We start from the raw sequence: 223,596 nt of genomic DNA, 5'->3' as shown, positions 1-223,596 counted from the left end.
CGCCGACGAAACCCTGTTCGCCGAACTGATGCCCAGCCTGCATGGCATTCACTATGCGAGCAAACACCTCAGTGGCTGGATGAAACCTTCCCGCCGTGCTGTAGGCATTGCCTTCCAGCCCGCCTCGGCCAAAGTCATCTACCAACCGCTGGGCGTGGTCGGGGTGATCGTGCCCTGGAACTACCCGCTGTACCTGGCCATCGGGCCATTGGTCGGTGCGTTGGCCGCGGGCAATCGGGTGATGCTCAAACTCAGCGAATCGACCCCGGCCACCGGCGAACTGCTCAAGACCCTGCTGGCGAAGGTCTTCCCCGAAGACCTGGTGTGCGTGGTGCTGGGCGAGGCCGACGTCGGCATGGCGTTTTCCAGGCTGCGCTTCGATCATCTGCTGTTCACCGGCGCCACCAGCATCGGTAAACATGTGATGCGCGCGGCGGCCGAGCATCTGACTCCGGTCACGCTGGAACTGGGCGGCAAATCGCCGGCGATCGTTTCCGCCGATGTGCCCCTCAAGGACGCCGCCGAACGCATCGCCTTCGGCAAGGCCCTGAACGCCGGGCAAACCTGCGTGGCGCCGGACTACGTGCTGGTGCCGGAAGATCGCGTCGAGGGTTTCGTCGAGGCCTACAGCAAGGCGCTTCGTGGTTTTTACCCGACACTGGCCAACAACCCGGACTACACCGCCATCATCAACGAACGGCAACTGGCCCGGCTCAACGCCTACGTGAAGGACGCCACCGACAAGGGCGCCACCCTGATCCCTCTGTACGACCAGGGCCAGGCACGCCGCATGGCCCACAGCCTGCTGTTGAATGTCAGTGATGAAATGACGGTGATGCAGGACGAAATCTTCGGCCCGGTGCTGCCGATCGTGCCTTATCGCGGCATCGACCAAGCCTTTGCCTACATCAATCAGCGGCCTCGCCCACTGGCCCTGTACTACTTCGGCTACAACAAGCGCGAACAGAACCGCGTACTCCACGAAACCCACTCCGGCGGCGTATGCCTGAACGACACGCTGCTGCATGTGGCCCAGGACGACATGCCTTTCGGCGGCATCGGCCCATCAGGCATGGGCCACTACCACGGTCATGAAGGGTTCCTCACGTTCAGCAAGGCCAAGGGCGTGCTGGTCAAGCAGCGCCTGAACGCCGCGAAGTTGATCTACCCGCCCTACGGCAAATCGATCCAGAAGCTGATCCAGAAGCTGTTTATCCGCTGATACCGCCACCCTCGGGATAACCATAACAATGAACCCAAGCCTGACTGATTCACCCGCGCTGTCGCGGCGCGGCGTCCTGAAAATCGGCCTGTGCGCCAGCGCCTTCCTGGCCACCGCCGGGCTGGGCGCGAGCCTCAGCGGTTGCTCCAGCAGCACTCCGGCCAGCGGCTTTGCCCTGTTGCGCAGCAGCGACTTGCCGTTTCTGCGCGCGGCGATCCCGGTGCTGCTGGAAGGCGTGGCCAGCGCCCAGGAAGTCGCCAGCGGGATTGAAGACACCCTGAAAAAACTCGACTACAGCCTGCAGCACCTGTCGCCGGAGATGTTCAAGCTGACCCAGCAATTGTTCGACGTGCTGGGCATGGGCATCACCCGCGGCCCACTGACCGGGATCTGGGGCAGTTGGGAAAACGCCAGTGGCGAACAGATCCGCAACTTCCTGCACCGCTGGGAAAACAGCTACCTGAACCTGCTGCGCATGGGCCAGGGTTCGTTGCTCAAGCTGGTGATCATGGCCTGGTACTTCCGGCCGGCGTCGTGGGCCCATTGCGGCTACCCCGGGCCGCCGAAGATCTGATTCGCATCCCCCCAATAAAAACAAGAGACGACCCCGATGCCTGTACCCGATCTGTTCCGCGACGGCCTGGCCCGCGGCTGGAAAACCCACAATGGCGCCGCCCTCGACCGCGACCTGACGCTGGAAGCCGACGTAGCGATCATCGGCAGCGGTGCCGGCGGCGGCACCTCTGCCGAAATCCTCAGCGCCGCCGGCTACAAAGTGCTGCTGATCGAAGAAGGCCCGCTCAAGACCAGCAGCGATTTCAAGCTGCTCGAAGACGAGGCCTACGCCAGCCTGTATCAAGAAGGCATCGGCCGCATGAGCAAGGACGGCGCCATCACCATCTTGCAAGGCCGGGCCGTGGGCGGCACCACGCTGATCAACTGGACCTCCAGCTTCCGCACCCCGGACGCCACCCTCAGCCACTGGGCCAGCGAATATGCGGTCAAGGGCCACAGCAGCGCGGACATGGCGCCATGGTTCGAAAAAATGGAACAGCGCCTGGGCATCGCTCCCTGGGCCATGCCGCCCAACGCCAACAACGACGTGATCCGCAAAGGCTGCGAACAGTTGGGCTACAGCTGGCATGTGATCCCGCGCAACGTGCGCGGCTGCTTCAACCTGGGTTATTGCGGCATGGGTTGCCCGGTCAACGCCAAGCAGTCGATGCTGGTGACCACCATCCCCTCCACCCTGGAGAAAGGCGGCGAGCTGCTGTACCTGGCCCGCGCCGAACGCCTGGTCTACAGCGGCGACCGCATCAATAGCCTGGAATGCGTGGCCATGGACGAACGCTGCGTGGCGCCGACTGGACGCAAGATCACGGTCAAGGCCAGGCATTACGTGCTGGCCGGCGGCGGCATCAACAGCCCGGCGCTGCTGATGCGTTCGGCCGCCCCCGACCCGCATTCGCGGCTGGGCAAGCGCACCTTTTTGCATTTGGTGAACTTCTCCGCGGCGCTGTTCGACGAGGTGATCAACCCGTTCTATGGCGCGCCGCAGTCGATCTATTCCGATCACTTCCAGTGGCTGGACGGCACCACCGGCAGAATGTCGTACAAGCTCGAAGCGCCGCCGCTGCACCCGGCGCTGGCCAGTACGCTGCTCGGCGGCTACGGCACCCAGAACGCCCTGGACATGAGCCAATTGCCACATACCCACGCAATGCTCGCCCTGCTGCGCGACGGCTTCCACCCCGACAGCCCCGGCGGCAGCGTGGAACTGCGCGGCGACGGCACACCGGTGCTCGATTACCAGGTTTCGCCTTACGCCTGGGACGGCCTGCGCCGCGCGTTCCACAGCATGGCCGAGATCCAGTTCGCGGCGGGCGCCAAGTCGGTCAAGCCGCTGCATCACGATGCGCGCTACGTGAAGACCCTGGCCGAAGCACGCAGCCTGATCGACGGCCTCAACCTGGAATTGCACCGCACCTGCCTGGGCAGCGCCCACGTGATGGGCGGCTGCGCCATGGGCGAAGAGCCGAAAAATGCGGTGGCCGACAGCCTCGGTCGCCATCACCAGTTGCACAACCTGTCGATCCACGATGGTTCGCTGTTCCCCACCAGCATTGGCGCCAACCCGCAGTTGTCGGTGTACGGATTGACCGCGCAACTGGCGAGCGCATTGGCCGAACGTCTGAAAACGGCATGAAAAAACAGGGTATTTCGCGGGTCTATCTGCATAAGTCGACTTGGCCGACCGGGACGGCTGCGATACCATCCGGTTCCCCAACGGACTCCGCCAGGACGACGCGATGAACCGAGTGTTGTACCCAGGTACCTTCGACCCGATTACCAAAGGCCATGGCGATCTGGTCGAACGCGCCTCGCGCTTGTTCGACCATGTGATCATCGCGGTCGCTGCCAGCCCCAAGAAAAACCCGCTGTTTCCCCTGGAACAGCGCGTGGAGCTGGCGCGCGAGGTCACCAAGCACCTGCCCAACGTCGAAGTGGTGGGTTTCTCGACGCTGCTGGCACATTTCGCCAAAGAGCAGAACGCCAATGTGTTCCTGCGCGGCCTGCGCGCGGTATCGGACTTCGAATACGAATTCCAGTTGGCCAACATGAACCGCCAACTGGCGCCGGACGTGGAAAGCCTGTTCCTCACGCCGTCGGAGCGTTATTCGTTCATTTCCTCGACGCTGGTCCGTGAAATCGCGGCCCTGGGCGGGGATATCACCAAGTTCGTGCATCCGGCCGTGGCTGATGCGCTGACCCTGCGCTTCAAGAAGTAAGACCGCTCACTCGGCGCCCGCTCGCACTGCGGGCGCCAATGCGGCACAATTGCGCGCATTAGTTTTCCAGATGCCTTGGCTGACTGCCCTGGCAGGAGTTTCCATGTCCTTGATCATCACCGACGATTGCATCAACTGCGACGTCTGCGAACCCGAGTGCCCGAACGCCGCGATTTCCCAAGGCGAAGAGATCTACGTGATCGACCCCAACCTCTGCACCCAGTGCGTCGGCCACTACGACGAACCGCAGTGCCAGCAGGTGTGCCCGGTGGATTGCATTCCACTGGATGAAGCCCATCCGGAGACTGAAGCGCAGTTGATGGAGAAATACCGGAAGATTACCGGTAAGGCTTGAGCCTGGTGGCGTCTGTGAAGGCCTCATCGGGGGCAAGCCCCCATCCCACATTTGAATGTATTCACACATCAAAATGTGGGAGGGGGCTTGCCCCCGATGGCGATATCAGCCTTCACACAACAGTCAGCTCTGGCACTTAGGGCAAAACACACTCGCCCGCTGCCCCAGCACCACATTGCGCAACTCGCTCCCGCAGACCTTGCACGCCTCGCCACCCCGGCCGTAGACAAACAACTCCTGCTGGAAATACCCCGGCTGCCCATCGCCGCCGATAAAGTCGCGCAAGGTGGTGCCGCCGCGCTCGATGGCGGCCGCCAGAATGCGCTTGATCTCGATCGCCAGCTTCAGATAGCGCCCGCGTGAAATGCCACCGGCCTCGCGGCGCGGATCGATCCCCGCCGCGAACAGCGCTTCGGTCGCATAGATATTGCCCACGCCCACCACCACCGCGTTGTCCATGATGAACGGTTTGACCGCCATCGAACGCCCACGGGACAGTTTGAACAGGCGCTCGCCATCAAACAGGTCGGTCAACGGCTCCGGCCCCAGGCGGATCAGCAGTTCGTGGTTATGCGGGTCCTGGCTCCAGAGCATCGCACCAAAACGCCGAGGGTCGGTGTAGCGCAGGGCCAGGCCCGACTCCAGCTCGATGTCCACATGCTCATGCTTGGCCGCCGGCAGGCCGACTTCCACCAGGCGCAGGTTGCCCGACATGCCCAGGTGGCTGATCAGGGTGCCCACTTCAGCGTTGATCAACAGGTACTTGGCCCGCCGCTCCACCAGCACGATGCGCTGCCCGGACAGGCGTACATCGAGGTCTTCCGGGATCGGCCAGCGCAGGCGTCGCTCGCGCACCACGACGCGGCTGACCCGCTGGCCTTCCAGGTGCGGCGCAATCCCGCGCCGAGTGGTTTCGACTTCTGGTAACTCGGGCATGTGTGCCTCGTGAGGTAAGGGTCAGTGCGCGCCCAGTTCGCGGATCGACAACTTCATGCTTTCGAAGTCGTAGTCCGACAGGCCCACGTAGTCCAGCACCAGATGGCCAATCGCGTCCCACTCATAGTCGACCGGCTGGTTGCCCAACACCCGGTACGACGAGCAGATGTGCTCGGCCATTTTCAGGATCGCCAGCAGGTTCTTGAGCTGCGGATTGCGCGGCGACTCATCGCTGAAGATCGCCAGGGCGTTGTGATGGTTGGCAATGGCGTCGGTCACATGCTCCGGCAGGCGCCAGGACTTGGCGGTGTAATAGCCGACCACCGCATGGTTGGTGTTGAACGCATTGTTTTCGGTGTCGACCACTCGGCAGTCGGCACCGGCATTGGCGTAGGACTCTTCGAGCACCGCCATGTAATTGGGGAAGCGCTTGAGCATCAGCGGTACGCCGCAATCGTGGAACAGCCCCAGGGCATAGGCTTCGTCCACCGCCTGGGCGCCGGTGCGCTTGGCCAGGGTGAGGCAGGTCATGGCCACGTCCTGGGCGGTGTCCCAGAAACGGTTGAGGGTGACGATGGTGTCGTCGCTCATCTCGCCCTTGATCGACAGGGCGTTGATCAGGTTGATGATCGAACGGCTGCCCAGCAGGTTAACGGCGCGCTGGATCGAGGCGATCTTGTTGCTCAGGCCGTAATACGACGAGTTGACGATCTTCAGCAGCGCGCCGGACAGGCCCGGGTCCTGGGAAATCAACCGCGCGATCACTTCCAGGTCCGGGTCGGGCATGTACTGTTCCATCTGCAAATCCACCATGATTTGCGGCTGAGGCGGCACACTGATGCCTTGCAGGGCCTGCTGGATCTGTTCGGCGGAAAGCTCTTGGGACATAAGTACACACTCTGGGCGAGAGGGGGATTCTAACCCCGATGGGAAGCTGACCGACACCTCAAAAAACCAAATGGCACTCCTATCAAATGGACGCCACAGCACGCGCCCCCCCTGCAACCCATCAGGCCAAGCCACGAAATGTAATGCAACACGGTATACTCCCGCTCTTTTTTCCGGAGCGACGTCATGTCCCTGCCAAGCCTGCGTCTCAAAGCCAACGCCGATCGTCGTTTGCGCAACGGCCACCTGTGGGTCTACAGCAACGAAATCGACGTGGCCGCCACCCCACTTCACGGCTTCCAGGCGGGCGACCAGGCCATCCTCGAAGCGGCCGGCGGCAAGACCCTGGGCATCGTGGCCATGAGCCCGAACAACCTGATCTGCGCGCGCCTGCTGTCGCGTGACATCAAGTTGCCTTTGGACAAGTCGCTGCTGGTACACCGCCTGAACGTCGCCCTGTCCCTGCGCGACCGCCTGTTCGACAAGCCGTTCTACCGCCTGGTCTACGGCGATTCCGACCTGCTGCCGGGCCTGGTGGTCGACCGTTTCGGCGACATCCTGGTGGTACAGATCGCCTCGGCGACCATGGAAGCGCATAAAGAAGACGTGATCGCCGCCTTGACCCAAGTGCTCAAGCCGAGCGGCATCCTGTTCAAGAACGACTCCGCCGCGCGCGACGCCGAAGGCCTCAACCGTTACGTTGAAACCGTGTTTGGCCTGGTGCCGGAGTGGGTCGCGCTGGAAGAAAACGGCGTGCAATTCGAAGCCCCGGTGATCCAGGGCCAGAAAACCGGCTGGTTCTATGACCACCGCATGAACCGCGCACGCCTGGCCCCGTATGCCAAAGGCAAGCGCGTCCTCGATCTGTACAGCTACATCGGCGGCTGGGGCGTGCAAGCCGCGGCCTTCGGTGCCACTGAAGTGTTCTGCGTCGACGCCTCGGCCTTCGCCCTCGACGGCGTCGAGCGCAACGCCGCGCTGAACGGCGTCGCCGAGAAAATGACCTGCATCGAAGGCGACGTCTTCGAAGCCCTCAAAGAGCTGAAAGCCAGCGAAGAACGCTTCGACGTGATCGTCGCCGACCCACCGGCCTTCATCAAACGCAAAAAAGACATGAAAAACGGCGAAGGCGCCTACCGCCGCCTCAACGAGCAAGCCATGCGCCTGCTCAGCAAGGACGGCATCCTGGTCAGCGCCTCGTGTTCGATGCACCTGCCGGAAGACGACCTGCAGAACATCCTGCTGACCAGCGCCCGCCACTTGGACCGTAACATCCAGATGCTCGAACGCGGCGGCCAGGGTCCGGATCATCCGGTACACCCGGCGATTGTTGAGACGCGCTACATCAAGAGCATCACCTGCCGGTTGCTGCCAAATAGCTAAAGACCAAAACCGTCCCCCTGTAGGAGCGAGCTTGCTCGCGAAAAACGCATAGACGGCGCGGGCTACCTGATAGCGCTGCGTCATCGTTGACGTGCTTCGCGAGCAAGCTCGCTCCTACAAGGGGGAAGAGGTCACAACCAGATGGCGTCCCATAGCGGGTACTGGCCGATATGCTCGACCAGCCCTGCACGCAAGGGATTGGCCACGATATAGCGGGCCATTGCTTTCAAATCTTCCTCCCGACGCAGTGCGCGGTCGAAGTAGCCTTTTTGCCATAGGGTCCCGAACGAACACCTGGCCTGGTTGATGGCACGGGCACTTCGCGACTTGGTGATTCGCATCAGCCTTGGCAAGTCACCGTTATGCAACTCGACCAGCCAATGGAAATGGTCAGGCATGACCACCCAGGCCAGCGAAGTCGCCTCACCCTCGTCCTGAGCCTGCCTGAACTCACTGACAAGCAGGCGGCCGATGCGCCAGTCCTGAAAGACCGATTGCCGTTGATGGGTAACCGCAGTGATCAGGTAAATCCGGCCCGACTCCGAACAGCGCCCGATGCGCAGCCGATGTGCACGTTGCTGGGTGGACATTCCTTCGTCCTCTTCTGTGAGTGGAAGAGAAACGGTAGGCGCAGCGACGTCAACCGGCCTCTAAACAGTGGTTCTGAATATGTCCCCCCTGTAGGAGCGAGCTTGCTCGCGAAAAGCGTCAACGATAACGCCGTACTATCAGGAGGCCCGTGTCGCCTGTTCGTTTTTCGCGAGCAAGCTCGCTCCTACATCAGATTGGTTGATCCGGGCGTGCGTCGCCACGGCGCTTTTCGCCATTCCCTCCAGCCGCCAGCGGTGTAGAATCGGCCTATTCATCGCCAGTCATCCCCCGGCGGGTTTATGAGCTCGAGGCCAAAACGCACGGCGATCCCGTAACGTTTGCGGCAACGTCCGGACACCACGGCCATTTTTCGGGTGTTCCAGACGTCCATAGAAGCTCACTCCCCTTAGCACCTGATTAGTTTTGATTAGCCGCCCGGAGGGCTCAAATGCCAGATTACCGCTCGAAAACATCCACCCATGGCCGCAACATGGCCGGCGCCCGCGCACTGTGGCGTGCCACGGGGATGAAAGATGACGACTTCAAGAAGCCGATCATCGCGATTGCCAACTCGTTCACCCAGTTCGTCCCCGGCCACGTCCACCTCAAGGACCTGGGCCAACTGGTCGCCCGCGAGATCGAACGCGCCGGCGGTGTCGCCAAAGAATTCAACACCATCGCCGTGGACGACGGCATCGCCATGGGCCATGACGGCATGCTGTATTCCCTGCCGAGCCGCGAGATCATCGCCGACTCCGTGGAGTACATGGTCAACGCCCACTGCGCCGACGCCATCGTGTGCATCTCGAACTGCGACAAGATCACCCCCGGCATGCTGATGGCCGCCCTGCGCCTGAACGTCCCGGTGATCTTCGTCTCCGGCGGCCCGATGGAAGCCGGCAAGACCAAACTTGCCTCCCACGGCCTCGACCTGGTCGATGCCATGGTCATCGCCGCCGATTCCAACGCTTCTGACGAGAAGGTCGCGGAATACGAGCGCAGCGCCTGCCCGACCTGCGGTTCATGCTCCGGCATGTTCACCGCCAACTCGATGAACTGCCTGGTGGAAGCCCTGGGCCTGGCCTTGCCGGGCAACGGTTCGACACTGGCCACCCACAGCGACCGCGAGCAACTGTTCCTGCAGGCCGGCCGCACCATCGTCGAGCTGTGCAAGCGCTACTACGGCGAGAACGATGAGTCGGTGTTGCCGCGCAACATCGCCAACTTCAAGGCGTTCGAAAACGCCATGACCCTGGACATCGCCATGGGCGGTTCCACCAACACCATCCTGCACTTGCTGGCCGCAGCCCAGGAAGCCGAGATCGATTTCGACCTGCGCGACATCGACCGTCTGTCCCGCCACGTGCCGCAACTGTGCAAAGTCGCGCCGAACATCCAGAAGTACCACATGGAAGACGTCCACCGCGCCGGCGGGATCTTCTCGATCTTAGGTTCCCTGGCCCGTGGCGGCCTGCTGCACACCGACCTGCCGACCGTACACAGCAAGTCCCTCGCCGAAGGCATCGCCAAGTGGGACATCACCCAGACTGACGACGAAGCCGTACACACCTTCTTCAAGGCCGGCCCGGCGGGCATCCCGACCCAGACCGCGTTCAGCCAGTCGACCCGTTGGGACACCCTCGACGTCGACCGTGAAAACGGCTGCATCCGCAGTGTCGAGCACGCCTATTCGAAAGAAGGCGGCCTGGCCGTGCTGTACGGCAACATCGCCCTCGACGGCTGCGTGGTGAAAACCGCCGGTGTGGACGAGTCGATCCATGTCTTCGAAGGTCGCGCCAAGATCTACGAAAGCCAGGACAGCTCGGTACGCGGCATCCTCGCCGACGAAGTCAAAGAAGGCGACATCGTGATCATCCGCTACGAAGGCCCGAAAGGCGGCCCGGGTATGCAGGAGATGCTCTACCCAACGTCGTACCTGAAATCCAAAGGCCTGGGCAAAGCCTGCGCGCTGTTGACCGACGGCCGTTTCTCCGGCGGCACCTCGGGCCTGTCCATCGGCCACGCTTCACCTGAAGCCGCTGCCGGCGGCGCGATTGGCCTGGTACAGGACGGCGACAAGGTACTGATCGACATTCCGAACCGCTCGATCAACCTGTTGATCAGCGACGAAGAACTGGCCGCGCGCCGGGTCGAGCAGGACAAGAAGGGCTGGAAGCCGGTGGAGAAGCGTCCGCGCAAGGTGACTACTGCGTTGAAGGCTTATGCGTTGCTGGCGACCAGTGCCGACAAGGGTGCGGTGCGTAACAAGGCGATGCTCGACGGTCTGTAAGGCCCGCCCATGAAAATGCCCCGCCAGGTGCGGGGCATTTTTTTTGCTGGGAGAAAACCTCAATAACCATGAGGATCAAATGTGGGAGGGGGCTTGCCCCCCGATGGCAGAGTGTCAGTCGATACATCCACAGCTGACCCACCGCTATCGGGGGCAAGCCCCCTCCCACAGCTTGACCGTGTGAACCCAATCAAGTGTGGGAGGGGGCTTGCCCCCGATAAGCAAGCGACTCGGTCTTACTGGATCTCATCCGGCTTGACGATCACCCAGTTCTTGTCCGCCGTCACCGGCAAGCCTTCCTTGGCCTGGGCGGCCGCGTGCTTGGCCATCATGCCGTTGAGCTGGGTCATGTACTTGTCTTTGCGGTTGACCCACAGGTGAATGCCGCCCTTGGCCACGTCCACATCGTGGAACAGCATGTAGCCGTCGCTGGTCGGGGTATCGCCGCCGACGATTACCGGCTTTTTCCATTCGTCGATGTAGGTCAGGATCGCGGCGTGCTTGCCGGCCATCCAGGTCGCCGGGGTCCACAGGTAGGGGGTCAATTCCAGACCGAGGTTGGCTTTTTCGTCGTATTTGCCGGCAGTGATCTGCTTGCGTGCGGTGGTCAGTTCGCCGGTCTTGCGGTCCTTGAGCAGGGTGCTCACGCCGATGACGTTCTGCGGTTTGACGTTGTAGCCGTACTTCGGATCGGCAGCGACCATGCGTACCAGCTCTTCCGACGCGGCGGTCATCACATACACCTCGATGCCGTTTTCCATCAGCTTGTTGTACAGCTCGGCCTGGCCGGTGAAGACTTTCGGCGGCTGGACTTCGGAGTTCTTCACCGCGTCGCCTTCGAAATAGCTGACCGGCACTGGCTTGCCGGAGGCCATCAACTCATCGACCTGGACCTTGAGTTCCTTGAGGGTAAAACCTGCAAACACCTGGGCCACCCACGGGTAGCAGACCATGTCGTCCACTTCGCAGAGGCGATAGTAGTAACTGAACAGACTTTCCTTATGGTCGGCGGTGTCTTTGAAGGGCATAAGCTTGAGCGATGGGTCGAGGCTGTCGCGGGTGATCAGGCCCTTGTTTTCCATGTAGGGCAGCAGGGACTCTTCGAGGTCGTAGCGGTAGCTGGTGTTGTCCATGTCGAACACCGCGAAGTTACCCTTGTTGGCGTTGGCGGCGATCATTTCGTTCAGTTGCTTGGCGGCCGGGGCCGGCCAGTGTTTCAACTCGGTGGCGGCGAACGCCTGGCCGGCAAGTGCGAGGCAGAATGCGGCGGATACCAGTAGTTTCGGCGCGAGCTTCATAGGCGTTGTCTCCCTGAGTGAAAGACATCGACGCTAACAAATCCCTGTGACAGTTTTCGCCCGGTCGCGACCGCTTGCGTTCTGATTCCGCCATTGCCATGTGCCTGAGCGCCAACTACTTATTCCAAAAACGACAGACACCATTCCATATTGGTATTAAATCAATATATATCAAGCTGTTAGGCTTCCCGGTTCGCAATCGCAGGCTCACGCGATTGGCAACACTCTCAACGGAGCTTCAATGAATCTGCCCCTGATTCTCAACTTACTGGTGTTCGTGGCCCTGTTGCTGGGCCTGGCACAAACCCGTCGAACGAACTGGAGCCTCGCCAAGAAGGTCCTGTTCGCCCTGATACTCGGCGTGGCGTTCGGTACGGCCTTGCACGCCATTTACGGCGATGGCAACCCGGTCCTCAAAGCTTCTACCGGCTGGTTCGATCTGGTCGGCAACGGTTATGTGCAGTTGCTGCAAATGATCGTGATCCCGCTGGTGTTCGCTTCGATCCTCAGCGCCGTGGCACGTCTGCACAACGCCGCGTCCCTGGGCAAGATCAGCTTCCTGACCATCGGCACCCTACTGTTCACCACCGCGATTGCGGCGCTGATCGGCATCGGCCTGACCAACCTGTTCGGCCTCACCGCCGAAGGCCTGGTGGCCGGCACCCAGGAAATGGCGCGCCTGCAAGTGATCCAGAGCGACTACGCGGGCAAGGTCGCCGACCTGAATATCCCGCAGTTGCTGTTGTCGTTCGTGCCAGCGAATCCGTTTGCCGACCTGGCCCGCGCCAAGCCGACCTCGATCATCAGCGTGGTGATCTTCGCCGCCTTCCTCGGCGTGGCCGCGCTGCAACTGCTCAAGGATGACGTGGAGAAGGGCCAGAAAGTGCTCAACGCCATCGACACCCTGCAAGCCTGGGTGATGCGCCTGGTGCGCCTGGTGATGAAACTCACGCCCTACGGCGTATTGGCGCTGATGACCAAGGTGGTCGCCGGCTCCAACCTGCAAGACATCATCAAGCTCGGCAGTTTTGTCGTGGTCTCGTACCTGGCGCTGGGGCTGATGTTCGTCGTGCATGGCCTGCTGCTGTCGCTGGCCGGGATCAACCCGCTGCGCTTCTTGCGCAAGGTCTGGCCGGTGCTGACGTTCGCCTTCACCAGCCGCTCCAGCGCGGCGGCGATCCCGCTGAGTATCGAAGCGCAGACCCGCCGCCTGGGCATCCCGCACGCCATCGCGGGTTTCGCCGCCTCGTTTGGCGCGACCATCGGCCAGAACGGTTGCGCCGGTCTCTACCCGGCAATGCTGGCGGTGATGGTCGCGCCGACGGTCGGCATCAACCCGTTGGACCCGCTGTGGATCGCGACCCTGGTGGCGATTGTGACCTTGAGTTCGGCGGGCGTTGCCGGCGTGGGCGGCGGGGCGACGTTTGCCGCGCTGATCGTACTGCCGGCGATGGGCTTGCCGGTGTCACTGGTGGCGCTGCTGATTTCCGTGGAGCCGCTGATCGACATGGGCCGTACCGCGTTGAACGTGAACGGTTCGATGACAGCCGGGGCGATTACCAGCCAGATCATGCAGCAGACCGATAAAGAACGGCTGAATGCGGATGAGCATGCGGAGTTGGCGCAGGCCTGATAGACCGCTATCGGGGGCAAGCCCCCTCCCACACTTGATCGCATTCACTCGGTCAAATGTGGGAGGGGGCTTGCCCCCGATGCTTTTAGGCTTTTTCCCAGACTTCGAAGTTGTAAGCCGGCTTGTCACCTTCGGCTGGGTTCTGCAGATTGGAAACCAACTTCCACTGGTTCTCATCAAACGCCGGAAACCACGCATCCCCTTCCGGGCTCAGCGCCACCCGCGTCAGGTACAGGCGATCGGCCTGTTCCAGCCCCTGTGCATAAAGCTGCGCGCCGCCGATCAACATCAGCTCATCCACGCCCTGCTCCAGCGCCCACGCCTGCGCGCGTTCCACCGCCGCTTCAAGCGACGGAAAAACTTCCGCACCTTCCAGCGCCAGGTCGGTCTGACGACTGACCACAATGTTCAAGCGCCCCGGCAGCGGTCGGCCCAGGGAATCCCAGGTCTTGCGCCCCATGATGATCGGCTTGCCCAGGGTGGTGGCCTTGAAATATTTGAAATCCCCCGGCAAATGCCAGGGCATGCTGTTGTCGACGCCGATCACACGGTTTTCACCGAGGGCTGCGATCAGGCTTAGAGGGAGAGTTTTTTTCATGGCGACGAGAATACCAGAGCCACGCGAAGCGTACCCCAACCGGCTGCACAGCGGTTATGCTCCAGGCTCACTGACACAACAGGACGGCGCGTGACTGCACTGACCCCTCTGCAAACACTCTGGCTGACGGAAACCGTGCGCCTGCGCGAAGAACACGCCGGCCCGCTGGAAGATCAGCAAGCCAATCGCCTGGCCCGCACGGCCGGTGGCGACCTGTCGACGCGCATTCAACAGCGCGCCCTGCACCTGGCCGAGCGCGATGGGCTGACAACCGCCCTCATCCGCTGGCTGCAAGGCGCGCGTTTGGCCCTGATACTGCTGGCGATAGTCGCGGTGATCAGTGGTGCAGGCCTGGCCTTTGCTGCGCTGGGTAACGGCTTGACCCCGGTGAATGTGTTCTGGGCGCTGGGCAGCCTGCTCGGCTTGAACCTGATCCTGCTGATCAGTTGGGCATTGGGCCTGCTGTTTGCCGGAGAACACAGCGCCAGCCTCGGCCGCCTGTGGCTATGGCTCAGCGAAAAACTCGCGCGTGACGCCAAAGCCGCGCAACTGGCGCCGGCGTTGCTGCTGCTATTGCAGCGCCAGAAGCTCAATCGCTGGGCCGTCGGGGTGCTGGTCAACAGCCTGTGGTTACTCGCATTGCTCAGCGCGCTGGCGATCCTGCTGACGCTGCTCGCCACCCGGCGCTACGGTTTTGTGTGGGAAACCACCATCCTCGGCGCCGACACCTTCGTCGCCGTGACCCAAGCCCTCGGCGCCCTGCCCGCCCTGCTTGGTTTCAACGTCCCCACGGTGGAGATGATCCGCGCCAGCGGCGATTCCGCCCTGAACATCGACAGCGCCCGCCAGGCCTGGGCTGCCTGGCTGGTGGGCGTGCTGCTGATCTACGGCCTGTTGCCGCGGTTGATCCTCGCCCTGCTGTGCCTGTGGCGCTGGAAACGCGGACGCGCCGCCCTGCGCCTGGACCTCAACCTGCCCGGCTACAGCCAACTGCGCGAACGCCTGATGCCGAGCAGCGAGCGGCTTGGGGTCAACGATGCGGCACCGGAGCAGTTGCACGCGGTCAGCGGCGGAGTCAGCGAACTGCACAGTGACGGCGCGCTGGTGGTCGCCATCGAACTCGACGACCAGCACCCGTGGCCGCCGAAGCTGCCGGGCAACGTGCAGAACGCCGGCATCCTCGACAGCCGCGAATCACGCCACAAACTGCTGGAACAACTGACCCGCTTCCCGCCCGCGCGCCTGGCCATCGCCTGCGACCCGCGCCGCTCGCCCGACCGGGGCAGCCTGGCGCTGATCGCCGAACTGGCGCGCAGCGCCAGCGCCACCCGCGTGTGGCTGCTGCAAGCGCCACCCGGCCAGGCGCTGGACGCCGAGCGCCTGGGCGATTGGCACGCGGCGCTGCAACAACTGGAACTGCCCTTCGCCGATTGCGCGCCGTTGAACTGGCTGGAGAGCGGCCATGACTAAACCCCTGAAACTCGCCGTGGTCGGCCACACCAATGTCGGCAAGACCTCGCTGCTGCGTACCCTGACCCGCGATGTCGGTTTCGGCGAAGTCTCCCATCGCCCCAGCACCACGCGGCATGTCGAAGGCGCACGCTTGTCGGTCGAGGGCGAAGCCCTGCTGGAACTCTACGACACCCCCGGCCTGGAAGACGCCATCGCCCTGCTCGACTATCTGGAGCGCCTCGATCGCCCCGGCGAACGCCTCGACGGCCCGGCACGCCTGGCGCGTTTCCTGGAAGGCAGCGAAGCCCGCCAGCGTTTCGAACAGGAAGCCAAGGTGCTGCGCCAACTGCTGGCCTCCGACGCCGGCCTGTATGTGATCGACGCCCGCGAGCCGGTGCTGGCCAAGTACCGCGACGAACTGCAAGTGCTGGCCAGTTGCGGCAAACCGTTATTGCCCGTGCTCAACTTCGTCAGCAGCAACGATCATCGCGAACCGGACTGGCGCGAAGCCCTGGCCCGCCTCGGCCTGCACGCACTGGTGCGGTTCGACAGCGTCGCGCCGCCGGAAGACGGCGAACGCCGCCTGTATGAAAGCCTCGCCCTGCTACTGGAAAACGCCCGGCCCCAACTGGAACGGCTGATCCTCGACCAGCACGCCCAACGCCAGGCCCGCCAGCAAAGCGCCGCGCGGCTGATCGCCGAACTGCTGATCGACTGCGCCGCGTGCCGGCGCAGCGTGGTCACTGAAGAGGAACCGCAAGCCATCGGCGATTTGCGCAAGGCCGTGCGCCAGCGCGAGCAGCGTTGCGTGGAAGCCTTGCTCAAGCTGTTCGGCTTCCGCCCGCAGGACGCCGCCGCCAGCGACTTGCCGCTGCTCGACGGGCGCTGGGGCGATGACCTGTTCAACCCGGAAACCCTCAAGCAACTCGGCGTGCGCGTCGGCGGCGGGATTGCCGCCGGCGCGGCCGCCGGTGCCGGGGTCGACCTGCTGGTGGGTGGGTTGACCCTTGGCGCCGCCGCGCTGGCGGGCGCCATTGCCGGTGGCGCGCTGCAAACCGCGCGCAGCTATGGCGGGCGCCTCCTGGGCAAGATCAAGGGCCAGCGCGAGCTGACCGTCGACGACAGCGTGCTGCGCCTGCTGGCCCTGCGCCAACGCCAATTGCTCAAGGCCCTGAACCTGCGCGGTCATGCGGCGATGCACAGCATCAAGGTCGACACGCCGCAGGACAAGACCTGGCGCGAAGGCAAACTGCCCGACGCCCTGCACAAGGCCCGCGCCCACCCGCAGTGGTCGTCCCTCAACCCCCACGCCAAATTGAGCCAGGCCGAGCGCCAGGAGCAGGTCGAAGCCCTGGCCGCCCGGCTCGATGAAGCCTGACCCCGCTTATTGACGCGCGTACCACTCAAAGCCCAGAAAGGTCGTACACAACGTGCGGATCAGCTCTTTATCGGCCTTGTCCGCAATACCGTCGCGGTCGATGTCACTGTTGGTAAACGATTCCAGCACCCCGTCGCCATCGCCGTCATAGGCGGCGGCCTTGTAGATCAGCGAGCCCTTGCACTGCGGCGCCGTGCGCTCTTGGAATTCCAGCTTGACCGCGTTGGGCGTGCCGGCCTTGGCGTAATGATCGACGTACAGCGTCAACGTGCGCTGCCAGTGGCTGCGCCGATTGAACCAGTTCAACTTCAAAAAGCAGTCGGCGAAGGTGTCCACCCGCTGTTTTTCCAGCCGACAAGGGCGGGTGACCGGGTTCAGATCGTCCGCCCATTGCAGGTCGACCCGGCCGTCCGCGCTCATGTCCACGGCGAAGATCTCGTGGATCAGTTCATCGGGGCAGCCAGCCTGCTGCTTATAGAAGTGCAGGATGACTGTGTCCGCCCGACCGTTGCCGCTCATGTCCTGGGCCGTCACTTTTAAGTAGCGCATCAGCGTTGCTCCTTGGATTGAAGAAGCAAGCCACCTTAGTGATCCGACCTCAGGGGCTCTAGGCGGCGCATCTGCGTTTGGCGTAAGGCCAATCTACGCAGCCAGTAGCCGCGCGGCCTTGGCCTTGAGTACCTGCAGATCGAGCACCGGCACCTGCGCTTGCTTGGCCTGTTCGTCCCAGTGGCGCAGACGCAGGCTGATGGCGTAGAGCGGGTCTTGCTCGAACGCCCGCGCTTCGTCAGGCGTCATTGCCCCGCCTTGATACGCCAGCGTGCGGCGGCTGGCTTCGCTCAACCGGGCGTAGTAGTCCGGCTGGCTGAAGGTCAGGTAGCGCTTGGCCTCGACGTGATATTCCACCAGCCGCGCCAGGCGCTCGCTGAAACCGACGCGGCGCAGGTAATCGGCGCCCAGCCGCTCATGGCTGACCACGCCATAGCCGCCCATGTTCGCGCCGCCCTGACCGCAGAGATGGCCGATATCGTGGAAAAACGCGGCCAGCACCACTTCATCGTCGAAGCCTTCGGCCATGGCCCACTGCGCGGCCTGGGACATGTGTTCGAGCTGCGACACCGCCTCGCCGATGTAATCCGCCGTGCCGTGTTGCTCGTACAGGCCGAAAACCTCGGCAATCACCTGCTGCGGATTCATCATGCCGCCCCCCACAGTGCGCTGATATTGCGCTCGCCCAGCGCCGGCCCCACGCTCATGCCCACGCCGGTATGCATCAACGCGGCGCTGACGCCGGGCGCCACGCGCAGGAACGAGAACGGCACCGGCCCGCGTGCGCCGTAGACGCCCTGCCAACGCTCGACCACCTGGACCTTGCAACCCAGGGTCTGCTCGGCCAGTTCGAGCATCCAGTCATCGACCTGCTCGGCGTTGAACGGCGACGCATCGCGGCCGTAGTCGTGGGAGTCGCCGATGATCAGTTCGCCATGGGGCGTCGGGCTGATCAGCAAGTGAATCCCGTGCTCATGCAGGTACGGCGCCTCGCGCAGGATCTGCGCCTGCACCGCCGCCGCTTCCGGCAGGTCGGCAAACGCGCCGTAATGCACGCAACTGAGGCCGGTGAGCAAGGCATGTTGCAGGTTCAGGTTGACCGCCGGCCGTGCGCGCAGCATTTGCAGGCGGCAGATATGCGGGTCGAGTTCGGCAATCGCTTCGGCCAGCAGGGTTTGGTAGTCGTGGCCCGAGCAGACCACGATCTGCGCGCCACGAAAACTGCCCGCCGTGCTGTGCAACTGACCCGGCTCGACGTCGCGCACCAGGGTCGAAAAGTGAAACTCCACCTGCAGTTCCTCGCGCAGGTAATCGATCAGCGCCGGGATCGCCTCGCGCGAATACAGTTGCTGATCGTCCTTGCCGTGCAACGCTGCGCGGTGATGACGGAATTGGCCGCCGTACAGATCTCGCAACGCTGCGCCCTGCAGCAGTTCGACGTTATAGCCATACGCCTGGGCGCGGCCGGCGCAGAAGGCTTCCAGCAGGTGTTCTTCGGCTTCGCTGCGGGCGAACAGATACGAGCCGTTGCGCTTGAGCTGCAAGCCGGCCAGCCGCGCCCATTCGCCCCAGATATCGCGGCTTTGCCGCGCCAGGTCGAGCATCGGGCCTGGCGGTTGGCCGGTGACCAGGGCCTGGCCGAAGTTGCGCACCGAGGCGCCCAACGGCGTGGCGCTGCGCTCGAACACCTTGACCTTGAGCCCGCGCTTGGCTGCCGCGTAGGCGTGGGACAGGCCGAGGATGCCGGCGCCGATGATCAGCAGGTCGCTGTGGTGTGTCATTTAGTGATGTCCTGTTTTCAAGACCGCTATCGGGGGCAAGCCCCCTCCCACACTTGACCGAGTTCCAACATGAGAATGCGGTCAACATGTGGGAGGGGGCTTGCCCCCGAAGAGGCCATCAGCCCAAACGGAGTATTTACTGACCCGCTACCTTCTCCGACTTACCGTCATAGCGCTTGCGCCATTCAGTCAGAATGCTGTCGCGGTTTTTCGAGGCCCAGGTGAAGTCGTTCTTGATCAGCCGCTGCTCGTAGTCCGCCGGCAATTCGGTCTGCGGCTTGGCGATGCCCGGCTGGGCGAGCACGGCGAAGTTGTCCTTGTACAGGTCCATCGCCGCGGTGCTGGCGGAGAAGTCGGCGAGTTTCTTCGCCGCGTCGGCGTGGGCGCTGCCTTTGATCACCGCCGTCGCTTCGATGTCCCAGCCCAGGCCTTCTTTCGGCAGGATGATGTCCAGCGGCGCGCCCTGGCGCTTCAGCTGCACGGCCGGGTATTCGAAGGAAATACCGATCGGGAATTCACCCGAAGCTGCCAGCTTGCACGGCTTGGAACCGGAGTGGACGTACTGGCCGATGTTCTGGTGCAGGTCGTCCATGTACTGCCAGCCCTGCTTCTCGCCGAAGGTCTGCAGCCAGGCGCTCACATCCAGGAAACCGGTGCCCGAGGACGCCGGGTTGGGCATCACGATCTTGCCCTTGTACTCAGGCTTGGTCAGGTCTTGCCAGCTCACCGGTTTGCTCAGGCCCTGCTTCTCGGCTTCGACGGTGTTGAAGCAGATCGTCGCGGCCCAGACGTCCATGCCGACCCACGCAGGCGGGTTGGCGGCGTCACGGTAGTGTTTGCCGATCTTGTCCAGGCCCTTGGGCGCGTAACTTTCGAGCATGCCTTGCTGGTCGAGGATCGCCAGGCTCGACGCGGCCAGGCCCCAGACCACATCGGCTTGCGGGCGGTCTTTTTCCGCGAGCAGCTTGGCGGTGATGATGCCGGTGGAGTCACGCACCCATTTGATTTCGATGTCGGGGTTGGCCTGCTCGAAGGCCTGTTTATAGGTCTTCAATTGCTCGGCTTCGAGGGCCGTGTACACGGTCAATTCAGTCTTGGCGAAGGCATTCAGGCTGAATGCAGTGAGTACGGCAGCGACCAACGAGAGGGGCTTGAACATGGCATACCTCCTTCAGGGTTATTGGCCCGGCGCGGTCTGGCGCCAGGCTTGGGAGCGGCGCAACGCGCCACGTGAGGCCCACGCCAGCAACAGCGAGACGCTGGCCGAAGTGAACAGGATCAAAGTGGACATGGCCGCCGCGCCGCCCACATTGCCGGCGTCGTCCATGTTCAACACGGCGACGGCGGCGAGGATGGTGTCGGGGCTGTAGAGGAAGATCGCCGCCGAGACAGTGGTCATCGCCGACACAAACAGGTAGCGCACAATGTCCAGCAGCGCCGGCAGGCAGATCGGCACGGTGACGCGCAGGTAGTGGCGGTACAGCGGCGCCTTGAGCGACAACGCGGCGGCTTCGAACTCGGCGTCCAACTGGCGCAGCGCGGTGGTGGCGGTCATCTGCGCGGTGGTCAAATAATGAGCGATGGTACACACCACCAGCAGCGTCATGGTGCCGTAGAACACATGCAGCGGGTTGCCGCTGAGGTTGAAGAAGAAGACGTAGCCCAGGCCCAGCACCAGGCCCGGCACGGCCATCGGCACGAAGCTGAGCATGCGCAGCGCCAGGTTGAGGCCCTTCTGGCCCTGGGTTTTTTCCATCAGGTAGGCGCCGGTGAAGATCAGCACGCTGCCGATCAACGCCGTACACAGCGCCAGGGTCAGGCTGTTGCGGTACGCCAGCCAGCCGCCGCCGGCTGTGTCTTCGAACTGGTAGTGGTTGAGCGACAGCGACAGGTTGTAGGGCCAGAACTTCACCAGCGACGAGTACACCGCCATGCCGAACACCAGCAGCAACACCGCGCAGATCAGCAGCACGATGGCCAGGTAACACGCATCGCGCCGCCGCGACGGGGCCGGCTGGAACACCTGGGCACGGCCGCCCATGGCATCGCCCTGGCGCCGACGCAGCCAGGTATCGACGCCAAAGCTGAACAGCGCCGGCAGCAGCAACACCATGCCGATCAACGCCCCGCGCCCGAACTGTTGCTGGCCGACCACGGCCTTGTAGGCTTCCAGCGCCAGCACCTGATAATCGCCGCCGACCACCACCGGTACGCCAAAGTCGGTGATGGTCAGGGTGAACACCAGGCAAAACGCGGCGAACACTGCCTGGCGCGTGGCTGGCCAAGTGATGCTGCGAAATGCCCGGGCCGGGCTGGCGCCCATGCTCGAGGCGGCATCGAACAAGCGCGCATCCGCCAGGGAAAGCGCCGACAACAGGATCATCAAGGCGTGTGGGAAGGTGTAGATCACCTCACCGAGGACAATGCCCCAGAAGCCGTAGATATTCTCCGACAACAAACCGCGCAGCAGGCCCTGGTTGCCGAACAGATAGACCAACGCGATCCCCGGCAGCATCGACGGTGCCATCAAGGGCAGCAGCGACAGCCCGCGCCAGAGCGCCTTGGCCGGGATCAGTGTGCGTTGCAGCGCATAGGCAAACAGATACGCCAGCGGTACGACAATGACCGCCACGCTGAGGGAGACTTTCAGGCTATTCCCAAGCAGCCAGTGGAAGTTGGCGCTGCTGACCAGTTCCCGCGCCGCCACCAGCCCGCCGCCCTGCCCGGCTTCGCTGCTGAAGCCGCGCCAGAAGATCGCCAACAGTGGCAACAACACCGCGATGCCCAGCAGGCACAGCCATAGCCATTTGCCGCCCAGCACGAAAAGGCGGTCGCCCAACTCGGCGCGGGACACCCGGCGTGCAATGGGCAGCGTCATCAGCGCACCCATGTCAGGCAAACACCTGCAGGCTGCGCGGCGGCAACGCGACCCAGATGTCCTGGGCCCCCAGGCGCGGCATGGCTTCCGGAGCCAGTTCGGCCAGCAGCGGATGACCGGGCAGTTGCGCCAGTTCAAAGCTCATGCGGCAACGGTTGCCGAGGAAGGTGATCTCGCGGACCTTGGCCGCAAACAGGTTCTCTTCATGCACCAGCGGGTTGACGCTGATCGCCTCCGGGCGGCAGAACAGGCGCCCGGAGGTGGCCGCGCCAGCATCATCGGCGAGGCGCATGTGCATCCCGCCGACCTGCGCATGGCTCGCGCTGCTGCGGCTGAACGGCAGCCAATTGCCCTGGCCGACGAACTCCGCCACGAATGGTGTGGCCGGGCGGTCGTAGATCTCTTGGGGCGTGGCGTATTGCTCGACCTTACCGTTGTTCATCACGGCAATGCGGTCGGCCATCAACATGGCTTCGTCCTGATTGTGGGTGACCATCAGCGTGGTGACGCCCAGGCGCCGTTGCAGTTGGCGCAGTTCGGTACACAGGTGCTCACGGACGCGGGCGTCGAGGGCCGACATCGGCTCATCGAGCAGCAACAGCGAGGGTGCCGGTGCCAAGGCGCGGGCCAGGGCGACCCGTTGTTGCTGGCCGCCGGAGAGTTGGCCGGGGTATTTCTTTTCGCTGCCGAGCAGGCCGACCAGTTCGAGCATCTGACCGACACGCTTGCGCACTTCATCGCGACCGCTGCCGGTGAGGCCGTAGCCGATATTCGCTTCAACGCTGAGGTTGGGGAACAACGCGTAGGACTGGAACAAAATGCCGTAGTCCCGCGCCTGCGGCGGCAGCAGGGAAACATCCCGCTCCCCCAGGTAAAGCTCCCCACAGTCCTGGCGCTCGAGGCCGGCGATGCAGCGCAGCAGCGTGGTCTTGCCGCAACCGGACGGGCCCAGCAGGCACACCAGCTCGCCGGCGGCGACGTCCAGGGACACGTTGTCCAGCGCGGTAAAGGCGCCGAAGCGTTTCTGGATACCGCGCACCTTCATTGGCGCGCCGGGTTGGGTCAGGGCTGTGTTCATGGAGGCACCTCATCAAACGGATGAGGGCCATGCTAGGCAGGCAATGCGTCCCTGATGTGGCAGAAAGGCAAAACGTGGCGATAGTGGTATTGGTGGATTTGGGTAGGGTTTATCCAGAAGGGGTGGCCTTGAGGGCGCTATCGGGGGCAAGCCCCCTCCCACATTTTGACCGCATTCTCATGTTGGAACTCGGTCAAGTGTGGGAGGGGGCTTGCCCCCGATAGCGCCCTCAAGACCACCACCACCTGTCAAAGCGGCGACATTTCCTGCGCCAACCCGAGAAAAGCAGCTGGCAGGCGAGCGCCTTTTCTTTCCTTGAGGCAGTAGAGGTACTCAGCGATCTGCGGCGCGTTCTCGATGGTCAGCACTCGCAGTTGCGGGTCGTGGGGCACTTCCTGGCGGGCGATGATGCTGATGCCGATATTGCGCAGCACCGCTTCACGAATCGACTCGCGGCTGCCGATTTCCAGCAGCGGCCCGTAACTCACGCCGGCGCCCTGCAGCAGCTGTTCCGTCAGGCGTCGCGTGGTGGAGCCGGCTTCACGCATCAACAGCGTATGCCCGGCCAGCGCGGTCAACGGCACATGATCGAGCGTCGCCAACGGGTGGTTGCGATGCACCGCCAGCACCAGCGGATCGGTGCCCAGCACACGGCGAATCAGGCGCGGGTCTTCCAGCAGTTGCGAGGACGCGGCGACGTCGACGCGGTAATCATCCAGGGCTTCGAGCACCTGTTGGGAGTTGCCGATTTCCACCGACACTTCCACCTGGGGCAAACGCTCGCGGAAGGCTTTGACCAGGTCGAGGATGTAATACGGCGCCGTCGCGGCAATCCGCAATGCGCCCTGGACCTGGCCACTGTTACGCAGGAAAAACTCGATATCCGCTTCCTGTTGCAACAGCGTCTTGACCATCGGCAGCAGGCGCGCGCCTTCGTCGCTGACCGTCAGGCGGCGGCCCCCGCGATAGAACAGCTCGACGCCGTACTGGCTTTCCAGGTTGCGGATCTGCGTGGTGACGGTGGGCTGGCTCAGGCCGAGTTTTTTCGCCGCCTGGGTAATGCTGCCCAGGCGGGCGACCATAAAAAACGCCTTCAACTCGGCACTCAGCACACCACCCTCACATCATTTATTTGCGCAGCAGGCGCAGGCCATTGAACACCACCAGCAGGCTTACGCCCATGTCGGCAAACACCGCCATCCACATGGTGGCCATGCCCAGGAAGGTGACCGCAAGGAAGACCGCCTTGATCACCAGCGCCAGGGCGATGTTCTGCTTGAGGATACTCGAGGTTTGCCGCGACAACCGAATGAAAGCCGGAATCTTGCGCAAATCATCGTCCATCAAGGCCACGTCGGCAGTTTCGATGGCAGTGTCGGTGCCTGCCGCGGCCATGGCAAAACCGATCTCGGCGCGGGCCAACGCCGGGGCGTCGTTGATGCCGTCGCCAACCATGCCCACGCGCCGGCCTTGGCCGTAAAGGGCTTCGATGGCTAGCAGTTTGTCGGTGGGCAACAGGTCGCCCTGGGCCTGGTCGATGCCGACCTGGGCTGCAATCGCCTGGGCCGTGTGGGTGTTATCGCCGGTGAGCATCAGGGTTTTGATGCCCAGCTCGTGCAACTGCTGGATCGCTTCGCGGCTGCTGTCCTTGACCGTGTCGGCCACGGCGAACAGCGCCAGCGGGCCGGATTTGTCGAGCAGCAGCACCACGGATTTGCCTTGTTTCTCCAGGGCGAAGAGTTTGTCTTCCAGCGCGGGCGAGCACAGGCCGAGTTCTTCCACCAGGCGGTGGTTGCCCAGGTGGTAGGTTGCGCCGTTGATATCACCGCGCACACCGCGACCGGTCAGGGCAGTGAAGTTATCCACAGCATGGCGCGGCAGGTTTTTATCCACAGCCGCGTTGGCGATGGCCAGCGATACCGGGTGGTCGGAACGCCCGGCGAGGGCAGCGGCCAACGCCGGCGCACTGTCTTCGACATTCGGGAACAGGGCCAGGTAGTCGGTTTGCACCGGTTTGCCGTGGGTGATGGTGCCGGTCTTGTCGAGGGCCAGGTAGTCGAGCTTGTAACCGCCCTCCAGGTACACGCCGCCCTTGATCAGGATGCCTTTGCGCGCCGCTGCGGCCAGGCCACTGACGATGGTCACCGGGGTGGAGATCACCAAGGCGCACGGGCATGCGACCACCAACAGCACCAGGGCGCGGTAGATCCAGTCGAACCAGACGCCGGCCATGAACAGCGGCGGGATCAGCGCCACGCCCAGGGCAAACAGGAATACCGCCGGGGTGTAGATCTTCGCGAAACGGTCGACAAAACGCTGGGTCGGCGCGCGGGCGCCCTGAGCCTGTTCCACGGCGTGGATGATCCGCGCCAGGGTCGAGTTGCTGGCGGCCGCCGTGACTGCGTATTCCAGGGAACCGGCCTGGTTGATGGTGCCGGCGAAGACTTTATCGCCCACGGTTTTTTCAATCGGCAGGCTTTCGCCGGTGATCGGCGCCTGGTCGATGGTCGACTGGCCGGCGGTGACTTCGCCGTCCAGGCCGATGCGCTCGCCGGGGCGAACCCGCACGATGGCGCCCAATTCCACACTGTTCACTTCCCGTTCGGCCCAACTGCCGTCGGCCTGGCGCACTGTGGCCCGTTCCGGGGTCATCTGCATCAAGCCGCTGATGGCATTGCGCGCGCGGTCGAGGGACTTGGCTTCGATCAATTCGGCCACGGTGAACAGGAACATCACCATCGCCGCTTCCGGCCATTGGCCGATCAGGATCGCGCCGGTCACGGCGATGCTCATCAGCGCGTTGATGTTCAGGTTGAGGTTTTTCAGGGCGATCCAGCCCTTTTTATAGGTGGTCAGGCCGCCGCTGAGGATCGAGACCAGTGCCACCAGGGCGATCACCCAGGTCGGGGCCGCGTTGGTGAAGTGGATCACTTCGGCCGCCAGGGCGCCGACGCCGGACAACGCCAACGGCCACCAGTGTTTCTTCGCCGGCGGTGCGGCAGCCGGGGTGCCCTCTTCGATCGGATCGGCCTGCATGCCCAGGGACTTGATGGCGTCGATGATCGGCGCGGTGCTCGGCAGGTCATGGGTGACGCCGAGGATGCGGTTGATCAGGTTGAATTCCAGCTGCTGCACACCGGCAAGCTTGCCCAGTTTGTTCTGGATCAGGGTCTGCTCGGTGGGGCAGTCCATGGCTTCGATGCGGAAGGTGCTCAGGCGCGAATCGGCGCTGGGCGCGGCGCTCAGTTGCACCAACGCCGGGGCTGGCGTGCCGGAGCAGCAGGAACCGGCGTGGCCGTGGTCATGCACCGGCGTCAGTTTTTTCGGCGCATGAGCGTGGTCATGCGCGTGATCGTGCGTGTGCGGGGTGTGATGGGAGTCGCTCATCTGGTCGCGTCCGTAAGGTGCCTGTTGCCAAGTAAAGACCCTGTAGCCACTATAGGGTCAAGCACCCATTTGGAGATTGTTGCGATGAAGATCGGCGAATTGGCCAAGCTGACCGACTGCCCGGTGGAAACCATCCGTTATTACGAGAAGGAAGGCTTGCTGCCACCACCGGCACGCACCGAGGCCAACTACCGCGTGTACACCCAGGCGCACACCGAGCGGTTGGTGTTTATCCGCAACTGCCGCAGCCTGGACATGACCCTGGAAGAAATCCGCAGCCTGCTGGGCTTACGAGACAGCCCGCAGGACCAATGCGAAAACGTGAATGCGCTGATCGACGAGCATATCCACCATGTCAAAGCGCGGATCGACGGCCTGTTGGCATTGCAGGAACAGCTGATCGACCTGCGCCAGCGCTGTGGCAGCGGGCCGGAGCTGGATCAGTGCGGGATATTGCAGCGGCTGGAGGTCAGCGGCAGTGTCGCCGCCAGCGAGGCTGAGCCTTCGCATGTGGGCAGAAGCCATGGGCATTAATTCAGCCTGGTAACCGAATCAAAGTGTGGGAGGGGGCTTGCTCCCTCCCACACAAGCCCACACCTTTAGACTGAGGCAGCCTTTAGATGGCGACGTCGGCCTTGATGCTTGGGTCAGCGTCGTAACCGACGATTTCGAAGTCTTCGAACTTGTAGTCATAGATCGACGCAGGCTTACGCTTGATCACCAATTCCGGCAGCTTCTTCGGCGTGCGCGCCAGTTGGGTCTGGATCTGTTCCATGTGGTTGCTGTAGGCGTGGGTGTCGCCGGTGGTGACGATGATCTCGTGGGGGATCAGGTCGCACTGCTGGGCCAGCATGTGGGTCAGCAGCGCCAGCGCGGCGGTGTTGTACGGCAGGCCGAGGAATACGTCGGAGCTGCGGATATACAACTGCATCGACAGATGGCCGTCATGCACGAACGCCTGGTACAGCAGGTGGCACGGCGGCAGGGCCTGCTTGCCGTTGCGCGCATTTTCCTGGGGGCTCTTGGTCTCGTCCGGCAGGTACTCGACGTTCCAGCCGTGGAACAGGATGCGGCGGCTGTTGGGGTTGGTCTTCAGCGTCTCGACCATGTAGTCGATCTGATTGATCGTGCCGCCGTCCTTGGTCGGCCAGGCGGTCCACTGCTCGCCGTACACCGGGCCCAGATCACCGTCTTCGGTGGCCCACTCGTCCCAGATACGCACGCCGTTCTCGTTCAGCCACTTGATGTTGGTGTTGCCGCTCAACATCCAGATCAATTCGTTGGCGATGCTTTTGAAGTGAAGCTTCTTGGTGGTCAGCAGCGGGAAGCCGTCGGCCAAGTTATGCCGATACTGACGGGCAAACACAGCCTTGGTGCCGGTGCCGGTGCGGTCGCCCTTGGTCAGGCCATTGGTCACGACGTCGTTCAGTAGTTCGAGATATTGCTTCATGTCATTACCCGTATCGGTGCAGCCGAGACCTCGCAGGCCTCGGCATTCGAATTCAAAGCGCGGTGTTCTTCAACGGTTGCGGACGGTTGTACGCCCACCACAGCAGGCCCAGGCCGACGATGATCATCGGCAGACTGAGGATCTGGCCCATGGTCACCCAACCGAACGCCAGGTAGCCCAGTTGTGCATCCGGGACGCGCACGAACTCGACGACAAAACGGAAGATGCCGTAGAACAACGCGAACATACCCGACACAGCCATGGTCGGCCGTGGCTTGCGCGAGAAAATGTACAGAATGAGGAACAGTGCCACACCTTCCAGGGCGAACTGGTACAGCTGCGACGGATGGCGCGGCAATTGCGCCGGGTCGCTGAACGGCGGGAACACCATGGCCCACGGCACGTCGGTCGGCTTGCCCCACAGTTCGGCATTGATGAAGTTACCGATACGCCCGGCGCCCAGGCCGATCGGCACGAACGGCGCAACGAAGTCCATCAGTTGGAAGAATGACTTGCCGTTGCGGCGGCCAAACCACCAGGCGGCGAGCATCACGCCGATAAACCCACCGTGGAAGGCCATGCCGCCCTTCCATACCTCGAAGATCAGCGTCGGGTTGGCGATGTAGGCGGGCAAGTCGTAAAACAGCACATACCCCAGGCGTCCGCCGACGATGACCCCCATCGACAACCAGAAAATCAGGTCGGAGAGTTTTTCCTTGGTCCACGTCGGGTCGAAACGGTTCAGACGCCGGGACGCCATAAACCAGGCGCCGCCGATGCCGATCAGGTACATCAACCCGTACCAATGGATTTTCAGCGGACCGATGGCCAGGGCCACCGGGTCGATCTGCGGGTAAGGCAGCATTGCGACTCCTCGTTAAATCATTCGTTATGGCGACCGGGACCATGCCCGGGCGCGATTAAGGCTGCGTTACAGCAAGAAATTCAAACCCACGCAAAACAGCAGCCCGGCAAACAGGCGTTTGAGCAAGCGCGGCGACAAACGGTGCGCCAGGCGCGCGCCGAAGCGGGCAAACACCATGCTGGTCAGGGCAATGCCCAGCAGCGCCGGCAAATACACGAACCCTAGACTATGAGCGGGCAGCAGCGGGTCATGCCAGCCCAGAATCATGAAACTTAATGCACTGGCCAGCGCAATCGGCAGCCCGCAGGCCGACGAAGTGGCCACCGCTTGCTGCATCGGCACGCTGCGCCAGGTCAAAAACGGCACGGTCAGCGAACCGCCGCCAATCCCGAAAATCGCCGAGGCCCAGCCGATCACCGTGCCCGCCAGGGTCAGACCGAGCTTGCCCGGCACCGTTCGACTGGCCTTGGGCTTGACCTCCAGGGCCAACTGCACGGCGATGATCAGCGCGAACACGCCGATGATCTTCTGCAAGTGGGGGCCGGAAATCGCCTCGGCGGTCAGCGCGCCAAAACCGGCGCCGATCAGGATGCCCACGGTCATCCACACAAAGATCGGCCAGCGCACTGCGCCCCGTCGATGGTGCTCACGCACGGCATTGATCGAGGTGAAGATGATCGTCGCCAGGGACGTGCCCACGGCCAGGTGGGTCAGCACCTGCGGGTCGAAGCCCTGCAAGGTGAAGCTGAACACCAGCACCGGCACGATAATGATCCCGCCGCCCACGCCAAACAGCCCGGCGAGCACCCCGGCACAGGCGCCCAGCAGTAAATACAGCAGAAATTCCATGGGAGCCCCCAAACCAAGTCCGGCATGTTAACGGATGGAAGGCATGCGACCCAACTGGATACGATGGAACGCCCGCGCCAGTGTAGGTAGAGTGGCCAAACACACAAAGGGGGATCGCCTGATGTGCCTGATTGTTTTCGCCTGGCGGCCGGGCCATGCCCAACCGCTGATCGTCGCGGCCAACCGTGACGAGTTCTACGCCCGCCCCAGCCTGCCGCTGGCCCAGTGGCCGGATGCGCCTGCCGTCTATGCCGGCCGCGACCAGGAAGCGGGCGGCACCTGGCTGGGGGTGAACGCCGACGGACGGTTTGCCGCCCTGACCAATATCCGCGACCCGCATCAACCGCCGGCCCGCAAGTCGCGTGGGGAACTGGTGGCGCGGTTTCTCAGCGGTTCGCTGCCGCTTGAGCAGTATTTGGCGGAGATCAACGGCCGTTCGATTGAATATGCCGGGTTCAACCTGCTGGTGGGCACGCGGGAGGAGCTGTGGCATTACAACGCCCGCGACAGCGTGCCTACGCAGCTGCCCGCCGGGGTGTACGGCCTTTCCAATGCAGGGCTCGACACGCCATGGCCGAAATTGCTCAAGGCCAAGGCGGCGCTGGGCGAGGTACTGGAGAACCCGCAGCCGGAAACCTTGCTGGATATCTTGAGCGACCCACAGACCGCGCCGTTTGCCGACTTGCCGGACACCGGCGTGGGCTTGGCGACCGAGAGTTTGCTATCAAGCGTATTTATCGCCAGCCCCAGTTATGGGACACGGGCGAGTACAGCGCTGATTGTGAATGCGGACGGCACGCGGCAGATGGTGGAGCGCAGTTTTGGGCCGCACGGTGGGCGGCTCGGCGAAGTCGAACTCAACCTGTAGGAGCGAGCTTGCTCGCGAAAAACGTCAACGATGACGCGCGCCCCCCTGAATGCACGCGGTACCCTCAGGTTTTTCGCGAGCAAGCTCGTGTGCTGACTGACACTCCGTAATCGGGGGCAAGTCGAATCGTCGCACCGCCCCTCCCACATTTTTGATCGGCGCCAGGTTTTAGAGGGTTTTGGCTGAGGCCGGGTTGATCATCCGCGTCAACCCCAGGTTCTTCAGCGCCAGTTGCAGCGAGCTGTGGATAACTTGCGGGTTGTCGATGGTCATCAACTCGGCCAGCAGTTCCTTGGCCATGCTCAGGTTGACCTGGCGCAGCAGCCACTTCACCTTCGGCAAGTTGGTGGCGTTCATCGACAGGCTGTCAAAGCCCATCGCCATCAACAGCACCGCTGCCGCCGGATCGCCGGCCATTTCCCCGCAGATGCTCACCGGCTTGCCTTCGGCATGGGCGTCGCGCACCACATGTTGCAGCGCTTGCAGCACCGCCGGGTGCAGGTAGTCGTAGAGGTCGGCCACCCGTGGGTTGTTGCGGTCCACGGCCAGCAGGTATTGGGTCAGGTCGTTGGAGCCCACCGACAGGAAGTCCACCTGCCGCGCCAGTTCCTTGGCCTGGTACACCGCCGCCGGAATTTCGATCATCACGCCGATCGGCGGCATCGGTACGTCGGCGCCTTCGTCGCGCACCTCGCCCCAGGCGCGGTGGATCAGGTGCAGGGCTTCTTCCAGCTCATGGGTGCCGGAGATCATCGGCAGCAGGATGCGCAGGTTGTTCAGGCCTTCGCTGGCCTTGAGCATGGCGCGGGTTTGTACGAGGAAAATTTCCGGGTGGTCGAGGGTGACGCGAATCCCGCGCCAGCCGAGGAAGGGGTTGTCTTCCTTGATCGGGAAATACGACAGTGACTTATCGCCGCCAATGTCCAGGCTGCGCATCGTCACCGGCAACGGATGGAAGGCGGACAGTTGCTCGCGATAAATCGCCAGCTGCTCCTTCTCGCTCGGAAAGCGCTGGTTGATCATGAACGGCACTTCGGTGCGGTACAGCCCAACCCCTTCGGCGCCGCGTTGTTGCGCGCGGGCCACATCGGCGAGCAGGCCGGTGTTGACCAGCAGCGGCACGCGATGCCCGTCGAGGGTCACGCAGGGCAGTTCGCGCAAGGCGTCGAGGCCCTGGGACAGTTGGCGTTCCTCTTCCACCACCTCGGCGTACTGCTTGCGCATCACTTCGCTGGGGTTGGTGAACACCTCGCCACGGTTGCCGTCGACGATCATTTCGATGCCGTCGACCTTGGAGTACGGCAGGTCCACCAGGCCCATCACCGTCGGAATGCCCATGGCCCGGGCCAGGATCGCGACGTGGGAGTTGCCCGAACCGAGCACCGAGATCAGGCCCACCAGTTTGCCTTCCGGCACTTCGCCGAGCATGGTGGCGGTCAGTTCTTCACTGATCAGGATGGTGTTGTCGGGGTAGACCAGGTTGGTGGAACGGTCTTCCTGCAAGTAAGCGAGCAGACGGCGACCGAGGTCGCGCACATCCGAGGCGCGCTCGCGCAGGTAGGCGTCGTCCATCAATTCGAAACGGTTGACGTGATCGGAGACCACCTGGCGCAGCGCGCCCTGGGCCCACTGGCCGGTCTTGATCACGTTTTTGACTTCGCTGCCCAGCGACGCGTCATCCAGCATCATCTGGTACACCTCGAACAGCGCTCGCTCTTCGGGGCGCAGTTGGGTGGCGAGCTTGTTCGACAGGTTGCGCATGTCGGCGCGCACGCCTTCCAGGGCGGTCTTGAACAGTTTGATTTCGGCGTCGATGTCGCTGACGGTCTTGTCCGGCACCACATCGAGGTCGGCCGGCGGCAACATGACCACGGCCGTACCGACGGCCGCACCTGGCGAGCCCGGTACGCCGACGAACTTGGCTTCCTGGATGCCCTTGCCCTGGCGCCCCAGGCCGCGAATCGAGCCGGTGGCTTCGGCATGGGCGATCACCCCGGCCAATTGCGCGCTCATGGTCACGAGGAAGGCTTCTTCGCCTTCGTCGAACTGGCGGCGTTCTTTCTGCTGGATGACCAACACGCCGACAACGCGGCGGTGGTGAATGATCGGCGCGCCGAGGAACGAGGCGTAGCGCTCTTCGCCGGTTTCGGCAAAGTAGCGATAACGCGGGTGATCAGCCGCGTTTTCAAGGTTCAGGGGTTCTTCACGCGTCCCTACCAAGCCCACCAGACCTTCATTGGGCGCCATGCTGACCTTGCCGATGGAGCGCTTGTTCAAGCCCTCGGTCGCCATCAGCACAAAACGGTTGGTCTCGGGGTCCAGCAGGTAAACCGAGCAGACCTGGCTGCCCATGGCTTCCTTGACGCGCAACACAATAATCCCCAACGCCGCCTTGAGATCCTTGGCGGAGTTAACTTCCTGGACGATCTTGCGCAGCGTATTGAGCATGGCTCGGGGTCGAACTCCGTCGTCAGTCGCGCGTTAAAAGGCGCGGGGCAAGCTCTTTGAGAGCGCGACGATAAACCTCGCGCTTGAATGTCACCACCTGGCCCAACGGATACCAATAACTGACCCAACGCCAGCCATCGAACTCCGGTTTACCGGTCAAATCCATCCGCACCCGCTGCTCGTTGGAGATCAGGCGCAGGAGAAACCATTTCTGCTTCTGGCCGATACACAGCGGTTGGCTGTGGGTCCGCACCAGGCGTTGCGGCAAACGATAACGCAACCAGCCACGGGTACAGGCCAAAATTTGCACATCTTCGCGCTCAAGGCCGACTTCTTCGTTCAACTCGCGGTACAAGGCGTCTTCAGGGGTTTCGTCAGGGTTGATCCCACCTTGAGGAAACTGCCAGGCATCTTGGTTGATTCGGCGAGCCCATAGGACCTGTCCGGAATCATTCGTAAGAATAATCCCGACATTAGGACGGAAACCATCGGGGTCGATCACGGCAACAACCTCGCAAACGCATGTCGTCGCATTGTTCCACAAAGGTTGTTCCAGCGGCAACGAGGCTTCTTAGCTTATGTGCAGTCTTGTGAAAAGACCGTATTCTGGACGCCTTTTTACAGACTTTTCAGCGGGTAACTGTAATGCGCCTGGCTTTATTCGACTTGGACAACACGCTTCTGGGGGGTGACAGCGATCACGCCTGGGGCGATTACCTCTGTGAACGCGGATTTCTCGACCCGGTGACCTACAAGGCACGCAACGACGAATTCTATCAGGACTACCTGGCCGGCCAGCTGGATAACGCGGCCTACCTGAATTTTTGCCTGGAAATCCTCGGCCGCACCGAAATGGCCCAACTGGAGGCATGGCACAACGACTACATGCGCGACTGCATCGAGCCGATCATGCTGCCGCAGGCATTTGAACTGCTGGCCAAGCACCGCGCCGCTGGCGACAAGCTGGTGATCATCACCGCGACCAACCGCTTCGTCACCGCGCCAATTGCCGCACGCCTGGGCGTGGACGCCCTGATCGCCACCGAATGCGAGATGGAAGACGGCCGCTACACCGGGCGCAGTACGGATGTACCGTGCTTTCGCGAAGGCAAGGTGACGCGCCTGAACCGCTGGCTGGAAGAAACCGGGCACAGCCTGGAAGGCAGCTACTTCTACAGCGATTCGATGAATGACTTGTCGCTGTTGGAGCAGGTGACGTATCCGATCGCGGTAGACCCGGACCCGAATCTGCGGGCTGAGGCTGAAAAACGCGGCTGGCCGGTGATTACGCTGCGGAGCTGATGGCCCTATCGGGGGCAAGCCCCCTCCCACATTTAACTGCATTTCAACGGATGTACGCGGTTAAATGTGGGAGGGAGCTTGCTCCCGATGCAGACAACTCGGTCCCAAGCCTTAAACCGGCTTGGCGCCCATCAACCCCGCAATCGCCACAAACCCCACCAGGCTGACCACCGCCAATGCCAAGGTGAAATTCAGGCTACCGCCCTCGCCCTTGCGCAAGCGATTGAGCCGCGCCACCAGCCAGAACCAGCACAGCGCCGCGACGGTGTAGAGCAGGCTGGAACCCAGGATCCAGGTCTGCCCCAGCGGCCAGCCGACCAGATGCACCAGCCACCAGCCGGTAAACGGCATGCTGATCAGGCAGATCCCCATCAACAACCATACGAACGCCCACGGGCGCTGCACGGTGATCGCCGGGCCGGCGCTGCGTTTGCGCCAGGCCAGCAGCGCCAGGCCGAGGCCGCTGAGCAGCAGCAACACGGTCGCCGCCATGTGGATAACTTTGAGGGTGGTCAGGGTTTCCATGTGTCGTCTTCCTTAAAGGCCGCCCCAATCAGCGTAGTCGCTCAACCGAGGAACAGTTTGTAAGCCGGGTTATCGCTTTCATCCCAGTACGGGTAGCCGATGGCTTCAAGGGCTGCCGATACCAGATGGCGCTCGTCCGCCGGGACTTGCAGGCCGGCGACCACGCGGCCGTCGGCTGCGCCGTGGTTGCGATAGTGGAACATCGAGATGTTCCAGCGCCCGCCTAATTTGTTAAGAAAGTTGAACAAGGCGCCCGGCCGCTCCGGGAATTCGAAGCGAAACACCACTTCATCGCTGACCTTCGCCGCGTGCCCGCCGACCATATGGCGGATGTGCAACTTGGCCAGTTCGTTCTCGGTCAGGTCGAGCACCGGGAAACCCTGGCTGGTCAGGCTGGCGATCAATGCGCTGCGCGGATCGTTTTCCGGGTGGGTCTGCACGCCGACGAAAATGTGCGCCTCGCGGCCGGAGTGGTAGCGATAGTTGAATTCGGTGATCTGGCGCTTGCCCACGGCCTCGCAGAACGCCTTGAAGCTGCCCGGCTTCTCGGGGATGGTCACGGCGATGATGGCTTCGCGGCCTTCACCCAGCTCGGCGCGCTCGGCCACATGGCGCAGGCGGTCGAAGTTGACGTTGGCGCCGGAGTCGATGGCCACCAGGGTTTGCCCGGTGACGCCACGGCTCTCGACGTATTTCTTGATGCCCGCCACACCCAGGGCGCCCGCCGGTTCGGTGATGGAACGGGTGTCGTCATAGATGTCCTTGATCGCCGCACAGATTTCATCGGTGCTGACAGTGATCACTTCGTCCACATAGTCTTTGCAGATGTCGAAGGTGTACTGGCCGATCTGCGCCACCGCCACGCCATCGGCAAAAATCCCCACGGTCGGCAGCACCACGCGCTCGCCGGCGGCCATGGCGGCCTGCAGGCAGTTGGAGTCGTCCGGCTCGACGCCGATGATCTTGATCTCCGGACGCAGGTATTTCACATACGCCGCGATACCGGCGATCAGCCCTCCGCCGCCGACCGGCACGAAGATCGCGTCCAGCGGCCCAGGGTGCTGGCGCAGGATCTCCATCGCCACGGTCCCCTGCCCGGCAATGGTGTGCGGGTCGTCGTAGGGGTGAATGTAGACGTAGCCTTTTTCGTCGACCAGTTTCAGCGAGTAGGCCAGGGCTTCCGGGAACGAATCACCGTGCAGCACCACTTTGCCACCACGGGAACGCACGCCTTCGACCTTGATTTCCGGGGTGGTCTTGGGCATCACGATAGTGGCCTTGACCCCCAGCACCTTGGCCGCCAGGGCCAGGCCCTGGGCATGGTTGCCCGCCGAAGCGGTGACCACGCCACGCGCGCGCTCATCGGCCGTCAACTGGGTCAGCTTGTTGTACGCGCCGCGAATCTTGAACGAGAACACCGGCTGCAGGTCTTCCCGCTTGAGCAAGACCTTGTTGCCCAGCCGCTCGGAGAGCTGGCGGGCGGCCTGCAAGGGGGTTTCTATGGCAACGTCGTAAACGCGCGAGGTGAGGATCTTTTTGACGTACTGTTCAAGCATCGGCAGGCATCACTGGGCGGAGTGGGCAGGGTCGACGAGTCTAACTCAGCGTTTGGCCGGGCGACCACACGAATCCAAAGGTTTTGATGGGTTATACTCGCGCCCTCTCTACTCCCCGCCCGTTCCGGAGCCCGCATGACCCAGGATCAACTCAAACAGGCAGTGGCCCAGGCCGCCGTCGATTTAATCCTTCCTAAACTCGATGACAAGAGCATCGTCGGCGTCGGCACCGGCTCCACTGCCAACTGCTTCATCGATGCGCTGGCCAAGCACAAGGGCGCGTTCGATGGCGCCGTGGCCAGCTCCGAAGCCACCGCCGCGCGCCTCAAGGGCCATGGCATTCCGGTGTACGAGCTCAATACCGTCAGCGACCTGGAGTTCTACGTCGACGGCGCCGATGAAAGCGACGCGCACCTGAACCTGATCAAGGGCGGTGGCGCGGCCCTGACCCGCGAGAAGATCGTCGCGGCCGTGGCCAAGACCTTTATCTGCATCGCCGACGCCAGCAAACTGGTGCCGGTACTCGGCGCCTTCCCGCTGCCGGTGGAAGTGATCCCGATGGCCCGCAGCCACGTGGCCCGCGAGCTGGTGAAGCTGGGCGGCGACCCGGTGTACCGCGAAGGCGTGTTGACCGACAACGGCAACATCATCCTCGACGTGTACAACATGCAGATCACCAACCCGGTGGAGCTTGAGACGCAGATCAACGCCATCGTCGGCGTGGTCACCAACGGCCTGTTCGCCGCACGCCCGGCTGACGTGCTGCTGCTGGGCACCGCGGAAGGCGTGAAAACCCTCAAGGCCTGACGCACAACCGAATGTGGGGTCGGCGGTGTGTTCAGGATTCTGGTTTCTTGAACACGTAGAACAGGTTCGGCTCGCTGACCAGGTACAACGTACCCGCGTCATCCATGGCGATCCCTTCGGCCTGCGGCACCCGCGCATTCAGGCCATGGCGCCCGTTAAGCAGCGACAAACTGCTTAACGGGCGACCGTCGATATCCAGCTCCAACACCAGGAATGACTCATCCGACAGCGCCAGTAAATGGCCGCTGCGTTCGTCGTATTGCAGGCTCGACAGGTCGCGCACGAACAGCCCGGCATCGCGCTTGGGGTTGTTGATGACGTGGACCGAGTAGGTTTTTTCCGGTTTGAAATGGGGAAACCCGTGAACCTCATAGATCACCATCGGGTCGCGTTCCTTCGCCACGAACAGGCGCTTGCCCACCGAGTCGTAGGCAAGCCCTTCAAACCCCTTGTTGCCCCCCACATGCACACCCAGGGTCATCTGCTCCGCGTCGGCGGCGTCGAGGAACTGCGTATCGTCGTCCACATGCACCTTGATCAGGCGCTGTTGGCGCTCATCGCTGATGACATAGATGTTGTCGCTGATAAATTCCACGGCCTCGGCATCTCCGAAGCCGACCAGGGAAATCCGTCGCAGGATCTTGCCAGCGAGGGACAGTTCGACCAGCTCGGCGTTTTTGTTGGTGACGGTAAACAGGCTTTTACGCACCGGGTCGTAGGTCAACGCGGAGACGTCGTCATCCAGGCCTTCGATCACCTGGCCCTCGACGCTGACCCGGTAATCCGCCAGGCCAATGGCGCGTTCGCCAACAGGCTGGCCCCACACCTGCCAATTGAACCAGGCCCGTTCGAACAGACGAAACTGTTGTGCGACAACGCCCGCGCCCATCAAGGCGATCAGCACCAGTATGAAAAAAGCCGGTTTGGGGCGGGCAAGTCGACGCATCGGGCGGGCTCAAAGTCAAAAATGGCGAATGAATATCACGCCCGCCTGAATTTAAACTTAAACGCGCCCGGTGTGTGGCGTATGCCGCGGATAGAGAAATATCCGACGTAATCGGTTGTTATTTCTGTTTTTCGAAACGATAGAACAGGTTCGGCTCACTGACCATGTAGAGGTTGCCGTTCTCGTCCAGGGTCACGCCTTCGGCACGCGAGATCGTGTTCTTGAGGCCGTTGAAGCCGCCGAGCAAGGTCATGAAGCTGACTGGCTCGCCCTTTTCATCCAGTTCCAGCAGCAGGTGGGACTCTGCCGACAGCGCCAGCAGGTGCCCGGTGCGCGGATCGATGGTTAGCGCCGAGAGGTTGCGCATGTCGAGCTTTGTATTGGCGAGCTTTTGCTTGTCACCGACCAGGGTCTGGCTGCCGTCGCTTTTCCAGGTGAACAGCGCCGGCGGGCGTTCTTCGCCGAGCACGAACTGCTGGTTGCGCTTGTCCCAGGTGACGCCTTCAAAAGCTTTGTTCTGGTCTTTGGACGGGCCCAGGTCGTAACTCGGGAAGTCGGCCTTGTTCAACGCCGTGGTGCTGGCGTCGACCTTGACGATGGTCAGGCTGTGCTGGCGTTCATCGACCACGGCCATCAGGCCGTTTTCCATCACCGTCACACCTTCCGGGTTGTTCCAACCGTTAAGGGGCATCTTGCGCAGCACATCGCCTTGCAGGGTCAACTCGACGAGGAATGGATTTTTGCCCATGACGGAAAACAGGGTTTTCGTCTGCGGATTGTAGGACAGGTCCGAGGCCTCGTCCTTCTCCATACCGGGCAGCCGCTTGGCGTCGATGACGGCGCGGTAATCCGGGAGCCACACGCTCGCTTGGCGTTTGGCCGGGCTTTCAAAACGTTCCACGACCCACAACACACCGCGGTCATCCCAATGCATGGCCCAGGCAACGCCATACACAATCGCCCCGACCAGAAGCAGCCAGGAATACCAGCGCAGAGCAAAACGAGAGCGTGGCTTGGAGGTGACGGTAGGCAGGGACACGGCCATTGAGCGCTTTTTCCGGAAAGTCAGCGTTAGGTGAAAGCACAGGAATAACCGGCCCGCGCGCTAGAGGCTGAAGATTATCCGGATGGGGTGTGAAAAAAATGCAAACAACCGAAACGGGTGCGGGACCTGTGGCGAGCGAGCTTGTTCGCTCGCCACGGGGTTGTGCCGAAGTTAGCGAACGCTGCTTTCGAAGCGGGTCACACCGGACAGTTCCAGCACCAGCTTGTCACCGACATTCAACGGCCCAACGCCAGCGGGGGTGCCGGTGAGGATCACGTCGCCGGCCTGCAGCGAGAAGCAGCCGGCCATGTACTGGATCATCGGGATGATCGGGTTGAGCATGGCCGCGCTGTTGCCATTCTGGCGCACTTCGCCGTTGATGCTCAGGCGAATGCCGATATCGGTCAGGTCCGGGAAGGTGCTGCCGACCACGAACGGCGCGATCACCGCCGCGCCGTCGAAGGACTTGGCGATTTCCCACGGCAAGCCCTTGGCTTTCAACTCGGCCTGCTTGTCGCGCAGGGTCAGGTCCAGGGCCGGGGCGAAGCCGGAGATGGCATCGAGCACTTCTTCGCGGCTGGGCTTGGTCGACAGGGGTTTGCCGATCAGCACCGCGATTTCCGCTTCGTAATGCACCGAACCGCGTTCGGTCGGGATGCTGAAACCGCCTTCCAGCGCCACAACGCAGCTGCCCGGCTTGATGAACAGCAACGGTTCGGTCGGTACCGGGTTATCCAGTTCCTTGGCATGTTCGGCGTAGTTGCGCCCAATACACACCACTTTACCCACCGGGAAGTGGATGTTGGTGCCGTCGACATACTTGTGCTGGTAGCTCATGGAACGACTCCTTCAGGGGCGGTTAAACAGCGAAGATCTTGCCGGGGTTCATGATCCCGTTCGGGTCAAACACCGCTTTCACGGCCTTCATGTATTCGATTTCAACCGGCGAGCGGCTGTAGGTCAGGTAGTCGCGCTTGGTCATGCCCACGCCGTGTTCGGCGGAGATCGAGCCGTTGTACTTCGCCACGGTTTCGAACACCCACTTGTTCACGGTGGCGCACTTGGCGAAGAACTCATCCTTGCTCAGGTTTTCCGGCTTGAGGATGTTCAGGTGCAGGTTGCCGTCGCCGATATGGCCGAACCAGACGATTTCGAAGTCGGGGTAGTGTTCGCCGACGATCGCGTCAATTTCCTTCAAGAATGCCGGCACTTTCGATACCGTCACCGAAATGTCGTTCTTGTACGGCGTCCAGTGGGAAATGGTCTCGGAGATGTACTCGCGAAGTTTCCACAGGTTGTGCAGCTGGGTTTCGCTCTGGCTCATCACGCCGTCCAGCACCCAGCCCTGCTCGACGCAGTGCTCGAAGGTTTCCAGGGCGTGGTTGGCGACTTCTTCGGTGGTGGCTTCGAATTCCAGCAGTGCGTAGAACGGGCACTCGGTCTCGAACGGCGCCGGCACGTCACCACGGCCGAGGACTTTGGCCAGGGCCTTGTCAGAGAAAAACTCGAAAGCGGTCAGGTCCAGCTTGCTCTGGAATGCGTGCAACACCGGCATGATCGCGTCGAAGTCGGTGGTGCCGAGCACCATCGCGGTGAGGTTTTTCGGCGCACGGTCCAGGCGCATGGTGGCTTCCACGACAAAACCCAGGGTGCCTTCGGCGCCGATGAACAACTGGCGCATGTCGTAGCCGGTGGCGTTCTTGATCAGGTCGCGGTTCAGTTCCAGCACGTCGCCTTTGCCGGTGACGACCTTCATGCCGGCGACCCAGTTACGGGTCATGCCGTAGCGAATGACCTTGATCCCGCCGGCATTGGTGCCGATATTGCCGCCAATCTGGCTCGAACCGGACGAAGCGAAGTCCACCGGGTAGTACAGGCCGTGCTCTTCGGCGACGTTCTGCAATTGCTTGGTGACCACGCCCGGCTGGCACTTGGCGGTGCGGTCGGTGAGGTTCACCTCGAGGATCTGGTTCATATAGTCGAACGAGACGACCACTTCACCATTGGCCGCAACGGCGGCAGCCGACAGGCCGGTACGCCCACCGGACGGCACCAGCGCGACCTTGTGCTCATTGGCCCAGCGCACGATGGCCTGCACCTGTTCAATCGTCTTGGGGAATACGATGGCAGTCGGGGCCGGGGCGAAGTGCTTGGTCCAATCCTTGCCGTAAGCCTCCAGGGAGTCGGCGTCGGTCAGCACTTTGCCGGGCTCAACCAGGGTCTTTAGCTCATCAATCAGGGCAGGATGGGTCATCGACAGAACTCTCGAACAATTCATGGTCATCCTGAGAACGCTTCACGTCGCAGGAATAGGTGTTTAGCGGGGCGCGTATGCTAGCATACCGCCCCCGTAGGACAGAGCCCAAGGGCGTTCTGCGGTGACGGCTTTCCTGCCGTCCGGGTCAGCTCTGTGCCCTGATTTACCAATACGTTTCTGTTTGACGAGTGGCTGTTGTCGTCAGGCAAGGCGCCGCGACGACTCATAGCTCTGGCTATGGGGAGGAGCGGCAACGCAGCATGACGGCAACAGACGCCGTCAAACGGGAACAGTATTGGTGAATCAGGACACATCCGGCGATCCGATTCCCTGCCATTTTTCTCCGGGATACAGGTTTACGCAGATGAGCAAGACTTCTCTCGATAAGAGCAAGATCAAGTTCCTTCTTCTGGAAGGCGTCCACCCATCGGCTGTCGAAGTTCTGAAAGCCGCCGGGTATACCAGCATTGAGTACATCACCAGTTCTCTGCCGGAAGCCCAGCTCAAGGAAAAGATCGCCGACGCGCACTTCATCGGCATTCGCTCCCGCACTCAACTGACCGAAGAGGTCTTCGATCACGCCAAGAAACTCGTGGCGGTCGGCTGTTTCTGCATCGGCACCAACCAGGTCGACCTTAACGCAGCGCGCGAGCGCGGCATCGCGGTGTTCAACGCACCGTACTCCAACACCCGTTCCGTCGCGGAGCTGGTGCTGGCCGAGGCCATCCTGCTGCTGCGCGGCATTCCGGAGAAGAATGCCTCCTGCCACCGTGGCGGCTGGATCAAGAGCGCAGCCAACTCCTTCGAAATCCGCGGCAAGAAGCTGGGGATCATCGGTTACGGTTCGATCGGCACTCAACTGTCGGTCCTGGCCGAAAGCCTGGGCATGCAGGTGTTCTTCTACGACACCCTGACCAAGCTGCCACTGGGTAACGCCACGCAAGTGTCGAGCCTGACCGAGCTGCTGGGCATGTCCGACATCGTCACCCTGCACGTGCCGGAAACCGCTGAGACCCAGTGGATGATCGGCGAGAAGGAAATCCGCGCGATCAAGAAAGGCGGCATCCTGATCAACGCTGCCCGCGGCACCGTGGTCGAGTTGGACGCCCTGGCCGACGCGATCAAGGACAAGCACCTGATCGGCGCCGCCATCGACGTGTTCCCGGTGGAGCCGCGCTCCAACGACGACATCTTCGAAAGCCCGCTGCGTGGCCTGGACAACGTGATCCTGACCCCGCACATCGGCGGCTCCACCGCTGAAGCCCAGGCCAACATTGGCCTGGAAGTCTCGGAAAAGCTGGTCAAGTACAGCGACAACGGTACGTCGGTGTCCTCGGTCAACTTCCCGGAAGTGGCCCTGCCGGCTCACCCTGGCAAGCACCGTCTGCTGCACATCCACCAGAACATCCCGGGTGTGATGATGGAGATCAACAAGGTCTTCGCGGAAAACGGCATCAACATTTCCGGTCAGTTCCTGCAGACCAACGAGAAGGTCGGCTACGTGGTGATCGACGTCGACGCCGAGTACTCGGACCTGGCGCAACAGAAGCTGCAACACATCAACGGCACGATTCGTTGCCGCGTGCTGTTCTAACGCTTCAAACGCCCTACGAAAAATGGGAGGCCCGCAGGGGTCTCCCATTTTTTTGTCTGAACAAATCTTACTTGACGTTAACCGTGATCACTTTCGACGCTACAGTCGGGTTGAACTGCATGTGCAGTTTATCGCCGGCGACCAGCTGCAAGGTGTGCTTGCCAGGGGTCAGGGTCAGCTCGGTTTCGGTCTGGGCCTTGCCGAAGTGGATTACGCTGTCGGTGGCCGGGATCGGCACGCTGGCGTCGGGCAGCGCCTTCTGGTCGACCAGCAGGTGATGGTGGCCGGTGCCTGGGGTCTGGTCGGTGGCCGGGGCCAGTTTCAGACCTTCCATGCCGAATTTGACGGTGAAGGTTTTATCGACGGTGGCGCCGTCTTTCGGCGAAACGATAAACACTTTGGCATTTTCAGGTGGCGCGCTGCGAGGGATGCCGTCTGCGGCGGTCACCAACATCGAAGCACCCAATAGTACGCCGGCAATCGTTACACGAGACAAAAGGGCTTTCATTCGCTTCTCCACTTTTCTATGAAATTTGTAGGGTTATGACAACTTAGCGACTAATTGCTGTCCAAGGCACTCAACACCATAACAAAGCGATGCTGAACCGCGCCTCGCACATTCGAATTATTTAGGAGTGACCATGCGCTTTTCGCCTGGCCTGTTACTGCTGCTTCCTCTGATGAGCCCCTTGGCTCACGCCGAATTGATCGATGATGTGTTTGACCGCGGTGAACTGCGCATCGCCCTCGAGGCCAATACCCCGCCCTTCAACTTCAAGGACGGCGAGAAACTCACCGGTTTTGAAGTGGAACTCGGTGAACAACTGGCCAAAGAGATGGATGTGCGCCCCTCGTTCATCACCACCGACGACAGCGACATGCTGCCCGGCGTGGCAAGCGGCAAGTACGACGTGGCCATCAACCATATCGCTATGACTGCCGAGTTGCAGGATCAGTTCGATTTCAGTGAGCCTTATCGCGACAAGCCGGCGCTGGCCATTCCGTTCCAGAAGGGCAACCCGGCGTTCAAGGCGAGCCTGGACAATGCGCTGCAACGGGTGAAAGCCGATGGCCGGTTGAAGGCGCTGGGGCAGAAGTGGCTCGAAAGCGACACGGCGGAAGTCAAAGCACAGTAAATCAAAATGTGGGAGGGCTTGGGAGACGGGCCAGGGCTTGCGCCGCCTCAAGCAACTCAAACTCACTGAACACCCACACCCCATGGCGCTTGAGCAGCGCCGCCGTGACTCCTTCGCCGCTCACCTTCACACCGCTGAAAGTGCCGTCATAGGTCAGCACATTGCCACAGGACGGGCTATTGGCCTTGAGCACGGCGATACGGATATTGTGGCGCTGCACCAGCGCCAACGCCTGGCGAGCGCCGTCGAGGAAGGCGGCGCTGAAGTCCTCGCCCGCGGCGGTCAGCACCTGGGCGCGGCCCTCCCACACGTCGATACCCTGCCCGCCCGGAATCTCGGCGGAAGGCCTGGGCGTGGGCAAACCGCCCGCCACTTCCGGGCAGATCGCAACCACGCGGCCTTCGGCCTGCCATGCCGCCAGTTGATCGAACGGCCCGCTGGCGCCGCCGTCGTAGCGCACTTTGTGCCCGAGCAGACAGCGGCTGACGAGAATTTTTTCCATGCTTAAAACGGCTCGTTACCGCGCCGACGAAACCAGCCGGTCAGCGAAAGGCGCTCGCGGGTAGCGGGCAGCACTTCGTGGGGCACTTCGCCGGACAGGAACACCACCAGGCAACCTCCGCTGGGCACCACGTCGAGTTCGACGCCGTCCTTGAGGTACATGCGCAACTGGCCGCCGTGTTCCGGCAGCCACTCGTCGTTCAAGTAGATCACCGCCGAGACCGTGCGCCGGTCGTCGTCGCGAAACCGGTCCAGGTGCCTGAGGTAAAACGCCCCCGGCGGGTACATCGCGAAGTGGCTTTCAAAATCTTCCAGGCCGAGGAACAAGCTGCGGTTTATCGCCAGGCGCAGGCTGTCCATCACCGTCATATAGCGGTCGCAGACGACGGCGTCGCCCTCCTCCAGCCACTGGATATGGTCGCCACGAATACCCTCGCGAATCTCCTGGGCCGGCCCGCGCCCGACCGCCGCCGGGGCCAGCTCACCTTCAGCCGCACGTTTACGGCACTCAGCCGCCAGTTCCAGGGTCAGAGCCTGGGGCAGGAAGCTGTTTTGCTGCGACCAGCCCTTTTCGGCCAGGTCGTCGACAATGCGTTGCAGCAATGGGTGATCGTGGGATATTTGCATGGCGCGCATAGTATCCATACGCCTGTGAATCCGACAGAGCCGCTGAGCGTCTGAACGCACTTTAGCCAGGTGACTGATAGGACTTCTCGACAAATCCTACGCCCGACACGGACAATAGTGGCCGACTGACAGGAGTCCATATGCGTCGTTTGTTTTTTTCCTTGCTGATGTTCTGCGTTTTGCCCGCTTGGGCAGACGGCCATGACCAGTTGTACAAGGTCGCCGGCTGGGCCGAACAACGCGCGCATTTCAATGACGCCCTCAGTGCCGCCCAGCAACGCTACCGCAACAGCCTGCCGCCGGCGGTGTACCAGGCGCTGGTCGACAACAGCAACAAGCGCTTCGCCGCCCAGGCTGTGGACCGGCGCGCCGAAGCCCAACTGCGCAAGCACCTGGCGGACCCGGCACCGGCCCTGGCGTTTTTCCAGTCGCCGCTGGGGCGCAAGATTGTCGCCGCCGAACTGCTGGCCACCCGCCGCGACCAGCTGGCAAAAAATGCCCAAGGCCTGCCGCACATCGAAGCCGACGCCACTCGCAGCCTGATCATCGGCCACCTGGCCCAGGCCCTGCCTGCCCGCGAAGCCGGCGCCGAAGTCAGCCTGGCGATCGCCGGCGTGGCGGCCGACAGCTTGAGCCAGATGATCCCCGGCCTGTTGGGCGGCGGCCAGGCCCAGGGCATGCTGGATGGACAACGCGAACGGCTGATGCAACAGATCGGCAATGACCTGAACAACACGTTGCTGTACGTCTATCGGGACTTGTCCGACCCGGAACTGGAAGAATTCGCTACGTTTGCCGAGTCGCCGCAGGGGAAGGCGTATTACCAGGCGGCGTTGGCAGCGGTCCGCGCAGGCTTGGCGGTCGGTCAAAGCACCTCAAGCCTGGCGCAGTAAAAAAATGTGGGAGGGGGCTTGCTCCCGATAGCGGTGGGTCAGTATCAGATGTGCTGACTGACACCCTGCTATCGGGGGCAAGCCCCCTCCCACATTTGGTCCGTGTTATTTCAGGTGGTCGGTGAGGTACTTGAAGTATTCCTGGCGAATCTCCGGGATCTCATTGGCCAAGTGATGCCGGCCGCGCTTGAGCATCAACACCTCAGGCTGATCGAACTTGCCCCGCAGCACCTGCAGGTTGTGCTGCCAATCTACCGTCATATCCTCTTCGCCCTGCACAATCAGCGGCCGCCGCGGGCTGCGCGGTGCGGCTTCGATTTGCCTGATCCAGCGCGCCAGTGCCCCGACCCAGGCGGTCGGCAATTGGCGCGGCTGCAAGGGGTCGGCTTCGAGGAACGGCTTGAAGGCCGGGTCATTGGTGTTTTCGCTGAACCGTCGGGCGATGCCTTTGACGAACGGCCGCAGCAGGTAATAGCTGACCTGCGACCAGCCCCACCCACGCGGACGCACCAAGGGTGAAAGCAGAAAAGTCTTACCCTGGGCCGGGCTGTCGGCGCCATGGTTGAGCAAGTGATCCACCACCACCGCACCGCCGGTGCTTTGCCCGAACAGGTGCCAGGGCCGGGGCAGGTGCAGCGCTTCGGCCTGGGCGAACAGCGCCTGCACCACGTCCTGGTACACCGCAAAATCATCGATACTGGCCCGCGCGCCGCTGGACAAGCCATGGCCCGGCAGGTCGCAGGCGATCACCACGAAACCCTGGTCCAGCGCCCAGTCGACGACGTGGCGGTACAGCCCCATATGGTCGTAGAACCCGTGGAACATGAACATCGTCGCCACCGGCACCGGCGGCCACCACACCTGGGCGACCACCGCGAACCCATCGACCTCGAACCGGCCAAGGCGGCTCACCGCCGGCACCTGGCGCGCGCGCAGGTCCAGCCCATAGAAGCGCTGATAGACCCGCGCCTCGGCGCTGAGCGGCTGCGCATCCACCAGGGGCCGCAAGCTGTCGCGCAGGTGATCGGGGTCAAAGGTGACGGGCATAAGAGGTTCCAGACTTGGGGCTTCACGCGCTGCGCAGAGGAATATCGAGCTGCGATATTCATCTGTCGGGGCAAGCATGGCAAGCTACGCGTCCTTCGAGGATTGATCTGAATGCGACAGCCCTACCGCACCACCCTGTTCGCCAGCCTGCTGCTGATCCTCTGCGCCGGCGTGTTATGGGCGGCGTATGACTGGTTCCAAGGCCGCTACCTGCGTGCCTTCAGCGAACACACGGCGGTGTTTTCCGGCGACGCCCTACGCCTGCCCGACGACCTCGCCGGCCCCGGCCCGATCCGCCTTGTGCATTTCTGGGACCCGGCCTGCCCGTGCAACGTCGGCAACCAGCAGCACCTCGGCGAATTGATCGAGCACTACGCACCCCAGGGCGTCGAGTTCTACGCCCTGCAGAAACCCGGCAGCCACGGCCAGTTGCCCGACAACCTGCGCCAGATGAAAATCCTCAGCAGCCTGCCCGGTGCCGATCAGATACCCGCGACCCCGGCCGTGGCGATCTGGGACCGCAGCGGCAAGCTCGCGTATTTCGGGCCCTACAGCGAAGGGCTGACGTGCAACGCCAGCAACAGTTTTATCGAGCCGATCCTCAAGGCCCTTGCGGCAGGCCGCGCAGTGAATGCCACTCACACCCTGGCGGTGGGCTGCTATTGTTCGTGGCCAACCGGTTCGTAGCCCGTCGCCCCACTCTTGGTAAGGAATGTTCATGAAGCGCCTCTTGCAGGTTCTCGCGGTGCTGCTGGCGCTGATCGCCGTCGGTGCCGGCTGGTACGTCTACAGCAAGCAACCCACCCGCCAGGGCGCCGTGACGCTGGCGAACCTGCAAGGTTCGGTCACGGTGCGCTACGACGAGCGTGGCGTGCCGCATATCCGTGCCGAGAACGAGACCGACCTGTACCGCGCCCTGGGCTACGTGCATGCCCAGGACCGGCTGTTCCAGATGGAAATCATGCGACGCCTGGCGCGCGGCGAATTGGCCGAAGTGCTCGGCCCCAAGCTGCTGGACACCGACAAACTGTTCCGCAGCCTGCGCATTCGCGAGCGCTCCGCCACTTATGTGGCGCAGTTGGACCACGAGTCGGCGCACTGGAAGGCCCTGCAAGCCTATCTGGACGGGATCAACCAGTATCAGGACAACCACGCCAGCCCGATGGAGTTCGATGTGCTGGGCATCCCCAAGCGGCCGTTTACCGCCGAGGACACCATCAGCGTCGCCGGGTATATGGCCTACAGCTTTGCTGCGGCGTTTCGTACCGAGCCATTGCTGACCTATGTACGCGACCAGTTGGGCAGCGATTACCTGAACGTGTTCGACCTCGCCTGGCAACCCAAGGGCGCGCTCAACCTGGCCGCCAGCGACTGGCAAAACCTCGGCGCCATCGCGGCCCTGAGTGAACAGGCCCTGGCCGACAACGGCTTGCCGCAGTTCGAAGGCAGCAACGCCTGGGCGATCAGCGGCAGCCGCACCCAGAGCGGCAAGCCGTTGCTGGCGGGTGACCCGCATATCCGCTTCTCGGTGCCGTCGGTGTGGTACGAGGCACAGCTGTCGGCGCCGGGCTTTGAGTTGTACGGCTATCACAACGCGCTGGTGCCGGTGGCGTTCCTGGGGCACAACCTGGATTTCGGCTGGAGCCTGACCATGTTCCAGAACGACGACCTCGACCTGATCGCCGAGCAGGTCAATCCGGACAACGCCAACCAGGTCTGGTACCACGGCCAATGGGTCGACATGACCCGCAGCGAGCAACAGATCGCGGTCAAGGGCCAGGCACCGGTCACCTTGACCCTGCGCCAATCGCCCCACGGCCCGATCATCAATGACGTGCTCGGCGAGAACGCCGGCAAGACGCCGATCGCGATGTGGTGGGCGTTCCTCGACACCCAGAACCCGATCCTCGAAGGGTTCTACCAGCTCAACCGCGCCGACACCCTGGCCAAGGCCCGTGCCGCGGCGGCCAAGGTGTCGGCACCGGGGCTGAACATTGTGTGGGCGAATGCCCAGGGCGATATCGGCTGGTGGGCGGCGGCGCAGTTGCCGATCCGCCCGGCCGGCGTCAACCCCGGGTTTATCCTCGACGGCAGCACGGCCCAGGCCGACAAGCTGGGCTTCTACCCGTTCAGCGCCAACCCCCAGGAAGAAAACCCGGCGCGTGGCTATGTGGTGTCGGCCAATGCACAGCCGGTGTCGCCCAGCGGCATGGAGATCCCCGGCTATTACAACCTGGCCGACCGTGGCCAGCAGTTGAACGCGCAGTTGAGCGACAAGCGCGTGAAGTGGGACGTGAACAACAGCCAGGCCCTGCAACTGGGCACCACCACCGCCTTCGGCCCGCGCTTGCTGGCACCGCTGTTGCCGGTGCTGCGCGAGGTGGTCAAAGACCCGGCGCAGTTGCAGCTGGTGGAGCAACTGGCGGCCTGGAAAGGCGATTATCCGCTGGACTCCACCAGCGCCACGCTGTTCAACCAGTTCCTGTTCAACCTGGCTGACGCGGCCTTCCACCCGAAACTCGGCGACGCCATGTTCAAGACCCTGCTCAGCACGCGGGTGATCGATGCGGCGTTGCCCCGCCTGGCCGCGAGCCCGGATTCGCCCTGGTGGAACGGCAAGCGTGCCGACACCGTCAAGCTCGCCTGGGACAACAGCCTCGCGCACCTCAAGGCCACCTTCGGCGATGACCCGGGCCAATGGCAGTGGGGCAAGGCCCATACGCTGACCCACGGCCACCCGCTGGGCTCGCAGAAACCGCTGGACCGGATCGTCAACGTCGGCCCCTTCCCCGCCCCGGGCAGCCACGAAGTGCCGAACAACCAGTCAGCCAATATCGGCCCGGCACCATGGCCGGTGACCTACGGCCCGTCGACCCGGCGCCTGATCGACTTCGCCGACGTGCCCCACGCGCTGACCATCAACCCGGTGGGGCAAAGCGGTGTGCCGTTCGACAAGCACTATGGGGACCAGGCGGAAACGTATATCGAGGGCGGCTACGAGCAGGCGCATTTCAGCGATGAGGAAGTCACGGCCAATACGCGCGGTACGCTGAAGCTGCTGCCAGCCCGCTGACCGCCTGGAACGCAGTCAAAATGTGGGAGGGGGCTTGTATCTGCGGTGTTGCCCCTACACCGGTGCGGCGAAGTTGAGCCGGAACTGTTGCGGCGTCACCCCCAGTCGGCGGTTGAACACGCTGCGCATGTGCTGGGCATCGCGAAACCCGCATTGATAGGCCACGGTCTTGAGCGGTGCGCGGCTGCTTTCGAGCATCACCCGCGCCGCATCCACCCGCGCCCGCTCGACGAACTCCGCCGGGGTGATCCGCGCTTCACGGGCGAACACCCGGGAGAAGTTGCGCGCACTCATATTGGCCGCGTTGGCCAGGTCCGCGATGGTCAGATCGCCGGTCAGGTTCGCCAGCACATACACTTGCACCAGCGCCACCGCCGAAGTGGTTTCGGCGTGGGGCGTGAGGAACGGGCTGAACTGCGACTGCCCGCCCGCACGCTGGGTGAACACCACCAAGCGCTTGGCCACGCTCAACGCCACTTCCGGCCCGTGGTCCTGGGCCAGCAGGTACAGCGACAGGTCGATCCCCGCCGTGACCCCGGCCGAGGTGTAGAGGTTGCCGTCCTGCATGTAGAGGCGGTCGGCCTCGACCCGGGCGCTGGGGCACAACCGCGCCAGATCGGCGGCATCGCCCCAATGGGTGGTGACGGTTTTCCCGTCGAGCAGGCCGGCGCGGGCCAGTATGAAGGCGCCGTTGCAAATCGAACCGAAGCGCTGCGCCCGCGCCGCGGCCCCACGCAGCCAATCATCGAAGTGCGCGCCGAAATCTTCGAAAGGCAACTGCGGCCCGCCGGCGACCAGAAGCAGGTCATAGGCTTGCAACGCTTCGCGGTAATGCCGATGGGCCTGCAACGACAGGCCGTTGGAACAGGCCATATTGCCGTGGTCCAGGCCGATCACGTCCAACTGGTACTGGTCGTCGGGCGACAGGAAACGGTTCGCTTCGCAGAACACATCCAGCGGGCCGGTCACGTCCAGTGACTGGACGCCGGGGAAAATCAGAATGCCGACGGTCTTGCTCATGAACAGGCACACCTTTACCTAACCGGATAAACACAGAACCCCTGTGGGAGGGGGCAAACGCCCTTCCACCTTTGGATTTTCGCAGGCTTCACGGGGGATATCGTCTGCTACACCCTAGCCGACTTTCACTTGGCACGATGTAGCAGCACATTGGCCGACATCGCACCCTCGCTGCGATAGCCCCTTCCCCGGCGCGCGACCAGACTGGCTGCCTCGGCGCCACCCTGGCGCTTTCTTGCGGAGAACGACCATGAGCACCAGCATCGCCGGCATCAAGATCCCGGACAGCGCCCTGGCCAGGGCCACCACCGACTACATCCGCGATATCGAATCCGACCTGCTCTACCACCACTCGCGCCGGGTGTTTCTGTTCGGCGCGTTGAGCGGTGAGCGCAAGCAACTGGCCTATAACCCGGAGCTGCTTTACGTCGGCGCGATGTTCCATGACCTGGGCCTGGTCGAAGGCCATCGCAGCGACGACCAGCGTTTCGAAGTCGACGGCGCCAACGCGGCGGCGGACTTCCTCAAGCCGCATGGGCTGAGCGATGACGACATCGAACAGGTGTGGCTGTCCATCGCACTGCACACCACGCCGGGCGTGCCGCAGCATTTGCGGCCGACCGTGGCGCTGGTCACCGCCGGCGTCGAGATGGACGTGCTGGGCATGGACTACGCCGCATTTACCCCCGTGCAGCGCGAAGCCGTGGTGCATGCACATCCACGCGGTGAAGGGTTCAAGGAATGCATCATCTGCGCGTTCGCCGACGGCTTGCGCCATCGCCCGCAGACCACGTTCGGCAACGTGAAGACCGATGTGCTGGTGGATCAGGAGCCGGGGTTCAAGCCGATGAACTTTGTCAAGGTGATTCGCCAGTCGCCGTGGACGGCCTGATCAACCTGGAATGCGGTCAAAATGTGGGAGGGGGCTTGCCCCCGATGGCGGTGGATCAGTCACAGCTTCAGTGACTGACACTCTGCTATCGGGGGCAAGCCCCCTCCCACATTTGCACCGTGTCGGCCATTAGACCGGCGCAGGCGCCCGACGCTTGTCCGGCTGCTGCCAGCCATCGGCGGCCGCTTCTTCGATCGACAGGTCCAGCTCGCGCAAGCGCGCCGACACCACCACCGCCACATACGCCGCGCAGAACGTGGTGTGGGCGATCCAGATGGTGACGGCCTGATCAACCTGGAACGCGGTCAAAATGTGGGAGGGGGCTTGCCCCCGATGGCGGTGGATCAGTCACAGCTTCAGTGACTGACACTCTGCTATCGGGGGCAAGCCCCCTCCCACATTTGCACCGTGTCGGCCGTTAGACCGGCGCAGGCGCCCGACGCTTGTCCGGCTGCTGCCAGCCATCGGCTGGCCGCTTCTTCGATCGACAGGTCCAGCTCGCGCAAGCGCGCCGACACCACCACCGCCACATACGCCGCGCAGAACGTGGTGTGGGTGATCCAGATGGTGACGGCCTGATCAACCTGGAACGCGGTCAAAATGTGGGAGGGGGCTTGCCCCCGATGGCGGTGGATCAGTCACAGCTTCAGTGACTGACACTCTGCTATCGGGGGCAAGCCCCCTCCCACATTTGCACCGTGTCGGCCGTTAGACCGGCGCAGGCGCCCGACGTTTGTCCGGCTGCTGCCAGCCATCGGCGGCCGCTTCTTCGATCGACAGGTCCAGCTCGCGCAAGCGCGCCGACACCACCACCGCCACATACGCCGCGCAGAACGTGGTGTGGGTGATCCAGATGGTGACGGCCTGATCAACCTGGAACGCGGTCAAAATGTGGGAGGGGGCTTGCCCCCGATGGCGGTGGATCAGTCACAGCTTCAGTGACTGACACTCTGCTATCGGGGGCAAGCCCCCTCCCACATTTGCACCGTGTCGGCCATTAGACCGGCGCAGGCGCCCGACGCTTGTCCGGCTGCTGCCAGCCATCGGCTGGCCGCTTCTTCGATCGACAGGTCCAGCTCACGCAAGCGCGCCGACACCACCACCGCCACATACGCCGCGCAGAACGTGGTGTGGGCGATCCAGATGGTGACGGCCTGATCAACCTGGAATGCGGTCAAAATGTGGGAGGGGGCTTGCCCCCGATGGCGGTGGATCAGTCACAGCTTCAGTGACTGACACTCTGCTATCGAGGGCAAGCCCCCTCCCACATTTGCACCGTGTCGGCCATTAGACCGGCGCAGGCGCCCGACGCTTGTCCGGCTGCTGCCAGCCATCGGCGGCCGCTTCTTCGATCGACAGGTCCAGCTCACGCAAGCGCGCCGACACCACCACCGCCACATACGCCGCGCAGAACGTGGTGTGGGTGATCCAGATGTGGACGGCCTGATCAACCTGGAACGCGGTCAAAATGTGGGAGGGGGCAAGCCCCCTCCCACATTTGCACCGTGTCGGCCGTTAGACCGGCGCAGGCGCCCGACGCTTGTCCGGCTGCTGCCAGCCATCGGCGGCCGCTTCTTCGATCGACAGGTCCAGCTCGCGCAAGCGCGCCGACACCACCACCGCCACATACGCCGCGCAGAACGTGGTGTGGGCGATCCAGATGGTGACGGCCTGATCAACCTGGAACGCGGTCAAAATGTGGGAGGGGGCTTGCCCCCGATAGCAGTGGATCAGTCACAGCTTCAGTGACTGACACTCTGCTATCGGGGGCAAGCCCCCTCCCACATTTGCACCGTGTCGGCCGTTAGACCGGCGCAGGCGCCCGACGCTTGTCCGGCTGCTGCCAGCCATCGGCGGCCGCTTCTTCGATCGCTTGCTGGATCGCCTTCTTGCGCATCTCTTCGGCACGTCGGCTGAAGAACCACACCAGGAAAGTCACCAACGACACCGCCAGCAGAATCAGGCTGGCCACGGCGTTGATCTCCGGTTTGACCCCCAGGCGCACCGCCGAGAAGACTTCCATCGGCAAGGTGGTCGAACCCGGGCCCGACACGAAGCTGGCGAGTACCAGGTCATCGAGGGACAGCGCGAAGGACATCATCCCACCCGCCGCCAACGACGGCGCGATCATCGGGATGGTGATCAGGAAGAACACCTTCCACGGCCGCGCGCCCAGGTCCATCGCCGCTTCTTCGATCGACAGGTCCAGCTCACGCAAGCGCGCCGACACCACCACAGCCACATACGCCGCGCAGAACGTGGTGTGGGCGATCCAGATGGTGACGATGCCACGTTCCTGGGGCCAACCGATCATCTGCGCCATCGCCACGAACAGCAGCAACAGCGACAGACCGGTGATCACCTCGGGCATGACCAACGGCGCGGTCACCAGGCCGCCGAACAGCGTGCGGCCCTTGAACTGGCTGATGCGCGTCAGCACGAACGCCGCCAGCGTACCCAGCGCCACGGCCGCGATGGCCGTGTAGCAGGCGATTTCCAGGGAACGCGCCACCGAGCCCATCAACTGGGTGTTGTCCAGCAGGCCCACGTACCACTTGATCGACCAACCGCCCCACACCGTCACCAGCTTGGATTCGTTGAACGAGTAGATCACCAGGATCAGCATCGGCAGGTAGATGAACAACAACCCCGCCACCAGCATGAAGCTTGAGAAACTGACGCGCTTCATATCTTGCCCTCCATCTCTTTGGCTTGGCTGCGGTTGAACAGGATGATCGGCACGATCAGGATCGCCAGCATCACCACCGCCAGGGCAGAAGCCACCGGCCAGTCACGGTTGTTGAAGAATTCTTGCCACAACACTTTACCGATCATCAGGGTTTCCGGGCCGCCGAGCAGTTCCGGGATCACGAACTCGCCCACCACCGGGATGAAGACCAGCATGCAACCGGCGATGATGCCGTTCTTGGACAGCGGCACGGTGATCTTCCAGAAGCTGTTGAAGGTGCTCGAACCCAGGTCCGAGGCAGCTTCCAGCAGGCTCTGGTCGTGTTTCACCAGGTTGGCGTACAGCGGCAGGATCATGAACGGCAGGTACGAATAGACCACGCCGATATACACCGCGATGTTGGTGTTGAGGATCTGCAGCGGCTCGTTGATCAGCCCGATGGACATCAGGAAGCTGTTGAGCAAGCCGTTGTTGCTGAGGATGCCCATCCACGCGTACACGCGGATCAGGATCGCGGTCCAGGTCGGCATCATGATCAGCAGCACGAGGACGGTCTGCATCTCTTTGCGCGCACTGGCAATCGCATAGGCCATCGGGTAGCCGATCACCAGGCACAGCAGGGTGCTGAAGAACGCCATCTTCAGCGAGCCCAGGTACGCGGCGATGTACAACTCATCGTCGCCGAGCATCGCGTAGTTGGCCAGGTTCAGCACCAGTTGCAGCTTCTGCTCAACGAAGGTGTAGATCTCGGTGTAAGGCGGGATCGCCACGTCGGCTTCGGCAAAGCTGATCTTCAGGACGATGAAGAACGGCAGCATGAAGAACAGGAACAGCCAGAGGAAAGGGATCCCGATGACCACATGCCGGCCACCGGGGGTTATTCGTTGCAGCTGGCGCTTGAATTTTTTCATGTTCATGAGCGAAGTACCACGCCGCTGTCGTCTTCCCACCACACGTACACCTGATCACCCCAGGTTGGGCGCTGGCCACGGCGTTCGGCGTTGGCGACGAAGGATTGCACGAGCTTGCCGCTCGGCAACTCGACGTAGAACACCGAGTGGCCGCCGAGGTAGGCGATGTCGTGGACCTTGCCGCTGGACCAGTTGTGCTCGCAGGTCGGCATTTGGGTGGTGACCAGCAGTTTTTCCGGGCGGATGGCGTAGGTCACCGACTTGTCTTCCACCGAGGTGGCGATGCCGTAGCCGACGTAGATGTCGCGGTCCAGGTCCGGGCACTTGAGCACTGCGTGGCCTTCAGCGTCGTCGACCACCTGGGTGTCGAAGATGTTGACGTTGCCGATGAACTCGCACACCAGGCGGCTGGTCGGCGTCTCGTAGATGTCGACCGGGCTGCCGATCTGCGCGATCCAGCCCAGGTGCATGATCGCGATGCGCTCGGCCATGGTCATGGCCTCTTCCTGGTCGTGGGTCACCATCACGCAGGTCACGCCGACGCGCTCGATGATTTCCACCAGTTCCAGCTGCATCTGCGAACGCAGTTTCTTGTCCAGCGCCCCCATCGGCTCATCGAGCAGCAGCAGTTTCGGGCGCTTGGCCAGGGAACGGGCCAGGGCCACACGCTGGCGCTGGCCACCGGACAACTGGTGCGGCTTGCGCTTGGCGTACTGGCTCATCTGCACCAGCTTGAGCATCTCGGCCACGCGGGCGTCGACTTCGGCCTTGGGGATCTTGTCCTGTTGCAGGCCAAACGCGATGTTCTGCGCCACTGTCATGTGCGGGAACAGCGCGTAGGACTGGAACATCATGTTGATCGGCCGCTCGTAGGGCGGCATGTCGGTGATGTCCACACCGTCGAGGTAGATGCGACCCTCGGTTGGGCGCTCGAAACCTGCGAGCATGCGCAACAAGGTGGATTTGCCCGAACCCGAACCGCCGAGCAAGGCGAAGATCTCGCCTTTCTTGATTTCCAGGGACACATCGTCCACGGCAATCGTCTCGTCGAACTTCTTCGTGACCCGGTCGATTTTGACCAGCACCTTTTTCGGTGTCTGGTCGCCCTCGAGGGCTTTCTTATAGGCGCCGGAGGCAACTGCCATTTACGAAACTCCCAAAAAAAAGAGTGCAGTTCGCCCGACGCGGGCGAACCCAGGATAGTTTGAGCCTTACTTGCCCGTCTTGACCTTGGTCCAGCTACGGGTCATTAAACGCTGCACTTTCGGGGGTAGCTCGAAGTTGACAAATGTCCGGTCGAGAACCGCCTGCGGTGGGTAAACCGCTTCGTCGGTGCGTATCGATTGCTCCATCAGTGCGTCCGCCCCTGGGTTAGGGTTGGCATAACCGACGTAATCACTGACCTGAGCGATAACCTCAGGTTGCAGTAAATAGTTGATGAAGGCGTGGGCTTCTTTAACGTTGGCCGCGTCCTTGGGGATCGCCAGCACGTCAAACCACAGGTTGCCGCCTTCTTTCGGAATCGCGTAGGCGATGTTCACGCCCTTGCCCGCCTCGGCTGCGCGGGCCTTGGCCTGGAACACATCGCCGGAGAACCCGGCCGCCACGCAGATGTTGCCGTTGGCCAGGTCGGAGATGTATTTGGAAGAATGGAAGTAGGTCACATAAGGCCGCACTTTCAGCAGTTTCGCTTCGGCCTTCTTGTAGTCTTCGGGGTTCTCGCTGTTGGGGTTCAGGCCCATGTAGTTGAGCACCGCCGGCAGCATTTCATCTGCCGAGTCCATGAAGGACACGCCGCACGTCGCGAGCTTTTTCATGTTTTCCGGCTCGAACAGCACGGCCCAGGAGTCGATCTTGTCGACGCCCAGCACTTCTTTGACTTTATCGACGTTGTAACCGATGCCGTTGGTGCCCCACAGGTACGGCACGGCGTATTGGTTGCCCGGGTCGTTCTTTTCCAGGCGCTTGAGCAGCGCCGGGTCGAGGTTGGCGTAGTGAGTCAGCAACGACTTGTCGAGCTTCTGGAACGCCCCGGCCTTGATCTGTTTGCCGAGGAAGTGATTGGACGGCACCACCACGTCGTAACCGGTACGTCCGGCCAGCAACTTGCCTTCCAGGGTTTCGTTGGAATCAAACACGTCATACACAGGCTTGATACCGGAGGCCTTTTCAAAGTTGGCCAGGGTGTCGGGGCCGATGTAGTCCGACCAGTTATAAACATGCACAGTCGATGCGGCCTGCACGCTGACAGCCAGCGTGATACCGGCACCTACCAGCAAGGCTTGGCGAAATAAAGAAAATGGCAAGTGGAGGTCCTCTTAAATAGTTGGGCCCAAAGTTGTTGCCCGGCAACAAAACCGGCGCGCAACTTACCCTCGATAAACCGATCCGGCAAAACTTTCTGTCATTTAATTACTGTACGGCTACCGCTCTTTGTAGGAGCGAGCTTGCTCGCGAAGAACTCACAGGCAACGCGGGCGACCAGAGGCGCTGCGTTATCGTTGAGGATTTTCGCGAGCAAGCTCGCTCCTACAGGTTACCTCGCTTACTTACCGGATTTGATTTTGGTCCAGCTACGGGTCATTTCACGCTGAGTCGCTGCCGGCAAGTCGGCAATGGCATACAGCTTGGCTTGCACGTCCGCTGGCGGGTAGATGCCTGGGTCGCTGGTGATGTCTTTGTCGACCAATGCGGTGGCTTTCTCGTTACCGTTCGGGAAACGCACGCTGTTGGTGATCGCAGCCATGACTTTCGGCTCGAGCAGGTAGTTCATGAACTTGTAGGCCGCTTCGACGTTTTCGGCATCTTTAGGGATGGCGACCATGTCATAGAAACTGCCGGCGCCTTCCTTCGGAATGTCATACGCCACTTTGACCTTGCCACCGGCTTCAGCCGCGCGGGATTTGGCCTGCTGGATGTCACCCGAGTAACCCACGGCTACGCAGATGTTGCCGTTGGCCAGGTCGGAGATGTACTTGGACGAGTGGAAGTAGCCGATCGAAGGACGGATCTTCAGGAACAGGTCTTCAGCTTGCTTGAGGTCGGCTTTCTTCTGGCTGTCGGTCGGCAGGCCCAGGTAATGCAGCGCGATCGGCAGCATTTCGGTTGGCGAATCGAGGAAGCTCACACCGCAGCTCTTGAGCTTGGCGATGTTTTCCGGCTTGAGCAGGATGTCCCACGAATCGATCTTGTCGACGCCCAGCGCGGCCTTGACCTTCTCCGGGTTGTAACCGATGCCGATCGAACCCCACATGTACGGGAAAGCGTGCTTGTTGTCCGGGTCGCTGACAGACACGGCCTTGAGCAGCGACGTGTTCAGGTTTTCGTAGTTGGACAGCTTGGACTTGTCCAGCTCCTGGTAGACGCCGGCCTTGATCTGCTTGGCGAGGAAGTTGTTCGACGGTACGACGATGTCGTAACCGGACTTGCCTGCCAGCAACTTGGCTTCAAGGGTCTCGTTGCTGTCGAATACGTCGTACACCACTTTGATGCCCGACTCTTTTTCAAAGTTGGCGATGGTGTCCGGAGCAATGTAGTCGGACCAGTTATAGATGTGCAGCACTTTATCGTCTGCCTGGGCCGCGCCCGCCATTGCGCCCATCAGGGACAACGCGAGGAGGGTCTTGCCAGCGTTCTTCAAACCTAATGCCTTCATTTGGTGATGCTCCAATTTTCTTTTTTGGGCCGCAGCATGCTTCATCGATATACAGCTGTTCGGCAGCCCGTCGAAGGGCAGCAAAACAGGACTACAGTCTGGCAAGTTAGGGGGCCGGCTTTCAACTAACCCCCCACTTTTATAACTGCCCGAACGCAGCGCCCGAGAGTCACTGCGTTCTGAGCCTAGCACTTAGCCCTGCAATGCCGCCAAAGTCAGGTCCAGGCAATGACGAGCCTTGGTCACCAGCTCGTCGATTTCGGTCTTGCTGATCACCAGCGGCGGCGAAATGATCATGGTGTCACCCACGGCGCGCATGATCAGGCCATTCTCGAAGCAGAAGGTTCGGCAGATCATGCCAACACCGCGGCCTTCGTAACGCTTGCGCGTCGCTTTGTCCTGAACCAGTTCAATCGCACCGAGCATGCCGACACCACGCACTTCACCCACCAACGGATGATCAGCCAGCTCCCTCAGACGTTTCTGCAAATACGGTGCCGTTTCATCATGCACACGCTTAATAATTTGTTCATCGCGCATGATGCGGATGTTTTCCAGGGCGACCGCCGCGGCCACCGGGTGACCGGAGTAGGTGAAGCCGTGGTTGAAATCGCCGCCTTCATTCAGCACCGCCACCACCTCGTCGCGCACGATCAGGCCACCCATCGGGATGTAGCCCGAGGTCAGGCCCTTGGCGATGGTCATCATGTCCGGCTTGAGGTCGTAGAAATCGCTGCCGAACCACTCGCCGGTACGGCCGAAACCGCAGATCACCTCGTCGGCGACGAACAGGATGTCGTACTTGGCGAGGATTTCCTTGATGCGCGGCCAGTAGCTGTCCGGCGGCACGATCACGCCACCGGCGCCCTGGATCGGCTCGGCAATGAAGGCGCCGACGTTGTCCACGCCCAGTTCCAGAATCTTCGCTTCCAGCTGGTTGGCGGCCCACACGCCGAACTCTTCAGGGCTCATGTCGCCGCCTTCGCCAAACCAGTACGGCTGGGCGATGTGGACGATACCCGGGATCGGCAAGTCGCCCTGCTCATGCATATAAGTCATACCGCCGAGGCTGGCGCCGGCCACGGTGGAGCCGTGGTAGCCATTCTTGCGGCTGATGATGATTTTCTTGTTCGGCTGGCCCTTGATCGCCCAATAGTGGCGGACCATGCGCAACATGGTGTCGTTGCCTTCGGAGCCGGAACCGGTGAAGAACACGTGGTTCATGCCGGCCGGTGCAACGTCGGAGATCGCCTTGGCCAGTTCCAGCACCGGCGGGTGGGCGGTCTGGAAGAACAGGTTGTAGTACGGCAGTTCTTTCATCTGCTTGGCGGCGGCGTCAGCCAGTTCATCGCGACCGTAACCGATCGCCACGCACCACAGGCCGGCCATGCCGTCGAGGATCTTGTTGCCTTCGCTGTCCCACAAGTAAACACCGTGGGCTTTAGTAATGATCCGTGGGCCTTTCTCTTTCAACTGCTTGAAGTCGCTGAACGGCGCCAGGTGGTGATCACTGCTCAAGGCTTGCCATTCACGGGTTTGCGGGTTGTTGCTGGACATACCAATCTCCTAGACTTTTCAGTGGAGGGCGCGCCGTTCAACGGGCGCGCCCGGCGCATCAGACGGCGAAGAGCAGGAACTCCCGCTCCCACGAACTGATCACGCGCTTGAAGTTTTCATGCTCGGCCCGCTTGACCGCGACGTAGCCAGTGATGAATTTGTGACCCAGGTATTTCTCGATGGTCTTGCTGTTTTCCATACGTTCCAGGGCGTCTTCGATGGTCAACGGCAGGCGCAGGTTGCGCCGCTCGTAACCACGACCGACGACCGGCGCGCTTGGGTTGTGCCCTTCGACCATGCCGATGTAGCCGCACAACAGGCTGGCGGCGATCGCCAGGTACGGGTTGGCGTCTGCGCCCGGCAGGCGGTTTTCCACGCGACGGTTCTGCGGGCCGGCATCCGGTACGCGCAGGCCGACGGTGCGGTTTTCTTCGCCCCACTCCACGTTCACCGGTGCCGAAGTGTCCGGCAGGAAGCGGCGGAACGAGTTCACGTTGGGGGCAAACAGCGGCAGCAATTCGGGGATGAATTTCTGCAGGCCGCCAATGTGGTTGAGGAACAGTTGGCTCATGGTCCCGTCTTCATTGGAGAAGACGTTCTTGCCGGTGGCGATGTCGATGATGCTCTGGTGCAGGTGCATCGCGCTGCCGGGCTCGCCGGTCATCGGCTTGGCCATGAAGGTGGCGGCCACGTCGTGCTTGAGCGCGGCTTCACGCATGGTGCGCTTGAACACCAGGATCTGGTCGGCCAGGGACAGCGCGTCGCCGTGACGGAAGTTGATTTCCATCTGCGCCGTGCCGTCCTCGTGGATCAGGGTGTCGAGGTCCAGCTCCTGCAGTTCGCACCAGTCGTAGACGTCCTCGAACAGCGGGTCGAATTCGTTGGCCGCTTCTATAGAGAACGACTGCCGACCGGTTTCCGGGCGCCCGGAACGGCCGATCGGCGGTTGCAGCGGGAAGTCCGGGTCTTCGCAGCGCTTGGTCAGGTAGAACTCCATCTCCGGCGCCACGATCGGCTGCCAGCCTTTGTCGGCGTAGAGCTTGAGGACTTTCTTGAGCACGTTGCGCGGCGACAGCTCGATCGGGTTGCCTTGCTTGTCGTAAGTGTCGTGGATCACCTGGGCGGTAGGCTCGATGGCCCACGGCACCAGGAACACCGCGTTCTGGTCGGGGCGGCAGATCATGTCGATGTCGGCCGGGTCGAGCAATTCGTAATAGATGTCGTCTTCGACATAGTCGCCGGTCACGGTCTGCAACAGAACGCTCTCGGGCAGGCGCATGCCTTTCTCGGCGATGAACTTGTTGGTCGGCGAGATCTTGCCCCGGGTGATACCGGTGAGGTCGCCAATCATGCATTCGACTTCTGTGATCTTGTGGTCTTTCAACCAATCGGTGAGCTGGTCGAGGTTGTTACTCATAAATGCCTCTGGGCTGGGTTTCCTGACGTTCATTAAAGGTCAGGCGTCGGTTGACGCATCGGCGTCGCTGGTTCATCAGAGTGGGAGCTTAACCGCCATTTGGGGTGCCGTTGCACTCCTAAAGCAAAAGGCTTGCCTCCCGTGCAGGATAATGAGCGGCAACCGCAAAAAAGGCAGGACCGGCGTCATGAAAAGGGCGAGTACAAGAAAATGAACGGGGCACGCGAACAGCGTCCTGGCCGTCAAGAATAATGGCCGGATCGAAGGGGCTTATCGGGGATGGAATCATCAATGGGAATGCGCGTTCGCAACATTCGACACGGATCTGAAAAGCATGCAGACCGACCTGTTTCGCGCAGGTGGTGATGCCGATTAACGGCAGGCCAGACATGAAGCACCCCGGTATTATTGCTGTTATGGGTTTGAATCGAGCTTAGCCTTGTTCATTTTTTTACACAACACCCCCGTAAAAAATACAACACGGCCCGCTCAAGCCTGCTAGTCCCAAGCCGGGCAACCGAGCAAAACCGCCCCAAAAAGCCCCAAAAAAGCCCTCGTGGCGCTTTTTTGGGGCAAAAAAGGCCTCGCTTGACTTCGGCATGCCGTTCGGGTTGACTGAAACCTGAAAAGATCAATGATTGATATTTTTAACAACAAAGGTGTTGCATCATGTCGGTACCCCCGCGTGCCGTTCAGCTTAACGAAGCGAACGCGTTCCTTAAGGATCATCCTGAGGTTCTGTACGTAGACCTTCTAATTGCGGATATGAATGGTGTGGTGCGCGGTAAGCGCATCGAACGCACCAGCCTCCACAAGGTTTACGAGAAAGGCATTAACTTGCCTGCCTCTTTATTTGCCCTGGATATCAACGGCTCAACGGTGGAAAGCACCGGCCTGGGCCTGGACATCGGCGATGCTGACCGAATCTGCTATCCAATCCCCGACACCCTGTGCAATGAACCTTGGCAAAAGCGCCCGACCGCGCAACTGCTGATGACCATGCACGAAATTGAAGGTGAACCTTTCTTCGCCGATCCGCGCGAAGTACTGCGTCAGGTTGTAAGCAAATTCGACGACCTCGGTCTGACTATCTGCGCTGCCTTCGAGCTTGAGTTCTACCTGATCGACCAGGAGAACGTGAACGGCCGCCCACAACCGCCCCGCTCGCCGATCTCCGGCAAACGCCCGCACTCGACACAGGTCTACCTGATCGACGACCTCGACGAATATGTCGACTGCCTCCAGGACATCCTGGAAGGTGCCAAAGAGCAAGGCATCCCGGCTGATGCCATCGTCAAGGAAAGTGCCCCGGCGCAGTTCGAAGTGAACCTGCACCACGTGGCCGACCCGATCAAGGCCTGCGACTACGCGGTACTGCTCAAGCGCCTGATCAAGAACATCGCCTACGACCATGAGATGGACACCACCTTCATGGCCAAGCCTTACCCAGGCCAGGCAGGCAACGGTTTGCACGTACACATTTCGATCCTGGACAAGGACGGCAAGAACATCTTTGCCAGCGAGGATCCCGAGCAGAACGCCGCATTGCGTCACGCGATCGGCGGTGTGCTGGAGACCCTACCCGCCCAGATGGCGTTCCTGTGCCCCAACGTCAACTCCTACCGTCGTTTCGGCGCACAGTTCTACGTGCCGAACTCGCCGTGCTGGGGCCTGGACAACCGCACCGTGGCGATCCGCGTGCCGACCGGCGCGGCCGACTCCGTGCGTATCGAACACCGCGTGGCCGGTGCCGATGCCAACCCCTACCTGCTGATGGCTTCGGTCCTGGCGGGCGTACACCACGGCCTGACCAACAAGATCGAACCGGGCGCGCCAGTGGAAGGCAACAGCTACGAGCAGAACGAACAAAGCCTGCCGAACAACCTGCGCGATGCCCTGCGCGAGTTGGATGACAGCGAGGTGATGGCCAAGTACATCGATCCTAAATACATCGATATCTTCGTCGCCTGTAAGGAAAGTGAGCTGGAAGAGTTCGAACACTCCATCTCCGACCTTGAGTACAACTGGTACCTGCATACCGTGTAAGCGCTGGTTGCACTGAAAAAACGTCGCAGGCCTTTGGTCTGTGGCGTTTTTTTATGGGTTGCTTTTGGTAGACCGAGTTGGCCGCCATCGGGAGCAAGCTCCCTCCCACACTCGAACCGGTTTCTTCAGGAAAACTCGTTCAAATGTGGGAGGGAGCTTGCTCCCGATGGCGGCCTGGCAGACAACACCGGCTCCTGCTCATACAATGCCCGCTGCCTTGTAGGAGACTTCCATGACCACCCGCCCCGCCGCCCCTCGCAAACCCCGCGCCCGCAGCCAGGCCCGGATCGACGCGATCCTCGACGCCGCCCGCACGTTGCTGGCGTCCGAAGGCGTGGCCGGTTTGTCGATCTACAGCGTGGCCGAGCGCGCACAGATTCCGCCGTCGTCGGTGTACCACTTTTTCGCCAGCGTGCCGGCGCTGCTGGAAGCGTTGACCGCCGACGTCCATGCGGCATTCCGCGCCGCAATCCAGGCGCCCATCGCGCATGATTCACTCAAGTATTGGCGCGACCTGTCTTACATCGTCGAACAGCGCATGCTCACCATCTACAGCAACGACGCCGCCGCCCGCCAGTTGATCCTGACCCAGCACGGGCTGACCGAAGTGAATCAGGCCGACCGCCAGCACGATCTGGAGTTGGGTGACTTGATGCTGGCCGTGTTCAACCGGCATTTCGAAGTGCCGACCCTGCCCGCCGATGTGGACGTGTTCGCGCTGGCGCTGGAATTGAGTGATCGCGTGTATGCGCGTTCGGTGCATCAGCATGGGCTGATCACGCCGCGCATGGCTGAGGAAGGCATGCGCGTGTTCGATGCGTATGTGGGGCTTTATCTGCCGGCGTATTTGCCCAAGCGGGGCGTCACTGTCTGATGGATGTGTTGTCTGGCAGGGCCTCATCGGGAGCAAGCTCCCTCCCACATGTGACCGAGTTTTCCTGAAGAAACCGGTTCGAATGTGGGAGGGAGCTTGCTCCCGATAGCGCCCTCAAGTGATCACAACTTGGCGATCGACACCTCGGTGGATTTGACGAAGGCAATCACCTCGCTGCCGATCACCAGCTCCAACTCCTTGACCGAACGGGTGGTGATCACCGACGTCACGATCCCGGACGCGGTCTGCACGTCGATTTCCGAGAGCACGTCGCCTTCGACGATTTCCTTGACGGTGCCTTTGAACTGGTTACGCACGTTGATGGCTTTGATAGTCATGTCGTTTTTCCTTCGTGGGACAAGTGAGTTATTGCGCCCACCGCAATTGCGTAGGCAACGGTGAAACGGGTTCGGGTTCCGGCGGGGTGCCGGGCAGCGACAGCACACGGTTGAGCACCTGCGCTTCGAGCGCGGCCAGGCGATGCGAGCCTCGGGCGCGTGGACGCGGCAGGTCAACGATCAGGTCGAGGCCGATTTCGCCGTCTTCGATCAGGATCACCCGGTCGGCAATGGCCACGGCTTCGCTGACGTCGTGGGTTACCAGCAACACGGTGAAACCATGCTTCTGCCAGAGGCTTTCGATCAGTTGCTGCATCTCGATGCGGGTCAACGCATCCAGCGCGCCCAACGGCTCATCGAGCAACAACAGACGCGGCTGATGAATCAACGCACGCGCCAGGGCCACACGCTGCTTCTGGCCACCGGACAAGGCCGCCGGCCACTCATTCGCACGCTCGGCCAGGCCGACCGCTTCGAGCGCTTCCAGTGCCTTGGGACGCCAGTTGCCCTTGAGGCCGAGGCCGACGTTGTCGATGATCTTTTTCCACGGCAGCAGACGCGCTTCCTGGAACATCAACCGCGTGTCTTCGATCGCCTCGCCAAGCGGCGCGGCGCCGGCCAGCAGCTCACCGCTGCTGGCCTTGTCGAGGCCGGCGAGCAGGCGCAGCAAGGTACTTTTGCCGCAGCCACTGCGGCCGACCACGGCAACGAACTGGCCCGCCGGAATATGCAGGTCGATGCCCTTGAGCACTTCCCGCGCGCCAAAGGCCTTGCGCAATTTGCGCACCGCCAGGGGAATCCCCTTCAGCAGGCGCGGAGGTTGTTGAGCGGTCATGCCGCACCTCCTTTATTCACTTGATAAGCCGGATGCCAGCGCAGCCACACACGCTCCAAGCCGCGCGCCGCGAGGTCGGCCAGCTTGCCGAGAATCGCGTACATGACGATGGCCAGCACCACCACGTCGGTTTGCAGGAATTCACGGGCGTTCATCGCCAGGTAACCGATACCGGAACTGGCCGAAATGGTTTCCGCCACGATCAGCGTCAGCCACATAAAGCCCAGGGCAAAACGCACGCCCACCAGGATCGACGGCAGCGCGCCCGGCAGGATCACCTGGCGGAACAGGCTGAAGCCAGACAAGCCGTAGCTGCGGGCCATTTCCACCAGTGCCGGGTCGACGTTGCGGATGCCGTGGTAGGTGTTGAGGTAGATCGGGAACAGCGTGCCTAGGGCGACCAGGAAAATCTTCGCGGTCTCGTCAATGCCGAACCACAGGATCACCAGCGGGATCAGCGCCAGGTGCGGCACGTTGCGGATCATCTGCACCGAGCTGTCCAGCAGGCGCTCGCCCCACGTCGACAGGCCGGTGATAAAGCCCAGGGCCAGACCGATGCTGCCACCGATCACAAAACCCAGGCCCGCGCGCCAGCCGCTGATGGCCAGGTGCGTCCAGATTTCACCGCTGCGTACCAGGTTGACCCCGGCCTCGATCACCGCGCTCGGCGCCGGCAGAATCCGCGTCGACAACCAACCCGCCGACACCGACAACTGCCACACCGCCAACAGCAACACCGGCAGCACCCAAGGCGCCACGCGATGGCTCAGTTTTTCCACATTCATGGCGCCACCTCAGCTCTGTGACGCCGCTTTGGGAAGGATGTCGTTGGCGACCATCTCGCCGAACGGGCTCACGTAGCCGGCACTTTTCGGCAACTCGGGGCGTTCGATATCCAGGTGCGGGAACAGCAACTCGGCGACGCGATACGATTCTTCCAGGTGTGGATAACCGGAGAAGATAAAGGTGTCGATGCCCAGCGCCGCGTATTCCTTGACCCGCGCCGCAACCGTCGGGCCATCGCCCACCAGCGCGGTGCCGGCCCCGCCGCGCACCAGGCCGACGCCGGCCCACAGGTTGGGGCTGACTTCGAGGTTGTCGCGGCTGCCGCCATGCAAGGCCGCCATGCGCTGCTGGCCGACCGAATCAAAGCGCGCCAGCGAGGCCTGGGCGCGGGCGATGGTGTCGTCGTCCAGGTGCGAGATCAGTTTGTCGGCGGCTTTCCAGGCTTCATCGTTGGTTTCGCGCACGATCACATGCAGACGAATGCCGAAGCGCACCGTGCGCCCGAGCTTCGCGGCCTTGGCCCGCACCTGTTCGATCTTTTCCGCGACCGCGGCCGGTGGCTCGCCCCAGGTCAGCACCATGTCCACCTGTTCGGCCGCCAGGTCCTGCGCGGCTTCGGAGGAACCGCCGAAGTACAGCGGCGGACGCGGTTGCTGGATCGGCGGGTAAAGCAGTTTGGCGCCTTTGACGCTGATGTGTTCGCCGTCGTAATCCACGGTTTCGCCTTCCAGCACACGACGCCAGATGCGGGTGAACTCCACCGAGGCCTGGTAGCGTTCTTCGTGACTGAGGAACAGACCGTCGCCGGCCAATTCTTCCGGGTCACCGCCGGTCACCAGGTTGAACAGCGCACGGCCGCCGGACAGGCGATCGAGGGTCGCGGCCTGACGCGCGGCCACCGTCGGCGAAATGATCCCGGGGCGCAGCGCGACCAGGAACTTCAGACGCTGGGTCACCGGGATCAGCGAAGCGGCCACCAGCCACGAGTCTTCGCAGGAACGCCCGGTGGGGATCAACACCCCGCCGAAGCCAAGGCGGTCGGCCGCCTGGGCCACTTGCTGCAGATAACCGTGGTCGACGGCGCGAGCGCCTTCGGCGGTGCCAAGGTAATGACCGTCGCCATGGGTAGGCAGGAACCAGAAAATAGTGAGGCTCATGGAGTTGTCTCCTGAAGAAGTCGGATTACGGCGCGTTGGCCACTGCAGCGGGCGGCGTCCAGATCACGTCCTTGATGCTCAAGGGTTTGGGGATCAATTTGAGTTGGTAGAAGCTGTCGGCAATCTTCTGCTGCGCGGCGACCACCGCCGGGGTCAGGAACAGCGCGCCATAGCCCTGGCGTTTCACCGAGGTCAGGGTGATGTCCGCCGGCAGGCCGAGCAGCGGCGCGACCTGTTCGGTGACTTGCTGCGGGTTGGCCTTGGACCACTCGCCCACCGCGCGCACTTCTTCCACCAGCGCCTTGATCACTTCGGGGTGTTTTTCGGCGTAGGGCCTGGTGGCCAGGTAGAACTGATGGTTGTCGGCAATCCCGCTGCCGTCACGCAAGGTGCGGGCTTGCAGTTGTTTCTCGGCGGCGGCCTGGTACGGGTCCCAGATGACCCAGGCGTCCACGCTGCCACGCTCGAACGCGGCACGCGCATCGGCGGGCGGCAGGAACACGGTCTGTACGTCGGTGTATTTCAGGCCGGCATCTTCCAGGGCCCGCACCAGCAGGTAGTGAACGTTGGAGCCCTTGTTGAGCACGACTTTCTTGCCCTTGAGCTCGGCCACCGATTTGATCGGCGAGTCCTTCGGCAGCAGGATCGCTTCACTGGTCGGCGCCGGCGGTTCGTAGGCCACGTAGAGCAGATCGGCACCGGCGGCCTGGGCGAATACCGGCGGGGTTTCGCCAGTGACGCCGAAGTCGATCGAGCCGACATTCAGGCCTTCGAGCAATTGCGGGCCGCCCGGGAACTCGGTCCACTGCACCTGCACACCGTCGGCGGCCAGGCGCTTTTCCAGGGTGCCCTTGGCCTTGAGCAGCACCAGGGTGCCGTATTTCTGATAGCCGATCCGCAGGGTTTCGGCAGCGTGGGCTTGAACAATGGCGCCGAAGGACACAGCCGCAGCAAACAGTGCGACCAGACCACGACGCAAGATGACAGTGAGCATGGCGCTCTCTCCAAAAATGCGATTGGGGGGTTGGCTGCACCTGCTTGGCCGTTGGCGGCTGAGTAAGGTGAGTACTTCGTGAATCGGTAAGGCTTAAATGCTCCAGCGAGCACTCAACAAACGTTCATTCAACACATGCGGGTCCAACGGTTTCGGGCGACGGGCCATGGCGGCGTAGAAGGTTTCCAGGGCCTCGCTCAAGCGTTGTTCGAGGACCGGCACCAGTTGCGCCTGGGCACTGCCTTCGCCGTAAGCGATCTGGCTGTCTTCGGCAAAGATCCCGTGGAGCAATTCCTGGGCTTTGAGCGCCGACAGCACCGGCTTCAATGCGTAGTCCACCGCCAGCATGTGGGCGATGCTGCCGCCGGTGGCGATGGGCAATACCACCTTGTGGGCCAGGGCGCGTTCGGGCAGCAGGTCGAGCACGGTTTTCAGCGCGCCCGAGAACGAGGCCTTGTACACCGGCGTGGCGATCACCAGGCCGTCGGCATTCGCCACTTGTTGCAACAAGTCGATGACTTTGGGGCTGTCGAAGCGCGCATGCAGCAAGTCTTCGGCCGGGAAGTCCCGTATCTGATAACTCACCACTTCCACGCCCTGCTGTTGCAGCCACTGACGGGTTTTATCCAGCAAGACCCCGGAGCGGGAACGCTGGCTGGGACTGCCTCCAAGTGTTACGACCAGCATGTAGGAAATTCCTTTAGCAAGTGTCGGCGGTTCGCTGTGTGGCGATGGCGCCAAGATGGAACAGACCATATCAGCAGATTTATATATCTATAAATCTTATTTTTTCATTTGTTTATTCCTTAAAAGAATAAACCATCCATCAATCGCCAGGCGAAAAAAAGGCCGTCGAAACGGCCTCAAAACCGCTGCCATGTGAGTACACAGCGTCTATCTGTAGGAGCGAGCCTGCTCGCGAAAACCGTCAACGATGACGCAGGCTTTCTGGATGTCCGCAGTAACCGCGCATGCTTCGCGAGCAGGCTCGCGCCTACAGGTAATTCAGCGATTGGGTTGCGGTGTCAGCCGCAGATACGGCTTCACCGCCCGATACCCTTTGGGAAAGCGTTTCTTGATTTCTTCCTCGTCCTTGAGCGACGGCACGATCACCACCTCATCGCCGTCCTGCCAGTTGGCGGGCGTGGCGACTTTGTAGTTGTCGGTCAGTTGCAACGAGTCGATAACCCGCAGGATTTCGTGGAAGTTGCGCCCGGTGCTGGCCGGGTAGGTGATCGTCAGGCGGATCTTCTTGTGCGGGTCGATCACGAACAAGGAACGCACGGTGAGGGTGTCACTGGCGTTCGGGTGGATCAGGTCGTAGAGGTCCGAGACCTTGCGGTCGGCGTCGGCCAGGATCGGGAAGTTGACGAGCGTGTTCTGGGTTTCGTTGATGTCTTCGATCCACTTGAGGTGCGAGTCCACCGGGTCTACCGACAGGGCGATGGCCTTGACGCCACGCTTGGCGAATTCGTCCTTGAGTTTGGCGGTGAAGCCCAGCTCGGTGGTGCATACCGGCGTGAAGTCCGCCGGGTGGGAAAACAGCACACCCCAGCTGTCGCCCAGCCACTCGTGGAAACGAATCTTGCCGGCGCTGGAATCCTGTTCGAAGTCGGGGGCGATGTCGCCCAGTCTTAGGCTCATGGTGTGGCTCCTGATGAGTGCTTATGGAGCCCACTGTGCATGGATTACGGATTATTTAAAAAGAATAAATATCGATTTATCTAGACGATATAGGAATATTAAAAATGTGTTCACTGGACCTTGGAACAGGCGAGAGTCAACATTCGTTTCAAGGTTCGAGAAGGCCTTGAGACGCTGTAAAAAAGAGGGGGTCAGGAAGGGCTTGCGGGGGTTGAGCCCGACTTGATTGAACGTGAGAAAAACCTCGCGGTAACGCGAGGTTTTCCTTATCCAGCCTTACAAGAAGCTGTAGGAGTAGCTGAAGATCAGGCGTGTCTGATCCTGGTCCTGGATACCAGTGCCGCTGCCACGGTACGCACCGTGCCGCAGAGTGGTGCCAAAACCTTTGAGCGCGCCGGCCTGAATGGTGTAGTCGATACGCATATCGCGTTCCCACTCGGACTGATCACTGCCACCGCCCACGGCTTTGATGTTGTCGCCGTGCAAGTAGGCAATCGAGGTTCGCAGACCTGGAACACCCAGTGCAGCGAAGTCGTAAGAGTACTGACCGAAGGTGGTGTTTTCACCCGCGCGGACGAAGGAGTTGATCATGCTGTCGGTGAACAGGTAGAAGCTCGACCCGCCGGCACCTTCGTTACGACCATTACCATCCACAACGCTACCCTGGTTCAGCCAGACGAAACCACCGTCATCGTTGACACGCTGGTGACCGAGCATAACGGCGCTGCCACCCAGGGTGTAGGTGAACATGGCGCTCCAGGTCTTGTTATCAACCTCGCCGGCGTTCTTCGCGTAACCACCGTTGTTGTTGAAGCGATAGCCGGCCTGACCGTTCTTGCCATCAGAACTGCTGTCGAAGTAGCGCAGGTCGGTCTTGAAGGACTGACCTTCGCTGATCGGGTATACGTGCAACAGGCCCAGGAAGTGCTGCTTATAGTAGTCTTCGAGGTTTGCGTAGTAGTACTGCAGGGTCAAGTCTTTGGTGACCTTCCAATCAGCGCCACCAAAACGGAACTTATTGCTTTCCTCGGTACCGCCGTTGACGGCCAGGCCAGTGCTGTTGGTTGAAGCACGACCAGTGGCATGTTCGAGTTGACCGGCGTTGAAGGTCACATTGTCGATTTCTTTGGAAGTGACAGTGCCGCCTTCAAAGGTTTGCGGCAACAAACGACCGTCGCTGGCGATCAGGATTGGAAGGTTCGGCGACAGCGCACCACCCAGGTGTGCTTCAGTCTTGGAGAAGCGGGCCTTGGCGTTAGCACTCGCACTGCTCCAGTTGCTTACGGCAGACCCATCGGAGTCACTTGGAACGAAGGAGTTGTTGTTTGGGTGATGGCCCCGACCACCATCCAGGTGAATACCTACCAATGCCTGGGCGTCGATACCAAAACCAACGACACCTTGAGTGAAGCCGGACTTGTAATCGAACTTCAGGCCGGTGGCTGTTTCGCGTTGATCAGCACCGCCATCACGCTGATCGTTATCGAAATACAAGGTACGCGAGCTGACACTGGCCTTACTGTCTTCAATGAAACCGGCTGCTGCAGCTTGCTGGGCGATTGCCGCCAACGCTATAGCCAACGCCAATGTGGACTTCTTCATGTACCGCTCCTCTCATTTCTAATTTTTGTATTTCTTTGGTCCTGGGTCTAACGCCCGAGATCCACAGATGCGCGATTAGCGCCAGATAGTGACTACCAAGTCAATCGTAACCTTGTGTGTCTACTACCTTCGTCTAATCGCAGTTTGTTTGGTCCCTGCAGGGTAATGAATTTTTCATACACCCAAAAAGAATTATTTCATTCTTTTTCATACGCTTTTGGAATAAGCCTCTGCATGAAACAAGACGCGTCAGCATAGACGAACCTTTGCATAAGCTAATTTCTAAAAGGCATTTCTTGATCGCTTTTTAGATCTTTTTAGCTGAACGCACCGTCATATACGTCACCCAGGATCAAAAAAGCGACGTCATCATGGCCAAACGCCCATCTTCCCGTCAATTTGTTACAGTTTTTGTATCGCTAATATTTCATGCCGGCGTGAGAGCCGCCGATCGAGCCGTCTGGCAGCGAAAGCTTCGCGCAATTTATCCCTCTACGCCTTGATCGTATCGGCTCAAAATCAAGAATCCTTAAACTTTAGTAGGGGGCACGGGTGGCACGATGACGCACCCCGGGGGTTGATCGGCCACGTCATCGCTACGCCCTTCGCCCGTGGGACGTACCGATCTTCGAAGTGACAAGCTGGTTTGGCGGCGAACGCATCACCTCGGGTTAACGCAACGACCGAGGCCTGCATCGCAGGCAAACCAGCTCAGAGGCTGGGAGGGCGGGGTGTTACAGGGCCTTCTCGAAAATCTTCGAGTTACGCTGATAGTTGTACAGCGATGCCCGCGCCGAAGGCAGGCGATCCACGCTGCTGGGCACAAAGCCGCGCTCGCGGAACCAGTGCGCCGTGCGCGTGGTGAGCACGAACAGGGTCTTCAACCCCTGCGCCCGGGCGCGCGCCTCGATGCGCTCGAGCAGTTCATCGCCGCGCCTGCCGTGGCGATACTCCGGGTTGACTGCCAGGCACGCCAGCTCCCCCGCGTCCGAATCGGCGATCTGATACAGCGCCGCGCAGGCGATGATCATGCCTTCGCGTTCGACCACGCTGAACTGCTCGATCTCACGCTCCAGTACTTCCCGCGAACGGCGTACCAGGATGCCCTGCTCTTCCAGCGGGCTGATCAGGTCGAGCAAGCCGCCGACGTCTTCGATCGCCGCCTCGCGCACCAGCTCGAATTGTTCCTGGGCCACCAGCGTACCGCCGCCATCACGGGTGAACAGTTCGGTGAGCAGCGCACCGTCTTCGACATAGCTGACGATATGGCTGCGGCCTACCCCGCCCCGGCAAGCTTCGGCAGCCGCATCGAGCAATTCAGCCTGGTAGTTGCTTCCCAGGCGTTGCAGGTGCGCCGGCACTTGTTGCGGGCGCAGTTCACGCACCAGGCGGCCATTTTCATCGATCAGGCCAGGATCGGCACCGAACAGCAGCAACTTATCGGCGGCCAGGTCGATGGCGGCGCGGGTGGCGACGTCTTCGCAGGCCAGGTTGAAGATCTCGCCGGTGGGCGAATATCCCAGGGGCGACAGCAGCACGATGGAGCGCTCGTCCAGCAGACGATTGATGCCTTTGCGGTCGACCCGACGCACTTCGCCGGTGTGGTGGAAGTCCACGCCTTCGAGCACGCCGATCGGGCGTGCCGTCACCAGGTTGCCGCTGGCCACGCGCAAGCGCGAGCCCTGCATCGGCGACGAGGCCATGTCCATCGACAGGCGCGCTTCAATGGCGATGCGCAGATGGCCGACCGCATCGATCACACACTCCAGCGTGGCGGCATCGGTGATGCGCAGGCCGTTGTGGTAAACCGGGTCGAGCCCGCGCGCTTCAAGGCGCGCTTCAATCTGTGGGCGCGAACCGTGGACCAGCACCAGTCGCACTCCCAGGCTGTGGAGCAGCACCAGGTCGTGGACGATATTGCCGAAGTTCGGATGATCCACACCGTCGCCGGGCAGCATGACCACAAAGGTGCAGTCGCGGTGGGCGTTGATGTAGGGCGAAGCGTGACGAAGCCAATTGACGTAGTCGGGCATGGAACCTGGGCCTGTAATAAAAAGCAGCCGAAAAAGGATGAGTCGTGAAAACGCACAGCAGGCTGATGGTTATCGTCGGAACAGGCTTGGCAACACGCTCGCTCTCCTTATGTACGCATGGGCAGGGATTAATTTATGCAGGTGTCAGGCAGTAATGTTCGATCAGTTCCCGCAATAGACGCACTGTAGGCGTCAAGCGTGACATTTCGAGGTACTCGCCCGGCTGGTGGGCGCAGGCAATATCGCCAGGGCCAAGCACCAGGGTTTCACAACCAAGGCGCTGAAGATAAGGCGCTTCGGTGCCGAACGCTACTGCTTCGGCGCGATGACCGGTCAATCGTTCGGCGACCCGCACCAGCTCTGCGTCTTCGGCCTGCTCGAACGGCGGCACTTCGGCGAACAGCGGCGCATAGTCGATCTTCACCTTATGGCGCTCGGCCACTGGTTCGAGTTTCTGCCGGATCGCCGCGCGCAGCACCTGCGGGTCCATGCCGGGCAAGGGCCGCAGGTCGAACTCCAGGGAACACTGGCCGCAGATGCGGTTGGGGTTATCGCCGCCGTGGATGCAACCGAAATTCAGGGTCGGTTGCGGCACGCTGAACTGCGGGTTGCGGTACTCGCGCTGCCAGGCCAGGCGCAGGCCGCGCAGTTCGCCGATGGCGTCGTGCATGGCTTCCAGCGCGCTGTGGCCCAGGCGCGGGTCCGACGAATGACCGCTGCGGCCGAGGATGTCGATGCGCTCCATCATCACACCTTTGTGCAGGCGGATCGGCTTGAGGCCCGTCGGCTCGCCGATCACCGCCGCACGCCCCAGCGGACGCCCAGCCGCCGCCAATGCACGGGCGCCGGACATCGAGCTTTCTTCATCGCAGGTGGCAAGGATCAGCAACGGCTGCTTGAACGGTTGGTCGAGCAGCGGCAACACCGCTTCGATGGCCAGCGCGAAAAACCCCTTCATGTCGCAGCTGCCCAATCCTACCCAACGACCGTCGACTTCCGTCAGCTTGAGCGGGTCGGTCTTCCACAGCGCGGCGTCATACGGCACGGTATCGCTATGACCGGCCAACACCAGGCCGCCGGGGCCCGTGCCGAAACTGGCGAGCAGGTTGAACTTGCCGGGGCTGACGGGCTGGATGTCGATGGCGAAGCCCAGATCGCCCAGCCAGCCGGCGAGCAGGTCGATCACCGGGCGGTTGCTCTGGTCGAGAGACGCTTGGGTGCAACTGACCGACGGTGTGGCAATCAAGGCGGCGAATTGCTCTTTCATGGACGGTAACGGCATGCGCGGTCTCCCTACTTCCCGGATGAACCTCACTATAGAGGCATCTGCACGACACAATAAACCGTTGCGGCGCGTTGCCGGGCTCAGTCCTGTACACTGCACGACCTTGGCAGCCACTCTTTTTCCCGGCTGCGCTCCCGATCCTGGATTTTCCGGCCATGCAGAAAGAAACCGAAATCAAGCTCCGCGTCAGCCGCGAAACACTCGCCGCGCTGCGTGAGCACCCGCTACTGAAAAAACGCAACAAAAGTGGCTGGGAACGCCGTGAGTTGATGAACCAGTACTTCGACACCCCCGAGCGCGACCTGGCCAAGGCCAAAGTCGCCCTGCGTTTGCGCAAGGACGGTGACGACATTATCCAGACCCTCAAGACCCGCGGCCAAAGCGTCGCCGGCTTGTCGGAACGTAACGAATACAACTGGGAATTGCCCAAAGCCAAGCTCGACGTGAAGAAACTCGACGGCGAATGCTGGCCCGAGGAACTCGCCGAGCTGGACAAAAAGACCCTCAAGCCGATCTTCACCACCGACTTCGTGCGCGAACGCGCCGAAATCGCCTGGGGCCGGGGCAAAGCCAAAGTGGTGATCGAAGCCGCACTGGACCTGGGCCATGTAGTGGCCGGCAAGCAGAAAGAAGAAATCTGCGAACTGGAACTGGAACTGCGCGAAGGCGAACCGGCCGCCCTGCTGGAACTGGCCGCCGAACTGGCCGCCACCCTGGCACTGATGCCATGCGACATCAGCAAGGCCGAACGCGGCTATCGCCTGTATGACGCCAGCAGCTACTCCCTGAGCCTGCCGGCGCCGCAACTGCACGCCGAAATGCCGTTGGACGACGCCTTCGCCGCGATCATGTGGCACCTGCTGGGCAGCAGCCAGCGCCTGGCCGAGCAATACCGTTTCAATGGCCACTGGCGCCTGTTGCAGGACTGGGTCGACAACCTCGGCGAACTGCGCGCCCTGCTCGGCAGCCTCGGCCAGGCCGCGCCGCGTCAATCCACCAGCGAACTGCGCAGCGCACTCGATGCCCTGCTGGAAGACTGGCGCCCGCTGGTCCAGGCCGGTGACGACGATGAAGACATTCGCAAAGCCGCGCCGGAGCAATTCGCCGAAGAATTGACCGACGTGCGCTGGGGCCTGTTCTCGCTGAACACCTCCCGCTGGCTGCTGAACCGCACCTGGACCGCCGACCGCAACGTGCGCGGTAACCGTCAGGGCGCCGCGCAAATCACCAACTGGTTGCCACGCCTGCTGGCCGAAGACGCCGTCGCCCTGCAACTGCCGCGCTATCAGCAGCAACCGGAAGACCTCGCCGAGCAACTGCCGCGCATCGAGCGCATCCAGGCCTGGCTGCACCACGCACGCCAGGTGGTGGACATTGCGGAACTCGACCGCCTGTACGGTGAGCTGAACAAGCTGGCGCAACTGGCCAACCAGCCGATCACCGATGAATCGCTGGATGCGCGCATGCATCAGGCGATCGCGGTGTATCAGAACCGTGCCTGGAAGACCCTGCTGCGTCTGTGACCCCGCTTTCGAAAGCAACCCCCTCCCACATTTGCAATGCATTCCAAATGTGGGAGGGGGCTTGCCCCCGATGAGGCCAGCCCTGTCAGCCCAATACTGGCAAGCTAGTGGTGGACTTGATCTCCGACAACGCCACGATCGAATTGACCTCCTGAATCCCCGGCACCATCGACAACTTCTCGAAGAAAAACCGCTCGTAAGCCTCGATGTCCGACGTGACAATGCGCAGCAGAAAATCCACCGCCCCCATCAACACATAACACTCCAACACTTCCGGAAAACCGCGGATCGCCTCGGTGAACTCGGTGAAGTTGGAGCGCCCGTGGGCATTGAGTTTGACCTCGGCAAAAATCTGCGTATTGAGGCCGATCTTCTTGCGGTCCAGCAGCGTGACCTGGCTGCGGATCACGCCCTCGTCCTTCAGCCGTTGGATACGCCGCCAGCATGGCGATTGAGACAGGCCGACCTGCTCGGCGATCTGCGCGCTGGAGAGCGAGGCGTCCTCCTGCAGCAGGGCCAGGATACGGCGATCGTAGACGTCCAGCTCGCTGCGCATAGAAATACCTTTAATACGGGTTGTCTTGAATTGATTTGTGCATCTATCGACGAATCAGGCTCATCTTAGATAAGAAATCTCCTTTCGCGAATGTAAGAATTTCTCCAATCGAATCTGGAGAGTCCGCATGCACGCCGTCGAAACCACCTGCCCTGTCACCCGCGTCGACGCGTGGGCCGTCGACAGTGCCCATTGCCAGGCCCATTACCAGATCGTCGCCGAGGCCGAACCCGATGTGCTGTGCCGGGTGCTCAACTATTTCGCGCTGCAGTTCCTGACGCCGCGCCAGGTCAGTGTGAATCGCCAGGACGATGTGCTGACCGTGGATATCGTGATGGATGGCGTGAGCTGGCACCGTGCCCAGGTGATCGGTGAAAAGATTCGAAACCTGATCAGCGTGTGCTCGCTGGAGATGTGGTCGGCTGATTCTGTGCGGCCTCAGGCGCTGGCGGCCGGCGCCCAGTAAAAGCCTGCAATACACGCGCAAGGCAGCGGGTCAGGGGCTGACTAGCCTGGGAATACACCCGGCGCCCCAGGAAAACCTCAATGCCTGTTGATCAGCGATTGGAATTGCCCCCGTTGTTACCGGCCCTGGTCGAGCAGGGCGTGATCACCCTCGATGTGGCCCGGCGCTTGTCGACGCTGCCGGCCAGCCACACTCAGCATCCCCTGGAATGCATCGCGGCCCAGGGGCCTTGCCTGGAAACCCTGACGCAATGGCTGGCGCGGCACAGCGGGCAGCCTTACCTGCGTATCGACCCGCTGAAGATCGATGTGGCGACGGTGGTGCCGCTGATGTCCCACGCCTTCGCCCAGCGCCACGGCATTCTTGCGGTGGCCGTGGATGCACAGAGCGTCACGGTCGCCAGTGCCGAGCCTTACGTCACTGCCTGGGAAGCCGGGCTGGCGCAGGTGCTCAAGCGTTCGATCAAACGCGTGGTCGCCAACCCACAGGCCATCCAGCGCTGCATCGGCGAGTTTTATCGCCTGGCGAAGTCCGTCAGCGGCGCCGATCAAACAACGCCCGCGCCGGCACATTTCGAGTTGCTCAACCTCGGCGCCGGCGACCAGGCGCCGGACGCCAACGACGCGCATATCGTCAATATCGTCGACTGGCTGTTGCAGTACGCGTTCGGCCAGCGGGCCAGCGATATCCATATCGAGCCATGTCGCGAGCAGGGCCGCGTGCGTTTTCGCATCGACGGGCTGCTGCATGACGTCTACCAGTTTCCGCCCCAGGTCACGATGGCGGTGGTCAGCCGCCTGAAAAGCCTGGGCCGGATGAACGTGGCAGAAAAACGCAAACCGCAGGACGGGCGGGTCAAGACCAAAAGCCCGGCGGGCGCGGAAGTGGAATTGCGCCTTTCAACCTTGCCCACGGCGTTCGGCGAGAAACTGGTGATGCGGATTTTCGACCCCCAGGTCCTGCTCAAGGACTTCGACCAGCTTGGCCTGTCGGCCCAGGACCAGCAGCGCTGGCACAGCCTGACCCGCCAGAGCCACGGCATCATCCTGGTCACCGGCCCTACCGGCTCCGGCAAGACCAGCACCCTCTACACCACCCTCAAGCGCCTGGCGAGCCGCGAGGTCAACCTGTGTACGGTGGAAGACCCGATCGAGATGGTCGAGCCGGCATTCAACCAGATGCAGGTGCAGCACAATATCGACCTGAGCTTCGCCAGCGGCATCCGCGCACTGCTGCGCCAAGACCCGGACATCATCATGATCGGCGAGATCCGCGACCAGGAAACCGCCGAGATGGCGATCCAGGCCGCGCTGACCGGGCATCTGGTGCTGTCGACCCTGCACACCAACGATGCGCCGAGTGCGATCAGCCGATTGCAGGAACTGGGCATTGCTTATTATTTGATCAAGGCCACACTACTGGGAGTGATGGCGCAGCGCTTGGTGCGGCTCTTGTGCCCACGCTGCAAACGCACAACCAGCAGCAACGACACTGAAGCCATCGGGTGCGCGGAGTGCCGTGACAGCGGTTATCGCGGGCGCGCCGGGGTCTACGAAATCATGGTGCTGGACGACGCGCTCAAGTCGCTGATCACCCCCGGCACCGACGTGCAGGCCTTGCGCCGGGCGGCGCTCCAGCAAGGGATGTGCAGCCTGCGAATGGCCGGCATGCACAAGGTCGAAGCCGGGTTGACCAGCCTGGCGGAAATCTTGCGCGCCACGCCTGGGGATTCAGAAACAAATCCGTTGGCTGTCGGGCGGTGAAACCCTTCTTATCGCAGACAACCCCGTTACAATCGGCCGAACGTCGTTTCACTGACATCTTCAGATAGGGAATCGCTATGCAGATCGGAACCGTACTGCTTCTTTTCGTGGGATTGGCCATCGCCATCCTGTTCATGGGCTTCAAAGTGGTGCCCCAGGGCTATCAGTGGACGGTCGAGCGCTTCGGCCGCTACACCAACACGCTCAAGCCCGGCCTCAACATCATCATCCCGGTCATGGACCGCATCGGTCGCAAGATCAACGTGATGGAAAGCGTGCTGGATATCCCGCCCCAGGAAGTGATCACCGCCGACAACGCCACCGTGCAGATCGACGCCGTGTGCTTCTTCCAGGTGGTCAACACCGCCCAGGCCGCCTATGAGGTGAACAACCTCGAACACGCCATCCGCAACCTGTTGCAGACCAATATCCGTACCGTACTCGGTTCCATGGAACTGGATGCGATGCTCAGCCAACGTGACGGCATCAACGAAAAACTGCTGCGCACCGTCGACGAAGCCACGGCGCCGTGGGGCATCAAGATCACCCGGATCGAGATCAAGGACATCAGCCCACCCGCCGACCTGATGGCCGCCATGTCGGGCCAGATGAAAGCCGAGCGGATCAAGCGCGCACAGATCCTCGAAGCCGAGGGCCTGCGGGCATCGGCGATCCTGACCGCCGAAGGCAAGAAGCAGGCGCAGATCCTCGAAGCCGAAGGCGGACGCCAAGCCGCGTTCCTGGAGTCCGAAGCCCGCGAACGTCAAGCCGAGGCTGAGGCCCGCGCCACCCAGGTAGTGTCCGAAGCGATCGCCACCGGTAACGTGCAGGCCATCAACTACTTCGTCGCCCAGAAATACATCGACGCGCTGGGCAAACTGGCCTCGGCCAACAACAGCAAGGTGATCCTCATGCCGCTGGAAGCCAGCCAGGTGATCGGCGCTGTCGGCGGTATCGGCGAAATCGTCAAAGCGACTTTCGACAACAAGAAAGGCTGAGGCCATCGCCATGTGGGATTTCCTGCAGCATCTTTCGTTTTGGGACTGGCTGGCACTGGGCACGGTGCTGCTGATTCTTGAAGTATTCGGCGCCGGCGGCTACCTGTTGTGGATGGGGATCGCCGCGGCCGCCGTGGGCGTGATCAAGTTCCTGGTACCGCCGCTCGGGCTGGAATGGCAACTGCTGCTGTTCGCCGTGTTGTCGATATTGACGGCGGTGTACTGGTGGAAACGCCAGCGCAGCAGCGCCAAGGCCAGCGACCAACCGGGGCTCAATGAGCGCGGTTCAGAGTTGATCGGCCACACGTTTGTCGTGCATCAGGCGATTGTGGATGGTCGCGGCAAGATAAAAGTCGGTGATGGCGTGTGGATCGTAACCGGCCCGGACACCCCCGTAGGCGCTCATGTATGCGTGGTTGCACAGGAGGGGACGGTTTTGCAGGTTGAAACTGTTTAGTCAGTGATGGAACTCGATTGGGCTAACTAGAATCATAGAGTACAGATAACCCACCCGGAGTCACCCGCCATGCGTCTCAAATATGCTGTCGCCACCCTCGCTGTGCTTTCCCTACCTGTCGGCTCAGCCATGGCCGATAGCTTCTGGCGTAATGTCATCTCGTCGGGCGCCACGACCGGCTCGACGTACCTGACCTTCAAGGACCACAAGCTGGTGGTTGCCGCCCAAGACGACGCTGGCAGCTTCGTTGCCAGCGACGGCGGCATCCGCGGCCCGTACCTGGAAGCCGCCATGCAGAAAGTCCGCGCCGATAACCCTGGCCTCCAGGCCACGGACATGGAATTGGCCAACGCCATCCTCGCGAAAAACGCTGTCACCGAGTAATCCTCGCCCCATAAAGAATGCCGCTTCCCAGCGGCATTTTTTTTGATCATTTCCTACAGTCATCGCCCCCGGGCACTACGCAGATAGTCTATTTTTTCCAGCCGCGGGCAGAGAAGTCCTGTCGAGCCCTCAAGAGCCAGGCAACAAGCTAAGGATTCCTTTTCCATCGAGCGAATCCCTTCCATGCAAAAACTCGCCTACGCGCTGCTGTTCTCTGTGTTCTTTACCCCCCATGCCCATGCAGAAAACGGGTACGGGTCGTTAAAGCTCAACCACGCCCGTCAGAACCTCTCCAGCGCCCTGCTGACCAGCCCACGCGTCACCGAGCGGGTGGAGGCGCCCGACAGCAGCAAGTCAATCGTCGCCTCTTTCGCCATGGGTTATGCGTTTGCCGATGGCTGGCGCCTGGAAGGGGAATACACCATGCCGAAGCATTCGACCTTCAAATCCTACTGGGCGCCCTTCAATGCCAACGTCAACAGCCAACAGGTCCACAGCCAGCGCTTGATGCTCAATGGCTACAAGGACATCCCACTCAATGATTGGCTGTCGTTTTACGGTATGGCCGGCGTGGGGGTGGCGCGGATCGACTCCGAGGGCTACCAGACCAACGAGACCCGGCGCTTTGCCAGCCACCGCCAGCACAATTTCGCCTACAGCGTCGGCATGGGGCTGGAGGCCAAGGTCAGCGAACAACTCACCCTCGGCGCGGGTTACCGTTACACCGCCATGGGCGATGTGGAAACCGGCTACAACACCTTCGCCAACCGCGTGAACGCACGCGATGAGCAGCTCAAAGGCAAGCTCAAAGAGCAGAATATGTTTCTGGAAGCGCGCGTTTCCTTCTGACTCGCAGCAGAAAATGCCGCGCTCGACGCGGCATTTTTCACCGTTTGGGTGACGTTTCGTTCACAGAAGACAGGCTATATTCAGTCACGCCGTGCAACCATGCCGGTACTGATATGCCTTCTCTCATCGTCTATCTGAAACGGATGCCTTCGTCGTCATGAGCCAACAGCCCTTTCTGCCATTTTCCAAACCTACCATTGATGAAGCCACCATCTCGGCGGTCGGTGATGTACTGCGTTCAGGCTGGATCACCAGCGGGCCGAAAGTGCAGGCGTTCGAAGCGCAACTGTCGGAATACTTTGGCGGGCGACCGGTACGCACCTTCAACTCGGGCACCTGCACCATGGAGATCGCCTTGCGCATCGCCGGTATCGGGCCTGGCGATGAAGTCATCACCACCCCGATCTCCTGGGTTGCCACGGCCAACGTGATTCTGGAAGTCGGCGCTACGCCGGTGTTTGCCGATATCGACCCGGTAACCCGCAATATCGACCTGGCTCAGGTCGAAGCGGCCATCACCCCGCGCACCAAGGCGATCATCCCGGTATACCTGGCCGGCCTGCCGCTGGATATGCCGATGCTTTACGCGCTGGCCAACAAGTACAACCTGCGTATCGTTGAAGATGCCGCCCAGGCCCTGGGTTCGAGCTGGGACGGTGAGCGGATCGGCGCCACCGGCGACTTCGTGTCGTTCAGCTTCCAGGCGAACAAGAACATCACCTCTTCCGAGGGCGGCTGCCTGGTGCTGAACAACGCCGACGAAGCACGCCTGGCAGAGAAGTACCGCTTGCAGGGCGTGACCCGCACCGGCTTCGACGGCCTGGACGTGGATGTGCTGGGCGGCAAGTTCAACATGACCGACATCGCCGCCGCCATCGGCCTGGGGCAATTTGCCCATATCCAGGAGATCACCGCCCATCGCCAGAACCTGGCGCGGCACTACTTCAAGTGCTTCGGCAGTGATTTTGAAGAGCAATACGGTGCGCAACTGCCACCGGCGGATTTCGAAAACAGCAACTGGCACCTGTTCCAACTGGTCCTGCCGGAGCGCCAGGACGGGCTGCCGGCCCGCGCCACGTTCATGGAGCAGATGCAGGCCCACGGCGTCGGCATTGGCTATCACTACCCGCCGATCCACCTGTTGAGCCTGTATCGGGCACGCGGGTTCAAGGAAGGCATGTTCCCTGTAGCGGAGCGTGTTGGGCGTTTGATCGTGTCGTTGCCGATGTTCACAGCAATGACAGAGGCAGATGTGGAACGCTCGGTAGCAGCGGTGAAGGCCGTGCTGAAGCGCTGAAAGGCTGTTGCAGGAGCCGGATGACCGGCTCCTGCAGCGGGATCACTCGCCGATGGCGGCTTTGTAGCCGGCGGCATCGAGCAGTTTTTCCAGGTCGGCCGGGTTGCTGGGCTTGAGCTTGAAGATCCAGGCGCCGTAAGGGTCGCTGTTCAACAACTCAGGGCTGCCGCTCAGTTCCTCGTTAACAGCAATCACTTCGCCAGCAACTGGCGAGTAGATGTCCGAAGCCGCTTTAACCGACTCCACGACACCCGCCGCGTCCCCCGCCGCAAACGCTTTGCCGATTTCGGCCAACTCAACAAACACCACATCACCCAAGGCTTCCTGGGCATGGTCGGAGATGCCGACGGTCACAGTGCCGTCAGCTTCCAAATGGGCCCATTCGTGACTTTCGGCATAACGCAGGCCGGCAGGGATATCGCTCATAGTCTATGTCCTCAAGAAGAAATGTCAGCGGCCACTGGCCTGCCGGAATAGTTAGATCAAGGTTTTACCATGGCGCACGAAGGTCGGTTTGACCACTCGAACCGGATACCACTTGCCGCGGATCTCCACTTCGGCCCGATCGGCAGTCGCCGTCGGTACACGCGCCAAAGCAATGGATTTACTCAGCGTAGGAGAGAAACTACCACTGGTGATCTCCCCTTCGCCAACATTGGCGATACGAACCACCTGGTGAGCGCGTAAAACCCCACGTTCTTCCAGTACCAAACCAACCAATTTGGTCTGCACCCCGGCCGCCAGTTCGGCTTCCAGCGCGGCGCGGCCGATGAAGCGGCGCTCGGCCGGTTCCCAGGCAATGCTCCAGGCCATGTTGGCCGCCAGGGGCGAAACGTCCTGGTGGATATCCTGGCCATACAGGTTCATGCCGGCTTCCAGGCGCAGGGTGTCGCGGGCGCCGAGGCCGATGGGGGAAATCCCCGCGCCCACCAGGTCGTTGAAAAAACCCGGGGCCTGATCGGCCGGCAGGACAATTTCCAGGCCGTCTTCGCCGGTGTAGCCGGTGCGGGCGATAAACCAGTCGCCATCGGCCTGACCTTCGAAGGGCTTGAGCTGGTGGATCAGGGTGCCACGCGACTGGGTCACCAGTTCGGCGATTTTCTGCCGGGCGTGGGGGCCTTGGATAGCGAGCATGGCCAGTTCGGAGCGCTCGTGCAGTTGCACCGGGTAAGAGCCCAACTGCGCCTGCATCCAGGCCATGTCCTGGTCACGGGTGGCGGCGTTGACCACCAGCCGATAACCGGCTTCGGTACGGTAGACGATCATGTCGTCCACCACCCCGCCGTGCTCGTTGAGCATGGCGCTGTACAACGCACGGCCGCAGCCGTGCAAACGGTCGACGTCATTGGCCAGCAGGTACTGGAGCCATTCCTTGGCCTGGGGGCCGGTGACATCGATCACGGTCATATGAGATACATCGAACACCCCGCAGTCGCGTCGCACCTGATGGTGTTCTTCAACTTGCGAGCCATAGTGCAGAGGCATATCCCAACCGCCAAAATCGACCATTTTCGCGCCGAGGGCGAGATGCAGGTCATACAAAGGCGTGCGCTGTCCCATGGGTTTCTCCTTCCGGGCTTGGCGAAGGTACGCAGGGCTGCAGGATGGGCTTAACCCCTTGAATCAAAGGGCCTGCAGCCACATCCGACGAGCCGGTCCGAAACACGGAGCGTACCGAATGCCGCGCATTGTAGCCTCAAGCCGTAGGACTGGCACCTAACCGATTTGCCGAGCGGAACGTCGTATCAGCCCGACCACCGGCAACAGGCCCACCAGCACCAAGGTCAAGGCCGGCAATGACGCCCGCGCCCACTCCCCTTCACTGGTCATCTCAAAGATCCGCACCGCCAGGGTGTCCCAGCCAAACGGGCGCATCAGCAGGGTCGCCGGCATTTCCTTGAGCACATCGACGAACACCAGCAACGCTGCGCTCAGGGTGCCCGGCAGCAACAGCGGAAGATACACTTTGCAAAACAGTCGTGGACCGCTCACCCCAAGACTGCGCGCCGCTTCGGGCAACGATGGACGGATACGCGCCAGGCTGTTTTCCAGCGGCCCGTAAGCCACCGCCAGGAAACGCACCAGATACGCCAGCACCAATGCCGCCAAGCTGCCCAGCAACAAGGGCTTGCCCGCGCCGCCGAGCCAGCCCGACAACGGCACCACCAGCTCACGGTCCAGGTAGCTGAACGCCAACATGATCGACACCGCCAGTACCGAGCCCGGCAACGCATACCCGACGCTGGCCAGGCTGATGCCGGAACGAATTGCCCGGGTCGGCGCCAGGCGGTTGGCGAAGGCCAGTATCAGGGCCACGCTGACCGTGACCAGCGCCGCGATACCGCCCAGGTACAGGGTGTGGACGATCAGGCCGGTATAGCGCTCGTCCAGATCGAAGCGGCCGCGCTGCCAGAACCAGGCGAGCAGTTGCAGCATCGGAATGACAAAGGCACAGGCAAACACCAGGCCGCACCAACCACTGGCCGCCGCCGCCTTCCAGCCGCGCAGGTGATACAGCGCCTTGCCGCGCGGCCGCTCATTGCTCGGCCGACTGGCGCCGCGAGCACGACGCTCGCCGTAGAGCACCAGCATCACCACCAGCAGCAACAGGCTGGCCAGCTGGGCCGCGCTGGACAGGCTGAAAAAGCCGTACCAGGTCTTGTAGATCGCGGTGGTGAAGGTATCGAAGTTGAACACCGAGACCGCGCCGAAATCCGCCAGGGTCTCCATCAGCGCCAGGGCCACGCCGGCGCCAATCGCCGGCCGCGCCATGGGCAGGGCCACGCGCCAGAAGGCTTGCCAGGGCGATTGCCCCAGCACGCGCGCCGCTTCCATCAAGCCCTTGCCCTGGGCCAGGAACGCCGTGCGTGCCAGCAGGTAGACGTAGGGATAGAACACCAGCACCAACACAATGACCACCCCACCGGTGGAACGCACGCGGGGCAGGCGCACGCCGCTGCCGAACGCGTCACGCAGCAGGGTCTGCACCGGCCCCGAGAAGTCCAGCAGGCCGACAAACACAAACGCCAGCACATACGCCGGGATCGCGAACGGCAGCATCAGCGCCCAGTCGAGCCAGCGCCGCCCGGGAAATTCGCAGAGGCTGGTCAGCCACGCCAGGCTCACACCCAGCAAGGTCACGCCGACGCCGACGCCGAGCACCAGGGTCAAGGTATTGCCCAGCAGGCGCGGCATCTGGGTTTCCCACAGATGGGACCAGATCTGCGCGTCGATGCTTTGCCAGGACAGCAACAGCACGCTCAGCGGCAGCAACACCAGGGCGGCGACGCTGAAGACCGGCAGGTACCAGCGGCGTTGGGCGGGGTGGGCCAAGAGCAAATTCCCTGGGAATGGATGATCTACAGACAGACACAAAACAGTGTGGGAGGGAGCAAGCCCCCTCCCACCTACACATTCAGTTCCAGCCGGCCCGATCCATCAGGCGAATCGCCTCGGCCTGGCGCTTGCCCGCCACTTCCACCGGCAAGGTGTCCGCCACGAACTTGCCCCAACTGGCCACTTCAGCCGACGGCGCCACTGTCGGGTTGGCCGGGAACTCCTGGTTTATGTCGGCAAAAATCTTCTGCGCCTCAGGCGTGGTCATCCACTCCACCAGCGCCTTGGCTGCTTCCGGGTGCGGCGCGTATTTGGTCAGGCCGATGCCGGACAGGTTCACATGCACGCCACGGTCGCCCTGGTTCGGCCAGAACAGCTTCACCGCCAGATTCGGCTTCTGCTTGTGCAGGCGGCCGTAGTAGTAAGTGTTGACGATGCCCACGTCACACTGCCCGGCGTTGATCGCTTCGAGCACGGCGATGTCGTCGGAGAACACATCGGTGGACAGGTTATTGACCCAGCCCTTGATGATTTCTTCGGTCTTGGCCGCGCCATGGGTTTCGATCAGGGTGGCGGTCAGCGACTGGTTGTAGACCTTTTTTGCCGTGCGCAGGCACAGGCGGCCTTCCCATTGTTTGTCGGCCAGGGCTTCGTAGGTGGTCAGCTCGCCCGGCTTCACCCGGTCGGTGGAATAGGCGAGGGTCCGCGCACGCAGGCTCAAACCGGTCCAGGCGTGGGCGGACGAGCGGTATTGCAGCGGAATATTGGCGTCGATCACCTTGGAGGTGAACGGTTGCAGGATGCCCATCTGCTCGGCCTGCCAGAGGTTGCCGGCGTCGACGGTGAGCAGCAGGTCGGCGGTGGCGTTCTCGCCCTCGGCCTTGATGCGCTGCATCAGCGGGGCTTCCTTGTCGGTGATGAACTTCACCTGCACCCCGGTTTTCTGGGTGTAGGCGTCGAACACCGGCTTGATCAGTTCGTCGATGCGCGAGGAGTAGACCACGACTTCGTCGGCCGCCTGCACGGTGGTGCTGCCGATGAGGGTGAGTGCCAGGGCAGTCAGGAGGCGCTTGGGTGCCGACATGGGTGCGGTCTCTCGTGAACAAAAGAGTACAAATGATAAGGACTCACATTTAGCATCTCAATCACTCACTCGAATGAGGCGTTACGAGATGTTGCAAGGCCGCGTTCTGCAGTGCGACGTATCGCCTCATCGCGGGCAGTCCCGGGCTGCCGGGTGTGTCAGGGCCTGGCCAGTTCCGGCAGATCCCCGCTCAAGCCAAGGGCCTGGCGCACGAAGATCGCCTTGGCTTCCGGCATCTGGTCGACCACCTTCAAGCCGGCATTGCGCAGCCAACGCAACGGCAACTGGTCGGCCTGGAACAAGCGCTCGAAACCTTCCATCGCCGCCATCAGCGCCAGGTTGTGCGGCATGCGCCGACGCTCGTAACGGCTCAGCACTTTCACATCCGCCAGGCGTTCACCGCGTTCGCTCGCCGATAACAGCACCTCGGCCAGCACGGCCGCATCGAGAAAACCGAGGTTCACCCCCTGCCCCGCCAATGGATGGATCACGTGGGCCGCATCGCCGATCAACGCCAGGCCTTCGGCCACATAACGTTTGGCGTGGCGCTGGCGCAGGGGCACACACACACGCGGGTCGGCGCTGAGCACCGTGCCCAGGCGCCCTTCGAAGGCACGTTCCAGCTCACGGCAGAAGTTTTCCTCATCCAACGCCATCAGGCGCGCGGACTCAGCCGGCGTGGTCGACCAGACGATCGAACACCAGTCCTCCTGCCCATCCCGCACCAGCGGCAAAAACGCCAGCGGACCTGTGTCGGTAAAGCGTTGCCAGGCGGTGCGCCGGTGCGGTTGGCTGCTGCGCACGCTGGTGACGATAGCGTTGTGCAAGTAATCCCATTCGCGGGTCGCGGTGCCGGTCAGACGGCGCACCGCGGAGTTGGCGCCATCGGCGGCGACCACCAGCGGCGCGCGCAGCGTGCGGCCGTCGGCCAGGGTCAGCAGCCAGTCATCGCCGGAGCGGCGCATCTGTTCCAGGCGCGCGTTGGCCAGCAGGCCCAGGTCGCAGTCGTGCAGGCGATCGAGCAAGGCATCCTGGACCACGCGGTTTTCGACGATATGCCCGAGCACTTCGGCATGCACGCTGGCCGCCGAAAAATGGATCTGCCCAGTGCCGCTGCCGTCCCACACCTGCATCTCGCCATACGGGCTGGCGCGCCGTGCGACGATGCCATCCCACACGCCAAGGCGCTCAAGGATGCGCTGGCTGGCGGCCGACAAGGCGCTCACCCGCGGCTCGAAAGCCGCGTCAGGCTCGAACGGCTTGACGCTCAGCGGGCTGCCGTCGAGCAGCAGCACCTGCAGGCCACTGCCCTGCAACGCCAGCGCCAGGGCGCTCCCGACCATTCCGGCCCCGACAATCAGCACATCTGCGCGCATATCCATGCTTTAAGCCTGTCTCGCTGGCGGCTTGCGCCGCACGTAAAGGGTTAATCTCATCCCGTCCCAAACGATGTAGTCGCGGCTACGCATCGGGACGCGTACCCAGGCCCATGGCCTGACGGGCGAACCAGCGTTTCGCCGGCGGCAGCAGGTCGAGGCCCAGCAGGCCCATGTTGCGCCCCAGCGCGACCAGCGGCTGGGCGCTGCCGAACAGGCGCGTGACCTGATCGGAGAAGCCCACGGTCAGCGTTTGATCCATGCGTTGCCGCTCGCGATATGCCTGCAAGGTCGCCAGGTCACCCGGCACCGCCGGCCCGGCCAGCAAGGCCTCGGCCAAGGCATTCGCATCGCGCAGGGACAGGTTGAAGCCCTGCCCGGCAATCGGGTGCAGGCTGTGGGCGGCATTGCCGAGGATCGCCAGGTGCGAGCGCACTTGTTCTTCGGCTTCCACCAGGGTCAGCGGGTACAGATGCCGCGCACCGACCTGCTTCAAGGTGCCCAGGCGGTAGCCGAACACGCCCTGCAATTCACTGAGGAAACTGCGCTCATCCAGGTTGGCCAGGCGCTGGGCGTCCATGCCGGCACGGGTCCAGACCAGCGCGCAGCGGTTGTCCGGCAGCGGCAGCAGGGCCATCGGGCCTTCATCGGTGAAGCGCTCGAAGGCTTCGCCGTTGTGGGCTTCGCTCGGGGTGATATTGGCGATCAGCGCGCTCTGGTTGTACGGGCGGGATTTCACGCCGATCCCCAGTTGCTCGCGCAGGCCGGAGCGACCGCCGTCGGCCAGCACCGCCAGGTCGCACTCCAGCACGGTTTCGTCGTTGAGGGTCAGGCGATAGCCATCGGGCAGCGGCTCCATGCGCGTGACTTCGGCCGGGCAACGCCAGCTGACCACGTCCTTATCCAGGCCTTGCCACAGGCATTGGCCGAGCCAGGCGTTCTCAACCACGTAGCCGAGGGCCGGCACGCCCTCTTCCATGGCGGATAAGCGCGCGGTGGAGAAGCGCCCGCGATCCGACACATGGATCTGCTTGATCGGCTCGGCGCGGCGGGAGATGGCCTGCCACAGACCCAGACGCTGATAGATCTGCCGCGCGCCATAGGACAGCGCCGAAGAGCGTGCGTCGTAGCTCGGCTGGTAGCTGTCACCCGGTGCGAAGGGTTCGATCAGCAGGATCTTCCAGCCCCGCGCCTTGGCCCCGTCCTGCAGCGCCAACGCAAGGCTCGCGCCCACCAGGCCGCCACCGATAATGGCCAGGTTGACCCGGCTCATCGGGCGGCCGCCATCAACGCTTCGATGTCGGCGACGGTCTTGGGCACGCCGCCGGTCAGAATGTCACAGCCTTGCTTGGTCACTACCACGTCGTCCTCGATGCGTACGCCGATGCCACGCCATTTCTTTGCCACGCTCTGGTTGTCCGGCGAAATATAGATCCCCGGCTCCACGGTCAACGTCATGCCGACCTCCAGCACACGCCATTCACCGCCCACTTTGTACTCGCCGACATCATGCACATCCATCCCCAGCCAATGGCCGGCGCGGTGCATGTAGAACGGTTTGTAGGCTTCGCCGGCGATCAGTTCGTCAACGTCCCCTTGCAGCAACCCCAGCCTCACCAGCCCGGCGGTGATGACCTGCACGGTGGCCTCATGGGCCTGGTTCCAATGCTTGTTCGGTGCAATCTCGGCGAAGGCGGCTTCCTGGGCGGCCAGCACGACTTCATAGATCGCCTGTTGCTCGGGCGAAAACTTGCCGCTGACCGGCCAGGTGCGGGTGATGTCGCTGGCGTAGCAGTCGATCTCGCAACCGGCGTCGATCAGCACCAGGTCGCCGTCCTTGAGCAGCGCGTCATTCTGCTGGTAATGCAGGATGCAACTGTTGCGCCCGGCGGCGACGATGGAGCCATAGGCCGGCATCTTCGCGCCGCCTTTGCGGAACTCGTAATCCAGCTCGGCTTCGAGGCTGAACTCGCGCAAGCCGGCGCGGCTGGCCTGCATGGCCCGCACGTGGGCGGCGCAGGAAATCCGCGCAGCTTCGCGCATCACCTTCACTTCCGCCGCCGATTTATACAGGCGCATATCGTGGAGCAGATGATCCAGGGCAACGAATTCGTTCGGCGGTTGGGCGCCCAGGTGCGCTTTGGAGCGGATAATGTTGATCCACTCCATCAGGTGCCGGTCGAACTCGGCATTGCTGCCCATCGCCGAATACACCCGGTCGCGGCCTTCGATCAGGCCGGGCAGGATGTCGTGGATATCGGTGATGGGGAAGGCATCGTCGGCGCCAAAATCACGGATCGCGCCTTCGGTACCGGCGCGCAAGCCGTCCCACAGTTCGCGCTCGGCATTGCGTTCGCGACAGAACAGCACGTACTCGCCGTGCGGGCGACCGGGCATCAGCACGATCACCGCTTCGGGCTCGGGGAAGCCGCTCAGGTACTGGAAATCGCTGTCCTGGCGGTAGACATGTTCGACATCGCGATTGCGGATGGCCACCGCGGCGGCCGGCAGGATCGCGATACTGTTGGGCTCCATCTGCGCCATGAGCGCCTTGCGGCGACGGGTGTATTCCGCTTTCGGGATATGGATCATGGGCAGACGGGCTTCCTTTCTCAGTGCAGCGACGGCTTGGGGGTGGCCGGTTCAGCGGACTTCTTGGTCTCGGTGAACAGCAGCAGCGGCGCGACGCGCAGGTATTCCATGACTTCCATGTAGTCGCCTTCGCCGTCTTCGGATTCTTCCAGGGCATCTTGCACCTGGGAGATGGCCGCCAGGTCCTGCAGCACTTCCTTGGCGTCGGTGCTCAGCTCCAGGCCGCCGGCATTCACGCCAAAGCCATGGAGGAAGCCCTGGCACCATTGGCCCAGCGCGGCAGCACGTTCGGTGAGCGGTGCATCGTCGGTCGGCAGCAGCAGGACCACGGTGACGTCATCACCGGTCAGCTCGCCCTTGACCATTTCCTGCAGGCCGATCAGCGCGTTACGCACGTTCTCGGAGGGCTCGGTTTCCAGCAGTTCGGCCACATCGGCCAGCCAGTTGTCGGCGTCAAAGCCAACACCGGTGCAACTGCGGCCCAGCAACACGCCGTGCAGTTCGGCGGGAGAGCAAGGATGACCGCTGGAGCTCAGCAGTTTGGTAAAAGCGTCGTACGGGGAGTTCTGAATGGGCATGGTGAGCTAGGCGCCAGACGGCGCAATGTCTAGAATGAAGCGCTGTATCCTAGCACCGGCAGACGCACCAGACTATCAAGGGCGTCAGATCGTTTATCCTGCAGTTGCCATTCATCAGACAAATCCAGTGGAACCCAATGGAAGACACCGACCTGCAAGCGCTGATGGCCAGACTCGAATTGCTAATTGATCGGGTCGAGCAACTAAAGAGGCAAAACGGACTCCTATTAGCTCAGGAAAAGACCTGGCGCGAGGAACGCGCTCACCTCATTGAAAAAAACGAAATCGCCCGGCGTAAGGTCGAGTCGATGATTTCGCGCCTGAAGGCCCTGGAGCAAGACTCATGAGTTCAAGCAATAGCGTCACCGTGCAGATTCTCGACAAAGAATATTCGATCATCTGCCCCCAGGAAGAGCGCAGCAACCTGGTGAGCGCCGCCCGCTACCTGGACGGCAAGATGCGTGAAATCCGCAGCAGCGGCAAAGTGATCGGCGCCGACCGCATCGCCGTGATGGCCGCGTTGAATATCACCCACGATCTGCTGCATAAGCAGGAGCGCCCGGACGTGCAGGCCAGCGGCTCGACGCGCGAGCAGGTACGTGACCTGCTGGAGCGTGTGGACCTGGCACTGTCCAACGATTCCGACACATCCAAGGGCTGATTGCCGCATCTGTTTAAGGTATACTCGCCCCACTCCCTGGCGTGCTTGCCAGTCGGCGATGTCCCGGAGCCGATTCGCACTACCCTGGAAGTTGCACGTTTGGCTGGTGTGCATGTCCGCTAGACGGAAAGCCTTAAAGCCTACTGCTTCTTCCACCTTGAACTTTCGGGTTCAAGGGCTTAGTCGACAGCGGTTCTGTCGGGGAGCCTGAATCCCAAACTCAATGCCAGTCCCAGGACTGGCATTGTTTTATGAGCCGAAAAACCATGACCGAACCTGCGCCGCTTTCCCGTCCGCAACTTCGACGCATGTTGCGCAACGCCCGCCGCGCACTCACGCCAAGCGAGCAGCGAAAAGCCGCCCAAGGCGTGTATCGGCAACTGGCACAGCACCCGCTGTTTCGCCGGGCCAAGCATATTTCCCTGTATCTGCCGACGGACGGTGAAATCGATCCGCGCTTGCTGCTGCGTGCGGCTCAGCGGCGGGGCAAGGCCACTTACCTGCCGGTGCTCAGCGCCTGGCCACGGACCAAGATGGTGTTCCAGCGCGTTCGTCCCGGGGAGAAGTTGCTGCCCAATCGCTTTCGCATTCTTGAACCACGGGTGAATGTCCGCCGCCAGCGCAAGGTCTGGGCGCTGGACCTGGTGCTATTGCCGTTGGTGGGGTTCGATGACGCGGGGGGACGGCTGGGCATGGGTGGCGGTTTTTATGACCGCAGCCTGGCTTACCTGGCGCGCCGCCAGCACTGGCGCAAGCCGACGCTGCTGGGCCTGGCCCATGAATGCCAGAAAGTCGAACGGCTGGTGCAGGCGAGTTGGGACGTGCCGTTGGCGGGCACCGTCACCGATAAGCAGTGGTATATCGCACAGGCGTCGCTGGAACCCGCGACGCCCTGAAGAAGAGTTAACGCTTGAACGGTTGTGGCGGCTGCTGGGTCAGCTCAACGGGCGCATCGGTCTTGTTCGACCATAAGCTTTGCGCATACCCGGTGGTCACGACGCCCAGACCAAACAAAATAACCAGTATCCATAGTAAATCCGGTTTGCGTTGCATCGATTGCCCCCCTTCAGGCACCTCGTACACGATGACAACAACGTTCCAAAGTAGTCCGTTGCAGCTGCGTCAAGCTTAAAATCCCGGCATTCTGCGTTAACGTGAACCAACACGCAAACCTTGACGCCAACCGACCGTCGGTTTGTCATGCAATTGCCCCACAACCTGTCCAACGCCTTTTTCAGGAGCCCCCCAATGGCCTACTGGCTGATGAAATCCGAGCCCGACGAATTCTCCATCACCGGCCTGGAACACCTCGGCGAAGCGCGATGGGACGGGGTTCGCAACTATCAGGCGCGCAACTTTCTGCGTGCGATGGCGGTGGGCGATGAGTTTTTCTTCTACCACTCCAGCTGCCCCGAGCCTGGCATTGCCGGCATCGGCAAAATCGTCGTGGCGGCGTATCCCGACCCCACCGCGCTGGAACCTTCCAGCCACTATTTCGACGCCAAGGCCAGCCCGGACAAAAACCCGTGGAGCGCGATCGACGTGGCCCACGTCCAGACGTTTCCCAAGGTGCTCGGCCTGGGCTATCTGAAGCAGCAAACCGCCCTGGCCGAACTGCCCCTGGTGCAAAAAGGTAGCCGTCTGTCAGTGATGCCGGTGACCGCCGAGCAATGGTCGGCGGTCCTCGCGCTGGGCTGAACCGCAGAACCTTGCAGTCACGCGCCCGACGCATGCATCTGCAGCGCAACCGGGTTAGGCTTGCGCTTCATTTGACCCGTATCAAGCGCCCTCGGGCCGAACCCGTCAGACTAGGACGCTAACACCGCAGGAAGCATCTATGTCCACGAACCACCGCACCTCCCAGCTGTTTGCCACCCTCCTGATTGTGTTGCTGCTCGCCGCTGGCGGTTTCGGTTACTGGAAATCCACCCAGGACCGCCTGCCCGAAGGCTTGAGCATGGGCAACGGCCGCCTGGAATCCACCGAAGTGCAGATCGCCGCCAAGATCCCCGGGCGTCTGGAAGAAGTGCGGGTGGATGAAGGCGACAAGGTACTCAAGGGCCAACTGCTCGCGCGCATGGACACCCGCACTCTGGAAGCCCAGCGCGCCCAGGCCGAAGCCGAAGTGCTGCGGGCCAGGGAAAACCTTGCCGCCGCCGAGGCCAATGTGCAATTGCGTCAGAGCGAACAACTGCTTGCCCACCAGGAACTCCAGCGGACCCAGGAGCTGTACAAACGCGGCTTCGCCAGTGGCCAACTGATCGACCAACAGCAGGCGCGCCAGAACACCGGGAATGCGGCCGTGGTCGCCGCCCAGGCCCAGGTCAATTCGGCCAAGGCCGCCATCGGCGCCGCCCAGGCCCAGGTGGCGCAGCTCACCAGCGAAATCGACGACAGCAGCCTGCGCGCGCCCATCGACGGCATTATCCAGCTGCGCCTGGCCGAGCCGGGCGAAGTGCTCGGCGCGGGCGGGCGCGTATTGCTGCTGATCGACCCCGAGGATCAGTACATGAACCTCTACCTGCCCGCTTCGGTGACCGGCGCCCTGACCGTCGGCAGCGATGCGCGCATCCTCCTCGACGCGCTCCCCGGCCAATCGCTGCCGGCCAAAATCAGCTTCGTCGCGGCTAAATCGCAGTTCACCCCCAAAGAGGTGGAGACCCGCGATGAACGCCAGAAACTGGTATTCCGCGTCAAACTGCGCCTGACCCAACCCAGCGCCGTGCCGCAGGCCAAACCGGGCATGCCCGGCGCCGGCTACGTTCGCACGGCTGACATCCCATGGCCGGCCAACCTGCAATGACCGATCTGGCGCTGCACGCCACCGGCATCCAGCACCGCTACGGCAAGCAACAGGCGCTGGTCGATATCGCCTTCAGCCTGCCCACCGGCACGCGCTGCGGGCTGATCGGCCCGGATGGCGCCGGCAAGTCGAGCCTGCTGGGTTTGATCGCCGGGGTTAAAAAACTCCAGGACGGCCAACTGGAGGTGCTCGGCGGCTCCATCGCCAACCGCCGCCACCGCAACAGCCTGTACCCGCGCATCGCCTTCATGCCTCAAGGCCTGGGCGGCAACCTGTACCCCGAACTGTCCATCCGCGAAAACATCCGCTTCTTTGCGACGCTGTTCGGCCTGTCCAAAGCCGATTGCAACCAGCGCATGCACAACCTGCTGCTGGCCACCGACCTCGAGCGCTTCGCCGAACGGCCGGCCGGCAAACTCTCCGGCGGGATGAAGCAGAAACTCGGCCTGTGCTGCGCGCTGATCCACGACCCGGACCTGTTGATCCTCGACGAACCCACCACCGGGGTCGACCCGCTGTCCCGTCGGCGCTTCTGGGAGCTGGTCGAAACCGTGCGCAGCGAGCGCCCGCAACTGACGCTGCTGGTGGCCACGGCCTACATGGAAGAGGCCGAGCAGTTTGAACATTGCCTGATGCTCGACCGCGGCAAACTGATCGCCGACGGTTTGAGCAGTGAGCTGGCGGCAGTGACCCCCAGCGGCAAACTGGACGAAGCCTTCACCCACTTCCAGGGCGACAACGCCCATGACAACCAGCCGCTGGTCATCCCGCCGCGCACAGGCAACAACGCTGATATCGCCATCGAAGCCCACGACCTGACCCTGCGCTTTGGCGACTTCACCGCCGTCGATAAAGTCAGCTTCGCCATCGGCCGGGGCGAGATCTTCGGTTTTCTCGGCTCCAACGGCTGCGGCAAGACCACCACCATGAAAGTCCTCACCGGCCTGATGCCGGCCACCGAGGGCAGTGCCACGTTGCTGGGCAACCCGGTGAACGCCAAGGACCTGGCCACCCGCAAGCGTGTGGGTTTCATGTCGCAGAGCTTTTCGCTGTATGGCGAACTCAGCGTGCTTCAGAACCTGGTGCTGCACGCGCAGTTGTTCGATTTGCCCAAGGTCGACAGCGGCAAGCGGATCGACGAGTTGATCCAGCGTTTCGACCTCAGCGAGGTGGCCGAGCAGCCGTCGGGCGAACTGCCCCTCGGCTTGCGTCAGCGCTTGTCGTTGGCCGTAGCGGTGCTGCATCGTCCTGAAGTGCTGATCCTCGATGAACCGACCTCGGGCGTCGACCCGGCGGCGCGGGATGACTTCTGGCGGCTGCTGATCGAACTGTCGCGCGAACAAGGGGTGACGATCTTTCTGTCCACCCACTTCATGAACGAAGCCCAGCGTTGCGACCGCATCTCCCTGATGCACGCCGGCAAGGTGCTCGCCTGCGACACGCCCGACGCGCTGCAGCAGCAATTCCACGGCGACACCCTCGAAGCCGCGTTCGTCACGTGCCTGGAGCAAGCCCAGGGCGAGGCCGAACCTAACGCGCCCACCGCCACCGTCAGCGAAACCAGCGCGCCGCCGGTGAGCAAGCGCGGCTTCAGCCTGTCGCGCCTGCTGGCCGTGGCCAGCCGTGAAGGCAAGGAACTGCTGCGCGACAAGGTGCGTATGGCCTTCGCCCTGCTCGGGGCGATGTTCATGATGGTGATCTTCGGCTACGGCATTTCCCTGGACGTGGAAAACCTCGCCTTCGCCGTCTACGACCAGGACCAGACCCCGCAAAGCCGCGCCTACCTGGAGGCGTTTCGCGGCTCACGCTATTTCGCCGAACAAACGCCGATCCAGGATGCCAACGAACTGCACCGGCGCCTGCAACGTTCGGAAATCAAACTGGCCCTGGAAATCCCGCCCGGTTTTGGTCGTGACCTCTACGCCGGCCGCCAACCCAGCGTGGCGGCCTGGCTCGACGGCGGCATGCCGTTTCGCGCGGAAACCAGCCGGAACTATGTAGAAGCGGTCCACCAGGCCAACCTGCAGCAACTGGCCGAGCTGAGCAGCCAGCCGCAGAACAGCCAAGGCGCGGCCAAGCTCGAAACCCGCTTTCGCTACAACCAGGATGTGGTCAGTGTGAACGCCATCGGCCCAGGCGTGATGGCACTGATCCTCGCCTTCATCCCGGCGATGCTCACCGCCCTGGGCATCGTGCGCGAAAAGGAGCTGGGTTCGATCACCAACTTCTACGCCACGCCCCTGACCCGCCTGGAATTCCTGCTGGGCAAACAGACGCCGTACCTGGCCGTGAGCCTGATCAACCTGGCGGTGCTGGTCGCGATGAACCGCTGGCTGTTCGGCGTGCCGTTCAAGGGCAGCGGCCTGACCCTGGCGTTCGGCGGCCTGCTGTACGTGCTCGCCACCACCAGCATGGGCCTGCTGATTTCCGCGTTCACCCGCACCCAGATCGCCGCGATCCTCGGCACCATGATCATCACCAGCCTGCCGACCATCCAGTTCTCCGGGCTGATCGTGCCGCGTTCGTCCCTGGAAGGCGCGGCGGCGGTGATGGGCACGCTGTTTCCGGCGGGGCACTTTCTCGATATTGCGGTGGGCACGTTCACCAAGGCCCTCGACCTGCGGCAACTGTGGCCGCAGTGCCTGGCGCTGTTCGGGTTTTTCCTCGGGTTTACCGGGCTTAGCCTGATCATGCTGAAGAAGCAGGAGGCTTGATGCATAAGTTCGCGCACATCCTGCGCCTGGGGATCAAGGAACTGACCAGCCTGCGCCACGACAGCGTGCTGCTGCTGTTTCTGTTCTACGCCTTCACGGTCGCGATCTACATGCCCGCGGCCGGCTCGGTGATTGGCGTACACAACGCCAGCGTAGCGTTTGTCGACGAGGACCACAGCGCGATCTCGCGGCAGATGGCCGAGGCGTTGCAGCCGCCCGAGTTCCAGTCACCCGTGCCGCTGGCGTATGACCAGTTGGATAAGGTCATGGACAGCGGCCAGTACACGTTCGTGATCAACGTACCGGCGAATTTCCAGGCCGACCTGTTGGCCGGTCGCGAGCCCGATGTGCAGGTGAACGTCGATGCCACGGCGATGAGCCAGGCGTTCATGGGCGCCGGCTACATCGGGCGGATTTTCCAACGCGAGCTGCTGACCTACAGCGGCCAGGCCGACTCCGCCAGCAAAGCGCCGGCGCTGCTGACAACGCGGGCGCTGTTCAATACCAACCTGGAGGGCGGCTGGTTCCTCGCAGTCATCCAGATCGTCAACAACATCACCATCCTCGCCATCGTGCTCACCGGCACCGCGCTGCTGCGCGAGCGCGAACATGGCACCCTCGACCATTTGCTGGTGCTGCCGCTGACGGCGCTGGAAATCATGCTGGCGAAAATCTGGAGCAACCTGCTGGTGGTGGTGCTGTGTACCTGGGTGTCACTGGAAGTGGTGGTCAAGGGCATGCTCGGCGTGCCGCTGGCCGGGTCGCTGAGCCTGTTTCTGTTCGTGACCGCGCTGTACCTGTTTGCCAGCACCGCCCTGGGGATCTTCCTCGCCACCCTCGCCCGCTCGACGCCGCAGTTCGGCTTGCTGGCAATCCCAGTGATCATCCCGATGCTGTTGCTCTCCGGCGGCAGCACGCCGCTGGACAGCATGCCCGAATGGTTGCAGTGGGTGATGCAGGCCTCGCCGTCGACGCACTTTGTGAGCCTGAGCGCGGCGATCCTGTTCCGCGATGCGGGCATGAGCGTGGTGTGGCCGGACATGCTGGCGCTGGCGGGGATTGGCTTGCTGTTCTTTTTGGTGGCGCTGGCGCGGTTCCGCAAGAGCCTGGCGTCTTGAGGTGCCTGCCCGGCCGCTATCGCAGGCAAGCCTGCTCTCACAGGTGGAACGCATTCCCTTGTGGGAGCGGGCTTGCTTGCGATCGTCGCGCCGCGACTATTGGATGATCAGGTTGTTGAACAACAGGTCTTCCACCACCGGCTTGCCGGTTTCGTCGTTCATCACTTGCTGGGTCTGCTTCAGGGCTTCCTGGCGCAGTTTTTCCTTGCCCTCAACCGTGCTCATGGTCTCGTTGGTTTGCTGGGTGAACAGCGCCACCAGTTGATTACGAATCAACGCATCGTTGGCTTTGATGGCGGCGGCCGCTTCGGTGCCGGTCACGCGCAGAGCGATATCGGCCTTGTACACCTTGAGCTTGGACGTACCGTCCAAGCCATAGTTGCCCACGAACGGCGGGGCCAGGCTGATATAGCTGACCTTCGGCGCCTCGCCTTCTTTCGCCTCTTGCGCCTGGGCCGCCATTGGCAAGGTCAGGGCCAGCATCAACAGAATCCACGCTTTCACAGTTCATTCCTCACATTCGGTAGCCCAGTAGCATAACGCTAGCAAGGCAGAGCACAAGCTTATGGCGACTTATCAGGCCCGGGCATGCTCGTTGACCCACGGGCATACCCTCCTACACTTATCGGCCACGACGCCAAAAGGAATAGTCCGATGAAAGCTGTGCTGTGCAAAGCCTTCGGCCCCGCCGAAACCCTGGTGCTGGAAGACATCGCCAGCCCGGCGATCAAGAAGAACGAAATCCTGTTGGACGTGCATGCCGCCGGGGTCAACTTCCCGGACACGCTGATCATCGAGGGCAAGTACCAGTTCAAGCCGCCGTTCCCGTTCTCGCCGGGTGGCGAAGCAGCGGGCGTGGTCAGTGAAGTGGGGGAAAAGGTCAGCCACCTGAAGGTAGGAGACCGCGTGATGGCGCTGACCGGCTGGGGCAGTTTTGCCGAACAGGTCGCGGTGCCCGGCTATAACGTGCTGCCGATCCCGCCCAGCATGGGCTTCAACACCGCCGCCGCGTTCAGCATGACCTACGGCACCTCGATGCATGCGCTGAAACAACGGGCCAACCTGCAGCCCGGCGAAACCTTGCTGGTCCTCGGCGCCTCCGGCGGCGTGGGCCTGGCTGCCGTGGAAATCGGCAAGGCCATGGGCGCCCGGGTCATCGCCGCCGCCAGCAGCGCCGACAAACTGGCGGTGGCCAAGGCCGCCGGCGCCGATGAGCTGATCAACTACAGCGAAGCCAGCCTGAAAGATGAGGTCAAGCGCCTGACCGACGGGAACGGCGCCGACGTGATCTACGACCCGGTGGGCGGCGACTTGTTTGACCAGGCCATCCGCGCCATCGCCTGGAACGGCCGCCTGTTGGTGGTGGGTTTTGCCAGCGGGCGCATTCCGGAGCTGCCGGTGAACCTGGCGCTGCTCAAGGGCGCGGCCGTGGTCGGAGTGTTCTGGGGCGCGTTCGCCCAGCGCCAGCCGCAGGACAATGCGGCGAACTTCCAGCAGCTGTTTGGTTGGTATGCCGAGGGCAAGTTGAAACCGCTGGTGTCGCAGGTGTATCCGCTGGAACAGGCGGCCCAGGCGATCAATGACCTGGGGCAGCGCAAGGCGGTGGGTAAGGTGGTCGTGCAAACCCGCCTGCCGAGGTGAAATGCGCTTGAATGTGGGAGGGCCGGTGTCCTCGACCATCACCTGTCTATTCGCGACATGTTCGTAAGAGAACATGCATTTGCTCATATTTCCTGCGTTTGGCGCGTTAATCGCCTGAGCAATCCTTGGCACAACGCTTGAGCCGCGCCTCCAGGTTTTTGTCTGGCATGGCGTGGCTGCGCAGGGCGTTGACGGTCTGCTCGACATAATCGCGCGTCGTGCCGTAACGCCCGCAAGCGCTTTGCAGCACATGGCTGAGCACGATGTCGGGCAGATTGCCAGCGTAGCTCGGCAGGTGCCGCTCCAATACAAACCCCAATGCCTGCACCCGACTGCCATCTTCCAGACGGCAGCTGAGCCAGTGCGGCCGATAGGAGGGGTAAGGCATTTCGCGCTGCCACAAGGCGTACAGCGAGGCTTCTAACTGATCTTCCGGCAGACGGTAGGCAAACCCGCTGCACGAGCCGCCACGATCCAGGCCGAACACCAACCCGGGCAACTCCGGCGTACCCCGATGCTCGTGGGACCACAGGTACAAACCACGGTGATAGCCATGGACTCGCGCCCGAACCCGCTCGGTCGATGAACATTCCGGCCGCCAGATCAGCGAACCGTAAGCGAATAGCCAGACCGGCCCGCCCTTATGCCGGGCCATGGTGGCCTGCATCGAGTTCATCAACTGTTCGTGCGTGAGTTGCGGTCCCAGATCGAGCCGCGGAGGGTAAGCCAATTGCAAAAGATCGGATTCGATGGCGGTCATGGCGAAAAGTGGCTCGCCTCCTATGTGTTACCAATTGTTAGCAACTCTACCGTAATAAAACGCGCTGCTGTGACCATACGGCAAAAAAGTACAATAGGCTGAACGACCACCGCTATCTCCAGAAGCAATCCCAGTATTTTCAGCTCCGGTTCAGCCCGGCAAAGCGCTTGACCGTCAAAATAGCGCAGCTGGCACGACTCAGTCGGTCACCCTTCACACCGGTTACTCGAGGTCGCACCTATGAAAAAATTACGATTGCCGGGCCTGCTGCTCCTGGCCCAGGCCACCACCGCTCTCGCTGTCGAAACCCCGCCCGTCGACGATGACAAGGGCTTCTGGTATGCGCAGACCAGCGTCTACACCCGGCACTTCTCCCCCGACCCGGACCACAACAACAACCAGGATTTGCTTGGCCTGGAGCGCAATGAAGCGTCAGGTTTGGTGTATGGGGCGGCGACGTTCCGCAACTCGTTCAGCCAACGCTCGTACTACGTCTACGCGGGCAAACGCTATGACATGACCGACTATCCGGTGTATCTGAAACTGACCGGCGGGGCGATCCAGGGCTATCGCGGCAAGTACCGCGACAAAATCCCGTTGAACCGTTTCGGCGTGGCGCCGGTGATCATACCGTCCGTGGGCACCCATTACGGGCCGGTGGCGGCGGAGTTGGTGCTGCTGGGGTTCAATGCGGCGATGATCACGACCGGCGTGCGTTTCTGACAGCGACGCCAGCTCCTCCACCAGAGCCGGCGCAGGTTTCAGGGCCGCGGGGCGTAGGCGAATACGTCGGCGCGCATCTGGTGTGCATCCATGCCCGCAGCCACCAGCGCATCCAATGTGCCGTAGATCATCGCCGGTGAACCGCTGGCGTAGACATGCACGCCTTTGAGGTCGTGGATGTCTTCGCACACCGCTTCATGCAACAGCCCACAGCGTCCTTCCCAACCGCACAGGTCACTGACCACTTTGTGCAGGAACAGGTTGGGCAGTTGCAGCCATTGATCCCAATGCTCGATCTCGTAGAAATCTTCCGGACGCCGCACGCCCCAATACAAATGCACCGGGTGTTTGAAGCCGGTGGCGCGGCAGTGCTCGATCAGGCTGTGCATCTGCGCCATGCCGGTACCCGCAGCGATCAGCACCAACGGCCCATCGGGCAACTCGGCCAGGTGGGTATCGCCAAACGGCAGCTCGATGCGGGCCATCCGGTTGCGCTGCAATTGCTCGATCAGATTGCGCGCGCTGTCCTCGCGGGCCAGCACGTGCAGTTCCAGTTCGCGTCCGGCGTGGGGCGCCGAAGCCAGGGAAAACGCCGACTTCTCGCCGTTATCCCGTTCAATCATCAGGTATTGCCCGGCGTGGTAACGCACGGCCTTGCCGGCCGGGGCGAGCAAGCGCACGCGCCATACATCGCCACCGACTTGCACGCATTCACTCACTTGGCACGACAACTTGCGCAACGGCAACTCTCCCGGCGCCAGCACGCCATCCCACAACACCACACAATCCTCCAGCGGCTCGGCGATGCAGGTGTAGAACTCCCCGTGGTCGCGTATTTCACCGGACTGCCGCACCCGGCCGTCCACCAACAGCGCCGCGCACACGTGGCACACGCCATTGCGACAGGCTTGCGGGCATTCGTAGCCCAGGCGGCGCGCACCTTCGAGGATTCGCTCACCGGGGACCAGCTCCAATACGGCGCCGGAAGGTTGCAGGGTCACACGCATCAATCTATTCCCAACTCTTTCCAGATCGCATCGACACGCGCCGTCACGGCTTCGTCCTTGACGATCACCCTGCCCCACTCGCGGGTGGTCTCACCCGGCCATTTGTGCGTGGCATCCAGGCCCATCTTCGAGCCCAGGCCCGAGACCGGCGAGGCGAAGTCGAGGTAGTCGATCGGCGTGTTGTCGATCATCACCGTGTCGCGCTTGGGGTCCATGCGCGTGGTGATGGCCCAGATCACGTCGTTCCAGTCGCGGGCGTTGATGTCGTCGTCGGTGACGATAACGAACTTGGTGTACATGAACTGTCGCAAAAACGACCACACGCCGAGCATGACCCGCTTGGCATGGCCTGGGTACGACTTCTTCATGGTCACGATGGCCATGCGGTACGAACAGCCTTCCGGCGGCAGGTAGAAGTCGGTGATTTCCGGGAACTGCTTCTGCAGGATCGGCACGAACACTTCGTTCAGCGCCACACCGAGAATCGCCGGCTCATCCGGCGGACGGCCGGTGTAGGTGCTGTGGTAGATCGGCTTGATCCGATGAGTGATGCGCTCGACGGTGAACACCGGGAAGCTGTCGACTTCGTTGTAGTAGCCGGTGTGGTCGCCGTAGGGGCCTTCGTCGGCCATTTCGCCGGGGTGGATCACGCCTTCGAGGATGATTTCCGCGGTGGCCGGCACTTGCAGGTCGTTGCCACGGCACTTCACCAGCTCGGTGCGGTTGCCGCGCAGCAGGCCGGCGAAGGCGTATTCGGACAGGCTGTCCGGCACTGGGGTCACGGCGCCGAGGATAGTGGCCGGGTCGGCGCCCAGGGCCACGGAGACCGGGAACGGCTTGCCGGGGTGCTTTTCGCACCATTCACGGAAGTCCAGCGCGCCGCCACGGTGGCTCAGCCAACGCATGATCACCTTGTTGCGGCCGATCACTTGCTGACGGTAGATGCCGAGGTTCTGGCGATCCTTGTTCGGGCCCTTGGTGACGGTCAGGCCCCAGGTGATCAGCGGGCCGACATCGCCGGGCCAGCAGGTCTGCACCGGCAGCATGCCCAGGTCGACGTCATCGCCTTCGATGACCACTTCCTGGCACACCGCGTCCTTGACCACCTTGGGCGCCATGGCAATGATCTTGCGGAAGATCGGCAGCTTCGACCAGGCGTCCTTCAAGCCCTTGGGTGGCTCGGGCTCCTTGAGGAACGCCAGCAACTTGCCGATCTCGCGTAATTCGCTGACCGACTCGGCGCCCATGCCAAAGGCCACGCGATCGGGGGTGCCGAACAGGTTGCCGAGCACCGGGATATCAAAACCGGTCGGGTTCTCGAATAGCAGCGCCGGGCCCTTGTTGCGCAGGGTACGGTCGCAAATCTCAGTCATTTCCAGCACCGGCGAAACCGGCACGTGGATGCGTTTCAACTCTCCGCGCTGCTCAAGTTGCTGCACGAAATCCCGAAGATCCTTGAATTTCATTAACCATGCCACCCGTAAAATAGGCGTACATCCTACCTGCTCTAAGGACGGCTGGCAGCTTAATTGGCCGTCAGCCCCCGTGATTGTAGCGAACGGAACAGCGGTTCCAGGAACGCCTGGACATGTCGCGCGCCGACGTCGGAGAGGTGGTTATCGTCGGTGTACAGCGCGCGGCCGTCGAGCTCGACCCGGCACAGGCCGTCGGCGCCACACAGCAGGGGCGCGGGGTCCAGCACGGTGACGCCACTGTCGGCGGCGGCCAGTTCGTCAAACAGCCGAGTGATAAAGGCCTGGCGCTTCTCGTGCTCCGCCACGGGGAGCCCTTCGCCGTCCACCGGCCGGTGCATCATGGCCAGGCGACTGAGGCGGTACGGCACGATGATTTCCTGCAACGGCACTTCCTTGACCAGCCACACGCGATGCCCGGCGGCGCGCAGCCCCTGGATGCGTTCACGCAAGCCCTGCTCGAAGCGCTGCTCGGCCACGGCACGCACGTACTTGCCGGTGCCCAGGTCTTTTAGCGCATGTTCCTTGTCACCCGACATCTGCCCATAGAGGTACAGGCTCCAGCGCGCCGCCAGCACGACATCGCTGAACGACTGTTCGGCCAGGGCCTTCTCGACGCGCTGGTTGAAATGCGCGCACGGGGTGATGTTCTCCAGACCGTCCAACGGCACACACCCGGCAAAACTGGCCTGGACCAGACTGATATCGTGCCGATTGGCCGCGTCCTCAAGCGCTGGAATCAACGCCGTGGCGTGGCTGTCGCCCCAGACCAACGCTGACACCGAGAGGCCTTGCGGACCGAAGTGGCAGAACGACCGCTTATCTGCAGTATTCTTGTCCGCCAGGCAGGCCGTCAGCTCCGGGCTCCACTTCTTCGCCTGGGCATAACGCAATGCCTGTTCGGACAGGCGCCACGGCACGCCATCGGCTTCCCGCAATGCCAGGCCAGTAAGGCCGAGACACAAAATGCCGGCCGCGGCGCCAGCCAGGATCGCCTTGCGTCCGGCCAGCAGACGTTTTTCCCGGAATGGCGCCTCCACGAAGCGCCAGGACAAATAACCCAGCACCAGGCTCAGCAGCATCAACCCGCCCAATTCCGCCGCGCTCAAGCCATCAACCGCTGCGTAGTTGGCGTACACGAACACCGGCCAATGCCACAGATACCAGGAATAGGAGATAAGCCCCAGCCCCACCATCAGCCGCGAACTCAGCAGCCGCCCGACCCAGGTGGCTTGCTGCCCATTGGCCCAAATCAACCCGACCACGCCCAGCACCGGCAGCAAAGCGGCCGCGCCAGGGAACGGTGTATGCCGGTCGAAACCGAATATGGCGGCCAGGATCAATGCCAGGGAAGCCAGGCTGACCGCTTGCGCCAGGGGCGGCGAGGCGCGCCACTCAACCTTCGGCATGACCGCCAGCATGGCGCCGGCCAGCAATTCCCAGGCACGCAGATGCAGCAGGTAGAAGGCTTTCTGCGGCTGATGGGAAACCGCCCAGACACTCATGCCAAACGACACCAGCAGCACCGCGAACAACGCCAGGCGCCAGTGTTTCAAGCGGCTTGAAAGCAGGGCCAGCAACAGCGGGAAGAAGATGTAGAACTGCTCCTCCACCGCCAGCGACCAGGTGTGCAACAAGGGTTTTATGTCGGAGGATGCATCGAAATAACCGTGCTGGCGTGCAAACAGCAGGTTGGAGGTAAAGGTCACCTGGTAGTGCGCCGACCGCCCCAGCTCTTCATAGTCCTTGGGCGCCAGCAAAAACCAGCCCACGGCCAGTGTCGCGGCCATCATCACGAACAACGCCGGCAAGATACGCCGGGCACGGCGCGCCCAGAAGCCCACGAAACTGAAACGCCCAGCCTGGCGTTCGCGCCAGATGATCGAGGTAATCAGGAAGCCGGAAATCACGAAGAACACATCGACACCGACAAAGCCGCCAGTGATCCCAGGAACGCCAAAGTGGAACAGCACGACAGCAAGGACAGCAATGGCACGCAGGCCGTCGATATCTCTTCGGTAAGCAAGAATGGTCATAAGAATTGTGGTCAATATGTTACGAATGGAGGCGAGAATAGGCGCATGTTTACTTTTTGTTACTTAACGGACACTTATGACATAAAATCCATTCAATTTCGACGCAAAAAAAATGGCGCCCCGAAGGACGCCATTTTTTTTGGACCTGAAACGTCGTATTACTTACGCTTCATCGACAGGAAGAACTCGTCGTTGGTCTTGGTGGTTTTCAGCTTGTCGATCAGGAACTCGATGGCCGCGACTTCATCCATCGGGTGCAGCAGCTTGCGCAGAATCCACATGCGCTGCAGTTCGTCGTCGGCTGTCAGCAGCTCTTCACGGCGGGTGCCGGAGCGGTTGATGTTGATCGCCGGGAACACACGCTTTTCAGCGATACGACGGTCCAGGGGCAGTTCCATGTTGCCGGTACCCTTGAACTCTTCGTAGATCACTTCATCCATCTTCGAGCCGGTTTCAACCAGCGCGGTGGCGATGATGGTCAGCGAGCCGCCTTCTTCGATATTCCGCGCGGCGCCGAAGAAACGTTTCGGTTTCTCCAGGGCGTGGGCATCGACACCACCGGTCAATACCTTGCCGGAGCTCGGGATCACGGTGTTGTAGGCACGGGCCAGACGGGTGATGGAGTCGAGCAGGATCACCACGTCTTTCTTGTGTTCGACCAGGCGCTTGGCCTTCTCGATCACCATTTCGGCAACCTGCACGTGGCGGGTTGGCGGCTCATCGAACGTCGAGGCAACCACTTCGCCGCGCACGGTGCGCTGCATTTCGGTCACTTCTTCCGGACGTTCATCGATCAGCAGCACGATCAGGTGAACTTCAGGGTTGTTACGCGCGATGTTCGCTGCAATGTTCTGCAGCATGATGGTCTTACCGGCTTTCGGCGGTGCGACGATCAGGCCGCGCTGGCCCTTGCCGATCGGGGCGCACAGGTCGATCACACGACCGGTCAAGTCTTCGGTGGAACCGTTGCCGGCTTCCATCTTCATTCGCACGGTCGGGAACAGCGGGGTCAGGTTCTCGAAGAGAATCTTGTTTTTCGCGTTCTCTGGACGATCGAAGTTGATCGTGTCGACCTTGAGCAGGGCGAAATAACGCTCGCCTTCCTTCGGAGGACGGATCTTGCCAACGATGGTGTCACCAGTGCGCAAGTTGAAGCGGCGGATCTGGCTCGGCGAGACGTAGATATCGTCTGGACCGGCGAGATAGGAAGCGTCTGCAGAGCGGAGGAAGCCGAAGCCGTCCTGGAGAATCTCCAGCACGCCATCACCGGAGATTTCCTCGCCGCTTTTCGCGTGCTTTTTGAGCAAGGAGAAAATCACGTCCTGCTTGCGCGAACGGGCCATATTTTCTATGCCCATCTGTTCGGCCAATTCGAGCAGTTCGGTAATCGGCTTTTGCTTGAGTTCAGTCAGATTCATATAGGAATGACGTAATCATTTATGGAGGGGGGAAATTAAGCTTTTGGCTTAATGAGGCCGCGCCGCAGAGAAGGCGACAGGATCGCGTACTAATCGAAAAGGAATGCGTCGGCGACGGCTTGCAGGGGGCAGTGGAGAAACCAGTGCGGGGCCGAATGTACCACCTGAGTTTCGGAGCGTCTAGCCCTGTTTCACGAAAAAGCCCCGCAATTTGCGGGGCCTTTTTGACGGCGCTTAGATGTTCACGTCGATGAATGCAGCCAGTTGGGACTTCGACAGCGCGCCCACTTTGGTCGCTGCGACTTCGCCGTCCTTGAACAGCATCAGGGTCGGAATACCACGCACGCCATGCTTGGCCGGGGTTTCCTGGTTTTCGTCGATGTTCAGCTTGGCAATGGTCAATTTGCCGTTGTACTCGGTTGCAATGTCGTCCAGAACCGGAGCGATCATTTTGCAAGGGCCACACCATTCAGCCCAGTAGTCAACCAGCACCGGGCCAGCAGCCTTGAGTACTTCGGCCTCAAAGGTCGCGTCGGTGACGTGCTTGATAAGATCGTTGCTCATGGATGTCTCCGGATTGTAAGCAAAAAAAACGTGACCCATCATAGCTGCCCTTCCCTCGTTCAGGAAGCCGCCTCTGATTGACTCTTGCTATGGTGGCGCATGAGTTTGGGTATCGCCTCGCTCACGGCGCTACGGGAGTCACGAAAGCAATCCCGGTGCGCAACGCCGCATTACGTACATGTTCCTGCATGGTTTTCTGCGCCGCCGCGCTCGCGCGCCGGGCCAGGGCGCGCAAGACTCTGCGGTGCTCCTGCCAGGTTTCCATGGCCCGCTCCGGCCGGATGAACGGTAGCTTCTGACTCTCCAGGAACACCTCGGCGCTGGCACTCAGGATGCTGACCATCGCCTGATTGCCGCTGGCGAGGAGGATGCGCTGGTGGAATTCGAAGTCCAGCCGCGCGGCCGCTTCGAAGTCGCCGGCCTTGAGCACCTTGCGCATGGCTTCGACATTCTCTTCCAGGCTATCCAGTTCATCAATGGTCAGCGTGACGGCCGCCAACCCTGCCGCAAACCCTTCCAGGGCATAGCGCAACTGGAAGATATCCAGCGGCGTCGCCTGGGCCGCGAAGGGCCACGCAAACCCCGGTGGCTCCTGTGCCTCTTGCACGAACACGCCTTTGCCCGGCTGCACGCTGACCACCCCCAAGGCACTCAGGGACGACAACGCTTCGCGCAATGACGCCCGGCTCACGCCCAACTGCAGCGCCAGGTCGCGCTGGGACGGCAGTGCGTCGCCCGGCCCGAAGCCTTGCTCCTTGATCAGTTTGCGGATGGCCTGCAAGGCCGCTTCCGGTACCGCTTGGGCGATGGAATTCATAAAAAACTCAAGGTTCCAGACAACTGAGCGGCTAGTTGTAAAGCTATTCGTGCCCGGCGGCAAGCCACGCCCCAAAGGGGCTCGCGCGCTTTGGGCGGCGCTCGAAAAAGGTGCGAAAGCCGCGCTCACTGTTCAGACCAGTAAGACCACCGAAGTTCAACAAATCCCGGCCTTGCAGACGAACCGAGCCGGGATGGCATGGGCTGTGCACTGGGCAAAAACAGAATGCCCCTTCGCCCTTCTCGGAGAGTTCCCATGACCAAGCGCTACAGCGCCCTGCTCACCGCCCTGTTTGCCAGCCTGATGCTGAGCCAGGCACCCGCCCAGGCCAACGGTCTGGACGATATCGTTGCCCGCGGCACCTTGAAGGTCGCCGTGCCCCAGGACTTCCCGCCGTTCGGCTCGGTCGGCCCCGACATGAAACCACGCGGCCTGGACATCGACACCGCCAAGCTGCTGGCCGACCAGCTCAAGGTCAAACTGGAGCTGACCCCGGTCAACAGCACCAACCGCATCCCGTTCCTCACGACCGGCAAGGTCGACCTGGTGATTTCCAGCCTGGGCAAGAACCCCGAGCGAGAAAAGGTCATCGACTTCTCCAAGGCCTACGCGCCGTTCTACCTGGCCGTGTTCGGCCCGCCTGACGCCACCATCAGCAGCACCGACGACCTCAAGGGCAAGACCATCAGCGTGACCCGTGGCGCCATCGAAGACATCGAGCTGACGGCCGTCGCGCCCAAGGAAGCCACGATCAAGCGCTTCGAAGACAACAATTCGACCATCGCCGCCTACCTGGCCGGCCAGGTCGACCTGATCGCCAGCGGCAACGTGGTGATGGTTGCGATCAGCGAGCGCAGCCCGAAACGCGTACCGGCGCTGAAAGTGAAGCTCAAGGATTCGCCGGTGTACGTGGGCGTGAACAAGAACGAGCCGGCGCTGCTGGAGAAGGTCAACCAGATCCTGGTGGCGGCCAAGGCTGACGGCAGCCTGGAAAAAAATGCGATGCAGTGGCTGAAAGAACCTCTGCCTGCTGATCTCTGAAGCCCGCGACGGAGCTGATTCATGGCCTATCAATTCGACTTTGTGCCGGTGCTGGCCAATACCGACCTGCTGTTGCGCGGCGCCCTGTTCACCCTTGAACTGACCGCGATCGGCGCAATCCTGGGGGTGGCCCTGGGCACCGTCGGCGCAGTAGTGCGGGCGTGGAAAATCCAGCCGTTCGCCTGGTTCTTCGGGGTGTATGTCGAGTTGATCCGCAACACGCCATTTCTGGTGCAGTTGTTTTTCATCTTCTTCGGCCTGCCCTCCCTGGGGCTGAAAATCACCGAGTGGCAAGCGGCGGTATTGGCGATGGTGATCAACCTGGGCGCCTATTCCACCGAGATCATCCGCGCCGGCATCCAGGCGATCCCCGGTGGTCAGCTGGAGGCTGCTGCCGCCCTGGCGATGACGCGCTTCGAGGCGTTCCGCCATGTGGTGCTGCTGCCGGCGCTGGGCAAGGTGTGGCCGGCCCTGAGCAGCCAGATCATCATCGTGATGCTCGGCTCGGCGGTGTGTTCGCAGATCGCCACCGAAGAGCTGAGTTTTGCCGCCAACTTCATCCAGTCGCGCAACTTCCGCGCCTTTGAGACCTATGCCCTGACCACCCTGGTGTACCTGTGCATGGCGTTGATGATTCGCCAGTTGCTCAACTGGATCGGCCGCCGGTTTGTGATGAGGAACAGCCGATGAGTGATTTTTCCTTCTGGGACATCGTGCGCAACCTGCTCATCGGCCTGCAATGGACACTGTTGCTGTCGCTGGTGGCGTTTGTGGGCGGTGGCCTGATCGGCCTGCTGGTGATGACGATGCGTATCAGCCGCAAAGCCTTCCCGCGCAATGTCGCCCGCACCTATATCGAACTGTTCCAGGGCACGCCGCTGTTGATGCAGCTGTTCCTGGTGTTTTTCGGCGTCGCCCTGCTAGGGGTGGATATCTCGCCCTGGCTGGCGGCGGCGATTGCCTTGACCTTGTTTACCAGCGCCTACCTCGCCGAGATCTGGCGCGGCTGCGTCGACTCCATCGCCCACGGGCAGTGGGAAGCCTCGGCCAGCCTGGCCCTGAGCCCGCTGGAACAGCTGCGCTACGTGATCCTGCCCCAGGCCCTGCGGATTGCCGTGGCGCCTACCGTGGGGTTCTCGGTGCAAGTGGTCAAAGGCACCGCGGTGACCTCGATCATCGGCTTCACCGAACTGACCAAGACCGGCGGCATGCTCGCCAACGCCACGTTCGAGCCCTTTATGGTCTACGGCCTAGTGGCCCTCGGTTACTTCCTGCTCTGCTACCCCTTGTCCCTCAGTGCGCGCTACCTGGAAAGGAGACTGCATGCCTCTGCTTAGAATTTCCGCCCTGCATAAGTATTACGGCGATCACCATGTGCTCAAGGGCATCGACTTGACCGTTGAAGAAGGCCAGGTCGTCGCGATCATCGGCCGCAGCGGCTCGGGCAAGTCGACCTTGCTGCGCACACTCAATGGCCTGGAGTCGATCAACGACGGCGTGATCGAAGTCGACGGCGAATACCTCGACGCCGCCCGCGCCGACCTGCGTAGCCTGCGGCAGAAAGTCGGCATGGTGTTCCAGCAGTTCAACCTGTTCCCGCACCTGACGGTGGGCGAAAACGTCATGCTCGCGCCGCAAGTGGTGCAGAAAGTGCCCAAGGCCAAGGCCGCCCAGTTGGCGCGGCAGATGCTGGAGCGGGTCGGCCTGGGCGAGAAGTTCGACGCCTTCCCTGATCGCCTGTCCGGTGGCCAGCAACAACGCGTCGCGATAGCCCGCGCCCTGGCCATGTCGCCCAAAGTGTTGCTGTGCGACGAGATCACCTCGGCGCTGGACCCGGAACTGGTCAATGAAGTGCTTAGCGTGGTGCGCCAACTGGCCAAGGACGGCATGACCCTGATCATGGTGACCCACGAAATGCGTTTCGCCCGCGAAGTCGGGGACAAACTGGTGTTCATGCACCAAGGCAAGGTGCATGAAGTGGGCCCGCCCCAGGCGCTGTTCGCCAACCCCCGCACCCCCGAACTGGCCAACTTCATCGGCTCGGTGGGGCAGCCGGGCTGACCAGCTCGAAGGTGCCCTGCCCCTCCAGCCGCGTTTCATCACGGACCTGCAGGGCATCGGAAGGCAGGTCGATATCGACATCGACCTGGGCCGTCAGGCGCTGGCCGACCAGCGCTTGACCTGCTGCGCGTGCCACCAGGACCTGGCCCGGCAACAACGCCCCGCTGACGGTTTCACCGGGCAGGTGCGCCACCCCCCACTCGACGGTGCGCCCATCGACCTGGGCATGCTTGAGACTCAGGCGCATACGCCCCTGGCGGTCAAACCGGAAACCTTGCCCATCCGCCGCACCGATGAAGCGCAACGCCATCATCGAAGGCTGCGTACACACGACGTTCAGGTGCAGCGTGCGGGTGCCGAGGGCCACGGAGGTGCTTTGGACGACGGCCTCCCTACGAATGACGCCATAGTCGAGGCGCGGCTGGCTCACGGACAACCGGCAGTTTTCAGCGCGCACGCCCTGGGCCATCAACAGCGCGCAGAACAGGACGACGCCCGCGCTTCTCCACTTAGCGGCCATGGCACACCGCCGTCGTGGTCTCATAGAACTTGTCATGGTCAGGCTGGGTTCCGGGGTCAAGGCTCAGTTGGCAGGTGGAAGAGTCCGGCAACGAAACCCGCAGGCTTTGCGACTCATTGACGTCATTCAGGAAAATCATGCCCTCGCCCACCACGCTGGTGAGGAAGCGGCCATCCTGGCCGAATACCGACGCGCCCTGGGGCAACCGCTGACCGTGCTGATCGCTGGCGGTGAGCAACACGCGGCGCACTGTCACCACATCGAACGCGACGGTATTGAAGGACCCACGACCGGCGGCGAGCACCTGGGTGCCGTTCTTCAGGTCAACCCGCCTGGGCAACGACTGCGTCTGCACTTCGACGCGGCTGTTGGCATACGCGGGCAAGCCGGCAATCACGGCCTGCCCGGTGAAGTCGGTCCACACCGGCCCCTGGGGGGTTTCGACTTTCGCGGAGCCGATATCCCCCACGGAGACGATGCCGAACGTGTCCTGCACGGGATAGGGCGAGAAGGTCAGGCCGTTTTCGTGCGCGACGATGCCGCCTTGCAGTTGCCCCGTATAACCGGTGCCCTGGGCATCTCGGCTGACGCCCAGGCCGACGCGGGTGTAGCGCGGCAGCAGGTCCACATGGCCGCGAACCGCTTGTTCGCGGGCGCTGAGGTCGCGCTCGACTCCTACCTCGTAATTCACATAGTCATTGACCCGTTCGCTGAGTGCCGTACCGGCGCGGGACTGGTTACCACGCCGACTGACGTAGCTGTTCACACGACGATCACCGCCCAGCGGCACGCTGATCTGCAACCGTACCGACAGATCATTGTCCACCGTGCTATCGCGCCGGCCGGCGGCAACGCTGGCGTCACGCCGCGGCCGCGTGCCGCCCACCTGCGAGTCGGCGATCAAAGCAACATCGACGTGACTGAACGACTTGTTCCACGAAGCAAACACATGTTCGGCCGTTTGCCGGTCAAATTGCGCGCTGCGCGAATAACCCAGGGAGAACACGCCCAGGGTTGGATCGGCCCAGCTCATGCCCGCCGTGTACTGGTTCTTGAAGCGCGAACCCAACTCGTCGGCCTTGAACGAGCGGCCCGCTTCAAGCACCTCGCGATACCCCCGGGTCTGGGTGGTGGCGCTGAAGTTGACGTCTATATTGGCGTAGACCGGGCTGCTCGCGGACACGCTGCTACGCGAACCCGACACCGCGTTACGGCCGTCCCGGGACACATTGTGGCGAGCGCCAACCGCAACCCGCTGGAAAAAGACGCTGCTCAGGGTGCCGCCTGCCGACCAGTATTCATCGGTGCTCAATAAGCCAAACCCCGCCGACGATTCACGCCCCAGACCCCAGGTGCCGCTGCCCATGGCGACCACCGGCGACGGCGCCCGCGCGTCGATGTTTTCGCGCACCTTGCCGAGCGAAAAATAATAGCCGGGCGCCGCCGGGGCTGCCCCCGCGAACGAAGCCGCCGGCACCACGAAACTGCGCTTGGCGCCGCGTACATCGATCACGCTGACTTCGAGGTCGCTGGTGCCATTGAGCAAAGGCAACCCGGTCAGCCGGAAGGGGCCTTCGGGCACCAGCGTGCTATGGATCAGCACGCCAGACTGGCGCACTTCAATCCGCGACTGACTCTGGGCCAGCCCCTCGACCACCGCATTATTGCCGCCCGCCGGCACCCGCGACTGGCCATCGGGGGAAAACTGCACACCGGACAACTGGATGCCGCCAAACAGCGGATTGTTGCTGGAGAGCTGGCCCACCTGGAACGTCGATCGCAGCACGGCCAGATCCCGCTGGGCGAAGGCGTACAGGTGCTCGGTGCGCGCGTCGCCATTGTCGGACACATAGAATTGGCGGCTGCGGACAATCCAGTCGCCCAGGTTGAAGCCTGCTTCGGTGTAGGCCGACACGAACCGGCTGGACTCACTGCGCGAACGGTTGTCGAAACCCAGCACGTCATAGTTGAACATCGCCGCTGCGCCACCCTGGGCAAAGTCCCCGGCCTCCCACTGGGGTTCACGCAATGAATGGGTCGGCACTACCAGTGCCACCTCATCGATGCCGGGCCGGAGCCGAACCATCGTCGTCGGGAAGGCGCCCAGAAAGTCATGGCAGGCCTGGTCCGGTGAGGCGCCTTTGCGGACAACGGCGCGGGGCTGCACCAACCCGGCTTTCTCGAGCAAGCCCGGGGTGAAACACAATTGCCCCTGTGCGTCGAACCGCGCATCGACTGACCCGAGCGGGTTCCCGTTGACCCGCAGCCCCACCACCTGGACGCCTTCGCGAAAACGCGCCGCACTGCGGAAGTAGTCGGAGACCTTCGGGTCAATACCGTGGGTGGTCAGCGCCGCGAGGTCGAAACCCTCTCCCAACTCGAGTGCCGGAGCCAGGCCGGGCAAGCTCCACAGGGTCGCAAACCCGATGAGCAGCGTGGGGCGGCGAGACCGGATGGAAACCGCAGGCGTGTTACTCGACAGGTTTTTCATAAGCCGCTCAACCCCCATCGGTACTGATCGGGGCGCGGTAGCTGTCCACCGAAAATCCATAGACCGTGGCGGGCTGGATCTCGACTTCGGCCAAGCCGTCCAATGTTCCGTCAACCTTCGCCGTCAACGCCTCCCCCGGCAAAATGTAAGCACGCGGCAACGTCGCCAGAACCCGCTGGGGCAGCAACTGCACCTCCGGCGCCAGGCGCACCACATAAGCACTGTCGTTGTGAACAGCCAGCATCTCTCCTGCCCGCCGCCACTTCAGCAGCTCCCAGGGCGTGTGATGTTGAGGCAAGCCTTTGGGGTGCAGGATCAGCGGCAGATTCTGCCGAAGGGTGATACCGATGGTCGCACCCCCTGCAGCACGCGCCTGCGGAATACCCTCGAAGGACACACGCTTCAAGCGCTGGGTCTTCAGCGGTGCGTCCAAGGTGCTGATGAAACGCACCAACTGGGTTTCACCGGGCTCCACACGCGCAATAGGCGGCGTGACAATCAATAGGGGCTCTACGTCTTCGGGCACGTTCAGTACGACTGAATGAAGCAGCGCCGGCCCCGAATCGGTGTTCTTGATATTTATCGTGGCCTCGCCTTGTTCCTCATAAAGAACCACAACCGAGGTTTCCGGCAACATTCCGTCCGCCAATACCATGCCGGTAAAACACAGACACACACTTGCACACAACAACAGCAGATTATTTATTACTGAAAGACTACGCACTCAGTGTTCCCCGCAGACCATGAAGTTGGCAATTGATAGCCAAGCACCCACATGAAAACAGCCGATCAGAACGCGTGCGTTCTTTGATCGGCTGTATTTCAGCCGCTTAGAGGTAAACCAAAGTAAGCGTTGCGCGACCATCAAGAGTAACGTCGCGAGCCAGGTTCAAGTCTTGGCCTTTGTTGATCACGGCCCGTACTGCAATAGTCCCGGTCAGTTGAGAGAGTTCGGCCGGAATGAGCGAAGTGCCACTGCGCCACGAAGATTGGTTAGGCGATTTCGCGACTTTGCCATCACTGCTCTGCCAGGCCGCGCCTTCGCCGACACGTGTAAGAGCCGTCAGCGTTTTGCCCGGCGACCTGAGGTCCCTGAGCGTAACCGCATAGCCACCGGTATTTTTGCCAGCGACCGAACCCAAGCCGAAGTTATGCACCTCGGTATAACCTGCGCCAAGGGCGCTGAGAATGCCCGTTACCCTGCTGCCGGCCTGCAGGTCGGTGAAGGTCAGCCCGAACGGAGCGCTGCCGGTGCCGCAATTGACGGACAGGGGCGTGGTCATTTCCCGAAGCGGGTTGAACGCCGTCTGGGAGAGTTGGCCCGAAGGAATATCGCCGTAATTGATAATGCCGCCGCCAGTCATGCTCAGGTTGCAGGCAGCGGGTTTAATCGTGCCCCTGACGACCAGTTCGGCACTGGTGGATGCGTTAGCACTGATGGCCGCAGCCAGGCAAGCGAGACCGAGAGTCAATCCAACAATTTTTTTCATATTCGACCTGTCACTGAAAGTTATCAGGCGTTCTTTATTTATCTCTCGGCAAGTCCAGCGCCAAACGGCTTATTTCTCCGAACCTGCACGACTATAAATAAATAACACCCAGGCAATATTGCCGGGTGACAGTCTGTCGCTTTGGCACTTCATTAAAGAATCAGATAACACATCAGTTAGTGTGGGAGCCGTAAAAACAAAGAGTCGCCTTTACCCGACCGCGAGGTAGTCCTAAACAAAAAAACCAAAGGAACATCAACAAGCACTCTGTAGGGAAAATCATAAAAAGCTTTACAACAACAACTAGTTAAAAACTCCTACAAAACTAAAACCTCATTCAGTGGATATTTAGAAACCCACCCTACATTTCCCACAAGAATTCCTCGCAGACACCCTTAGGAAAATTACCGGAGCGCTACGCGTTGGCTCCAGCGGTCGATCGTGGCACGATGGTCAGGTTATCGACCGAGACCCTCTAACCATGCCGCAATCCCAAGCCAAGAATCTGTCCCTGATCGCCGCCATCGACCTGGGCTCCAACAGCTTTCATATGGTCGTGGCCAAGGCCCAGAACGGCGAAATCCGCATCCTTGAGCGGCTAGGCGAAAAAGTCCAACTGGCTGCCGGAATCGACGACGCGCGCCAGCTCAATGAAGAATCCATGCAGCGCGGGCTCGATTGCCTCAAGCGGTTTGCCCAGCTGATCAACGGCATGCCCCCGGGTGCTGTGCGAATCGTCGGCACCAACGCGTTGCGCGAAGCCCGTAACCGGGGCGAATTCATCCGCCGCGCCGAGGAGATCCTCGGGCACCCGGTGGAAGTCATCTCCGGACGCGAAGAAGCGCGCCTGATCTACCTCGGCGTGTCCCACACCCTGGCCGACACCCCCGGCAAGCGCCTGGTGGCGGACATCGGCGGCGGCAGTACCGAATTCATCATCGGCCAGCGCTTCGAGCCGCTGCTGCGCGAAAGCCTGCAGATGGGCTGCGTCAGCTATACCCAGCGTTATTTCAAGGACGGCAAGATAACCCCGGCGCGTTATGCCCAGGCCTACACGGCGGCGCGGCTGGAGATCATGAGCATCGAGCACGCCCTGCATCGCCTGTCGTGGGATGAAGCGATCGGCTCGTCCGGCACCATCCGCGCCATCGGCCTGGCCTTGAAAGCCGGCGGCCATGGCACCGGCGAGGTCAACGCCGAAGGCCTGGCGTGGCTCAAGCGCAAGCTGTTCAAGCTGGGAGATGCCGAAAAAATCGACTTCGATGGCATCAAGCCCGACCGCCGCACGATTTTCCCGGCGGGCCTGGCGATTCTCGAAGCGATCTTCGACGCCCTCGAACTGCAACGCATGGACCACTGCGACGGCGCCCTGCGCGAAGGCGTGCTTTACGACCTGCTCGGCCGTCATCACCATGAGGACGTGCGTGAGCGCACCCTCAGCTCGCTGATGGAGCGCTATCACGCCGATCTGGAACAAGCGGCCCGCGTGGAACGCAAAGCCCTGCATGCCTTCGACCAGGTGGCCGCAGACTGGGACCTGGAAGACGGCGTATGGCGCGAACTGCTGGGCTGGGCGGCCAAGGTGCATGAAGTGGGCCTGGATATCGCCCACTACCATTACCACAAGCACGGCGCCTACCTGATCGAGCACTCCGACCTGGCTGGTTTCTCCCGGGAAGACCAGCAGATGCTCGCGCTGCTGGTACGCGGCCATCGCCGCAATATCCCCAAGGACAAGTTCGCCGAATTCGGTGACGAAGGCATCAAGCTGATCCGCCTGTGCGTGCTGCTGCGCTTTGCGATCCTGTTCCACCACATCCGTGGCACCCAGGAAATGCCCCAGGTGACCCTGCGCGCCAGCGGCGACAGCCTCGACGTGGTGTTCCCGGAAGGCTGGCTGGAGGAGAACCAACTGACCCAGGCGGACTTCGCCCAGGAAGCGGAGTGGCTGACGCGGGTGGGGTTCAGCCTGAACGTGCGCTAACTAAAGAACACCGGAAACAGATGTGGGAGGGGCGGTGGGTCAGTCACTTGGTACTTTGACTGAACTGCCGCCATCGGGGGCAAGCCCCCTCCCACATTATTAGGTCGGTTAATTCACTGCGAGAATCGGGCTACCCAGCCTCTCCAGCAAGGTGGCCTGGGCGCTGCGCGGGTTCTGGTTGCCGGTCGGCGTGTTGCGCACGTAGCGGCCGTCCGACTGCAGGCTCCAGCTGTGGGTGTTATCGGTGAGATAACTTTCCAGCTCTTTCTTGACCCGCATGATCAGCTTCTTGCCTTCCACCGGGAAGCACGTCTCCACGCGCTTGTCGAGGTTGCGCTCCATCCAGTCGGCGCTGGAGAGGTACATCTGCTCTTCCCCGCCGTTGAGGAAGTAGAACACCCGCGTGTGCTCCAGGAAGCGCCCGATGATCGAGCGCACATGGATGTTGTGCGAGACCCCGGCGATGCCCGGCCGCAGGCAGCACATGCCGCGTACCACCAGGTCGATACGCACGCCGGACTGGCTGGCCTTGTACAGCGCGCGGATGATCTTCGGATCGGTCAGCGAGTTGAACTTGGCGATGATGTGCGCCGGTTTGCCGTCGAGCGCGAACTGGGTCTCGCGGGCGATCATGTCGAGCATGCCCTTCTTCAGGGTGAACGGCGCATGCAGCAGCTTCTTCATGCGCAACGTCTTACCCATGCCGATCAACTGGCTGAACAACTTGCCGACGTCTTCACACAAGGCGTCGTCGGAGGTCAGCAGGCTGTAGTCGGTGTAGAGCTTGGCGTTACCGGCGTGATAGTTGCCGGTGCCCAAGTGCGCGTAACGCACGATCTCACCGGCTTCGCGGCGCAGGATCAGCATCATCTTGGCGTGGGTCTTGAACCCGACCACACCGTAGATCACCACCGCGCCGGCCGCTTGCAGGCGGCTGGCCAGTTGCAGGTTGGACTCTTCGTCGAAGCGCGCGCGCAGTTCGATCACCGCGGTGACTTCCTTGCCATTACGCGCAGCGTCCACCAGGGCGTCGACGATCTCCGAGTTGGCACCGCTGCGGTACAGGGTCTGGCGCACGGCGAGTACGTGCGGGTCCTTGGCGGCCTGGCGCAACAGGTCGACCACCGGGGTGAAGGACTCGAACGGGTGCAGCAACAGAATGTCCTGCTTGCTGATCACGCTGAAAATGTTTTCGCTGTTTTGCAGCAGTTTCGGGATCTGCGGCGTGAACGGCGTGTATTGCAGCTCCGGGTGGCTGTCCAGGCCGGTGATGCTGAACAGACGCGTCAAGTTGACCGGGCCGTTGACCTGGTACAGCTCGCTCTCGCCGAGGTTGAACTGCTTGAGCAGGTAGTCCGACAGATGTTTCGGGCAGGTGTCGGCCACTTCCAGACGCACCGCATCGCCGTAGCGCCGCGAGAACAGCTCGCCGCGCAAGGCGCGGGCCAAGTCTTCGACGTCTTCGGAGTCCAGCGCCAGGTCGGCGTTACGGGTCAGGCGGAACTGGTAGCAGCCCTTGACCTTCATGCCCTGGAACAGGTCATCGGCGTGCGCGTGGATCATCGACGACAGGAATACATAGTTATCGCCAGCGCCCCCCACCTCTTCCGGTACCTTGATGATCCGTGGCAGCAGACGCGGTGCCGGGATGATCGCCAGGCCGGAGTCGCGACCGAAGGCGTCGATACCTTCAAGCTCAACGATGAAGTTCAGGCTCTTGTTGACCAGCAACGGGAACGGGTGAGTCGGGTCGAGACCGATCGGCGTGATGATCGGCGCGATCTCGTCGCGGAAGTAGCGACGCACCCAGGTCTTGATCTTGGTGGTCCAGTGACGGCGACGGATGAAGCGGACCTGATGTTTTTCCAGTTCCGGCAGCAGGATGTCGTTGAGGATCGCGTATTGGCGATCCACATGCCCGTGTACCAGCTCGCTGATGCGCGCCAGGGCTTGATGCGGTTGCAGGCCATCGGCGCCGGCCTGTTCACGGGCGAAGGTGATCTGCTTCTTGAGGCCGGCGACGCGGATCTCGAAGAACTCGTCCAGGTTGCTGGAGAAAATCAGCAGGAATTTCAGGCGTTCCAGCAACGGGTAGGACTCATCCAGCGCCTGTTCCAGCACGCGGATGTTGAATTGCAGTTGTGACAACTCACGGTGGATGTACAGGCTGCTGTCATCCAGGTTGGTCACCACGGCAGGCGCTGGCGCCGGGGCCGGCGCTTCGGCGACCACCACCGGCGGCGCCGGCTCCGGCACCGGCGGGGTCTCGGCGACGGATTCGACCACCGGGTGGGCGTCTTTTACGGCAACTTCTGAGAGTCCTTCGGTATTCATCGAGTGTTCCTGTGAGGGCTATTGTTGCTCTCTAAGCAATTGGGCAGCGCGGGCGGCGAAGTAGGTCAGAATGCCATCAGCGCCAGCACGTTTAAAGGCTGTCAGGGATTCGAGGATCACCCCTTCACTCAACCAACCATTCTGGATCGCGGCCATGTGCATGGCGTATTCACCGCTGACCTGATAGACAAAGGTCGGCACCTTGAATTCCTCTTTGACCCGATAAAGGATGTCCAGGTAAGGCATCCCGGGCTTGACCATCACCATGTCGGCGCCTTCGGCCAGGTCGGCGGCCACTTCGTGCAGGGCTTCATGGCTGTTGGCCGGGTCCATCTGGTACGAGGCTTTGTTGGCCTTGCCCAGGTTCAGGGCCGAGCCCACCGCATCGCGGAACGGACCATAGTAGGCGCTGGCGTATTTGGCCGAGTAGGCCATGATCCGCACATTGACGTGGCCGGCCAGTTCCAGGGCTTCGCGGATCGCCTGGATGCGGCCGTCCATCATGTCCGACGGCGCGACCACCTGGGCCCCGGCGGCGGCATGAGACAAGGCTTGCTTGACCAGCGCGTCGACGGTGATGTCGTTCTGCACGTAGCCGTCTTCATCCAGGATGCCATCCTGCCCGTGGGTGGTGAACGGGTCCAGGGCCACATCGGTGATCACCCCCAATTCCGGGAAGCGCTCACGCAACGCACGGGTGGCGCGCTGGGCGATCCCTTGCGGGTTCCAGGCTTCGGCGGCATCGAGGGACTTGAGTTCAGCAGGCGTGACAGGGAACAGCGCCAGCGCCGGAATCCCCAACTCGACCCAGTTCGCCGCCTCTTCCAGCAGCAAATCAATGGTCAAGCGCTCGACACCCGGCATCGACGCCACGGCTTCCCGACGGTTTTCCCCGTCCAGCACAAAGACCGGCAGGATCAGATCGTTCGTGGTCAGTACGTTTTCACGGACCAGACGGCGAGAAAAATCATCACGACGGTTGCGACGCAGACGGGTCGCGGGAAACAGGCGATTGGCAGGGGTAAAGCTCACGACAGACTCCTGAGCCCGCGTTTACGGGCGAGTGTTGCAGTTATAAGCGGCCATTATGACGAAGGTATGACAGTTGTGCTTAACGATGCGACCTGTAGTCGCATTCGGCGTTTCTGTAGGAATTGTTCACTTCGTGACACATCTCGATACTTTCACGAATGATCGCGAAGGCGTAGGCTGCGCGTTCATTTCGCCAGCACCCAGACCATGCTTCAACAATTTCTGCATGACTTCGGCTACTTTGCCCTCTTCCTCGGGACGTTCTTCGAAGGCGAGACCATACTCGTTCTCGCAGGCTTCCTGGCGTTCCGTGGGTACATGGATATCAACCTGGTGGTGGTCGTTGCTTTTTTTGGCAGCTACGCCGGCGACCAGCTTTGGTATTACATGGGGCGCAAGCACGGCCGCAAACTGTTGGCACGTAAACCGCGCTGGCAATTGATGGGCGACAAAGCCCTGGAACATATCCGCAAGCACCCGGATATCTGGGTGTTGAGCTTCCGCTTTGTCTACGGATTGCGCACGGTGATGCCCGTGGCGATTGGCCTGTCCGGCTATCCGCCCTTGCGCTACCTGTTACTCAACGGCATTGGCGCGGCGGTCTGGGCGGCGGCACTCGGCGCGGCGGCGTACCATTTCGGCGCGGTGCTGGAAGGCATGCTGGGCAGCATCAAGAAGTACGAGCTGTGGGTGCTGGGTGCGTTGTTACTGCTGGGCCTGGTTCTCTGGCTGCGGCGGCGGTTCAAGAACGCGCGCATCGCCCGTCAAGCCTGTGCCGACGCCAAGGCTCGACTGGCGGCCGCACAACTGAGTGAGACCAGCCCGGCCGAGCCGCCTAAGACGCCAGTCGAGTAAGCCGGCCTCGGCAGCAGTAGAGGCCAATCAGGCTCAGCAAGCTGTAGCTCAACAGACCCGGCCAGCCCAGGTGGCTGGCCGGCCAAAGCCCGACCAGCGGCGCCAGCCATACCAACGGCACATTCAGGCCCAGACGCACCAGTTCCGCCTTCAACGCCCACGGGCGGTTCTCCAGGGCGACGCCCAGGCTGAACAGGCCCAACGCCATTGCACTCCAGCCCAGCACCAACGCCGCCGTGGGCAGCCCTTCGCCGACGTTCATCAAATAACTGCCAAACCCCACATACACCGCGAATTGCACGGCGACGTACACCTGTTGCCGCGTATCCAGCGGCACCTCGAACTTGCGGAACTGGCTCAAGTCCGGCTTGGTCAACGGGTAGTTGGCCTTCACGTCGGCCGGCCGCCAGCCGGTACGCATGAACCAGATGCGCAGCTTGTCCCAACGGCTTTGCGTGCGCCGCGCGTCACTCCACAACTGCGCATAGAACTGCAGGTTGGCCCACAGCGGGTTCCAACTGGCCAAGGGGGTGGTGACGCCAAAGATCACCGGCTCGTTTTCGTCTTCTTCCTGAAACGAGCCAAACAGCCGGTCCCAAATAATGAACACCCCGCCGTAGTTGCGATCCATGTAGAGAGCGTTCTGTGCATGGTGGGCCCGATGATTGGATGGGGTGACGAAGAACCACTCGAACCAGCCGAGCTTGGGCACATGGCGGGTGTGGACCCAGAATTGATACAGCAGGTTGAGCGAGGCGACGCTGATGAACACCACCAGCGGCACGCCGAGCACGGCCAGAGGCAGATAGAAGATCCAGCTCAGCAGAAAGCCGGTGCTGGTCTGGCGCAAGGCGGTGGTGAGGTTGTAGTCCTCGCTCTGGTGATGCACCGAATGCGCGGCCCACAGGATATTGCGCTCGTGACCGCAGCGATGCAGCCAGTAATAGCAGAAGTCGTAGAACACAAAGGCGAACACCCAGGTCCAGACGCTCTCGGCCGACAGCTCGATCAGCGCCAGGTGCTTGAGGGCGAATGCGTAGGTCAGCAATCCCACGCCCTTGGTCAGCAGCCCGGTGGTGGTGGACAGCACGCCAGTGCTGAGGCTGTTGATGGCATCCGCCACCCGATAATTGCGCGCGCCGCGCCAACAGTCGACGAACAGTTCAACCACGATCAAGGCGATGAAAAACGGTACCGCGTAAGGCACGAAGTCCATGGGCTAGTCCGGTCTGTTTTTATTGCATCAAGATTAGGGGCTGCGGCGGGAGTTCCCATTGGCAACAGATGACAAATTAGTAGACATTTAACGCCATGAATCAGGAGAAATGCCCATGAGCAAAAAGATTGCAGTGATCCTTTCCGGCTGTGGCGTGTACGACGGCGCAGAAATCCATGAAAGCGTGATCACCCTGCTGCGCCTGGATCAGCGCGGCGCTCAGGTCCAATGCTTTGCACCCGACATCGCGCAGTTGCACGTGATCAACCACCTCACGGGCGAAGAAATGCACGAGTCGCGCAATGTGCTGGTGGAGTCCGCCCGCATTGCCCGGGGCGACGTGAAAGACATTCGTGAAGCCAACGCCGAGGATTTCGACGCGCTGATCGTGCCTGGCGGGTTTGGCGCGGCGAAGAACCTGTCGAACTTTGCCAGCGCAGGCGCCGGTTGCAGCCTCAACCCGCAGGTATTGGCGCTGGCCGAAGCCTTTGCCGAAGCGGGCAAGCCGCTGGGACTGATCTGCATCTCGCCGGCCCTGGCCGCGAAGATCTATGGCCCGGGAGTGACCTGCACCATCGGCAACGATGCCGACACCGCCGCCGTGCTGGACAAGATGGGCGCCCACCACCAGGCATGCGCGGTGGACGATATCGTCGAAGACACCGCGCGCAAGCTGGTCAGCACCCCCGCCTATATGCTCGGCAAGAACATCAGCGAAGTCGCGTCAGGCATCAACAAGCTGGTAGATCGGGTGCTGGAGCTGACCCACGAAAACGACTAACCGGCCCGCATCAAGCGTGTGAGCAGGCGGTCGAGTGCGTTGGCGAACGCTTGCTTGTCCTTTTCCCCATGGGGCGGTGGACCACCGCCCATCTGGCCTTGCTCGCGCAGATCGGTGAACAGGTTACGCACCGCCAGCCGCTCACTCATGTTCTGCGGGCTGAATTCCTTGCCGCGCGGGTCGAGGGCCGTCACGCCGTTCTTCACCAGGCGGTCAGCCAGGGGCACGTCGCTGCAGATCACCAGCTCACCGGGCACCGCGTGCTCCACCAGGTAGTCATCCGCCGCGTCCGGGCCGCTGGGCACCACGATCAGCTTCACGCAGGCAAAGGCCGGCTTGATCTGGCTCTGCCCGGCCACCAGCACCACCTCGAACTGACGCTTGAGGGCGAACTTCACCACCTGGTCCTTGGCCGCGCGCGGGCAGGCATCGGCGTCGATCCACACGCGCATGCTTATGCCGCCAGCCGGCGCTTGTCGGCGATCCGACTGCGGCCATACATCACCATAATCGCCAGGATCGCCACCACCTGCGCACTCAGCGAGTAGGCATCGGCGTGGATACCCAGCCAGTCGAAGTCAAAGAACGCCACCGGCCGCGTGCCGAAGATGCCGGCTTCCTGCAACGCCTTCACGCCGTGCCCGGCGAATACCACCGACAACGCACACAGCAGCGCCGCGTTGATCCCGAAGAACAGCGCCAATGGCAGCTTCGCCGAACCGCGCAGGATCACCCACGCCAGGCCCACCAACAGCACCAGCGCCGTGGCGCCCCCCCCCAGCACGGCGTTGTGCCCGGCCGGGCCGGCTTGCAACCACAGGGTTTCGTAGAACAGGATCACTTCGAACAGCTCGCGGTACACCGAGAAGAACGCCAGCAGCGCGAAGCCGAAACGGCCACCGCCGCCCACCAGGCTGCTCTTGATGTAGTCCTGCCAGGCCGCTGCGTGGCGCCGGTCATGCATCCACACGCCGAGCCACAGCACCATCACACTGGCAAACAACGCCGTGCAACCTTCGAGCAATTCGCGCTGGGCGCCGCTCACATCAATCACATAGGCCGCCAACGCCCAGGTGGCCAAGCCGGCCAACAAGGCCAGGCCCCAGCCGACGTGGACGCCGCGCACCGCCGATTCCTGGCCGGTGTTACGCAGGAAGGCGAGGACCGCCGCCAGCACCAGGATCGCTTCCAGACCTTCGCGCAGCAGGATCAGCAAGCCTGAGATAAAGCTCAACGACCAGCTCAGGCCATCGCCGCCCAACAAGCCGGCAGATTCGGTGAGCTTGCCCTTGGCGGCGTCCAGGCGCTGCTGCACCTGTTCGAGCGGCAAGCCGTCCTGCAACGACTGCCGATAGGCCATCAGGGCCTTCTCGGTGTCTTTGCGCACGTTGGCGTTGACGTTGTCCAGGGAGCTTTCCACCAGCTCGAACCCTTCCAGATACGCCGCTACCGACAGGTCGTAGGCTTGCTCATGGTCACCGTTGCGGAACGCCGCAAGGCTCTTGTCGAGGGTCGCGGCGGTGTAGTCGAGCAACTGCGCCGGGCCACGCTTGACCTGCGGCGGCTGGGCACGCTGAGCGCGGAACGTCGCAGCAGCAGCCGGGCCGTTGGCGGCCAACACTTCATTGGGGGTCTGGCGGGCCAGGTCGGCGAGGTTGAACGGTTGCGCGCTCTTCGCAGCAGCCGGGTCGGCCGTGAAGCCGGCGATGTAGGTGGCCAGGTCCCAGCGCTGGCGTTCGTCCAGTTGGTCGGCGAAGGACGGCATGTCCGTGCCTTCGACGCCCAGGCCCAGCGTGTTGTAGATCGCATAGAGGCTCAGGCGGTCCAGGCGCTCCGCGTTCTGCAGGTTCGCCGGCGGCGGCGTCATGCCGACACCCGCCGGGCCATCACCGGCGCCGGCCGTGCCGTGGCAGACCGAGCAGTGCTGGGCATACAGTGGTGCGCCGCGAGTCGGGTCGGGCGTAATCGCCGGGGCCTGGCTGACTTCATACGCCGCCGCGAGCTTGGCGCCCAACTGTCGGGCCTGGTGCGCCACGCTGGCGCCTTCCTGACGAGCGGTCACGGCCGCGACCAATTCATCGACCCCTTTGACCAATTCCGCGCGCTCGGGCTTGGACGGCAGCTCAGCCACCAGGCCCTGCAATACCCCCAGAAATTCCACCTGCTCACGGTATTCCGATTCATCGACGACCTTGCCCGCCGCTACCGTCGGCGGATAGTCCGCGCCGATGTAGTCCAGCAAATGCAGGGCTTTCGTGGCGCCCTCGGCAGGCGCGGCCAACAGATTGAAGCTGCACGACATCAACGCCGGCAATAGCAGCCAGGCGAGAAAACGGAAGGGGGCAGTCATGAACGAATCTCAAAGGGAAATACGAAGTAACACATTGTTGAGCTTTATGAGATTTGACTCAAGGTGTAAGTGATTTGTATTTTGAGTAACAGAGTAGATTGAGCTGTAGCAATGACGCCACGCCCGACGATTCTGCGCTGAACCCAACGCGCACAGACAACGCAAAACCAATGTGGGAGCGGGCTTGCTCGCGATAGCAGTGGGTCAGCCGACTGACTCGGTGACTGACACTCCACTATCGCGAGCAAGCCCGCTCCCACATTGTCGATCCGGTTTCTTCAGCCCGGTCCGGGTTCAAGCCGTCGCGCGATGCAAGCTGGCGAGGAAGCCCGCAGCCCCCACGAACAACCCGGCAAACGTGCGGTTCATGCGTTTTTGCTGCTTGGGCGTGCGCAACAGGCGCAAGACTTTCGACGCCAGGCCGGTATAGCCCGCCATCACGATCATATCGACGCTGATCATCGTCGCGCCGAGGATCAGGTATTGGATCAGCAGCGGCGCCTGCGGGTTCACGAACTGCGGCAGCACCGCGAGCATGAACACCAACGCTTTGGGGTTGCTGGCGTTGACCAGAAAGCCACGGAACATCATCGCCATCGGCTTGCCGATCGGCCGTACTGCGGCGTCATCGGTCATGTCCATGGGCAGCGCGCGCCATTGCTTGACGGCCAGGTACACCAGGTACGCCACGCCAAACCATTTGATCGCATAGAACGCGGTGGACGACGCCGCCAGAATGGCTCCCAAGCCGCCCGCGACCACGGCGATCTGCATCGCCAGGCCGATTTGCAGGCCGATGGCGTTCCAGTAGCCGCGCAGGAAACCGTATTGCAGGCCACTGGACATCGAGGCGATGGCGCCTGCGCCAGGAGAAAGGGAAATGATCCAACTAGCGAGGAAAAAAGCCAGCCATGTGTCGAGTGCCATTGCACACCTCAGCAGCGAGTTTGCGGTTGTGCCTTAAGCTAACGCTGCCGACCGAAGGCTGGCTATAGTTTTTTGCAAGATGTGAACGCTAGCGCTCGCCCGGGAGGACAGCACTGTCGCGCCAGCGGCGCACCGAGCGTTGGAAGAACAGGCTATTGGGCACCTGCACCGTCACGCCGCCGGTCCCCGCCTCTTCGACTTCGATCAGCGTGGTGTAAAGCAGGTTGATCGCCACTACCCGGCCTTTGACGCCGGGCTTGTCGACGGTGTCCACCAGCTCGACCACATCACCGAGGCGGAACGGCCCGACGGTGAAGATCAGGATCGCGCACAACAGGTTGGACAACACCGACCACATGGCGAAAAACGCCACCGCCGCCACCGCGACAAACCCCGACAGCGCAGTCCACAACACCGTGGCGGACACGCCCAGGCGCTCCAGCACGAAGATCAGCGCACTGCCCATGATCAGCCAGCGCAAGCCGCCACGCAGCGGCATCAACAGCTGCGGCGGGAAGGGGTAGTGCTCGCCGAGGCGGGTCAGGCCTTTGGCGACAAACCGCTGGGTCAGGTAGCCGGCCAGCAGGATCAGCAGGATTTGCACGCCGATCCACACGGGCGCGACCCATTGCGCCGGCAGCGGCAGTTGCAGCGCGTCCATCAGGACAGCGCCTCCAGCTCCGCTTGCAGGCTTTCGAGCAGTTCGAGGGCTTCCATCCAGCTTTCCTCCAACTGCCCTTCACGGACCTTGAGCTTGGCCTGCTCGGCCAGCAGATCGCGCAGTTCATCCTTGCGCGCGGCTTCGTACACGGCACTGTCGCCCAGGCTGGTTTCGATCTTGGCCAGGCGCTCGTGGACCTTGCCCAACTCGGCTTCCAGCTTGTCGGCTTCGCGCTTGTGCGGCGCCAACTGCTGACGCAGGGCGGCGGCGGCCTGGCGCTGGGCCTTCTTGTCGGTTTTGTCCGGGTTGACCGGGGTGTTGCTGGTCGGCGCGTTGCGCAGGCGGTATTCCGTCAGCCAGCGCGCGTAGTCATCGAGGTCGCCGTCGAACTCTTCGACTTTGCCGTCGGCCACCAGCAGGAAGTTGTCGGTGGTGCTCTTGAGCAAGTGGCGATCGTGAGACACCACCAGTACCGCACCGCTGAACTCCTGCAAGGCCATGGTCAACGCCAGGCGCATTTCCAGGTCGAGGTGGTTGGTCGGTTCGTCGAGCAGCAACAGGTTCGGCCGGTCCCAGGCGATCAACGCCAGGGCCAGGCGGGCTTTTTCGCCGCCGGAGAAATTCAGCACCGGCTCATCGATGCGCGCGCCACGGAAGTCGAAGCCGCCGAGGAAGTCGCGCAATGGCTGCTCGCGTTCGGTCGGCGCCAGGCGCTGCAGGTGCAGCAACGGGCTGGCCTTGGCGTCCAGGGAGTCCAACTGATGCTGGGCGAAGTAGCCGACCACCAGGTTCTCGCCACGGGTCAGGCGCCCGGCCAGGGGTTGCAGCTCGCCCGACAGGTTCTTGATCAGCGTCGACTTGCCCGCGCCGTTCGGCCCGAGCAGGCCAATGCGCGCGCCCGGCGTGAGTTGCAGCTTGACCTTCTCGAGGATGGTTTTCTCGCCATAGCCCAGGCGGGCATCGGACAGGTCGAGCAACGGGCTGGAGATCTTCACCGACTCGCGGAACACGAAATCGAAAGGCGAATCGACGTGGGCCGCCGACAGTTCTTCCATGCGCTCCAGCGCCTTGATCCGGCTCTGGGCCTGGCGGGCCTTGGTGGCCTGGGCCTTGAACCGGGCGATGTAGCTTTCCATGTGCGCGCGCTGCGCCTGCTGCTTCTCGAACGCCTGCTGTTGCTGGGCCAGGCGTTCGGCGCGGGCGCGTTCGAACGCGGTGTAGCCGCCACGGTAGAGGGTGATTTTCTTCTGTTCGACGTGAGCGATGTTGTCGACCACGGCGTCGAGGAAATCCCGGTCGTGGGAAATCAGCAGCAAGGTGCCCTGGTAGCTCTTGAGGAAATCCTCCAGCCACAGGATCGCATCGAGGTCCAAGTGGTTGGTCGGTTCGTCGAGCAGCAACAGGTCCGAGGGGCACATCAGTGCCTGGGCCAGGTTCAGGCGCATGCGCCAGCCGCCGGAGAAGTCGGCGACCGGGCGGTCCATCTGTTCGTTGGTAAAGCCAAGGCCGGCGAGCATCTTGCGCGCACGGGCGTCGGCGGTGTAGCCGTCGGCGCTGTCCAGTTCCGCGTGCAGGCGGGCTTGAGCGGCGCCGTCCTGGGCTTTCTCGGCCGCGGCCAGGTCGTGTTGCACCTGGCGCAGACGCAGGTCGCCATCGAGCACGTAGTCGATCGCGATGCGGTCCAGGGTGTCGATCTCCTGGCGCATATGGGCGATGCGCCAGTCGGCCGGCAGCAAGCAGTCCCCGGAGTCCGGGGTCAGCTCACCCAGCAACAGGGCGAACAACGTGGATTTGCCGGCGCCGTTGGCACCGATCAGGCCGGCTTTGTGACCGGCGTGCAGGGTCAGCTCGGCGTCTTCGAGAAGACGTTGCGGGCCACGCTGTAATGTTAGGCTTTGAAGTCGGATCATAATGGCGGCGGAGTCTACCAGCTTCGTTGGCCGCTGGCTTGGGTGTGAATATGTGCGCTGACCTATGGAGCTTTGCCCTCTCGACTTACGCCCGCCCGGGCGTCGAGGCTGCGTGCCTGCGTGTGCAGGAACAAGGCGCGGATGTGTGCCTGTTGCTCTGCGGGGCGTGGCTGGAACAGCGGGGCGTGGCGCTGACGCGTGAACGCGCGCTGGCGTTGAGGCATATCGCCGAGCCCTGGCAATCGCAGGTGGTTGAACCGTTGCGACAGGTACGCCGGCAATGGCGGGCCGTGGCGCAGCAGGATGCGCCCTTGGCGGCGTTACGGGAGCGGGTCAAAGCCCTGGAGCTGGACGCGGAACGCGAGTTGCTGGCGCGCCTGGAAACGCTGGCAACGACATGGCTGACAGGCGAGGCGATGGGTCAACGATGGTTGGAAGGCCTGGCGGCTGAGGGAGCCGCCAACCTTGACCACGACGCGCTGCAGCAGCTGCGCGTCGCAGTCACCGGCACTTAGGAAGCGCTGGTTGGAGTGCTGTTGCTTGGCGCGACCGACGCAGGGGTGCTGGTCGATGCGCTTGGCGCTGCAGGGGTAGCAACCGATGCTGCCGAGGTGGCTGGCTTGGCCGGTGCTGGTTTTGCAGCAGCAGCTTTAGCCACTGGCTTGGCAGCTGGTTTCGCGGCAGCCGCTTTAACCACTGGCTTGGCGGCTGGTTTCGCAGCAGCCGCTTTAACCACTGGCTTGGCGGCTGGTTTTGCAGCAGCGGCTTTAACCACTGGCTTGGCGGCTGGTTTTGCAGCAGCGGCTTTAACCACTGGCTTGGCAGCTGGTTTTGCAGCAGCAGTTTTGGCAGCTGGCTTGGCAGCCGGTTTTGCAGCAGCGGCTTTAGCAACTGGTTTGGCAGCTGGTTTTGCAGCAGCGGCTTTAGCCACTGGCTTGGCGGCTGGTTTGGCAGCGGCCGTTTTGGCAGCCGGTTTTACAGCAGCGGCTTTAGCGGCTGGCTTGGCGGCTGGTTTGGCAGCAACGGCTTTAGCCACTGGCTTGGCGGCTGGTTTGGCAGCAGCCGTTTTGGCAGCTGGCTTGGCGGCCGGTTTGGCAGCAGCGGTCTTGGCAACTGGCTTGGCAGCTGGTTTTGCAGCAACAGTCTTGGCAGCTGGCTTGGCGGCGGCCTTAGCCGGCGCTTTGGCGGCAACGGCTTTTGCCGGTGTACGAGCGCCCAGCACTTTCGATACAGCTTCCTTCACACGACCAACGCCCTGGGCCAGTTTCAGGCTTTCTTGAGCATCTTTTTTGAGTTGGGAAATGTAGGTGCGGGTTTCGGCTTGGCGATCCTTGAGGGCGTCCAGCATGTCCTCAAGTTCTTTGACTGCGTCTTTGGCTTTGGCTTGAGCCTTGGCTTTGCCGGCAGTGGCGGCGTCTTGCAATTTGGTGCGGGACTTATGCAGTTTTTCTTGCGCTTTACCGCGTTGTTTTTCCAACTTGGCGAGCAGTTTTTCTGCATCAGCCAAGGCTTGGGAACACGCGCTTTCCAAATGCTCGAGCAGACTGCCCGAGAGTTGTTGGAGTAAGTGCAACGGGGTATTTACAGGCTTTTGTTTGGCCGACATGGTTTACCTCCTGGCTGACGTGGGTGCGGCTCATACTAGCCCTCTGCTCTTACCGCCGCTAGGGCATGTTGACAGTATCGTTTGCCTTGCGTTGCACCGTGCGAAAAATCTTATCGATATAACGAAAAACCACGCCACTTTTTACCCTCTCACACTGGCATAATCCGTCGCACTTTCGGCTGGAGAAGACCCATGTCGCGTTACCTTTTTCTTGCGCTTGGCTTGGCGATTTCCGTGGCCAATGCAAACGAGCCGGCGTCCTCCAAAACCACTGCCCCGGACGCGCACGACCTCGCGTACAGCCTGGGCGCCAGCCTCGGTGAGCGGCTGCGCCAGGAAGTCCCCGACCTGCAGATCCAGGCCTTGATCGAGGGTCTCAAGCAAGCCTATCAAGGTAAACCGCTGGCACTGGATAGCGCGCGCATCGAACAACTCCTGGCGCAGCATGAAGCGCAGGACGAAGCCGATGCTCAGGCACCGCAAAGCGAAAAAGCACTCACGGCCGAACAGCAGTTTTTGACCCAGGAAAAAGCCGCGAGCGGCGTGCGCGAATTGGCCGATGGCGTTCTGCTCACGGAACTCACGCCCGGCAGCGGCAACAAGCCGTTGGCCAGTGATGAGGTTCAGGTGAAATACGTGGGGCGATTGCCCGATGGGACGGTGTTCGATCAAAGCACCCAGGCGCAATGGTTTCGTCTGGACAGTGTGATCAGCGGCTGGAGCAGTGCGCTGCAACAGATGCCGGTGGGCGCGAAGTGGCGCCTGGTGATTCCATCGGCGCAGGCCTATGGCGCCGACGGTGCTGGCACGTTGATCCCGCCTTACACGCCCCTGGTATTCGAGATCGAATTGCTCGGCACCCGGCATTGATCCAATAAAAAACGGCGCGTCATACGCACCGTTTTTTTATCTCGTCAGCAACGGTCAGGCCTGGGCGACAGCCACATCCCGGTGAGCATTGTGCAGCACTTCGATCAGGCAATCCTCCAACTCGAAACGCTCATGGAGCAGGCCGCCCAGCTCTTTGAATTTCTCGGCAACACACTTGCCGGCATCACACAGGTCATTGAACGCCAGCAGCTTCTCGGTGATCACATCGATGCGTGGGTAGAGGGTCTCGGCCAATTCAAGACCACGCTGATCGTCGAAGGCTTCCGCCTCCTTGGTCAACTGTTCGTAGACGCCGAAATGACCGGCAGACACGTAGTCCACCAAGACACCGCAAAACGCCTGCAGCGGCTTGCGATTCATCGCTAATGCTTCGGGCTTCTCGCCGAGAGCATCAAACGCCCGAACCAGTTCGTGGCGTGCCTTCAACCAGCTGTCGATCAGCTTGTGCACCCCACCCCAGCGTTCCTGAGCATTCTGACAACTTTCCAGCATGATGATCTCTCTTCCCTATAGGGGGCGCTGCCACTCTGTGCCCGCGCAATACTTCAAAGATAAAGCGGCAGCCGGACAAAGCCGCATCTGACAACGGTTTCAATAACGCATGCGGGCCAGATTATGCCCGCATGACTATGGCTTCAAGGTACGCAGGAGAGAAAGTTCATACAAGTGTTTAATCCCGTCCTACAACTTGCGACCACTTTTCAGCGTGTCGACAGGCGCAAGCGTTGGCTGAATATCAGCCGTGAAAACTGCATGAAACCCAGGATCAACATCGCCACGAAAAACAACAGACTCCACTCCGGGAGGCTCAAATCGAACAGGGTCCAGGTGATTTCCACGCAGTCGACGGTACCGTTGAAGATCGAGCGCAGCGCCTGCGAGAACGACAGGTTTTCGAGCATGTACTGCAAACTGGGCCAACAATCGCCGGCCTGATCAGACGCAGTGTTCTGCAGCAACACCTGGCGCACTGCGGTAATTGCGCCTAGCGCGGCACAGCCCATGCTCACCAACCCGTACCCATAGATGCCGTAGCGCTTGGGGTTATGAACAGCCGCGACCAGGTTGATCAACGTAAAGGTGGCGAGGAATAGCCGCTGAACCTGGCACAGAAAGCAGGGCCGCAGCAGCGCGCCATATTCCAGGTAGAAAGACGCACCCAACGTCAGCGCACCGGCCATGAACGCCAGGAAAAACAAGGAGCGTGAGGGGGCCAAAGACATTGTTTATCCGTACCGCGAGAGATAGGCCGTTACGGTAGAGGAAAGGCCTGACCCCTTTCAATACGCGTTAGAGCAGACGATTCCGTTAAAACGTAGGGACATCCCGCCAGAGCTTGGAGGACATAACCTGACGCAACGTAGGAATGTATTACGAACCCAGTTAAACCGAGTCTTTACACAGAACCCAAGGGTTGGCTGTCGGATGCATCCGAGCCAACCCTCGTACCTGTTCCTACTTCAACCCCGCACCGGCGCGGGCAACGGTGAGGCGAGCAAACGATTGTCCAGCAGGCCCAGGCCTTCCTGGAACAGCTGGTTGCTGCGCTCGGTGTCACCCAACTGGGCCAGCAGGCGTGCCAGTTCGGCACACGCCTCGGGGTTACGCTGCACCTGCAGGCTGCTTTCCAGATAGTCCCGCGCCTTGCCCCACAGACTGTTTTGCAGGCACAGGCGCCCGAGGGTCAACAGCAAGCTGGCATCACCGGGATGATCCTTGAGCCAGCCTTCGGCAAACTTCAACTGACGGGCCGGGTCACTGCCGCGCAACAGGCCATACAGGCGGATCAGGTGGCTGTCATACGCACGCTTGAGCGCGCCGCGCAGCACCTCTTCGGCCTTGGCATCGGCGCCCAGCTGGCGCAGTTGCTCGGCGTAGGCCAGCACCAACGGCGGCTCCTGGCGCTGGGCGGACGTCAGTTGCTGCCAGGCGCGCTCAAGCGCCTGCAACCCCGCTTCACCCTGCTCTTCACGCTGGGCGGCCAGGCTCAGGTTTTCACCCCAGGCGCGGCGCTCCAGCTCGGCCAATTCGCCGGCCGGCAATACTTTGTCCTTGCGCAGCTCAGGCAACAGACGAATCACCGACGACCAATCGCCCCGCTGCTGATGCAAGCGTTGCAACTGGCGCAGCACCTGGGCGTTATGCGGATGACGCTCGTGCATGGCCTGCAAGGTGGTCAGCGCGCCGTCGGTGTCGCCACGGTCCGTCTGCAATTGCGCATGGCTCAAGGCAATCGCCATTTCGGCCTGGGGCTGTCGTTCGAGGGCGCGCTCCAGCAGGCCGTCGCACTCTTCATATCGCCCTTGCTCGTTTGCCGCCCGGGCCGCGCCAAGGTAATACAGCAGCGGCTGGCGTTCGGCTTCGGCGGCACGATGCAGGTGACGTTCGGCACTGGCCCAGCGGCCTTCGGCGAGGTCCATCTGGCCGTGCTCGATCGCGATCTGCACGCGCCGGCTGCGGTTACGCCGCGACCATGGGTTGACCACGCCGCCCGAGGTGCTCAACAGGCTCAACAACACACGAATCAGGTAGATCGCCAGGCCGATGACAAATACCGCCACCAGGGTAGCCCACAGGCTCGACTCGTAATGCAGCAGATGGGGATAGGTAATCAACACGTAGCCGGTGTGTTTCGAAATGCCCACGGCCAGCGCCAGGGCGACCGCAATCGCCAGCACCAGGATCACATAGAAACGCTTCATCGGCTCTACTCCTGGCTCGCCGGCGTGCCGGCCGAAGCTTTGGCTTCTTCGGCAGGCAAGTGACGACGTTCAAGGTATGCCTGCACGGCGGCCAGGCTGGCGGCCAGGTCCGGAGTCACGACCGAGACGGCCTTGGGCTCAAGCTCGGCGATACGCGCGAGCATCGCTTTGCTCTGCGGGTTGTCCTGGTTGAAGTTGTCCTGCAACACGCTGCGCGCTTCACCCAGCGAACGGCTGTACACCGCCGCCTCGCCATTGAGCGCAGCCCATTGCGCCTGCTCGAGGGCCAGGCTCAGGGCCAGGCGAACCTGGTTCAGGCCTTGGCCGGCGAGCAGTGGGCGAATGTTGTCATCAGGGTTGAAGTCGATGCGGAAGTAACGCGAGAGCTGCTCCCACCATTGGCTCAAGCGGTTTTCCGTATCGGTGGTCGGACGCCCATGGGATGTCGGCTCCTGAAGCTGGTACTCCGGCGCAATCGCCGCCAGTTGCACGACTTGATCGCGCAAGGCCGCCAATTGCAGGTAGAGCCCGGTACGGTCCGGTTGTTCGGTACTGCGCAACGCGGCAAGGCTCTTGGCCAATTGCTCGCGCGCGGCGTAGGAACCCGGATCGCTCTGCTCGCGAAGAATCTCGTCGGCGCCCTGGACCAGCGACTGCGCGCTGTTGATGTCCTGCAGGGCAGACAAGCGCAGGCTCGCCAGACGAATCAAGTGTTCGGCTTCTGCCAGGCGCCAGTCCTTGCGGCTGGCCCCGAGCACGGTTTCCAGGCGCTGGCCCAAACGCTGCTGGTCGCCCTGCAACTGGGCCAGCAAGCGGCGGCGCTCCTCCAGCTCGTCCGCGCCCGGCAGTTGCGCCAGGCGTGCAGCCAACTGTTGCTGGCTTTGCTTGAGGGTCTGGGACTGGTCGTCGAGGCTCTTTACCTGGCTCAGCTGTTGCTGGTTGCTGGCTTGCAGGGTGCGGACCTTCCAGATCCCCCACCCGCCGGCGGCAACGCCCGCAGCACCCAGCAGCAAGGCGACGATTGCCAGGCCATTGCCACGGCGCGGCGCGGTGACCGGTGTCTGGCCCGGCGCATCGAGCGCGGGCTGAGCTTCATCTTTAGGCAAGGCTGTTTCGCTCACGTATCCATCCTTTGCGTATCAGAGAGTGGGAACGGAATGGCTCCGTAACGCCACTAACAAAGCCGCGGCACTCGCGCCGCGACAATCCACAACTTTTTCTGCGCCAGCCGCCCGCGCCATCTCATAGACGCGCGGGCTGGGCACGAACAACGGCAGCCGGGCCACCTGTGGCCAATCCGAACCGGCCAGGGCCTGCAGGTGCAAAAAACCCTGCCCACTGCTGACCACCAGGCCGTTCAAGCGTTCCAACTGGATGCGCTGCATCAGTACACCCGGGTCGTAGGCCGGAAGGAAACGGCGATACAACTCCAGATAGTCGACACTAGCACCTTGCTCGCGCAAACGCTCCGCCAGCAGCTCTCGCCCGCCCTCGCCGCGCAGGATCAACACCCGCGCATCGGTGCGCGCAACAGCCTCGCGCAAGGCGGGCAAGGCCAGCAAGGCCTCGCTGTCGTCGCCGCTGCGCGGATAATGAACGTCCAGGCCCTGATCGGCCAGTACCTGGGCGGTGGCGGCACCCACGCTGAACCACGGCAACCGCGGCCAGTGTCGCTCCAGGCGTTGCACGCCAAGGCGCGCCGCCGGTTTGCTGACCACAATTACCGCGCAATAGCGGCCCAGGTCAGCCCAGACCGCCTGCTGCTCAGGCGTGACCGGCAAGGCTTCGATCTCCAGCAACGGCAGGCTGCTGCTGAAAATCCCGACATCCGACAACGACGCCGCCAACAGCGCAGACTCCTCGGCAGGCCGCGTCAGCAGCACACGCCAATCGGTCACTGCGGACCGGCCTCGCCGTAGACTTTTTGCAGGATGGCACCGGCGCCCTGGTCCAGCAGCTCTTCGGCGACCTGGATCCCCAGCGCCGTCGCATCACGCTGCGGCCCGCGCACTTGCGCGGTGATCAAGTTGCCGCCTTCCGGGTCGCCCACCAGGCCACGCAACCACAGGTTTTCGCCTTCGAGCACGGCGTAGCAGGCGATCGGCACCTGGCAGCCACCATTGAGGTGTTTGTTCAGGGCGCGTTCGGCGGTGACACGGACGTCGGTATCGTGGTGGTCGAGCGGTTTGAGCAAGGCGTGGATTTCACTGTCGGCGGTGCGACATTCGATGCCCACTGCGCCCTGCCCGCCGGCGGGCAAGCTGTCTTCGACGCTGATGACCGAGGTGATGCGGTCCTCGAAGCCGAGCCGGATCAAGCCGGCCGCCGCGAGGATGATCGCGTCATATTCACCGGCATCGAGCTTGGCCAGACGCGTGTTGACGTTGCCGCGCAGGAAGCGGATCTGCAGATCCGGGCGACGCGTCAGCAACTGGGCCTGACGACGCAGGCTGGAAGTGCCGACGATGCTGCCCAACGGCAGCTCATCCAGGGACGCGTAGGTATTGGACACAAAGGCATCACGCGGGTCTTCGCGCTCGCAGATGCAAAACAGGCCCAGGCCTTCGGGGAAGTCCATGGGCACGTCTTTCATCGAATGCACGGCGATGTCGGCTTCGTTTTCCAGCAGCGCGGTTTCCAGTTCCTTGACGAACAGACCCTTGCCGCCGATCTTCGACAGCGGCGAGTCGAGCAGCTTGTCGCCGCGACTGACCATGGGCACCAGGGATACCTGGAGCCCAGGGTGGGCCTGCTCGAGACGTGCTTTGACGTATTCGGCCTGCCACAAGGCCAGGGCGCTTTTACGGGTGGCGATGCGGATTTCGCGAGAGGACATGGATCAATCCGTACTGAATAGATACGGCAGATAATAACAGCTCAGGCAAATTCGCTTTGATTTGAATCAGCAAGTGCGGGGCCTCCCTGGCCACAGCGCACCGGGATCACGACTATAGACCGCGCTGCAGCCCGTGGACTAAAGCTGCTGCATCATCTTGCGCACGCCGGCGACATGGCGGCGGCTGACGATCAAAGCATCGCCGTTAAGCCCTTTCAGGAACAACTGAAAGTGCCCCAGGGGCGTGCGTTGCAGGCGCTCGATGCGCTCGCGGGCCACCAGCGCGTTGCGGTGGATACGCACGAAACGGTCGCCGAATTCATCCTCAAGGGCCTTGAGCGGCTCGTCGAGCAGCACTTCGCCAGACTCGTGACGCAGGGTCACGTACTTGTGATCGGCGATGAAGTACACCACCTGGCTCAGCGGGATCAGCTCGATACCCTTGCGGGTGCGCGCACTGATATGGCTGCGCGGCCCGTTACCGCTCTGGGCGGCGGGCTGGGTCAGGGCGGCGAGCTGGACGCGATTGGGGCGCTCGGCTTTTTTCAACGCCTTGAGCAACACCTCGGCAGTCACCGGCTTGGCCAGGAAGCTGACACCGCTGGCTTCCAGGGTTTCGGCAGGGAATTCTTCCTCGGCGGCACACAACACCACGGCCGGCGGCGATTCGCGCTCGCTCAGGCGGGCGGCGACTTGCAGGCCATCCAGGCCCGGCATGCGGATGTCGAGCAGCACCACATCCGGCTTGAGGCTGTCGATCAACGTCAACGCCTCCTCACCCGTGCTGGCGCTCGGTTCAAGGACTGTATAACCCTCGAGTTCGCTGAGCAGACGGCTCAGTCGCTCGCGGGCTTGGGGTTCGTCATCAACGATCAGGACATTCATATTGCGCTGGATTCCTGCGTGAGTCTCGCACAAGGATAGCGTAGACAGGTGCGGTGACTTGCGTCACAGCGATCCACGCTAAGACTAGCGCGAGCGGCAAAAAGTGCCCTGAGAGTGGCACTCATATTTATCCGGACCTGTTCAATAGCGCCCAAAACCTGCCGCCCTTGGGCATCGTCGTAGGGTTTGCTGATACACAATCCGAATACCCCCCTTGTTTAATGGTAGTCAGGGTTATGACCGCATCACCTGACTTTGGTGCATTCACACACTACTCAGTCCAACTGTAGACGCTCGCCGAGACGACATTGCTCATTCGTCAAATATCGTTTCAATAAGCACCTCTGCCCAGTCTCTTCCCGGACGCGGTCGGCGGCAAGGCACTTAGCCATGCTTGGCACAAATAAAATGCCGACCACCCGCAGCACCGCCTCCACGGGCAACCCTGTTATTATCGTCGGCACACCTCCACGCCTCTTTTAAGCAGATCACGAGCGAATCCATGAGCACCGACAAGACCAACCAGTCCTGGGGCGGCCGCTTCAGTGAACCCGTCGACGCCTTCGTCGCCCGCTTCACCGCCTCCGTCACCTTCGACCAGCGCCTGTACCGCCACGACATCATGGGCTCGATCGCCCACGCCACGATGCTGGCCAAGGTCGGCGTGCTGACCGACGCCGAGCGCGACAGCATCATCGACGGCCTGACCACCATCCGCGGTGAGATCGAAGCCGGCACGTTCGACTGGCGCGTCGACCTGGAAGACGTGCACATGAACATCGAAGCCCGCCTCACCGATCGCATCGGCGTGACCGGCAAGAAACTGCACACCGGGCGCAGCCGTAACGACCAGGTGGCCACCGATATCCGCCTGTGGCTGCGTGACGAAATCGACCTGATCCTGGCCGAAATCACCCGCCTGCAAAAAGGTTTGCTGGAACAGGCCGAGCGTGAATCGGACACCATCATGCCCGGCTTCACCCACCTGCAGACCGCACAACCGGTAACCTTCGGCCACCACCTGCTGGCCTGGTTCGAAATGCTCAGCCGCGACTACGAGCGCCTGGTGGACTGCCGCAAGCGCGCCAACCGCATGCCGTTGGGCAGCGCCGCGCTGGCGGGCACCACCTACCCGATCGACCGCGAGTACACCGCACAACTGCTGGGTTTTGACGCCGTGGGCGGCAACTCCCTGGACGGCGTGTCGGACCGCGACTTCGCCATCGAATTCTGCGCCGCCGCCAGTATCGCGATGATGCACCTGTCGCGCTTCTCCGAAGAACTGGTGCTGTGGACCAGCGCGCAATTCCAGTTCATCGACCTGCCCGACCGCTTCTGCACCGGCAGCTCGATCATGCCGCAAAAGAAAAACCCCGACGTGCCGGAGCTGGTACGTGGCAAGAGCGGCCGCGTATTCGGCGCGCTGATGGGCCTGCTGACCCTGATGAAAGGCCAGCCCCTGGCCTACAACAAGGACAACCAGGAAGACAAGGAACCGCTGTTCGACGCCGCCGACACCCTGCGCGATTCGCTGCGTGCCTTTGCCGACATGATCCCGGCGATCAAGCCCAAGCACGCGATCATGCGTGAAGCCGCGCTACGTGGGTTCTCCACCGCGACCGACCTGGCGGACTACCTTGTGCGCCGTGGCCTGCCGTTCCGCGACTGCCACGAAATCGTCGGCCATGCCGTGAAGTACGGCGTGGAAAGCGGCAAGGACCTGGCGGAAATGAGCCTGGAAGAACTGCGCCAGTTCAGCGACCAGATCGAGCAGGACGTGTTTGCCGTGCTGACCCTGGAAGGCTCGGTGAATGCGCGCAACCACGTGGGCGGTACCGCGCCGGCCCAGGTCAAGGCCGCCGTCGTGCGCGGCCAGGTCCTGCTCGCCAGCCGCTAGGTCGAAAATGTGGGAGGGGGCTTGCTCCCTCCCACATTGATCACTTCTTCGCCGCCACCATCGCCATGAACGCCGGCATCGCCGCTTCCCTGTCCGCCGCCACCTTGAGGGCGTTAGGCATGGCGTGCAAACGCTCCAGCAATGCCTTGGCCGTCGGCAATTCAGCCAACAGGTCCAGGCCGAACAGCTTCTCGGCCACGCCGCAGGCGAGGTTCAGGCTGTACATGAAATACAGATCGGCAATCGTAAAGCTCTCCCCCGCTACGTAAGGCGCGAACTTGCCGTGCCGACCTAACGTCCCCACCCCCAGCAGCAACTCGGCCTGGGCTTTGTCCTTGATCGCCTCCGGCACCGGCATGCCGAAATACGCTTCGGCGAAACACGCACGGGCGGGCAGCTCGATGTACAGCTCGATTTCCCTGCACAATGTCAGCACCTGAGCGCGCTGAAACGGTTCGGCCGGCAGCAGTGCGGGGCCTTCCTGGGTTTGCTCGATGTATTCGAGGATCACGCTGGTTTCGTTGATAAAGCCCTGTTTGACACCCAGCACCGGCACCTTGCCCCGCGGGCTGATCGCTAGGGCGGCGGGTGTTTGCCCGGCAAAAAAAGGCACCTCTTCGAATGCCAGGCCTTTCTCCAAGAGCGCCAGCTTGACCATGTTGTAGTAATTGCTGACCGAAAATCCGTAGAGCTTGAGCATCGCAAAGCCTCCAGGCCATGTGCGGGGTTGGCTGCATGAGTTATAGATCCGCCCGACCAACCTGGCTAGCAGCATCACCTGCCTGAATGGGGGTAGACTGGCGCCCTTTTCTTGAGGAGCCTGCCATGAGCGAGCCGACCGATATCGACAACGACGAAGAAGCGTTCACCGAAAGCACGCTGACCCAGGCCATCGAAAACCAGATCGAAAGCGACAATCCGCCCGCCGCCAAGGCCACGTTCAACAAGCTGACGCTGGTGGGTTACGAGCGCGAAGAGATTTTGAACCTGATGGCCCATGTGCTGGCGGTGGAAATCGACAAGATGCTCGACGAAGACCGCGCCTTCGATACCCAATGGTATGAATCCGCCTTGCGCGCACTGCCCGAGCTGCCGCCTGAAAACGCCTGAAGCGAGCGCCCGTGTGGCCGGGAAGCCTGCTTCCTCGCCACAACACTGCGCCATATCAACAGCCGCGAGTTTCCCACTGGACAGCCCGCCAAAGTACGTTCACCTTAGGGCCTGCTAGCCTCTAACAAATTCTTAGAAAGTCTGGAGTCCCTATGTCGTATACCCCTGAGTTGGTTGCCGAACTGGAAATCCTTGCACTCTTCAACCTGGACAGCTCCCAGGAAGGTCTGAAAGTCCATCAGACTGCCGCACCGACTGCTATCGCCGCCGCCAAACGCCTGTTCGAGAAAAAACTGATCGACCAACCGGACGGCGGTTACCTGACCAGCCTTGGCCGGGACGCTGCAGAACAAGCCCAAACCCTGCTGACCATCCTGACCACCGCCGCAACCAAAGAAGCTGCCTGATTCCGGATACTGCCCATGGAGTCCGCCGCGGCGGATTCCGAGGGCATTGCCGTGAACCGGATAAAATTCTGACGCCAAAAACCGATTCCCCTCTAAACCTCCTACGCTTCTGAATGTAAACTCCTACACGGCCGCCCATGTCGGGCCTTGCGCGCCGCCGAGTTCGACATGACCCGCACCCATGAGATCCGCCCCGACCTGGACGAAGGCATCGACCGCAAGGTGCTGGCCCAACTGCGCGCGCGGTTCATGGCGCTTAACGCAGGGCGCATGGCCCGGGCCCTCGAAGGGCTGACGCCACGCCAGCAAAGCGTATTGACCCTGCTGCCGCTGTTTTTCCACGTCAATCACCCGCTGTTGCCCGGTTACGTGTCGGGCAGCACCCCGGCCGGGCTGTCGAATTTCGAACCCGACGCGCAGGCCCTGAGCGAAGCCCAGCGCCTGACCCGTTCGTTCTCCTACAAACCGCGCCACGGCAACCCGCCGCAGCCGATCCATGGCCTGTTCCTGATGGGCAGCCTCGGCACATTGGCCCAAGCCGACCAGAGCGACATGGACGTGTGGGTATGCCACGCCCCCGACCTGAGCGACAACGAACTGGTCGAGCTGCGCAAGAAATGCCAGTTACTGGAAGCCTGGGCCCAGAGCATGGGCGCCGAGGCGCACTTCTTCCTGATCGAGCCGAGCCGGTTTGTCTTGGGCGAACGCGACACGCAACTGAGCTCCGACGACTGCGGCACCACCCAGCATTATCTGTTGCTGGATGAGTTCTATCGCACCGCCATCTGGCTCGCCGGCCGCACGCCGATCTGGTGGCTGGTGCCGGTGTATGAAGAAGTGCGCTACGCCGAGTTCACCCACACGCTGATTTCCAAACGCTTTATCCGTGCCGATGAAACCCTCGATCTCGGCCACCTGGCGCGCATCCCGCCCGGCGAGTTCATTGGCGCCGGGCTGTGGCAATTGTTCAAGGGCATCGAATCGCCCTACAAGTCGCTGCTCAAGCTGCTGCTGACCGAGGTCTACGCCAGCGAGCACCCGAACGTGCAGTGCCTGAGCCTGCGCTTCAAACGGGCGGTGTTCGCCAACCGGATGGACCTGGACGAGCTGGACCCTTACGTCGTGGTCTACCGGCGCATCGAGGAATACCTCAACGCGCGCAACGAGCCGGAACGCCTGGAACTGGTACGGCGCGCGCTGTACTTGAAGGTCAACCGCAAGCTCAGCGCCGGCCAGCGCACCGTCGGTTGGCAGCGCCTGTTGCTAGAACGCCTGGCCCATGAATGGGGTTGGGACCAGCGTCAACTGGCGCTGCTCGACAGCCGCAGCCAATGGAAAGTACGCCAGGTGGCCTCCGAGCGCCGCGCCCTGGTCAATGAGCTGAACTACAGCTATCGCTTCCTGACCCAGTTCGCCCGCACCGAACAGACCGTCAGCCTGATCAACAAGCGCGACCTCAATGTGCTTGGCCGTCGCTTGTACGCGGCGTTTGAACGCAAGGCCGGCAAGGTCGAATTCATCAACCCCGGCATCGCCCCGGACCTGGCCGAAGACACCCTGACCCTGGTGCAATCAGCCAACCGCAAGGAACTGGGCCAGCATCATTGGGGCCTGTACAACGGCAACCTCACCGCCCTGGAATCGGAGCACTTCGCGCCGATCAAGCGCAGCCGCGACCTGCTGGAAATGCTCACCTGGTGTCACCGCAACGGCGTGATCGACAGCAGCACGCGCCTGGCGCTGCACCCAGGCGTCAGCGACATGACCGAATTCGAACTGTTCAACCTGCTGGGCAGCCTGCAACAGACCATCGCCCTGCCCCTGGTCAGCGTCGATGAAGAGCGCCTGCTGCGCTCGGCGGTGCCGGAAGAAGTGCTGTTGCTGATCAACGTCGGCGTCGACCCGCTCAAGCACCATCGCGACCTGAACATCCTGATGACCACCGAGCGCACCGACTCCCTGAGTTACGCTGGCGTGCGCGAAAACCTGGTGCTGACCCTCGACCAGGTCACGCTCAACAGCTGGAACGAGGTGATGGTCAGCCGCTACGACGGTCCCCATGCCCTGCTCGACTGCCTGCGCGACTACCTCAACCAGTTGCCGTCGGACCACCTGCCACGCCTGCGGGTGCGCTGCTTCTGCCACAACCGCGCACAGTTCATTGCCCAGCGCGTGGAAGACATCTTCGACACCGCGCAGAACCTGCTACTGGGCCAGGGCAACCATCGCTACTTGCTGCAGGTGCAGCAGCACTATCACGTGATGGAGCTGATGCCCGGCCAGGCCACCCACGTCTCACTGGCGACCCAGGACGCGCTGATCGCCTACCTCAGCGAAAAACTGGCCAGCTACAGCCCGTTGCACCTGGACGCCATGGCCCTGGAAGACCACGACCTGGCGCTGCTGCTGCCGATGGGCATGGCCGAATGCGTGCAGGTGTTTTACCGGGTCAACGAAGGCTTCGCCGAGCTGTATGTGCTGGATGAGTTCAACGCGCTCTGGCAGCAACGCTTGCCGTTCCATGATGAACAGAGCCTGCTGGCGCCGTTGCAGCGTTTTCTGCAGTCGATCATCTATCGCCGGGACGCGCTGTCGCCCCTGGACCCGCAAGAACCGCTGGGCGCGGTGCAAACCTTGTATTACCAACTGTTGCCGTCGGGCAGCAATCGCGCACGCGGTATCGAGCCTCGGCCGGCCCCGCAAAACCCGGCCAACAAGCCGTTTTATGACGTGCAGGCGATTATCGGCAAGGCGGCGCCGGGCCAGGTGGGGATCACCCTGTACTGCAATCAGCGGGAGTTTTCCGAACTGGAGTTTGGCGACCAGCTGTTTGCAGTGGTCGCCCGGGAGATCGTCGGGCAGCGCCGCGAAACCGAGCGCTACCGCTGCTATATCACTGATCTGGATCTGTCGGGCCTGCTCGGCGACGTACAAAGCCCGAGCAATCTGTACCTGCGTTACAAAGCCGAGCTGGAACAGGCGCTCAATGACGCGCTGAAGCAGATTTAAAGCGAGAAGGCGCCGCCGTCTTTGGGCTGGCCTTCAACACTGAGCAGTTCGAGCTTGAGGGTCTTGCCGCCGGGTGCTGGCCAGTCGATGTGCTGACCCACTTTCAGGCCGAGCAACGCGCTGCCCACCGGCGCCAGGATCGAAATCTTGCCCGCGTCGGCATTCGCATCCTTGGGGTAAACCAGGGTCAGGTGATAGTCCTTGCCGCTGCCTTGCTCGCGGCAATGCACGCTGGAGTTCATGGTCACGACGCTTGCAGGCACTTCATCGTGGCCAACCACTTCTTCGGCGCGGTCGAGTTCGTGCTGCAGGGCTTCTACACCTGGCGAATTCTCGCCGACACGGTCGATCAGTTGCTCAAGACGCTGCACGTCGAGACGGGTAAGAATGATGGAAGGTGCGGTCATGATTCAGGCAGACTCCTTTTTTCTGCACAAAAAAGCAAAACCCCGCCAGGAAAAGGCGGGGTTCTCACGGACCTCGATGAGTTGAGGTGTACCCGGACACTACCACAGCACCGTAAATAAACAAGACGGGCTCAAGGCCCGACTTTGCGCCGCTCGGCCTGGGCCACGATCACGCGTCGCCGCTGATCATCGGCGGAGCGCCATTCACGGATGTCTTCCACATGGCGAAAGCAGCCAAGGCAGACTTTTGCCTCGTCCAGCCGACACAAACTGATACAAGGTGACGGCACCGCCGGGCTGACATTACTGAACAACGGCTTGGGCGGACGCACGATTGCAGGCTGGCTCACAATCAATTCTCGTCGGGGTTCAGCTCATCGAAGCCGAGCTCGACGCCGGCTTGTTCCTGAACCAGCCGCGCGAGCATTTCGCTGAGCAGCTCATCGCTGGTATCGCACTGCCAATTGCGGTCTTCTTCGTTGTAATCGAAGTGAAAACCACCGGAACGTGCCGCCAGCCACAGTTGGCGCAGCGGTTCCTGGCGACTGAAGATCAGTTGAGTGCCGTTCTCGAACTTGACGGTCAGCACCCCGGCCGAGCTTTCCAGGTCCACATCCAGGCCGCTGTCGTCGAAAATATCTTCCAGCGCGTTCTGGGTCGAATCCACCAGGTCGTGAAAACGGGCTTCGGTCAAACTCATTGCGGCAACCTCAAAAGTGTCTGGTTTTGCTCAAGCGCCGCACGATACGGACGCGCTCCGCCGATTGCAAAGGATACCGAGTTCATTACCAATGGCGGTAAGAAATATCCCCGACAAGCGTAGCCAGCTTCGCAGTTATGTCGGCAAACCCCCGCCGGACGGGTATTCCGGCGCATAGGCAAGCTGGCGGGTGGTCGGTATACTCGGGCGCAATTAATGCATATTCAAGGATTTCGCCATGAAGCGCCTGATCTCTTCCCTTGCTGCGCTCGTCGCGGTCGCTTGCCTCGTTAGTGCCTGTGGTCAAAAAGGCCCGCTGTATCTGCCCGATGACAGCAAAGACCCGAATGAACAGGCGCAATCGTCGCAAAAGCCTGCCAAAGCGCATAAGCACGACACTTACTAAGGGAACCCCATGGACGCTTTTAACTACCGGAACGGCGAGCTGTTCGCGGAAGGCGTGGCGCTGTCCGCAATTGCCGAGCGCTTTGGCACCCCGACCTATGTGTACTCGCGCGCGCATATCGAAGCCCAATATCGCTCTTTCACCGACCCGTTGAACGGCGTGCCGCACCTGGTGTGCTACGCGGTCAAGGCCAACTCCAACCTGGGCGTGCTCAATGTCCTGGCGCGTCTGGGCGCCGGTTTCGACATCGTCTCCCGCGGCGAGCTGGAACGTGTCCTGGCGGCTGGCGGCCAGGCTGACAAGATCGTCTTCTCCGGCGTCGGCAAGAGCCGCGAAGACATGCGCCGTGCCCTGGAAGTCGGCGTGCATTGCTTCAACGTCGAATCCACCGACGAGCTGGAGCGCCTGCAAGTGGTCGCCGCCGAGATGGGCGTTCGCGCGCCGATTTCCCTGCGCGTCAACCCGGACGTCGACGCTGGCACCCACCCGTACATTTCCACCGGCCTGAAAGAGAACAAGTTCGGCATCGCCATCGCCGACGCCGAGGACGTGTACATCCGCGCCGCCCAATTGCCGAACCTGGAAGTGCTGGGTGTCGACTGCCATATCGGCTCGCAACTGACCACCCTGCCGCCGTTCCTGGATGCCCTCGACCGTCTGCTGGCGCTGACCGACCGCCTCGGCGAGTGCGGCATCTACCTGCAGCACATCGACCTCGGTGGCGGCGTGGGCGTGCAGTATCGCGATGAAGAGCCGCCGCTGATCGGCGACTACATCAAGGCCGTGCGCGAACGCCTGGAAGGCCGCGACCTGACGCTGATGTTCGAGCCGGGCCGCTACATCGTCGCCAATGCCGGCGTGCTGCTGACCCAGGTCGAGTACCTCAAGCACACCGAATACAAGGATTTCGCCATCGTCGATGCGGCGATGAACGACCTGATCCGCCCGGCGCTGTACCAGGCCTGGATGAATGTCACCGCCGTAACGCCTCGCGACAGCGCAGCGCGCGCCTATGACGTCGTCGGCCCGATCTGCGAAACCGGCGACTTCCTGGCCAAGGATCGTCAGTTGGCCCTGGAAGAAGGCGACCTGCTGGCCATTCATTCGGCCGGTGCCTACGGGTTTGTCATGAGTTCCAACTACAACACCCGCGGGCGTGCCGCCGAGGTGCTGGTGGACGGTGATCAAGCGTTTGAAGTGCGTCGCCGCGAGACGGTAGCCGAGTTGTATGCTGGCGAAAGCCTGCTGCCGGAGTAAGCCATGCTGCTGCGTTTTACCAAGATGCACGGGCTGGGCAATGACTTCATGGTCCTTGACCTGGTCAGCCAGCACGCGCACATCCTGCCCAAGCACGCCAAACAGTGGGGCGACCGTCATACCGGCATCGGCTTCGACCAGTTGCTGATCGTTGAGGCGCCGAGCAACCCGGAGGTGGATTTCCGTTACCGGATCTTCAACTCCGACGGTTCCGAAGTGGAACAGTGCGGCAACGGTGCGCGCTGCTTCGCCCGCTTTGTGCTGGACAAGCGCCTGACCGCCAAGCGGCAGATTCGTGTCGAGACCAAGAGCGGCGTGATCGAGCTGGATGTCCGCAGCGACGGCCAGATCAGCGTCAACATGGGCGCGCCACGCCTGGTGCCGGCGGATATTCCGTTCCAGGCCACCGAGCAGGCCACCCACTACACCGTCGATGTCGACGGCCAGGCTGTCGAACTGGCGGCGGTGTCCATGGGCAACCCCCATGCGGTGCTGCGGGTCGACGACATCAATAATGCGCCGGTGCATGAGCTGGGGCCGAAGATCGAACATCACCCGCGCTTTCCGGCACGGGTCAATGTGGGCTTCCTGCAGGTGATCGACCGCTCCCGCGCGCAATTGCGCGTATGGGAACGCGGCGCTGGCGAAACCCAGGCCTGCGGCACCGGTGCTTGCGCCGCTGCCGTGGCCGCGATCAGCCAGGGGTGGATGGATTCGCCGCTGCTGATCGACCTGCCCGGTGGACGTTTGTCCATCGAATGGGCAGGCCCCGGCCACCCGGTGATGATGACCGGGCCGGCCACGCGCGTATACGAAGGACAGGTCCGTCTATGAGTGAGCCAAGCAAATGACCGATAAGCCTCAAGTACCCGCACAAGCATCCCCGAGCGAAAGTCTGGAGGCCGCTGCCGTCGCGGCGTACCTTGAGGCTAACCCGGACTTCTTCGTCGAACACGAAGAACTGCTGCCGGCCCTGCGCATCCCCCACCAGCGTGGCGATACCGTGTCGCTGGTGGAGCGGCAGATGAAGATCCTGCGCGAGCGCAACATCGAAATGCGCCATCGGCTCTCGCACTTGATGGACGTCGCCCGCGATAACGACCGCCTGTTCGACAAGACCCGTCGCCTGATTCTGACGCTGATGGACGCCACCAGCCTGGAAGAAACGGTGATCGCCGTGGAAGACAGCCTGCGCCAGGACTTCCAGGTGCCCTTCGTCAGCCTGATCCTGTTCAGCGACAACCCGATGCCGGTCGGGCGCTGGGTCAGCGGCGGCGAAGCGCAAACGGCGATCGGCGGCCTGCTTTCCGAAGGCAAGACCATCAGCGGCACCTTGCGCGAGCATGAGCTGGACTTTTTGTTTGGCGCCGAGCAGCGCAAGCAGATCGGTTCGACCGCCGTGGTCGCCCTCAGCCATCAAGGCCTGCATGGGGTACTGGCCATCGCCAGCCGTGATCCTGCGCACTACAAAAGTTCGGTAGGCACGTTGTTCCTGACCTACATCGCCGAAGTGCTGGGCCGCGTATTACCGCGCTTCACCACCGCCCTGCGCGCGGTGCGCTGACCATGGAACGGCAACTGGACGCTTACTGCGCACACCTACGCAGCGAGCGCCAGGTGTCGCCCCACACCCTGGAAGCCTACCGACGGGACTTGAACAAGGTCCTGGCCTACTGCGAAAAGCAGCAGATCCCCAGCTGGAAGGCCTTGGACATCCAGGGCCTGCGCAGCCTGATCGCGCGCCTGCACCAGCAGGGCCAATCCTCGCGCAGCCTGGCGCGCCTGCTGTCGGCGGTGCGCGGCCTGTATCACTACCTCAACCGCGAAGGCCTGTGCGACCACGACCCGGCCAATGGGCTGGCCCCGCCCAAGGGCGAGCGGCGGCTGCCCAAGACCCTCGACACCGACCGCGCCCTGCAATTGCTCGATGGCGCCGTCGAGGACGACTTCCTGGCCCATCGCGACCAGGCGATCCTGGAGCTGTTCTATTCTTCGGGCCTGCGCCTGTCGGAACTGACCGGGCTGAACCTCGATCAGCTCGACCTCGCCGACGGCCTGGTGCAAGTGCTCGGCAAAGGCAGCAAGACCCGCGTGCTGCCGGTGGGCAGAAAGGCCCGGGAAGCGCTGCAACTGTGGCTGCCCCTGCGCGCACTGACCAACCCGGCGGACGACGCCGTATTCGTCAGCCAGCAGGGCCGACGCCTGGGGCCGCGGGCGATTCAACTGCGGGTCAAGGCGGCCGGCGAGCGCGAGCTGGGGCAGAACCTGCATCCGCACATGCTGCGGCACTCGTTTGCCAGCCATTTGCTGGAGTCGTCCCAAGACCTGCGCGCGGTGCAGGAACTGCTCGGCCACTCTGATATCAAGACGACACAGATCTACACCCACCTGGACTTCCAACACCTGGCAACGGTGTACGACAGCGCCCATCCACGGGCCAAACGCATCAAGGGCGGCGACTCATGAGTATCAAGCTGATCACCTTCGACCTCGACGACACTCTCTGGGACAACGTCCCCGTCATCATCAGCGCCGAAGCGTCGATGCGCGAATGGCTGGCCACCCATGCCGCCAAGGTCGGCGAACTGCCCCTGGAACATTTCGCCAGTCTTCGCCAGCAGGTGCTGGAACGCCATCCCGAACTCAAGCACCGCATCAGCATGCTGCGCCACCGCGTACTGATGCACGCGTTTGAAGAGGCCGGTTATCCACAACCTGAAGCGACGGAAATGGCCGATGTGTGCTTTGAAGCGTTCATTCATGCGCGCCACCAGCTCACCGTATTCCCCGAAGCCGAGCCGATGCTGCAAGCGCTGCGCAAACACTTCCTGCTGGGCGTGATCACCAACGGTAACGCTGACGTACAGCGCGTCGGGTTGGCGGACTACTTCCACTTTGCGTTGCGCGCCGAAGACATCGGCATCGCCAAGCCGGATGCGCGGTTGTTTCAGGAAGCGCTGCAACGGGGCGGGGTGGATGCCAGCGCGGCGGTGCATATCGGCGATCACCCCGGTGACGACATCGCCGGAGCGCAACAGGCGGGGCTGCGTGCCGTGTGGTTCAACCCGGCAGGCAAGGTCTGGGAAGGGGATAAACTCCCGGATGCGCAGATTCGCAGCCTGACGGAACTGCCTCCGTTGCTCAAAAGCTGGCAGTAAGTGGGAGGGGGTTTGCCTATATTGGCAGGCGGTGAGTCGTAGGAATTTGTTTCAGGCATGAAAAAGCCCGCAGCGACGGCGGGCTTTTCCAGCAAGCCAGAAGCAGACCTCAGATAGGTCGGCTGCCGTACTTGTTATCCGGCTTCTTGGGTGGATCTGCTACCACGTTGGCCTCGACTTCCTGCACTTTGCCGCCTTTAGCGAGGAATTCCTCCATCGCACGGGCCAGCGCGTCGCGCTCTTTGTTCTTGGCTTCAACACTTGGCAGCTCATCGACCGAAACAGCGGCCTTGGCTTTGCCTTTGGCAGCCGGAACAGGAACGTCATCGCCACCGTCGTCGTCAGCAACGTCTTCCGCTGCCGCCTCAAGACCTTCTTCGGTGTCGTCTTCGTCGCCTACTTCCAGTTCGTCGTTTTCCAGATCATCGTCGCTCATGTTCTACCTCATGACTTGCGAAAAGCAGATTAGTTATAGCCCAGCTTCACCATCTGTCGAAGGTCGCCGGAAAAAAATCAACATCCACCGGATAACCAGTGGCTTATGCCCCATCACCGTGCAAAGTGGCGAGGACTTTACGAGCACCGCCATGATCACGGTGCTCGCCCAGATAAACACCTTGCCAGGTCCCCATCGCCAAGCGGCCGGCCTTGACCGGCAAACTCAGCTGGCAACCCAGGAGACTGGCCTTGAAGTGCGCCGGCAGATCGTCCGGGCCTTCGTCGTTGTGTTCGAACCCGGCTCGGCCTTGCGGCACCAGCGAGTTGAAAAAACGCTCGAAGTCACGACGAACCGCCGGATCGGCATTCTCGTTGATGGTCAACGAGGCCGAGGTATGCTGCAACCACAGATGCAACAGGCCCACGCGACACGCCTTCAATTCAGGCAAACCGGCAAGCAACTCGTCGGTTACCAGGTGAAAGCCCCGGGGCTTGGCCCGCAGGGTAATCAGGGTCTGTTGCCACATACAGTTCTCCGCCCATCGGCGCGCATTCTAGCGCGCTCTGGGAAAAAACAAAGTGTCGAATACGCCTACATGCCTGTAAGACATTCGCACCCGGAAAAGTGCCGTGTGAGCGCCATCATCCACGCGACGCAAAAACCCGGCATCCCGCGTCATGAGTGACAAACACCAGACAAAAAAATGCCCGGCAAGCCGGGCATGTTTTTTTCGCCTACTTACAAGTTGTAGCCGCGTTCGTTGTGTTGTGCCAGGTCGAGGCCGACAGCCTCTTCTTCGTCGGTAACCCGCAGGCCCATGACCATATCCAGCACCTTGAGGATGATGAAGGTCACGATGGCGGTGTAGATCACAGTGAAGCCGACGCCTTTGCACTGAATCCAGACTTGGGCTGCCACGTCAGTCACGGTGCCGAAGCCGCCCAGGGCTGGGGCTGCGAAAACGCCCGTGAGGATCGCACCGACGATGCCACCGATACCGTGTACGCCGAACGCATCCAGGGAGTCGTCGTAGCCCAGCTTGCGCTTGAGGCTGGTGGCGCAGAAGAAGCAGATCACACCGGCAACCAGGCCGATCACCAGAGCGCCCATCGGGCCCACGGTGCCTGCCGCAGGCGTGACGGCGACCAGGCCAGCCACCACACCCGAGGCGATGCCCAGGGCACTTGGCTTACCGTGGGTGATCCACTCGGCGAACATCCAGCCCAGCGCCGCAGCAGCTGTAGCGATCTGGGTCACCAGCATCGCCATACCGGCAGTGCCGTTGGCCGCAGCAGCGGAGCCGGCGTTGAAGCCGAACCAACCGACCCACAGCATGGCCGCACCGACCAAGGTGTAACCCAGGTTGTGAGGGGCCATCGGGGTAGTCGGGTAGCCTTTACGCTTGCCAAGCACGATGCACGCCACCAGACCAGCCACACCCGCGTTGATATGCACCACGGTGCCACCAGCGAAGTCCAGCACGCCCCAGTCCCACAGCAGGCCACCATTGCCGCTCCAGACCATGTGTGCGATCGGCGCGTAAACCAGGGTGAACCAGATAGCCATGAAGATCAGCATCGCGGAGAACTTCATGCGCTCAGCGAACGCACCGACGATCAGCGCCGGGGTGATGATGGCGAAGGTCATCTGGAAGGTGACGAACACCGCTTCCGGAAACAGCGCCGCAGGCCCGGTGATGCTGGCCGGGGTTACGCCCGCCAGGAACGCCTTGCCCATGCCGCCAAAGAAGGAGTTGAAGTTTACAACGCCCTGCTCCATGCCGGTCGTGTCAAACGCGATGCTGTAACCGTAGATGACCCACAGAATGCTGATCAGGCCAGTGATGGCAAAACACTGCATCATCACCGACAGAATGTTTTTCGAGCGAACCATACCGCCGTAGAACAGCGCCAGGCCGGGAATGGTCATGAATAGCACCAGCGCGGTGGATGTCAGCATCCACGCTGTGTCGCCGGAATTGAGGACTGGAGCAGCCACTTCGTCTGCCGCCATGGCCAGGCTTGGCATTACGATGGACAACAGGGCTCCGAGCCCTGCGAATTTACGCAGAGTCATATTGTTTTCTCCTGGGGCGTTGGGTTTGGCGGCTTAGATTGCGTCGGTATCGGTTTCGCCGGTACGGATGCGAATAGCCTGTTCCAGATTGACCACAAAGATCTTGCCGTCACCGATCTTGCCGGTGTTGGCGGCCTTGGTTATCGCCTCGATAACCCGATCAAGATCCTTGTCGTCAATGGCGACATCAATCTTCACCTTCGGCAGGAAATCAACCACGTATTCCGCGCCGCGATACAGCTCGGTGTGACCCTTCTGCCGCCCGAAGCCTTTGACCTCAGTAACGGTAATGCCCTGCACGCCGATTTCGGACAACGACTCGCGTACATCGTCCAACTTGAACGGCTTGATGATGGCAGTGACTAGCTTCATGAAAACTCTCTCCCGAATTGGTGGACTTGCCCCAGGAAAACAAACCCGTCTCAAGTCTAAGCGCAGCGCCTGGCTTTGTAACGCATCGTCGCAAGAGCAGTTGCCATTGCGACGCCAGCGAACCACTGGTGACGAAACCTGTACCCCTGATCCGTCGGCGCACTGCATTCGTCACAGCGACTGCATCAGTGCATGGGTCATGTTCGTCTAAGCAGAAACCTTGCCAGCTCCGTAAAAACCACTGAAATCAGTCCCTTGCCCACTTATGCCCACCTGCGGGGCTTTTTGGCGGGGTGATTGCGCACGAAAACGGTGCGCTACCGCCCGACACCCTGCGCGAAAAGCGTGCGCCCGAGGTCGTGGAAATGACTATAGACGCTGCGTGATACACTGCCCGCCAACAGTTTTCCGGAATATTTCCCATGCTCGCGCCCAAAGACCTCCTCGACGCCCTGAGCGGCCATGCCTCCCGCCTGTTCAGCGGCGAGACCCCACTGCCCCGCAATGAAATCGAAAGCCAGTTCAAGGCCTTGCTGCAAAGCGGCTTCAGCAAGCTCGACCTGGTCAGCCGGGAAGAATTCGACAGCCAAATGGTGGTGCTGGCCCGCACCCGAGCACGCCTGGAAAGCCTGGAGGCGAAAGTGGCGGAGCTGGAAGCGCGGTTGACCCCGGCAGCCTCCGAATAACCCCCGACCAATGTAGGAGCTGGCTTGCCTGCGATGGGATCGACTCGGTCCCTCTGATACGCCTGACCGCTCCTATCGCACGCAAGCCAGCGCCCCCACCTGTTCTGCGTCACTCTGCGGATACGTTCTGTAAAACCTCCCGCGTCCCGCTCTACCCCACCTCGTCTACCCTTGAAAAACCGCAGGAAGCGGTCCGCCCTTTCAAGGAATGAGCATGTCCCTCGCCATCGTCCACAGTCGCGCCCAGATCGGCGTCGAAGCCCCTGCCGTCAGCGTCGAAGTACACATGGCCAATGGTCTGCCATCACTCACCCTGGTGGGTTTGCCGGAAACCGCCGTCAAGGAAAGCAAGGACCGCGTGCGCAGTGCCATCCTCAACTCCGCGCTGCAATACCCGTCCCGCCGCATCACCCTCAACCTCGCGCCCGCCGACCTGCCCAAGGACGGCGGGCGTTTTGACCTGGCGATAGCCCTCGGGATTCTCGCGGCGAGCGTGCAGGTGCCGACGCAGATGCTCGACGACGTGGAATGCCTAGGGGAATTGGCGCTATCGGGCGAGGTACGCGCAGTGAAAGGTGTGTTGCCGGCAGCGCTCGCGGCGCGCAAGGCCGGACGCAGCGTGATCGTGCCCCGGGCGAATGCCGAAGAGGCCTGCCTGGCATCGGGGTTGAAGGTGATTGCGGTGGACCACCTGCTGCAGGTGGTGGCGCACCTGAATGGGCATGTGCCGATCGAGCCCTTCAAGTCCGACGGTTTGCTGTACTTGAACAAACCTTACCCGGACCTCAGCGAAGTCCAGGGCCAACTCGCCGCCAAACGCGCACTGCTGATCGCTGCGGCAGGCGCGCATAACCTGTTGTTCAGCGGCCCGCCCGGCACCGGCAAGACCTTGCTCGCCAGCCGCCTGCCGGGTTTGCTGCCGCCGCTGAGTGAGCACGAAGCGCTGGAAGTGGCAGCGATTCAATCAGTGGTCAGCCTGGCGCCCCTGAGTCATTGGCCCCATCGGCCGTTTCGCCAGCCGCACCATTCGGCCTCCGGCCCGGCGCTGGTGGGTGGAGGGTCAAAGCCGCAACCGGGGGAAATCACCTTGGCCCACCATGGGGTGCTGTTCCTGGATGAGCTGCCGGAGTTTGATCGCAAGGTGCTGGAGGTTTTGCGCGAGCCACTGGAGTCGGGGCATATCGTGATCTCCCGCGCCCGCGACCGCGTGAGTTTCCCGGCGCGCTTTCAACTGGTCGCCGCAATGAACCCCTGCCCTTGCGGTTACATGGGCGACCCCAGCGCACGCTGTCGCTGTACGCCGGAGCAGGTCCAGCGCTATCGCAACAAACTCTCCGGGCCGTTGCTGGACCGGATCGACCTGCACCTGACCGTCGCTCGCGAAATCACCGCGCTGAACCCGGCCCCGCAGCCCGGCGACAACACGTCCACCGCCTCGGCACTGGTAGCCCAGGCCCGGGACCGCCAGCAACAGCGCCAGGGCTGCGCCAATGCGTTCCTCGACCTACCGGGATTGCGCCAGCATTGCGCGCTGTCGAGGCCGGATGAAGCCTGGCTGGAAAGCGCCTGCGAGCGCCTGACCCTGTCCCTTCGCGCGGCCCACCGCCTGCTCAAGGTCGCCCGCACGCTGGCGGATCTGGAGCAAGGACAAAGAATTGCTCGTCATCATCTGGCGGAGGCATTGCAGTACCGACCAGCGCCCTCCACCTGAGCGCCTATACATAACTTAATCCGCTATCTGCCAGATATGATTCAACTCACATGAGCTGCTACAATCAGAGCTAAGCTATGTCCCGCCAGCTCATAAGTATGGCTCGGCACTCCGTAAAAATTAATATACTGCGGCGCAGTGCATACACTGCAATCTACATTGAAGAACTTTCTAGCCCCCTCAGAGGTGGCGAATCAGTTATCTTTATACCTCTATCAGACCCATCAGAAATCAAGTTTCCTTGACCACCATCAAAAACAAACTGAACATTTACTTCTGAAAGCCTCCGCAAAACTCTGGTATAAGCTGATTTAGGGCGTCACTCATCATTTCAATAAAAACCGCCACCACTACAGCAATAGATTAAACTTACAGAAACCTCAATCAATTAAACATATGCAAAATTATGGCCCCCATCAATACAAGTATGACACCGCAGACCTGCCAGCCTCCCAGCCGCTCCTTGAAGACCAAACAACCTAATACCGCCGCTATTCCACCCGAAAGCGTGCTAATTACGGTAACAACAGATACTGAACCATTAATAGCCCCCCAAGAAAAAGCGGAAAAACCACCTAAATTAAGTAAACTAGCCATACCTAACAAGCCAACATTTTTGGGGGACGGCAATTTAAGTCCAGCATCCAATTTAATTACTATAAAAAACAACACGAACAGTCCTACGGCGTAACCCAGCCACAGCATGGTAATTGGGCCTAATACTGGAAGCGTATATTTCCCTTGTATCCAAAAGCTTGTGCCATACAGAATTGCCGCTGCAAGACCAAAAAATATTGTAAGCGATCCATCACCTACACATTCAAAGCCGCCCATTGAAGCCTGATGCTGTGCTCCCGATCTCTTTACGGAGCCAGCACCTCATGATGCGTCCCGACGCCAAAGTCGAAAAAGTCTACCTCTACCCCAAGCCCGTGGATTTTCGAAAATCCATCGACGGCCTCGCCGCCCTGGTCGAGCTGGATATCAAGGTGGCGGTATTCGACCCGGTACTTTTTGTTTTTCTAAATCGCCCCCGTAACCGGGTGAAAATCCTTTACTGGGAGCGCAATGGCTTTTGCCTTTGGCTCAAGCGCCTGGAGTCCGAGCGTTTCAAAACCTCGCCCGACGCGACTGACGAAGCCATCGTATTGAGCGTCCAGGAACTGAACTGGCTGCTTGACGGTTTTGACCTGTGGCGCAACCGTCCGCATCAGGTTTTGACGCCGCGATTTGTTGCTTGATTGGGTATAATCCGGGCCATGACTTCGATGCCCGACAACCATCCCGATGACCCGGCTGCGCTCAAGCAATTACTTGCTCAGATGCAGTCGAAAGTCGCTCTTCTTGAAGAGGAAAATGCACTGCTTCGTCAGCGCCTGTTCGGACGAAAATCTGAGCAAACCGTTGATCCGATGACACCACAGCTGCCGTTGTTCAATGAAGCTGAAAGTATCGCCACGCCAGTGCCCGTTGATGCTGAGGAAGAAGTTGTCGCCCCGACCAAACGCCGTGGCAAACGCAAGCCTCTACCCGCTAACTTGCCACGAATCGAAGTCATCCACGAACTCCCCGAACACGAACTGACCTGCATTTGCGGCTGCCGCAAACATACCATCGGCGAAGAAACCAGCGAACAGCTGGAGATCGTGCCGATGCAGATCCGGGTGATCAAACACATCCGCAAGGTCTACGGCTGCCGTGGTTGTGAAACTGCACCGGTCACCGCCGACAAACCCGCGCAACTGATCGAAAAAAGCATGGCCAGCCCCAGCGTGTTGGCCATGTTGCTGACCGCCAAGTATGTCGATGGCCTGCCGCTGCACCGTTTCGAAAAAGTCCTCGCTCGCCACGGTGTCGATATCCCGCGTCAAACCCTGGCGCGCTGGGTGATCCAGTGCTGCGAACACTTCCAACCGCTGTTGAATCTGATGCGTGATCGGTTACTGGAAAGTCCGATTGTTCACTGCGATGAAACGCGAGTGCAGGTGCTCAAAGAGCCAGGTCGAGACCCGACCAGCCAATCCTGGATGTGGGTACAAGCCAGCGGCCCACCGGCGCGACCAATCCTTCTTTTTGACTACACCACCAGTCGAGCGCAGGAGGTGCCGTTGCGGCTGCTCGGCGACTATCGTGGCTATTTGATGACTGACGATTACGCCGGCTATAACGCCTTGGCCGCACAGCCGAGTGTCGAGCGTTTGGCTTGTATGGCCCATGTACGGCGCAAGTTTGTCGATGCGCAGAAAGTGCAGCCCAAGGGTAAAACCGGTCGGGCCGATGTTGCGCTGACGATGATCAACAAGTTGTACGGTATCGAACGTGATTTGAAAGAAATGACGGATGAGCAGCGCTTTGCCGGTCGCCAGGAAAAGAGCTTGCCGGTGCTCGCGCAGTTGAAAAGCTGGCTGGAGAAAACTCAGCCGCAAGTCGCATCGCAAAGTGCTCTCGGCAAGGCGCTCAGTTATCTGGGTAGCAACTGGAGCCGGCTGGAACGTTACGTGGAGGCCGGTTTTTTACCGATCGACAACAATGCCGCCGAAAGAGCGATAAAGCCGTTTGTCATAGGGCGCAAGGCATGGTTATTCAGCGATACGCCCAAGGGCGCCACCGCCAGTGCCCAGATCTACAGTCTGGTCGAAACGGCTAAAGCCAACGGCCAGGAGCCCTATACGTGGCTGCGCCACGTACTGGAGCGATTACCGCAGGCTGAATCAGTTGAAGATGTTGAGGCGTTACTACCCTGGAATTGGAGGGCATCATGAGTATCAACATTGATCATCTGAGCGTCGATGAGTTAGTGACATTGAATCATCACATTATCGAACGGCTGAAGATGTTGGAGTCATTGGAGGCTCATAAATCGATGATGCAGTTCCATCCGGGAGCACGGGTAAGCTTCGATTCACCCAATGGTGAGCGCCTGTCCGGTACCGTCATGAAGTTCAACCGCAAAACCGTCACAGTGGTAACCGACACCGGCCAGCGCTGGAATATTTCGCCGCACTTACTGTCACCGATCAAAAACGTACAGGCGGGGATGGTGGTGGATATCAGGCCGAAAAAATGAAGTAACTGTGCCGAGAATCGTCTCCGCGCCAGCATGATTTGATTCCTCCCCACCTCAGGCGCCGTCTGTTTGGATAAGTGGGGTTTATGGATCAGTTACAAAATATTGACACTCTATTTTGGCGTTTTATATTCACGTCAGCACCCACATGGATGCTTGTAAGCAAGACTCCAATGACACAGATTAAAATACCGGCGAACTGGCTAAAAACAATAACATCTCCACTAGCCCAGGCTAGCGCGGTGGTAAATACACCATAAGAGGTTATCAGCGGTGCAATAACTGCGGTCTTCCCGAGCGCAAACGCTTTGGAGAGGGCTAGAGCACCTGCAACAGTGCATACCGCAGCGGCTAGCCCCAGCCCCCAAATTACCGAAGACGCTGACAGCGACTTGATAAAATAGAATGGGTAAAGCAATAACAGAATGCTCATCAACACAAAACCTAATGCCTGGCCAAAAAAAACAGCCCTTTTTACGCCGACAGCACGAGCATTCAACCCTACAAGAAAATCAGTGCCCCCCAAAACAACGCGGCAACAAACCCCATAATCACATCCATTACTGTAGTCCCCTTCCCACCCCGTTAAATTATTTTTATGTAATTAGCAGAAAGTAGTCGAGATTCGACAAAAAAGTCAACTTCTCACTTTTACAGCGGCGTTTCTCCTGCATAACTCAGCAAAAAATGTTAGCGGCGACTGAGTCAACACAACCGATAAAAGTGCGACAACTAGGAAAATACCGTAGGCATTTTCCGAAAAAATCCCAAGTTGCAATGCGATACTCGATCTTACAAGTTCGAAGAGTCCTTTCGTATTCATCAGTAACCCGACCTCCATGGCTATGGTCGGACTCAGCCCGCAGATTCGACCTCCTAAATATATGCCAATCACTTTTCCGAGAAAACCACTGACTAAAAAACACCTAGCCACAACCAAGTATCAAGTTGCAAGAATAGCCAACACTGGCCTGAAGCCCAAAATAGTCAAAAAATAGAGGCCTGAAAAATATATGCTCAAAATTCCCGATAGTTCGTATCCAAGTACGCTGAAGCGCTGAGACCTTGCAAGATACATATGCCGCGATTACCAAACCTATGGGTTGATGGAACCCTAACTCTGAGGCTACCTCATCACTCGCCAAACAATAACAAATCACAACAATTAGCTGGATGCCATTATTTATCTCAGTCAGTCGTTCGCAGTGAAAGGTGCATTGCCAGCGGCGCTGGCGGATCTGGAACACACAGACAGCATCCGCCGCAGCCACATCGCCGAAGCCCTGCAATACCGCCCCTCAGCCTCCAGTCAGGTCGACAGCGCCAACGTTTAGAAGGGAAAAGTCAGCGATAAACCGGGTGTCGGCGGCACAGCGCAATCACCTGTTCACGCACCTGCAGCGCAACGCTATCGCTTTCCCCACGTTGCAGGGCGTCCAGGACATCGCACAGCCAAGCGGCCAGTTGCTCGCACTCGAACACGCCGAAACCGCGGGTGGTGACGGCCGGCGTGCCGATGCGCAGCCCCGAGGTGACAAAGGGGGAGCGCGGATCATTGGGCACCGAATTCTTGTTGGCGGTGATGCCGGCGTTGCTCAAGGCCGCATCGGCGTCTTGGCCGGTGTAAGGCCGGTCGGACAGGTCGATCAACATCATGTGGTTATCGGTGCCACCCGAGACAATCCTGTAACCGCGCCGCTGCAACACGGCCGCCATGGCCCGGGCATTGACCACGACCTGAGCCTGATAGGTTTTGAACTCGGGCCTCAAGGCTTCCTTGAAGGCCACCGCCTTGGCGGCAATCTGATGCATCAACGGCCCACCCTGAACACCCGGGAACACCGCCGAATCGAGCTTTTTGTAAAACGCTGCGTCCTGGCCCTTGGACAAAATCAACCCGCCTCGCGGGCCACGCAAGGTCTTGTGCGTGGTGCTGGTAACCACGTGAGCGTGCGGCAACGGGTCCGGGTACTCGCCAGCGGCGACCAAGCCGGCGACGTGAGCCATGTCGACCCAGAAAATCGCATCGACCTTGTCGGCAATCGCCCGCATGCGCGCCCAGTCTTTGTACCGCGAGTAGGCCGAAAACCCGCCGATCAACATCTTCGGCCGCGTTTCCACAGCGATGCGCTCCATCTCGTCGTAGTCGAGCAAGCCCGTCTGCGGGTCGAGCCCGTAAGGCACGATGTGGTAATGCCGGCCCGAGAAGTTGGAGGGGTTGCCGTGGGTCAGGTGGCCACCCTGGGCCAGGTTCATGCCCATCACCGTATCGCCGGGGTTGATCAAGGCCAGGAACACCGCGGCGTTTGCCTGGGCGCCCGCATGGGGCTGCACGTTGGCGTAATCGCAGTCGAACAGGGCCTTGACCCGTTCGATGGCCAGGCGCTCGGCCACATCGACGTATTCGCAGCCGCTGTAGTAGCGCTTGCCGGGGTAGCCCTCGGCGTATTTGTTGGTCAGTACCGTGCTCTGGAGACTCATGACCAGCGGGCTGGCGTAGTTTTCGGAAGCGATCAGCTCGACATGGTCTTCCTGACGGCGCTCCTCGTTATGAATCGCCTCACACAGCTGCGGGTCGAAGCTTTCAAGTGTCAATGTTGAGTCGTACATGATGAACAGGTCCTTGCTGGAAAAGTCAGGTCGTTGACGGTTGATCGGCGCTCGGCCAGTAGTAGTCATCCGGCATGGCGCGGGCGCCGAAGATGGCCTGGCCGACGCGGACAACGGTCGCGCCTTCCTCGATGGCAATCTCGAAATCCCCGGACATGCCCATCGACAATTCCTCCAGGCTGACGCCCGCCGGGGCGTTATCGCGCAGGCGCTCGCGCAGTTCGCGCAGCCGCACAAAGCACGGGCGCACGCGGGCCACATCGGCCGAAAACAGCGCCAGCGTCATCAGCCCGCGAACGCGCAAGGCCGGGAACGCTGGCAGGGCCTGCAGAAAACCCGCAACGGCGTGCGGCTCCAGGCCGTATTTGCTGGTTTCCCCGGAGGTATTCACCTGCACGAACACATCCAGTTGGCGCCCTTCGATCTGCAGGCGACGATCCAGCGCCTCGGCCACTCGCAGGCTGTCCAGCGCCTGGAACTCACTGGCAAAGCGCGCGACCTGCTTGGCTTTGTTGGTTTGCAGGTGGCCGATCACCGACCACTGCAGATCGGCCAGATCGCTCATGGCCTGCCATTTGCGCTGGGCTTCCTGCACCTTGTTCTCACCCAGCAGCCGACAGCCCGCCGCATACGCCAGGCGCAGGTGCGCCTCGTCAAAGGTTTTGCTGACCGGCAACAAGCGCACGCTCGCCGGGTCGCGTCCGACCCGCGCACAGGCACTGGCGATACGTTGCTGTACGGCCGCCAGATTGCGCCGGAAGTCCTCCACGCTGCTGGCCTGCGGGTAACGCCCGTGACGCGCATGCAGGGTGGCGCTGGCTGGCGGTTCGGCGCGCATCATTGGGCCGCTCCCTTGGCCGCCGCCACTGCCTCGGAAGCCGGCGCACGGCGACGTGGCAAGCGGCCGTTGAGCAACGCATACGCAGCCAACCCGATCAACAACCCCCAAAACGCGCCGCCGATCCCGAGCAGGTTGATGTTGGCGGCGCACGCCAGAAAGGTGATCAGCGCGGCTTCACGCGACCTGACGTCCGCCATCGCGTTGGCCAGGCTGGCGCCGATGGTGCCCAGCAGGGCCAAGCCGGCCAGCGTGGTGATGAATGCCGGCGGGAACGCCATGAATACGGCGGCCAGCGTTACCCCGAACACCCCGACGAGGATGTAGAACACCCCAGCGGCAACCCCGGCGACCCAGCGCTTGGACGCGTCCTCCGAGGCTTCCCTGCCCGTGCAGATGGCCGCCGTGATGGCCGCGACGTTGAACGCGTGCGAGCCGAACGGCGCCATCAGCAGCGACCCCAACCCGGTCACCGTCAGGATCGGGTTGGCGCTGGTCTTGAAACCATCGTTGCGCAACACCAGCATGCCCGGCATGTACTGGCCCGTGAGGGTGATCAGAAACAGCGGCAGCGCCACACTGAGCAACGCATTGAGCGAAAACTCGGGCCGGGTGAATACCGGCGCCGCCAGTTGCAGGGACAGGCCCGACAAGTCCACCCGCCCCTGCACCAGCAGGAATCCCAAGCCCAGCAGCAGAATGCCGACGACCGCGTAGCGCGCAGTAAAGCGCTTGAGCCCGACATAAGCGGCGATCAACACGCCGACCAGCACCGGGTCGAGGCTCATGCCACCAAACGCGCCGATGCCGAACTGCAGCAGAATCCCCGCCAGCATGGCCGCCGCGATGCCCGGCGGAATCAGCCGGATGACTTTTTCGAAACAGCCGGACAGCCCCAGCAGCACAAACGCAGCGGCTGAAACCATGTACGCGCCGACCGCCTCGGCGTAAGGCGTGGCAGACAGCGCGACCACCAGAAACGCCGCAGCAGGGGTCGACCAGGCGGTGATGATCGGCTCACGGCTCACCCAACTGAGAAACAGCCCGGTCACCCCCACGCCGATCGATACCGACCAGACCCACGAAGCCGTCAGCTCGGGGCTGAGCCCGGCCACCTTGGCCGCCTGAAACACCAGAATGAACGTACCGCCATAATTGACGATGACTGAAATCAGCCCGGCCACGATGGGGTGCAACAGGTCGCGCGGGCGCAGCGGCGACGGCGATATTGACGAAGACATAGGGACTTTGCTCCTTGCCAGACGAGGGATTGAGCCTCGTGTGATGGGTCATTGGCCGGCGTGAAGGCAGTGGCACAGGTGAAAGTCTACGGATAGACTGGCCTGCTATTACCGGCCAATTCTTCAGGGCGAGGCAGACCGCATGGCAAAATCCTTCGCGCTGGAAACCCTGCAGATGCGCCTCAACGACGCGCAATTCCAGCAGTTGGGCCTGCACCAGCGCATTCAACGCGCGCTGCGCGCCTTGATCCTCGACGGCGCACTCTCGCCGGGCCTGAAGCTGCCGGCGACGCGGGTGTTGGCCACGTCGTTGGGGGTCGCGCGCGACACGGTGGAGAACGCCTACGTGCAGTTGCACCGCGATGGTTTTATCGTGCGGCGCGAGGGCTCCGGCAGTTACGTGTGCGAGGCCATCGGCACCGAATTGCGCGGTGCCTCGCGCCGCCGCATCAAGGCGCAGGCCGTCAAAACCAGCCAGGCCGCACCGGGCGCCGGCTTGAGCCTGCGCGGGCGGATGATCCTCGACAGCGGCGGCGTGAACGATCAACAGGTGATCAAGGCATTCGCCACGGGCCTGCCCGAAACCCGCTCGTTCCCGACCGATGTGTGGGAGCGCCTGCAGCGCCAGGTGATGAAGGACTATCGCAGCAGCGTGCTGTTGCACGGTGACCCGCAAGGGGCCGAGTCGTTACGCAAAGCCATCGCGACGTACTTGAACCTTGAGCGTGGGGCGAAGTGCTCGCCCGACCAGGTCCTGGTGCTGAGCAGTACACGCCAGGCGCTGTTTCTGTGTGCGCAACTGCTGGTGGACGTCGGTAAACCGATCCTGCTGGAAAACCCAGGCTACTACGGCGCCAGGAAGGCCTTCGAAACCGCCGAGGCCAAGGTCGTGCCCATCGATGTCGATGCGGCGGGCATCCGCACCGACCTGCTGCACGCCGACCGCAGCGGCGCCCATTGCGTGTATGTCACGCCGTCTCATCAATACCCGACCGGCGCCACGCTGACCCTGGAGCGGCGTCTGGAGTTGATCAACTGGGCCGCGGAAAAAGGCAAATGGGTCATCGAAGATGACTACGACAGCGAGTTCCACTACGAAGGCAAACCCACTGCCTGCGTGCAGGGCCTGGACAAGTACCAGCGCACGCTGTACCTCGGCACCTTCAGCAAGACCCTGTTCCCCGGCCTGCGCATGGGCTACATGGTGCTGCCCCCGGAACTGGTCAAGGCCTTCACCTATGCGCGCAGCATGATGGACGGCCACACTCCGCAAATCCTGCAACTGACGCTGGCGCGCTTCATGGAGGACGGGCATTACAACGCCCATGTCCGGGCGATGCGCAAACTCTACGCCGGGCGCCAAGCCATCATGCTCGACGCCATCGGCAAGTACCTCGGCGATGTGGTCACGGCATGCCGGCCCCAGGGCGGGCTGCAAATCCCTTGCGTGCTGCATGAGGGGTGGTCGGAAGAAAAAACCATCCGCCAGGCCGCCAGCGCGAGTGTGCAACTGTCCGGCCTCAGTCGGTTGTATGCCGGTGCGGCCACGCAACAGGGATGGTTATTGGGCTACTCGTCCTTGACCGCCCATGAAATCGAAACCGCCATGCAGCGCCTGGCTAACGCGCTCAAGGCACGCTAGGCGTTCCAGGCGCGCCTTCAACGAAACCGATCGACCTCTTGGCGCAAGCCTGCCGCCAGCGTCTCCAGCTCCTTGGCGGTAATCGCCAGGTTCGACACCACTTCGCGTTGCTCGCTGTTGGCCAGCGCAATGCTCTGCAGGTTGCTGCTCAGCAACGTCGCCGTGCTGCTCTGCTCCTGGGTGGCGGTGGTGATCGCGGCGAATTGCTGCCCGGCCGAGCGGCTTTGCTCGTCGATGCGCGCCAGGGCCGACGCCACGTCGGCGTTGCGTGACAGGCCTTCCTGCATCAGCGTATTGCCCTGTTCCATGGTGCTGATGGCGTTACCGGTTTCCTGCTGGATGCTTTGGATCATCCCGGAAATCTCATCGGTGGCCTGGCGAGTGCGCGAGGCCAGGTTGCGCACTTCGTCGGCGACCACCGCAAACCCACGGCCCTGCTCACCGGCGCGGGCGGCTTCGATGGCGGCATTGAGCGCCAGCAGGTTGGTCTGTTCGGCGATCGAAGTGATCACGCCAACGATCCCGCCGATTTCCTGGGAACGCTGGCCCAAGGTGTTGATCACCGTGGCCGTGCTGTTCAGGGCGGTGGCGATGTGTTCCAGGGACGACGACGCCTCCTGCATCGAGTTGCGGCCGATGCGGGTCTGCTGCGCGTTTTCCTGGGCCAGGCGCTCGGTGTTGCCCATGTTGTCGGCGATGTTCAGCGAAGTGGCGCTGAATTCCTCCACCGCGCCGGCCATGCTGGTGATTTCGCCGGACTGCTGCTCCATGCCTTCATAGGCACCGCCGGACAAACCGGACAACGCCTGCGCCCGGCCGTTGACCTCTTCGGCGGCCCTGCGGATGTGCGACACCATGGTCGACAGCGCTTCCCCCATCTGGTTGAAGCTGCGCGCCAGTTGGCCGATCTCGTCATGGCTCGACACGTTCAGGCGCGCGCTCAAATCACCGCCGCCCAAGGCTTCGGCCTGGCGTACCAAGTCGCTCAACGGCGCCAGTTTGCTGCGCAACAACCACACCGTTGCGCCCACCGCCAGCAGCATCGCCAGCATGCTGCCGATCACCAGGCGAATGCCCACCGACCACGTGACCGCGCGGATCTCGGCTTTCGGCATGCTCGCCACCACCGACCAGGGGCCGCCGGCAAACGGCACCGAGACGCTGTAGAAATCTTCCTGCTTGTCGCTCCAGAAGCGGCCCTTGCCGGGCGCCTTGGCCAGGTCCAGCATCACCGGCACAGCCTGGTCCGGCGCCTGCACCCCGGCCGGCGGTACCAGCCAGTGTTTCTGCTCATCCAGCAGCGCCAGCGAACCGGTCTGGCCGATGCGGAAGCGCTTGAGGTTGGCGAACTGGGCATTCTGCTCATCGGTGTAGTCGAAGCCGATGAACAGCACCGCGATGACTTTGCCGCTGGCGTCGCGCACCGGGCTGTACTGGGTCATGTAGGAGCGATCGAACAGCACGGCGCGGCCGATGTACGTCTGCCCACCGACCACCCGCGAGTAGGCCGGCCCCTGGCGATCCAGCACAGTGCCGATGGCACGGCTGCCGTCCTGCTTGGTCAAGGACGTGCTGATGCGGATAAAGTCGTCGCCGCTGCGCACGAACACCGTGGCCACGCCGCCGGATATCTGCTTGAACTCGTCGACGTCACCGAAGTTGTTGTTCAGCAGCGCCTTGCCCAGGTACAGGCTCGGGGTCTGCACGCCGGCCACGGCGACCGGCTGATCCGCCTGCACACTCAAGCCGGCGCCGAAGCGTTTTTCAAACAGCCCGCTCAAGCGCTGAGTGCTCTCGCGCAAGGTGCCGTGGAAGGTACTGAGTTGATCGGCCAGCAGCCGCGCCTCGCTGGCCAGATGTTCTTCCCGGGTATCGAGGTTGGCGGAGTCGAGGGAACGCAAGGCAAAAACCGTACTGCCGCTGATGACGACAGCCAGAATCACGGCTAACGCGAGGCCTAGCTGGGAGGCGATCCGAGCACGAGGTTGAGACATGACAGCTCCTGGCCGAGGCCTGGATCATCCTGATCTCATAGCGTTGCTCGGCAAATTATCTGGTGAGATTCGTTGGTGCACGATAGTTCCAACACCCCTACTTCGGCGGCGCCGGGCAATACTTGAGCGAAGTGCAGGGGTATCACGCAAACGATTGCTCTCTCACGCTGAAGCGATTCAATCGAGACGCTCGACGACAGGCAACACCATGGCCTGCACTTCGCCCTGCAGAAACTCCGCCAGCCGGCGCAGACGCTCGCCGCCCGGGCGGGTTTTCGGCCACACCAGGTAATAATTTTCCCCACTGGCGACGGCCGTCGGCCACGGCAGGCTCAAGCGCCCCTGGGCCACGTCTTCGGCGACCATCAGCAGATCGCCCATGGACACACCGTAACCCCGGGCGGCGGCGATCATGCCCAGCTCCAGGGTATCGAACACCTGCCCGCCCTTGAGCGACACCTGGGCGGACAGCCCCATACGCTCCAACCAGTTACGCCAGTCGCGGCGGTCGGGTGTGGGGTGCAGCAACTCGGCGCTGGCCAGGCGATTGACGTCCCATGGGCCGTCGCTTAACAAATTGGGCGCGCCGACTGGAATCAACAGTTCCGGGAACAGGTAACTGGCTTCCCAATCCGCCGGAAAGTGCCCGTCGCTCAACAACACCGCGCAGTCAAAAGGCTCCTGGTTGAAGTCGACTTCATCCACGCTCATCCACGCGCTGGTGAGCTGCACTTCGTTGCCCGGCTGCAAATGCCGGAAACGGCTGAGCCGCGCCAACAGCCAGCGCATGGTCAGGGTCGAGGGTGCCTTCATCCGCAAGATGTCATCTTCGGCGTTCAAGGTATGACAGGCCCGCTCCAGCGCGGCAAAGCCCTCGCGCACCCCGGGTAGCAACAGGCGTGCGGCCTCGGTGAGCTGCAGGTTGCGCCCGCTGCGCAGGAACAGGCGGCAGGCGAAATGCTCTTCGAGGGTGCGGATATGCCGGCTCACCGCACTTTGGGTGATGGACAGCTCCTGCGCCGCACGGGTGAACGAGTTGTGTCGGGAAGCGGCCTCAAAAGCCCGTAGCGCATAAAGCGGAGGAAGACGACGAGACATAAGGAAAGCTCCGACAGCACGATGCTGAAACCCTACCAGAATCAATCAGGCATGAGTTTTAATCATGCGACCAATCGCTTTTATCCCTTTGTGCAATGAGCTGAGAGCGCCGAGAATCGACCTTCTCCCCCTCCTCCGAAAATTTGAGCGTGATGATCATGCAACATCCGGCACGTACCGAACTCTGGGCCATTCTGCGGCTGTCAGGGCCGTTGATTGCCTCACAGTTGGCGCACATGCTGATGGTGCTGACCGACACCCTGATGATGGCCCGCCTGAGCCCCGAGGCCCTGGCCGGCGGTGGCCTGGGCGCGGCGAGCTACTCGTTCGTGGCGATTTTCTGCATCGGCGTGATTGCTGCCGTGGGCACCCTGGTCGCCATCCGCCACGGCGCGGGCGATATCGACGGCGCCACCCGCCTGACCCAGGCCGGGCTGTGGCTCGCCTGGCTGATGGCCTTGGCGGCGGCGCTGCTGCTGTGGAACCTCAAGCCGGTGCTGCTGATGTTCGGCCAGACCGAAACCAACGTGGACGCGGCGGGGCAATTCCTTACGATCCTGCCGTTCGCCCTGCCCGGCTACCTGAGTTTCATGGCCCTGCGCGGCTTCACCAGCGCGATCGGCAAGGCCACACCGGTGATGGTGATCAGTCTCGGCGGCACAGTGGTCAACTACCTGCTCAACCACGCGTTGATCGAGGGCATGTTCGGCCTGCCGAAACTCGGCTTGATGGGCATCGGCCTGGTCACGGCCATCGTCGCCAATGGCATGGCGCTGGCACTGATGGCGTACATCCGCAGCAACCGCGCGTACTCGGCCTACCCGCTGAGCGCAGGCCTGTTGCGTCTGAACACCCACTACTTGCGCGAGCTGTGGCGGCTGGGCCTGCCGATTGGCGGCACCTACGCGGTGGAAGTCGGGTTGTTTGCCTTCGCGGCGCTGTGCATGGGCACCATGGGCAGTACGCAATTGGCGGCGCATCAGATCGCGCTGCAAATCGTCTCGGTGGCGTTCATGGTGCCGGCGGGGATGTCCTACGCGGTGACCATGCGTATCGGCCAGCACTATGGCGCCGGGCAACTGCTGCAGGCGCGCATGGCGGGGCGTGTCGGCATCGGCTTTGGCGCGGCGGTGATGTTGGGATTTGCCGCGGTGCTGTGGCTGTATTCCGATCCGCTGGTCGGGCTGTTCCTCGACCATAACGACCCGGCATTCCACGAGGTGATCGTGCTCGCCGTCAGCCTGCTGGCCGTGGCGGCCTGGTTCGAGCTGTTCGACGGCGTGCAGACCATCGCCATGGGCTGCATCCGTGGGCTCAAGGACGCCAAGACCACCTTCCTGGTGGGCCTGGGTTGCTATTGGCTGATCGGTGCGCCAGCGGCTTGGTGGATGGCCTTCACCCTGGGCTGGGGGCCGACCGGCGTGTGGTGGGGCCTGGCGCTGGGCCTGGCCTGTGCGGCGATCAGCCTGACCTGTGCGTTCGAGGCGAAGATGAAGCGCATGATTCGGCAGGAGCCAGACGCTCAACGCTCATTCCATGCCGCGCAGACCGACTAGAAGTCTTGCGCGGTTGAAATGTGGGGGTGGGTTGGCAAGAAAAGGATGAGCTAGCCCAACAAAGCCTGCTGGTCCTTGCCGAACGTCAGGTAGTCCACCAACTCCGGCAATGGCAGCGGTTTGCTGATCAGGTAACCCTGGGCCTGGTCGCAACCGAACAAACGTAACAGCGCCAGTTGTTCCGCGGTTTCCACGCCTTCGGCCACCACTTCCAGGTTGAGGTTGTGGGCCAGGTTGATCATGGCGTGGACCAGCTTGCGGTTTTCTTCACGCTCTTCCATGCCGCCGACGAAACTCTTGTCGATCTTCAACAAGGCAATCGGCAGGCTGTTGAGGTGGACGAACGATGAGAAGCCGGTGCCGAAGTCGTCGAGGGAAAAGCGCACACCGAGGCGACCGAGGGCGTCCATGGTCTGCTTGACCAGGTCACTGCGGCGCATCACGGCGGTTTCGGTCAGCTCGAATTCCAGCCACTGCGCATCCACCCCGCGCTCGACAATCAGCCGGCTGAGGGTCGAGAGCAGTTGGCTATCCTGGAACTGGCGGAACGACAGGTTGACCGCCATATGCAGCGGCGGCAGGCCGCGTTCGCGCAGGTCCTGCATGTCGCGCAGGGCCCGGGAGATCACCCAGTAACCCAGCGGTACGATCAACCCACTCTGTTCGGCCAGCGGCACGAATTCGCTGGGCGGCAACAGGCCGCGCTCGCCGTGGCGCCAGCGCACCAGGGCTTCGAGGCCGACGATATGGCCGTCGTCCAGGTCGAGGCGCGGCTGGTAGTGCAGTTCCAGTTCGTCGCGACGCAGCGCGCGGCGCAATTCGCTTTCCAGGTCGGCCAGGCTGCGGGCGTTGCGGTTGATGCGTTCGTTGAAGATATGAAAGGTGCAGCCCTGGGTGCTTTTGGCTTGCTGCATGGCGATATGGGCATGCCACATCAACGGGTCGGCGCCGGCACGCGCGCGGGCATGCGCGACGCCCAGGCTGCAACCGATCAGCAGGCTCTCGCCATCCACCCAATACGGTTCGGCCATGGCTTCGGTGATGCGCTCGGCCATCCATTCGGCACGCTGGGGCGCGCGGCGGGTGTCGATCAGCAAGGCAAACTCATCGCTGCCCAGGCGCGCCAGTTGGTCGCCGGCTTCGAGCTGGCTCTTGAGCCGCGAGACCACTTGCAGGATCAGCCGGTCGCCGGCCTGGTGGCCGAGGGCATCGTTGGCGTGGCGGAAGTTGTCGAGGTCCAGGTGGCCCAGGGCCAGGCCGCGCCCTTCGTTGTCTGCCAGGCGTGCGGCCAACAGGGTCTGGAAGCCCTGGCGGTTGGCGATACCGGTCAGCGGGTCTTGTTCGGCCAGGCGCTGCAAGGTGTTTTCCAGCACGCCACGTTCGCGCACATGGCGCAGGCAGCGGCGCAGGGTGTCGGCGTCCATGGCAAGACGGATCAGCCAGTCACTGACTCCCAGGGGCGCCACCAACGGCTCCTGTTCCAGCAACAACACGCACGGCAAGCTGCAACGGCCCGGGCCGGGTTGCAGGTTGGGCGTGGTCAACAGCACGGCGCTGTGGTCGTCATCGAACAGACGACTCACCGAGTCCCAGTTGGGCGCGCTGATCAGCACAGCCCCGTCGCCCATCGGCACCAGGCACTCGCGCAACAATGCTGCCCACTCAGGCGTATCGGCCAGTAGCAGCAAACGCAAGGGTTCGACAGGCGTGGACAAGCTAGCTCCCTAGACTCTGCAAGATTTCGTTGGCGGCAAGTATTATGACGTCAGGTCGAGCATTCACAAATGATAAAAGTTATCAAATACGAGCAGTACGCACAAAAGTCGCAAATACCCCCACATCCTGCGGCAAAGTAGCAAAAGCGGCAAATTTAGATCGAGTGGTACGTCACACCGTCGATCCAAGGCAGCAGAATCTCACCAGCCTGTTAAAATGCCCGCCCTTTTGAACAACGACTCCCTGAACTCTGTATGTCCCGACTCAATCCCCGGCAGCAAGAAGCCGTGAACTACGTCGGCGGCCCTCTATTGGTGCTCGCCGGTGCTGGCTCCGGCAAGACCAGCGTGATCACCCGCAAGATCGCGCACCTGATCCAGAACTGCGGCATCCGCGCCCAGTACATCGTCGCCATGACCTTTACCAATAAGGCGGCGCGGGAAATGAAAGAGCGGGTCGGCACCCTGCTCAAGGGTGGCGAAGGCCGCGGCCTCACGGTGTGTACGTTCCACAACCTGGGGCTGAACATCATCCGCAAGGAGCATGCGCGGCTGGGCTACAAGCCGGGTTTCTCGATCTTCGACGAGACCGACGTCAAAGCCCTGATGACCGACATCATGCAGAAGGAATACGCGGGCGACGACGGCGTCGACGAGATCAAGAACATGATCGGCGCCTGGAAAAACGACCTGGTCCTGCCGCCCGAAGCCCTGGAAAACGCGCGCAACCCCAAGGAACAGACCGCCGCCATCGTCTACACCCACTACCAGCGCACGCTCAAGGCGTTCAACGCGGTGGACTTCGACGACCTGATCCTGCTGCCGGTGAAGCTGTTCCAGGAACACGCCGACATCCTCGAGAAGTGGCAGAACAAGGTACGTTACCTGCTGGTGGACGAATACCAGGACACCAACGCCAGCCAGTACCTGCTGGTGAAGTTGCTGATCGGCAAGCGCAACCAGTTCACCGTGGTGGGCGACGACGACCAGTCGATCTACGCCTGGCGCGGCGCCCGCCCGGAAAACCTGATGCTGCTCAAGGACGACTATCCGTCCCTGAAAGTGGTGATGCTGGAACAGAACTACCGCTCCACCAGCCGCATCCTGCGCTGCGCCAACGTGCTGATCTCGAACAACCCCCACGAGTTTGAAAAACAACTGTGGAGCGAGATGGGCCATGGCGACGAGATCCGCGTGATCCGCTGCCGCAACGAAGACGCCGAAGCCGAGCGCGTGGCCGTGGAAATCCTCAGCCTGCACCTGCGTACCGACCGGCCCTACAGCGACTTCGCGATCCTCTATCGCGGCAACTACCAGGCCAAGCTGATCGAGCTGAAACTGCAGCACCATCAGGTGCCGTATCGTCTGTCCGGCGGCAACAGCTTTTTCGGACGCCAGGAAGTCAAAGACCTGATGGCCTACTTCCGCCTGATCGTCAACCCGGACGACGACAACGCCTTCCTGCGCGTGATCAACGTACCGCGTCGGGAAATCGGCTCGACCACCCTGGAAAAACTCGGCAACTACGCCACCGAACGCAAGATCTCGATGTACGCCGCCACCGACGAAATCGGCCTGGGCGAACACCTGGACACGCGCTTCACCGATCGCCTGTCGCGCTTCAAGCGCTTCATGGACAAAGTGCGCGAGCAATGCGCCGGTGAAGACCCGATCAGCGCCCTGCGCAGCATGGTCATGGACATCGACTATGAAAACTGGCTGCGCACCAACAGTTCCAGCGACAAGGCCGCGGACTACCGCATGGGCAACGTCTGGTTCCTGATCGAAGCGTTGAAGAACACCCTGGAAAAAGACGAAGACGGCGAAATGACCGTCGAAGACGCCATCGGCAAGCTGGTGCTGCGCGACATGCTCGAGCGCCAGCAAGAAGAGGAAGACGGCGCCGAAGGTGTACAGATGATGACCTTGCATGCGTCCAAGGGCCTGGAATTTCCCTACGTGTTCATCATGGGCATGGAAGAGGAAATCCTCCCGCACCGCTCCAGCATCGAAGCCGACACCATCGAGGAAGAACGGCGCCTGGCCTACGTGGGCATTACCCGCGCGCGCCAGACATTGGCCTTCACCTTTGCCGCCAAGCGCAAGCAATACGGCGAAATCATCGATTGCGCCCCCAGCCGGTTCCTCGACGAACTGCCGCCGGACGACCTGGCCTGGGAAGGCAACGACGACACCCCGACCGAGGTCAAGGCCGTTCGCGGCAACACCGCCCTGGCGGATATTCGCGCGATGTTAAAGCGCTAGAATTGACTATTTTTTAATCTACTTTCGGCGCACCGTGCGCCATTAGAGGAAGCGTTCCGTGGAAGCACTGCACAAGAAAATTCGCGAAGAAGGCGTCGTGCTTTCCGATCAGGTACTCAAAGTCGACGCCTTTCTGAACCATCAGATCGACCCGGCGCTGATGAAACTGATCGGCGACGAATTCGCCGCGCTGTTCAAGGATTCGGGGATCACCAAGATCGTCACCATCGAAGCCTCGGGGATCGCCCCGGCAATCATGACCGGGCTGAACCTCGGCGTGCCGGTGATCTTCGCCCGTAAGCAACAGTCCCTGACCCTGACCGAAAACCTGCTGTCGGCAACGGTGTATTCCTTCACCAAGAAAGTCGAAAGCACCGTAGCGATCTCGCCGCGCCACCTGACCAGCAGCGACCGCGTGCTGATCATCGATGACTTCCTGGCCAACGGGAAGGCGTCCCAGGCGCTGATCTCGATCATCAAGCAGGCCGGTGCCACCGTTGCCGGCCTGGGGATCGTGATCGAGAAGTCGTTCCAGGGCGGGCGTGCCGAGCTGGATGCGCAGGGTTATCGGGTTGAGTCGCTGGCGCGCGTGAAGTCGCTGAGCGGTGGTGTCGTCACCTTCATCGAGTAATCGCTGACGGAACCCGGTTAAAACTGTGGGAGGGGCGGTGCGACGATTCGACTTGCCCCCGATAGCAGTGGCTCAGCCAACACATTTGTGTGACTGATACACCGCTATCGGGGCAAGCCCCCTCCTACATTTAGTGCGCGGTGGCCTGGAGGCCGGCGAGCAATAGCCGCTGATACACGTCCTCTTTGAGCCCTTCCGGCTGGTCCAATCCCATCCGCTTCAGATGCTCGGGAAACGCCTCCGGCTCCGGTGCATCCAGCGCCGCCTTGCCCAGGTCGAAAATCTCGCTCAGCTTGAATTTGCTCTTGAGCCAGTTCAACCCGCGCAACAAGTCCCGTTCGACATCCGTGAAGTCGGTGCCCAGCGGATACTCCGGAAACAACCGGCGATGCCGGGCCTGAAGGCTCTGGAGCCGCTGCGGAGTGTTGTCGGTAAAGCGCGGGTCCAGCTGGAAATCCCGGGGTAGCTTGCCGGCCTCTTGCGCCTGCTCGATCAAGTCGCCCTGGAACCTGGAGTCGGTGATGTTGAGCAACGCCTCAATTACCTTGGCATCGGTCTGACCGCGCAAGTCGGCAATTCCGTATTCGGTGATGACAATGTCCCGCAGGTGCCGTGGGATCGTGCAATGGCCGTACTCCCACACGATATTGGAACTGACCTCCCCCGCCGCTTCGCGCCAGCTGCGCAACATCAGGATCGCGCGCGCACCTTCCAGCGCGTGGGCCTGGGCAACAAAGTTGTACTGCCCGCCCACGCCACTGAGCACGCGGCCACCTTCCAGTTGGTCGGCAACCCCGGCGCCGAGCAAGGTCACCACGATCGCGCTGTTGATGAACCGCGCATCCAGACGCTGCAAACGCTTGAGTTCTTCCTGCCCGTACAGCTCGTTGATGTAGCTGATGCGCGTCATGTTGAACGCCTGACGCTTGGCGAGGGTCATGTCCTGCAAGCGTTGGTAAAAACTTCGCGGGCCAACGAAAAAACCGCCATGGATCGAAATGCCGTCGGGCTGGGCCGCATCATCGAGCAGGCCGGCGTTTGCCTGTTCCTGCGTCGCCACATCCGGGTAGACCTTGCGCCGCACAATCCCCGCATCCGCCAGCACCAGCAGGCCGTTGACGAACATTTCGCTGCAACCATAAAGGCCTTTGGCAAACGGCTCGACGCCCCCTTCACGGCTGATCAGCGCCGCCCAGCGGTACACATCGAGGTCGGTCAGCAGCAGCCGATAGGCTTCGTTATCGGCCTGGCGCGCAAGCAAGGCGGCGGTCAGCGCATCGCCCATCGAACCGATACCGATCTGCAAGGTGCCGCCATCGCGTACCAGGGTACTGGCATGCAGGCCGATAAAGTGGTCCTGGAAACCCACCGGCATATTCGGTGTGGAGAACAGCGTGCTGCTGTCCTTTTCATCGAGCAGGTAATCGAACGCATCCATGCCCAACTCCGAATCCCCAGGCATGTAGGGCAAATCGGTGTGGACCTGGCCGACCATCAGCACGGTTTCCCCGGCGGCGCGACGCTTGGCGATCATCGGCAGCAGGTCGAGGGTGACATCGGGGTTGCAGCTCAGGCTCAGCCGGTCGGGGTGCTCGGCGCTGCTGGCCACCAACTGCGCCACCAGGTTCAGGCCGGCGGCGTAGATATCGCGCGCGGCATGGCTGTAGTTGCTGCTGACGTAGTCCTGTTGCGCGGATTGGCTGTGAAGCAGGCTGCCGGGCTGCATGAAAAATTGCTGGACGTGGATATTCGCCGGCAGGCTGTCCTTGTGCAGATCGGCGAGATAATCCAGCTCGGGATAATCGCCAAACACCCGCTCGGTAAACGGTTCCAGGAAGCGCTTCTGCAAGCCATCGCCCAGCGCCGGGCGACCCAGGCTCAAGGCGGTGTAGATCGTCAGCGCCCGCTCCGGCAGCTTGGCGATACGTCGGTACAACGCGTTGACGAACAGATTGGGCTTGCCCAGGCCCAGGGGCAGGCCCATGTGGATATGCGCTGGCAAGCGCGCGAGTACGTCGTCAACGGCTTGCTCGATTGAACATAACTGCACCATCCGACCCTCCTGAACATTTCATGACTAGGGGTTGGATAGAGAGTGGCCCGTCTTGGTTGCAAAGAACAGCCTCAACCCTCGATCGCAGGCACAAAAAAGCCGCTCGTAAGCGGCATTTTTGACGAAGATCGCTGGATTACAACCCGGACATCTTCTTGATCGCGCCTTTCAGATCAGCATCCGTGCAATCAGCACAGGTGCCTTTTGGCGGCATGGCATTGATACCCGTGATCGCCTTGGCCAGGATGCCGTCGAGGCCGCCCTGGTGGTCGGCGCGGTCTTTCCAGGCGGCGGTGTCGCCGATTTTCGGAGCACCCAACAGGCCGGTTCCGTGGCATGCATTGCAGTGCTTGGCAATGATCTCATCCGGTGTTTTCGCACCGCCGCCGCCGCCCGCTGTTGCGGCGACTTCCATCCCCTTGCACTCCTGCCCCTGCACACACACTTGGCCAACAGGCTCCAAGCGCTTGGCAATGTCATCATTGGTCGCAGCTTGAGCGCTGACAGCCCATAGGGCCAGTACGGTTGCTGGTGCAGCCAGCATTTTCATAATTAGGTTCACGCGTTCACCCTCAATGGTGGCTATTCACGCCTGCGGCCACGGTTTCGCAGGCGGCGAAAGTATAACGGTTAGCCCGCCTGGCTGAAACAACCCTATTAAGCAAAGGGAGATTCAGTCTCACGGAATACGCTGCGGGAGTCTCTGCAATGCTGGCAGGACGCCTCTTCTGTCAAAAGTTCGCGGGCGTGGCTGCGCTGATTAGTCGCGCCGGCACCTCGAACGGATTACGAAAACGATGGGGCTTGGTGCTTTCAAAGTAGTAGCTATCGCCAGCTTCGAGCACAAAAGTTTCAAGACCGACGACCAATTCCAGGCGACCTTCCACCAGAATCCCGGTTTCTTCGCCTTCGTGGGTGAGCATTTCTTCGCCAGTATCGGCGCCAGGCGGGTAAATTTCGTTGAGAAACGTGATCGCCCGGCTCGGATGTGCGCGCCCCACCAGTTTCATGGTGACGGCGCCGTCGGAGATATCAATCAGCTCGTTGGCTTTATAGACGACCTGGGTCGGTATTTCCTGGAGGATTTCCTCGGAAAAGAACTCGACCATCGACATGGGAATGCCGCCCAGCACCTTGCGCAAGGAACTGATGGAAGGGCTGACACTGTTTTTTTCGATCATCGAAATGGTGCTGTTGGTGACACCCGCACGCTTGGCGAGCTCGCGCTGGGAAAGACCCTTCAGTTTACGGATGGATTGCAGTCGTTCGCCGACGTCCAATGCGGGAGCCTCCTAGGATTCAGGCTTTGTTGTAATTGAGCGTTATCATGGCGACAGCGTTCAGTATTTACAACACTTGGGCCTAAATCCTCCCCAGCACCGTTCGTAGAGGCCGATCAAGCCCCGGAATAGAGCCTTGGCACGCGGCGCAGGTTGCAGAAGATCTGGTAGGGGATGGTCTCGGCGGCGGCCGCGACGTCACTGGCGAGGATGTTCTTGCCCCACAGCTCCACGGTGGAACCGAGGCCGGCCTGGGGCACGTCGGTGAGGTCGACGCACAGCATGTCCATGGACACGCGGCCGAGCAACTGGCTGCGCTGCCCCGCCACCAGCACCGGCGTGCCGGTGGGGGCGTGACGTGGATAACCGTCGGCATAGCCCATGGCAACCACGCCGACCCGCATCGGTTTCGGCGTGATGAATTTGGCACCGTAGCCCACCGGCTCGCCGGCCGGCAGTTCGCGCACGCAGATGACTTTCGATTCCAGGGTCATTACCGGCTGCAAGCGCGCGGCGATGGCCTGGTCTTCACCAAACGGCGTCGTACCGTACAGCATGATGCCGGGGCGTACCCAGTCGCTGGGCACCTTCGGCCAGCCCATCACCGCCGGCGAATTGCGCAGGCTGACCTCGGCCGACAGCCCCTGGCGCGCCGCTTCGAACACCGCCACTTGTTCATTGCTGCGCACGCAATCGAGCTCATCGGCGCGGGCGAAGTGGCTCATCAATACGATCTTCGCCACCTTACCGCTGGCGAGCAGGCGCTGGTACGCCTCGTGGTAGTCCTTGGGATGCAGGCCGACGCGGTGCATGCCCGAGTCCAGTTTGAGCCACACGGTGAGGGGCTTGCGCAAGGCCGCCTGCTCGATGGCTTCCAGTTGCCACAGCGAATGCACCACGCACCAGAAATCATGCTCGACGATCAGCGGCAACTCGTCGGCTTCGAAAAACCCTTCCAGCAGCAATACCGGCGCGCGGATACCGGCAGCCCGCAGCTCCAGTGCTTCCTCGATACAGGCCACGGCAAAACCATCGGCCTCGGCTTCCAGCGCCTGGGCCACGCGCACTGCGCCATGGCCGTAGGCATCGGCCTTGATCACAGCGAGGGCCTTGGCCCGCGTGACTTCACGGGCCAATTGGTAATTGTGGCGCAGGGCTTGGAGGTCGATCAGGGCACGGGCAGGACGCATGGCGGCAGGCTTCTAGGCGGCAGAGTGAAAAAAACCGGCACCGACCAACCACATCGGTACCGGGAGAGGGATCGTTGCTTAAGGCAGGGCGGCCACGACGGACAGCTCCACCAGGATTTGTGGCTCGCACAGTTTCGCTTCAACCGTGGCGCGGGCCGGGGCGACGCCTTTGGGCAGCCATGCGTCCCACACCGCGTTCATGCCGGCGAAGTCGGCGTCGATGTCTTTGAGGTAGATCGTCACCGACAGCAGCTTGCTTTTGTCGGTGCCGGCCAAGTCCAGCAAGCGCTCGATATTGGCCAGGGTTTCACGGGTCTGCTGTTCAATCCCGGCACTCAGGTCGTCGCCGACTTGCCCTGCCAGGTACACGGTGCCGCCGTGGGCAACGATCTGGCTCATGCGCTCATTGGTGAGCTGGCGCTGGATTGACATGTTTTGCAGACTCCTGGTGGTTGCCATAACGGGAAATATCGAGGCCTTCGGCACTGATCTGCGGCGTTTTCTTGGCCATCAGGTCAGCCAGCAAACGACCGGAGCCGCACGCCATGGTCCAACCGAGGGTGCCGTGGCCGGTGTTCAGGAACAGGTTCTTGAACGGGGTGGCACCGACAATCGGCGTACCGTCCGGGGTGGTCGGACGCAGGCCGGTCCAAAAGATCGCTTCGGTCAGATTGCCGCCCTGAGGATAAAGGTCGTTGACGATCATCTCCAGGGTTTCGCGCCGACGTGGGTTCAGCGACAGGTCAAAACCGGCGATTTCAGCCATGCCGCCGACACGGATGCGGTTGTCGAAACGGGTGATCGCGACCTTGTAGGTCTCGTCGAGAATGGTCGACGTCGGCGCCATCGCCGGGTTGGTGATCGGCACGGTCAGCGAGTAGCCCTTGAGCGGGTACACCGGCGCCTTGATCCCCAGCGGCTTGAGCAACTGCGGCGAATAACTGCCGAGGGCCAGGACGTAGCGGTCGGCGGTTTCCAGCTTGCCGTCGATCCACACACCGTTGATGCGATCACCGGCGTGGTCGAGGCGCTGGATGTCCTGTTCGAAACGGAATTCCACGCCCAACTGCTTGCACATGTCGGCCAGGCGCGTGGTGAACATCTGGCAGTCGCCGGTCTGGTCGTTCGGCAGGCGCAGGGCACCGGCGAGGATGTCGGTGACGCTGGCCAGGGCCGGTTCGACGCGGGCGATGCCGGCACGGTCAAGCAATTCGAACGGCACGCCGGACTCTTTCAACACGGCGATATCTTTGGCAGCGCCATCGAGCTGGGCCTGGGTGCGGAACAGTTGAGTCGTACCGAGGCTGCGGCCTTCGTAGGCAATGCCGGTTTCAGCGCGCAGTTCGTCGAGGCAATCGCGGCTGTACTCGGACAGGCGGACCATGCGCTCCTTGTTCACCGCATACCGGCTGGCGGTGCAGTTGCGCAGCATCTGCGCCATCCACAGGTATTGGTTGATATCGGCGGTGGCCTTGATCGCCAGCGGCGCGTGGCGTTGCAGCAGCCACTTGATGGCCTTGAGCGGCACACCCGGCGCGGCCCATGGCGAGGCGTAGCCTGGAGAGACCTGGCCGGCGTTGGCGAAACTGGTTTCCATGGCCGCGGCTGGCTGGCGGTCGACCACGACCACCTCAAAACCGGCTCGCGCCAAATAGTAGGCACTGGTCACACCAATGACGCCGCTACCCAAGACCAGAACGCGCATTTTTATATCCTCATCGCGGCTTGACCGCCGACGTGTGTTGTTCGAGCAATGATGTGAGCAGTATAAAAAGCAATCACCAGTGCATTTCACTATATAAATGCCTATATTTGGCGACAATTCTTGGCAACAACCCTTTTCACAGAGGCGTATCCCCTATGCGTACCAACACCCAGACCAAACGGGAGCTGGACAAGATCGACCGGAACATCTTGCGCATCCTACAAGCCGACGGGCGCATTTCGTTCACGGAGCTGGGGGAAAAGGTCGGACTGTCGACCACCCCCTGCACCGAGCGCGTGCGCCGCCTTGAGCGTGAAGGGATCATCATGGGCTACAACGCACGCCTCAACCCCCAGCATTTGAAGGCGAGTTTGCTGGTATTTGTCGAGATCAGCCTCGACTACAAATCCGGCGACACCTTCGAAGAATTCCGCCGCGCCGTGCTGAAATTGCCCCATGTGCTGGAGTGCCACTTGGTCTCGGGGGACTTCGACTACCTGGTGAAAGCGCGGATTTCCGAGATGGCCTCGTACCGCAAACTGCTCGGCGACATCCTGCTCAAACTGCCCCATGTGCGGGAGTCCAAGAGCTATATCGTGATGGAAGAGGTGAAAGAGAGCCTCAATCTGCCCATCCCCGACTGACTGACACAACCGGGCCAATGTGGACGGGGGCTTGCTTGCTCCCACATTTAGACCAGCACCTGCCGGGTACTCGCCATGTATTCGTGGATCTGCTTCTCCACCCGCGGGTGAATCAGCTCAACCGGCCGCCGTCCATTGGGGCACGGCAAGGTCTTTGTGGTGCCGAAAAGCCTACAGATCAGCGGGCGCTCGTCATACACCGTGCAGCCATTGGGCCCCAGGTGTACGCAGTTCAACTCGTCCATGGCGGCTTCCTGTTCGGCAGCGGTCTTACGCGGCAGGCGCGACATTTCCTCGGGTGAAGTCGTCACCGGCCCACAGCAATCGTGGCAACCGGGGACGCACTCGAACGAGGGAATCTGTCGGCGCAATGCGCTGATTTTCTGACTGTTGCAACTCATCGAAACACGTACCGAACGGCGAATAGGTGTGGATTCTGCCGCAAAACCCCGCGGTGAGACAGCTTCGTCCGACCGCTGTATCCTGCGTCAAATTTTCCAAACGGGGATGTTCCCATGACTGCCAGCGCCCGGCACACCGCTTCCTACTACGCCGCCAGCAGCCTGCCGCAACCCGACTATCCAGCGTTGGCCGGCGAAACGGTGGCCGACGTGTGCGTGATCGGCGGCGGTTTTTCCGGGCTCAACACCGCGCTGGAACTGGCCGAACGCGGGTTCAGCGTGGTGCTGCTGGAAGCGCGCAAGATCGCCTGGGGCGCCAGCGGGCGCAATGGCGGCCAGTTGATCCGCGGCGTTGGCCATGGCCTGGAGCAATTCACCAACGTGATCGGCACCGACGGCGTGCGCCAGATGAAACTGATGGGCCTGGAGGCGGTAGAAATCGTGCGCGAGCGCGTCGAGCGTTTCCAGATCGCCTGCGACCTGACCTGGGGCTACTGCGACCTGGCCAACAAACCCCGCGACCTGCTCGGCCTCGCCGAAGACGCCGAAGAATTGCGCAGCCTGGGCTATCGCCACGAAGTACGCCTGCTGCAAGCCAGCGAAATGGGCAGTGTGATCGGTTCCGAGCGCTACGTGGGCGGCATGATCGACATGGGCTCGGGCCATCTGCACCCGCTGAACCTGGCCCTCGGCGAGGCAGCTGCCGCCCAAAAACTCGGCGTGCAACTGTTCGAACACTCCGAAGTGACGCGCATCGACTACGGCCCCGAGGTCAACGTACACACCGCCCGCGGCAATGTGCGCGCCAAGACTCTGGTGCTGGCCTGCAACGCCTATCTGAAGGGGCTCAACCCACTGCTGAGCGGCAAAGTGTTGCCGGCCGGCAGCTATATCATCGCCACCGAGCCGTTAAGCGCCGCCCAGGCGGCCCAATTGCTGCCGCAAAACATGGCGGTGTGTGATCAGCGGGTGACGGTGGACTACTTCCGACTGTCTGCCGACCGTCGTCTGCTGTTCGGCGGCGCCTGCCACTATTCCGGACGCGACCCCAAGGACATCGGCGCCTACATGCGGCCGAAGATGGTGCAGGTGTTCCCCCAACTGGCCGACGTGAAGATCGACTATCAATGGGGCGGCATGATCGGCATCGGTGCCAACCGCTTGCCGCAGATCGGCCGATTGGCGGATCAACCCAACGTGTATTACGCCCAGGCCTACGCCGGTCATGGCCTCAACGCGACACACCTGGCGGGCAAGCTGCTGGGCGAAGCCATCAGCGGCCAGCAGCAGGGTCGTTTCGATCTGTTCGCCCAGGTGCCGCACATCACCTTCCCCGGCGGCAAGCACTTGCGCTCGCCGCTGTTGGCGCTGGGGATGCTCTGGCACCGGTTGAAAGAACTGGTGTGACTCAACTGCGCCAGAACGGCTTCAAGCCTTCCTGGCGCGCCTGCTCGGCGGTCAACCCGATATCCCGCAGTTGCTCGGCAGTCAGCTCCAGCAGCACCTTGCGCGTGTGGCGACGGTGCCAGAACAGGCTCCAGCGGTTGCGGGTCGGGGCCGACATCGCCCGCGCCTGCCCCGCTTCGAGTTCCTGGCCGTGTAACGTCAGCCGCACATCGCTCATGCCGTTCATTTTGTCGTCCTCATTTGCTGGTTGCCATGAGTGACTAGAATGAGCGGGCGGACAAAACCATTACAGATTCAACCAAATTTTATTAAATCCATACAGATACTGCCCTCGAGCGGCTGAATCCTGTATTTTCCCTGGATCTGTACTGGTCCCCTGGGAGTGATCACCGTGACCCTTTACGTCAACCTCGCCGAGTTGCTGGGCACCCGCATCGAACAGGGCTTCTACCGCCCCGGCGATCGGCTGCCTTCCGTAAGGGCCTTGAGTGTCGAGCACGGGGTCAGTTTGAGCACCGTGCAGCAAGCGTATCGCATGCTGGAAGACCACGGCCTGGCGATGCCGAAACCCAAGTCCGGTTACTTCGTGCCCGTCGGCCGTGAGCTGCCGGCCTTGCCCGAAGTCGGCCGCCCGGCCCAGCGCCCGGTGGAAATTTCCCAGTGGGACCAAGTGCTCGAGTTGATCCGCGCGGTGCCGCGCAAAGATGTCGTACAGCTGGGCCGCGGCATGCCGGATGTGTTGTCGCCCACCCTCAAGCCGCTGCTGCGCAGCCTGGCCCGCGTCAGCCGGCGCCAGGACCTGCCGGGGCTGTATTACGACAATATCCTCGGCTGTATGGAGTTGCGCGAACAAATCGCCCGACTGTCATTGGATTCCGGCTGCCAGTTGACCGCCGAAGACATCGTGATCACCACCGGCTGCCATGAAGCGCTGTCTGCCAGCATCCGCTCCATCTGCGAGCCGGGGGATATCGTTGCGGTGGACTCGCCGAGCTTCCACGGCGCCATGCAGACCCTCAAGGGCCTGGGCATGAAAGCCCTGGAAATTCCCACGGACCCGCTCACCGGCATCAGCCTCGAAGCCCTGGAACTGGCGCTGGAACAGTGGCCGATCAAAGTCATTCAACTGACCCCCAACTGCAACAATCCCTTGGGCTACATCATGCCGGAGGCACGCAAGCGGGCGCTGTTGACCCTGGCCCAGCGCTTTGACGTGGCGATCATCGAAGACGATGTGTATGGCGAACTGGCCTACAGCTACCCGCGCCCGCGCACCATCAAATCCTTCGACGAAGATGGCCGCGTATTGCTCTGCAGCTCGTTCTCGAAAACCCTGGCGCCAGGCCTGCGGATTGGCTGGGTCGCGCCGGGCCGCTACCTGGAGCGGGTGTTGCACATGAAATACATCAGCACCGGCTCCACTGCGACCCAGCCGCAGATCGCCATCGCCGAATTTCTCAAGAGCGGCCATTTCGAACCGCATTTGCGGCGGATGCGTACTCAATACCAACGTAATCGCGACATGATGCTCGACTGGGTCAGCCGTTATTTCCCCGCCGGCACCCGCGCCAGCCGACCTCAAGGCAGCTTCATGCTGTGGATCGAACTGCCGGAAGGTTTCGACACCCTCAAGCTCAACCGGGTGTTGGTGGAACAAGGCGTACAAATCGCCGTGGGCAGTATCTTTTCCGCGTCCGGCAAGTACAGGAATTGCCTGCGCATGAACTACGCTGCCAAACCTACGCCGCAGATTGAAGAGGCGGTGCGCAAAGTCGGCGCCGTCGCGAGCAAGATGCTGGCCGAGGCCGCCGACTGACCTTTCCGGGAAAATAGCCGTCCTATGTCGACAACCGCCCTGATCTGGAAACGGTGCCCTTGATGACTCGACGGCTTTTAGCGTTTTTCCTGTTGGGCGCCCTGGCCCTGGGCGGCTGCGCCACGGTGAATGTGCCGCGCATCCCCAGCGATGCTCTGCCGGCGACGCAGTCGTCGTTCGGCCGTTCGATCCAGGCCCAGGCCGCGCCGCATCAGGGCCGCTCCGGCTTTCGCCTGCTGCCCAACAGCAGCGAGGCGTTCATGGCCCGCGCCGAACTGATCCGCAACGCCCAGACCAGCCTCGACCTGCAGTACTACATCGTCCACGACGGCATCAGCACCCGCCTGCTCGTGGATGAACTGCTCAAGGCCGCCGACCGTGGCGTGCGTGTGCGTATCCTGCTGGACGACACCACCAGCGACGGCCTCGATCAGGTCATCGCCACCCTCGCCGCCCACCCCAACATCCAGATTCGCCTGTTCAACCCGCTGCACCTGGGGCGCAGCACCGGCGTGACGCGCGCCATGGGGCGCCTGCTCAACCTGTCGCTGCAACATCGACGCATGCACAACAAACTGTGGCTGGCGGACAACAGCGCGGCCATCGTCGGCGGGCGCAACCTGGGCGACGAATATTTCGACGCCGAACCCAACCTTAATTTCACCGACATCGACATGCTCAGCGTGGGCCCGGTGGCCGAGCAACTCGGCCACAGTTTCGACCAGTATTGGAACAGCGCCCTGAGCAAGCCCATCAATGAATTCATCTCCAACCTGCCGTCCAAAGGCGACCTGGCCAGCGCACGCCTGCGCCTGGAAGAATCCCTGGCCCAGTCGCGCCAACAGAACCACGCCTTGTACAACCGCCTGCGCACCTACAAGACCGAACCGCGCCTGGACATCTGGCGGCGCGAGCTGATCTGGGCCTGGAACCAGGCGTTGTGGGACGCCCCGAGCAAGGTACTCGCCAAGAATGATCCGGACCCGCGCCTGCTGCTGACCACCCAATTGGAACCGGAACTCGAAGGCGTCAACCATGAGTTGATGATGATTTCGGCGTATTTCGTGCCGGGGCAGCCGGGCCTGGTGTACCTGACCGGTCGCGCGGATGCGGGCGTCTCGGTGAGCCTGCTGACCAACTCCCTCGAAGCCACCGACGTGCCGGCCGTACACGGCGGCTACGCGCCCTATCGCAAGGCGCTGCTGGAGCACGGCGTGAAACTCTATGAGTTGCGCCGCCAACCCGGCGCACCCCGCACAGGCAGCGGCCCCCACCTGTTTCGTCGCGGCCTGTTCCTCGGCTCGGACTCCAGCCTGCACAGCAAGGCGATGATTTTTGATCGACAAAAGTCGTTTATCGGCTCGTTCAACTTCGACCCGCGTTCGGTGCTGTGGAATACCGAAGTCGGCGTGCTGGTGGACAGCCCTGAGCTGGCCGAGCACCTGCGCAATCTGGCGCTGCAAGGCATGGCGCCAGCATTGAGCTACGAGGCGAAATTACAGGATGGCCAGGTGGTGTGGACCACCGAAGATAACGGGCAACCGCACACCCTGACCCGCGAGCCGGGCAGCTGGTGGCGCCACTTCAATGCCTGGTTCGCCACCTCCGTCGGCCTGGAGCGCATGCTGTAGGAGCGAGCTTGCTCGCGAAGAACGCAAGAACACCGCACTTAACCAGACCGTACCCGTCATCGCTAACGCCTTCATCCCCTCGCGCCTAAACAGGCTGCGCGGCGCCAAACGCCCCCTGACGCAACAACAGCACCACCAACCCCAGAGCCCCGGCCGCCATCAGCCACGGCAATGCATGCCCGCTGATCCACTGGCTGCCCGCACCGGCCACCAGCGGCCCGATCAGGCAACCGATGCCCCAGAGCTGCGCCACGTGGGCATTGGCGCGCACCAGCGCATCGTCGCGGTAACGCTCGCCGATCAGGATCAACGACAAGGTGAACAAACCGCCCGCACTCGCGCCGAACAGCACCCACACTGGCCAGATCAGCAGCGTGTGCATCAACAACGGGACCGCCAGGCTCGCCCCCAGCAACAGCAGCGCGCAGCTCAAGAACAGCGTGCGCCGCGGCAGGTAGTCGGCCAGCGCACCGATGGGCAGCTGCAACAACGCATCGCCCACCACCACCGTGCTGACCATCGCCAGGGCGATCTCGGCCGTGAAGCCTTGCTGCAGGCAATACACCGGCAGCAGCGTCAGGATCATCGCCTCGAACGCCGCGAATAACGCCACCGCCCAGGCAATCGCCGGCAGGCTCCGACAGAAGCGCCACAGCTCGGCAAACGTCACGCTGAAGGACTCGGCGGTCGGCGCCCCGGAACGCCCCAGCAACAGCAACGGCGCCAGCGTCAACAGGCCCACGCCCACCCAGAACCCATAGTCATGATCGGTGCCCAGCACGCCCAACAGCAGCGGCCCCGACAGCTGGCTCAGCGCATAGGTGCAGCCATACAGCGCCACCAGCCGGCCGCGCCATTGCTCCACCACCAACTGGTTGATCCAGCTTTCGCCAAGAATGAACACGATGGTCAGGATCACCCCGATCATCAGCCGCAGCACCAGCCACACCGGGTAGCTCGGCAGGATCGCCAACAGGCCGATGGACACCGCCCCCGCCCACAGGCACAGGCGCATCAGACGCGCAGTGCCCAGCCAGGACGCCAGCCGACTGGAAACCTTCGCCCCCAACAGCACGCCGAAGGCCGGCATCGCAGCCATCACTCCAATGGCGAAGCTGCCGTAGCCCCAGCCTTCCAGGCGCAGGGACACCAGCGGCATGCTGACACCCAACGCCAGACCAACGCTGAGCACCGAGGCCAGCACGGCGAAATAAGTCGCCCAACGCATTTCCACGCTCCTGTGGATAGTTTTTTCAGGGCTGTAAACGAACTGTAGGAGCGCGCTTGCTCGCGAAGAACGCCAACGATAACGCGTGCTGTCTGGTTGAACGCGGCGTCTTTGAGTTCTTCGCGAGCAAGCTCGCTCCTACAGGGGACCTGCGGTGTTGCTTAGAGCTTGATCCAGGTCGCCTTCAGCTCGGTGTACTTGTCGAACGCATGCAGCGACTTGTCGCGACCGTTGCCCGACTGCTTGAAGCCACCAAACGGCGCGGTCATGTCACCGCCGTCGTACTGGTTGACCCACACGCTACCGGCGCGCAGTGCCTTGGCGGTGAGGTGCGCCTTGGAGATATCCGCCGTCCACACCGCCGCGGCCAGGCCGTATTGGGTGTCGTTGGCGATGGCGACGGCTTCTTCGGCGCTGTCGAAAGTGAGCACCGAGAGGACCGGGCCGAAGATTTCTTCGCGGGCGATCTTCATGGCGTTGGTCACACCGTCGAAAATCGTCGGCTCGACGTAAGTGCCGCCGGTCTCTTCCAGCGTGCGCTTGCCGCCCGCCACCAGTTTGGCACCGTCGGCATGACCGGCTTCGATGTAGGACAGCACGGTGTTCATCTGTTGAGTGTCTACCAGCGCGCCGACGTTCGTGGCCGGGTCCAGCGGGTTGCCTGGCTTCCAGCCCTTCAGCGCGGCGATCACCAGCGGTAGGAATTTATCCTTGATGGAACGCTCCACCAGCAGGCGCGAACCGGCGGTGCAGACCTCGCCCTGGTTGAAGGCAATCGCGCCGGCGGCGGATTCGGCGGCGGCTTGCAGGTCCGGGGCATCGGCGAACACGATGTTCGGGCTCTTGCCGCCCGCTTCCAGCCATACACGTTTCATGTTCGATTCGCCGGAGCGGATCAACAGCTGTTTGGCGATTTTGGTGGAGCCGGTGAACACCAGGGTGTCGACATCCATGTGCAGCGCGAGCGCGTTACCCACGGTGTGGCCGTAGCCCGGCAGCACGTTGAACACGCCTTTTGGAATACCGGCCTCAACGGCCAGCGCCGCGATGCGGATGGCGGTCAGCGGGGATTTTTCGGACGGTTTGAGGATCACGGAGTTACCGGTCGACAGCGCCGGCCCGAGTTTCCAGCAAGCCATCATCAGCGGGAAATTCCACGGCACGATGGCGGCAACCACACCGACCGGCTCACGGGTCACCAGACCCAGCTGATCGTGAGGGGTGGAAGCGACTTCATCGTAAATCTTGTCGATGGCCTCGCCGCTCCAGCTCAGGGCATTCGCCGCGCCGGGTACGTCGATGTTCAGGGCGTCGCTGATCGGCTTGCCCATGTCCAGGGTTTCCAGCAGCGCCAGCTCTTCGGCATTGGCCTTGAGCAACGCGGCGAAACGGATCATGGTGGCCTTGCGCTTGGCCGGCGCCAGGCGCGACCAGACACCGGAATTGAACGTGGCGCGGGCATTTTCCACGGCGCGCTGGGCGTCGGCGACGTCACAGCTGGCAACGCTGGTCAGCAGGCGGCCATCGACGGGGCTGATGCATTCGAACGTGTCGCCGGAAACGGCGGCGGTGTACTCGCCATTGATATAGGCGCGGCCTTCGATCTTCAGATCCTTGGCGCGTTGCTCCCAGTCGGCACGGGTCAGGGTGGTCATGCGAGTGTCCTCCTCTTATTGAATACAAGGGCCAGGCGATGTGCCCCGGCAGCCTCAAAGAATGCTTGCCCCGCCAGCCAGTTGTTCGGCTCAAGGCAACTGCCACCCTAAACCAGCGGCTGGGGATGTATCAATATATTTGACATAACGCCGGTAAACGCCCTTGCGATGTTCATTTTAATAAACATAGACTTTGGGCTCTCCAACCGCAGGCCAGACGGGACACGCACATGAGCATCCAGGACATCGTCGACTTCAGCCAAGCCAACACCGCCCCCGATCGCTACCTCCCTGCCCCGGAAAAAATCCTCAAGAGCAATCCCGAGCAAACGATCTACAACCACTACAACAGCCCGTGCGGCCAGATGAGCGCCGGCGTCTGGGAAGGCGACGTCGGGCAGTGGAAGGTCAACTACACCGAACATGAGTACTGCGAGATTGTGCAGGGGGTTTCCGTACTGCGCGATGCCGAGGGCAACGCCAAGACCTTGCGCGCCGGCGACCGCTTCGTTATCCCGGCCGGCTTCAGCGGCACCTGGGAAGTGCTCGAGCCCTGCCGCAAGATCTATGTGGTGTTCGAACAGAAGGCCTGATCAGCAAATCCTGCGCAAAAAAAAGCCCGAATCGTGAGAAACGGGCTTTTTTTCACAAGGAAGAAAATCAATTACTTGATTTTGCCTTCTTTGTAGATCACGTGCTTGCGAACGCGCGGGTCGAACATTTTCTTTTCGAGCTTGTCCGGGGTAGTACGCTTGTTCTTGTCGGTAGTGTAGAAGTGACCAGTACCGGCGCTAGAGATCATTCGAATCAATTCACGCATGATAGAGCTCCTTAGATCTTGCCAGCGGCGCGGATTTCGGCCAGCACGACAGTGATGCCACGCTTGTCGATAATGCGCATGCCTTTGGCAGATACGCGCAGACGCACAAAACGTTTCTCTTCTTCAACCCAGAAGCGGTGATGCTGCAGGTTCGGCAGGAAACGACGACGGGTTTTGTTATTTGCGTGGGAAATGTTATTCCCAGTCACCGGACCCTTACCGGTAACTTGACAGACTCTCGACATGCCTCAGCCCTCTAAAACCACATGCCCAACCCGGCATGGGTTGGCCGCTTAATCTCTCAGTCATTTGGCGCCAGGCGCCGCGTTTCTTTAGGGTCTTACCGGCTACACCTACAAGCGAAGGAACCGGGCCCCTAGAAAAGAGCGCTGCTTTATACCAGAAAGACCCAAGTGCAACAACAGCCCGTGTGTTTTTACCGGCGTAAATCTCGGCGACAGATGGCCGAACCGTTGCCAGGAGGGGCCGCTGCAATAGCCGACCGCTCGTCGCACAGAATGATTTACAACGCCCGCAAGTACCAAAAAGTACAAGGCGAAACGCGCTGAGGCGCCATCAAAACAGCATTTGAGCCAAAAGCACAGGCAAAAATGGACTAGTCATTTATCAATCAGACCACTACGGTAGGACTTTTCCAGACTGCACTCGCAGATGGGCCTTCGATCTGCACAGGAAACCGAACATGCGCCTCGCTGCCCTACCGCTTTTGCTAGCCCCTCTGTTTATCGCGCCGCAGGCCTTGGCGGCCACCAATCTGAGCGTGTGTACCGAAGCCAGTCCCGAAGGGTTTGACGTAGTGCAGTACAACTCGCTGACTACCACCAACGCCTCGGCCGACGTGCTGATGAACAGCCTGGTGAACTATGACGCAGCCAGCGGCAAGCTGGTGCCAAGCCTGGCGGACAGCTGGGAAGTGTCGCCGGACGGCCTGACCTACACCTTCCAGTTGCACCCCAACGTAAAATTCCACCGCACCGACTATTTCACCCCGAGCCGCACCCTGACCGCCGAGGATGTCCGCTTCAGCTTCGAACGCATGCTCGATCCGGCCAACCCATGGCACAAGATCGCCCAGAGCGGCTTCCCCCATGCCCAGTCGCTGCAATTGCCGGCACTGATCAAGAAGATCGACGCCCTTGACCCGCTGACCGTGCGCTTCACCCTCGATCACCCCGACTCGACCTTCCTCGCCGCGCTGAGCATGGGTTTTGCCTCGATCTACCCGGCCGAGTACGCCGACAAGCTGCTCAAGGCCGGCACCCCGGAGAAGCTCAACAGCCAGCCCATCGGCACCGGCCCGTTCATCTTCACGCGGTTCCAGAAAGATGCCGTGGTGCGCTACAAAGCCAACCCGGACTATTTCGCCGGCAAACCGGCTGTGGATAACTTGATCTTCGCCATCACCCCGGATGCGAACGTGCGCCTGCAGAAACTGCACCGCGACGAATGCCAGATCGCACTGTCGCCCAAACCCCTGGATGTGGGCGAAGCCGAGAAAGATCCCGCACTCAAAATAGAAAAAACCGCAGCATTCATGACTGCATTCGTCGCGATCAACAGCCAGCACCCACCGCTGGACAAGCCCGAAGTGCGCCAGGCGATCAACCTGGCCTTCGACAAGGACAGCTACCTCAAAGCCGTGTTCGAAGGCACCGCCGAAGCCGCCAACGGCCCCTACCCGCCCAACACCTGGAGCTATGCCAAGGAGTTGCCGGCTTATCCACAGGACATCGCCAAGGCCAAGCTGCTGCTGGAGCGCGCCGGGCTCAAGGACGGCTTCAAGACCACGATCTGGACACGCCCCACCGGCAGCCTGCTGAACCCCAACCCCAACCTCGGTGCGCAACTGTTGCAGGCGGACCTGGCCGAGGTCGGCATCCAGGCCGAGATCCGCGTGATCGAATGGGGCGAGCTGATCCGCCGCGCCAAGGCCGGCGAACACGACCTGCTGTTCATGGGCTGGGCCGGCGACAACGGCGACCCGGATAACTTCCTGACTCCGCAGTTCTCCTGCGCGGCAGTGAAATCCGGCACCAACTTCGCCCGCTATTGCGACCCGGCCCTGGACAAACTCATCAGCGCCGGCAAGACCACCAGCGAGCAAGGGGTGCGCAGCAAGCTGTATCAACAGGCCCAGGCGCAGATCCAACAGCAGGCACTGTGGCTGCCGCTGGCGCACCCGATGGCGTTCGCCCTGATCCGCAAGAATGTCGAGGGGTACCAGGTGAGCCCGTTTGGGCGGCAGGACTTTTCGAAAGTCAGCGTCAAGCCCTGAGCTGCAAGCTGCAAGCCCCCTTGAGGCTTGCAGCTGCAACCTTGCAACTGCTGCCCCTCCTACATCCACCCGTATTCCGCCATCGACAACGGATCACCATCGCCCACGATGATGTGATCCAGCACCCGCACATCCACCACTTCCAAGGCTTTTTGCAGGATTTTGGTCAATTTCCGATCAGCCGCACTCGGCTCCACACTCCCCGAGGGATGGTTGTGGCACAGGATCAACGCCGCCGCGTTATACGCCAGGGCGCGCTTGACCACTTGCCGCGGGTAAACCACGGTGGCGTCGATGGTGCCCTGGAACAACGCCTCGAACCCCAGCACCCGATGCTTTGAATCGAGAAACAGGCAGCCGAAGATCTCGTGAGGCTCATGGCGCAACAGCGCCTTGAGGTAGTCCCGCACAGCGACCGGGCTTTCCAGCACCGAGTCACTGCGCAGCTGTTCGGCCAAGTGGCGCCGGGACATTTCCAGTACCGCCTGCAGTTGCGCAAACTTCGCCGGCCCCAGCCCCAACTGCTGGCTGAACAGCACCTGGCTGGCCTCCAGCAGCGGGCGCAAGCCACCGAACTGCGCCAACAGATGCCGCGCCAGGTCCACCGCACTCCGCCCGGCCACGCCGGTGCGCAGGAAGATAGCCAACAGTTCGGCGTCGGACAGCGTTGCGGCCCCCCATTCCAAAAGCTTCTCCCGCGGCCGCTCGGCCACCGGCCAATCACGAATACTCATCCCGCCTCCCTGTGCATGTGCGCCGCTGTTGCCTGGCGGACGCTGTGTTATCGTAGGCCCTCTTTTTTGCATGCGATTTCACCTGGGGAGGGGGCATCGCAGGCGTCACTGAACTGGCTTCACTGAACTGGAAAGGCAAACCAATGCAGCGTCTGTATCGGAAACGCATCGTTCTCGGCGTCGGCGGCGGCATTGCCGCCTACAAGAGCGCAGAGCTGGTTCGCAGGCTTCTCGACCAGGGCGCCGAAGTGCGCGTGGTCATGACCCGCGGCGGCAGTGAGTTCATCACCCCGCTGACCATGCAGGCCTTGTCCGGCCACCCAGTTCACCTGGACCTGCTGGACCCGGCCGCCGAAGCCGCCATGGGCCATATCGAACTGGCCAAATGGGCCGACCTGGTGCTGATCGCCCCGGCCACCGCCGACCTGATCGCCCGCCTGGCGCAAGGCATCGCCGATGACTTGCTGACCACGCTGGTCCTGGCCACCGACGCCACTGTCGCCATCGCCCCGGCCATGAACCAGGCCATGTGGCGCGACCCGGCCACCCAAGCCAACACGCAGCTCCTGCAAAGCCGTGGCCTCAAGGTGTTCGGCCCGGCCTCCGGCAGCCAGGCCTGCGGCGACGTCGGCATGGGCCGCATGCTCGAAGCCACCGACCTGGCAGTGTGCGCCGCCGAGTGCTTCCAGCACCTGGCCCTGACTGGCAAGCACGTGTTGATCACCGCCGGCCCGACCCAGGAAAACATCGACCCGGTGCGCTACATCACCAACCATAGCTCAGGAAAAATGGGCTTTGCCCTGGCTGAAGCGGCGGTCGAGGCAGGCGCGCGCGTGACCCTCATCACCGGCCCGGTGCATTTGCCGACGCCCGATCGCGTCACCCGGATCGACGTGGTCAGCGCCCGGGACATGTTGGCGGCCTGTGAGGCGGCCATTCCCTGCGACCTGTTTATCGCCTCGGCAGCGGTTGCGGATTACCGCCCGGAAGTCGTCGCCCCGCAAAAGCTCAAGAAAGACCCTACCAGCGGCGACGGCCTGCTCCTGCAAATGGTGCGTAACCCGGACATCCTGGCCACCATCGCCAGCCGCCCGGACCGTCCGTTCAGCGTCGGTTTCGCCGCCGAGACCGAGCACCTGCTGGACTACGCCGCACGTAAATTGAAAGACAAAAACCTCGACCTGATCGTTGCCAATGATGTCGCCAACCCAAGCATCGGCTTCAATAGTGAGGAAAACGCCTGCAGCGTGATCGATCGCGACCTGCACGCCACCCTTTTCGCCCAGACCAGCAAGGGCAAGATTGCCCGCCAACTGATCTCTTTTATCGCCCAACGGCTGAACCAGGTTTAATTTACATGCACGCTTTGCAAGCCAAGATCCTCGACCCCCGCATCGGCACCGACTTCCCCCTGCCGGCCTATGCCACACCGGGCTCCGCCGGCCTGGACCTGCGCGCCATGCTCAAGGAAGACACCGTCCTCGAGCCGGGCCAGACCCTGCTGATTCCGACCGGCCTGTCGATCTACGTCGGCGACCCGGGCCTGGCGGCGCTGATTCTGCCGCGCTCGGGCCTCGGCCATAAGCACGGCATCGTGCTGGGCAACCTGGTCGGCCTGATCGACTCGGACTACCAGGGCGAGCTGATGGTGTCGTGCTGGAACCGCGGCCAGACCGCCTTCAACATCGTCGTCGGCGAGCGCATCGCGCAGCTGGTGCTGGTGCCGGTGGTGCAGGCGCACTTCGAACTGGTACAGGAATTCGACGCAACCCAACGCGGCGCAGGCGGTTTTGGGCATTCCGGCAGTCACTGACCACACCAAACCGGGGCGGACGCTACCGTCCGGCCCGGTTAGATGCCACCGCATGGCCTTTCAGGATGAAGAATGCGCGGACCTGACGAGCGACACTTTCCAAGTAAAATCAATGTATTACGTAAACATAAGCGCGGAGCGGTTGCTCCGATGGCCTTTTTGCACCACGAACTCTGCACCGAAAACGCCGTCATACCCTTCAGTTTAAGCCTGCCGGTCAGCCACATTAAGGCCAGCCTTGTCTCTTTCAGATGGAGTTTCCCCCCGCGATGAGTACCGCCGCCCGAGTAGCCCCGACCTTCCCCGACAGCATCTTCCGCGCCTATGACATCCGTGGCGTGGTGCCCAAGACCCTGACCGCCGAAACCGCCTACTGGATTGGCCGCGCCATCGGCGCCCAAAGCCTGGCCCAGGACGAACCGAACGTTTCGGTCGGCCGTGACGGTCGCCTGTCCGGTCCCGAACTGGTGGAGCAATTGATCCAGGGCCTGGCCGACAGCGGTTGCCATGTCAGCGACGTCGGCCTGGTGCCGACCCCGGCGCTGTACTACGCCGCCAACGTGCTGGCCGGCAAATCCGGGGTGATGCTCACCGGCAGCCACAACCCATCGGACTACAACGGCTTCAAGATCGTCATCGCCGGCGACACCCTGGCCAACGAACAGATCCAGGCCCTGCACACACGCCTGAAAACCAACGACCTGACCAGCGGCAAAGGCAGCATCACCAAGGTCGACATTCTTCAGCGCTACTCCGACGAAATCACCGGCGACGTCAAACTCGCGCGCCGCCTGAAAGTGGTGGTGGACTGCGGCAACGGTGCGGCCGGCGTGATCGCCCCGCAACTGCTCGAAGCCCTGAACTGCGAAGTGGTGCCGTTGTTCTGCGACGTCGACGGCAACTTCCCCAACCACCATCCAGACCCGGGCAAGCCTGAAAACCTGGTGGACCTGATCGCCAAGGTCAAGGAAACCGGGGCCGACGTCGGCCTGGCCTTTGATGGCGACGGTGACCGCGTGGGCGTGGTGACCAACACCGGCGAAAACGTCTTCGCCGACCGCCTGCTGATGCTGTTTGCCCGTGATGTGGTGGCGCGCAACCCGAATGCCGAAATCATCTTCGACGTAAAATGCACCCGTCGCCTGACGCCGCTGATCAAGGAATATGGCGGTCGCCCGCTGATGTGGAAGACCGGTCACTCGTTGATCAAAAAGAAAATGAAGGAAACCGGCGCGCTGCTGGCCGGCGAAATGAGCGGCCACGTGTTCTTCAAGGAGCGTTGGTTCGGGTTTGACGACGGCATTTACAGCGCCGCTCGTCTGCTGGAGATCCTCAGCAAGGAAAAATCCACGGCGCAGGAGCTGTTTCAGACCTTCCCGAATGATATTTCTACGCCAGAGATCAATATCCATGTGACCGAAGAGAGCAAATTCAGCATCATTGACGCATTGCACGATGCGCAATGGGGCGAAGGCGCCAACCTGACCTCCATTGATGGTGTGCGAGTCGATTACGCCAAAGGCTGGGGCCTGGTTCGCGCGTCCAACACCACACCGGTGCTGGTGCTGCGTTTCGAGGCGGATACCGAGGCTGAGTTGCAGCGCATCAAGGACGTGTTCCACGTCCAGTTGAAACGTGTTGCCCCTGATCTCCAATTACCGTTCTGATTTTTTTGCACCGGAGCCCTGAATGACCCTCGAACGCGAAGCCGCTGCCAACACCGCCAAGGTCCTGTCCGAAGCGTTGCCCTACATTCGACGCTACGTCGGCAAGACGCTGGTGATCAAATACGGCGGCAATGCCATGGAAAGCGACGAGCTGAAAACCGGCTTTGCCCGCGATATCGTGTTGATGAAAGCCGTGGGGATCAACCCGGTGGTGGTCCACGGCGGCGGCCCGCAGATCGGCGACCTGCTCAAGCGCCTGTCGATCGAAAGCCACTTCATCGATGGCATGCGTGTCACTGACGCGCAGACCATGGATGTGGTGGAGATGGTCCTCGGCGGCCAGGTGAACAAAGACATCGTCAACCTGATCAACCGCCACGGCGGCAGCGCGATTGGCCTGACCGGCAAGGACGCGGAGCTGATCCGCGCGAAAAAACTGACCGTGACCCGTCAGACGCCGGAAATGACCCAGCCGGAAATCATCGACATCGGCCAGGTGGGCGAAGTGATCGGTATCAACACCGACTTGCTGAACCTGCTGGTCAAAGGTGATTTCATCCCGGTCATCGCGCCGATCGGCGTGGGTGCCAACGGCGAGTCCTACAACATCAACGCCGACCTGGTTGCCGGCAAAGTGGCCGAAGCGCTGAAGGCTGAAAAGCTGATGCTGCTGACCAACATCGCCGGCCTGATGGACAAGCAAGGCAAGGTGCTGACCGGCCTGACCACCCAACAAGTGGACGAGCTGATCGCCGACGGCACCATCTATGGCGGCATGCTGCCGAAGATCCGTTGTGCGCTGGAAGCGGTGCAGGGCGGCGTCGGCAGCTCGCTGATCCTTGACGGCCGCGTGCCAAATGCGATTCTGCTGGAAATCTTCACCGACACTGGTGTGGGTACGCTGATCAGCAACCGCAAGCGTCCTTAAACACAAAAAGCCCCACCCTCTGTAGGAGCGAGCTTGCTCGCGAAAAACGTAAAGACGCCGCGTTCATCCAGAATAAACGCGTCATCGTTGGCGTTCTTCGCGAGCAAGCTCGCTCCTACAGAGGGTGGGGCTTTTTGTTGTGCGGCGTTTACTGGACGCCGAACTGCTCGCGGTACGCCCGTACTGCCGGCAAGTGTTGCTTGAGCTGCGGATCATCTTCCAGGAACTGCAACACCTGGTTCAACGACACGATGCTCACCACCGGGATGCCGAAATCGCGCTCCACTTCCTGGATCGCCGACAACTCACCATTGCCACGCTCCTGGCGGTTCAAGGCGATCAACACGCCTGCGGCCTTGGCACCCTCCTGGGAGGCGATGATCTGCATCACTTCACGGATGGCGGTGCCAGCGGTGATCACGTCGTCGATGATCAGCACGTTGCCGGTGAGCGGCGCGCCCACCAGGCTACCGCCTTCGCCATGGGCCTTGGCTTCCTTGCGGTTGAAGCACCACGGCAGATCGCGCCCATGGTGCTCGGCCAACGCCACGGCCGTCGCGGCGGCCAGGGGGATGCCCTTGTAGGCCGGACCGAACAGAACGTCGAAGGAAATACCGCTTTCAACGATGGCAGCCGCGTAGAAACGCCCCAACTGAGCCAGGGCCGAACCCGAGTTGAACAAGCCAGCATTGAAGAAATACGGGCTGGTGCGCCCGGACTTGAGGGTGAACTCACCGAAGCGCAAAACCCCGCGATCGATGGCAAAACGAATGAAATCGCGTTGATACGCCTGCATGAAAAAAGCCTCAGATACCACGGATTTAGCTAATTAGGTAGACGGCGTGTATCATACACGCACGCGATTTTTGGGGCCATTTATGCGGATCATCAGTGTGAACGTTAATGGTATTCAGGCTGCAGTCGAGCGTGGTTTGCTCAGTTGGCTGCAAGCCCAGAATGCCGACGTCATCTGCCTGCAGGACACCCGCGCCTCCGCCTTTGAACTGGACGATCCAGCCTTCCAACTGGATGGCTACTTCCTTTATGCCTGCGATGCCGAAGTGCCCACCCAAGGTGGCGTGGCTTTGTACTCGCGGTTGCAACCCAAGGCGGTCATCAGCGGCCTCGGCTTCGAGACAGCCGACCGCTACGGGCGCTACCTGCAAGCCGATTTCGACAAGGTCAGCATCGCGACCTTGCTGCTTCCTTCGGGGCAGAACGGCGATGAAGACTTGAACCAGAAGTTCAAGCTAATGGACGACTTCGCCCGTTATCTGGATAAACAGCGACGCAAACGTCGCGAGTACATTTATTGTGGCTCGTTGTACGTGGCGCAACAGAAGCTGGATATCAAGAACTGGCGCGACAGCCAGCAATCCCCGGGCTTCCTGGCGCCGGAACGGGCCTGGATGGACGAGATTGTCGGCAACATGGGCTATGTCGATGCCCTGCGCGAAGTCAGCCGCGAAGGCGACCAGTACAGCTGGTGGCCAGACAACGAACAGGCTGAGATGCTCAACCTGGGCTGGCGTTTCGACTACCAACTGCTGACCCCGGGCCTGCGTCGCTTTGTGCGCAGCGCACGCCTGCCACGCCAGCCGCGCTTCTCGCAGCACGCGCCGCTGATCGTGGACTACGACTGGACACTGACCATCTGAGGTCTTTGCCCAGGCACAAAAAAAACCGACATCGCTGTCGGTTTTTTTGTGCGCGCCTGGTTACTTGATCAGCCGCCAGGTCCACGGGTAGCGGTAGGCCGTGCCGTTGTTGGCCTTGATCCCGCCAATGATCGTCAGCACCAGCGCCGCGACCACCAGGATCAACATCAACAGGAAGCCGATCACCACGAACCCCAGCACCATGCAGACCAGCCAGGCAATGGCCACGGTGATCTGGAAATTCAGGGCTTCCTTGCCCTGATCATCGATCAGCGGGTCCATGTCCTTCTTGATCTGCCACAGGATCAGCGGCCCCAACAGGCTGCCGAAAGGGAACACCAGGCCCAGAAACGCCGCGAAGTGACACAACATCGCCCATTGGCGGACTTCCTTGGACGGTGCTGGAACCGGCAGTTGACTGTCACTCATGGCGTTTCTCCTTGAAGCCGGTTCAGTCGGCCAGCGCGGCGTTCTGCAGCTCGAAAATCTCGGTCATGCCTTTCTGCGCCAGCGCCAGCATGGCATTCAGCTCAGCCGGCTGGAATGGCGCACCTTCGGCGGTGCCCTGCACTTCGATGAAACCACCGGTGCTGGTCATCACCACGTTCAGGTCGGTCTCGGCGGCCGAGTCTTCCAGGTAATCCAGGTCCAGCACTGGCTCGCCCTGGTACATACCCACCGACACAGCGGCGATCATCTGCTTGAGCGGGTCGCCGGCTTTCAGGCCGCCACGCTTCTTGATCACTTTCAACGCGTCGACCAGCGCAACCATGGCACCGGTGATGGAGGCAGTGCGCGTGCCGCCGTCGGCCTGGATCACGTCGCAGTCGACGTACAGGGTCACGTCGCCCAGCTTGGACATGTCCAGGGCGGCACGCAGCGAACGGCCGATCAGGCGCTGGATTTCCAGGGTACGGCCGCCTTGCTTGCCACGGCTGGCTTCACGCTGGTTACGCTCGCCGGTGGCGCGCGGCAGCATGCCGTATTCGGCGGTCAACCAACCCTGGCCCTGGCCCTTGAGGAAACGCGGCACGCCGTTTTCGACGCTGACGGTGCAGATCACCTTGGTATCGCCAAACTCGACCAGTACAGATCCCTCGGCGTGTTTGGTGTAGTTGCGGGTGATGCGGATCGAGCGGAGCTGATCGGCAGCGCGACCACTTGGACGTTTCATAGGGGATACCTGTACGGAGGACGAAAAACTGCCGAGCATTATAGAGCCGCGAGCCGATTCGGGGCACGTCTAAAAAATTCGGTTACGAATCGTCGACTGGCGGTGCTTTGTCAGTGCCAGGGTTTGGGGCCAATCGCCCCACTGCGCTACACTCCTGCGCCTTCGCAGCCTGTCGGCTTCAATTTACCCATCAGCCCGCCATCGCGGGACTGCAACGCGAGGTACCTCCATGGTGCACAGCATGACCGCCTTCGCCCGCGTCGAAAAAGCCGGCGCGCAAGGCACCCTGAGCTGGGAACTGCGCTCGGTCAACAGCCGCTACCTGGAGCCGCACCTGCGCCTGCCGGAATCGTTCCGCGACCTCGAAGGCGCGGTACGTGAAGCTCTGCGCCAGGGCATTTCCCGCGGCAAGCTGGAATGCACCCTGCGCTTTACCGAGGAAACCACCGGCAAACCGCTGCAGGTCGACCGCGAACGCGCCGCGCAACTGGTCGCCGCCGCCGAAACCATCGCCGGCCTGATCAAGCAGCCGGCCGCGCTGAACCCGCTGGAAGTGCTGGCCTGGCCCGGCGTGCTGGTGGCCGACGCCAGCGACCCGCAAGCCCTCAACGCCGAAGCCCTCGCCTTGTTCACCCAGGGCTTGAAGGAACTCAAGGCCGGCCGCGAGCGCGAAGGCGCCGAGCTGGCCCGCCTGATCAGCGAGCGCCTGAGCGCGATCGAAGCCGACGTGGTCACCTTGCGCGAGCTGGTGCCGCAGATGCTCGCGACCCAGCGCCAGAAGGTCCTCGACCGCTTCGCCGACATGAAGGCCGACCTCGATCCGGTACGTCTGGAGCAGGAAATGGTCCTATTGGCGCAGAAGAGCGACGTCGCCGAAGAACTCGATCGCCTGAGCACCCACATCCTTGAAGTACGCCGCGTGCTCAAGTCCGGCGGCGCCGCCGGTCGGCGCCTGGATTTCCTGATGCAGGAACTCAACCGCGAAGCCAATACACTGGGCTCCAAGGCATTCGATCCGCGCAGCACCACGGCGGCGGTCAACCTCAAAGTGTTGATCGAGCAAATGCGCGAACAAGTACAGAATATTGAGTAAGGCAACTTCCATGACCCACAGCACCGGCACCCTTTACATCATTTCCGCCCCCTCGGGCGCGGGCAAGAGCAGCCTGGTCAAGGCCCTGACCGACGCTGACGAACAGATCCGCATCTCGGTGTCCCACACCACCCGCGCCATGCGCCCGGGCGAGGTGAACGGCGTTCACTATCACTTCGTCGAGCGCACCGAGTTCGTCAAGATGATCGAGCACGGCGCCTTCCTTGAGCGCGCCGAAGTGTTCGGCAACCTCTACGGCACCTCGCAAAGCCACCTGCAACAGACCCTGGACGAAGGCCACGACCTGATCCTGGAAATCGACTGGCAGGGCGCCGAGCAAGTGCGCCAGCTGATGCCCAAGGCGCGGTCGATCTTCATCCTGCCGCCGTCCCTGGAAGCCTTGCACCAGCGCCTGACCAACCGCGGCCAGGACAGCGACGCGATCATCGAAGGCCGCATGCGTGAAGCCGTCAGCGAAATGAGCCACTACGTCGACTACGATTACCTGATCATCAATGACGATTTTGCCCACGCCCTGGACGATTTGAAGGCGATTTTCCGCGCCAATCAGCTCCAGCAAAAACGCCAACAACAGCGTTTCGGCAAGTTATTGGCCGAACTGCTCGGTTGATCAGCTCTTCCCAAAACCGCTGCGAGGGCCTTACATTGGCACTTGCAGCGGTTTTGCGAGAGCCTGGGAAAAATCAGCGCTTCCCTAAACGCTGGTGATTTTTTAAACTGTTTAGTCCGCTCGCCCAACCGGGCAGCGCGCATCTTGCATTCGCTCCGAGGAATACCATGGCCCGCGTAACCGTTGAAGACTGCCTAGAACACGTGGATAACCGCTTTGAGCTGGTCATGCTCTCTACCAAGCGTGCCCGTCAACTGGCCACTGGCGGCAAAGAGCCCCTGGTCCAGTGGGAAAACGACAAGCCTACCGTTGTCGCTCTGCGCGAAATCGCTGAAGGCCTGATGAGCTACGAGTTCATCGCCAACGCCGAGATCGTTGAAGACGAACCGCTGTTTGCAGCGTTCGAGGACGAGTCCAACGAGGCCGTCTAAGCCTATGCCTGGTCGACGTAGCACGGCGCGGTGTCAACGCACGCGGCAGGAGTCCATCCTTTGCCGAGCATAGACGCCCTCGCCGATCGCTTATCGACCTACCTCGGCCCAGACCAGGTCAACCTGGTCCGCCGAGCGTATTTCTACGCCGAACAAGCCCACGACGGCCAACGCCGCCGCAGCGGCGAGGCGTATGTCACCCATCCTCTTGCGGTGGCCAATATTCTCGCCGACATGCACATGGACCATCAGAGCCTGATGGCCGCGATGCTGCATGACGTGATCGAAGACACCGGCATCGCCAAGGAAGCGCTCAGCGCGCAATTTGGCGAAACCGTGGCCGAACTGGTCGATGGGGTCAGCAAACTGACCCAGATGAACTTCGAGACCAAGGCCGAAGCCCAGGCGGAAAACTTCCAGAAGATGGCGATGGCCATGGCCCGGGATATCCGCGTGATCCTGGTCAAGCTGGCCGACCGGCTCCACAACATGCGGACACTGGAAGTGCTGTCCGGCGAAAAACGCCGGCGCATCGCCAAGGAAACCCTGGAAATCTACGCGCCCATCGCCAACCGGCTGGGCATGCACGCCATTCGTATCGAATTCGAAGACCTCGGCTTCAAGGCCATGCACCCGATGCGTTCGGCGCGCATCTACCAGGCAGTCAAGCGCGCCCGGGGCAACCGCAAGGAAATCGTCAACAAGATCGAAGAGTCGCTGAGCCATTGCCTGGCGATCGACGAGATCGAGGGCGAGGTCAGCGGGCGGCAGAAGCACATCTACGGCATCTACAAGAAGATGCGCGGCAAGCGCCGGGCCTTCAACGAGATCATGGACGTGTATGCGTTCCGGATCATCGTCGACAAGGTCGACACCTGCTACCGCGTATTGGGCGCTGTACATAATTTGTACAAACCCCTGCCGGGCCGCTTCAAGGACTACATCGCCATTCCCAAGGCCAACGGCTATCAGTCGCTGCATACCACGCTGTTCGGTATGCATGGGGTGCCGATCGAGATCCAGATCCGCACCCGGGAAATGGAAGAGATGGCCAACAACGGCATCGCCGCCCATTGGCTGTACAAATCCAGCGGCGACGAGCAGCCCAAAGGCACCCACGCCCGCGCGCGCCAGTGGGTCAAAGGCGTGCTGGAAATGCAGCAACGTGCGGGCAACTCCCTGGAATTCATCGAGAGCGTGAAGATCGACCTGTTCCCGGACGAGGTCTACGTGTTCACGCCCAAGGGCCGGATCATGGAGCTGCCCAAAGGCTCCACGGCCGTCGACTTTGCCTACGCCGTACACACCGATGTCGGCAACAGCTGCATCGCTTGCCGCATCAACCGGCGCCTGGCCCCGCTGTCGGAACCGCTGCAAAGCGGCTCCACCGTGGAAATCGTCAGCGCACCGGGCGCCCGGCCGAACCCGGCGTGGCTCAACTTCGTGGTCACCGGCAAGGCGCGTACCCATATTCGCCACGCCCTGAAACTGCAGCGCCGCTCCGAGTCCATCAGCCTGGGCGAACGCTTGCTGAACAAGGTGCTCAACGGCTTCGACAGCGCCCTCGAGAAAATCCCCGGCGAGCGCGTGCAAGCGATGCTCAGCGAGTATCGCCAGGAAACCATCGAAGACCTGCTGGAAGACATCGGCCTGGGCAACCGCATGGCCTATGTGGTCGCCCGTCGCCTGCTCGGCGAAGGCGAGCAATTGCCAAGCCCGGAAGGTCCGCTGGCGATTCGCGGCACCGAGGGCCTGGTGCTCAGCTACGCCAAGTGCTGCACGCCGATCCCGGGCGACCCGATTGTCGGGCACCTGTCGGCGGGCAAAGGCATGGTGGTCCACCTGGACAACTGCCGCAATATCAGCGAAATCCGCCACAACCCGGAAAAATGCATCCAGCTCTCGTGGGCCAAGGATGTCACCGGCGAATTCAACGTCGAGCTGCGGGTCGAGCTGGAGCACCAGCGCGGCCTGATCGCCCTGCTGGCCAGCAGCGTCAACGCGGCCGACGGCAATATCGAGAAAATCAGCATGGACGAGCGCGATGGTCGCATCAGCGTGGTCCAACTGGTGGTCAGCGTACACGACCGCGTACACCTGGCCCGCGTGATCAAGAAACTGCGCGCCTTGACCGGTGTGATCCGCATCACCCGCATGCGTGCATAGCCCACCTCTTACAAGGAGTCATTCATGACCAAGACTGTTATCACCAGCGACAAAGCCCCAGCCGCCATCGGCACCTACTCCCAGGCGATCAAGGCGGGCAACACCGTCTACATGTCCGGCCAGATCCCACTGGACCCAAAGACCATGGAACTGGTTGAAGGCTTCGAAGCACAAACCGTACAGGTCTTCGAAAACCTCAAGTCGGTCGCCGAAGCTGCCGGCGGTTCGTTCAAGGACATCGTCAAGCTGAACATCTTCCTCACCGACCTGAGCCACTTCGCCAAGGTCAACGAGATCATGGGCAAGTACTTCGAACAGCCTTACCCAGCCCGCGCCGCTATCGGCGTTGCTGCCCTGCCAAAGGGCGCACAGGTTGAGATGGACGCGATTCTGGTCATCGAGTAAAACACCCGGCGCAGCCTCCACAGGCTGCGCCGACTTCGTTTTAAAAGGATTTCATGATGCGCAAAGCGCTTGTAGCCTCTTCGTTGCTCGCCCTGTTGCTCGGCGGCTGTGCCAGCAACCCCGCCGACCTGGATGTGAGCGGCACCTGGATCAACCAGGTTGCCATCGACGCGGCAGCCAAGGGCGGCCCTTTGCGTGAAGCACTGCAGAGCTTTGGCCCGAACCTCGAGTGGGACGTCAACACCAAGGCCCTGCAGGCCCGCTACTACAACGGTTTTGAAGTAGCGGAAGGCAAGTTGCTCGGTGAGAAGCCCGGTGCCTGGAGCGTCGACTTCTACGGCAGCGCCGCCACCGATCTCAAGCGCAAAGGTCGGCAACTGCTGCAAGTGGCCAACGACAACGAGCCCGAACAGCTGTTTGCCCGCGCCAAGGAACCTGCACCGGAAGGCGCGCCATTGGGCGCCAACTTCGAGCGCGCGCTGTACGCCGCTTATATGGGCGGCGACTGGAAAATCGCCAACGGCAATGGCGAAGGCGCCACCGTGCAGTTCCAGGCCAACGGCCAAGTGGCCGGCCTGCCGGGCGCCGATCGATATTCGTTATGCCTGGCGGGTGATTGCGCCTCCATGAGCGGCGGCTACGACAGCATGTGGTTGCAGCGCAACGGCGTGGGCAATGCGTGGATCTTTGCACGCAAGGGCAAGCAGCTGGAAATCTTCCAGGCGATCAATACCTCGCAGGCCGACGAAGTGCCCTCGTTTACACCGGGGCCACGCCAGTGGCTGCTTGAAAAACAATAACCGTCATCCCACAGACCTGAATGTGGGAGGGGCGCTGCGACGATTCGACTTGCTCCCGATCGCGGTGCATCAGCCACTACAACCGTGGCTGACAGAGCAAGCCCCCTCCCACCTTTTCTGACCGCGGCTCAGCCCTTCAGGATGGCCGCGTAGCCTTCGCGATAACTCGGATACGTCGGCACCCAGCCCAACGCCTTGGCCCGGGCGTTGCTGCATTGCTTGCTCCCGGCGCGGCGCACACTGGCGTCATCGGACCATTGCGTCACACCCAGGTACTCACGCAACCAGGCCACCACCTCGGCCAACGGCGCCGGTGCGTCATCGACACCGATATAGATGCGATCCAGCGAACCGCCCTGCTCCACATGCCGCAACAAAAACGCCAGCAGGCCAGCCGCATCATCGACGTGGATCCGGTTGCCATATAAAGGCGGATCGATCGCCACGCGATAACCCTGGCGCACCTGCGTCAGCAGCCACTCGCGGCCCGGCCCGTAAATCCCGGTCAAGCGCACGATGCTCGCCGCAATGCCGCTGTTCAGCGCGATTTGCTCGGCTTCCAGCATCACCTGCCCGGAATAGCCTTTTGCCTGGGTCTCGGACGTTTCGTCGACCCATTCGCCCTGCTGCTGCCCATACACACTGCTGCTGGACACAAACAGCAGATGCTTGGGCTGCTGGCCGTAATCCTTCAACCACTCCAACACATGCTGCAACCCTTGCACGTAAGCGGCGCGATAACCGGCTTCGTCGTGATCCGTCGCCGCCGCGCAATACACCAGGTAATCCACCCCGCCGATCGGCCAGGTGTCAGGGCAATTCTTATTGAACAGGTCACCGGCAATGCCGATCACGCCATCGGGCAGGCGCGAAATATCACGCCGCAGGCCATGAACCTCCCATTCCGAGGCGAGCAATTGGCTGGCCAGCCGACTCCCCACATCGCCACAACCGGCAATCACAACAGAAGGCGCAGACATCACAAAACTCCGTACTGAAAGGTCTAGATTAGCCGTCGCAGGAGACCAGCGGCCAGAAAAAGGACAAATAAAGTTACTGTATTACTTCTGTTAACAAGAATTACTTGCAATAATAACGACCCATTTGTCCTCGACCTCGCAGGGTCTGGAAGGACGATCACTCATTTTTTTCTCTCAGGTCCGGCCAGCATGACACGTAATACACACCCCGCTTCGCCAACCAAACTTCACAGTCCATCCCGCGCCTGGCGTGCGATTGCGGCGCTGCTGTTCAGCGTACTGCTGGCACCGACCGCCGCATTCGCTGATGCCACCGCGCCGGCGGCTCCTGCTGCTGCCGAACAGAATGCCACCGCCGCCCCTGCGGTGCCGGCCGCCACAGACCCAGCCCAGGCTGCAGCGCCGGCCCCCGCCGACGAACCCGGCGTGGTGCTGGAAGAAAACAACACCCTTGGCATGGCCCACGACCTGTCGCCATGGGGCATGTACCAAAACGCTGACGTGGTGGTGAAAGCCGTGATGATCGGCCTGGCCATCGCCTCGATCATCACCTGGACCATCTGGATCGCCAAAGGCTTCGAACTGCTGGGCGCCAAGCGCCGCCTGCGCAGCGAGATCGTCCACCTGAAAAAGGCCACCACCCTCAAGGAAGCCAGCGAAACGGCGACCAAGAAGGGCACCCTGGCCAATACGCTGGTACACGACGCGCTGGAAGAAATGCGCCTGTCGGCCAACACCCGCGAAAAAGAAGGCATCAAGGAGCGCGTGGCGTTCCGTCTCGAGCGCCTGGTGGCAGCCTGCGGTCGTAACATGAGCAACGGCACTGGCGTGCTGGCGACCATCGGTTCCACCGCGCCGTTCGTCGGTCTGTTCGGTACCGTGTGGGGCATCATGAACAGCTTCATCGGCATCGCCAAAACCCAGACCACCAACCTCGCCGTCGTCGCTCCCGGCATCGCCGAAGCCTTGCTGGCGACCGCCCTGGGCCTGGTTGCCGCGATTCCCGCGGTGGTGATCTACAACGTCTTCGCCCGTTCGATTGCCGGCTACAAGGCCCAGGTATCGGACGCGTCGGCAGAAGTCCTGCTGCTGGTCAGCCGCGACCTCGATCACCTGCCTTCCGAGCGCAGCTCGCAACCGCACATGGTGAAAGTGGGGTAATCGGCCATGGGCCTGCATTTGAATCAAGGCGACGACGAACTCGTCGAGAACCACGAAATCAACGTCACGCCGTTTATCGACGTGATGCTGGTGCTGCTGATCATCTTCATGGTGGCGGCCCCCTTGGCCACCGTGGATATCAAGGTCGACCTGCCCGCCTCCAGCGCCAAACCCGCGCCGCGGCCGGAGAAACCGATTTTCCTCAGCGTCAAGGCGGACCAGCGCCTGTTCCTGGGCGAAGAAGAAGTCAAAGCCGAAACCCTGGGGCCGGCGCTCGACGCCAAGACCCAAGGCAAGAAAGACACGACGATCTTCTTCCAGGCCGACAAAGGCGTGGACTACGGCGACCTGATGAGCGTGATGGATGCCCTGCGGGCAGCCGGCTACCTCAAGGTCGGCCTGGTCGGACTTGAGACGGCAGCCAAAAAATGATCACGACGCGCCACAAACTGACGCGTTATGGCACCAGCCTCGCCGTCGTGCTGGGCGTGCATGCCATCGCGATTGCCATCGCGCTCCACTGGTCGGCGCCGCGCACGGTCCAGCTGCCACCGGCGGCCATGGTCATCGACCTGGCGCCGATGCCCGCACCGCCGCCGCCGGCACCGCCCAAGGTGGTCACGCCGCCGCAGCCGCCCGCCCCGGTGGAAGAGCTGCCGCTGCCGAAACTGGCCGAAGCGCCCAAGCCGACGATCCAGGTGCCCAAGCCGGTCAAGCCCAAGCCGAAACCCCAGCCGCCCAAACCGGAGGAGAAAAAGCCCGAGCCGCCCAAGGAGAAACCTTCCGAGACGCCACCAAGCGACACGCCGCCGACCAATACACCGGCGGAGAAATCGGCCCAGCCCGCACCGGGCCCGTCGCCGCAACAGGTCGCCGCCAAAGCCTCCTGGGAAGGCGCCCTGCTGGCGCACTTGCAGAAGTACAAAAAGTACCCGCAAAGCGCGCAGAACAGTGGCAAGGAAGGCATGAATCGCTTGCGCTTCGTGGTCGATGCCGAAGGCAATGTGCTGTCCTACGAGTTGGTGGGCCGCTCCGGCAACGCCGACCTGGACCGCGCCACCCTGGACATGATCCGTCGCGCCCAGCCATTGCCCAAGCCACCGGCCGACATGGTGAAAAGCGGCAGCATCGAGATCGTCGCGCCGTTCGTTTACAACATCGAGAAGCGTCGCCGCTAAAGGCACGCGCAGGGCTATGTGAGAGGGGGCTTGCTCCCGATGACGGTACATCAGTCGACACGTCCTCGACTGACCCATCGCCATCGGGAGCAAGCCCCTTCCCACATCGGGTTTTATCGCTTCAGCAAAATCTCGCACATTCCCCGCTCAATCCTTATCAAAGTTCTGATAACGTGTGTCTATCGATTGCAGCCGGTATGCTTGGCTCGCAACCTCATGGACGCCCGCTATGACTCTTACAGAATTACGCTACATCGTGACCCTCGCCCAAGAACAACACTTCGGCCACGCGGCCGAGCGTTGCCACGTCAGCCAGCCGACGCTGTCGGTGGGCGTGAAAAAGCTTGAAGACGAACTCGGTGTGCTGATTTTCGAGCGCAGCAAAAGCGCCGTGCGCCTGACCCCGGTCGGTGAAGGCATCGTTGCCCAGGCCCAAAAGGTCCTGGAGCAAGCCCAAAGCATTCGCGAACTGGCCCAGGCCGGCAAAAACCAGCTGACCGCGCCGCTGAAAGTCGGCGCCATCTACACCGTCGGCCCGTACCTGTTCCCGCACCTGATTCCGCAACTGCACCGCGTCGCGCCGCAGATGCCGCTGTATATCGAAGAAAACTTCACCCACGTGCTGCGCGACAAACTGCGCAACGGCGAGTTGGACGCGATCATCATCGCCCTGCCGTTCAACGAGGCTGACGTGCTGACCCTGCCGCTCTACGACGAGCCGTTCTACGTGCTGATGCCGGCCTCGCACCCGTGGACGCAGAAAGACAGCATCGACGCCAGCCTGCTCAACGACAAGAGCCTGCTGCTGCTCGGTGAAGGCCACTGCTTCCGCGACCAGGTGCTGGAAGCCTGCCCGACCCTGACCAAGGGCCACGACGGCGCCAAACACACCACCGTGGAATCCAGCTCCCTGGAAACCATTCGCCACATGGTCGCCTCCGGCCTGGGCATTTCGATCCTGCCGCTGTCGGCGGTGGACAGCCATCACTACGCCCCGGGCGTGATCGCCGTGCGCCCGCTCACGCCGCCGGTGCCGTTCCGCACCGTGGCGATCGCCTGGCGCGCCAGCTTCCCGCGGCCCAAAGCCATTGAAATCCTGGCCGACTCGATCCGCCTGTGTTCGGTGGCCAAACCGCCTGCTGCGAGCTGAGCCACTGTATGACTGAGCTGTCGCAGGTGTCGGTGACGGCACTCAAGGGTGTCGGCGAAGCCATGGCCGAGAAGTTGGCCAAGGTCGGCCTGGAGAACCTTCAGGACGTGCTGTTCCACCTGCCTCTGCGCTATCAGGACCGCACCCGCGTGGTGCCCATCGGTCATTTGCGCCCTGGGCAGGACGCGGTGATCGAAGGCACCGTCAGCGGCGCCGACGTGGTGATGGGCAAGCGCCGCAGCCTAGTGGTGCGCCTGCAGGATGGCACCGGCGGCCTGAGCCTGCGCTTCTACCATTTCAGCAACGCGCAGAAGGAAGGCCTCAAGCGCGGCACCCGCGTGCGCTGTTACGGCGAAGCACGCCCCGGCGCCTCGGGCCTGGAGATCTACCATCCGGAATACCGCGCCATTACGGGCGACGAGCCGCCGCCGGTCGACACCACCCTGACGCCGATCTACCCGCTGACCGAAGGCCTCACCCAACAACGCCTGCGCCAACTGTGCCAGCAGACCCTGACGATGCTCGGCCCGAAAAGCCTGCCCGATTGGCTGCCCGTGGAGCTGGCCCGCGACTATCAACTGGCGCCGCTGGACGATGCGATCCGCTACCTGCATCACCCACCGGCCGACGCGGACGTGGACGAACTGGCCCTCGGTCATCACTGGGCGCAGCATCGCCTGGCCTTCGAAGAACTGCTGACCCACCAACTGTCTCAGCAACGCCTGCGCGAGAGCATGCGCTCCCTGCGCGCCCCGGCGATGCCCAAGGCCACGCGCCTGCCCGCGCAGTACCTGGCGAACCTCGGCTTTGCGCCGACCGGTGCCCAACAGCGCGTGGGCAATGAAATCGCCTACGACCTCAGCCAGCCCGAACCCATGCTGCGCCTGATCCAGGGCGACGTCGGCGCGGGCAAGACCGTGGTCGCCGCCCTCGCCGCCCTGCAGGCACTCGAAGCCGGTTACCAGGTGGCGTTGATGGCGCCCACTGAGATTCTCGCCGAGCAGCACTTCATCACCTTCAAGCGCTGGCTCGAACCGCTGGGCCTGGAAGTGGCGTGGCTGGCGGGCAAACTCAAAGGCAAAAACCGCACAACCGCGCTGGAGCAGATCGCCAGCGGCGCACCGATGGTGGTGGGCACCCATGCGCTGTTCCAGGACGAAGTGCAGTTCAAGAACCTTGCGCTGGTGATCATCGACGAACAGCATCGCTTCGGCGTGCAACAGCGCCTGGCCCTACGCCAGAAAGGCGCGGGCGGGCGCATGAGCCCGCACCAATTGATCATGACCGCCACGCCGATCCCGCGCACCCTGGCCATGAGCGCCTACGCCGACCTCGACACCTCGATCCTCGACGAACTGCCGCCCGGCCGCACCCCGGTCAATACCGTGCTGGTCACCGACTCCCGGCGCGTGGAAGTCATCGAGCGCGTGCGCGGCGCCTGTGCCGAAGGCCGCCAGGCGTATTGGGTATGCACGCTGATTGAAGAGTCCGAAGAGCTGACCTGCCAGGCCGCCGAAACCACTTACGAAGACCTCACCAGCGCCTTGGGCGAACTCAAGGTCGGGCTGATCCACGGGCGCATGAAACCGGCGGAAAAAGCCGCGGTGATGGCGCAATTCAAGGCCGGCGACCTGCAACTGCTGGTGGCCACCACGGTGATCGAGGTCGGGGTGGACGTGCCCAACGCCAGCCTGATGATCATCGAAAACCCCGAGCGTCTGGGCCTGGCGCAACTGCACCAGCTACGCGGCCGCGTCGGCCGGGGCAGCGCGGCCAGCCACTGCGTGCTGCTGTATCATCCGCCGCTGTCGCAGATCGGCCGTCAACGCCTGGGCATCATGCGTGAAACCAACGACGGTTTTGTCATCGCCGAAAAAGACCTCGAACTGCGCGGCCCCGGCGAGATGCTCGGCACCCGCCAGACCGGCCTGCTGCAATTCAAGGTCGCCGACCTGATGCGCGACGCCGACCTGCTGCCGGCAGTGCGCGATGCGGCCCAGGCCCTGCTCGAGCGTTGGCCGGATCACGTCAGCCCGCTGCTGGATCGCTGGCTCAGGCATGGGCAGCAATACGGCCAAGTGTGACGCCTGTTTCACTTATCCGACCAACATTTGTATCAAGCTGGTTATACTCCAAAGACTGTACGAATTTGGATCAGGCCATGTCAGAAGTTGCCCACGCCGCCGCACCACTGACCGCCCCGCCGGTTATTCGGGCGCTGCTCGCGAAACTCTCCATCAGCTATACGGAAGTCGCCGAACATCCGGGCCTGAACCCTGCGCGAAAGATCCAGGCGGTGCTGCTGGAAGATGCGGTGGGCGCGCTCATGGTGCTGTTCCCGCAGAACCAGTTGCTCGACCTCAACCGCCTGACCGAACTCACCGGCCGCCGCCTGACATCGGTGTCGCCGGAACGTATCGAACGCATGCTGGGCAAGCATGACCTCAGCCTGCTGCCCGGCCTGCCGGCGCTGACCAGCTCACCTTGCCTGTATGAAGGCAGCCTGCTCGATGAGTCGAGCCTGCTGGTTCACTCGGGCGAAGCCGGTTTGCTGCTGGAGATCGCCAGCGCCGACTTCAAGACCATGCTGACCAAGGCCAGCGCCGCTCAATTCGGCGAGCCGCTGAGCAACATCCGGCCCAACCTCGACCGGCCCCATGATGACCGCGAGGAAATCACCCAGGCCATGCAGGCGTTCACGGCCCGGCGCATCCAGCAACGCCTGGAAGCGACCATCGAGATTCCGCCGCTGGCCGACACTGCGCAGAAAATCATCAAACTGCGCGTCGACCCCAACGCCACCATCGACGACATCACCGGCGTGGTCGAAACCGACCCGGCGCTGGCCGCCCAGGTGGTCAGCTGGGCCGCCTCGCCCTATTACGCCTCGCCGGGCAAGATCCGCTCGGTGGAAGACGCCATCGTGCGGGTGCTGGGCTTCGACCTGGTGATCAACCTGGCACTGGGCCTGGCCCTGGGCAAAACCCTGAGCCTGCCCAAGGACCACCCGCACCAGGCCACGCCGTACTGGCACCAGTCGATCTACACCGCCGCCGTCATCGAAGGCCTGACCCGCGCCATGCCGCGCGCGCAACGCCCGGAAGCCGGCCTGACCTACCTGGCCGGTCTGCTGCACAACTTCGGTTACCTGCTGCTGGCCCACGTGTTTCCGCCGCACTTCTCGCTGATCTGCCGACACCTGGAGGTCAACCCGCACCTGTGCCACAGCTATGTGGAGCAGCATTTGCTGGGTATCAGCCGCGAACAGATCGGCGCCTGGCTGATGCGCTACTGGGACATGCCGGACGAACTGTCCACCGCCCTGCGCTTCCAGCACGACCCGTCCTACGACGGCCAATACGCCGAGTACCCCAACCTGGTGTGCCTGGCCGTGCGCCTGCTGCGCAGCCGGGGCATCGGCTCCGGGCCGCACGAAACCATCCCCGACGAGCTGCTTGAACGCCTGGGCTTGAGCCGTGACAAGGCTGAAGAAGTCGTGGCCAAGGTGCTGGATGCCGAGGTGCTGTTGCGCGAATTGGCCTCGCAGTTCAGCCAGGGCTGAATCGGTAGCTTGTTAGATCGCTATCGGGGGCAAGCCCCCTCCCACATTTTGATCTGCGAACACGGTCAAGTGTGGGAGGGGGCTGTACACCCCGATGAATCCACCTCGGTCTACTGCTTTTTCTTCGGCTTCAAATACTTGGTCAAGCCCTGGAACCAGATCACCAGCGCCGGGTTGCCCTTGATCTGGATCGACTTGTCCTGAATCCCCGTCATGAACGCCAGGTCTTTGTCACCCAACCTACGACGGCCAATACGCCGAGTACCCCAACCTGGTGTGCCTGGCCGTGCGCCTGCTGCGCAGCCGGGGCATCGGCTCCGGGCCGCACGAAACCATCCCCGACGAGCTGCTTGAACGCCTGGGCTTGAGCCGTGACAAGGCTGAAGAAGTCGTGACCAAGGTGCTGGATGCCGAGGTGCTGTTGCGCGAATTGGCCTCGCAGTTCAGCCAGGGCTGAATCGGTAGCTTGTTAGATCGCTATCGGGGGCAAGCCCCCTCCCACATTTTGATCTGCGAACACGGTCAAGGAACCAGATCACCAGCGCCGGGTTGCCCTTGATCTGGATCGACTTGTCCTGAATCCCCGTCATGAACGCCAGGTCTTTGTCACCCAACCTACGACGGCCAATACGCCGAGTACCCCAACCTGGTATGCCTGGCCGTGCGCCTGCTGCGCAGCCGGGGCATCGGCTCCGGGCCGCACGAAACCATCCCCGACGAGCTGCTTGAACGTTTGGGCTTGAGCCGTGACAAGGCTGAAGAAGTTGTGGCCAAGGTGCTGGATGCCGAGGTGCTGTTGCGCGAATTGGCCTCGCAGTTCAGCCAGGGCTGAATCGGTAGCTTGTTAGATCGCTATCGGGGGCAAGCCCCCTCCCACATTTTGATCTGCGAACACGGTCAAGTGTGGGAGGGGGCTTGCCCCCGATGAATCCACCTCGGTCTACTTCTTTTTCTTCGGCTTCAAATACTTGGTCAAGCCCTGGAATACGCCGAGTACCCCAACCTGGTGTGCCTGGCCGTGCGCCTGCTGCGCAGCCGGGGCATCGGCTCCGGGCCACACGAAACCATCCCCGACGAGCTGCTTGAACGTTTGGGCTTGAGCCGTGACAAGGCTGAAGAAGTCGTGGCCAAGGTGCTGGATGCCGAGGTGCTGTTGCGCGAATTGGCCTCGCAGTTCAGCCAGGGCTGAATCGCTAGCTTGTTAGATCGCTATCGGGGGCAAGCCCCCTCCCACATTTTGATCTGCGAACACGGTCAAGTGTGGGAGGGGGCTTGCCCCCGATGAATCCACCTCGGTCTACTGCTTTTTCTTCGGCTTCAAATACTTGGTCAAGCCCTGGAACCAGATCACCAGCGCCGGGTTGCCCCTGATCTGGATCGACTTGTCCTGAATCCCCGTCATGAACGCCAGGTCTTTGTCACCCAACCTACGACGGCCAATACGCCGAGTACCCCAACCTGGTATGCCTGGCCGTGCGCCTGCTGCGCAGCCGGGGCATCGGCTCCGGGCCGCACGAAACCATCCCCGACGAGCTGCTTGAACGTTTGGGCTTGAGCCGTGACAAGGCTGAAGAAGTCGTGACCAAGGTGCTGGATGCCGAGGTGCTGTTGCGCGAATTGGCCTCGCAGTTCAGCCAGGGCTGAATCGGTAGCTTGTTAGATCGCTATCGGGGGCAAGCCCCCTCCCACATTTTGATCTGCGAACACGGTCAAGTGTGGGAGGGGGCTTGCCCCCGATGAATCCACCTCGGTCTACTGCTTTTTCTTCGGCTTCAAATACTTGGTCAAGCCCTGGAACCAGATCACCAGCGCCGGGTTGCCCTTGATCTGGATCGACTTGTCCTGAATCCCCGTCATGAACGCCAGTTGCTTGTTCTTCGCCTGCATCGTGGCGAAGCCATAGGCGGCGTCTTTAAAGGCAATGGCGAAAGCCGGCGCAGGGTGGACACCCGAGCGGCTGGTGATGCGCTGGTCTTTGACGATGAAGTGACGGGCAACCTTGCCGTCGAGGGTCTGCAACTGGAACGCCAGGTCTTTGTCACCCAACTGCTGCTGGAACGCAGGGTTGGTGCGGCTGGCTTTGCCCATCATCAGGCCCAGTACCCAGAGGAGAAGACGAAATTTCATGCACACGGCCTCGGTGTAATTATTGAGTGGCCGCAGCAGTGTAACGAATTGCCGAAAGAACGCCACCGATCTCGCGCTTTAGCCGGAGATCGGTTGGCGTTTACCGCTTATAGCAACAACTTGCTTATACGTTAGGGCACGGCACCGGCGCCCAGTCGGCCAGGTTCGGATCGCGGCAAGTGCCTTCGATCTGTGCTTTACCGGCGCTGGCGACCTTCTTGCTTTCATCTTGCTTGGTCTGGGCAGTCTGGAAGGTTCTTTCGGTGGCGACTGCTTCTTTCGGCACCACAGGCAGCGGCGGACGCTTGGTCACGACTTTGCTGGTCAACTTACCTTTCTTGGCCGGTACGACCGCCGGAGTGGCATCCGCTGTCGCCACGGTGACTACGTCGTTGCGCTGCACGCCCACCTGTTGCAGGTCTTTCTCGTAAGCCTGGGTGTAGTTGTTCAGGTCTTCGCTGGCCTTGCCGTTGACCGCGACGATCAGGTCATTGGATTCCTTCAGGCCGGAGACGATTTCCGCCAGGCGCTTGCGGCCTTCGGTGTCGTTGACGGTCTTGGCCTTACGGTCGGCCACCAGCTTGGTGAATGCGCTCTGGTAGCACTGCTGGGAGGCCTTGGCGTAGGCGGTGCTGCGGTCGATGTCGGAGGCGCTTTTATTGACGTCGGCTGCGTAGGAGCCAATACGCTGGTTGTCATCGGCGATCTGCTTCTGACGCTCGGTGTAGTAACCCGCCGCGCCGCCAGCCAGGGCGCCGCCCGCGGCACCGATTGCGGCGTTACGGCCGCGCTTCTCGGAGTCGCCGGTCAAGGCGCCGAGCAATGCACCGCCGGCAGCGCCGATGGCCGCGCCGGTGACGACCGACTTGGTCATGTCCGAATCGGTCGCGCGCAGGTGCTGCACCGGCTCGTAGCAGTTCGGGTAATACTCGACCTTGGTGCTCGACGCGACTTTGGACGTCGGCGACGTGGCACAACCAGTCAACACGGTGCTGAAACCGGCTGCGATCAGCAGCAAGTGACGCTTGGAAACCGCCTTACGGGAAAAAAGCATAGGTGTGTTCTCTTTTAAGTTTGACTTGCCCAGCACGGCCCACCGCCGCCTGAGTCCCTTCCAAGCTCGCTCTATAGCCAGCGATCAAGACCGCTGACCACTGGCTGCGAGCAATTCCTTCAAGATCGTTGCCGGGTCGGCCCGCTGTTGCTTGCGGTAGTTGCCGACATGGCGAACGAACAGTGTCGCGCGCGTCACCAGGCTTTTGCCGAGCACTGGCTTGCGATCCAACTCTTCCTTGATCCGTTGAAATTGCGCCTGGATCACCGCATCGGTGTAACGCGTGCCGGTGGCCAGGTTGTCGATATAGATCGCCACTGCGCCGTCGAGGGCGCTGCGCCCGTTGGCAATGGCTGCGGCAAACAGCTGCGCGCTGGCCTCGTCCTTGGCGTCCACGGCCTGCTGGCGGCTCTTCTGCAGATTGGTCAGGCGGATGTTGTAGTTATTGATGGTCTCGGCCACCAACGCCGCCGACTGAATCAGGTTGCCCGCCGCTTCTTCGCGTTGCTGGGCGATCAGCGAGACGTTGCGCTTGAGCTCTTCGTTGACCAGCCCCAGCTCGGCTTGCAGGCGTGGGTCGACGCTGGCGGCGATGATGCTGTCCAGGCGCTTGGTCGGGTCCTGGGCGTCATCGATGGCATCGGTCAGCGAGGCCAGGCGGCCTTCTTTCTGCCACTGCGCGAACAGCTCCTTGTAGCGCGAACGCGGTGCCGACAGCGCGCCGATCGCCACGCGAAAACCGGTGGTCTCGTTGCTTTGCTCGGTGCCGTCGGCGGCGAACAACGGGTACTCGCGGCGCATGCCGGTGAACAGCGTGCCTTCGCCCTCCAGGTAATTGCCGCCCTTGACCACAAAGCCGCCATAGGCGCCCTGGCGACGCCCGGCGTGTACCAGCTGGAAGGATTCCTGGACCATTTCCGCCGCGTTGCCGATTACATCGAACAGGCCGATCGGGTTGGGCAATTTGGTGCCGATGGGCAGCAGCCGCGCGGCCTGGCCGGTGCCGCCGGCGACTTGGTTGAACACCGCCCAATCGGCCAACGGGCCGTCGCTTTCGCTGCCCTCGATACGCCGCGGGAACAGGCGCCCTTCCAAGTCCTGGCGGCTCACGGCCTGGGCCCCGCGTGCGGCGAACTCCCATTCCACTTCGGTGGGCAGGCGCACAAAACCCAGGCCGCCGTCGTCCGCCGAAGCACCACGCCCGCTCACCGGCAGCAACTCGCGGTGGTATTTCATCAGCCAGGCGCTGTACACCGCCGAGAAGCGTTCGGCTTCAAAGCGCGACAGCTTGACCTTGGGCAAACGCCCGGCCATGCCGCTGGGCGCATCGCACGCGGGCGCCGGTTCGCCACTGGCCAGCGATTGCGCCTGGGACATCACCAGGGCGTATTGGCGCGCGGTCACTTCGTACTTGCCGATGAAGTAGAGCATCGGCTTGAGCGGGGTCTTGGCGTCGGTCTTCGGCATCAAGGGCGTGATGACGTTGTTCCAGTCTTTCGGCAGGTCCTTGAGGCTGAACTGGCCGTTGATAAAGTCGCGGCGATAGCCAGAAATGAACGACTGCTGATAGCCCGCCTCGCCTTCGGCAAAGGGGTAGCCGAGGCTGATCTCGCGGTCGTCCAACGTGCCTTGGGCCAGCACATAGACGTAGCGGAACACCATGTTGCCTTCGCACGGCAGCGGCAGGCTGACGTCGTCCGGCAACGGCTTGGGGTTGTCGAGCTTATCGCTTGCCTCATCGGCCCACGCCAGCGAGGCCAGGCTCAGCGCCAAGGCGGCGCCCAGTAACTTATACATCTCGGATTCCTTCAGAAGCCTGGATACGCGCCACGCGCCAACCGCCACAGGCTGCCGCCACGGCGCTGACGCCGAGCACAGCCACCAGGGCCAGGCCGTAATGACGCGCCAGCAGGTGGCTGGCGTGTTCGCCCGGCACCTGCACGAATAATTGATTCAAGCCCGCCTCGGCCAGGCCATACAGACCCGCACTGAACACGGCGGCCAAGCCGGCGCTGTAGAGCGCCTGCAGCACCACAAACAGCAACAGCGCGGCGGTGGAAAAGCCCAACAGACGCAACACCGACAACTCCCTGCGCTTGCGCGCCACGGCGGCCAGCGCCCCGGCGAAGATCGCCGCGAACGCCCCCGCCAAGGCCAACCCGGCGATGATCCAGAACACGATCGACAGGTTGCGGCTCAACGACTGCACCTGGGCGATGCTCAATGCCTGGGTCGCCACCAACAGATTCTGCCCGGCGAAAAACACCCGCAGCGGCTCCACATCGGTGAGGTTGCGCGCATACAGGCGAAACGCCGGATACACCCGCTGCTCGCCCGCGCCGACCGCGTCGCCGTCCCAGCCCAGCGCCGGCACGGCACGGCCATCGCGGTAGTCTTCCACCGCTTCCAGCAGGCTCAATTCAGCAAACAGGCCGTCGCGGGGGAAGGCTTCCAGCGGCAGTACCGCGAGCACCTGCAAACGCGTGCGCCGGGTTTCGACGCGCCCCGCGACCTGGCGCGCAAAGCCGGTTTCCAGCCAATCCCCGGGCCGCGCCGCGAGCTTCTCGGCGGCGGTATGGCTCAGCACGATCTGCGCCAGGCCCTGGGGCATCGGCAAACCGTCGAGCAGTGGATCGCCCGGCGCAGTCGGCAGCATTTCCAGGGTCAATGTGCCCACCTGCGCGGTCGCCGCGATCTGCCGCGTGCGCGGGATGGCGAACGCCACATCGCCGCGCTGGCCCAACTGCTCGACAAAGGCGCGGTTGAATCGACCACCGCCCAACGGAATAATTTCACGGGTGGCCGGGTCGTTCTCCAGGCGCTCGGTCAGACTGCTGACCAGCCCGAACTTCAGGCCGAACAACACCAGCAACGGCGCGACGACGGCGAC

Annotated in this window: 212 protein-coding genes, 1 other RNA gene and 15 pseudogenes (2 of these 228 cut by a window edge); 96 read left to right on the top strand and 132 right to left on the bottom strand. The window is 62.0% G+C overall.

The window, feature by feature from the left end:
• The 5 genes from C5F70_RS26415 to C5F70_RS26395 all read left to right on the top strand — a co-directional run.
• On the top strand, positions 1 to 1,222 hold the 3' portion of the coding sequence (locus tag C5F70_RS26415) for a coniferyl aldehyde dehydrogenase (protein ID WP_057003959.1). The gene continues 206 nt to the left of window position 1, outside the view; only the last 1,222 of its 1,428 coding nucleotides appear in the window; its start codon lies off the left edge, out of view; its stop codon occupies positions 1,220 to 1,222.
• 28 nt (positions 1,223 to 1,250) lie between these two features.
• Positions 1,251 to 1,796 carry a twin-arginine translocation pathway signal protein gene (locus C5F70_RS26410; RefSeq protein WP_104904294.1) on the top strand — a complete coding sequence of 182 codons (546 nt, stop codon included), beginning with the start codon at positions 1,251 to 1,253 and terminating at the stop codon, positions 1,794 to 1,796.
• Between the two features lie 36 nt (positions 1,797 to 1,832).
• Positions 1,833 to 3,428, top strand: a complete 1,596-nt coding sequence (locus C5F70_RS26405; protein WP_104904293.1) for a GMC family oxidoreductase — start codon at positions 1,833 to 1,835, stop codon at positions 3,426 to 3,428.
• Positions 3,429 to 3,531: 103 nt separating this feature from the next.
• Positions 3,532 to 4,011: a pantetheine-phosphate adenylyltransferase gene (coaD, locus tag C5F70_RS26400; protein WP_003176711.1), complete on the top strand. Its 480-nt coding sequence runs from the start codon at positions 3,532 to 3,534 to the stop codon at positions 4,009 to 4,011.
• A 103-nt stretch (positions 4,012 to 4,114) separates the two neighbouring features.
• Entirely contained in the window at positions 4,115 to 4,366 is a 252-nt protein-coding gene (locus tag C5F70_RS26395; protein WP_010564414.1) for a YfhL family 4Fe-4S dicluster ferredoxin, read from the top strand.
• Between the two features lie 123 nt (positions 4,367 to 4,489).
• Here C5F70_RS26395 and mutM read toward each other — a convergent pair whose 3' ends face one another.
• Both mutM and C5F70_RS26385 read right to left on the bottom strand, forming a co-directional pair.
• Complete coding sequence (mutM, locus tag C5F70_RS26390; protein WP_017845033.1) at positions 4,490 to 5,302, bottom strand: bifunctional DNA-formamidopyrimidine glycosylase/DNA-(apurinic or apyrimidinic site) lyase; 813 nt, start codon at positions 5,300 to 5,302, stop codon at positions 4,490 to 4,492.
• A 21-nt stretch (positions 5,303 to 5,323) separates the two neighbouring features.
• On the bottom strand, positions 5,324 to 6,136 hold the full coding sequence (locus tag C5F70_RS26385) for an HDOD domain-containing protein (protein ID WP_173677813.1): 813 nt from the start codon (positions 6,134 to 6,136) through the stop codon (positions 5,324 to 5,326).
• A 240-nt stretch (positions 6,137 to 6,376) separates the two neighbouring features.
• Between C5F70_RS26385 and C5F70_RS26380 the strand changes: the two genes are divergently transcribed.
• The gene (locus C5F70_RS26380) at positions 6,377 to 7,573 is read left to right on the top strand and encodes a class I SAM-dependent rRNA methyltransferase (RefSeq protein ID WP_104904292.1); all 1,197 of its coding nucleotides are present in this window, start codon (positions 6,377 to 6,379) and stop codon (positions 7,571 to 7,573) included.
• A 131-nt stretch (positions 7,574 to 7,704) separates the two neighbouring features.
• On the opposite strand, the gene C5F70_RS26375 is transcribed toward C5F70_RS26380, so the two are convergent.
• Positions 7,705 to 8,163, bottom strand: coding sequence for a transposase (locus tag C5F70_RS26375; protein WP_017845036.1), 459 nt, complete (start codon positions 8,161 to 8,163; stop codon positions 7,705 to 7,707).
• A 449-nt stretch (positions 8,164 to 8,612) separates the two neighbouring features.
• Between C5F70_RS26375 and ilvD the strand changes: the two genes are divergently transcribed.
• On the top strand, positions 8,613 to 10,454 hold the full coding sequence (ilvD, locus tag C5F70_RS26370) for a dihydroxy-acid dehydratase (RefSeq protein ID WP_017845037.1): 1,842 nt from the start codon (positions 8,613 to 8,615) through the stop codon (positions 10,452 to 10,454).
• A gap of 236 nt (positions 10,455 to 10,690) precedes the next feature.
• Here ilvD and C5F70_RS26365 read toward each other — a convergent pair whose 3' ends face one another.
• Positions 10,691 to 11,752 carry a hypothetical protein gene (locus C5F70_RS26365; protein WP_017845038.1) on the bottom strand — a complete coding sequence of 354 codons (1,062 nt, stop codon included), beginning with the start codon at positions 11,750 to 11,752 and terminating at the stop codon, positions 10,691 to 10,693.
• Between the two features lie 241 nt (positions 11,753 to 11,993).
• On the opposite strand from C5F70_RS26365, the gene C5F70_RS26360 reads away from it, so the two are divergent.
• The gene (locus C5F70_RS26360; RefSeq protein ID WP_104904291.1) at positions 11,994 to 13,385 is read left to right on the top strand and encodes an L-cystine transporter; all 1,392 of its coding nucleotides are present in this window, start codon (positions 11,994 to 11,996) and stop codon (positions 13,383 to 13,385) included.
• Positions 13,386 to 13,470: 85 nt separating this feature from the next.
• On the opposite strand, the gene C5F70_RS26355 is transcribed toward C5F70_RS26360, so the two are convergent.
• Positions 13,471 to 13,983 (bottom strand): dihydrofolate reductase, encoded by a 513-nt coding sequence (locus tag C5F70_RS26355; RefSeq protein ID WP_104904290.1) that lies wholly within the window; start codon positions 13,981 to 13,983, stop codon positions 13,471 to 13,473.
• 90 nt (positions 13,984 to 14,073) lie between these two features.
• Here C5F70_RS26355 and C5F70_RS26350 point away from each other — a divergent pair, with 90 nt between their 5' ends.
• Positions 14,074 to 15,453 carry a DUF2868 domain-containing protein gene (locus tag C5F70_RS26350; RefSeq protein ID WP_104904289.1) on the top strand — a complete coding sequence of 460 codons (1,380 nt, stop codon included), beginning with the start codon at positions 14,074 to 14,076 and terminating at the stop codon, positions 15,451 to 15,453.
• Entirely contained in the window at positions 15,446 to 16,813 is a 1,368-nt protein-coding gene (locus tag C5F70_RS26345; protein ID WP_017845042.1) for a DUF3482 domain-containing protein, read from the top strand. Before C5F70_RS26350 ends, C5F70_RS26345 begins: the two co-directional genes overlap by 8 nt.
• Positions 16,814 to 16,819: 6 nt before the next feature.
• Here the strand turns inward: C5F70_RS26345 and C5F70_RS26340 are convergent, their stop codons facing one another.
• From C5F70_RS26340 to C5F70_RS26300, 8 genes are all read right to left on the bottom strand, one after another.
• Positions 16,820 to 17,362, bottom strand: coding sequence for a hypothetical protein (locus tag C5F70_RS26340; RefSeq protein WP_017845043.1), 543 nt, complete (start codon positions 17,360 to 17,362; stop codon positions 16,820 to 16,822).
• 93 nt (positions 17,363 to 17,455) lie between these two features.
• The gene (locus tag C5F70_RS26335; RefSeq protein ID WP_046487897.1) at positions 17,456 to 18,010 is read right to left on the bottom strand and encodes a phosphonate degradation HD-domain oxygenase; all 555 of its coding nucleotides are present in this window, start codon (positions 18,008 to 18,010) and stop codon (positions 17,456 to 17,458) included.
• The gene (locus tag C5F70_RS26330) at positions 18,010 to 19,143 is read right to left on the bottom strand and encodes a TIGR03364 family FAD-dependent oxidoreductase (RefSeq protein WP_104904288.1); all 1,134 of its coding nucleotides are present in this window, start codon (positions 19,141 to 19,143) and stop codon (positions 18,010 to 18,012) included. Before C5F70_RS26330 ends, C5F70_RS26335 begins: the two co-directional genes overlap by 1 nt.
• A gap of 136 nt (positions 19,144 to 19,279) precedes the next feature.
• On the bottom strand, positions 19,280 to 20,302 hold the full coding sequence (locus C5F70_RS26325; RefSeq protein ID WP_104904287.1) for a putative 2-aminoethylphosphonate ABC transporter substrate-binding protein: 1,023 nt from the start codon (positions 20,300 to 20,302) through the stop codon (positions 19,280 to 19,282).
• An 18-nt stretch (positions 20,303 to 20,320) separates the two neighbouring features.
• Entirely contained in the window at positions 20,321 to 22,033 is a 1,713-nt protein-coding gene (locus tag C5F70_RS26320; RefSeq protein WP_104904286.1) for a putative 2-aminoethylphosphonate ABC transporter permease subunit, read from the bottom strand.
• A 1-nt stretch (position 22,034) separates the two neighbouring features.
• Positions 22,035 to 23,099, bottom strand: coding sequence for a putative 2-aminoethylphosphonate ABC transporter ATP-binding protein (locus C5F70_RS26315; RefSeq protein WP_104904285.1), 1,065 nt, complete (start codon positions 23,097 to 23,099; stop codon positions 22,035 to 22,037).
• Between the two features lie 248 nt (positions 23,100 to 23,347).
• A complete protein-coding gene (locus C5F70_RS26305) occupies positions 23,348 to 24,211 on the bottom strand; it encodes a LysR family transcriptional regulator (RefSeq protein ID WP_104904283.1) in 864 nt (287 codons plus the stop codon).
• Positions 24,212 to 24,227: 16 nt separating this feature from the next.
• Entirely contained in the window at positions 24,228 to 26,486 is a 2,259-nt protein-coding gene (locus C5F70_RS26300; RefSeq protein WP_104904282.1) for a heavy metal translocating P-type ATPase, read from the bottom strand.
• A gap of 84 nt (positions 26,487 to 26,570) precedes the next feature.
• Here C5F70_RS26300 and cadR point away from each other — a divergent pair, with 84 nt between their 5' ends.
• Positions 26,571 to 27,020 (top strand): Cd(II)/Pb(II)-responsive transcriptional regulator, encoded by a 450-nt coding sequence (gene cadR / locus C5F70_RS26295; protein WP_017845051.1) that lies wholly within the window; start codon positions 26,571 to 26,573, stop codon positions 27,018 to 27,020.
• 82 nt (positions 27,021 to 27,102) lie between these two features.
• Here the strand turns inward: cadR and C5F70_RS26290 are convergent, their stop codons facing one another.
• The 3 genes from C5F70_RS26290 to C5F70_RS26280 form a co-directional block, all read right to left on the bottom strand.
• Positions 27,103 to 27,936 carry a thymidylate synthase gene (locus tag C5F70_RS26290; RefSeq protein WP_017845052.1) on the bottom strand — a complete coding sequence of 278 codons (834 nt, stop codon included), beginning with the start codon at positions 27,934 to 27,936 and terminating at the stop codon, positions 27,103 to 27,105.
• A 52-nt stretch (positions 27,937 to 27,988) separates the two neighbouring features.
• Positions 27,989 to 28,801, bottom strand: a complete 813-nt coding sequence (lgt, locus tag C5F70_RS26285; RefSeq protein ID WP_017845053.1) for a prolipoprotein diacylglyceryl transferase — start codon at positions 28,799 to 28,801, stop codon at positions 27,989 to 27,991.
• A 66-nt stretch (positions 28,802 to 28,867) separates the two neighbouring features.
• Positions 28,868 to 29,650 (bottom strand): sulfite exporter TauE/SafE family protein, encoded by a 783-nt coding sequence (locus C5F70_RS26280; protein ID WP_017845054.1) that lies wholly within the window; start codon positions 29,648 to 29,650, stop codon positions 28,868 to 28,870.
• 121 nt (positions 29,651 to 29,771) lie between these two features.
• On the opposite strand from C5F70_RS26280, the gene C5F70_RS26275 reads away from it, so the two are divergent.
• On the top strand, positions 29,772 to 30,518 hold the full coding sequence (locus C5F70_RS26275) for an NRDE family protein (protein ID WP_046487867.1): 747 nt from the start codon (positions 29,772 to 29,774) through the stop codon (positions 30,516 to 30,518).
• Between the two features lie 168 nt (positions 30,519 to 30,686).
• Here C5F70_RS26275 and ptsP read toward each other — a convergent pair whose 3' ends face one another.
• Both ptsP and C5F70_RS26265 read right to left on the bottom strand, forming a co-directional pair.
• On the bottom strand, positions 30,687 to 32,966 hold the full coding sequence (gene ptsP, locus C5F70_RS26270) for a phosphoenolpyruvate--protein phosphotransferase (RefSeq protein ID WP_017845056.1): 2,280 nt from the start codon (positions 32,964 to 32,966) through the stop codon (positions 30,687 to 30,689).
• A 22-nt stretch (positions 32,967 to 32,988) separates the two neighbouring features.
• Positions 32,989 to 33,468, bottom strand: a complete 480-nt coding sequence (locus C5F70_RS26265) for an RNA pyrophosphohydrolase (protein ID WP_026139795.1) — start codon at positions 33,466 to 33,468, stop codon at positions 32,989 to 32,991.
• Positions 33,469 to 33,611: 143 nt separating this feature from the next.
• Between C5F70_RS26265 and C5F70_RS26260 the strand changes: the two genes are divergently transcribed.
• Positions 33,612 to 34,268 carry an HAD family phosphatase gene (locus C5F70_RS26260; protein WP_017845058.1) on the top strand — a complete coding sequence of 219 codons (657 nt, stop codon included), beginning with the start codon at positions 33,612 to 33,614 and terminating at the stop codon, positions 34,266 to 34,268.
• Positions 34,269 to 34,379: 111 nt separating this feature from the next.
• Here the strand turns inward: C5F70_RS26260 and C5F70_RS26255 are convergent, their stop codons facing one another.
• Positions 34,380 to 34,793, bottom strand: a complete 414-nt coding sequence (locus C5F70_RS26255) for a DUF2269 family protein (protein WP_017845059.1) — start codon at positions 34,791 to 34,793, stop codon at positions 34,380 to 34,382.
• A gap of 41 nt (positions 34,794 to 34,834) precedes the next feature.
• Positions 34,835 to 36,349, bottom strand: coding sequence for a threonine ammonia-lyase, biosynthetic (gene ilvA, locus C5F70_RS26250; protein ID WP_017845060.1), 1,515 nt, complete (start codon positions 36,347 to 36,349; stop codon positions 34,835 to 34,837).
• 135 nt (positions 36,350 to 36,484) lie between these two features.
• On the opposite strand from ilvA, the gene rpiA reads away from it, so the two are divergent.
• A complete protein-coding gene (rpiA, locus tag C5F70_RS26245) occupies positions 36,485 to 37,156 on the top strand; it encodes a ribose-5-phosphate isomerase RpiA (protein WP_017845061.1) in 672 nt (223 codons plus the stop codon).
• A 31-nt stretch (positions 37,157 to 37,187) separates the two neighbouring features.
• On the opposite strand, the gene C5F70_RS26240 is transcribed toward rpiA, so the two are convergent.
• From C5F70_RS26240 to C5F70_RS26225, 4 genes are all read right to left on the bottom strand, one after another.
• Positions 37,188 to 38,102, bottom strand: coding sequence for an SdiA-regulated domain-containing protein (locus C5F70_RS26240; RefSeq protein ID WP_017845062.1), 915 nt, complete (start codon positions 38,100 to 38,102; stop codon positions 37,188 to 37,190).
• A 118-nt stretch (positions 38,103 to 38,220) separates the two neighbouring features.
• Positions 38,221 to 39,147 (bottom strand): SdiA-regulated domain-containing protein, encoded by a 927-nt coding sequence (locus tag C5F70_RS26235; RefSeq protein WP_104904281.1) that lies wholly within the window; start codon positions 39,145 to 39,147, stop codon positions 38,221 to 38,223.
• A gap of 171 nt (positions 39,148 to 39,318) precedes the next feature.
• Positions 39,319 to 39,984 carry a fumarylacetoacetate hydrolase family protein gene (locus C5F70_RS26230; protein ID WP_017845064.1) on the bottom strand — a complete coding sequence of 222 codons (666 nt, stop codon included), beginning with the start codon at positions 39,982 to 39,984 and terminating at the stop codon, positions 39,319 to 39,321.
• A gap of 22 nt (positions 39,985 to 40,006) precedes the next feature.
• A complete protein-coding gene (locus C5F70_RS26225; protein ID WP_017845065.1) occupies positions 40,007 to 41,401 on the bottom strand; it encodes an FAD-binding oxidoreductase in 1,395 nt (464 codons plus the stop codon).
• Between the two features lie 367 nt (positions 41,402 to 41,768).
• Between C5F70_RS26225 and serA the strand changes: the two genes are divergently transcribed.
• A complete protein-coding gene (gene serA / locus C5F70_RS26215) occupies positions 41,769 to 42,998 on the top strand; it encodes a phosphoglycerate dehydrogenase (RefSeq protein WP_017845066.1) in 1,230 nt (409 codons plus the stop codon).
• Positions 42,999 to 43,065: 67 nt separating this feature from the next.
• Here the strand turns inward: serA and C5F70_RS26210 are convergent, their stop codons facing one another.
• Positions 43,066 to 43,506 (bottom strand): DUF4399 domain-containing protein, encoded by a 441-nt coding sequence (locus C5F70_RS26210; RefSeq protein WP_046381724.1) that lies wholly within the window; start codon positions 43,504 to 43,506, stop codon positions 43,066 to 43,068.
• Between the two features lie 133 nt (positions 43,507 to 43,639).
• Here C5F70_RS26210 and C5F70_RS26205 point away from each other — a divergent pair, with 133 nt between their 5' ends.
• Positions 43,640 to 44,134, top strand: coding sequence for a transporter substrate-binding domain-containing protein (locus C5F70_RS26205; RefSeq protein WP_046381723.1), 495 nt, complete (start codon positions 43,640 to 43,642; stop codon positions 44,132 to 44,134).
• A gap of 1 nt (position 44,135) precedes the next feature.
• Here the strand turns inward: C5F70_RS26205 and C5F70_RS26200 are convergent, their stop codons facing one another.
• Positions 44,136 to 44,636 (bottom strand): DUF523 domain-containing protein, encoded by a 501-nt coding sequence (locus C5F70_RS26200; RefSeq protein WP_104904280.1) that lies wholly within the window; start codon positions 44,634 to 44,636, stop codon positions 44,136 to 44,138.
• 2 nt (positions 44,637 to 44,638) lie between these two features.
• Positions 44,639 to 45,271 carry a 2OG-Fe(II) oxygenase gene (locus tag C5F70_RS26195; protein ID WP_017845070.1) on the bottom strand — a complete coding sequence of 211 codons (633 nt, stop codon included), beginning with the start codon at positions 45,269 to 45,271 and terminating at the stop codon, positions 44,639 to 44,641.
• Between the two features lie 131 nt (positions 45,272 to 45,402).
• Between C5F70_RS26195 and C5F70_RS26190 the strand changes: the two genes are divergently transcribed.
• On the top strand, positions 45,403 to 46,155 hold the full coding sequence (locus C5F70_RS26190; RefSeq protein ID WP_017845071.1) for a DUF2059 domain-containing protein: 753 nt from the start codon (positions 45,403 to 45,405) through the stop codon (positions 46,153 to 46,155).
• 105 nt (positions 46,156 to 46,260) lie between these two features.
• Here the strand turns inward: C5F70_RS26190 and C5F70_RS26185 are convergent, their stop codons facing one another.
• Positions 46,261 to 47,202 (bottom strand): alpha/beta hydrolase, encoded by a 942-nt coding sequence (locus tag C5F70_RS26185; RefSeq protein WP_046381721.1) that lies wholly within the window; start codon positions 47,200 to 47,202, stop codon positions 46,261 to 46,263.
• A gap of 111 nt (positions 47,203 to 47,313) precedes the next feature.
• Here C5F70_RS26185 and C5F70_RS26180 point away from each other — a divergent pair, with 111 nt between their 5' ends.
• Together C5F70_RS26180 and C5F70_RS26175 are read left to right on the top strand one after the other, a co-directional pair.
• A complete protein-coding gene (locus C5F70_RS26180; protein ID WP_046381720.1) occupies positions 47,314 to 47,889 on the top strand; it encodes a DUF6436 domain-containing protein in 576 nt (191 codons plus the stop codon).
• 31 nt (positions 47,890 to 47,920) lie between these two features.
• Entirely contained in the window at positions 47,921 to 50,275 is a 2,355-nt protein-coding gene (locus C5F70_RS26175; protein ID WP_104904279.1) for a penicillin acylase family protein, read from the top strand.
• A 54-nt stretch (positions 50,276 to 50,329) separates the two neighbouring features.
• On the opposite strand, the gene C5F70_RS26170 is transcribed toward C5F70_RS26175, so the two are convergent.
• Entirely contained in the window at positions 50,330 to 51,295 is a 966-nt protein-coding gene (locus C5F70_RS26170; protein WP_057003979.1) for a GlxA family transcriptional regulator, read from the bottom strand.
• 250 nt (positions 51,296 to 51,545) lie between these two features.
• On the opposite strand from C5F70_RS26170, the gene C5F70_RS26165 reads away from it, so the two are divergent.
• Positions 51,546 to 52,187: an HD domain-containing protein gene (locus C5F70_RS26165; protein WP_104904278.1), complete on the top strand. Its 642-nt coding sequence runs from the start codon at positions 51,546 to 51,548 to the stop codon at positions 52,185 to 52,187.
• Positions 52,188 to 52,340: 153 nt separating this feature from the next.
• Here the strand turns inward: C5F70_RS26165 and C5F70_RS26160 are convergent.
• From C5F70_RS26160 to C5F70_RS30705, 14 genes and pseudogenes are all read right to left on the bottom strand, one after another.
• A pseudogene (locus C5F70_RS26160) lies at positions 52,341 to 52,469 on the bottom strand (putrescine ABC transporter permease PotI); the annotation flags it as partial.
• A gap of 188 nt (positions 52,470 to 52,657) precedes the next feature.
• Positions 52,658 to 52,759: pseudogene (locus tag C5F70_RS26155) on the bottom strand (putrescine ABC transporter permease PotI); the annotation flags it as partial.
• Positions 52,760 to 52,919: 160 nt separating this feature from the next.
• Positions 52,920 to 53,048, bottom strand: a pseudogene (locus C5F70_RS26150) (putrescine ABC transporter permease PotI); the annotation flags it as partial.
• A 188-nt stretch (positions 53,049 to 53,236) separates the two neighbouring features.
• A pseudogene (locus C5F70_RS26145) lies at positions 53,237 to 53,338 on the bottom strand (putrescine ABC transporter permease PotI); the annotation flags it as partial.
• Between the two features lie 160 nt (positions 53,339 to 53,498).
• Positions 53,499 to 53,627: pseudogene (locus C5F70_RS26140) on the bottom strand (putrescine ABC transporter permease PotI); the annotation flags it as partial.
• Positions 53,628 to 53,726: 99 nt separating this feature from the next.
• Positions 53,727 to 53,855 (bottom strand): annotated as a pseudogene (locus tag C5F70_RS26135) (putrescine ABC transporter permease PotI); the annotation flags it as partial.
• 136 nt (positions 53,856 to 53,991) lie between these two features.
• Positions 53,992 to 54,876, bottom strand: coding sequence for an ABC transporter permease subunit (locus C5F70_RS26130; RefSeq protein ID WP_046381717.1), 885 nt, complete (start codon positions 54,874 to 54,876; stop codon positions 53,992 to 53,994).
• Entirely contained in the window at positions 54,873 to 55,793 is a 921-nt protein-coding gene (locus tag C5F70_RS26125; RefSeq protein ID WP_046381716.1) for an ABC transporter permease subunit, read from the bottom strand. The genes C5F70_RS26130 and C5F70_RS26125 overlap by 4 nt, the downstream gene beginning before the upstream one ends.
• Positions 55,790 to 56,932 carry an ABC transporter ATP-binding protein gene (locus C5F70_RS26120; RefSeq protein WP_017845078.1) on the bottom strand — a complete coding sequence of 381 codons (1,143 nt, stop codon included), beginning with the start codon at positions 56,930 to 56,932 and terminating at the stop codon, positions 55,790 to 55,792. Before C5F70_RS26120 ends, C5F70_RS26125 begins: the two co-directional genes overlap by 4 nt.
• A gap of 66 nt (positions 56,933 to 56,998) precedes the next feature.
• On the bottom strand, positions 56,999 to 58,093 hold the full coding sequence (locus C5F70_RS26115) for a polyamine ABC transporter substrate-binding protein (RefSeq protein WP_046487885.1): 1,095 nt from the start codon (positions 58,091 to 58,093) through the stop codon (positions 56,999 to 57,001).
• Positions 58,094 to 58,332: 239 nt separating this feature from the next.
• A complete protein-coding gene (locus C5F70_RS26110; protein WP_026139797.1) occupies positions 58,333 to 59,427 on the bottom strand; it encodes a polyamine ABC transporter substrate-binding protein in 1,095 nt (364 codons plus the stop codon).
• A gap of 207 nt (positions 59,428 to 59,634) precedes the next feature.
• Positions 59,635 to 60,999: an aspartate aminotransferase family protein gene (locus tag C5F70_RS26105; protein WP_017845081.1), complete on the bottom strand. Its 1,365-nt coding sequence runs from the start codon at positions 60,997 to 60,999 to the stop codon at positions 59,635 to 59,637.
• Positions 61,000 to 61,057: 58 nt separating this feature from the next.
• On the bottom strand, positions 61,058 to 62,416 hold the full coding sequence (locus C5F70_RS26100) for a glutamine synthetase family protein (RefSeq protein WP_017845082.1): 1,359 nt from the start codon (positions 62,414 to 62,416) through the stop codon (positions 61,058 to 61,060).
• Positions 62,417 to 62,534: 118 nt separating this feature from the next.
• Positions 62,535 to 62,807 carry a glutamine amidotransferase gene (locus tag C5F70_RS30705; RefSeq protein WP_128192375.1) on the bottom strand — a complete coding sequence of 91 codons (273 nt, stop codon included), beginning with the start codon at positions 62,805 to 62,807 and terminating at the stop codon, positions 62,535 to 62,537.
• A 278-nt stretch (positions 62,808 to 63,085) separates the two neighbouring features.
• Here C5F70_RS30705 and C5F70_RS26095 point away from each other — a divergent pair, with 278 nt between their 5' ends.
• Both C5F70_RS26095 and C5F70_RS26090 read left to right on the top strand, forming a co-directional pair.
• Positions 63,086 to 64,462, top strand: coding sequence for a glutamine synthetase family protein (locus tag C5F70_RS26095; protein ID WP_026139798.1), 1,377 nt, complete (start codon positions 63,086 to 63,088; stop codon positions 64,460 to 64,462).
• A gap of 232 nt (positions 64,463 to 64,694) precedes the next feature.
• A complete protein-coding gene (locus tag C5F70_RS26090; RefSeq protein WP_046381715.1) occupies positions 64,695 to 65,336 on the top strand; it encodes a TetR/AcrR family transcriptional regulator in 642 nt (213 codons plus the stop codon).
• Positions 65,337 to 65,458: 122 nt separating this feature from the next.
• Here the strand turns inward: C5F70_RS26090 and C5F70_RS26085 are convergent, their stop codons facing one another.
• From C5F70_RS26085 to argE, 10 genes are all read right to left on the bottom strand, one after another.
• A complete protein-coding gene (locus C5F70_RS26085) occupies positions 65,459 to 65,674 on the bottom strand; it encodes a molybdopterin-binding protein (RefSeq protein ID WP_017845085.1) in 216 nt (71 codons plus the stop codon).
• Between the two features lie 28 nt (positions 65,675 to 65,702).
• A complete protein-coding gene (gene ssuB / locus C5F70_RS26080) occupies positions 65,703 to 66,509 on the bottom strand; it encodes an aliphatic sulfonates ABC transporter ATP-binding protein (RefSeq protein WP_104904277.1) in 807 nt (268 codons plus the stop codon).
• A complete protein-coding gene (ssuC, locus tag C5F70_RS26075) occupies positions 66,506 to 67,294 on the bottom strand; it encodes an aliphatic sulfonate ABC transporter permease SsuC (protein WP_046381713.1) in 789 nt (262 codons plus the stop codon). Before ssuC ends, ssuB begins: the two co-directional genes overlap by 4 nt.
• Positions 67,295 to 67,303: 9 nt before the next feature.
• Positions 67,304 to 68,452, bottom strand: coding sequence for an FMNH2-dependent alkanesulfonate monooxygenase (gene ssuD, locus C5F70_RS26070; RefSeq protein WP_057003983.1), 1,149 nt, complete (start codon positions 68,450 to 68,452; stop codon positions 67,304 to 67,306).
• Between the two features lie 25 nt (positions 68,453 to 68,477).
• On the bottom strand, positions 68,478 to 69,446 hold the full coding sequence (locus tag C5F70_RS26065; RefSeq protein ID WP_104904276.1) for a sulfonate ABC transporter substrate-binding protein: 969 nt from the start codon (positions 69,444 to 69,446) through the stop codon (positions 68,478 to 68,480).
• A 93-nt stretch (positions 69,447 to 69,539) separates the two neighbouring features.
• A complete protein-coding gene (gene ssuE / locus C5F70_RS26060) occupies positions 69,540 to 70,133 on the bottom strand; it encodes an NADPH-dependent FMN reductase (protein WP_017845090.1) in 594 nt (197 codons plus the stop codon).
• Positions 70,134 to 70,451: 318 nt separating this feature from the next.
• Positions 70,452 to 71,090, bottom strand: a complete 639-nt coding sequence (locus C5F70_RS26055) for a peroxiredoxin (RefSeq protein WP_017845091.1) — start codon at positions 71,088 to 71,090, stop codon at positions 70,452 to 70,454.
• Positions 71,091 to 71,366: 276 nt separating this feature from the next.
• Positions 71,367 to 72,692: an OprD family porin gene (locus C5F70_RS26050; protein WP_046487893.1), complete on the bottom strand. Its 1,326-nt coding sequence runs from the start codon at positions 72,690 to 72,692 to the stop codon at positions 71,367 to 71,369.
• 734 nt (positions 72,693 to 73,426) lie between these two features.
• The gene (gene argA, locus C5F70_RS26045; protein WP_104904275.1) at positions 73,427 to 74,725 is read right to left on the bottom strand and encodes an amino-acid N-acetyltransferase; all 1,299 of its coding nucleotides are present in this window, start codon (positions 74,723 to 74,725) and stop codon (positions 73,427 to 73,429) included.
• 133 nt (positions 74,726 to 74,858) lie between these two features.
• Positions 74,859 to 76,007 carry an acetylornithine deacetylase gene (gene argE / locus C5F70_RS26040; protein WP_046488840.1) on the bottom strand — a complete coding sequence of 383 codons (1,149 nt, stop codon included), beginning with the start codon at positions 76,005 to 76,007 and terminating at the stop codon, positions 74,859 to 74,861.
• Positions 76,008 to 76,165: 158 nt separating this feature from the next.
• On the opposite strand from argE, the gene C5F70_RS26035 reads away from it, so the two are divergent.
• The gene (locus tag C5F70_RS26035; RefSeq protein WP_017845095.1) at positions 76,166 to 77,533 is read left to right on the top strand and encodes an inorganic triphosphatase; all 1,368 of its coding nucleotides are present in this window, start codon (positions 76,166 to 76,168) and stop codon (positions 77,531 to 77,533) included.
• Positions 77,534 to 77,618: 85 nt separating this feature from the next.
• On the opposite strand, the gene C5F70_RS26030 is transcribed toward C5F70_RS26035, so the two are convergent.
• Positions 77,619 to 78,089, bottom strand: coding sequence for an Lrp/AsnC family transcriptional regulator (locus C5F70_RS26030; protein ID WP_046381706.1), 471 nt, complete (start codon positions 78,087 to 78,089; stop codon positions 77,619 to 77,621).
• Positions 78,090 to 78,216: 127 nt separating this feature from the next.
• Here C5F70_RS26030 and C5F70_RS26025 point away from each other — a divergent pair, with 127 nt between their 5' ends.
• From C5F70_RS26025 to C5F70_RS25995, 7 genes are all read left to right on the top strand, one after another.
• Complete coding sequence (locus C5F70_RS26025; protein WP_017845097.1) at positions 78,217 to 78,555, top strand: hypothetical protein; 339 nt, start codon at positions 78,217 to 78,219, stop codon at positions 78,553 to 78,555.
• 80 nt (positions 78,556 to 78,635) lie between these two features.
• Positions 78,636 to 80,318 (top strand): GspE/PulE family protein, encoded by a 1,683-nt coding sequence (locus C5F70_RS26020; protein WP_104904274.1) that lies wholly within the window; start codon positions 78,636 to 78,638, stop codon positions 80,316 to 80,318.
• A gap of 77 nt (positions 80,319 to 80,395) precedes the next feature.
• Positions 80,396 to 81,316 carry an SPFH domain-containing protein gene (locus C5F70_RS26015; RefSeq protein ID WP_046381704.1) on the top strand — a complete coding sequence of 307 codons (921 nt, stop codon included), beginning with the start codon at positions 80,396 to 80,398 and terminating at the stop codon, positions 81,314 to 81,316.
• Between the two features lie 10 nt (positions 81,317 to 81,326).
• Complete coding sequence (locus tag C5F70_RS26010; RefSeq protein ID WP_017845100.1) at positions 81,327 to 81,773, top strand: NfeD family protein; 447 nt, start codon at positions 81,327 to 81,329, stop codon at positions 81,771 to 81,773.
• Between the two features lie 69 nt (positions 81,774 to 81,842).
• Positions 81,843 to 82,157 carry a DUF2388 domain-containing protein gene (locus tag C5F70_RS26005; protein ID WP_003176799.1) on the top strand — a complete coding sequence of 105 codons (315 nt, stop codon included), beginning with the start codon at positions 81,843 to 81,845 and terminating at the stop codon, positions 82,155 to 82,157.
• A gap of 183 nt (positions 82,158 to 82,340) precedes the next feature.
• Entirely contained in the window at positions 82,341 to 83,006 is a 666-nt protein-coding gene (locus C5F70_RS26000; RefSeq protein WP_104904273.1) for an outer membrane protein, read from the top strand.
• Positions 83,007 to 83,163: 157 nt separating this feature from the next.
• Positions 83,164 to 84,303 (top strand): DegT/DnrJ/EryC1/StrS aminotransferase family protein, encoded by a 1,140-nt coding sequence (locus C5F70_RS25995; protein WP_017845102.1) that lies wholly within the window; start codon positions 83,164 to 83,166, stop codon positions 84,301 to 84,303.
• 42 nt (positions 84,304 to 84,345) lie between these two features.
• On the opposite strand, the gene gcvH is transcribed toward C5F70_RS25995, so the two are convergent.
• From gcvH to C5F70_RS25955, 8 genes are all read right to left on the bottom strand, one after another.
• A complete protein-coding gene (gene gcvH, locus C5F70_RS25990; RefSeq protein WP_104904272.1) occupies positions 84,346 to 84,729 on the bottom strand; it encodes a glycine cleavage system protein GcvH in 384 nt (127 codons plus the stop codon).
• Between the two features lie 51 nt (positions 84,730 to 84,780).
• Positions 84,781 to 85,863: a glycine cleavage system aminomethyltransferase GcvT gene (gcvT, locus tag C5F70_RS25985; protein ID WP_046381701.1), complete on the bottom strand. Its 1,083-nt coding sequence runs from the start codon at positions 85,861 to 85,863 to the stop codon at positions 84,781 to 84,783.
• Between the two features lie 156 nt (positions 85,864 to 86,019).
• A complete protein-coding gene (locus C5F70_RS25980) occupies positions 86,020 to 87,636 on the bottom strand; it encodes an iron ABC transporter permease (RefSeq protein ID WP_017845105.1) in 1,617 nt (538 codons plus the stop codon).
• An 82-nt stretch (positions 87,637 to 87,718) separates the two neighbouring features.
• Positions 87,719 to 88,723: an extracellular solute-binding protein gene (locus C5F70_RS25975; RefSeq protein ID WP_046488850.1), complete on the bottom strand. Its 1,005-nt coding sequence runs from the start codon at positions 88,721 to 88,723 to the stop codon at positions 87,719 to 87,721.
• Between the two features lie 158 nt (positions 88,724 to 88,881).
• Positions 88,882 to 90,099: a 2-octaprenyl-3-methyl-6-methoxy-1,4-benzoquinol hydroxylase gene (locus C5F70_RS25970; RefSeq protein ID WP_164887041.1), complete on the bottom strand. Its 1,218-nt coding sequence runs from the start codon at positions 90,097 to 90,099 to the stop codon at positions 88,882 to 88,884.
• An 85-nt stretch (positions 90,100 to 90,184) separates the two neighbouring features.
• Positions 90,185 to 91,372: a 2-octaprenyl-6-methoxyphenyl hydroxylase gene (gene ubiH / locus C5F70_RS25965; RefSeq protein WP_046381698.1), complete on the bottom strand. Its 1,188-nt coding sequence runs from the start codon at positions 91,370 to 91,372 to the stop codon at positions 90,185 to 90,187.
• Positions 91,369 to 92,691, bottom strand: coding sequence for a Xaa-Pro aminopeptidase (gene pepP, locus C5F70_RS25960; protein WP_104904271.1), 1,323 nt, complete (start codon positions 92,689 to 92,691; stop codon positions 91,369 to 91,371). Before pepP ends, ubiH begins: the two co-directional genes overlap by 4 nt.
• A gap of 20 nt (positions 92,692 to 92,711) precedes the next feature.
• Positions 92,712 to 93,269, bottom strand: coding sequence for a YecA family protein (locus C5F70_RS25955; RefSeq protein ID WP_017845110.1), 558 nt, complete (start codon positions 93,267 to 93,269; stop codon positions 92,712 to 92,714).
• Positions 93,270 to 93,406: 137 nt separating this feature from the next.
• Here C5F70_RS25955 and C5F70_RS25950 point away from each other — a divergent pair, with 137 nt between their 5' ends.
• From C5F70_RS25950 to C5F70_RS25935, 4 genes are all read left to right on the top strand, one after another.
• Complete coding sequence (locus C5F70_RS25950) at positions 93,407 to 93,616, top strand: TIGR02449 family protein (protein ID WP_017845111.1); 210 nt, start codon at positions 93,407 to 93,409, stop codon at positions 93,614 to 93,616.
• Complete coding sequence (locus C5F70_RS25945; protein ID WP_017845112.1) at positions 93,613 to 93,930, top strand: cell division protein ZapA; 318 nt, start codon at positions 93,613 to 93,615, stop codon at positions 93,928 to 93,930. Before C5F70_RS25950 ends, C5F70_RS25945 begins: the two co-directional genes overlap by 4 nt.
• A gap of 30 nt (positions 93,931 to 93,960) precedes the next feature.
• Positions 93,961 to 94,139: non-coding RNA, 6S RNA (gene ssrS, locus C5F70_RS25940), on the top strand.
• A gap of 57 nt (positions 94,140 to 94,196) precedes the next feature.
• A complete protein-coding gene (locus C5F70_RS25935; protein WP_102618637.1) occupies positions 94,197 to 94,826 on the top strand; it encodes a 5-formyltetrahydrofolate cyclo-ligase in 630 nt (209 codons plus the stop codon).
• A gap of 7 nt (positions 94,827 to 94,833) precedes the next feature.
• Here the strand turns inward: C5F70_RS25935 and C5F70_RS30865 are convergent, their stop codons facing one another.
• Positions 94,834 to 94,983 carry a hypothetical protein gene (locus C5F70_RS30865; protein ID WP_017845114.1) on the bottom strand — a complete coding sequence of 50 codons (150 nt, stop codon included), beginning with the start codon at positions 94,981 to 94,983 and terminating at the stop codon, positions 94,834 to 94,836.
• Positions 94,984 to 95,178: 195 nt separating this feature from the next.
• On the opposite strand from C5F70_RS30865, the gene C5F70_RS25930 reads away from it, so the two are divergent.
• The 4 genes from C5F70_RS25930 (at position 95,179) to C5F70_RS25915 (ending at position 100,565) form a co-directional block, all read left to right on the top strand.
• Entirely contained in the window at positions 95,179 to 95,628 is a 450-nt protein-coding gene (locus C5F70_RS25930) for an EVE domain-containing protein (protein ID WP_104904270.1), read from the top strand.
• A 139-nt stretch (positions 95,629 to 95,767) separates the two neighbouring features.
• Positions 95,768 to 96,733 carry an HlyD family secretion protein gene (locus C5F70_RS25925; protein ID WP_017845116.1) on the top strand — a complete coding sequence of 322 codons (966 nt, stop codon included), beginning with the start codon at positions 95,768 to 95,770 and terminating at the stop codon, positions 96,731 to 96,733.
• On the top strand, positions 96,730 to 99,447 hold the full coding sequence (gene rbbA, locus C5F70_RS25920) for a ribosome-associated ATPase/putative transporter RbbA (protein ID WP_104904596.1): 2,718 nt from the start codon (positions 96,730 to 96,732) through the stop codon (positions 99,445 to 99,447). Before C5F70_RS25925 ends, rbbA begins: the two co-directional genes overlap by 4 nt.
• On the top strand, positions 99,447 to 100,565 hold the full coding sequence (locus C5F70_RS25915; protein ID WP_046381693.1) for an ABC transporter permease: 1,119 nt from the start codon (positions 99,447 to 99,449) through the stop codon (positions 100,563 to 100,565). Before rbbA ends, C5F70_RS25915 begins: the two co-directional genes overlap by 1 nt.
• A 96-nt stretch (positions 100,566 to 100,661) precedes the next feature.
• Here C5F70_RS25915 and C5F70_RS25910 read toward each other — a convergent pair whose 3' ends face one another.
• Positions 100,662 to 101,069, bottom strand: coding sequence for a flagellar basal body-associated protein FliL (locus C5F70_RS25910; protein ID WP_046488859.1), 408 nt, complete (start codon positions 101,067 to 101,069; stop codon positions 100,662 to 100,664).
• Between the two features lie 150 nt (positions 101,070 to 101,219).
• Between C5F70_RS25910 and C5F70_RS25905 the strand changes: the two genes are divergently transcribed.
• Positions 101,220 to 102,206 (top strand): NADPH:quinone oxidoreductase family protein, encoded by a 987-nt coding sequence (locus C5F70_RS25905; protein ID WP_017845120.1) that lies wholly within the window; start codon positions 101,220 to 101,222, stop codon positions 102,204 to 102,206.
• Between the two features lie 106 nt (positions 102,207 to 102,312).
• Here C5F70_RS25905 and C5F70_RS25900 read toward each other — a convergent pair whose 3' ends face one another.
• Complete coding sequence (locus C5F70_RS25900; protein ID WP_017845121.1) at positions 102,313 to 102,966, bottom strand: gamma-glutamylcyclotransferase; 654 nt, start codon at positions 102,964 to 102,966, stop codon at positions 102,313 to 102,315.
• Between the two features lie 240 nt (positions 102,967 to 103,206).
• On the opposite strand from C5F70_RS25900, the gene C5F70_RS25895 reads away from it, so the two are divergent.
• Positions 103,207 to 103,689 (top strand): hypothetical protein, encoded by a 483-nt coding sequence (locus C5F70_RS25895; protein WP_017845122.1) that lies wholly within the window; start codon positions 103,207 to 103,209, stop codon positions 103,687 to 103,689.
• A 38-nt stretch (positions 103,690 to 103,727) separates the two neighbouring features.
• Here C5F70_RS25895 and C5F70_RS25890 read toward each other — a convergent pair whose 3' ends face one another.
• From C5F70_RS25890 to C5F70_RS25865, 6 genes are all read right to left on the bottom strand, one after another.
• Entirely contained in the window at positions 103,728 to 104,696 is a 969-nt protein-coding gene (locus C5F70_RS25890) for a CDP-6-deoxy-delta-3,4-glucoseen reductase (RefSeq protein ID WP_017845123.1), read from the bottom strand.
• On the bottom strand, positions 104,696 to 106,162 hold the full coding sequence (ubiD, locus tag C5F70_RS25885; RefSeq protein WP_046381692.1) for a 4-hydroxy-3-polyprenylbenzoate decarboxylase: 1,467 nt from the start codon (positions 106,160 to 106,162) through the stop codon (positions 104,696 to 104,698). Before ubiD ends, C5F70_RS25890 begins: the two co-directional genes overlap by 1 nt.
• Before the next feature lie 59 nt (positions 106,163 to 106,221).
• Positions 106,222 to 108,204 (bottom strand): acyltransferase family protein, encoded by a 1,983-nt coding sequence (locus C5F70_RS25880; RefSeq protein ID WP_104904269.1) that lies wholly within the window; start codon positions 108,202 to 108,204, stop codon positions 106,222 to 106,224.
• Positions 108,205 to 108,362: 158 nt separating this feature from the next.
• A complete protein-coding gene (rho, locus tag C5F70_RS25875) occupies positions 108,363 to 109,622 on the bottom strand; it encodes a transcription termination factor Rho (protein ID WP_017845130.1) in 1,260 nt (419 codons plus the stop codon).
• Between the two features lie 234 nt (positions 109,623 to 109,856).
• On the bottom strand, positions 109,857 to 110,186 hold the full coding sequence (gene trxA, locus C5F70_RS25870) for a thioredoxin TrxA (RefSeq protein ID WP_017845131.1): 330 nt from the start codon (positions 110,184 to 110,186) through the stop codon (positions 109,857 to 109,859).
• A 121-nt stretch (positions 110,187 to 110,307) separates the two neighbouring features.
• Entirely contained in the window at positions 110,308 to 111,003 is a 696-nt protein-coding gene (locus C5F70_RS25865) for a FadR/GntR family transcriptional regulator (protein ID WP_017845132.1), read from the bottom strand.
• A gap of 255 nt (positions 111,004 to 111,258) precedes the next feature.
• On the opposite strand from C5F70_RS25865, the gene C5F70_RS25855 reads away from it, so the two are divergent.
• From C5F70_RS25855 to C5F70_RS25840, 4 genes are read left to right on the top strand one after another with little or no spacing between them, the layout of a single operon-like run.
• Entirely contained in the window at positions 111,259 to 112,044 is a 786-nt protein-coding gene (locus tag C5F70_RS25855; RefSeq protein ID WP_104904267.1) for a transporter substrate-binding domain-containing protein, read from the top strand.
• A gap of 21 nt (positions 112,045 to 112,065) precedes the next feature.
• Positions 112,066 to 112,734 (top strand): amino acid ABC transporter permease, encoded by a 669-nt coding sequence (locus C5F70_RS25850; protein ID WP_017845134.1) that lies wholly within the window; start codon positions 112,066 to 112,068, stop codon positions 112,732 to 112,734.
• On the top strand, positions 112,731 to 113,381 hold the full coding sequence (locus C5F70_RS25845) for an amino acid ABC transporter permease (RefSeq protein WP_017845135.1): 651 nt from the start codon (positions 112,731 to 112,733) through the stop codon (positions 113,379 to 113,381). The genes C5F70_RS25850 and C5F70_RS25845 overlap by 4 nt, the downstream gene beginning before the upstream one ends.
• Positions 113,368 to 114,105 carry an amino acid ABC transporter ATP-binding protein gene (locus C5F70_RS25840; protein ID WP_017845136.1) on the top strand — a complete coding sequence of 246 codons (738 nt, stop codon included), beginning with the start codon at positions 113,368 to 113,370 and terminating at the stop codon, positions 114,103 to 114,105. The genes C5F70_RS25845 and C5F70_RS25840 overlap by 14 nt, the downstream gene beginning before the upstream one ends.
• On the opposite strand, the gene C5F70_RS25835 is transcribed toward C5F70_RS25840, so the two are convergent.
• The 4 genes from C5F70_RS25835 to C5F70_RS25820 form a co-directional block, all read right to left on the bottom strand.
• Positions 114,077 to 114,625, bottom strand: coding sequence for a hypothetical protein (locus C5F70_RS25835; protein WP_017845137.1), 549 nt, complete (start codon positions 114,623 to 114,625; stop codon positions 114,077 to 114,079). The two genes, C5F70_RS25840 and C5F70_RS25835, sit on opposite strands and share 29 nt — an antisense overlap.
• Positions 114,615 to 117,116: a fimbria/pilus outer membrane usher protein gene (locus C5F70_RS25830; protein WP_177410569.1), complete on the bottom strand. Its 2,502-nt coding sequence runs from the start codon at positions 117,114 to 117,116 to the stop codon at positions 114,615 to 114,617. Before C5F70_RS25830 ends, C5F70_RS25835 begins: the two co-directional genes overlap by 11 nt.
• Positions 117,117 to 117,123: 7 nt before the next feature.
• A complete protein-coding gene (locus tag C5F70_RS25825) occupies positions 117,124 to 117,771 on the bottom strand; it encodes a fimbria/pilus chaperone family protein (RefSeq protein ID WP_256588432.1) in 648 nt (215 codons plus the stop codon).
• A gap of 175 nt (positions 117,772 to 117,946) precedes the next feature.
• The gene (locus C5F70_RS25820) at positions 117,947 to 118,606 is read right to left on the bottom strand and encodes a DUF1120 domain-containing protein (RefSeq protein WP_017845140.1); all 660 of its coding nucleotides are present in this window, start codon (positions 118,604 to 118,606) and stop codon (positions 117,947 to 117,949) included.
• Positions 118,607 to 119,087: 481 nt separating this feature from the next.
• On the opposite strand from C5F70_RS25820, the gene ppx reads away from it, so the two are divergent.
• The gene (ppx, locus tag C5F70_RS25815) at positions 119,088 to 120,590 is read left to right on the top strand and encodes an exopolyphosphatase (RefSeq protein ID WP_017845141.1); all 1,503 of its coding nucleotides are present in this window, start codon (positions 119,088 to 119,090) and stop codon (positions 120,588 to 120,590) included.
• Positions 120,591 to 120,698: 108 nt separating this feature from the next.
• On the opposite strand, the gene ppk1 is transcribed toward ppx, so the two are convergent.
• Positions 120,699 to 122,924, bottom strand: a complete 2,226-nt coding sequence (ppk1, locus tag C5F70_RS25810; protein WP_017845142.1) for a polyphosphate kinase 1 — start codon at positions 122,922 to 122,924, stop codon at positions 120,699 to 120,701.
• 18 nt (positions 122,925 to 122,942) lie between these two features.
• Positions 122,943 to 123,956, bottom strand: coding sequence for a porphobilinogen synthase (hemB, locus tag C5F70_RS25805; protein ID WP_057003998.1), 1,014 nt, complete (start codon positions 123,954 to 123,956; stop codon positions 122,943 to 122,945).
• Between the two features lie 207 nt (positions 123,957 to 124,163).
• Here hemB and C5F70_RS25800 point away from each other — a divergent pair, with 207 nt between their 5' ends.
• Positions 124,164 to 124,811 carry a DedA family protein gene (locus tag C5F70_RS25800; RefSeq protein WP_017845144.1) on the top strand — a complete coding sequence of 216 codons (648 nt, stop codon included), beginning with the start codon at positions 124,164 to 124,166 and terminating at the stop codon, positions 124,809 to 124,811.
• Here the strand turns inward: C5F70_RS25800 and C5F70_RS25795 are convergent.
• Positions 124,792 to 126,027: a sterol desaturase family protein gene (locus tag C5F70_RS25795; RefSeq protein WP_104904266.1), complete on the bottom strand. Its 1,236-nt coding sequence runs from the start codon at positions 126,025 to 126,027 to the stop codon at positions 124,792 to 124,794. The two genes, C5F70_RS25800 and C5F70_RS25795, sit on opposite strands and share 20 nt — an antisense overlap.
• Positions 126,028 to 126,142: 115 nt before the next feature.
• Between C5F70_RS25795 and elbB the strand changes: the two genes are divergently transcribed.
• On the top strand, positions 126,143 to 126,808 hold the full coding sequence (gene elbB / locus C5F70_RS25790) for an isoprenoid biosynthesis glyoxalase ElbB (RefSeq protein ID WP_104904265.1): 666 nt from the start codon (positions 126,143 to 126,145) through the stop codon (positions 126,806 to 126,808).
• On the opposite strand, the gene C5F70_RS25785 is transcribed toward elbB, so the two are convergent.
• From C5F70_RS25785 to C5F70_RS25765, 5 genes are all read right to left on the bottom strand, one after another.
• Positions 126,805 to 127,260: a YaiI/YqxD family protein gene (locus C5F70_RS25785; RefSeq protein ID WP_017845147.1), complete on the bottom strand. Its 456-nt coding sequence runs from the start codon at positions 127,258 to 127,260 to the stop codon at positions 126,805 to 126,807. The genes elbB and C5F70_RS25785 overlap by 4 nt on opposite strands.
• Before the next feature lie 2 nt (positions 127,261 to 127,262).
• The gene (locus tag C5F70_RS25780; protein WP_104904264.1) at positions 127,263 to 129,158 is read right to left on the bottom strand and encodes an FTR1 family protein; all 1,896 of its coding nucleotides are present in this window, start codon (positions 129,156 to 129,158) and stop codon (positions 127,263 to 127,265) included.
• A 294-nt stretch (positions 129,159 to 129,452) separates the two neighbouring features.
• On the bottom strand, positions 129,453 to 130,085 hold the full coding sequence (locus C5F70_RS25775; RefSeq protein WP_026139801.1) for a LysE family transporter: 633 nt from the start codon (positions 130,083 to 130,085) through the stop codon (positions 129,453 to 129,455).
• Positions 130,086 to 130,173: 88 nt separating this feature from the next.
• A complete protein-coding gene (locus C5F70_RS25770; protein ID WP_017845150.1) occupies positions 130,174 to 130,746 on the bottom strand; it encodes a mechanosensitive ion channel family protein in 573 nt (190 codons plus the stop codon).
• Positions 130,746 to 132,656 carry an ATP-binding cassette domain-containing protein gene (locus tag C5F70_RS25765; RefSeq protein ID WP_017845151.1) on the bottom strand — a complete coding sequence of 637 codons (1,911 nt, stop codon included), beginning with the start codon at positions 132,654 to 132,656 and terminating at the stop codon, positions 130,746 to 130,748. The genes C5F70_RS25770 and C5F70_RS25765 overlap by 1 nt, the downstream gene beginning before the upstream one ends.
• A gap of 50 nt (positions 132,657 to 132,706) precedes the next feature.
• On the opposite strand from C5F70_RS25765, the gene C5F70_RS25760 reads away from it, so the two are divergent.
• Positions 132,707 to 133,171, top strand: a complete 465-nt coding sequence (locus C5F70_RS25760; protein ID WP_104904263.1) for a TIGR02444 family protein — start codon at positions 132,707 to 132,709, stop codon at positions 133,169 to 133,171.
• Here the strand turns inward: C5F70_RS25760 and C5F70_RS25755 are convergent.
• Entirely contained in the window at positions 133,168 to 134,262 is a 1,095-nt protein-coding gene (locus C5F70_RS25755) for an AlgP family protein (RefSeq protein ID WP_104904262.1), read from the bottom strand. The genes C5F70_RS25760 and C5F70_RS25755 overlap by 4 nt on opposite strands.
• Before the next feature lie 192 nt (positions 134,263 to 134,454).
• On the opposite strand from C5F70_RS25755, the gene C5F70_RS25750 reads away from it, so the two are divergent.
• Positions 134,455 to 135,132 (top strand): FKBP-type peptidyl-prolyl cis-trans isomerase, encoded by a 678-nt coding sequence (locus C5F70_RS25750; RefSeq protein ID WP_104904261.1) that lies wholly within the window; start codon positions 134,455 to 134,457, stop codon positions 135,130 to 135,132.
• 54 nt (positions 135,133 to 135,186) lie between these two features.
• On the opposite strand, the gene rsd is transcribed toward C5F70_RS25750, so the two are convergent.
• From rsd to C5F70_RS25715, 7 genes are all read right to left on the bottom strand, one after another.
• The gene (gene rsd / locus C5F70_RS25745; RefSeq protein WP_102617839.1) at positions 135,187 to 135,645 is read right to left on the bottom strand and encodes a sigma D regulator; all 459 of its coding nucleotides are present in this window, start codon (positions 135,643 to 135,645) and stop codon (positions 135,187 to 135,189) included.
• 209 nt (positions 135,646 to 135,854) lie between these two features.
• Positions 135,855 to 136,376, bottom strand: a complete 522-nt coding sequence (locus tag C5F70_RS25740) for a disulfide bond formation protein B (RefSeq protein WP_046381673.1) — start codon at positions 136,374 to 136,376, stop codon at positions 135,855 to 135,857.
• A 237-nt stretch (positions 136,377 to 136,613) separates the two neighbouring features.
• A complete protein-coding gene (locus tag C5F70_RS25735; protein WP_104904260.1) occupies positions 136,614 to 137,855 on the bottom strand; it encodes a heme biosynthesis protein HemY in 1,242 nt (413 codons plus the stop codon).
• A gap of 5 nt (positions 137,856 to 137,860) precedes the next feature.
• Positions 137,861 to 138,976, bottom strand: a complete 1,116-nt coding sequence (locus tag C5F70_RS25730; RefSeq protein ID WP_104904259.1) for a uroporphyrinogen-III C-methyltransferase — start codon at positions 138,974 to 138,976, stop codon at positions 137,861 to 137,863.
• An 18-nt stretch (positions 138,977 to 138,994) separates the two neighbouring features.
• Complete coding sequence (locus tag C5F70_RS25725) at positions 138,995 to 139,753, bottom strand: uroporphyrinogen-III synthase (RefSeq protein WP_104904258.1); 759 nt, start codon at positions 139,751 to 139,753, stop codon at positions 138,995 to 138,997.
• Positions 139,750 to 140,691, bottom strand: a complete 942-nt coding sequence (gene hemC, locus C5F70_RS25720; protein WP_017845160.1) for a hydroxymethylbilane synthase — start codon at positions 140,689 to 140,691, stop codon at positions 139,750 to 139,752. The genes C5F70_RS25725 and hemC overlap by 4 nt, the downstream gene beginning before the upstream one ends.
• Positions 140,692 to 140,829: 138 nt before the next feature.
• A complete protein-coding gene (locus C5F70_RS25715) occupies positions 140,830 to 141,576 on the bottom strand; it encodes a LytTR family DNA-binding domain-containing protein (protein ID WP_017845161.1) in 747 nt (248 codons plus the stop codon).
• A 502-nt stretch (positions 141,577 to 142,078) separates the two neighbouring features.
• On the opposite strand from C5F70_RS25715, the gene argH reads away from it, so the two are divergent.
• Entirely contained in the window at positions 142,079 to 143,473 is a 1,395-nt protein-coding gene (gene argH / locus C5F70_RS25710; protein ID WP_046381669.1) for an argininosuccinate lyase, read from the top strand.
• Between the two features lie 40 nt (positions 143,474 to 143,513).
• Here argH and C5F70_RS25705 read toward each other — a convergent pair whose 3' ends face one another.
• Positions 143,514 to 144,173 (bottom strand): glutathione S-transferase family protein, encoded by a 660-nt coding sequence (locus C5F70_RS25705; protein WP_104904257.1) that lies wholly within the window; start codon positions 144,171 to 144,173, stop codon positions 143,514 to 143,516.
• 125 nt (positions 144,174 to 144,298) lie between these two features.
• Between C5F70_RS25705 and C5F70_RS25700 the strand changes: the two genes are divergently transcribed.
• From C5F70_RS25700 to C5F70_RS25690, 3 genes are all read left to right on the top strand, one after another.
• Positions 144,299 to 144,583, top strand: coding sequence for a hypothetical protein (locus C5F70_RS25700; RefSeq protein WP_104904256.1), 285 nt, complete (start codon positions 144,299 to 144,301; stop codon positions 144,581 to 144,583).
• Between the two features lie 152 nt (positions 144,584 to 144,735).
• The gene (locus C5F70_RS25695; RefSeq protein WP_017845165.1) at positions 144,736 to 144,990 is read left to right on the top strand and encodes a TIGR02647 family protein; all 255 of its coding nucleotides are present in this window, start codon (positions 144,736 to 144,738) and stop codon (positions 144,988 to 144,990) included.
• 168 nt (positions 144,991 to 145,158) lie between these two features.
• Positions 145,159 to 147,999 (top strand): class I adenylate cyclase, encoded by a 2,841-nt coding sequence (locus C5F70_RS25690; protein WP_104904593.1) that lies wholly within the window; start codon positions 145,159 to 145,161, stop codon positions 147,997 to 147,999.
• On the opposite strand, the gene rnk is transcribed toward C5F70_RS25690, so the two are convergent.
• From rnk to cyaY, 3 genes are all read right to left on the bottom strand, one after another.
• Positions 147,996 to 148,406 carry a nucleoside diphosphate kinase regulator gene (gene rnk, locus C5F70_RS25685; protein ID WP_017845167.1) on the bottom strand — a complete coding sequence of 137 codons (411 nt, stop codon included), beginning with the start codon at positions 148,404 to 148,406 and terminating at the stop codon, positions 147,996 to 147,998. The two genes, C5F70_RS25690 and rnk, sit on opposite strands and share 4 nt — an antisense overlap.
• A 131-nt stretch (positions 148,407 to 148,537) precedes the next feature.
• Complete coding sequence (locus tag C5F70_RS25680; RefSeq protein ID WP_026139803.1) at positions 148,538 to 148,756, bottom strand: DUF1289 domain-containing protein; 219 nt, start codon at positions 148,754 to 148,756, stop codon at positions 148,538 to 148,540.
• A 2-nt stretch (positions 148,757 to 148,758) separates the two neighbouring features.
• On the bottom strand, positions 148,759 to 149,106 hold the full coding sequence (cyaY, locus tag C5F70_RS25675; protein ID WP_017845168.1) for an iron donor protein CyaY: 348 nt from the start codon (positions 149,104 to 149,106) through the stop codon (positions 148,759 to 148,761).
• A gap of 238 nt (positions 149,107 to 149,344) precedes the next feature.
• Between cyaY and C5F70_RS25670 the strand changes: the two genes are divergently transcribed.
• Genes C5F70_RS25670 through C5F70_RS25645 form a run of 6 tightly spaced genes read left to right on the top strand, consistent with a single transcriptional unit; the run spans position 149,345 to position 153,927 of the window.
• On the top strand, positions 149,345 to 149,512 hold the full coding sequence (locus C5F70_RS25670) for a lipoprotein (protein WP_017845169.1): 168 nt from the start codon (positions 149,345 to 149,347) through the stop codon (positions 149,510 to 149,512).
• A gap of 9 nt (positions 149,513 to 149,521) precedes the next feature.
• The gene (lysA, locus tag C5F70_RS25665) at positions 149,522 to 150,769 is read left to right on the top strand and encodes a diaminopimelate decarboxylase (RefSeq protein ID WP_017845170.1); all 1,248 of its coding nucleotides are present in this window, start codon (positions 149,522 to 149,524) and stop codon (positions 150,767 to 150,769) included.
• 3 nt (positions 150,770 to 150,772) lie between these two features.
• A complete protein-coding gene (gene dapF / locus C5F70_RS25660) occupies positions 150,773 to 151,603 on the top strand; it encodes a diaminopimelate epimerase (RefSeq protein WP_017845171.1) in 831 nt (276 codons plus the stop codon).
• Between the two features lie 13 nt (positions 151,604 to 151,616).
• A complete protein-coding gene (locus C5F70_RS25655) occupies positions 151,617 to 152,333 on the top strand; it encodes a DUF484 family protein (RefSeq protein ID WP_017845172.1) in 717 nt (238 codons plus the stop codon).
• Between the two features lie 2 nt (positions 152,334 to 152,335).
• Positions 152,336 to 153,235, top strand: a complete 900-nt coding sequence (xerC, locus tag C5F70_RS25650; protein ID WP_046381665.1) for a tyrosine recombinase XerC — start codon at positions 152,336 to 152,338, stop codon at positions 153,233 to 153,235.
• A complete protein-coding gene (locus C5F70_RS25645; protein WP_102617843.1) occupies positions 153,232 to 153,927 on the top strand; it encodes an HAD family hydrolase in 696 nt (231 codons plus the stop codon). The genes xerC and C5F70_RS25645 overlap by 4 nt, the downstream gene beginning before the upstream one ends.
• Positions 153,928 to 154,036: 109 nt before the next feature.
• Here the strand turns inward: C5F70_RS25645 and sutA are convergent, their stop codons facing one another.
• From sutA to glnK, 4 genes are all read right to left on the bottom strand, one after another.
• Positions 154,037 to 154,363, bottom strand: coding sequence for a transcriptional regulator SutA (gene sutA, locus C5F70_RS25640; RefSeq protein ID WP_017845175.1), 327 nt, complete (start codon positions 154,361 to 154,363; stop codon positions 154,037 to 154,039).
• A gap of 103 nt (positions 154,364 to 154,466) precedes the next feature.
• The gene (locus tag C5F70_RS25635; RefSeq protein ID WP_017845176.1) at positions 154,467 to 154,892 is read right to left on the bottom strand and encodes a secondary thiamine-phosphate synthase enzyme YjbQ; all 426 of its coding nucleotides are present in this window, start codon (positions 154,890 to 154,892) and stop codon (positions 154,467 to 154,469) included.
• A 212-nt stretch (positions 154,893 to 155,104) separates the two neighbouring features.
• On the bottom strand, positions 155,105 to 156,442 hold the full coding sequence (locus C5F70_RS25630) for an ammonium transporter (protein ID WP_017845177.1): 1,338 nt from the start codon (positions 156,440 to 156,442) through the stop codon (positions 155,105 to 155,107).
• A 33-nt stretch (positions 156,443 to 156,475) separates the two neighbouring features.
• Positions 156,476 to 156,814, bottom strand: a complete 339-nt coding sequence (glnK, locus tag C5F70_RS25625; RefSeq protein ID WP_002555808.1) for a P-II family nitrogen regulator — start codon at positions 156,812 to 156,814, stop codon at positions 156,476 to 156,478.
• Positions 156,815 to 157,236: 422 nt separating this feature from the next.
• On the opposite strand from glnK, the gene C5F70_RS25620 reads away from it, so the two are divergent.
• Positions 157,237 to 157,500: an accessory factor UbiK family protein gene (locus tag C5F70_RS25620; protein WP_017845178.1), complete on the top strand. Its 264-nt coding sequence runs from the start codon at positions 157,237 to 157,239 to the stop codon at positions 157,498 to 157,500.
• Positions 157,501 to 157,714: 214 nt separating this feature from the next.
• Entirely contained in the window at positions 157,715 to 159,211 is a 1,497-nt protein-coding gene (locus C5F70_RS25615; protein WP_104904255.1) for a YifB family Mg chelatase-like AAA ATPase, read from the top strand.
• A 384-nt stretch (positions 159,212 to 159,595) separates the two neighbouring features.
• Here C5F70_RS25615 and C5F70_RS25610 read toward each other — a convergent pair.
• A pseudogene (locus C5F70_RS25610) lies at positions 159,596 to 160,009 on the bottom strand (EamA family transporter); the annotation flags it as partial.
• Between the two features lie 83 nt (positions 160,010 to 160,092).
• On the opposite strand from C5F70_RS25610, the gene tnpB reads away from it, so the two are divergent.
• The 3 genes from tnpB to C5F70_RS25595 are packed head-to-tail and all read left to right on the top strand — an operon-like array spanning position 160,093 to position 162,278.
• Positions 160,093 to 160,452, top strand: a complete 360-nt coding sequence (gene tnpB, locus C5F70_RS25605) for an IS66 family insertion sequence element accessory protein TnpB (RefSeq protein WP_046489445.1) — start codon at positions 160,093 to 160,095, stop codon at positions 160,450 to 160,452.
• A gap of 18 nt (positions 160,453 to 160,470) precedes the next feature.
• Entirely contained in the window at positions 160,471 to 161,973 is a 1,503-nt protein-coding gene (locus C5F70_RS25600; RefSeq protein ID WP_102619022.1) for an IS66 family transposase, read from the top strand.
• Positions 161,970 to 162,278, top strand: coding sequence for a hypothetical protein (locus tag C5F70_RS25595; RefSeq protein WP_104903687.1), 309 nt, complete (start codon positions 161,970 to 161,972; stop codon positions 162,276 to 162,278). Before C5F70_RS25600 ends, C5F70_RS25595 begins: the two co-directional genes overlap by 4 nt.
• Positions 162,279 to 162,426: 148 nt before the next feature.
• Here C5F70_RS25595 and C5F70_RS30700 read toward each other — a convergent pair.
• A pseudogene (locus tag C5F70_RS30700) lies at positions 162,427 to 162,827 on the bottom strand (EamA family transporter); the annotation flags it as partial.
• Between the two features lie 88 nt (positions 162,828 to 162,915).
• Entirely contained in the window at positions 162,916 to 163,173 is a 258-nt protein-coding gene (locus C5F70_RS31645) for a hypothetical protein (protein WP_158683889.1), read from the bottom strand.
• A 310-nt stretch (positions 163,174 to 163,483) separates the two neighbouring features.
• Between C5F70_RS31645 and C5F70_RS31280 the strand changes: the two genes are divergently transcribed.
• Positions 163,484 to 163,612, top strand: a complete 129-nt coding sequence (locus tag C5F70_RS31280) for a hypothetical protein (protein ID WP_256588307.1) — start codon at positions 163,484 to 163,486, stop codon at positions 163,610 to 163,612.
• Positions 163,613 to 163,622: 10 nt separating this feature from the next.
• Here the strand turns inward: C5F70_RS31280 and glyA are convergent, their stop codons facing one another.
• The 3 genes from glyA to C5F70_RS25580 are packed head-to-tail and all read right to left on the bottom strand — an operon-like array spanning position 163,623 to position 166,967.
• On the bottom strand, positions 163,623 to 164,888 hold the full coding sequence (gene glyA / locus C5F70_RS25590; RefSeq protein WP_104904253.1) for a serine hydroxymethyltransferase: 1,266 nt from the start codon (positions 164,886 to 164,888) through the stop codon (positions 163,623 to 163,625).
• 25 nt (positions 164,889 to 164,913) lie between these two features.
• Entirely contained in the window at positions 164,914 to 165,729 is an 816-nt protein-coding gene (locus C5F70_RS25585) for a YggS family pyridoxal phosphate-dependent enzyme (protein ID WP_104904252.1), read from the bottom strand.
• Positions 165,726 to 166,967 (bottom strand): benzoate/H(+) symporter BenE family transporter, encoded by a 1,242-nt coding sequence (locus C5F70_RS25580; RefSeq protein WP_104904251.1) that lies wholly within the window; start codon positions 166,965 to 166,967, stop codon positions 165,726 to 165,728. The genes C5F70_RS25585 and C5F70_RS25580 overlap by 4 nt, the downstream gene beginning before the upstream one ends.
• Positions 166,968 to 167,109: 142 nt before the next feature.
• On the opposite strand from C5F70_RS25580, the gene C5F70_RS25575 reads away from it, so the two are divergent.
• The gene (locus tag C5F70_RS25575; protein WP_104904250.1) at positions 167,110 to 168,609 is read left to right on the top strand and encodes a PLP-dependent aminotransferase family protein; all 1,500 of its coding nucleotides are present in this window, start codon (positions 167,110 to 167,112) and stop codon (positions 168,607 to 168,609) included.
• A gap of 17 nt (positions 168,610 to 168,626) precedes the next feature.
• Here C5F70_RS25575 and C5F70_RS25570 read toward each other — a convergent pair whose 3' ends face one another.
• Together C5F70_RS25570 and C5F70_RS25565 are read right to left on the bottom strand one after the other, a co-directional pair.
• A complete protein-coding gene (locus C5F70_RS25570; RefSeq protein WP_017846027.1) occupies positions 168,627 to 170,603 on the bottom strand; it encodes a methyl-accepting chemotaxis protein in 1,977 nt (658 codons plus the stop codon).
• A gap of 177 nt (positions 170,604 to 170,780) precedes the next feature.
• Positions 170,781 to 171,701: a LysR substrate-binding domain-containing protein gene (locus C5F70_RS25565; protein ID WP_026139908.1), complete on the bottom strand. Its 921-nt coding sequence runs from the start codon at positions 171,699 to 171,701 to the stop codon at positions 170,781 to 170,783.
• Positions 171,702 to 171,853: 152 nt separating this feature from the next.
• On the opposite strand from C5F70_RS25565, the gene C5F70_RS25560 reads away from it, so the two are divergent.
• On the top strand, positions 171,854 to 173,257 hold the full coding sequence (locus tag C5F70_RS25560) for a NorM family multidrug efflux MATE transporter (RefSeq protein WP_017846029.1): 1,404 nt from the start codon (positions 171,854 to 171,856) through the stop codon (positions 173,255 to 173,257).
• 50 nt (positions 173,258 to 173,307) lie between these two features.
• Here C5F70_RS25560 and C5F70_RS25555 read toward each other — a convergent pair whose 3' ends face one another.
• A complete protein-coding gene (locus C5F70_RS25555) occupies positions 173,308 to 174,972 on the bottom strand; it encodes a bifunctional diguanylate cyclase/phosphodiesterase (protein WP_017846030.1) in 1,665 nt (554 codons plus the stop codon).
• Positions 174,973 to 175,227: 255 nt separating this feature from the next.
• Here C5F70_RS25555 and rep point away from each other — a divergent pair, with 255 nt between their 5' ends.
• Together rep and C5F70_RS25545 are read left to right on the top strand one after the other, a co-directional pair.
• Positions 175,228 to 177,237, top strand: a complete 2,010-nt coding sequence (rep, locus tag C5F70_RS25550; RefSeq protein ID WP_017846031.1) for a DNA helicase Rep — start codon at positions 175,228 to 175,230, stop codon at positions 177,235 to 177,237.
• Positions 177,238 to 177,295: 58 nt separating this feature from the next.
• Positions 177,296 to 177,868: a xanthine phosphoribosyltransferase gene (locus C5F70_RS25545; RefSeq protein ID WP_017846032.1), complete on the top strand. Its 573-nt coding sequence runs from the start codon at positions 177,296 to 177,298 to the stop codon at positions 177,866 to 177,868.
• A 130-nt stretch (positions 177,869 to 177,998) separates the two neighbouring features.
• Here C5F70_RS25545 and C5F70_RS25540 read toward each other — a convergent pair whose 3' ends face one another.
• From C5F70_RS25540 to dadA, 6 genes are all read right to left on the bottom strand, one after another.
• Positions 177,999 to 179,921 carry an acetyl-CoA hydrolase/transferase C-terminal domain-containing protein gene (locus tag C5F70_RS25540; protein WP_104904249.1) on the bottom strand — a complete coding sequence of 641 codons (1,923 nt, stop codon included), beginning with the start codon at positions 179,919 to 179,921 and terminating at the stop codon, positions 177,999 to 178,001.
• Positions 179,922 to 180,057: 136 nt separating this feature from the next.
• Entirely contained in the window at positions 180,058 to 180,471 is a 414-nt protein-coding gene (locus C5F70_RS25535) for a cytochrome c5 family protein (RefSeq protein ID WP_026139909.1), read from the bottom strand.
• Positions 180,472 to 180,652: 181 nt separating this feature from the next.
• The gene (locus tag C5F70_RS25530) at positions 180,653 to 181,201 is read right to left on the bottom strand and encodes a cupin domain-containing protein (protein WP_017846035.1); all 549 of its coding nucleotides are present in this window, start codon (positions 181,199 to 181,201) and stop codon (positions 180,653 to 180,655) included.
• Between the two features lie 116 nt (positions 181,202 to 181,317).
• Positions 181,318 to 182,391, bottom strand: a complete 1,074-nt coding sequence (gene alr / locus C5F70_RS25525) for an alanine racemase (RefSeq protein WP_104904248.1) — start codon at positions 182,389 to 182,391, stop codon at positions 181,318 to 181,320.
• 78 nt (positions 182,392 to 182,469) lie between these two features.
• On the bottom strand, positions 182,470 to 182,823 hold the full coding sequence (locus tag C5F70_RS25520) for a RidA family protein (RefSeq protein WP_017846037.1): 354 nt from the start codon (positions 182,821 to 182,823) through the stop codon (positions 182,470 to 182,472).
• Entirely contained in the window at positions 182,795 to 184,096 is a 1,302-nt protein-coding gene (gene dadA, locus C5F70_RS25515) for a D-amino acid dehydrogenase (protein ID WP_017846038.1), read from the bottom strand. The genes C5F70_RS25520 and dadA overlap by 29 nt, the downstream gene beginning before the upstream one ends.
• 155 nt (positions 184,097 to 184,251) lie before the next feature.
• On the opposite strand from dadA, the gene C5F70_RS25510 reads away from it, so the two are divergent.
• Positions 184,252 to 184,740, top strand: coding sequence for an Lrp/AsnC ligand binding domain-containing protein (locus C5F70_RS25510; protein WP_017846039.1), 489 nt, complete (start codon positions 184,252 to 184,254; stop codon positions 184,738 to 184,740).
• Between the two features lie 47 nt (positions 184,741 to 184,787).
• Here C5F70_RS25510 and C5F70_RS25505 read toward each other — a convergent pair whose 3' ends face one another.
• Complete coding sequence (locus C5F70_RS25505) at positions 184,788 to 185,141, bottom strand: YkgJ family cysteine cluster protein (protein ID WP_017135860.1); 354 nt, start codon at positions 185,139 to 185,141, stop codon at positions 184,788 to 184,790.
• Between the two features lie 114 nt (positions 185,142 to 185,255).
• Here C5F70_RS25505 and C5F70_RS25500 point away from each other — a divergent pair, with 114 nt between their 5' ends.
• The gene (locus C5F70_RS25500; RefSeq protein ID WP_046381651.1) at positions 185,256 to 186,548 is read left to right on the top strand and encodes an FAD-binding oxidoreductase; all 1,293 of its coding nucleotides are present in this window, start codon (positions 185,256 to 185,258) and stop codon (positions 186,546 to 186,548) included.
• Between the two features lies 1 nt (position 186,549).
• Here the strand turns inward: C5F70_RS25500 and C5F70_RS25495 are convergent, their stop codons facing one another.
• Entirely contained in the window at positions 186,550 to 186,774 is a 225-nt protein-coding gene (locus C5F70_RS25495; RefSeq protein WP_017846042.1) for a DUF1127 domain-containing protein, read from the bottom strand.
• 165 nt (positions 186,775 to 186,939) lie between these two features.
• Here C5F70_RS25495 and C5F70_RS25490 point away from each other — a divergent pair, with 165 nt between their 5' ends.
• Both C5F70_RS25490 and C5F70_RS25485 read left to right on the top strand, forming a co-directional pair.
• A complete protein-coding gene (locus tag C5F70_RS25490) occupies positions 186,940 to 188,364 on the top strand; it encodes a PLP-dependent aminotransferase family protein (protein ID WP_026139910.1) in 1,425 nt (474 codons plus the stop codon).
• A gap of 62 nt (positions 188,365 to 188,426) precedes the next feature.
• Positions 188,427 to 189,995, top strand: coding sequence for a phospholipase D family protein (locus C5F70_RS25485; protein ID WP_032804275.1), 1,569 nt, complete (start codon positions 188,427 to 188,429; stop codon positions 189,993 to 189,995).
• A gap of 85 nt (positions 189,996 to 190,080) precedes the next feature.
• On the opposite strand, the gene C5F70_RS25480 is transcribed toward C5F70_RS25485, so the two are convergent.
• Both C5F70_RS25480 and C5F70_RS25475 read right to left on the bottom strand, forming a co-directional pair.
• Positions 190,081 to 191,223, bottom strand: a complete 1,143-nt coding sequence (locus C5F70_RS25480) for an MFS transporter (protein WP_046381650.1) — start codon at positions 191,221 to 191,223, stop codon at positions 190,081 to 190,083.
• 161 nt (positions 191,224 to 191,384) lie between these two features.
• Complete coding sequence (locus tag C5F70_RS25475) at positions 191,385 to 192,878, bottom strand: aldehyde dehydrogenase (protein ID WP_046381649.1); 1,494 nt, start codon at positions 192,876 to 192,878, stop codon at positions 191,385 to 191,387.
• A 230-nt stretch (positions 192,879 to 193,108) separates the two neighbouring features.
• Between C5F70_RS25475 and C5F70_RS25470 the strand changes: the two genes are divergently transcribed.
• Positions 193,109 to 193,471, top strand: coding sequence for a cupin domain-containing protein (locus C5F70_RS25470; RefSeq protein WP_104904247.1), 363 nt, complete (start codon positions 193,109 to 193,111; stop codon positions 193,469 to 193,471).
• Positions 193,472 to 193,542: 71 nt separating this feature from the next.
• Here C5F70_RS25470 and rpmG read toward each other — a convergent pair whose 3' ends face one another.
• Together rpmG and rpmB are read right to left on the bottom strand one after the other, a co-directional pair.
• Entirely contained in the window at positions 193,543 to 193,698 is a 156-nt protein-coding gene (gene rpmG / locus C5F70_RS25465) for a 50S ribosomal protein L33 (protein WP_003176906.1), read from the bottom strand.
• An 11-nt stretch (positions 193,699 to 193,709) separates the two neighbouring features.
• The gene (gene rpmB, locus C5F70_RS25460; protein ID WP_003176907.1) at positions 193,710 to 193,943 is read right to left on the bottom strand and encodes a 50S ribosomal protein L28; all 234 of its coding nucleotides are present in this window, start codon (positions 193,941 to 193,943) and stop codon (positions 193,710 to 193,712) included.
• Positions 193,944 to 194,401: 458 nt separating this feature from the next.
• On the opposite strand from rpmB, the gene C5F70_RS25455 reads away from it, so the two are divergent.
• A complete protein-coding gene (locus tag C5F70_RS25455; RefSeq protein ID WP_104904246.1) occupies positions 194,402 to 195,994 on the top strand; it encodes an ABC transporter substrate-binding protein in 1,593 nt (530 codons plus the stop codon).
• 59 nt (positions 195,995 to 196,053) lie between these two features.
• Here C5F70_RS25455 and radC read toward each other — a convergent pair whose 3' ends face one another.
• Positions 196,054 to 196,728 (bottom strand): DNA repair protein RadC, encoded by a 675-nt coding sequence (gene radC, locus C5F70_RS25450; protein WP_017846051.1) that lies wholly within the window; start codon positions 196,726 to 196,728, stop codon positions 196,054 to 196,056.
• A gap of 143 nt (positions 196,729 to 196,871) precedes the next feature.
• On the opposite strand from radC, the gene coaBC reads away from it, so the two are divergent.
• The 4 genes and pseudogenes from coaBC (at position 196,872) to argB (ending at position 201,136) form a co-directional block, all read left to right on the top strand.
• On the top strand, positions 196,872 to 198,080 hold the full coding sequence (gene coaBC / locus C5F70_RS25445) for a bifunctional phosphopantothenoylcysteine decarboxylase/phosphopantothenate--cysteine ligase CoaBC (RefSeq protein WP_104904245.1): 1,209 nt from the start codon (positions 196,872 to 196,874) through the stop codon (positions 198,078 to 198,080).
• 5 nt (positions 198,081 to 198,085) lie between these two features.
• A complete protein-coding gene (gene dut / locus C5F70_RS25440) occupies positions 198,086 to 198,541 on the top strand; it encodes a dUTP diphosphatase (protein ID WP_017846053.1) in 456 nt (151 codons plus the stop codon).
• A 242-nt stretch (positions 198,542 to 198,783) separates the two neighbouring features.
• A pseudogene (locus C5F70_RS25430) lies at positions 198,784 to 200,208 on the top strand (phosphomannomutase/phosphoglucomutase); the annotation flags it as partial.
• A 22-nt stretch (positions 200,209 to 200,230) separates the two neighbouring features.
• Complete coding sequence (argB, locus tag C5F70_RS25425; RefSeq protein WP_017846055.1) at positions 200,231 to 201,136, top strand: acetylglutamate kinase; 906 nt, start codon at positions 200,231 to 200,233, stop codon at positions 201,134 to 201,136.
• Positions 201,137 to 201,284: 148 nt separating this feature from the next.
• Here the strand turns inward: argB and pyrE are convergent, their stop codons facing one another.
• A complete protein-coding gene (gene pyrE / locus C5F70_RS25420; RefSeq protein ID WP_017846056.1) occupies positions 201,285 to 201,932 on the bottom strand; it encodes an orotate phosphoribosyltransferase in 648 nt (215 codons plus the stop codon).
• A gap of 82 nt (positions 201,933 to 202,014) precedes the next feature.
• Here pyrE and C5F70_RS25415 point away from each other — a divergent pair, with 82 nt between their 5' ends.
• The gene (locus tag C5F70_RS25415; protein WP_003195493.1) at positions 202,015 to 202,794 is read left to right on the top strand and encodes an exodeoxyribonuclease III; all 780 of its coding nucleotides are present in this window, start codon (positions 202,015 to 202,017) and stop codon (positions 202,792 to 202,794) included.
• Positions 202,795 to 202,854: 60 nt separating this feature from the next.
• Here C5F70_RS25415 and C5F70_RS25410 read toward each other — a convergent pair whose 3' ends face one another.
• Both C5F70_RS25410 and rph read right to left on the bottom strand, forming a co-directional pair.
• The gene (locus C5F70_RS25410; protein ID WP_017846057.1) at positions 202,855 to 203,223 is read right to left on the bottom strand and encodes a DUF4870 domain-containing protein; all 369 of its coding nucleotides are present in this window, start codon (positions 203,221 to 203,223) and stop codon (positions 202,855 to 202,857) included.
• 22 nt (positions 203,224 to 203,245) lie between these two features.
• Positions 203,246 to 203,968, bottom strand: coding sequence for a ribonuclease PH (gene rph, locus C5F70_RS25405; protein WP_003195497.1), 723 nt, complete (start codon positions 203,966 to 203,968; stop codon positions 203,246 to 203,248).
• A gap of 229 nt (positions 203,969 to 204,197) precedes the next feature.
• Here rph and C5F70_RS25400 point away from each other — a divergent pair, with 229 nt between their 5' ends.
• The 6 genes from C5F70_RS25400 to C5F70_RS25375 all read left to right on the top strand — a co-directional run bounded on the left by C5F70_RS25400 (position 204,198) and on the right by C5F70_RS25375 (position 209,494).
• On the top strand, positions 204,198 to 205,061 hold the full coding sequence (locus tag C5F70_RS25400) for a YicC/YloC family endoribonuclease (protein ID WP_017846058.1): 864 nt from the start codon (positions 204,198 to 204,200) through the stop codon (positions 205,059 to 205,061).
• A 10-nt stretch (positions 205,062 to 205,071) separates the two neighbouring features.
• Positions 205,072 to 205,692, top strand: a complete 621-nt coding sequence (gene gmk, locus C5F70_RS25395) for a guanylate kinase (RefSeq protein WP_017846059.1) — start codon at positions 205,072 to 205,074, stop codon at positions 205,690 to 205,692.
• 167 nt (positions 205,693 to 205,859) lie between these two features.
• Positions 205,860 to 206,123 (top strand): DNA-directed RNA polymerase subunit omega, encoded by a 264-nt coding sequence (gene rpoZ / locus C5F70_RS25390; RefSeq protein WP_003176920.1) that lies wholly within the window; start codon positions 205,860 to 205,862, stop codon positions 206,121 to 206,123.
• Between the two features lie 60 nt (positions 206,124 to 206,183).
• Positions 206,184 to 208,289 carry a bifunctional GTP diphosphokinase/guanosine-3',5'-bis pyrophosphate 3'-pyrophosphohydrolase gene (spoT, locus tag C5F70_RS25385; protein WP_017846060.1) on the top strand — a complete coding sequence of 702 codons (2,106 nt, stop codon included), beginning with the start codon at positions 206,184 to 206,186 and terminating at the stop codon, positions 208,287 to 208,289.
• Positions 208,290 to 208,313: 24 nt separating this feature from the next.
• Positions 208,314 to 208,694: a RidA family protein gene (locus C5F70_RS25380; RefSeq protein WP_003176922.1), complete on the top strand. Its 381-nt coding sequence runs from the start codon at positions 208,314 to 208,316 to the stop codon at positions 208,692 to 208,694.
• Positions 208,695 to 208,750: 56 nt separating this feature from the next.
• Entirely contained in the window at positions 208,751 to 209,494 is a 744-nt protein-coding gene (locus C5F70_RS25375; protein WP_017846061.1) for a hypothetical protein, read from the top strand.
• Between the two features lie 128 nt (positions 209,495 to 209,622).
• Here C5F70_RS25375 and C5F70_RS25370 read toward each other — a convergent pair whose 3' ends face one another.
• Complete coding sequence (locus C5F70_RS25370) at positions 209,623 to 210,474, bottom strand: SDR family oxidoreductase (protein ID WP_104904244.1); 852 nt, start codon at positions 210,472 to 210,474, stop codon at positions 209,623 to 209,625.
• A 189-nt stretch (positions 210,475 to 210,663) separates the two neighbouring features.
• Here C5F70_RS25370 and exbB point away from each other — a divergent pair, with 189 nt between their 5' ends.
• The 6 genes from exbB (at position 210,664) to C5F70_RS25340 (ending at position 217,525) form a co-directional block, all read left to right on the top strand.
• Positions 210,664 to 211,635: a tonB-system energizer ExbB gene (gene exbB, locus C5F70_RS25365; protein ID WP_104904243.1), complete on the top strand. Its 972-nt coding sequence runs from the start codon at positions 210,664 to 210,666 to the stop codon at positions 211,633 to 211,635.
• A 6-nt stretch (positions 211,636 to 211,641) separates the two neighbouring features.
• Entirely contained in the window at positions 211,642 to 212,067 is a 426-nt protein-coding gene (gene exbD, locus C5F70_RS25360; RefSeq protein WP_017846064.1) for a TonB system transport protein ExbD, read from the top strand.
• On the top strand, positions 212,064 to 212,813 hold the full coding sequence (locus C5F70_RS25355; RefSeq protein WP_017846065.1) for an energy transducer TonB: 750 nt from the start codon (positions 212,064 to 212,066) through the stop codon (positions 212,811 to 212,813). The genes exbD and C5F70_RS25355 overlap by 4 nt, the downstream gene beginning before the upstream one ends.
• Positions 212,814 to 213,042: 229 nt before the next feature.
• Positions 213,043 to 213,963 (top strand): hydrogen peroxide-inducible genes activator, encoded by a 921-nt coding sequence (locus C5F70_RS25350; protein WP_046488968.1) that lies wholly within the window; start codon positions 213,043 to 213,045, stop codon positions 213,961 to 213,963.
• An 8-nt stretch (positions 213,964 to 213,971) separates the two neighbouring features.
• Complete coding sequence (gene recG, locus C5F70_RS25345; RefSeq protein ID WP_017846067.1) at positions 213,972 to 216,047, top strand: ATP-dependent DNA helicase RecG; 2,076 nt, start codon at positions 213,972 to 213,974, stop codon at positions 216,045 to 216,047.
• Positions 216,048 to 216,124: 77 nt separating this feature from the next.
• On the top strand, positions 216,125 to 217,525 hold the full coding sequence (locus C5F70_RS25340; protein ID WP_017846068.1) for an aminoacyl-tRNA deacylase and HDOD domain-containing protein: 1,401 nt from the start codon (positions 216,125 to 216,127) through the stop codon (positions 217,523 to 217,525).
• A gap of 110 nt (positions 217,526 to 217,635) precedes the next feature.
• On the opposite strand, the pseudogene C5F70_RS25335 reads toward C5F70_RS25340, so the two are convergent.
• Positions 217,636 to 217,749, bottom strand: a pseudogene (locus tag C5F70_RS25335) (helicase); the annotation flags it as partial.
• A gap of 11 nt (positions 217,750 to 217,760) precedes the next feature.
• Here C5F70_RS25335 and C5F70_RS25330 point away from each other — a divergent pair.
• Positions 217,761 to 217,982 (top strand): annotated as a pseudogene (locus C5F70_RS25330) (histidine kinase); the annotation flags it as partial.
• Here C5F70_RS25330 and C5F70_RS31640 read toward each other — a convergent pair.
• Positions 217,969 to 218,133 (bottom strand): annotated as a pseudogene (locus tag C5F70_RS31640) (hypothetical protein); the annotation flags it as partial. The pseudogenes C5F70_RS25330 and C5F70_RS31640 sit on opposite strands and share 14 nt — an antisense overlap.
• Before the next feature lie 2 nt (positions 218,134 to 218,135).
• Here C5F70_RS31640 and C5F70_RS25320 point away from each other — a divergent pair.
• A pseudogene (locus tag C5F70_RS25320) lies at positions 218,136 to 218,357 on the top strand (histidine kinase); the annotation flags it as partial.
• Positions 218,358 to 218,543: 186 nt separating this feature from the next.
• A complete protein-coding gene (locus tag C5F70_RS25315; RefSeq protein WP_017849964.1) occupies positions 218,544 to 218,714 on the top strand; it encodes a hypothetical protein in 171 nt (56 codons plus the stop codon).
• Positions 218,715 to 218,822: 108 nt separating this feature from the next.
• On the opposite strand, the pseudogene C5F70_RS25310 reads toward C5F70_RS25315, so the two are convergent.
• Positions 218,823 to 218,936 (bottom strand): annotated as a pseudogene (locus C5F70_RS25310) (helicase); the annotation flags it as partial.
• An 11-nt stretch (positions 218,937 to 218,947) separates the two neighbouring features.
• Here C5F70_RS25310 and C5F70_RS25305 point away from each other — a divergent pair.
• A pseudogene (locus tag C5F70_RS25305) lies at positions 218,948 to 219,169 on the top strand (histidine kinase); the annotation flags it as partial.
• 108 nt (positions 219,170 to 219,277) lie between these two features.
• Here C5F70_RS25305 and C5F70_RS25300 read toward each other — a convergent pair.
• The 4 genes from C5F70_RS25300 to C5F70_RS25285 all read right to left on the bottom strand — a co-directional run.
• Positions 219,278 to 219,652 (bottom strand): hypothetical protein, encoded by a 375-nt coding sequence (locus tag C5F70_RS25300; RefSeq protein WP_046385148.1) that lies wholly within the window; start codon positions 219,650 to 219,652, stop codon positions 219,278 to 219,280.
• Between the two features lie 124 nt (positions 219,653 to 219,776).
• A complete protein-coding gene (tagQ, locus tag C5F70_RS25295) occupies positions 219,777 to 220,706 on the bottom strand; it encodes a type VI secretion system-associated lipoprotein TagQ (RefSeq protein ID WP_046381641.1) in 930 nt (309 codons plus the stop codon).
• A gap of 84 nt (positions 220,707 to 220,790) precedes the next feature.
• Positions 220,791 to 222,503 (bottom strand): SUMF1/EgtB/PvdO family nonheme iron enzyme, encoded by a 1,713-nt coding sequence (locus C5F70_RS25290; protein WP_017849966.1) that lies wholly within the window; start codon positions 222,501 to 222,503, stop codon positions 220,791 to 220,793.
• A protein-coding gene (locus tag C5F70_RS25285; protein WP_104904242.1) for an ABC transporter permease crosses the window boundary here: on the bottom strand, positions 222,496 to 223,596 show its 3' portion. It continues 84 nt past the right edge of the window; the window shows 1,101 of its 1,185 coding nt (coding positions 85-1,185); its start codon lies off the right edge, out of view — the gene reads right to left on this strand; it ends in the stop codon at positions 222,496 to 222,498. The genes C5F70_RS25290 and C5F70_RS25285 overlap by 8 nt, the downstream gene beginning before the upstream one ends.

The organism is Pseudomonas sp. LH1G9, from assembly GCF_002949975.1.
In the GTDB taxonomy this organism is placed as follows: domain Bacteria; phylum Pseudomonadota; class Gammaproteobacteria; order Pseudomonadales; family Pseudomonadaceae; genus Aquipseudomonas; species Aquipseudomonas veronii.
Note: the sequence above shows the minus strand (reverse complement) of the source record. Positions and strands in the feature narration are given on the sequence as shown.

What these genes read in the sequence shown, in the direction of transcription:
- C5F70_RS26410 (WP_104904294.1), top strand. Translation starts at nt 1,251, where the DNA reads ATGAACCCAAGCCTGACTGATTCACCCGCGCTGTCGCGGCGCGGCGTC.
- C5F70_RS26405 (WP_104904293.1), top strand. Translation starts at nt 1,833, where the DNA reads ATGCCTGTACCCGATCTGTTCCGCGACGGCCTGGCCCGCGGCTGGAAA.
- coaD (WP_003176711.1), top strand. Translation starts at nt 3,532, where the DNA reads ATGAACCGAGTGTTGTACCCAGGTACCTTCGACCCGATTACCAAAGGC.
- C5F70_RS26395 (WP_010564414.1), top strand. Translation starts at nt 4,115, where the DNA reads ATGTCCTTGATCATCACCGACGATTGCATCAACTGCGACGTCTGCGAA.
- mutM (WP_017845033.1), bottom strand. Translation starts at nt 5,302, where the DNA reads ATGCCCGAGTTACCAGAAGTCGAAACCACTCGGCGCGGGATTGCGCCG.
- C5F70_RS26380 (WP_104904292.1), top strand. Translation starts at nt 6,377, where the DNA reads ATGTCCCTGCCAAGCCTGCGTCTCAAAGCCAACGCCGATCGTCGTTTG.
- C5F70_RS26375 (WP_017845036.1), bottom strand. Translation starts at nt 8,163, where the DNA reads ATGTCCACCCAGCAACGTGCACATCGGCTGCGCATCGGGCGCTGTTCG.
- ilvD (WP_017845037.1), top strand. Translation starts at nt 8,613, where the DNA reads ATGCCAGATTACCGCTCGAAAACATCCACCCATGGCCGCAACATGGCC.
- C5F70_RS26365 (WP_017845038.1), bottom strand. Translation starts at nt 11,752, where the DNA reads ATGAAGCTCGCGCCGAAACTACTGGTATCCGCCGCATTCTGCCTCGCA.
- C5F70_RS26360 (WP_104904291.1), top strand. Translation starts at nt 11,994, where the DNA reads ATGAATCTGCCCCTGATTCTCAACTTACTGGTGTTCGTGGCCCTGTTG.
- C5F70_RS26355 (WP_104904290.1), bottom strand. Translation starts at nt 13,983, where the DNA reads ATGAAAAAAACTCTCCCTCTAAGCCTGATCGCAGCCCTCGGTGAAAAC.
- C5F70_RS26345 (WP_017845042.1), top strand. Translation starts at nt 15,446, where the DNA reads ATGACTAAACCCCTGAAACTCGCCGTGGTCGGCCACACCAATGTCGGC.
- C5F70_RS26340 (WP_017845043.1), bottom strand. Translation starts at nt 17,362, where the DNA reads ATGCGCTACTTAAAAGTGACGGCCCAGGACATGAGCGGCAACGGTCGG.
- C5F70_RS26335 (WP_046487897.1), bottom strand. Translation starts at nt 18,010, where the DNA reads ATGAATCCGCAGCAGGTGATTGCCGAGGTTTTCGGCCTGTACGAGCAA.
- C5F70_RS26330 (WP_104904288.1), bottom strand. Translation starts at nt 19,143, where the DNA reads ATGACACACCACAGCGACCTGCTGATCATCGGCGCCGGCATCCTCGGC.
- C5F70_RS26325 (WP_104904287.1), bottom strand. Translation starts at nt 20,302, where the DNA reads ATGTTCAAGCCCCTCTCGTTGGTCGCTGCCGTACTCACTGCATTCAGC.
- C5F70_RS26320 (WP_104904286.1), bottom strand. Translation starts at nt 22,033, where the DNA reads ATGGGTGCGCTGATGACGCTGCCCATTGCACGCCGGGTGTCCCGCGCC.
- C5F70_RS26315 (WP_104904285.1), bottom strand. Translation starts at nt 23,099, where the DNA reads ATGAACACAGCCCTGACCCAACCCGGCGCGCCAATGAAGGTGCGCGGT.
- C5F70_RS26300 (WP_104904282.1), bottom strand. Translation starts at nt 26,486, where the DNA reads ATGAGCGACTCCCATCACACCCCGCACACGCACGATCACGCGCATGAC.
- cadR (WP_017845051.1), top strand. Translation starts at nt 26,571, where the DNA reads ATGAAGATCGGCGAATTGGCCAAGCTGACCGACTGCCCGGTGGAAACC.
- C5F70_RS26290 (WP_017845052.1), bottom strand. Translation starts at nt 27,936, where the DNA reads ATGAAGCAATATCTCGAACTACTGAACGACGTCGTGACCAATGGCCTG.
- lgt (WP_017845053.1), bottom strand. Translation starts at nt 28,801, where the DNA reads ATGCTGCCTTACCCGCAGATCGACCCGGTGGCCCTGGCCATCGGTCCG.
- C5F70_RS26280 (WP_017845054.1), bottom strand. Translation starts at nt 29,650, where the DNA reads ATGGAATTTCTGCTGTATTTACTGCTGGGCGCCTGTGCCGGGGTGCTC.
- C5F70_RS26275 (WP_046487867.1), top strand. Translation starts at nt 29,772, where the DNA reads ATGTGCCTGATTGTTTTCGCCTGGCGGCCGGGCCATGCCCAACCGCTG.
- ptsP (WP_017845056.1), bottom strand. Translation starts at nt 32,966, where the DNA reads ATGCTCAATACGCTGCGCAAGATCGTCCAGGAAGTTAACTCCGCCAAG.
- C5F70_RS26260 (WP_017845058.1), top strand. Translation starts at nt 33,612, where the DNA reads ATGCGCCTGGCTTTATTCGACTTGGACAACACGCTTCTGGGGGGTGAC.
- C5F70_RS26255 (WP_017845059.1), bottom strand. Translation starts at nt 34,793, where the DNA reads ATGGAAACCCTGACCACCCTCAAAGTTATCCACATGGCGGCGACCGTG.
- ilvA (WP_017845060.1), bottom strand. Translation starts at nt 36,349, where the DNA reads ATGCTTGAACAGTACGTCAAAAAGATCCTCACCTCGCGCGTTTACGAC.
- rpiA (WP_017845061.1), top strand. Translation starts at nt 36,485, where the DNA reads ATGACCCAGGATCAACTCAAACAGGCAGTGGCCCAGGCCGCCGTCGAT.
- C5F70_RS26240 (WP_017845062.1), bottom strand. Translation starts at nt 38,102, where the DNA reads ATGCGTCGACTTGCCCGCCCCAAACCGGCTTTTTTCATACTGGTGCTG.
- C5F70_RS26235 (WP_104904281.1), bottom strand. Translation starts at nt 39,147, where the DNA reads ATGGCCGTGTCCCTGCCTACCGTCACCTCCAAGCCACGCTCTCGTTTT.
- C5F70_RS26230 (WP_017845064.1), bottom strand. Translation starts at nt 39,984, where the DNA reads ATGAGCTACCAGCACAAGTATGTCGACGGCACCAACATCCACTTCCCG.
- C5F70_RS26225 (WP_017845065.1), bottom strand. Translation starts at nt 41,401, where the DNA reads ATGACCCATCCTGCCCTGATTGATGAGCTAAAGACCCTGGTTGAGCCC.
- serA (WP_017845066.1), top strand. Translation starts at nt 41,769, where the DNA reads ATGAGCAAGACTTCTCTCGATAAGAGCAAGATCAAGTTCCTTCTTCTG.
- C5F70_RS26210 (WP_046381724.1), bottom strand. Translation starts at nt 43,506, where the DNA reads ATGAAAGCCCTTTTGTCTCGTGTAACGATTGCCGGCGTACTATTGGGT.
- C5F70_RS26205 (WP_046381723.1), top strand. Translation starts at nt 43,640, where the DNA reads ATGCGCTTTTCGCCTGGCCTGTTACTGCTGCTTCCTCTGATGAGCCCC.
- C5F70_RS26200 (WP_104904280.1), bottom strand. Translation starts at nt 44,636, where the DNA reads ATGGAAAAAATTCTCGTCAGCCGCTGTCTGCTCGGGCACAAAGTGCGC.
- C5F70_RS26195 (WP_017845070.1), bottom strand. Translation starts at nt 45,271, where the DNA reads ATGCGCGCCATGCAAATATCCCACGATCACCCATTGCTGCAACGCATT.
- C5F70_RS26190 (WP_017845071.1), top strand. Translation starts at nt 45,403, where the DNA reads ATGCGTCGTTTGTTTTTTTCCTTGCTGATGTTCTGCGTTTTGCCCGCT.
- C5F70_RS26185 (WP_046381721.1), bottom strand. Translation starts at nt 47,202, where the DNA reads ATGCCCGTCACCTTTGACCCCGATCACCTGCGCGACAGCTTGCGGCCC.
- C5F70_RS26180 (WP_046381720.1), top strand. Translation starts at nt 47,314, where the DNA reads ATGCGACAGCCCTACCGCACCACCCTGTTCGCCAGCCTGCTGCTGATC.
- C5F70_RS26175 (WP_104904279.1), top strand. Translation starts at nt 47,921, where the DNA reads ATGAAGCGCCTCTTGCAGGTTCTCGCGGTGCTGCTGGCGCTGATCGCC.
- C5F70_RS26170 (WP_057003979.1), bottom strand. Translation starts at nt 51,295, where the DNA reads ATGAGCAAGACCGTCGGCATTCTGATTTTCCCCGGCGTCCAGTCACTG.
- C5F70_RS26165 (WP_104904278.1), top strand. Translation starts at nt 51,546, where the DNA reads ATGAGCACCAGCATCGCCGGCATCAAGATCCCGGACAGCGCCCTGGCC.
- C5F70_RS26130 (WP_046381717.1), bottom strand. Translation starts at nt 54,876, where the DNA reads ATGAAGCGCGTCAGTTTCTCAAGCTTCATGCTGGTGGCGGGGTTGTTG.
- C5F70_RS26125 (WP_046381716.1), bottom strand. Translation starts at nt 55,793, where the DNA reads ATGAACATGAAAAAATTCAAGCGCCAGCTGCAACGAATAACCCCCGGT.
- C5F70_RS26120 (WP_017845078.1), bottom strand. Translation starts at nt 56,932, where the DNA reads ATGGCAGTTGCCTCCGGCGCCTATAAGAAAGCCCTCGAGGGCGACCAG.
- C5F70_RS26105 (WP_017845081.1), bottom strand. Translation starts at nt 60,999, where the DNA reads ATGTCCAGCAACAACCCGCAAACCCGTGAATGGCAAGCCTTGAGCAGT.
- C5F70_RS26100 (WP_017845082.1), bottom strand. Translation starts at nt 62,416, where the DNA reads ATGAGTAACAACCTCGACCAGCTCACCGATTGGTTGAAAGACCACAAG.
- C5F70_RS30705 (WP_128192375.1), bottom strand. Translation starts at nt 62,807, where the DNA reads ATGTCTGGCCTGCCGTTAATCGGCATCACCACCTGCGCGAAACAGGTC.
- C5F70_RS26095 (WP_026139798.1), top strand. Translation starts at nt 63,086, where the DNA reads ATGTCGGTACCCCCGCGTGCCGTTCAGCTTAACGAAGCGAACGCGTTC.
- C5F70_RS26090 (WP_046381715.1), top strand. Translation starts at nt 64,695, where the DNA reads ATGACCACCCGCCCCGCCGCCCCTCGCAAACCCCGCGCCCGCAGCCAG.
- C5F70_RS26085 (WP_017845085.1), bottom strand. Translation starts at nt 65,674, where the DNA reads ATGACTATCAAAGCCATCAACGTGCGTAACCAGTTCAAAGGCACCGTC.
- ssuB (WP_104904277.1), bottom strand. Translation starts at nt 66,509, where the DNA reads ATGACCGCTCAACAACCTCCGCGCCTGCTGAAGGGGATTCCCCTGGCG.
- ssuC (WP_046381713.1), bottom strand. Translation starts at nt 67,294, where the DNA reads ATGAATGTGGAAAAACTGAGCCATCGCGTGGCGCCTTGGGTGCTGCCG.
- ssuD (WP_057003983.1), bottom strand. Translation starts at nt 68,452, where the DNA reads ATGAGCCTCACTATTTTCTGGTTCCTGCCTACCCATGGCGACGGTCAT.
- C5F70_RS26065 (WP_104904276.1), bottom strand. Translation starts at nt 69,446, where the DNA reads ATGCTCACTGTCATCTTGCGTCGTGGTCTGGTCGCACTGTTTGCTGCG.
- ssuE (WP_017845090.1), bottom strand. Translation starts at nt 70,133, where the DNA reads ATGCTGGTCGTAACACTTGGAGGCAGTCCCAGCCAGCGTTCCCGCTCC.
- C5F70_RS26055 (WP_017845091.1), bottom strand. Translation starts at nt 71,090, where the DNA reads ATGAGCCTAAGACTGGGCGACATCGCCCCCGACTTCGAACAGGATTCC.
- C5F70_RS26050 (WP_046487893.1), bottom strand. Translation starts at nt 72,692, where the DNA reads ATGAAGAAGTCCACATTGGCGTTGGCTATAGCGTTGGCGGCAATCGCC.
- argA (WP_104904275.1), bottom strand. Translation starts at nt 74,725, where the DNA reads ATGCCCGACTACGTCAATTGGCTTCGTCACGCTTCGCCCTACATCAAC.
- argE (WP_046488840.1), bottom strand. Translation starts at nt 76,007, where the DNA reads ATGCCGTTACCGTCCATGAAAGAGCAATTCGCCGCCTTGATTGCCACA.
- C5F70_RS26035 (WP_017845095.1), top strand. Translation starts at nt 76,166, where the DNA reads ATGCAGAAAGAAACCGAAATCAAGCTCCGCGTCAGCCGCGAAACACTC.
- C5F70_RS26030 (WP_046381706.1), bottom strand. Translation starts at nt 78,089, where the DNA reads ATGCGCAGCGAGCTGGACGTCTACGATCGCCGTATCCTGGCCCTGCTG.
- C5F70_RS26025 (WP_017845097.1), top strand. Translation starts at nt 78,217, where the DNA reads ATGCACGCCGTCGAAACCACCTGCCCTGTCACCCGCGTCGACGCGTGG.
- C5F70_RS26020 (WP_104904274.1), top strand. Translation starts at nt 78,636, where the DNA reads ATGCCTGTTGATCAGCGATTGGAATTGCCCCCGTTGTTACCGGCCCTG.
- C5F70_RS26015 (WP_046381704.1), top strand. Translation starts at nt 80,396, where the DNA reads ATGCAGATCGGAACCGTACTGCTTCTTTTCGTGGGATTGGCCATCGCC.
- C5F70_RS26010 (WP_017845100.1), top strand. Translation starts at nt 81,327, where the DNA reads ATGTGGGATTTCCTGCAGCATCTTTCGTTTTGGGACTGGCTGGCACTG.
- C5F70_RS26005 (WP_003176799.1), top strand. Translation starts at nt 81,843, where the DNA reads ATGCGTCTCAAATATGCTGTCGCCACCCTCGCTGTGCTTTCCCTACCT.
- C5F70_RS26000 (WP_104904273.1), top strand. Translation starts at nt 82,341, where the DNA reads ATGCAAAAACTCGCCTACGCGCTGCTGTTCTCTGTGTTCTTTACCCCC.
- C5F70_RS25995 (WP_017845102.1), top strand. Translation starts at nt 83,164, where the DNA reads ATGAGCCAACAGCCCTTTCTGCCATTTTCCAAACCTACCATTGATGAA.
- gcvH (WP_104904272.1), bottom strand. Translation starts at nt 84,729, where the DNA reads ATGAGCGATATCCCTGCCGGCCTGCGTTATGCCGAAAGTCACGAATGG.
- gcvT (WP_046381701.1), bottom strand. Translation starts at nt 85,863, where the DNA reads ATGGGACAGCGCACGCCTTTGTATGACCTGCATCTCGCCCTCGGCGCG.
- C5F70_RS25975 (WP_046488850.1), bottom strand. Translation starts at nt 88,723, where the DNA reads ATGTCGGCACCCAAGCGCCTCCTGACTGCCCTGGCACTCACCCTCATC.
- C5F70_RS25970 (WP_164887041.1), bottom strand. Translation starts at nt 90,099, where the DNA reads ATGCGCGCAGATGTGCTGATTGTCGGGGCCGGAATGGTCGGGAGCGCC.
- ubiH (WP_046381698.1), bottom strand. Translation starts at nt 91,372, where the DNA reads ATGAGCCGGGTCAACCTGGCCATTATCGGTGGCGGCCTGGTGGGCGCG.
- pepP (WP_104904271.1), bottom strand. Translation starts at nt 92,691, where the DNA reads ATGATCCATATCCCGAAAGCGGAATACACCCGTCGCCGCAAGGCGCTC.
- C5F70_RS25955 (WP_017845110.1), bottom strand. Translation starts at nt 93,269, where the DNA reads ATGCCCATTCAGAACTCCCCGTACGACGCTTTTACCAAACTGCTGAGC.
- C5F70_RS25950 (WP_017845111.1), top strand. Translation starts at nt 93,407, where the DNA reads ATGGAAGACACCGACCTGCAAGCGCTGATGGCCAGACTCGAATTGCTA.
- C5F70_RS25945 (WP_017845112.1), top strand. Translation starts at nt 93,613, where the DNA reads ATGAGTTCAAGCAATAGCGTCACCGTGCAGATTCTCGACAAAGAATAT.
- C5F70_RS25935 (WP_102618637.1), top strand. Translation starts at nt 94,197, where the DNA reads ATGACCGAACCTGCGCCGCTTTCCCGTCCGCAACTTCGACGCATGTTG.
- C5F70_RS30865 (WP_017845114.1), bottom strand. Translation starts at nt 94,983, where the DNA reads ATGCAACGCAAACCGGATTTACTATGGATACTGGTTATTTTGTTTGGT.
- C5F70_RS25930 (WP_104904270.1), top strand. Translation starts at nt 95,179, where the DNA reads ATGGCCTACTGGCTGATGAAATCCGAGCCCGACGAATTCTCCATCACC.
- C5F70_RS25925 (WP_017845116.1), top strand. Translation starts at nt 95,768, where the DNA reads ATGTCCACGAACCACCGCACCTCCCAGCTGTTTGCCACCCTCCTGATT.
- rbbA (WP_104904596.1), top strand. Translation starts at nt 96,730, where the DNA reads ATGACCGATCTGGCGCTGCACGCCACCGGCATCCAGCACCGCTACGGC.
- C5F70_RS25915 (WP_046381693.1), top strand. Translation starts at nt 99,447, where the DNA reads ATGCATAAGTTCGCGCACATCCTGCGCCTGGGGATCAAGGAACTGACC.
- C5F70_RS25905 (WP_017845120.1), top strand. Translation starts at nt 101,220, where the DNA reads ATGAAAGCTGTGCTGTGCAAAGCCTTCGGCCCCGCCGAAACCCTGGTG.
- C5F70_RS25900 (WP_017845121.1), bottom strand. Translation starts at nt 102,966, where the DNA reads ATGACCGCCATCGAATCCGATCTTTTGCAATTGGCTTACCCTCCGCGG.
- C5F70_RS25895 (WP_017845122.1), top strand. Translation starts at nt 103,207, where the DNA reads ATGAAAAAATTACGATTGCCGGGCCTGCTGCTCCTGGCCCAGGCCACC.
- C5F70_RS25890 (WP_017845123.1), bottom strand. Translation starts at nt 104,696, where the DNA reads ATGCGTGTGACCCTGCAACCTTCCGGCGCCGTATTGGAGCTGGTCCCC.
- ubiD (WP_046381692.1), bottom strand. Translation starts at nt 106,162, where the DNA reads ATGAAATTCAAGGATCTTCGGGATTTCGTGCAGCAACTTGAGCAGCGC.
- C5F70_RS25880 (WP_104904269.1), bottom strand. Translation starts at nt 108,204, where the DNA reads ATGACCATTCTTGCTTACCGAAGAGATATCGACGGCCTGCGTGCCATT.
- rho (WP_017845130.1), bottom strand. Translation starts at nt 109,622, where the DNA reads ATGAATCTGACTGAACTCAAGCAAAAGCCGATTACCGAACTGCTCGAA.
- trxA (WP_017845131.1), bottom strand. Translation starts at nt 110,186, where the DNA reads ATGAGCAACGATCTTATCAAGCACGTCACCGACGCGACCTTTGAGGCC.
- C5F70_RS25865 (WP_017845132.1), bottom strand. Translation starts at nt 111,003, where the DNA reads ATGAATTCCATCGCCCAAGCGGTACCGGAAGCGGCCTTGCAGGCCATC.
- C5F70_RS25855 (WP_104904267.1), top strand. Translation starts at nt 111,259, where the DNA reads ATGACCAAGCGCTACAGCGCCCTGCTCACCGCCCTGTTTGCCAGCCTG.
- C5F70_RS25850 (WP_017845134.1), top strand. Translation starts at nt 112,066, where the DNA reads ATGGCCTATCAATTCGACTTTGTGCCGGTGCTGGCCAATACCGACCTG.
- C5F70_RS25845 (WP_017845135.1), top strand. Translation starts at nt 112,731, where the DNA reads ATGAGTGATTTTTCCTTCTGGGACATCGTGCGCAACCTGCTCATCGGC.
- C5F70_RS25840 (WP_017845136.1), top strand. Translation starts at nt 113,368, where the DNA reads ATGCCTCTGCTTAGAATTTCCGCCCTGCATAAGTATTACGGCGATCAC.
- C5F70_RS25835 (WP_017845137.1), bottom strand. Translation starts at nt 114,625, where the DNA reads ATGGCCGCTAAGTGGAGAAGCGCGGGCGTCGTCCTGTTCTGCGCGCTG.
- C5F70_RS25830 (WP_177410569.1), bottom strand. Translation starts at nt 117,116, where the DNA reads ATGAAAAACCTGTCGAGTAACACGCCTGCGGTTTCCATCCGGTCTCGC.
- C5F70_RS25825 (WP_256588432.1), bottom strand. Translation starts at nt 117,771, where the DNA reads ATGGTATTGGCGGACGGAATGTTGCCGGAAACCTCGGTTGTGGTTCTT.
- C5F70_RS25820 (WP_017845140.1), bottom strand. Translation starts at nt 118,606, where the DNA reads ATGAAAAAAATTGTTGGATTGACTCTCGGTCTCGCTTGCCTGGCTGCG.
- ppx (WP_017845141.1), top strand. Translation starts at nt 119,088, where the DNA reads ATGCCGCAATCCCAAGCCAAGAATCTGTCCCTGATCGCCGCCATCGAC.
- ppk1 (WP_017845142.1), bottom strand. Translation starts at nt 122,924, where the DNA reads ATGAATACCGAAGGACTCTCAGAAGTTGCCGTAAAAGACGCCCACCCG.
- C5F70_RS25800 (WP_017845144.1), top strand. Translation starts at nt 124,164, where the DNA reads ATGCTTCAACAATTTCTGCATGACTTCGGCTACTTTGCCCTCTTCCTC.
- C5F70_RS25795 (WP_104904266.1), bottom strand. Translation starts at nt 126,027, where the DNA reads ATGGACTTCGTGCCTTACGCGGTACCGTTTTTCATCGCCTTGATCGTG.
- elbB (WP_104904265.1), top strand. Translation starts at nt 126,143, where the DNA reads ATGAGCAAAAAGATTGCAGTGATCCTTTCCGGCTGTGGCGTGTACGAC.
- C5F70_RS25785 (WP_017845147.1), bottom strand. Translation starts at nt 127,260, where the DNA reads ATGCGCGTGTGGATCGACGCCGATGCCTGCCCGCGCGCGGCCAAGGAC.
- C5F70_RS25780 (WP_104904264.1), bottom strand. Translation starts at nt 129,158, where the DNA reads ATGACTGCCCCCTTCCGTTTTCTCGCCTGGCTGCTATTGCCGGCGTTG.
- C5F70_RS25775 (WP_026139801.1), bottom strand. Translation starts at nt 130,085, where the DNA reads ATGGCACTCGACACATGGCTGGCTTTTTTCCTCGCTAGTTGGATCATT.
- C5F70_RS25770 (WP_017845150.1), bottom strand. Translation starts at nt 130,746, where the DNA reads ATGGACGCGCTGCAACTGCCGCTGCCGGCGCAATGGGTCGCGCCCGTG.
- C5F70_RS25765 (WP_017845151.1), bottom strand. Translation starts at nt 132,656, where the DNA reads ATGATCCGACTTCAAAGCCTAACATTACAGCGTGGCCCGCAACGTCTT.
- C5F70_RS25760 (WP_104904263.1), top strand. Translation starts at nt 132,707, where the DNA reads ATGTGCGCTGACCTATGGAGCTTTGCCCTCTCGACTTACGCCCGCCCG.
- C5F70_RS25755 (WP_104904262.1), bottom strand. Translation starts at nt 134,262, where the DNA reads ATGTCGGCCAAACAAAAGCCTGTAAATACCCCGTTGCACTTACTCCAA.
- C5F70_RS25750 (WP_104904261.1), top strand. Translation starts at nt 134,455, where the DNA reads ATGTCGCGTTACCTTTTTCTTGCGCTTGGCTTGGCGATTTCCGTGGCC.
- rsd (WP_102617839.1), bottom strand. Translation starts at nt 135,645, where the DNA reads ATGCTGGAAAGTTGTCAGAATGCTCAGGAACGCTGGGGTGGGGTGCAC.
- C5F70_RS25740 (WP_046381673.1), bottom strand. Translation starts at nt 136,376, where the DNA reads ATGTCTTTGGCCCCCTCACGCTCCTTGTTTTTCCTGGCGTTCATGGCC.
- C5F70_RS25735 (WP_104904260.1), bottom strand. Translation starts at nt 137,855, where the DNA reads ATGAAGCGTTTCTATGTGATCCTGGTGCTGGCGATTGCGGTCGCCCTG.
- hemC (WP_017845160.1), bottom strand. Translation starts at nt 140,691, where the DNA reads ATGTCCTCTCGCGAAATCCGCATCGCCACCCGTAAAAGCGCCCTGGCC.
- C5F70_RS25715 (WP_017845161.1), bottom strand. Translation starts at nt 141,576, where the DNA reads ATGAATGTCCTGATCGTTGATGACGAACCCCAAGCCCGCGAGCGACTG.
- argH (WP_046381669.1), top strand. Translation starts at nt 142,079, where the DNA reads ATGAGCACCGACAAGACCAACCAGTCCTGGGGCGGCCGCTTCAGTGAA.
- C5F70_RS25705 (WP_104904257.1), bottom strand. Translation starts at nt 144,173, where the DNA reads ATGCTCAAGCTCTACGGATTTTCGGTCAGCAATTACTACAACATGGTC.
- C5F70_RS25700 (WP_104904256.1), top strand. Translation starts at nt 144,299, where the DNA reads ATGAGCGAGCCGACCGATATCGACAACGACGAAGAAGCGTTCACCGAA.
- C5F70_RS25695 (WP_017845165.1), top strand. Translation starts at nt 144,736, where the DNA reads ATGTCGTATACCCCTGAGTTGGTTGCCGAACTGGAAATCCTTGCACTC.
- C5F70_RS25690 (WP_104904593.1), top strand. Translation starts at nt 145,159, where the DNA reads ATGACCCGCACCCATGAGATCCGCCCCGACCTGGACGAAGGCATCGAC.
- rnk (WP_017845167.1), bottom strand. Translation starts at nt 148,406, where the DNA reads ATGACCGCACCTTCCATCATTCTTACCCGTCTCGACGTGCAGCGTCTT.
- cyaY (WP_017845168.1), bottom strand. Translation starts at nt 149,106, where the DNA reads ATGAGTTTGACCGAAGCCCGTTTTCACGACCTGGTGGATTCGACCCAG.
- C5F70_RS25670 (WP_017845169.1), top strand. Translation starts at nt 149,345, where the DNA reads ATGAAGCGCCTGATCTCTTCCCTTGCTGCGCTCGTCGCGGTCGCTTGC.
- lysA (WP_017845170.1), top strand. Translation starts at nt 149,522, where the DNA reads ATGGACGCTTTTAACTACCGGAACGGCGAGCTGTTCGCGGAAGGCGTG.
- dapF (WP_017845171.1), top strand. Translation starts at nt 150,773, where the DNA reads ATGCTGCTGCGTTTTACCAAGATGCACGGGCTGGGCAATGACTTCATG.
- C5F70_RS25655 (WP_017845172.1), top strand. Translation starts at nt 151,617, where the DNA reads ATGACCGATAAGCCTCAAGTACCCGCACAAGCATCCCCGAGCGAAAGT.
- xerC (WP_046381665.1), top strand. Translation starts at nt 152,336, where the DNA reads ATGGAACGGCAACTGGACGCTTACTGCGCACACCTACGCAGCGAGCGC.
- C5F70_RS25645 (WP_102617843.1), top strand. Translation starts at nt 153,232, where the DNA reads ATGAGTATCAAGCTGATCACCTTCGACCTCGACGACACTCTCTGGGAC.
- sutA (WP_017845175.1), bottom strand. Translation starts at nt 154,363, where the DNA reads ATGAGCGACGATGATCTGGAAAACGACGAACTGGAAGTAGGCGACGAA.
- C5F70_RS25635 (WP_017845176.1), bottom strand. Translation starts at nt 154,892, where the DNA reads ATGTGGCAACAGACCCTGATTACCCTGCGGGCCAAGCCCCGGGGCTTT.
- C5F70_RS25630 (WP_017845177.1), bottom strand. Translation starts at nt 156,442, where the DNA reads ATGACTCTGCGTAAATTCGCAGGGCTCGGAGCCCTGTTGTCCATCGTA.
- glnK (WP_002555808.1), bottom strand. Translation starts at nt 156,814, where the DNA reads ATGAAGCTAGTCACTGCCATCATCAAGCCGTTCAAGTTGGACGATGTA.
- C5F70_RS25620 (WP_017845178.1), top strand. Translation starts at nt 157,237, where the DNA reads ATGCTCGCGCCCAAAGACCTCCTCGACGCCCTGAGCGGCCATGCCTCC.
- C5F70_RS25615 (WP_104904255.1), top strand. Translation starts at nt 157,715, where the DNA reads ATGTCCCTCGCCATCGTCCACAGTCGCGCCCAGATCGGCGTCGAAGCC.
- tnpB (WP_046489445.1), top strand. Translation starts at nt 160,093, where the DNA reads ATGATGCGTCCCGACGCCAAAGTCGAAAAAGTCTACCTCTACCCCAAG.
- C5F70_RS25600 (WP_102619022.1), top strand. Translation starts at nt 160,471, where the DNA reads ATGACTTCGATGCCCGACAACCATCCCGATGACCCGGCTGCGCTCAAG.
- C5F70_RS25595 (WP_104903687.1), top strand. Translation starts at nt 161,970, where the DNA reads ATGAGTATCAACATTGATCATCTGAGCGTCGATGAGTTAGTGACATTG.
- glyA (WP_104904253.1), bottom strand. Translation starts at nt 164,888, where the DNA reads ATGTACGACTCAACATTGACACTTGAAAGCTTCGACCCGCAGCTGTGT.
- C5F70_RS25585 (WP_104904252.1), bottom strand. Translation starts at nt 165,729, where the DNA reads ATGATGCGCGCCGAACCGCCAGCCAGCGCCACCCTGCATGCGCGTCAC.
- C5F70_RS25580 (WP_104904251.1), bottom strand. Translation starts at nt 166,967, where the DNA reads ATGTCTTCGTCAATATCGCCGTCGCCGCTGCGCCCGCGCGACCTGTTG.
- C5F70_RS25575 (WP_104904250.1), top strand. Translation starts at nt 167,110, where the DNA reads ATGGCAAAATCCTTCGCGCTGGAAACCCTGCAGATGCGCCTCAACGAC.
- C5F70_RS25570 (WP_017846027.1), bottom strand. Translation starts at nt 170,603, where the DNA reads ATGTCTCAACCTCGTGCTCGGATCGCCTCCCAGCTAGGCCTCGCGTTA.
- C5F70_RS25565 (WP_026139908.1), bottom strand. Translation starts at nt 171,701, where the DNA reads ATGTCTCGTCGTCTTCCTCCGCTTTATGCGCTACGGGCTTTTGAGGCC.
- C5F70_RS25560 (WP_017846029.1), top strand. Translation starts at nt 171,854, where the DNA reads ATGATCATGCAACATCCGGCACGTACCGAACTCTGGGCCATTCTGCGG.
- rep (WP_017846031.1), top strand. Translation starts at nt 175,228, where the DNA reads ATGTCCCGACTCAATCCCCGGCAGCAAGAAGCCGTGAACTACGTCGGC.
- C5F70_RS25540 (WP_104904249.1), bottom strand. Translation starts at nt 179,921, where the DNA reads ATGGTGCAGTTATGTTCAATCGAGCAAGCCGTTGACGACGTACTCGCG.
- C5F70_RS25535 (WP_026139909.1), bottom strand. Translation starts at nt 180,471, where the DNA reads ATGAAAATGCTGGCTGCACCAGCAACCGTACTGGCCCTATGGGCTGTC.
- alr (WP_104904248.1), bottom strand. Translation starts at nt 182,391, where the DNA reads ATGCGTCCTGCCCGTGCCCTGATCGACCTCCAAGCCCTGCGCCACAAT.
- C5F70_RS25520 (WP_017846037.1), bottom strand. Translation starts at nt 182,823, where the DNA reads ATGTCAATCCAGCGCCAGCTCACCAATGAGCGCATGAGCCAGATCGTT.
- dadA (WP_017846038.1), bottom strand. Translation starts at nt 184,096, where the DNA reads ATGCGCGTTCTGGTCTTGGGTAGCGGCGTCATTGGTGTGACCAGTGCC.
- C5F70_RS25510 (WP_017846039.1), top strand. Translation starts at nt 184,252, where the DNA reads ATGCGTACCAACACCCAGACCAAACGGGAGCTGGACAAGATCGACCGG.
- C5F70_RS25505 (WP_017135860.1), bottom strand. Translation starts at nt 185,141, where the DNA reads ATGAGTTGCAACAGTCAGAAAATCAGCGCATTGCGCCGACAGATTCCC.
- C5F70_RS25500 (WP_046381651.1), top strand. Translation starts at nt 185,256, where the DNA reads ATGACTGCCAGCGCCCGGCACACCGCTTCCTACTACGCCGCCAGCAGC.
- C5F70_RS25495 (WP_017846042.1), bottom strand. Translation starts at nt 186,774, where the DNA reads ATGAACGGCATGAGCGATGTGCGGCTGACGTTACACGGCCAGGAACTC.
- C5F70_RS25485 (WP_032804275.1), top strand. Translation starts at nt 188,427, where the DNA reads ATGACTCGACGGCTTTTAGCGTTTTTCCTGTTGGGCGCCCTGGCCCTG.
- C5F70_RS25480 (WP_046381650.1), bottom strand. Translation starts at nt 191,223, where the DNA reads ATGCGTTGGGCGACTTATTTCGCCGTGCTGGCCTCGGTGCTCAGCGTT.
- C5F70_RS25475 (WP_046381649.1), bottom strand. Translation starts at nt 192,878, where the DNA reads ATGACCACCCTGACCCGTGCCGACTGGGAGCAACGCGCCAAGGATCTG.
- C5F70_RS25470 (WP_104904247.1), top strand. Translation starts at nt 193,109, where the DNA reads ATGAGCATCCAGGACATCGTCGACTTCAGCCAAGCCAACACCGCCCCC.
- rpmG (WP_003176906.1), bottom strand. Translation starts at nt 193,698, where the DNA reads ATGCGTGAATTGATTCGAATGATCTCTAGCGCCGGTACTGGTCACTTC.
- rpmB (WP_003176907.1), bottom strand. Translation starts at nt 193,943, where the DNA reads ATGTCGAGAGTCTGTCAAGTTACCGGTAAGGGTCCGGTGACTGGGAAT.
- C5F70_RS25455 (WP_104904246.1), top strand. Translation starts at nt 194,402, where the DNA reads ATGCGCCTCGCTGCCCTACCGCTTTTGCTAGCCCCTCTGTTTATCGCG.
- radC (WP_017846051.1), bottom strand. Translation starts at nt 196,728, where the DNA reads ATGAGTATTCGTGATTGGCCGGTGGCCGAGCGGCCGCGGGAGAAGCTT.
- coaBC (WP_104904245.1), top strand. Translation starts at nt 196,872, where the DNA reads ATGCAGCGTCTGTATCGGAAACGCATCGTTCTCGGCGTCGGCGGCGGC.
- dut (WP_017846053.1), top strand. Translation starts at nt 198,086, where the DNA reads ATGCACGCTTTGCAAGCCAAGATCCTCGACCCCCGCATCGGCACCGAC.
- argB (WP_017846055.1), top strand. Translation starts at nt 200,231, where the DNA reads ATGACCCTCGAACGCGAAGCCGCTGCCAACACCGCCAAGGTCCTGTCC.
- pyrE (WP_017846056.1), bottom strand. Translation starts at nt 201,932, where the DNA reads ATGCAGGCGTATCAACGCGATTTCATTCGTTTTGCCATCGATCGCGGG.
- C5F70_RS25415 (WP_003195493.1), top strand. Translation starts at nt 202,015, where the DNA reads ATGCGGATCATCAGTGTGAACGTTAATGGTATTCAGGCTGCAGTCGAG.
- C5F70_RS25410 (WP_017846057.1), bottom strand. Translation starts at nt 203,223, where the DNA reads ATGAGTGACAGTCAACTGCCGGTTCCAGCACCGTCCAAGGAAGTCCGC.
- rph (WP_003195497.1), bottom strand. Translation starts at nt 203,968, where the DNA reads ATGAAACGTCCAAGTGGTCGCGCTGCCGATCAGCTCCGCTCGATCCGC.
- C5F70_RS25400 (WP_017846058.1), top strand. Translation starts at nt 204,198, where the DNA reads ATGGTGCACAGCATGACCGCCTTCGCCCGCGTCGAAAAAGCCGGCGCG.
- gmk (WP_017846059.1), top strand. Translation starts at nt 205,072, where the DNA reads ATGACCCACAGCACCGGCACCCTTTACATCATTTCCGCCCCCTCGGGC.
- rpoZ (WP_003176920.1), top strand. Translation starts at nt 205,860, where the DNA reads ATGGCCCGCGTAACCGTTGAAGACTGCCTAGAACACGTGGATAACCGC.
- C5F70_RS25380 (WP_003176922.1), top strand. Translation starts at nt 208,314, where the DNA reads ATGACCAAGACTGTTATCACCAGCGACAAAGCCCCAGCCGCCATCGGC.
- C5F70_RS25375 (WP_017846061.1), top strand. Translation starts at nt 208,751, where the DNA reads ATGCGCAAAGCGCTTGTAGCCTCTTCGTTGCTCGCCCTGTTGCTCGGC.
- C5F70_RS25370 (WP_104904244.1), bottom strand. Translation starts at nt 210,474, where the DNA reads ATGTCTGCGCCTTCTGTTGTGATTGCCGGTTGTGGCGATGTGGGGAGT.
- exbB (WP_104904243.1), top strand. Translation starts at nt 210,664, where the DNA reads ATGACACGTAATACACACCCCGCTTCGCCAACCAAACTTCACAGTCCA.
- exbD (WP_017846064.1), top strand. Translation starts at nt 211,642, where the DNA reads ATGGGCCTGCATTTGAATCAAGGCGACGACGAACTCGTCGAGAACCAC.
- C5F70_RS25355 (WP_017846065.1), top strand. Translation starts at nt 212,064, where the DNA reads ATGATCACGACGCGCCACAAACTGACGCGTTATGGCACCAGCCTCGCC.
- C5F70_RS25350 (WP_046488968.1), top strand. Translation starts at nt 213,043, where the DNA reads ATGACTCTTACAGAATTACGCTACATCGTGACCCTCGCCCAAGAACAA.
- recG (WP_017846067.1), top strand. Translation starts at nt 213,972, where the DNA reads ATGACTGAGCTGTCGCAGGTGTCGGTGACGGCACTCAAGGGTGTCGGC.
- C5F70_RS25340 (WP_017846068.1), top strand. Translation starts at nt 216,125, where the DNA reads ATGTCAGAAGTTGCCCACGCCGCCGCACCACTGACCGCCCCGCCGGTT.
- C5F70_RS25300 (WP_046385148.1), bottom strand. Translation starts at nt 219,652, where the DNA reads ATGAAATTTCGTCTTCTCCTCTGGGTACTGGGCCTGATGATGGGCAAA.
- tagQ (WP_046381641.1), bottom strand. Translation starts at nt 220,706, where the DNA reads ATGCTTTTTTCCCGTAAGGCGGTTTCCAAGCGTCACTTGCTGCTGATC.
- C5F70_RS25290 (WP_017849966.1), bottom strand. Translation starts at nt 222,503, where the DNA reads ATGTATAAGTTACTGGGCGCCGCCTTGGCGCTGAGCCTGGCCTCGCTG.